The organism is Stenotrophomonas sp. 107298_Sma (assembly GCF_056480345.1).
In genome coordinates this window covers 606325-836492 of sequence record NZ_CM151094.1, presented here as the reverse complement: position 1 = coordinate 836492, position 230168 = coordinate 606325, and the positions used below count along the sequence as shown (strand labels likewise).

Sequence of the window (230168 nt, the reverse complement as noted above, 5' to 3'; positions counted from 1 at the left end):
GATCGCCGACAGGCCACCGGCACTGCGCGAGTAACGCGAGTATTCACGGGTCAACGCCTGCAGGCGCGAGGAAGGATCAATGACGGACGGCTGCTGCATGACACGCTCCATCGGGGTCGCTTGAATTAAGTTTGCATCGCAAACTTATTTGCGTCAAGCGCCTATCTGCTGCGGTCGACGGGCGGGCCCCAACGCAGAAAGCCCGTCACTGGGACGGGCTTTCAAGAAGAGCCGCCGGGCATGGCCCGGCGCTACAGGTTCAACGCGGGCGATCAGCCCAGCTTGACCAGCCAGTTGTGGCGGTCCGGCAGGCGGCCGTACTGGATATCCGTCAGTTCCTTGCGCAGCGACATGGTCACTTCGCCAGCCGGTGCATTGATGTCGCCCACCGAGAAGCCTTCGCCCTTGAGCTGGCCGATCGGGGTGACCACTGCGGCGGTACCGCAGGCGAACACCTCAGCGATGTCGCCGGAGGCCACGCCCTGCTTCCACTCGTCGATGCTGACCTTGCGCTCTTCGACCTTCATGCCGCGGTCGCGGGCCAGCTGCAGGATGCTCTCACGGGTGATGCCTTCGAGGATGCTGCCGGACAGCTGTGGGGTGACCAGGGTGCCATCCTTGTAGACCAGGAACACGTTCATGCCACCCAGTTCTTCCAGGTACTTGCCCTCGACCGGGTCGAGGAACAGCACCTGCGAGCAGCCCTGCGCCTGCGCCTTCTGCTGCGGCAGCAGCGAGGCGGCGTAGTTGCCACCGCACTTGGCGGCACCGGTGCCGCCCTTGGCCGCACGTGCGTACTCGGTGGACAGCCAGATCGACACGGGCGCCACGCCCTTGGCGAAGTACGGGCCGGCCGGGCTGGCGATCACGTAGTAGCCGGCCTTGTGCGCGCCGCGCACGCCGAGGAAGGCTTCGTCGCCGATCATGAACGGACGGAAGTACAGGCTCGACTCATCGGCCGACGGCACCCAGGCGCTGTCGACGGCGATCAGCTGCTTCAGCGATTCAACGAAGATCTCCACCGGCAGTTCCGGCAGCGCCAGGCGCTGCGCCGAACGCTGCAGGCGGCGGCCGTTGGCATCCGGGCGGAAGGTCCAGATCGAACCGTCGGCATGGCGGTAGGCCTTGATGCCTTCGAAGATTTCCTGGCCGTAATGCAGCACCGCGGCGGCCGGGTCCAGCTGCAGCGGGCCGTAGGCACGCACGTTGGCGTTGTGCCAGCCAGTGTCCTTGTCCCAACGCACTTCCACCATGTGATCGGTGAAGTGCAGGCCGAAGCCCGGCTTCTCCAGGATCTGGGCGCGCTCTTCAGCGCTGCGCGGGTGGTCCGAACGGGTGACGGCGAAGCTGGGAATGGACTGGGACACCGGAGATTTCCTGTTCTGGTTGCGGGTAGTACCGGGCCCGCGTCACTGCGGGCCGTGGGTCAAAGCATGCCGGTCTCGAGCCGGGCAGCCTCGGACATCATGTGCTGGTTCCACGGCGGGTCGAACACCAGCTCGACGTCGGCCTCGGCCACCGTCGGGATCATTTCAAGCTTGCTGCGTACGTCGTCGACCAGGATGTCGCCCATGCCGCAGGCCGGCGCGGTCAACGTCATCTTTACGTCGATCTCGCGCTGTCCTTCGTCCAGGTGCTTGATCTCGACCTCGTAGACCAGGCCCAGTTCGACGATGTTCACCGGAATTTCCGGATCGAAGCAGGTGCGCAGCTGCTGCCACACCAACTGCTCCACCTGCTCGTCGGTCGCATCGGCCGGCAGCTCCAGCGGAGCCGGCGCCTCCTTGCCGATGGCGTCACCGTCCTTGCCGGCGATACGGAACAGGTTGCCTTCCACGAACACCGAATAGCTGCCGCCCAGCGCTTGGGTGATGTACCCATAGCTGCCGGCGGGCAGGGTCACGGTGTCGCCCTGCGGGACCATCACGGCCTCGCAATCGCGTTCGAAGTGGACAGGTTCGCTGCTACGGGAATACATGGGGACCGATATGGGGCCGTGGCCAAGGCCACGCAAGACGGCATTCTAGCCCAGCCGCCCTACCCTCGCCGGTGCACTGCGGCAAACCACAGTATCCTGTGGATGACTTTCAGGGAGCTTCGATGTCCTCCAATGCCGCGCGTGCCAGGACCGTGACCTGGCTCTGGCCCCTCATGCTGCTGCTGGGCCTGCTTGTTGCTCCCCTTGCCTGGATGGTGCTGGCCCTGATGACCGGCCGGCAGGTCGGCTGGATGGCCGTGGTGACCGCACTGGAGCTGGTGTTCATGCTGCGCATGGGCACGCTGGGCCCGGGCCGGTTGCGCATCACCCTGGTGGTGCTGGGCACGTTGCTGGTGGCTGCGGTGGCCAACTGGACCATCGCCAGCGCCTGGATGGGTGGCTCGATCGGGCTGGACCTGTGGGATGCGACCACGCGGATGGGTCCGCACCTGGCCTGGACGCTGATCACCCTCGCCAATGGCGCGATGGAATGGCTGTGGCTGGCCCTGGGTGTGGCTGTGGGCGCCTGGCTGGCACGCTGAGCGCGTAGATCCACACCATGCGTGGATGGCGGATGTTGGATGTGGGGTCAGAGCCCTTTCCTGCGGAAAGGGATCCGACCCCGTTCCCTCAATGCCCCCCGTCGAGCCCCTTCAGCTCACTGACCAGCGAGGCCGCGGCTTCTGCACCATCGCCGTACAGCATGCGGGTGTTGTCAGCGTAAAACAGCGCATTCTCGATGCCTGCAAAGCCAGTGCCCTTGCCGCGCTTGATCACCACCACGTTGCGGGCGTTGACCACATCCAGCACCGGCATGCCGTAAATGGGGCTGGCCGGGTCGGTACGCGCGACCGGATTGACCACATCGTTGGCGCCGATCACCAGCACCACGTCGGTGTTGGCGAATTCCGGGTTGATGTCATCCATGTCGGCGATCAGGTCGTAGGGCACGCCGGCCTCGGCCAGCAGCACGTTCATGTGCCCCGGCATGCGTCCGGCCACCGGGTGGATCGCGAACTTCACCTTCACCCCGCGTGCGATCAGCCGCTGTGCCAGCTCCCAGATCTTGTGCTGGGCCTGGGCGACGGCCATGCCGTAGCCGGGCACGATCACCACGCGTTCGGCGAAGGCCATCATCGCCGCCACGTCAGCTGCTTCGATCGGCTTCTGCGAACCGGAAATCGCCTGCGCCTCGCCCGCCGCAGCGCCGCCGAAGTTGGAGAACAGCACGTTGCGGATCGGCCGGTTCATCGCCTTGGCCATCAGCCGGGTCAGCAGGATGCCCGCCGCGCCGACCATCATGCCGGCGATGATCAACGCCTCGTTGCCCAGCACATAGCCTTCGAACGACACCGCCAGGCCGGTGAACGCGTTGTACAGCGAGATCACCACCGGCATGTCGGCACCACCGATCGGCAGCGTCATCAGCACGCCCAGCGCCAGCGCCAGCACGAAGAAGGCGACGATCGCCCAGGTGTTGAGCGTGCTGGCCGCGATGATCGCCAGCACCACCACCGCCAGTGCCACCACCAGGTTCATCACCTGCTGCCCGGGCCAGGTCACGCGCTTGTCGAGGCGACCGTCGAGCTTGGCCCAGGCAATCACCGAGCCGGACAGCGACACCGCACCGATGGCCGCGCCGACCACCGCCAGCAGCAGCACCATGCCCGAGGGTTGGCGGGCAGCGAGGTCGGCCAGCGCCTGTGCGCTCCAGTGGCTGGTATCGCGGTTGGCGAGGAAGGCGTAGCGCAACAGTTCCACTGCACCGATGGCCGCGGCCGAGCCGCCGCCCATGCCGTTGTACAGGGCCACCATCTGCGGCATGTCGGTGACCGCGACCTTGCCCGCCGACCACCAGGCCAGGCCGGCGCCCAGCAGCAGTGCCACCAGGATCAGCGGCACGTTGTGCAGCTCGGGCAGGAAGAAGGTGGCCACGGTGGCCAGCAGCATGCCCAGCCCTGCCCAGCGGATGCCGCTGCGTGCAGTCAGCGGCGAGGCCATGCGTTGAAGGCCGAGCAGGAACAGCGTGGCGGCGACCAGGTAGCTGGCCTTGACCAGCCAATCGAGCAGTTCGATGGTGCTGATGTTCAAGCCTGCGGCTCCTTCGGTTCGTCCTTGTCGCGCTTGGGCGCACTCGGCTTGAACATTTCCAGCATGCGTGCGGTGACCACGTAGCCACCGGCGGCATTGCCGGCACCGAGCACCACGGCCAGGAAGCCCAGTGCCTTTTCCAGCGGCGTCTGCGCGTGACCCAGCACCACCATCGCGCCGATCAGCACGATGCCGTGGATGAAGTTGGACCCCGACATCAGCGGGGTATGCAGGATCACCGGCACCCGCGAAATGATCACGTGGCCGGCAATGGCCGCCAGCATGAAGATGTACAGCGCTACGAACCCGTCACTCACTGGCAACGCTCCCGCTCTGTCTTCGTCGCCCCATCATAACCATGGGCTGAACCCGGCGCGCGCCCGGCGTCAACCAAAGCCGCGCTCACGCGTTGCCAATGGTGACCCCGAGCGAGGAACCGTACCCTGTGCTGGTGAGCAGCCCCCTCCCCCCGAGCGCCGAGACCGATGCCCTGCCGGCATCGCTGGAGGCGTTCCTGGCCAGCGTCGGCCCGCGTGCGTTCCGCTTCGCCGAGGCCGGCCTGCGCCAGCGCGAGGATGCGCTGGACGCGGTGCAGGATGCCCTGCTGCGCATGCTGGACTACGCCGACAAGCCGGCCGCCGAATGGGCACCGCTGTTCTGGAGCATCCTGCGCCGGCGGGTGATCGACCTGCAGCGCCGGCGCCGCTTCCGCCTGCCGTTCTGGCGTGACAACCAGGACGCCGACGGCGGCGAGATCGACTGGGCCGACCCCGGCCCCGACCCGTCGCAGGCGCATGAGCAACACCAGCAGTACCAGCAGCTGGTGCAGGCACTGCGCACCCTGCCCGCCCGCCAGCGCGAGGCCTTCACCCTGCGCGTGCTGCAGGACCTGGACGGGGCCACCACCGCCCGCGCCATGGGCTGCAGCGAAGGCGCGGTAAAAACCCATCTGGCACGCGCCCGGCAAGCGCTGCAGGACTACTTGGAGACCCACCCGTGAACCGCCCCCTGCCTTCCGATGACACCCTGCGCAGCCTGCACGCGCAGTCGCTGCAGGCGTTGTCGCCGGCGACGCTGGCACGGCTGCGCCAGGCCCGCCATGGCGCCGGCGCGGCCCATCGCGGGCGCTGGCGCTGGTGGCTGGCCAGCGCCTGTTCGCTGGTGGTGGCACTGGGTATCGGCCTGCAGTTCACTGGCCATGGCACGCTGACGGGCCCTGCGCCAGCACCGGTGCTGGCGGCAGTGGAAGACAACAGCGCGCTGTACGACGAGAATCCTGATCTGTACCTGTGGCTGGGCGACAACGACCTGGCGATGGAGTGAACCCATGTCCCGACTGCATACCCTGCCACTCTTGCTGGCCCTGTCGCTGTTGCCGGCCGTCCCGGCGCTGGCACAGAGCGCCGCACCCGCCCCTGCCCCGCGTCCCGTGCCGACCGCACCGCTGCCGGCATGGGAACAACTGAGCGACGCCCAGCGCGAATCCCTGCTGGCGCCGCTGCGCGACCGCTGGAACAGCGCCGACGCTGGCCAGCGCCAACGCATGCTCTCGCATGGCCAGCGTTGGCAATCGATGAGTCCGGAGGAACGCGACAAGGCCCGCCGTGGGCTACGCCGCTTTGAACACATGAGCCCGGAGCAGCGCGAGCAGGCGCGTGCCCTGTTCGGCCAGATGCGTGATTTGCCACCGGCGCAGCGCGACGCCCTGCGCGAGCGCTGGTCACAGATGACGCCGGAACAGCGCAAGGACTGGGTGCGGGAAAATCCGCCGCCGGCGAAGCCGCGGTAACACGGTAGCGCCGGGCCATGCCCGGCGGATCCAGTGCCTTCCGCTGCGCTCGCCGGGCATGGCCCGGCGCTACCGGGTCACGCCTGCCAGCGCGTCTTCGCCAGCAGCTCGTCGTCCCAGTCGAACGCCAGCTGCCCCTCACGCACGAACAACGCGACGAAATTCAGCAGGTTGCGCGCGTACATCTCGCTGGCCTGGGTCGCGCCGCGACTGGCCAGCCCCAGCAGGCCATCGATGGTCACGCCCTGGTGCTCGATGCACTCACCCGGCCGGGTCAGCGCGCAGTTGCCGCCACTTTCGGCGGCCAGATCAACGATCACGCTGCCGGTGGCCATGCCTTCCACCATTGCGGCAGTCACGATCGTCGGCGCCGGTCGCCCCGGTACCGCTGCGGTGCAGATCACCACATCCACGCTACGCAGATGGTCGGCCAGCCGGCGCTGCTGTTCGGCGCGCTCTTCATCGGTCAGCGCACGCGCGTAACCGCCTTCGCCTGCCGCGCTGACGCCCAGGTCGAGGAAACGCGCCCCCAGCGACTGTATCTGCTCGCGGGTTTCCGGACGCACGTCGAAACCTTCCACCTGCGCACCCAACCGGCGCGCGGTGGCGATGGCCTGCAGGCCGGCCACGCCGGCACCGATTACCAGAACCTTGGCCGGACGCACGGTTCCGGCTGCCGTGGTCAGCATCGGGAAGAAGCGCGGTGCGCGCTCGGCCGCGATCAGCGCGGCCTTGTAACCGGCCATGCCGGCCTGCGAACTGAGTACGTCCATCGCCTGCGCGCGGGTGGTGCGTGGCAGCTGCTGCAGGGGGAACAGGTGCAGGCGATCGTCAGCGGCCAATGCTGCAAGCGCCGGATCACTGGCCGGGGTCAGCAGTCCGACCACGCTGGCGGCGGGTTTGAGCTGCTCCAGCACCGCCGCCGGCGGCGCCTGCACGCACAGCAGGATGTCGATCTCGCCCCAACGGCTGGCGTCGAAGACCCGCGCGCCGGCATCATCATAGGCAGCATCGGTGAAACCGGCAGCAAGGCCGGCACCGGCTTCGTACCAGACGCTGACGCCCAGCGCGCCGAGCTTGCGCGCGGTTTCCGGCGTCAGTGCTACGCGCCGTTCACCCGGCGCGGACTCCTTGATCCCCAGCAACGCCACGGCCATGCAGGTCCCCGCTGATCGGTGTGTTTTCCCGATCCTAGCAGGCCGTCACTGCTCAGTGCAGGGTGGCGTTGCCCGGGTCCAGCCGATCGATCACGCCCTGCATGGCGCTGTCGAAGGCGCCGTCGTCAACGTGGGCACGCAGGCGGCCCAACCGCACCATCACCGCCAGTTCCTCCGGCGAAGCCACGCAGAAGCGCACGCCACGGCGGTTGACGAACAACAGGCGCGAGGAAATCGGGCTGACCCAGGACAGCTTGCCGGCCTGGACCTTGCCGTCCTTGTCGACGAAGTCCAGCCAGTTACCGATCTCCATGCGACGGAAGCGATCGGCGTCGGCATTGTCGAAGTCATCGGCGTCGATCTGACCGCTCAACTCCACTGCGGGCGACTCGGCCACCGGCGGCGCCGGCAATGCGACCTGCGGCAGCTCCGGCAGCGCGCGCTGCAGTTCCGGGCGCGACTCGGCGATGCCCTGCAACGTGTCATGCAAGGCGTCGATCGCCCCGGTAGCCGCATCGCCGTGCACGCCGACGCTGGCAAACACCTTGGCCAGCACCGGCTGCCAGGCCTGCAGCCACGGCTTGCCGACAATCTGCCGGCGTGCCTCGGCCACTTCCTCCAGGAGGCCGTCGCCGAGGCTCAATGCCTCGGCCACCGACGCGCCTTCTTCGCCCTCGCGCAGCAGCGCCAGGGTCAGGTGGTGCTGCCACGGCTGGCGCAGAAACTCGGCAATGGCCGGCGGCAGGGAAGCATCGCCGATGCGGCGGTCCAGTTCGGCGCCGGCACGGCTGCGAGCCATTTCCAGCTTTTCCTGGCCACGCTGCGTTTCGGCGGCGCGACGCTCGGCAATTTCCACGCGGCGGCGATGCTGCACGAGGAATTCGCGGAACTCTTCTTCCAGGGTCAGGAAGATGGCCAGGTTCTCGTTGAACTCGGCCACCAGGCGCTCGATGATTTCCTCGACCTTGGCCATCAGCATGCGCTCGGCCTGGCTCTCGCCGGTGTTGCCTTCGCAGGCCTCGGCCAGCGAGTTGAGCAGCTTGCGCGCCGGGTGGGTCTTCTGCACGAACATGCGGCGATCAAGCATGGCGACCTTGACGAAGGGCACCACCAGACGGCCGATCAGTTCGCGCGAGCGGCCCTCCAGCTCGCGTTCGTCCAGCATCACGTCGAACAACATGCCGACCAGGTCGATCGCATCTTCGTCCTGCGGATCCAACCGGCTCTGGCCGGGGTCGACGCCAAGCCGGGTGGCGCTGGACAGGACTTCGCTCTTCAGCCGCTGCGCCAGCGATTCGCCGTCCTCACCGATGGCTGCGCGCAGGGTCGCGCTGGGCGTGGCCTGCAGCAGCGACAACACCGACATCATCTCGCGCTGGCTCAACGGGCGATGCTGGCCAACTGCAACCTGTGCGGCCGACGTTGCATCCTCGCGCACATGGCGGGTCTGCTGCAGCAGTTCGTGCAGCGCTTCCAGCAGCATGCCCTGCTGGCCCACGTAGGCCTCGCCGGTTCCGCCGTCTTCGCCAGCCAGATGCTGCTGCATGTGGCCGCGGCGCTCGGACCAGCGTGCGGCGAAGCGCTGCGCCCACGCCGGTGCGGCCTGTTCGTCATCGCCGGATTCAGCATCGAAGCCCACGCCCTGACGCTGCTCGACCAGATCGTCCAGGCCTGAAGGCACGCGCGGCTCGGGCGCGGCTGACAACGGACGCTGCTGCGCCCCCATCTGCGACATCACCCCGGCAGCAGCCAGTTGTTCGTCCAGCTTCTCGTAGATGCGGCCCACCGGCGCGCGCAGGTCGCGCTCGCACAGCTTGATCAGCACCAGATGCACTTCCGGGGCCAGCTCGCAGCCGGCAAAGGCTTCGTGGATGGCCACGCCCAGGTGCTCGGGGCTGATCGGGTTGTGGTCGGCATCCAGTTCGGGTCCACCGATCAGCCGGCCCAGGCGGCGATCCAGCCGCGCCAGCACCGGCTTGAAGTCGCGCAGCAGCACGGTGGCGAAGTTGCGCACCGCCAGCCGCGATTCCAGTACGTGTTCATCCAGCAGGCTGAGGCTGTCCTCGGCCGGACCCGACAGGGTCGCCTCGGCCGACAGCGGCTCACCGTTGGCCAACGCATCCCAGGCCAGCTGCAGGTGGCTGGCGAAGGCGGCAGCAATGTCCTCGCGGCGGCGGCGCAGTTCGCGCATCGCATCAAGGAACAACAGCTGCGACGAGCCGGCATTGCCGGCACGGTCGAACAGGGCATCGTCGAAACGCGCCAGTGCGGCCCCGAAGGCCTGGCACAGGGCAGGCAGGACCACCTCCCGGGCACGCTGGAGCTGTGCCGGGTCACGGCCCGGCGATCCCATCGGTGTGGGCGCGCTCATCATTCGGGAAGGCTCCCCACCTTCTCTGGTTCGACAGACAGCATGGACATCGCGACGACCGGTACACCCCATGTACCGGTACGTCGATGGTAGGCCGGCCAGCCCATCACGGACAGTGAAACAGTCCTCACTTCAAACCTCATGACCGGCGGCCCGGCAAGATAGATATCGTAAGCCGTGCAAGGCCTGCGAGGCGAGGGGAAGCGGCCGTCCTTTTCCCGCCAGTGGCATGACGTTCATCACAGTTTGATATTCAAGGTCCGGACGCGACACAAACGGCGTCTTTGACCACCCCGACTATAATCAAACACCCGTGATGACCGGTTCAGACTCCATGCCCGACCCCGCCGCCCTGCTCGCCCTGGATGCCCGCCGCTCAGTGCCCTCGCGGCAACTGGGCGAGCCTGGACCGGACCCGGCTACTCTGCAGCGGATGCTGGTCTCCGCGGTGCGTGTGCCTGACCACGGCAAGCGCGTGCCGTTCCGCTTCCTGAAGATCGCTGGCGATGCACGTCACACTCTGGGCGACTTCCTGGCAGAGCGCAGCCGCCAGCGCGACCCGCACGCGGGCGACGCCGTGTTCGAGAAAGACCGCCAGCGTTTCAGCCATGCGCCGTTGGTGATCGTGGTGGTGACCAGCCCGCGCCCGGACCCGAAGGTGCCCGAGCAGGAACAGCTGATGACCGCCGGCTGCGTCTGCTTCGCCCTGCTGCAGGCCGCGCAGGCGCTGGGCTTCGGTGCGCAATGGCTGACCGCATGGATGGCCTTCGATCCAGCCGTGCATGCCCATCTGGGCTTGGCCGAGGGCGAGGGCATCGCCGGCTTCATCCACATCGGCACGCCGAAGGCCGAAGTGCCCGAGCGCGAGCGCCCCGACGCCGCCGCCCTGCTGCAGGACTGGACCGGGCAGTGAGCGCCGTAAGTGTTCCGCCGGTGCCGCCGCCGCTTTATCTGGTCGATGCCAGCATCTATGTGTTCCGCGCCTGGCATTCGCTGCCGGACGAGTTCCAGGACAGCCAGGGCTGGCCGACCAACGCCGTGCACGGCTTCGCCCGCTTCCTGCTGGACCTGCTCGAGCGCGAACGCCCCCGGCACATCGCCATCGCCTTCGACGAGGCGCTGGACAGTGGCTTCCGCCATCGCCTGTATGCGGCCTACAAGGCCAACCGCGACCCGGCGCCGGAAGCGCTGAAGCGCCAGTTCGTGCACTGCAAGGCCCTGTGTGCGGCGCTGGGCCTGGTGGTGCTGGCACACCACGATTACGAAGCCGACGACCTGATCGGCAGCGCGCTGCACCAGCACCGGCACAGCCATCGCGGCCTGATCATCTCCGCCGACAAGGACCTGTCGCAGCTGCTGCTGGACCACGATGAGCAGTGGGATTACGCACGCAACCAGCGCTGGAACGTAGCCGGGGTGAAGGCGCGGCACGGCGTGCATGCGCACCAGATCGCCGATTACCTCGCGCTGTGCGGCGATGCGGTGGACAACATTCCCGGCATCAGCGGCGTGGGCGCCAAGTCGGCGGCGGTACTGCTGGCCCATTTCGGCAGCCTGGACGCGTTGTACGAACGCCTGGACGAAGTGCCCTTCCTGCGCCTGCGCGGCGCCGCCCAGATGGCCGTGCGCCTGCGCGAACAGCGCGAGCACGCCCAGCTCTGGCGGCAGCTGACCACCATTGCCCTGGACGCGCCGCTGGAAGGCTGCCAGCCCGGCCTGCTGCGGCAGTCAGCCGACCCGGAACTGCTGGGCGGCCTGTGCCAGGCGCTGCGCTTCGGCCCGCTGACCCGCCGCCGCCTGTTCAGCGCCGCAGGCGTGAACGATCCCGGTGCTGCCACCGCAGCCGGCATGTCCGACCCTTTCCCCACTTCCAGCGAGCCCGCATGAGCCAGAGAAACACCGAAGCACCGCGCGTCGTTTACGAAGGCAAGTACCAGCGCATGGTCGTGCGTGGCACCTGGGAATACAGCGAACGCACCCACGCCGGTGGCCTGGCGGCGATCATCATCGCCGTTACCCCGGAGGACAAGGTGCTGTTCGTCGAACAGTTCCGCGTGCCGCTGCAGGCGCCCACCATCGAGATGCCGGCCGGCCTGGTCGGCGACGTCGATGCCGGCGAATCGATCGAGGTCTCGGCCGTACGCGAACTGGAAGAAGAAACTGGCTGGACCGCCGATCACGCCGAAGTGCTGATGATCGGCCCGACGTCCTCCGGCGCCAGCAGCGAGAAGATCGCCTTCGTCCGTGCCACCGGCCTGCGCCGGATCGGCGAAGGTGGAGGCGATGACAGCGAGGACATCACCGTGCACGAGATCCCGCGTGCACAGGCGGCGGCGTGGCTGGTGCAGAAGATGGGCGAAGGCTACGAGCTGGACGCCAAGCTCTGGGCCGGCCTGTGGATGATCGAGCATCACCTGGACGGGCGCCCACGTGGCTGACGCCGACCTGCACTCACTACCGGCGCTGCTGGGTGCCGGTGATCCTGCGATCTACACGATCCACCGGCCGCAGGGCGCTTCGCCGTACCTGCTGCTGGCCGACCACGCCGGCCAGCAGGTGCCGCGCGCCCTCGCCGGCCTGGGCTTGCCGCAGGTCGAACTGGATCGCCACATCGGCTGGGACATCGGCATTGCCGGCACCACCCGCGCACTGGCCGAACGGCTGGATGCCTGGGCAATCGAACAGACCTATTCGCGGCTGCTGATCGACTGCAACCGCCCGCTGGCCTCGCCGACGCTGATTCCGGAAGTGAGCGACCACACCGTGGTACCGGGCAACGCCGGGCTGTCGGCGGCGCAGCGGCAGCAGCGCATTGATGCTGTCCACGCGCCGTACCACGCACGCATCGACGCGGAACTGGACGCACGCCGCGATGCCGGTCGCCCCACCCTGCTGGTCATGATGCACAGCTTCACCCCGGCGATGAACGGCGCACAGCGACCGTGGCATGCCGGCGTGCTGTACCACCAGGACACGCGTTTTGCCCATGCCTTGCTGCAGGCACTGCGCGAGGAAGGCGATCTGGTGGTGGGTGACAACGAACCGTATTCGGTCAGCAGCACCAGCGACTACGCGGTACCTGTGCATGGCGAGGGCCGCGGTCTGGTGCATGTGGAACTGGAAATCCGCCAGGATCTGATCGCCGATGCCGCCGGGCAGCTGGCGTGGGCGCAGCGGCTGGCGCGGATCTTCAGCGCGTTGCAGCCGCAGTTGCTGGCATTGGGTTGAACGCGCGTGGATCCATCCGGGGTTGGTAGTGCCGGCCGCTGGCCGGCAACCTCAGGGTAGTTGGATCATTGTGTTTGCCGGCCAGCGGCCGGCACCACTACTGTTGCCGGGCGCAGGCCCAGCGCGATGACCACGCCGAACGCGGCGAACAGCGCGGCGCCGTACTGTGCATTGACCATGCCCTGCAGCGCATCAGGACTGGTTGCCGCCTGAGTGCCGCGCGCGGCGTTGGCCACCATCACCAGTACCGCCAGTCCCAACGCGCCGCCGATCTGCTGTGCGGTGGCGGCCATGCCGGACGCCACACCCTGCTGCGGCCCCGGCACGCCGTGCCCGGCCACGATCCACATCGCCGTCCAGCTCATGCCCTGGCCCACGCTGAGCACCACGATGCCCGGCAGCAGCGGCCAGTAGCTGGCGCCATGCGGCATCGCCAGCGCCACCGCGGTGATGCCGATGGCACCGGCGGCGAAGCCCCAGGCCAGCACCTGCCGTGGCGAACGGCGCCGCAGCATGCGTTCGGCAATGCGGATGCCGAAGGTGCACACCAATGTCGGCAGCAGGAAGGCCATGCCGGCCTGCAGCGGGCTCCAGCCATAACCATCCTGGAAGTAGAGCGCCAGGAAGTAGTACTGCACGCCATAGCTGCTCATGAAGGCGAAGGTCAGACCGAGCGCCGCGCGCAGGCCGGGCAAGCGCAGCAGCGCGAACTGCATCAGCGGGTCACGGCTGCGCTTTTCGATCTGCACGAACACCGTCAACAGTACGGCTGACAGCAGCAGGCAGATGAGCGTGGCCGGCGCAGTCCAGCCCCATTCCGGGCCCTGCACCAAGGTGGTAACCAGCAGGCTGCCGCCGGCGGTGACGGTGAGGCAACCGGCCAGGTCGAAGGAACGGCCGTGCACGCGCGGGCCGTCGGCCGGCAGCCACGCACCGGCAGCAAGCGCGCAGGCGGTGGCCAGCGGCACGATCACCGCCAGCACTGCCGGCCAGCCGAACGCCTGGGTCAGCACGCCACCAAGCAGCGTGCCCAGCGCCAGACCAACTGCGCTGGCCATGCTCCAGATCGCCAGCGCACGATTGCGCACCGGGCCTTCGGCGTACAACGTGTTGATCAGCGCCAGCGTGGCCGGGAACAGCAGCGCCGCCCCGACGCCTTGCGCGGCGCGCGCGATGATCAACAGCGTGGCATTCGGCGCCAGCGCGCCGAGCAGCGAGGCCAGCGCGAACAGCAGCATGCCCAGCCGGTAGAAGCGACGGCGGCCAATCAGGTCGGCGGCGCGCCCGCCCAGCAGCAGGCTGCCACCGAAGGCCACGGTGTAGGCACTGACCACCCATTGCAGCTGCTGCGCATTGATCTGCAGCGCGCGCCCCATGTCATGCAGGGCGACGAAAATGATGGTGGCATCCAGGGCGATGATCAGCTGGGCGGTGGCGAGCAGGGTCAGCGCCCAGCGCGGGTATTTGAGGGGAGGCATCGGCGGTCTGGCACGGTGGGGGAACGCAGTCTCATTGATGCAGCCCAATCAATAAACCCCTAAGCGACCATATCTGTCATGATTTTCAGCATGAATGCAGCATCGATGGACCTCAACGCAGTGCGCATGTTGGTGCGGGTGGCCGAAGCCCGCAGCTTCACCGTGGCCGCCGGCCAGCTCGGCCTGAGCCAATCCGGCCTGTCGCGCGCGATCGGGCGGCTGGAGGCCAGCCTGGGAGTGAAGCTGCTGCAGCGGAACACCCGCAACGTGGCACTGACTCCGGACGGCCGCCAATTCGTCGAACAGGTGTCGCCGCTGCTGGCCGGCCTCGACGATGCCGAGCGGCAGTTGGCCGACCGTCCGTGCACGCCCTCAGGCACGCTGAAGATCAGCGCGCCGTCGATGTTCGGGCGCAGGGTGCTGGTGCCTTTGCTTGGGCCGTTGCTGCAGCAGCATCCGCACCTGCAGGTGGAAGCGGTGCTCAGCGACCGCCTGGTGGATCTGGTGGAGGAAGGCTTCGACGCCGCCCTGCGCACCGGCACCATCGCTGATCAGCGCATGGTGGCGCGTCCGTTGAAGCCACTGCGCTGGGTGACGGTGGCAAGCCCGGGTTACCTGACCCGCTGCGGCGCGCCGGTCGATGTGGCGGCGCTACAGGATCACGCCTGCCTGGCGGTGCGCAACCTGCGCAGCGGCCGGCTGGTGGACTGGCAGTTCCTGCAGGACGGGCAGCTGCGCGAGGTCACGCCGCCGACGCGGATGGTGTTTGACTGCGGCGACCCGTTGGTGGAGGCAGCGATTGCGGGCATCGGCATCGTGCAGGTGATGGATTTCGCGGTGGCCGATGCGCTGGCCGACGGCCGCCTGCAACGCGTGCTGCAGCCGTTCGAAGGCCGCAGCCGCGCGCTGTCGCTGATCTATCCGCCTTCGCGGCAGCATTCACCGAAACTGCAGGTGCTGGCCGACGCGTTGCTGGCCGGGGATTGGTAGATCCACGCCTTGCGTGGATGAGCGTTGGCAGCGCCGGGCCATGCCCGGCGAGCCGCATTGCGGCGGCGGAATGGAATGCAGCCAGGCATGGCCCGGCGCTACCGGCAAGGCGTTGCCGGCCAGCGGCCGGCACTACCTGCAATCAGGCGAAGCTGTCCGTCGCGCGCACCAGCGCGTCCACGTTCTCGGCTTCGAACGCCGAGTGACCCGAGGCCGGGGTGATCTCCAGCTTCGCCTTCGGCCAGACCTTGGTGAGGTCCCAGGCGTTGGCCAGCGGGCAGACCACGTCGTAGCGGCCATGCACGATCACGCCCGGAATATCGGCGATGCGGTGCGCGTCGCGCAGCAGCTGGTCTTCCACCTCGAAGAAACCACCGTTGACGAAGTAGTGGTTCTCGATGCGGGCAAACGCCAGCGCGAAGTGCGGGTCCTCATGGCTGTTGATGAAGTCGTCATCCACATGCAGGAAGCTGGTCGCGCCTTCCCACACCGCCCACGCCTTTGCCGCTTCCAGGCGGGTGGTTTCGTCTTCACTGGTCAGGCGGCGGTGGAAGGCCGAGATCAGGTCATGACGTTCCACCGACGGGATCGGCTTCAGGTAGTGCTCCCACGCATCCGGGAACAGGCGGTTGGCGCCTTCCTGGTAGAACCATTCCAGCTCCCAGCGACGCAGCATGAAGATGCCGCGCAGGACCAGTTCGGTCACTCGCTGCGGATGGGTTTCGGCGTAGGCCAGCGCCAGGGTCGAGCCCCAGCTGCCGCCGAACACCTGCCAGCGATCGACCTTCAGATGCTCGCGCAGCTTCTCGATATCGGCGACGAGGTCCCAGGTGGTGTTGTCCACCAGGTCGGCGTGCGGGATGGAACGACCGGCGCCGCGCTGGTCGAACAGGATGATGCGGTACTTGGACGGGTCGTGGAACTGGCGCATTTTGTCGCTGCAACCACCGCCCGGGCCACCGTGCAGCATCACCACCGGCTTGCCGTCCGGGTTGCCGCACTGTTCGAAGTACAGCGTGTGGCGGTCGTCGACCTTCAGGGTGCCGACGTCGTAGGGGGTGATGGCGGGGTACAGCGTACGCATGCTTGCAGCTCCAGGGTGATGCCCTGCCGGGGCAGGAGAACCTCCATTCTAGGCCGGACGCTGGCCCAGGGTGATCCGGTCGCGCTGCTCCAGGTCCTGCACGGTCTGCACATCGGTGAAACCCGCCGCCTCGAACAGCGCGCGGATCGCGGCGCCCTGGTCCCAACCGTGCTCGATCAGCAGCCAGCCGCCGGGCAGCAGGTGGGCCTGGCCACCATCGACGATGCGGCGGATGTCGTCCAGGCCATCCACGCCGGAAGACAGTGCGGTGGCCGGTTCAAAACGCAGGTCGCCCTGTTCCAGGTGCGGATCATCGCTGGCGATATACGGGGGATTGCTGGCGATCAGGTCGAAGCGCGCGCCCTGCAGCGGCGCATACCAGTCGTACCCGCCCTCGGCGAAGCGGACGTTGCGCAGCTCATGGCGGGCCGCATTGCGCGCAGCCACAGCCAGTGCACCCGGGCTGGCATCGGTGGCCAGCACCTGGGCCTGTGGCCGCTCGCTGGCCAGGGCCAGAGCGATGGCACCGCTGCCGGTACCGAGGTCGGCCAGCTGCAGCGTGCGTTCCGGCGGCAGGCGCTCCAGCGCCAGCTCGACCAGCAGTTCGGTCTCCGGTCGCGGAATCAGGGTGGCCGGGTCGACTTCCAGATCCAACGTCCAGAAACCGCGGCGGCCGGTCAGATAGGCCACCGGCTCGCCGGCCACGCGGCGTGCCAGCAACGCTTCGAAGGCAGCCTGATCGGCGGTGGCCAGCGGATCGGTGGCATGCGCGAACAGCCAGCTGCGTGGGCGGTCCAGCACGTGCAGCAGCAGCAGTTCGGCCTCGTGGCGGGCCTCTACGCCGCCGAGGCGGGCACTGGCCTCGGCCACGACCTGGCGCAGGGAGGGTTCGGGTTGGAAAGGCATTCCGCAATTGTAGAGCCGAGCCCATGCTCGGCTGCTGTTCGCGGTAGACCCAGCCGAGCGTGGCTCGACGCTACAAAAACCTGCGATCCGTTCAGGTTCCGCCGGAGGGAATAAGGAGGGGCTATCGGCCCCTTTCCATGCCTTGGGAAGATTTCTCTTGTCACACAGGCAGTTGCAGGATGAGGGTGGCAAGGTTCAGTGTCAGCTCGTGGCCTTTTGATAGGCTGAACCTATCAAATAGATGCAATCAATGGATTGTTCTTATCGATAGCGAGCCGGTAACCTAGGTCCTGTCGATTCACCCACTCCCCTTCACCCAGAGGAAAAACGATGTCCCTGATCAACACCCAGATCCAGCCGTTCGAAGCCAATGCTTACCTGAATGGCGAGTTCATCAAGGTTTCCGACAGCACCCTGAAGGGCCAGTGGTCGGTCCTGATCTTCATGCCGGCCGCCTTCACCTTCAACTGCCCGACCGAGATCGAAGACGCCGCTGACCATTACGCCGAGTTCAAGAAGGCCGGCGCCGAGGTCTACATCGTCACCACCGACACCCACTTCTCGCACAAGGTGTGGCACGAAACCTCGCCGGCTGTCGGCAAGGCCCAGTTCCCGCTGGTCGGCGATCCGACCCACCAGCTGACCAACGCCTTCGGCGTGCACATTCCGGAAGAAGGCCTGGCCCTGCGCGGCACCTTCATCATCAACCCGGAAGGCGTGATCAAGACCCTGGAGATCCACTCCAACGAGATCGCCCGTGACGTCTCCGAGACCCTGCGCAAGCTGAAGGCTGCCCAGTTCACCGCCGCCAACCCGAACCAGGTGTGCCCGGCAAAGTGGAAGGAAGGCGAGAAGACCCTGACCCCGTCGCTGGACCTGGTCGGCAAGATCTAAAGCAGTACCGGCCTGCCGTGGCCCCACGCCACGGCGCGCCTTTCATCCCCGTGCCGGTCCCCCCGCCGGCGTGGGGGTGAACCCAAGACAGCCAACGCTCGCCCGCCTTGGCCAGCCAGCCCCTTCCACGGTCGCTGTCTTGGGTTCACCCCTACCCCCTGCTGGTCCGCTACCTTCTACAGCGGTGCCACGCCCCCTGTTTGCCTGAAGCCAGGAGATGACCCGATGTTGGACGCCAACCTGCAGTCGCAGCTGAAGACCTATCTGGAGCGCGTGACCCGCCCGATCCAGATCACCGCGCACGCCGATGACGGCGCCAAGTCGCAGGAAATGCTGGAACTGCTGCAGACCCTGGACAGCCTGTCGGACAAGATTTCGCTGCAGGTGCTGCGCGATGGCCAGGGCCGCGTGCCGTCCTTCGACCTCGGCACCCCGGGCCAGGACATCCACCTGACCTTCGCCGGCCTGCCGATGGGCCACGAGTTCACCTCGCTGGTGCTGGCACTGCTGCAGGTCGGCGGCCATCCGTCCAAGGCCACCGCCGAGTTGATCGAGCAGGTGCAGAATCTGGAAGGCGACTACAGGTTCGAAACCTACTTCTCGCTGTCCTGCCAGAACTGCCCGGACGTGGTGCAGGCGTTGAACCTGGCCGCGGTGCTCAACCCGCGCATCCAGCACGTAGCCATTGACGGCGCCCTGTTCCAGGACGAAGTCGAGAAGCGCGAGATCATGTCGGTGCCGACCGTGTACCTCAACGGTGAAGTGTTCGACCAGGGCCGCATGACCCTGGAGCAGATCGTGGCCAAGCTGGACACCAATGCCAGCAAGCGCGATGCCGAGAAGATCGCCGCCAAGGACGCCTTCGACGTTCTGGTGGTGGGCGGTGGCCCGGCCGGCGCCGCAGCGGCGATCTACGCCGCGCGCAAGGGCATCCGTACCGGCATCGCCGCCGAGCGTTTCGGTGGCCAGGTGCTGGACACCATGGCGATCGAGAACTTCATTTCGGTGAAGGAGACCGAAGGCCCGAAGCTGGCCACGGCGCTGGAACAGCACGTGCGCGAGTACGAAGTGGACATCATGAACCTGCAGCGCGCCAGCGCGCTGGTGCCGGCCGGTGAAGACGGCCTGGTGCAGGTGCAGCTGGAAAACGGCGCGGTGCTGAAGTCGCGTTCGGTGATCCTGTCCACCGGCGCACGCTGGCGCCAGATGAACGTGCCGGGCGAAGACCAGTACCGCAACAAGGGCGTGGCCTACTGCCCGCACTGCGATGGCCCGTTGTTCAAGGGCAAGCGCGTGGCGGTGATCGGCGGCGGCAACTCCGGCGTGGAGGCAGCCATCGATCTGGCTGGCATCGTGTCGCATGTAACCCTGCTGGAATTCGATTCCAGCCTGCGCGCCGATGAAGTGCTGCAGAAGAAGCTGCGCAGCCTGGCCAATGTCACCGTGCTGACCAGCGCACAGACCACCGAAGTGCTGGGCGACGGCAGCCGCGTCACCGGCCTGGTCTACAAGGACCGCGTCGGCGGCGACGCCCACCGCGTCGAGCTGGAAGGCATCTTCGTGCAGATCGGCCTGCTGCCCAACACCGAGTGGCTGAAGGATGTGGTGGCGCTGTCGCCGCGTGGCGAGGTGGTCATCGATGATCGCGGCCAGACCAATCTGCCGGGCGTGTTCGCCGCTGGCGATTGCACGACGGTACCCTACAAGCAGATCATCATTGCCATGGGTGCCGGTTCGACCGCCGCATTGAGTGCGTTCGACCACCTGATCCGCTCGTCGGTGAGCAGCAGCAGTGGTGCTGTTGCTGAAGCTGCCTGATCCATCGTTCCCAGATCACCGGGAACATTGTCTGCCTGTCGGGTAACCATGCCGTCAGCCGGTCCGTTACCCCTGGGGTGTAAGGATGAACCTACGTGATCTGAAGTACCTGGTAGCCCTGGCCGACCACAAGCATTTCGGCCGGGCTGCCGCCTCCTGCTTCGTCAGCCAGCCGACGCTGTCCACGCAGATCCGCAAGCTGGAAGAAGAGCTGGGCCTGCCGCTGGTGGAACGCGCACCGCGCAAGGTGATGCTGACCCCGGCCGGCCAGGAAGCGGCGGCACGGGCACGCGTGATCGTGTCCGAGGTGGAACAACTGAAGGAAGCCGCACGTCGCAGCCGCGATCCGGAAGCCGGTACGGTGCGCCTGGGGATCTTCCCGACCCTCGGTCCGTACCTGCTGCCGCATGTGATTCCGCGCATCCGCGATCGCTTCCCGGAGCTGGAACTGCTGTTGGTCGAGGAAAAGAGCGATGTGCTGCTGGACCGCCTGCGCGAAGGCAAGCTCGACGCTGCGCTGCTGGCACTGCCGGTGATCGACGACCAGCTGCATGCCGAGTTCCTGTTCGAGGAACCGTTCCTGCTGGCTGTTTCCGGGCGCCACCCGCTGGCCCGCCGCGAACATCTGGACGTGCAGGAACTTGCCACGCAGAAGCTGCTGCTGTTGGAAGACGGGCATTGCCTGCGCGACCAGGCACTGGAAGTCTGCCGCCTGTTCGGTGCCAACGAGAAGTCCGAGTTCCGCGCCACCAGCCTGGAAACGCTGCGGCAGATGGTCGCTGCCGACGTCGGCATCACCCTGCTGCCGAGCCTGTCGGTGCAGCCGCCGGTGCCGCGCTCGAACAACATCCGCCTGCTCGACTTCACCGGCGAAGGCCGCCCCAGCCGCCGCATCGCCATGATCTGGCGCCGCAGCTCGGCCATGAACGACTTCCTGATGGAGCTGGCCGACCAGTTCAAGCGCCTGCCACAGGCGCTGTTCACCCTTGATGCGTTGAATGCCACCAGCGACGCGACCGCCTTGCCCGGCCCCGCGCTGAACGGCTGATCCCCCGCAGCACCGGCCCGGAATCGGTGGGAGTCGATTCCGGTCGCATTTGTCCCCACAATACAGACAGGCGGCGCCAGCAGGTGCCGCCTTTTGCATGGCTTTCAACCAAGGAGCTTCATCATGAACACCGCCAGCGGCCTGCCGCCGTCGATCACCGTTTCTACCTTCGACATGGACCGCCTGGACGCCATGCTCGAATCCCCTGCGCTGAGCCAGACGCCTGCCGCGCTCGCGCTTGCCGAAGAACTCAACCGTGCCACCGTGCTGGCACCGGACCAGATTCCCGAAGGCATCGTCATGATGCATTCGCGCGTGGAGTGCGAAGATGAAGTGTCGGGCGAGAAGCACGTCCTGACCCTGGTCTTCCCCCGCGAAGCCAACGTCGATGAAGGCAAGGTTTCCGTGCTGGCCCCGGTCGGCAGTGCCCTGCTTGGTCTGGCCATCGGCCAGAGCATCGACTGGAATGCGCCCGGCGGCCGCAAGCTGCGCCTGCGCGTGACTGCGGTCCACAACGACCGCCCCTGATTACCGCTGCGCACCGCGCGCGATTCGATCCCCCTGCACCAGGAGCCGTAATGAGTACCCCGTCCAAACTGTCCCAGCTGCGCGAACTGTCCGTGGTCGTTGCCGATACCGGTGACTACGAGGCAATCAAGCGCCTGCAGCCGGTGGACTGCACCACCAACCCGACCCTGGTGAAGAAGGCGCTGGACCTGCCGGTGTACGCCGAGCTGATCGAACGCGAACTGGCCTGGGGCCGCCAGCAGGGTGGCGACCGCGAAGCCGTGGTGCATGCCGTGGCCGACCGCCTGACCATCGGCGTCGGCGCGCTGCTGAGCACGCTGGTGCCGGGCCGCGTGTCCACCGAAGTGGACGCCGACCAGGCCCACGACACCGCTGCCACCGTGGCCAAGGCCCGCCAGTTCATCCAGATGTACGCCGATGCAGGCGTGCCGCGCGAGAAGATCCTGATCAAGATCGCCGCGACCTGGGAAGGCGTGGAAGCCGCGCGCGTGCTGCAGGCCGAAGGCATCGACTGCAACCTGACCCTGATCTTCAACCCGACCCAGGCGCTGGCCTGCAGCGAAGCCGGCGCGTTCCTGATCTCGCCGTTCGTGGGCCGCATCCTGGACTGGTACGTGGCCAACGGCCAGACCCCGGCGAACATCGACGAGGACCCGGGTGTGGTGTTCGTGCGCGGGGTGTACGCCGAATTCAAGCGCCGCGGTTCGCCGACCGTGGTGATGGGCGCCTCGTTCCGTTCGACCGCGCAGATCGAAGCGCTGGCCGGCTGCGACCGCCTGACCATTTCGCCGGACCTGCTGGAGAAGCTCGACGCCGACCACGGCGCGCTGCCGCGCAAGCTGGTGGCCGGTGCCGCTGAAGCGGTGCAGGTGACGCCGATCGACGCGGCAAAGTTCGCAGCCGACCTGGCCGCCGATCCGATGGCGACCGAGAAGCTGGCGACGGGTATCGATGCGTTTGCCAAGGATCTGCAGGCGCTGCGCGAGCGCATTCGCTCGGAACTGTGATTCCAGCCAACGGCTGAGCCCCTCGTGGCGGGGGGCTATGAGCAAAAGCCGCGCTTGGCCGGGCGGGTTGGCAGGACCGTTGGCGCCATGGGCCCGAGGCATGCCTCGGGCGGGTTGGGCAGGACGCCCAACCCCGGTCTTGCCGTGTGCGCAGGACAGCGCACACGAGCAAGGCGCCATCGAGCCCCCAGGGGTGAGGGCGCTTTGCTTGCGAAGCACTGCTTCGCAAGCGCCCGAACGCCCAGCCGCCAGCGGCTGGGCCGGACCCCGGAGGGGGTTCACGGCGTGTCCTGCCAACCCACACCGCCCCGCCCAACCCACAGAAACCCAGAACCGCTTTGGCTTTGGCTTTGGCTTCTGCCCGCCGCAGGCGGACCACCGCGCGTCAGCGCGGCGCCTCCACATCCAACCCGATCGGGCAGCTCACGCCGGTGCCGCCGATGCCGCAGTAGCCGTTCGGGTTCTTGGCCAGGTACTGCTGGTGATAGTCCTCGGCGTAGTAGTACTCCGGCGCCGGGTACACGATCTCGGTGGTGATCGGGCCGTAGCCGGCCGCATCCAGCTGGGCCTGGTAAGCCTCGCGGCTGGCCAGCGCGGCGGCGTACTGGGCCTCGTCGGTGGCGTGGATCGCCGAGCGGTACTGGGTACCGGTGTCGTTGCCCTGGCGCATGCCCTGGGTCGGGTCGTGGCTTTCCCAGAACAGCTGCAGCAACCGTTCCAGGCTCACCACCGCCGGGTCGAACACCACCTGCACCACTTCGGTATGCCCGGTCAGGCCCGAGCAGACCTCTTCGTAGGTCGGGTTCGGGGTGATGCCACCGGCATAGCCCACGGAGGTGCTGTACACGCCCGGTTCGGTCCAGAACTTGCGCTCGGCGCCCCAGAAGCAGCCCAGCGCGAAACGGATCTGCTGCAGGCCGGCAAAACGGTCCTTCAGCGGATGGCTGTTCACGAAATGCTGGTTGCTGTGCAGCGGCAACGGCTGCTCTCGGCCCGGCAGCGCCTCTTCCGCGCGCGGCAGGCGCTGCTTGAAGGCGCCGATGCCAAGGATGCCCTGTCCGATTCCCAACATGATGCGCTCCTACGCCGGAAGGCCGGCAATGTCGTCTGCATCTGAAATGGGGTCGTCCGGGGCGTGGCCCAAGTCCAGCGCGGCCACGATGTCCTCGGCCTGCGGCCGTGCCGCATCAGGGATGCCCACCCGCAGCACGCCGAACAACGGCAGCTCGCCCATGCCGCCCAGCAACGACTCGCCGAACACAAAGGCCGGGATGCCGGCATCCTCCAGCGCGTGCTTGACCAGGTGGGCGTCGAACAGGTTGTCGGCCTTGTACACGATGTGCATGCGGCGGCTCCGTGGGACAGGATTCCAGCATACGCCCGGGGGCTGAATGGTGGTGGTGACGGCGCATGACCGTTCTGCCGGCCAGCGGCCGGCACTACCCATCTGTACGTCGATCCACATTTCGCCGGCCGCTGGCCGGCAACCCCGATCGCCACCGGGCAGCCCCGCCCCTTACGCGCTAAACTGTTGGTCTTTCTGCCTTTCTCTTCGCCGACTCATGTCCGAGCACACCCCCGCCAGCCCCGAGACCCCCGCCGACAGCCACGAAAAGCGCGATTTCATCCGCCAGATCGTGCGCGAGGACCTGGCCAGCGGAAAGCACCAGGCGATCAAGACCCGCTTCCCGCCAGAGCCCAACGGCTACCTGCACATCGGCCATGCCAAGTCGATCTGCCTGAACTTCGGCATCGCCGGCGAGTTCAGCGGCGTCTGCAACCTGCGCTTCGACGACACCAACCCGGCCAAGGAAGATCCGGAATACGTGGCCGCGATCCAGGACGACGTGCGCTGGCTGGGCTTCGAGTGGAACGAGCTGCGCCACGCCTCGGACTACTTCCAGACCTATTACCTGGCCGCCGAGAAGCTGATCGCCGACGGCAAGGCCTATGTCTGCGACCTGTCGGCCGAGGAAGTGCGCGCCTACCGCGGCACCCTGACCGAGCCGGGCCGCCCGTCGCCGTGGCGCGACCGCAGCGTCGAGGAAAACCTCGATCTGTTCCGTCGCATGCGTGCCGGCGAGTTCCCCGATGGCGCGCGCACCGTGCGCGCGAAGATCGACATGGCCAGCGGGAACATCAACCTGCGCGATCCGGCCCTCTACCGCATCAAGCACGTCGAGCACCAGAACACCGGCAACGTGTGGCCGATCTACCCGATGTACGACTTCGCGCACGCGCTGGGCGATTCGATCGAGGGCATCACCCACTCGCTGTGCACGCTGGAATTCGAAGACCACCGCCCGCTGTACGACTGGTGCGTGGACAACGTCGATTTCGCCCATGACGACGCGCTGACCCAGCCACTGGTCGACGCCGGCCTGCCGCGCGAAGCGGCCAAGCCGCGCCAGATCGAGTTCTCGCGCCTGAACATCAACTACACGGTGATGAGCAAGCGCAAGCTGATGGCGCTGGTCACCGAACAGCTGGTGGACGGCTGGGAAGACCCGCGCATGCCGACCCTGCAGGGCCTGCGTCGCCGTGGCTATACCCCGGCCGCGATGCGCCTGTTCGCCGAGCGCGTGGGCATCAGCAAGCAGAATTCGCTGATCGACTTCAGCGTGCTGGAAGGCGCGCTGCGCGAAGACCTGGACAGCGCCGCACCGCGTCGCATGGCGGTGGTCGATCCGGTCAAGCTGGTACTGACCAACCTGCCGGAAGGCCATGAAGAGCAGCTGACCTTCAGCAACCACCCGAAGGACGAGAGCTTCGGCAGCCGCGAAGTGCCGTTCGCACGCGAGGTGTGGATCGACCGTGAGGACTTCGCCGAAGTGCCGCCGAAGGGCTGGAAGCGCCTGGTGCCGGGTGGCGAAGTGCGCCTGCGCGGCGCCGGCATCATCCGCTGCGACGAAGTGATCAAGGATACCGACGGCACCATCACCGAGCTGCGCGGCTGGCTGGATCCGGAATCGCGTCCGGGCATGGAAGGCGCCAACCGCAAGGTCAAGGGAACCATCCATTGGGTCAGCGCCGTGCATGGCGTGCCGGCCGAGATCCGCCTGTACGACCGCCTGTTCTCGGTGCCGAACCCGGACGACGAATCGGAAGGCAAGACCTATCGCGACTACCTCAATCCGGAATCGCGCCGCACTGTCACCGGCTATGTCGAGCCGGCCGCAGCCAGCGCCGCGCCGGAGCAGTCGTTCCAGTTCGAACGCACCGGCTACTTCGTCGCCGACCGCCGCGACCACACCGAAGCCAAGCCGGTGTTCAACCGCAGCGTGACCCTGCGCGACACCTGGTCGGCCTGAGGACCCGAGCGGGCGCCAGCACGGCGCCCGCACGACCCCGACGATGATCACCGCCCTGTCCGCCCTGCTCTGGTTCATTTCGCAGCATCCGCTGCTGACGTTCTTTGCAGCGATGGTGCTGGCCGGGCTGGTCTCGTGGTGGCGGCGCTTTCCGGGCTACGCCATCGTGGTGTTCCCGCTGGCGATGCTCAACATCTTCCTCGGCCACTTCCTCAACGCCGCCTTCCTCAACGTGGTGGGCGAGCGCGGTGAAGCGGTGATCGTCAAGGCCGAGGAAACCAGCTCTACGCTCAACGAGCAGTACATCTGGCGTTACGAAGCGGTGCTGCGCACGGTCGAGGGCCGCGATGTGGAAGTGGTGTTCCACACCAACACCGCCTCGCTGTGGCCGCTGGAGAACGCGATCCGCATCCCGGCACCCGACCAGCCATTCGTGGTGAAGTACACGGCGGGCTTCCCGCGCAACTTCGTCATCCTCACCAACGAATCACCGCACGGCATCGCCCAGGCCCGGGCCAGCGCGCGCGAGCGGGTGGAAGTGGCGGCACGCAAGCTGCATTTCAGCCCGGGCAACGCCGATTTCCGCGCGGACTATCGCCGCGAACTGGAAGCCTGGCTGCGCGACCACGGCAACGACCCGCAGCAGCAGCCCGATGCGCAGCGATATCGCGCCGAACTCGACGCGCTCGAGCGCTAGTTCCAGGCCCTGCCTGGATGTTCCGCCCCATCCATCCACAGGCCTGACATGACCACGACCTCCACTGATCTCCTCCCGCTGCTGCAGCAGGTGCTGCAGGGCGCCGGCATCGCCAGCCGCGCCGACGGTGGCGCGCTGCTGCTGGACAGCGGCCTGCGCCTGACCCCGCATGCGATGGCCGCGCAGGAGCGCGACAACGGCGGCTGGCAGACCTCCACCGTCATCGAGAGCCAGCATCCGGTGCTGTTCGCCGACGGCCTGTTCGAGTACCAGCACGCCAACGGTGCCGATGAGCAGGCATCGCTGCTGTCCGGCTTCCAGACCTGGGTGCGGGTGGACCTGGCGACGCTGCAGACCGCGATCGGCGCCGAAGACGCGCAGGGCCTGCCGATGATGGGCCTGACCTATCCGGCCAGCGACGACGGCGAAGAGCACCATCGCACTGTCGTACTGGGGCCGCTGGCGCACTACCGCGCGCAGGAGGTGGATGCATCCACCTGCAGCGAGGACGACCACGGCTCCTGCCCCTGCTGCCTGTTCACCCGCAGCATGGACGCCTTCGACGCGCTGCTGAAGGCGCGCCAGTTCCTCGCCATCCGCCTGTTCGCCTCACGCGATGCCGACGGCCTGTGCGAGGCCGATTGCCGGGTCAACGGCCACGACTTCGGCGCCGCTCTGCCCCTGCTGCGCACCTACGCCGCCAGCTGGCCGCAGGCCGGACTGGAGTTCCGCAAGCAGTACGTGGTGATCCGCACCGGCTCGCCGGGCTGACCCACCGCCACACCCGATACAGGCCGGTGCAGCTACACTGCGCGCCGGTTTCCCAAGCAACCGCACCTTCTTCCATCCCATTACGAGGCACCCCCGCGATGCTGTACGCGCAAGTCCACCTGACCCTTCCCGCCTGGATCCACGACCAGATCGACCTGGATCGTCGATATCCGGGCGATGAGGCCAAGGTCGCGCTGGCGATCGAGCTGTCGCGGTTGAACGTCGAGCACGCCAGTGGCGGCCCGTTCGGCGCCGTGGTGTTTGGCCCTGAAGACAAGGTCATCGCCGCCGGCGTGAACCGGGTCATGCCGCACTCGACCTCGCTGGCGCATGCCGAGAACATGGCCTACATGCTGGCCCAGCAGCGCCTGCAGACCCCGCGCCTGAACGCGGTGCTGTCGCCGGTCACCCTGGCCACCAGTTCGCAGCCGTGCTGCCAGTGCTACGGCGCCACCGTGTGGGCCGGCATCGACCGCCTGCTGATCGGTGCCAACTCGGCCGACGTCGAAGAACTGACCCCATTCGATGAAGGCCCGCTGCCGGCCGACTGGGTCGGCGAACTCAACAAGCGCGGCATCGAAGTGGTGCAGGGCCTGAACCGCGACGCCGCACGCAGTGTGCTGCGTGCCTATGGGGAAAGCGATGGCGCCCGTTACTGAAACCGGCATCGGCCTGCTGTGCCTGTGCCGGCAGGGCTTCGAACCCGAGCTGGCAGGTGAGCTGCAGTTCCGCGCTGGTGAAGCCGGTTTCGCCGGTTATGCGCGCACCCAGCGCAATGACGGCTACGTGTTGTTCATGTGCGACGAAGCTGCCGCGCTGGCACCACGGCTGCGCTGGCGCGAACTGATCTTCGCGCGGCAGAAGCTGGTGGTGCTGGCCGAACTGCCGCAGCTGGACCCGGCTGACCGCATCACCCCGATGCTGGAGGTGCTGGCCGATGCGCCGCGCTTCGGCGACCTGTGGGTGGAGCACCCCGATTCGGACGCCGGCAAGCCGCTGTCCGGGCTGGCCCGCGCCTTCGGCAATGCGTTGCGCCCGGCGCTGCGCAAGGCCGGCAAGCTGACCGACAAGCCAAACAATCGCCTGCCGCGCCTGCACGTGGTGTTTGTCGACGGCACCCACGCCTTCGTCTGCGTGGCTGACCCGGGCGACAGCGCACCGTGGGCACTGGGCATCCCGCGCCTGAAGCTGCTGCCCGAAGCGCCGTCGCGTTCGGCGTTGAAGCTGGACGAAGCGCTGCTGACCCTGCTGACCCCGGAAGAACGCGAGGCACTGGCCAAGCCCGGCATGCGCGCGGCTGACCTGGGCGCCGCGCCGGGCGGCTGGACCTGGGTGCTGACCCGCCAGCACATGCACGTGCTGAGCATCGACAACGGCCCGCTGCGCCAGCACGTGCTGGACACCGGCCTGGTCGAGCACCTGCGCGCCGACGGCTTCCACTGGCACCCGGAACAGCCGCTGGACTGGATGGTCTGCGACATGGTCGAGCAGCCGCGCCGCGTGGCCGAACGCATGGCTACCTGGTTCCGCGAAGGATGGTGCAGGCACGCGATCTTCAATCTGAAGCTGCCGATGAAGAAGCGCTGGGACGAAACCCGCTTGTGTTTGGATCTGTTCCAGGAGCAGGCCGGCAAGCCATTGGTGGTGCGTGCCAAGCAGCTGTATCACGACCGTGAGGAGATCACGGTGTTGGCCTCGCCGCTGCGGTGAGGCCATCGCGCCCGCCGGGCGTGGCCCGGCGCTACCGAGGAATGGCAATCATGCGATACCGCTCGATTCCGATACTGATCGCGCTGCTTGCAACGGCGCCGGCCATTGCACAGCAGTTGCCGCCCATGCCGGCGCAGAGCCAGCCGCTGGGTCGGACCGGCGGAGCGATCCGCCAGCAACCGCTGGATGCCGGCCGGGTCAGCGGCAGCGTCGAGATTGCACGGCCGGCCGGCGAGGCACAGGTGACCGTGCGCTCGCTGGAACCCAGCAGCGTGGTCGGCCAGTACCGCATCCACTTCGCTGCGCTGGATGTGAACAGCGATGGTTTCATCAGCCGCGAAGAAGCGCAGGCGAATCCGGCGCTGGCCGATGAGTTCAATGCGTTGGACGTGAAGCGTCGCGGCAAGCTGGACCGTGCCGATCTGGCCGGTTGGCTGGTTGATTGATTCACCGGCGCGATCTTCATCCACGCATGGCGTGGAGCTACTGGATCAACGGCGGTAGCGGAGCCCGCTTCTGGTAGGTGCCAACCTTGGTTGGCACATCCATCAGGCATCCTGGACCCAGATGAGGCGAGGCTGTTTCCAGCCTTGTGCCAACCAAGGTTGGCACCTACCAGAGCGGCGTTGCCACCTGCCAGAGCGGCCTGTATTCCGGTCAGACCCCGGCGGCGCGCTTCCAGAACGCCTGCACCAGCGGCGGCCACTTGCCGACGCAGCCCAGCGCGCGGCCGCGGGCCAGGGTCAGGTGCATCTCGTCGTTGGAGAACAGCCGATTGATCGCATCGAAACTGTAGGCGGCGATCTGGTTGTCACTGCGCCGTTCCCGTGCCCAGCGCTGCAGGCGCTGCGGCGACAGCCGCGGCTGTCCGCGACGTTCGGCCGACGGCGCCAGCCACTGCTGCAGAGCGGCAACATCGCGCAGGCCCAGGTTCACGCCCTGCCCGGCCAGCGGATGCACCACGTGCGCGGCATCACCCAATGCCAGCACGCGGCCGGCCACGTAGTGACGGGCCAGCTGCCGACGCAGCGGGAACGCCGCACGCGCTGATGCCAGCCGCAGTTCGCCCAGGCGCGCGGCGAACGCACGCGTCAGTTCGCGGTCGAAGGCGTCCTCGTCCAGCGCCAGCACGCGCGCTGCTTCATCCTCGGGCAGAGTCCAGACAATCGAACTGCGACGCTCGGCCACCGGCAGCAGCGCCAGCGGCCCGGTCGGCAGGAAGCGCTGCCATGCGGTGGCCTGGTTCGGCAGTTCGCTGTCCACATAGGCCACCACGCCACGCTGGTGGTAGTCATGCCGCTCCACCTCGATCCCGGCCAGTTGGCGCAGGGTCGACTCGGCGCCATCGGCCGCCACTGCCAGCGCTGCTTCCAGGCGGCGACCGTCGTCCAGGCGCAGGCGAACACCGTCATCATCCTGTTCCAGCGCTTCCACCCGTGCCGGGCAATGCAGCTGCACGCCCGCCGCTGGCAGTGCCGCCCACAGGCGGTCCTGCAACAAGCCGTTCTCGACGATGTAGCCCAGCTCGCGACGACCGAAGCGGTCGGCATCGAACAACAGATCCTCACCGCCGGCGGCATCCCACACCTGCATGCGCCGGTAAGGCCAGGCGCGGGCCTGCGCGATCACCGGCCACACGCCCAGGCGGTTCAACAGTTGTACGTTGTCAGCGGCGAAGGCGAACACGCGCAGGTCCGGCTGGGCGGCCTGCCACGGTGCCGGTTCACGGCCTTCCACCAGCGCAACCGACAGGCCGGCATCGGCCAGCGCCAACGCACACGCGGCACCGACCACGCCACCACCAACGATGGCCACATCAAGACGCATGCGCCGGCTCATGCAGCTTCTCCGCGGCATAGGCGCGGCACGTCGCCACGGAAGCCCATCGCGCCACCGACCAGCATCGACTGCACCGACGCGCGTTGTGCGGCCACCAAGCCGAGGCTGCGCAGCGGCCGCATCAACGGTGCCGGGTTGCTGGTCAGGCGCGCTAGGCCACCGGAGAACGCCACCGTCTGCCGGCGGTCTTCCTCGCGGCGCGCGACATAGGCCTGCAGCAATGCATCACTGCCGGCATCCTCATGCGCATCCTCCAGCAGTTCGGCCAGGGTCAGCGCATCGCGCAGGCCCAGGTTGAAGCCCTGTGCACCCAACGGATGGATGGTCTGCGCGGCATTGCCGAGCAACACCGTACGCTCACCGGCCAGCGCGCGCGCCAGCACCTGTATGAGCGGATAGGCGCTGCGCGGGCCGGACTCGAGCAGGCGGCCGGCACGCCAGCCGATCGCGCTCTGCAGGCGTTGCAGCCAGGCGGCATCGTCCAGCGCCATTACTGCATCGGCCTGATCGCGCGCTACGCCGTGCACGGTGCCGAAGTGACGATCGCCACGCGGCAGCAGGGCAGTCGGACCGGTATCGGTGAACCGCTCCCAGGCGGTGCCGTCCGGCGCGCGCTGGCTGCGCACGCGGGCCACGAACAGGGTCTGCTGGAAATCATGGCGGTCGACCTCGATGCCCAGCGCGCCACGCACGCCGCTGGTGGTGCCATCGGCCCCCACCACCAGACGTGCCAGCAGCACGCGCTCGCCGGCCTCGTCAGCCACCCGCACCTGGCGGTAGCCGTCGACCACGTCGCCCAGCCCCAGGAACCGCATCGGCCGGTAACGGCGCAGGCGCGGAAGTTCCAGAAGCCGTGCTTCCAGCGCCTGGCCGAAATCCCGCGCGACCACTACCTGGCCAAACCACGGCCTGTCGTAATCGGCCGCTTCGAGCTGTACCCGTCCGAAGTCGCCGGCACGGCTGACATGGATGCGGCGGATAGGGCCGGGGGCCATCGACAGCTTCTGCATCACCCCCAGCGCGGTCAGCGCATTGACGGTGGCGGCGGCGAAACTGAGGTTGCGCTGGTCGAACACCGCCGGCAGCTCACCTGCCGGGCTGGCCTCGAGCAGGCCCACGTCGCGGCCCAGGCGGTCCAGGGCAATGGCCAGGCTGGCGCCGACCAGCCCGCCACCGACGATCAGCACGTCATGTCGTTCACTCATGGGCTCATGATACGCGCTCACCCCCACTGCAAGCCCAATGCATCCCGCCTGCGCCAACCCGCGCGGCGGGCTAGAATGAAACCTGAATCCGCTCCGGGCCCGCTGCCATGTCCGACACCGCCAACCGCGCCTTCGTCCTGTCAGTACTCGTACTGCTGCTGGCGGCGACCCGCGTCAACCACTTCGCGGCGATTCCCGATGCCTCCTGGGCCGTGTTCTTCATCGGTGGCTTCTATCTGGCGCGCTGGACGCGCTGGGCGTTCCCACTGCTGATGCTGTTCGCGGTGCTGGTCGACTGGATCGTGATCCGCAGCAGCGGCCTGGACTTCTGGCAGCACTACTGCGTGTCGCCGGGCTACTGGCTGCTGCTGCCCGCGTACTTCTCGCTGTGGGCTGGCGGGATGCTGCTGGGCCGCAACTACCAGAGCGCGCGCTGGTCGGTGCTGGCCAAGGGGGCGCTGCTGCTGGTCGCCTCGGTGGCGGTCTGCCACTTGTTGGCGCAGGGCGGCTTCTACTGGAGCAGCCGCAACGTGGCCGAGCCGACCCTGGCCGGCTGGGCACAGAACTACGCGCAGTGGTTCGGGCCCTACCTGCGCACCACGGCGATCTATGTGGCGCTGGCCGCCGCCCTGCAGCTGGCCGTGGAGCAGATGTTGAAGCTCCAGCAGGCCCGCCGCGACATCCGCCACTGAGCCGCACCATGGGTCATCGCCTCTCGCGCATCTACACCCGCACCGGCGACGACGGCAGCACCGGCCTCGGTGACGGCCAGCGCGTGGCCAAGGATGACGCCCGCGTTGCCTCCTACGGCACCGTCGACGAGGCCAATGCCGCGCTCGGCCTGCTGCTGGCCGCCCCGTTGCCCGAGGACGTGCGCGCGCTGGTCGTGCATCTGCAACACCAGCTTTTCGACCTCGGCGCCGAGCTGTGCATCCCCGGCCATGCTGCGATCCACGCCGCCGATGTCTCCGCGCTGGAGCAGCAGCTGGACCACTACAACGCCGGCCTGCCAATGCTGAAGGAGTTCATCCTGCCGGCCGGCGGCGAGGCCGCTGCACGCTGCCACCTGGCGCGCACCATCGTCCGCCGCGCCGAGCGCGAGACGGTCACCCTGGCCCGCCACGAGGCTGTGCGCAGCGAGGCGCTGCAGTACCTCAACCGGTTGTCGGACCTGCTGTTCGTGCTGGCCCGGGTGCTGGCCCGTGCCGATGGCCACGGCGAAGCGCTGTGGCAACCACAGCAGCGCCAGCGCTGAGTCGGCACGATGCTGGTCTATACCCATCCGTCCTGCCTGCTGCATGACCCCGGCCCCGGCCATCCCGAGTGCCCGCAACGCCTGCAGCATGTACTGGACGCACTCCACGCTGCCTTCCCCGGCCAGCTGGACTGGCGCGAGGCGCCGCCAGCCAAGTTCGGTGAACTGACCCGGGTCCACGACAGCGCCCTGCTCGACTTCGTGCTGCAGCCGCAGACCGCGCCGCTGCGCCAGCTGGATATGGACACCTGGACCTCGCCGGGTTCGGCCAGCGCCGCCGTGCACGCCGCCGGTGCCGGCGTGGCCGCGGTCGATGCGGTGATGCTGGGCGAGGACCCGCTGGCCTTCTGCGCGGTACGCCCGCCGGGCCACCACGCCACCAGCAGCACGGCGATGGGCTTCTGCCTGCTGAACAACATCGCCATCGCCGCCGCCTATGCCCGCGACCGCCATGGCCTGGAGCGGATCGCGGTGGTCGATTTCGACGTGCACCACGGCAACGGCACCCAGGACATCTTCCAGCACGACGCCCGCGTTTCTTACTACAGTACCCACCAGGCCGGGCTGTTCCCCAACTCGGGCCTGCGCCGCGACCGCGGCGCGGGCAACCTGATGAACATCCTGCTGCCGCCGGGCAGTGGCGGCTTCCGCTTCCGCAACGTCTGGGCCGACGAGATGCTGCCAGCCATCGACGACTTCCGCCCACAGCTGCTGCTGATCTCGGCGGGCTTCGATGCCCACCTGCGTGATCCGCAGGCGGACCTGATGCTGGAGACCGACGATTTCGCCTGGATCACCCGTGAACTGCATGCGCTGGCACGCCGTCACGCCGCCGGCCGGGTGGTCTCGATGCTGGAGGGAGGCTACGACCTGCAGGCCCTGGCGGAGTGCAGCGTCGCCCATGTCCAGGCCATGATCACCCCCTCTGCGGGTGCCTCCGCCGGATGAACCCGAACCGGCAGCCTCCCGCGCCCTTCATTGCCCCTATGCAAGGGATGGGGCAAGCTACCGTCCGTTTTCGCCCGAATCCGAACCGCGTGCGCCGAGCCCTCCGCCTGCTTCCCCTGCCTCTGAGCATCGCCATCAGCCTGCCGGCGATGGCCGATGATAAGCCGCTCAACTGGGGCCTGTGCCCGGCCACCGACGTCATTCCCGCGTTCACCGACGCCCCCACTCCGGTCCCCGCCCAGGACAAGGCTGCCGCCGCGGCCGCCCGCGAGAACCAGCCGACCGACATCGAAGGCGACCAGCTGCTGGGCACCACCACCGTGCCGCAGTACGAGGGCAACGTGGCGCTGCGCCGGGGTGACCAGTTCGTCGGTACCGACAAGCTCAGCTTCGACACCGAGACCGGCAACTACATCGCCGACGGCAATGTCCGCTACCAGGACGGGTCGATCCGGATGGTCGCCAAGCGCGCCGAAGGCAACCAGGAAAGCGACACCCACAAGATCTCCGACATCAAGTACCAGCTGGTGTCGCGCCGGGGCAACGGCGATGCCGAATCGGTCGACCTGCAGGGCGCGGTCGGCCAGATGCACCGCTCGACCTACACCACCTGCGACCCGTCGCAGCCGGTGTGGAAGCTGTCGGCGCCGCAGATCGAGGTGGACAACGACGAAGGCTTCGGCACGGCCCGCAACGCCGTACTGCGCATCGGCAAGGTGCCGGTGCTGTGGGCGCCCTACTTCAAGTTCCCGATCGATGACCGCCGCAAGACCGGCCTGCTGTTCCCGCAGCTGGGCATGTCCGGCCGCAACGGTGTCGACTACGCGCAGCCGATCTACTTCAATCTGGCGCCGAACTACGACGACACCCTGACCCCGCGCTACATGAGCCGGCGCGGCCTGCTGCTCGACAACGAGTTCCGCTACCTCTACAACGGCGGCCGTGGCGAGGTGCTGACCAGCTACATGCCCAACGACAAGCTCCGCGACCGCGACCGCGGCCGGGTGATGTTCGACGGCTACCACAACGTGAACAGCCACTGGCAGGCCCGCGCCAACCTGGCCTGGGTCAGCGACGAGCGCTATGTCGAGGACTTCGCCAATCGCCTGGTGGGCGTGACCGCCTCCAACCTGCAGAGCACCATCGGCCTGTACGGCACCGGCCAGAACTGGACGGCCGGCATCATGGCCGACCGCTGGCAGCTGACCGACTACACGCTCAACGAAAGCGCCCTGCCGTACAACCGCCAACCGCGCCTGTTCTTCAACTGGAACAAGCCGGTGCTGTCGTGGCTGGAGACCGGCGTCTACACCGAAGCCGTGCGCTTCACCCACGACGACATCAACTTCAAGTACGACACCAGTGCCGGCACCGACCTGCAGTACACCCGCACAGGTCAGGTCCAGCGCATGTACGGTGGTTCGCGCCTGGACGTGAAGCCCTACGTGTCATTCCCGATCAGCGGCGCAGCCTGGTACGTGACCCCGACCCTGGCCTACCGCTACACCGGTTATGAGCTGGATCGCGGCCTTGCCGACAGTGTCCGTCGTACCGTGCTGAGCTCGCAGGGCATCGACCCGAACACCGCCACGCCCGAGCAGCTGCGCGGCAACACCTCGCCCAGCCGCAGCCTGCCGATCGGCAGCATCGACGCCGGCCTGTTCTTCGATCGCGAGACATCGATCGGTGGCAAGTCTTTCCTGCAGACCCTGGAGCCGCGCCTGTTCTACCTGCGCACGCCCTACCGCAACCAGGACGAGCTGCCGATCTTCGATACCCGCGACTTCACCTTCAGCTGGGGCCAGCTGTTCCGCGACTCGCGCTATACCGGCGCCGACCGCCAGAACGATGCCAACCAGCTGACCCTGGCGCTGGGCACCCGCTTCATCGACCAGACCACCGGCAAGGAACGCTTCTCGGCCGCGATCGGCCAGATCCAGTACTTCGATGAATCGCGGGTCAGCACCACGCCGGGCGGGGCGCCGGTGGAGAAGGGCAAGTCGGCCTGGATCGCCGACGGCAACTACATGATCAACGACCGCTGGACGCTGGGTGCCACCTACCAGTGGGACCCGAAGTACAAGCGCGAGGACCTGGCCAGCGTCCGCGCCCGCTACCTGATGCCCAACGACGGCGTGGTCAACCTGAGCTACCGCTATCGCATCAATGCGGGCGCCCCGGCGACCGCCAACAAGCATGACCGGACCCTGCTGGAGCAGGCCGACCTGTCGTTCCTGTACCCGCTGAATGCGCGGTGGAGCCTGGTCGGCCGCTATTACTACTCGCTGCAGGACAAGGAACCGCTGGAAATCATCGCCGGCGTGCAGTGGGACAGCTGCTGCCTGGCCGTGCGCGCGGTGGCCCGTCGCTACGTGCGCAACCGCGAAGGCGACATGAACAACTCCATCCAGCTCGAGTTCGTGCTCAAGGGCTTGAGCTCCATCGGCCAGGACACGGACCGCACTCTGCGCCGTGCTATCCTCGGCTATAACCGCGACGACCTCTATCTCGTGCCGCCCAGCAACACCGGAGTGACCCGCGATGACTACGATCCGAATCTGATCCCATGACCAAGCGCTTCCCCGTTCTTCTCGCCTCGCTGCTGGCGGTGTCCAGCGTGTCCGCCCCCCTGCAGGTGCTTGCCCAGGAGGCGCAGCCGCTTGACCGCATCGCCGCCGTCGTCGATGAAGACGTGATCCTGCAGAGCGAACTCCAGCGTGCGATCGCCAACATCAAGGCGCAGTACGTCGGCCGTGAGGCCCAGCTGCCGCCGGAAGACGTGCTCAGCCGCCAGGTGCTTGAGCGCCTGGTGCTGGTCAAGCTGCAGGTGGCCCGCGCCCAGGGCAGCGGCATCCGGGTCAGCGACCAGGAGCTGAACCAGGCGATGAATGCCATCGCCCAGCAGAACGGCTCGAACCTGGACGCGCTGCGCCAGCGCCTGGCCCAGGACGGCATTGATTTCGCCGATTTCCGCGCCTCGGTGCGTGATGAGATCACCGTGCAGCGCCTGCGCCAGAGCTTCGCACAGAGCCGCATCAGCGTCAGCGAGGGTGAAGTCGATGCCGCGCTGAAGCAGCAGGCCACGGTCGGCAACCAGTACCACCTGGCGCACATCCTGATCGCGGTGCCCGACGGTGCCAACGCCGACCAGATCGCCACCGGCCAGAAGAAGGCCGACGGCGTGAAGGCGCTGCTGGACAAGGGCGAGCTGGACTTCAATGCGGCTGCGGTGCGCTATTCGGACAGCCCCAACGCGCTGGAAGGCGGCGACCTGGGCTGGCGCAGCCTGGATGAAATCCCGGCCGCATTCGCACAGACGATGTCAAAGATGAAGGCCGGTGAAGTGGTCGGCCCGATCCGTGGTCCCAGCGGCTTCCAGCTGCTGAAGCTGGTGGAAGTGCGCGATGCCAGCGCCGCCGGTGCGGGTGAACACACGGTCACCGAATACCACGGCCGCCACATCCTGGTGCGCGTGGACGATCACCAGACCGACGCCGCTGCCAAGGCCAAGATCGATACCCTGCGCGCCCGCATTGCCGGTGGCGCCGAGTTCGAGGCCGTGGCCAGGGAGTCCTCCGAGGACAACAACACCAAGGGCCAGGGCGGTGATCTGGGCTGGTTCCCGGCCGATGCGTTCGGCCCGGCTTTCGGCCAGCAGGTGGAAGGCGTGCAGGATGGCGGCATCAGCCAGCCGTTCCGCACCGATGCGGGCTGGCACATCGTGCAGCGCGTGGCCACCCGCCAGACCGACGTGACCACCGACAACCAGCGTGCCCAGGTCCGCGAGACCATCGGCCGCCGCAAGCTGGAAGACGAGTACAACCGCTTCCTGCAGGAACTGCGTGGCGAAGCCTACGTCAGCTTCCGCAGCGGCGACCGCGCGGAAAATACCGCGACCCCGCCGCAGTCCTGACCGATGCGCCCCGAGCTCGCTCTGGTACCGGGCGAGCCCGCCGGGATCGGCCCGGAGCTGTGCGTCCGCCTTGTCCAGCAGCCGCGTGAAGATTGTCGGCTGCTGGCCTTCGCCGACCCGGACACCCTGCGCGCGGCCGCTGCCGCGCTGAATCTGCCGCTGCAGCTGCTGCCCGAAGACGCCGAAGCACGCGTCCCCGGCGATCTGCGCCTGCGCACCGTCCCCAATGCCGTAACCAGCCATTTCGGCCAGGCCGATCCGGCCAATGCCGGCGCGGTCATCAGCGCCCTGCTCGGTGCCGGCCAGGCCTGCCTGTCCGGCGAGCTGCATGGCGTGGTCACCGGCCCGGTGCACAAGGCGGTCATCAACGAGGGCGGCATCGCCTACAGCGGCACTACCGAACTGCTGGCCGACCAGGCCGGGGTAAAGGTGGTGATGATGCTGGCCAACCACATCGTCCGCGTGGCGCTGGTCACCACCCACCTGCCGCTGCGCGACGTGGCCGATGCGATCACCGCGCCCGGCCTGGAACGCACCCTGCGCACCGTGCATGCCGCGCTGCGCCGCGAGTTCGGCCTGGCCGCGCCACGCATCGCCGTACTCGGTCTGAACCCGCACGCCGGCGAAGACGGCCATCTGGGCCGCGAGGAGCTGGACCTGGTCATCCCCCTGCTGCAGCGCCTGCGCGCCGAGGGCATGGACCTGGTCGGGCCACTGCCGGCCGACACCGCCTTCCTGCCCGCCAAGCTGGCCGGCTTCGACACCGTGCTGGCGATGTACCACGACCAGGGCCTGCCGGTGCTGAAGTACTCCGGCTTCGAGCAGGCGGTGAACCTGACCCTGGGCCTGCCCTACCCGCGCGTGGCCGTGGACCATGGCACCGCGCTGGATCTTGCCGGCCGCGGCATCGCCGATCCCTCCAGCCTGCAGGCGGCAACGACGCTGTGTGCGCAGCTTGCGCGGCAACGTACACTGAGCGCATGAATTCCCCGCATTCCCCCTCCGGCCCGGTGTTCACCGCACCGGCCAAGAAGCAGCTTGGCCAGCATTTCCTGGCCGACCGCCACTACATCGACAAGATCGTGATGGCAGTCAACCCGAAAGACGGTGACCGCCTGGTCGAGATCGGCCCGGGTCAGGGTGCGATCACCCTGCCGCTGCTGCGCGTGCACCCGAAGCTGACGGTGATCGAGTTCGACCGCGACCTGATCGCGCCGCTGACCGCGGCCGCCGAGCCGCTGGGCGAGCTGACCATCGTCCACCGCGATGTGCTGCGTGTGGACTTCACCGAACTGGCCGACGGCCAGCCGATCCGCCTGGTCGGCAACCTGCCCTACAACATCTCCTCGCCGATCCTGTTCCATGCGCTGGAACATGCCGCAATGATCCGCGACATGCACTTCATGCTGCAGAAGGAAGTGGTCGACCGCATGGCCGCCGGCCCCGGCAGCAAGGTGTTCGGCCGTCTCAGCGTGATGCTGCAGGCGTACTGCGAGGTGACCTCGCTGTTCGTGGTGCCGCCGGGCGCGTTCCGGCCGCCGCCGAAGGTCGATTCGGCCGTGGTGCGGCTGGTGCCTCGTGACCCGGCCACGATCAACATCCGCGATCACAAGCGTTTCGCCGAAGTGGTCAAGGCCGCCTTCGGGCAGCGCCGCAAGACCCTGCGCAATGCCCTGAACAACGTGGTGTCCGCCGAGCAGTTCGCTGCCGCCGGCGTGCGTCCCGATGCCCGTGCCGAACAGCTGGACGTGGCCGAATTCATCGCTTTGGCCAATGCCTCCTGATTACACTGCCGGTATGGAAGACGCTGACGTTTACGCCATCTCCGTCGAAGTCGCACCGCGCTTCCTCGACGATCAATCCGCGCCGGAAGACGGCCGCTATGCGTTCGCCTATACGATCCGCATCCACAACCAGGGGCAGGTCGCCGCGCGCCTGATCGCACGCCATTGGCGCATCACCGATGCCAACGGCCGCGTCGAGCACGTCGATGGCGATGGCGTGATCGGCGAGCAGCCACGCCTCCGCCCCGGTGAAGACTTCCGTTACACCTCCGGTGTCATGCTGGGGACCGATCACGGGACCATGCAGGGGCACTACGACATGGTTGCCGACGATGGCACCGAATTCGCTGCGGCGGTCGCACCTTTCGTGCTGGCCATCCCGCGCACCCTGCACTGACACGGAGGCCGAACGATGAGTGTGTGGGCGATCGGCGACCTGCAGGGCTGCTATGACGTCACCCAGCGATTGCTGGAGAAGATCCGCTTCGACCCCGCGCAGGACACCCTGTGGTTCTGTGGCGACCTGGTCAACCGCGGCGGCCAGTCGCTGGAAACGCTGCGGCTGGTGCACTCGCTGCGCGAGCACAGCGTGGTGGTGCTGGGCAACCATGATCTATCGCTGCTGGCCGTCGGTGCGCGCACCGAAGAGGAACAGCGCAAGGTCAATCCGGACCTGCTGCGCATCGTGCAGGCCGAGGACCGCGACGAACTGCTGGACTGGCTGCGCCTGCAGAAGCTGGTGCACGTGGACCGCGAGCTGGGCTGGATGATGGTGCATGCCGGCCTGGCGCCGAAGTGGACCACGCAGATGGCCGAGCGGCATGCCGCTGAAGTCGAAGTGCAGCTGCACGGCGCCGGCTACCGCAAGCTGTTCCGCAACATGTATGGCGACAAGCCGAGCTGGGCACCGAACCTGTCCGGCTACGACCGCTCGCGCGCGATCATCAACGTGCTCACCCGCATGCGCTACTGCACCCCGCGTGGGCGCATCGGCATCGAGGACAAGGGCACGCCGGGCACGCAGGAACAGGGGCTGTACCCCTGGTTCGAAGTGCCGGGCCGGGTCGAGCGCGACCTCAAGATTGTCTGTGGCCACTGGTCGGCGCTCGGCCTGACCATCACCCAGGGCGTGCACGCCATCGATACCGGTGCGGTGTGGGGCGGCAAGCTCACCGCAATCCAGCTCGACACCGAAGAACTGCGCGTGGTGCAGGTACCGGGCCGCGATGTGCCGGCACCGGTGCCGCATGCACGTCCGCCGGCGCGACCGGCGCACGAGCGGCCCGCCGCTGCGGCGCAGGGCAAGGAACAGGGCGGCGGCAACACGCCCGCTGCCAACCCGGGCAACCGTGGTCCGCGTCGCCGTCGCCGTCGTGGCGGCGCTGGCGGTAGCGGCAACGGCGGTGGTGGCAACGGCGGTGGTGGCAACAACAACGGCGCACCACCGCAGGCATGACACGACCTGGCTGCGCACCATGGACGGTGCTGCTGCTGACGCTGGCTCTGGCCAGCGGCTGCCAGCCCGGCTCGCCGCCTGCTTCCACCGCTGCGGGCGGCGCTGAACGCGCACCGACGCAACCGCAGGCCGCTTCACCGCCACTGGTGGATGCGGCACGCGCGCAGGTCGGCGTCACCACCCGCTACGACCCTGCTTACCAGGTGCTGGCCTATCCCGGCGGCGACGTCCCGCTGGATCGCGGCGTCTGCACCGACGTGGTGGTGCGCGCTCTGCGCAGCCAGGGCCTGGACCTCCAGGCCCGCGTGCACGAAGACATGCGCGGCAACTTCAGCGCCTACCCATCGATCTGGGGCCTGTCACGGCCGGACCGCAACATCGATCATCGTCGCGTACCGAACCTGATGCGCTGGTTCGAGCGGCAGCGCTGGCAGCAGCCGATCAGCACCGCCGCCGCCGACTACGCAGCCGGCGACATCGTCGCCTGGAAGCTCAGCGGCAACGGCCTGCTGCATGTGGGCATCGTCTCCGACCGGCGCTTGACCGATGGCACGCCGCTGGTGCTGCACAACATCGCGCGCGGCACGCGGGAAGAGAACCTGCTGTTCCAACACACGATCATCGGGCATTACCGGATGCCGTAGGCAATCGTGTAGAGCCGAGCCATGCTCGGCTACGGGATGTATCTGGCAACAGCAGCCGAGCATGGCTCGGCTCTTATCTCTTGCGACTCTGGCACCTTAGGTGCCGAGAGCCCGGCGCGGGCGACCGTTCGGCTCTAGGTCTTCTCGATCGCTCTGTAGCAAGGATCTCCGCGCCGGTTTCTCCCTGATCCGCCCGAACAGTTGATCGAGTTGGCGCTCGCACTGATAAGACTGGGCAAGCGGGGGGAGCTCTCGGCCCTGTCAGCCTAGCGGAGTTATCTCATGTTTGGGATCGGGATCGATGTCAGTGGTGAGAATCTGGATGTTGCCGTCCATGAACAGGCCTTTCGCCAGTTCAAGAACAGCAAACGTGGCTGGAATAGCCTGATCCGGTGGTTGCAGCAGTGGCCAGCCAAGCAGGTCGTGCTCGAGGCCAGTGGCGGCTACGAGCAAAAGGCACTGGATGCGCTGCATGAAGCAGGCCTGCCGATGGTACGAATCAATCCTGGCCGTGGCCGCAGCTTTGCCTCAGCCACGGGAAAGCAGGCCAAGACCGATCGTATTGATGCCATGGTGCTGGCCCACATGGCCGATGCCCTAAAACTGACCCGCTACGTACCGCCAGCGGCTTGGCAGCGCCGCCTGGGTGAGCTGTGCCAGCGACGTCGCCACCTGGTCCAGATGCGGGTGAGCGAGCATCAGCGCATGCGCGCGTTCAGCGAACCCAGCCTGATTTCCATGCTGAATCAGCACCTGGGCGAGATCCAGAAAAGCATCAAGCAGCTCGACGCCACCATCGCAGCGCTGCTGGCCGAACAGGAAGGATGGCGTGACTTTGCCAAGCTCAAAGGTGCCGGCCCGGTGTTGATGGCAACCCTGGCCTGCGAGCTCCCGGAGCTGGGCAAGCTCAGCGGGAAAGCCATCTCGGCCTTGGTAGGGGTTGCCCCCATGAACCGCGAAAGCGGAACCTGGAAAGGGCGACGATGCATCACCGGAGGCCGCGCCGTTGTACGCGAAGCGCTCTACATGGCGGCGCTGACGGCCAAACGCTATGAGCCTCGGCTCAAGGAATTTTTTGAATCCCTCGTCAAGCAGGGCAAGCCGGGCAAGGTGGCTTTGGTCGCGGTGATGCGCAAGATGCTGGTGATCCTCAACGCCCGCAAAAGGGATGCGGAGGCCCAGATGGCCTCCGCCTGACAAGACAGTTGCTACAGATGCGCGGCGGTCAACGGCGCACGTAGTGCACGAAGCGGAACGCGTAGGCGTGGCGTTCGTCGGCCGCGTGCGGCTCGCTGCTCACTTCCCGCCAGTCACGCGCGTCCACCTCGGGGAAGTGGGTATCGGCAGGCACTTCGGCATCGACCCAGGTCAGGTACAGGTCGCTGGCCTGGCCCAGCAGCTGACGGAAGATCTCGCCGCCACCGATGATGCACAGTTCGCTGGCGCCCTCGCCTTCGGCAATCGCCTTCGCCTCGTCCAGCGACGCCACCGCGCGCATGCCCTCGAACGGCACCTGGCTGCTGCGGGTCAGCACCAGGTTGGTCCGCCCCGGCAGCACACGGCCGATCGATTCGGCGGTCTTGCGCCCCATCAGGATCGGCTTGCCCAGGGTGAGCGCCTTGAAGTGCTTGAAATCATCCGGCAGATGCCAGGGCATGGCATTGCCCTGGCCGATGCCACGGTTGCGGTCCAGCGCCACGATCATCGACAGCTTCATCAGTGCGATCTCCTCAGCTGGCGTCGATCTGCAGGCGTTCGCAGGCAGCGTTCGCGGCACTGGCGGCCCGCAATGCTGCAGCCAGCGCCGGACTCGACGTGGACTGCTCATCCAGGCCGCTGATGATCTTCTGCTTCTGCGCTTCCTCGATCTCCTTCAGGCCCGGCCCCGACAGGATCTCCGCCGACAACGCCGCATTGTCGGTGCCGGCACCACGCGCGAGGAACGCCTTCAGCTGGTCGCTGGAGTAGACGGTGGCCAGGCGCTGTTCAAGCTCACGCTGATAGGCCGGATCCTCGACACCCGCCTTCAGGTGCTCGGTCATCGCCGCGTACATGCCGGTTACCGCCTCACGCATCTGCGCCCGGCACCCTGCCGGCACATCCTGAGGCAGCATCGTGCTGCCGTTGAATGCTCCGGCGAACGCCTGCACTTCCTCGCGCATGTGCTTGTGCACGATCTGCTCATTGACCTGCCTGGCCAGCGACAGTGTATCCGCCGCTGCGGCCTGGGCCATGCCCAGAGGCAGCGCAACGCACAGCGCCAACAGGCAGCGGGAAAGCATGCGCGCGCTCATACCGCCACCGGCGCCTTGATCGCCGGATGCGGATCGTAGCCGTCGATGCGGATGTCGTCGAACTGGAAGCCGAACAGATCGGTCACCTCCGGGTTCAACCACAGCGTCGGCAGCGCGCGCGGTTCACGCGACAGCTGCTCGCGGGCCTGCTCGAAGTGGTTCGAATACAGGTGCGCATCGCCCAGCGTGTGCACAAAGTCGCCCACGCCCAGGCCGGTGGCCTGCGCCACCATGTGGGTCAGCAGCGCGTAGCTGGCGATGTTGAACGGCACACCGAGGAAGATGTCGCCGCTGCGCTGGTACAGCTGGCAGCTGAGCTTGCCGTCCACCACGTAGAACTGGAACAGGTTGTGGCACGGCATCAACGCCATCTGCGAGAGCTCGCCCACGTTCCAGGCACTGACCACCAGCCGCCGCGAATCCGGATTGCGCTTGATCTCGTCCACCAGCCACTGCATCTGGTCGATCTGGCCGCCGTCGGCCGTGGCCCAGCTGCGCCACTGCTTGCCGTACACCGGGCCGAGGTCGCCGTTCTCGTCGGCCCACTCGTCCCAGATGCGCACCTGGTTGTCCTTGAGGTAACCGATGTTGGTATCGCCCTTCAGGAACCACAGCAGCTCGTGGATGATCGAGCGCAGGTGCAGCTTCTTGGTGGTGACCAGCGGGAAACCGTCTGCCAGGTTGAAGCGCATCTGCCAGCCGAACACGCTGCGGGTGCCGGTACCGGTGCGGTCGCTCTTCTCCGCGCCGTGTTCGAGCACGTGCGAGAGCAGGTCCAGGTAGGCCTTCATGCCTTGCCCTCTGCCGTCACCAGCGGCTGCGGCTGCAGCACCGGCGCACGGCGCGACATCACCAGCAGCACCAGGCCGAAGGCGATCAGCGGCACGCACAGGATCTGGCCCTTGGTCAGCCAGCCGAAGGCCACGTAGACGCCGTTGTCCGGCATGCGCACGAATTCCACCGCGAAGCGGAAGACGCCGTACAGCAGTGCGAACAGGCCACCCACCAGGTAACGATGGCGCGGCTTGGCCGACACCGCCCACAGCACAACGAACATCACCAGGCCTTCCAGCAACGCTTCATACAGCTGCGAGGGATGGCGCGCGAACTGGTTCAGCGCACCGCTGGCGAACTGCGCCTGCAGGGTGGCGTGGTCGAGCTGGTTCAACGGGGCCGGCAGGCCGGACGGGAACACCACGCCCCAACTGCCGTCGGTGTACTTGCCCCACAGCTCGGCACCGATGAAGTTGCCGATGCGGCCGAAGCCCAGGCCCAGCGGCACCAGCGGCGCCATGAAGTCCATGGTGTCGAAGAAATGCAGGCGGTGCTTGCGCGACCACCACCAGCAGGCGGCGATCACGCCCAGCAGGCCACCGTGGAAGCTCATCCCGCCGTCCCACACCTTGAACAGCAGCAGCGGGTTGTGCAGGAAATCACCCAACGCGTAGAACAGCATGTAGCCGACGCGTCCGCCCAGCACCACGCCCAGCATGGCGTAGAACAGCAGGTCGGAGAAACCATTGGCATCGACGCCCGGCAGGCGTCCGTCGGCGATGCGCTTGCGGCCCAGCAGCCATGCTGCGGTGAAGCCGAGCAGGTACATGATGCCGTACCAGTGCACCTTGATCGGTCCCAGCGAGAGGGCGATGGGGTCGATGTCGTGGAAATAGATCATGGAAGGTGCCTTGCGGTTGAACGTCTATTCTCGGGCCAGTGCCGCCCCGGCTCAACCAAGGATCTGTGGCGAGTTCGGCAACGCGTCATCGTTCGACCGCGTCGAGGCTGGAAAGTGCCCTTCCAGCAGGCTGGAGACCTCGTCGATCGCATCCTGCAGCGCTTCCACGGGATTGGACCCGCGCAGGCCCTCGCGCAGATGGGTGCAGACCCGCTGCCACTGCGCCGGGCTGACCCGGCCGTGCAGGCCGCGGTCGGCGACGATCTCGATCGCGTGATCGGCCAGCAGCAGGTAGATCAGCACGCCGTTGTTGTAGGCTGTGTCCCAGGTACGCAGGCGGGCGAAGGCGTGTTCGGCGGCCTGGCGCGGGGTCACTTTGTGCCACAACGCGACCCACGGCAGGTCGGCTTCGACCGCGAACATCACCTGGCCACCATGGCGCTGCTCACCGGCGGCGATGGCCTCGGTGATCGCCTGCAGCGTGGCCGGCGGGAACGCACGCCGCACCGACGGCGAAAACACGTGGCGACACAGACGTTGGATCATCACCAGCCTCCCGAAGCACCGCCGCCGCCGGAACGGCCACCACCACCGCCCCAGCCGCCCCAGCCGCCCCCGCCGAATCCGCCTCCGCCGCCCCAGCTGCCACCACCCCATCCTCCACCACCGGCAAAGCGCCCGGGATGGCCGGACAGCATGGCGACGATCAGGCCGACGATGCCCGCCAGGCCACTGGCCAGCAAGGTGGAAGTGAACAGGAAGGCCGCTACCGCCGCTCCAGCGCCACCCAGCAGGCCGCGCAGCGGACGCGGTACCCGCGAGAACACGCCGCGCAGGATGCTGCCGGCGAACACGCCGATGAACAACGCCAGGATCCAGGTATCGCCGCCACCGTCGGGCTCGCGGCCCCGCTGGCCGCTGACCGGCGCCGGCAGTGCCTCGCCATCGACGATCTTCACCAGTACCGCGGTGGCATCGGTGATGCCACCGGCGTAGTCGCCGGCTCGGAAGCGCGGCACCAGGTATTCCTGGATGACCCGGTTGGCGATGGCATCGGGAATGGCACCCTCCAGGCCGTAGCCCGGTTCGATGCGTACGCGCCGGTCGTCCTTGGCCACCACCAGCAGCACGCCGTCATCCACGCCCTTGCGGCCGATCTGCCACTGGTCGAAGACCCGCGTGGTGTACTGGGCGATGTCTTCCGGCTGGGTGCTGGGCACTACCAGCACCTGCAGCTGGCTACCCTTGCGCTGCTGCAGGTCCAATGCCTGCTGCACCAGCGCCTGCTTCTGCGCGGCATCCAGCGTTCCGGTGGTATCGACCACCGGCGAGTCCAGCGCCGGAATCGGTGCCAGCTGCTGGGCCTGCGACGCCAACGGCAGCCACAGCAGCAGGGCCAGCAGCGCAGTGGCCAGGCGCATGGGTCAGTGGCCCGGCTGCGGAGCCGGCTGCTGCTGCGGCGCGCTGCCGAAATCCACCGCCGGCGCGTTGGAGATCTGCGCTTCGTTGTCCACGGTGAAGTTCGGCTTGGTCTTGTAGCCGAAGATCTTGGCGGTGATCACCTGCGGGAACGAGCGGATGTAGGTGTTGTAGTCCTGCACCTGCTGGATGTAGCGACCGCGGGCAACGGTGATACGGTTCTCGGTACCTTCCAGCTGCGCCTGCAGATCGCGGAAGTTCTGGTCGGACTTGAGCACCGGGTAGTTCTCGGTGACCACCAGCAGCCGTGACAACGCACTGCCGAGTTCGCCCTGGGCCTTCTGGAACTGCTTGAGCGAGGCTTCGTCGTCGGCGTTGACGTTGATCTGGCCGACCCGCGAGCGGGCGTTGGTGACTTCGGTCAGCACGCGCTCTTCCTGGCTGGCAAAGCCTTTCACGGTCTGCACCAGGTTGGGTACCAGGTCGGCGCGGCGCTTGTACTGGTTGAGCACTTCGGACCAGCTGGCCTTGACCGCTTCATCCTTCTGCTGGATGGCGTTGTAGCCGCAGCCGGAGAGCAGGGAGGCCAGCAGCATCAAGGGCAGGACGCGGGTGAACAGGCGCATGGCGGAGGTTCCGGGTGGACTGAGCGCCGAGCATGCCACGGATGGGGTGAAAGATCGGCCATCGGGCGCCGCCCCCTCCGCGGTGGTCATGTCTGCTGGATATCGGGGTGGGCCGGGAGGGTGAGTGGGCTGGGGGACGCCGTGAATACGTCCTTGTAGGCTCGGGCGCGCCATCCATGGCGCTTACGCCCCCAGCCCACTCACCCTCCCGGCCACGGACGGTTTCCTGCGCACCGCGGGAAGATCAAAAAAGAGCAAAAGCGAAAGCCCATGCTCCAGGCATTCGTGCCGACCAACGGTCGGCACCCACCATCAGCAGCAGGTTCCAACAGATCGCAGGAACCTGTCGAAGGCGGGGTGGGTCAGCTTGCGGGGGCGTGAGCGCCATGGATGGCGCGACCGAGCTTACAGGGACGTACTTGCAGCGTCCCCCGCAAGCTGACCCACCCCGCCAACCCACGGAATGCGGGCTGTTGCTGTTGCTCTGGATTCTGCGGGTGCAGGGCTGCAAGCCCTGCCGGAACCCCACACCGTTCAACAGGCCTCAGCCACCGGGGCGCGCGCACGCCCCAGCCACGCCAGCAGCAGCGCGGACGCTGCCAGCAGGCCACCGGCCACCGGAATCGCCGCGTACCCCAGCCCCAGGCTGATCACCGCACCACCCAGCGCCGCGCCCAGTGCATTGCCGAGGTTGAACGCACCAACGTTGATCGACGACGCCAGGCCCGGCGCCTCGCTGGCGGCCTGCATCACCCGGATCTGCAGCGGTGGCACGATCGCGAAGGTCGCGGCACCGAACAGCAGCACGCCCAGCGCCGCCGTGGCGTGATTCATGAAGGCCAGCGGCAGCACGAACATCAACACGGCCAGTACCGCGAGCAGGATGCGGGTGGCGCCATCCAGCGACCAGTCGGCCATGCGCCCGCCGATGCCGTTGCCGAAAGTGAATCCAATGCCGATCAGGGCCAGCGACATCGCGATGAAGGCGTTGGAGGCACCGGTCAGCTCGGTCAGCACCGGCGCCACGTAGGTGTAGAGGGTGAACATCGCGCCGGCGCCTAGCACTGTGGTGGCCATGGCCAGCAGCACCTGCGGCTGCAGGATCGCCTTCATCTCGCGGCGCACGTCCGGACGCGCATCAGGCGCGGATGCCGGCAGGGCCAGGCCCAGCGCGGTGATCGCCACCAGGCCCAGCACCGCAGTACCGGCGAAGGACAGGCGCCAGCCCAACTGCTGGCCCACCCAGGTTGCCAGCGGCACGCCACCGATGTTGGCGATGGTCAGGCCCATGAACATGGTCGCCACGGCGGCCGCCTGCTTTTCCTTCGGTACCAGGCTCGCGGCGACCACCGCACCGATGCCGAAGAAGGCACCGTGATTGAGGCTGGTGACCAGGCGCGACAACAACAGCAGGCCGTAGTTCGGGGCCAGTGCCGACAGCAGGTTGCCGACCACGAAGATCGACATCAGCAGCATCAGCGCAGTGCGCTTGCCGAAGCGTCCCATCAGCAGGGTCATCACCGGCGCGCCCAGCATGACGCCCACGGCATAGGCCGTGATCAGCATGCCGGCGGTGGGAATGTTCACGCCTACGCCGTCGGCAATGACAGGCAGCAGGCCCATCGGCGCGAATTCAGTGGTGCCGATGGCGAAGGCGCCGACGGCGAGGGCCAGCAGAGCGGCTCTGGAGTTCATGAGGTCATCCTGCGTGGGGCAGGTCCTGGAAAAGAGCGCGTAGCCTGCGCGCTTTGTCGGCCCGGATTAAGCCTCGCCCCGGGAAAACACTGTTGATCTCAATTCACAGCTGGCGGGAACCTCCCCGCCGGGCCATGCCCGGCGAGCGCGGTGGGCCTCGCAACGCAGAACCCCCGGCGCTGGCCGGGGGTTCTGGGTGACACGCTTGCCTGTGATCTGCTTACCAGTCGCCGGCACCCGGCACGTGGTGTTCGCGCGCGCGGCGGCGCATCAGCAGGTTCAGCCACTCCACCAGCACCGAGAAGCCCATCGCGGCGTAGATGTAGGGCTTGGGCACGTGCACGTCCAGGCCATCCAGGATCAGCACCGCACCGATCAGCAGGATGAAGGCCAGGGCCAGCATCTTCACGGTCGGATTGGCATCGATGAAGCGGCCCAGCGGGTTGGCCGCCAGCAACATCACCGCCACCGACAGCAGGATCGCGGCGACCATCACCGGCACGTGGTCGGCGATGCCGACGGCAGTGATCACCGAGTCCAGCGAGAACACGATGTCGATGATCGCGATCTGCGCGATCACGTAGCCGAATACGGCCGAGGTCTTGGTCGTGCTCGGGTCCTCATCCTCGCCACCGGTGATCATTTCCTTGATCTCCATCCAGCCCTTGATGATCAGGAACAGGCCACCGACGATCAGCACCAGGTCGCGGATGGAAATGCCCATGCCGGCCACGGTGAACAGGTTCGCCTGCATGTGCGCCAGGTACGCCAGCGACACCAGCAGGCCGATACGGGTGATGCAGGCCACGGCGATGCCGAGCCGGCGCGCGAACGGGCGGCGGTGCTCGGGCAGCTTGCTGACCGCGATGGAAATGAATACCAGGTTGTCGATACCGAGCACGATTTCCAGCGCGCTCAGCGTGAACAAGGTCAACCAGACGTTCGGATCGGCGAGAAACTCAAGGGACATGGGAAGTCTTCAACAAGGGGGAGGAAGAAGGATCAGCCGGCGCTGGCCGGGAACAGGCGCGGCACCAGTACCAGGCCCCAGCACAGCAGCACGTTCATCATCAGCATGAACACCGCCGCCGAGCCCATGTCCTTGGCCCGGCCGGCCAGCTCATGGATCTCGCTGCCGTAGCGCTCGATCACCGCCTCGATGGCCGAATTGGCCAGCTCCATCGCCAGCACCAGCAGCATCGAGCCGATCAGCAGCGCGCGTTCGACCGGCGTCTGGCCCAGCCAGACCGCGAGCGGGGTCAGCAGCACCAGCAGGTAGACCTCCAGCCGGAACGAGGACTCGTGCAGCCAGGCAGCGCGCAGGCCCTGCCAGGACCAGCGGGCGGCCTGGAAGATGCGGCGCGGGCCGCGGGGCATGTGGCCGAACTGATCAGCCACGGGTGAGACATCCAGCAACAGGGGCGCGGCGCAGCGACCGCTCAGACGCACGGCAGGGAATCATGGGTGCACAGGGATAGGCAGATGGCCGCCATTTTGCCACAAGGCCGCCGGCCGCATCCCGGGCAGCGCTTGGCCAATGGCCTGCCAAGGGCAAGCCCGGGCCCGCCCCAGCTCCTATGATGGATGTCCCCTTCCCTGCTGGAGCGCCTGATGTCCCGTCGCCGTACCTGCCTGCTGATGCTGGGCCTGCTGACCGCCGCCCCCCTGGCCCAGGCGCTGAGCCCGACCAAGCCGCCGCGCGTGCCCGAGCAGGTCTCCAACGTGGCCTGGGCCGGCGACATGGCCCACTTCGCCAGCGCCGACCAGACCAGCCCGCCGCCGCGCGGCGGCATCGAGTTCATCGGCAGCTCCTCCATCCGCATGTGGAACAGCCTGGCCACCGACTTCCCCGGCCAGCCGGTGTTCAACCGTGGCTTCGGCGGTTCGGAAGTGCGCGACAGCACCTGGTATGCCGGCCAGATCGTAGTGCCGTATGCGCCATGCAAGGTGTTCTTCTACGCCGGCGACAACGACCTCAACAGCGGCCGCAGCGCGGTGCAGGTGCGCGACGATGTGGTCGCCTTCGTGCAGCGCGTGCACCGCGACCTGCCGAAGACGAAGGTGGAGTACCTGTCGATCAAACCGAGCCCGTCGCGTGCGCACCTGCTGCCGGCGATCAACGAAGCCAACACGCTGATCAAGGTCGCCCTGGCCAGGCTGCCCAATACCGGCTTCACCGACGTCTACACGCCGATGCTCGGCGCCGATGGACAGCCGGACGCGGCGCTGTTCCGCGAGGACATGCTGCATATGACCCCAGCCGGCTATGCGATCTGGACCAAGGCGCTGGCGCCGAAGGTGAAGTGCGACTGAGGCGTGCGTTCGCCGACCAAGGTCGGCATCTACGGCGACAATGCGCGTGCTCCGGTAGTTGCCAACCTTGGTTGGCATGAATGCGTCCACCTGCATCCCAGTGAAAGCGCCGACCAAGGTCGGCATCTACCGAGGCAGCTGGTGCCGCCTCAGCGGAAAATCACCGTGGCTTCGGTACCCTTGCCAGGCTCACTGGCCAGGCTGACCTTCCAGCCGAAGCGGTCGCACAGCCGGCGCACGATCGACAGGCCCAGGCCGGTGCCCTGCGGACGGCTCGGCTCGGCGCGGTAGAACGGCTCGAACGCGCGCGACAGCGCCTCGGCGGACATGCCGATGCCGGTATCGCGCACCACCACGCGGTCGTTGTGCACATGCACGTCGATGCGCCCCTCATCGGTGTAGCTGCAGGCGTTGCGCACCAGGTTGCTGACCACCACCTGCAGCACCCGCGGCGGCGCATGCAGCTGCACCGGGCCATCGCTGTGCAGGTGCACCGATACCGAGCGCGTACCCAGCAGCTCGTTGGCGTTGTCCACCTCGTAGCGGACGATGTCGTTGACGTCGAACAGCTCGATCTGCGGCTCGACATCGGCCTCGCGGGCCAGGATCAGGAACGCATCGATCACCGCCTCCATGTCACGCCCGGCGCGCTGGATACGCTGCAGGCTGCGGCGCAGGCGCGGCTCAAGGCTGTCATCGCCCAGCGCCATGTCGCTGGCCACCCGGATCACGGTCAGCGGTGTGCGCAGCTCATGGCTGGCATCGCGGGTGAAGTTGCGCTCACGGGCCACGTGCGCGCTGACCCGGTTGGCCAGTGAATGCAGTGCGGCAGCCAGCTGCCGGGTCTCGCCCTGCATGTCCGCCGGCAGCTTGTTCGGCTCGAGGTCGGCCGCCTCGGGATGGCCCGGGTCCCAGCGCGAGACGCGGCGCGCCAGCCAGTTCACCGGCGACACCAGCCGCTTGGAGGCGCGATAGGTCACCCAGCTGGCGCCATAAACCGCCAGCAGGGTCAGCAGCACCGGCACGATGCCGAACCAGAACGCCAGCATCTCCGCGCGCGAACGCAGGAACACCAGGTACAGGCGACCGGCCGGGCGTACATCGACCAGTACCAGCTGGTCATCCTTGCGCAGTTCGTGGAAGCCCGGCTCCAGATTGCGCAGGTTGGCCGGCAACGACAACGCCGACTGCCCGCTTTCCAGCAGGTAGCCGCGGATGTTCTGGGTGTTGGGCGGCGGCTGCACCGGCGAGGCCTCGTGCAGGGTCCAGAAGTACGCCGCTTCCTCGCGCAGGGCCGCGCCGACCAGGCTGTGCTTGATCACCAGCGATACCAGCCAGGCACCGAGCAGGATGCCCAGGCTGGCCAGCACTGCCTGCAGGATGAAAGCGATACGGATCTTGCGCGGCAGGCCGTGCGGCATTGCGGGGTCCCGGTCGGAGCGCTGCGATTATAGGCAGCGCACCGCGCCGTAGTCGTGCATGGGCGCTGACCGGCGGTACTGCCTGCCGGTCATGCCCTGCCCTGGTGCGTGGCCGTTGCCCGGCCGGGCTTGCTGCTGCACCGGCGATGGCCCTGCTCAGGCCATCGGCTGGGCGATATCGGCAATGCGGTAACCGGCGCTCTGTACGGTGTGCAGCAGCGGGCGGTCGAACGGCTTGTCGATGATCTTGCGCAGGTTGTACAGATGGCTGCGCAGGGTGTCCGAATCCGGCAGCCCGTTGCCCCAGATCTCGCGTTCGATCTCCTGGCGGGTGACCACGCGCGGCGATTCGCGCATCAGGATGGTCAGCAGGCGCAGGCCGATCGGCGACAGCTGCAGCTCGGTGCCGGCACGGGTGGCGCGCATGCTGACCGGATCGAGCACCAGGTCGGCGACCTTGAGCACTTCCGAACCGACCTGGCGGCGTTCGCGACGGATCAGCGCGCGCAGGCGTGCTTCCAGCTCCTGGATCGCGAACGGCTTGGTCAGATAGTCATCGGCGCCGAAACCGAGGCCGGTGAGCTTGTCATCCAGCGTGTCGCGTGCCGTGAGCATCAGCACCGGGGTGGACTTGCGCGCATCGTTGCGCAGGCGACGGCACACTTCGATGCCATCCAGGCGCGGCAACATCAAGTCGAGCACCACGACGTCATAGCTGTTCTCCGCCGCAAGGCGGTAGCCATCCAGGCCGTCCTGTGCATAGTCGACTTCGAAGCCGCGACCTTCCAGGTATTCCCCGATCATCTCGGAGATGTTGCGGTTGTCTTCGACCACCAGCACCAAGCCGGAGGTCTCCTTCGTCTGACGCATGTGATTCCCTCTAACTTCAGCTTTGTGAAACATGCCGGATCGACGGTGGACGCGATGTGAAGTTCCGTCAAGAGGGATGTAAATCGTTCAGAGCAGGGGCCGCAGCAATGGCCAGACGTTGTCCAGCACCTTCGGCTGCGCCTGCGCGGTCGGGTGCAGGCCATCAGCCTGCATCAGCCCCGGCTGCAGTGCCACGCCCTCCAGCAGGAACGGCAGCAGCGGTACCTTGTACTGCGTGGCCAGTGCCTTGTAGGCCGCCGCCAGCCGCTGGCGATAACCCGCCCCATAGTTGGGCGGCACATCGATGCCGAGCAGCAACACCTTGGCACCGGCCTTCTGGCTGGCCTGCACCATCTTTTCCAGGTTGCCCTGCACCTGCGCCGGGGTCAGCCCGCGCAGTGCGTCATTGCCGCCTAGGGCAATCACCACTACGGTGGGTTTTTCCTTGGCCAGCAGGCCCGGCAGGCGGGTCAGCGCGCCGGCGGTGGTCTCACCGCTCATGCTGGCATTGACGATGCGCGCCGGTGTTTTCGACTGCTGCCTGACCCGCTGCTGCAGCAGGCTGACCCAGCCGGCGTCGGCGGGGATATTGTGGGCAGCACTGAGGCTGTCGCCGAGCACCAGCACCGTGCCGGCCGGACCTTTGGCAGAGGCCAGCCCAGACAGCAGCAGGAACCCCAGCAACAGCACCATCATCGCGCCGGCTCGCCGGCTCCATCCCGTCTTGCACATTGGAGTCTCCTCATCGACAGCCTGTCCCCCCGCAGCGCGCCCGTCGCCATCGCCGTCGACCAGGTCGGCAAATCCGTGCAGGGCCCGGAGGGTGAAGTCCACATACTGGACAACATCACCCTGACCGTCCATGAAGGCACCAGCGTGGCCATCGTCGGCGCGTCCGGTTCCGGCAAGACCACCCTGCTCGGCCTGCTGGCCGGCCTTGACCTGCCCAGCCGCGGCAGCATCGCGCTGGCCGGCCAGGATCTGGCGGCGCTGGACGAGGAAGCCCGCGCCCAGCTGCGCGCACGCGAGGTCGGCTTCGTGTTCCAGAGCTTCCACCTGCTGCCGGCGCTGACCGCCGCCGAGAACGTCGCGCTGCCGCTGGAGCTGGCCGGGCGCGAGGACCGCGCACGCGTCGAGGAGGTACTGGCGCAGGTCGGCCTGGGCCATCGCGCACGCCACTACCCGCGCCAGTTGTCCGGTGGCGAGCAGCAACGCGTGGCGCTGGCCCGGGCTTTCGTCACCCGCCCGCGCATCCTGTTCGCCGATGAACCCACCGGTTCGCTGGACCAGGCTACCGGCCAGCACATCAGCGACCTGCTGTTCGAACTCAACGCCGGCAGCGGCACGACGCTTGTGCTGGTCACCCACGACCTGCGCCTGGCGCAGCGCTGCCAGTACATCCAGCGCATCGACAACGGCCGCCTGCTGCCGGTCGAGCACGGGGCCGACGCATGAACCTGCTGCGCCATGCATGGCGCGCGCTGCGTCGCGAGGCGCTGGCCGGCGATCTGCTGACCGTATTCGCCGCGTTGGTGCTGGGCGTGGCGGTGATGACGGCGGTGGGCACGCTGGTGAACCGGGTCAACCTGGCGCTGACCGGCAGCGCAGCCGAGATGCTCGGCGGTGACCTCGGCATCGCCGGGCGCGACGACCCACCGGCAGCCTTCGCCGAAGAAGCGCAGCGACGCAGTCTGGCGCATACCCGCATCGCCAGCTTCGGCAGCGTGCTGTTCCATGGCGAGGCCAGCCAGATGGCCAGCATCAAGGCCGTGGAAGCCGGCTATCCGCTGCGCGGCACGCTGCGGGTGCGGGCCTCGCCCGGGGGCGCCCTGATCGACAACGCCGGCATGCCGGCCAAAGGCCAGGCCTATGCCGACCCGCGCCTGCTGCAGGGCCTGGAACTGAAAGCCGGTGACGACCTTGAATTCGGCGCTGGCACGCTGCGCATCGCCGGCATCATCGAGGCCGAACCGGATACCGGCGGCGACCTGCTTACGCTTTCCCCCACCCTGCTGGTCAACCGCGCCGATGTGGAAGGCACCGGCCTGCTCGGTCCGGGCAGCCGCATCAACTACCGGCTGATGTTCGCCGGGCCGGCCGACCAGATTGCCGCGCTGCGCCAGTGGTTGCTGCCGCAGGTCAAGGGCCTGCGCCTGCTGAGCGTGGACGACACCCAGCGTGGCGTGCGCCAGGCCTTCGACCTGGCCGGGCGCTTCCTCGGCCTGAGCGCACTGCTGGCGGTGCTGCTGGCCGGCGTGGCCACGGCACTGGCCGCCAACCGCTTCGCCCTGCGCCGCATCGACCAGGTGGCGATCCTGCGCTGCCTGGGTGCCCGCCAGCGCGACATCCTGTTCGGCCTGGCACTGCAGCTGCTGATGCTGGCGGTTCCGGCCTGCGCACTCGGCATCGCTCTCGGCATGGCTGCGCAGGAAGGCCTTGTGCAGGTGCTGGGCAGCCTGGTGCCACAACGCCTGCCGCTGCCGGAAGCGATGCCTGCCCTGACCGGCGCCGGCATCGGCCTGTTGCTGCTGTTCGGCTTCGGCCTGCCGCCGCTTCTGCGCCTGCGTGGGGTGCCGCCGATGCGCGTGCTCAACCGTTCCTTCGCCGCCCTGCCACCGGCCTCGCTGCTGGCCTACGTGGCTGCCTTGGCCGCCAGTCTGCTGCTGGCGGTGCAGGTCACCGGTGATCTCAAGCTGGCGCTGTGGGTGCTGGGCGGGTTGGCCGCGCTGGCGGTGGCGGCCGGCGTGCTCGGCTTCGTGCTGCTGCAGCTGCTGCGCGGCCTGCAGCACCGCCTGCATGGCAACTGGCGACTGGGCCTGGCCGCCCTGACCCGGCGCCGGATGCTGGCGGTGATGCAGCTGGTGGGGCTGTCGCTGTCGCTGTGCGCGCTGTTGCTGCTGGCGGTGACCGGCCCCGGTCTGCTGCAGCAGTGGCGCGAGCGGTTACCGGCGGATACGCCGAACTACTTCCTGATCAACATCCAGCCCGAGCAGCGCGACAGTGTGTTGGCCGCGCTGCGTGGACTGGGCGCCCACGACGCCAGCATCGAACCGATGGCCACCGGCCGCCTGATTGCAATCAACGGCAAACCGCCGCTGCGCGTGGACCGCTCGCCAGCGCAGGAGGGGCAACCGGCACAGGCCGAAGGCCAGCGCGACGACGACGATGAAAACCGGCCGTTGAACTTCAGCTGGCGCAGCACGTTCCCGCCGGCAAATACGCTGGTCAACGGCACGTTCTGGAAGCCGGACAGCACCGCTGTCGAGGCATCCGTGGAGATCGGCTGGGCCAAGCGCTACGGCGTGTACCCCGGTGACCGCATCACCATTGCGGTGGGCGAGCAGGAACGCGAGTTCACTGTCACCAGCGTGCGAAAGGCGGACTGGAACACCTTCCGGCCGAACTTCTTCGTGCTGCTGAACCCGAACGCGGTGGGCGATACGCCGCACAACCTGCTGTCGGCGTTCCATCTGCCGGCCGGCGAGGCAGCCGGACTGGGCGAGCTGGTCCGCGCGCAGCCGAACCTGTCCCTGCTGGACGTGGATGCGGTGATCTCGCAGGTGCGCGATGTGATGGAGCGGGTGGCACAGGCGGTGCAGCTGGTGATGGTGTTCAGCCTGCTGGCGGGCGTGCTGGTGCTGCTGGCCGCACTACAGGCCACGGCCGGCGAGCGTCGCTACGACAGCGCGGTGCTGCGCACGCTGGGCGCGACCCGGCGCCAGTTGCGCGGCGCGGTGCTGGTGGAGTTCGGTGCGCTGGGCACGCTGGCGGCGTTGCTGGCGGTGGGCGCAGCTGCTGCCATCGGCGTGGCGGTCTCGCAGAAGGTGTTCGAGCTGCCACTGCTGCCGCCGTGGCCGGGCCTGCTGTTCGGCGGTCTGGTCGGCGTCGGGTTGAGCCTGCTGGCCGGCTGGTGGGGCACGCGGGCAATCCTGCACACGCCACCGGCATTGGCACTGCGCGAGGCGTGATGCGGTTGCGACACACACGGGTGGGGCGGGCGGTATGCTGCGCGCCCCACTCGATCAGATCGTCCGGAAGCGCTGAACGTTGCTCCCCCGCTCCCGAGGTTCAAGGAATGAAGATGAAATACGGCCTCTGTCTGCGCATCCTTCTGGCCAGTTCCCCGCTGCTCGGTGCGATGCTGCCTGCAGGCGCCCGCGCGGCGGAAGGCTATGCCCCGGACGCGGTGCAGGCCTTCGTGCTGGAAACGGTGCTGGCCGACGAGGCGCAAGCCTTCCACGAGGGCCATCCGACCTATCTGGTTCCGGCCAGCGTGTCACGCACGCGCAGCGATGCCGACGTGGTGGCCGACCTGCGTGCTGAGTTCGACCGGTTCTACCGGGGCCAACCGAAGCCGAGAAAGGAAGTGGCGCACATGGCGATCCTCGTCGCACAGACCGCGCTGCTGCTGCCGGACCGGAGCGCCTGCAGCACGGATCGAGTACGTTGCCACGAAGCTGTCATGGGTGTCCGCACCCGCGATGACGAGGCGAGCCTGCAGGCCACCCTGCGTGCCTTCCAGAACGCGGGACTGGACCTGACCACGCTGGGTGGGCCGGCGTCCTGAGTGCATCGCACCCCGCGCTTGCGATCATCGCCGAGAGCGTGCCGAGCAAGCTCGGTACCTATACCAAAGCGAAGGTACGCTCAGTAGATCCACGCCGTGGGTGGATGCGGTGCCAGGCACGCCCGGCACCCACCAGCGAGACAGCAATCAACCTTCCTTCGGCGCCTTTTCCACGTACTTGGCGAACACTTCGTCGATCTGCTTGTCCTTCACCTTCTTGCCGGCCTGGATCTCTTCGGCCTGGGTGAACATCGGGATGATCATCGCCATGCCGTCGATCTTGGTCTTCAGGTGCACGCCCGGCGCCTGGCCGAGGAAGCCGTCCCAGCGCTGGCGCACCTTGGCCCAGTAACCGGCAGTTGCCTTCCAATAGTTGCGCGCCGGGGTGAAATCGACCTCGGTGGTCTTCACGTAGTCGTTGAAGCCAAACTCGCGTGCGATCTCCACCTGGCTGCCGTCGGCGTTGCGCTGCACCTTGGTGTTGAACTGCTCGTGGGTCCAGCCGTTCGGGGTCAGCGTGTGGCGGTTGATCACGGCCAGCGCGTTGTAATCGCTGCGCTTGGTGTACTCACGGCGCGGCAGCGGACGCCAGCTCAGGTCGCTGCTCCAGCTCGGCACGTTGTTGGTGTAGGTCCACTTGCCGGTGCCGCAGTAGCGCGGCGCGTCACTCACTTCGTAGACGCACTGGGTCCAGGCCCCCTGGTTCACCGCCGCCGGAATGCTGCGCACCTGCCAGGTCTGGTCGGCACTGAATTCGAAGCGGTTCGGCGCTTCGTAGACCCAGTCCTGGCGCCAGTGCTTGGTGATGTGGCCGCTCTTCTCGTCCAGCAGCAAATGCTGCAGCACGATGCGCTTCGGAGTGTCTTCGACCACGATGACCACTTCGTTGCCGCCACTGCGCATCGCCGGTGCGCGCTCGTAGCCCGGCTTCAGCAGCACGGTCTCGTCAAAGGCGAAGTCCACGGTGTACTCACCCTGCATGGCAAGGATGCTGTCGTGGTCGCGGGCGATGTCGGAGGGCTGCGCGCTGGCCACGCCGCTGGCGGCGAGCAGCAGCATGACGCTGGCTGTCTGGAGTTTCATCGGGTCTTCCTTCGGGGTTGCAGATTCGTTGAGAGGCCGTCCGTGGCCGACAGGCGTTCCATCAGCAATGGGTCACAGGCGGATCAGCGGCAGATCGCCGGGAACCCGCGGGGTCGGTCGCCGTGCGGCATCGGCACAGCAGCAGTCGTCGATCGCCAACTCGCCCTCGGCGCTCTCCAGGCGCGCAATGCGACGCGCGGTGGCAGCGCCCAGCGAAGACAGGGTCGACAGGCTGGCGGCCAAGGTGCGGCCATCGTCGGCGGCATGCAGGCGCAGCGCGCACAGGCGCCAGCGCTGGCCACCCAGATGGCCGGCCAGGCGCCGCCACAGGCGTTCGCCGACGCTGGCATCGCTGTCGTGTTCCGGGCCCGGCGGCAGCGCGGCCACCAGCCGGTCCCAGGCCAGGAAGTCGCTGTCTGGCAGCAGGTACAGGCGCCACACGCAGCGGCCGCGGCCATCGAGGAAGCACAGGCTTTCGCGCAGGCCCTCGCTGTCCACGCCCTGGCAGGCATGTACACGCACCGCCTGGCGCCAGCCACCCAGCTCATTGCCGTCGGCGTGGTACAGGCACAACACGGTGCCGAGCGTGGCCAGCTGTGCCGGGGTCGGCCAGGCCGCGCTGTTCGGCACGGCGATGGAGTCATTCCTGCGGGCGGACAGTGCTCGGCTCATGAGGTCACCAGGAAACGGCAAGGCTGGCGGAGAAGGTACGGCCCGGGCTGCTGAAACGATCGCTCAGCGTGCGATCGGTGATCAGGCTCGGGGTGATCGACGACCATTCGATGTAGCGCTTGTCGGCCAGGTTGAACACGCCGACATTTAAGGTGGCACCCGGTGCGAAGTTCCAGTGCGCCATCAGGTCCAGTACGCCGTAGCCAGCCGGCTGGTAGACGAACGGCGCCGGTGCATTCGGGTTGGTCTGCGCGGCCGGCGGCGGCAGATGCTTCTTGCGCTGCACGAAGGTGCCGGCCAGCTCGACACCCCAGGTGTCGGTGTCGTACATCAGGCCCAGCGTGCCACGCAGCGGATCGACCGAGGCCAGCGGTTCGTCGTCGGTCTTGTTGTCGCCACGCGACCACGCCAGTGCGCTGCGCAGCGCCCAACCCTTCAGCGCCGGGCTGAGTTCACCGAATTCGATGCCGGCCTTCATTTCCGCACCGTAGATGCGCGCGTCGGCGATGTTCTGCGACTGGAACACCATCAGGCCCTGTGCGTTGCGGCCGGTGTTGACGTTGGACTCGATGAAGTCCTTGTAGTCGTTGTAGTAGCCACTGACGCTGACGTACGCGGCCGGTGCGATGAAGCGCAGGCCCAGCTCGTAGCCGTCGCTGGTTTCCGGCTTCAGGTCCGGGTTGGCGATGGCGGTGTATCCGAAGGCGACGTTGGTCAGGCCGATGTTGACGTCGTTGTACGGCGGCGACCGGAAGCCGCGTGCATAGCCGGCGAACAGCGACCACTGGTCAGTGAAGCGCCAGACCATGCCCAGCTTCGGCGACACGCTGGTCTTCTTCAGCTGCGCAACCGCCGTGGTCGGATTGTCTTCGGCAAAGATGCCGTCCACCTCCGGCTTCAGCTCGTAACGGTCAACGCGCACGCCCGGCACCAGCGACAGCCTGCCGTCGGCCAGGCGCATTTCGTCCTGTGCATACAGGCCCAACTCGGTGGTCTTGCTGATCGGGAAGTCCCGCACCGGGAACACATCGGGGACGATGGCATTGCTGACCACACCAGCGCGGTTGACCTGGTAGCCGTCGCGCTTCTGGCGGATCTCGGTACGCGTGCCCTCGAAGCCGTAGGTCAACGCATGTTCGATCGTGCCGGTGCTGAACGCCTTGTTGAACTGCGCCTGCAGGCCATAGGCATGCTGGTCGAAGGAGAACACGCGGTGGCGGCGGCTGCCGTCGGTGCGTGTCTCGTCGGTCTGCTGCCGGGTTTCGCTGTTCTGCGCATACACCTGCCAATGCAGGCTGTCGGCGAACGGCTGGTCCAGAGCATCCATCTCGTGGGCGAAGGAGACGCGGGTGCGCTTCTGCGTGTCATGCCCCTTCATGCCGGTGGCCGAACTGACACCCACCGACGACAGCACGTTGGTGTCGGTGGTGTCTTCGTTGCCTTCCACCGTCAGGCGGAAGCGCTGGTCCTCGCTGGGCGCATAGACCAGCTTGCTGAGCAGGCTGCGGCCGTCGCGGTCCTGCGGGTTGGCCGCAGTGCGCGTGCGATCGTCGCTGCGCACCGTACCCTTGTTGTCCGTCTCCTGGCCCTGGTGATGGTTCACGTTGACCAGGCCGCTCCAGTGCTCGCCACCGAAGGCAGCGGTGGCACCGCCAAGCAGGCCCTTCCACTCGCCGTCGTAGCCGAACTTCAGTCCAAAGTAGCTGTCCTTGCCGTCCTTGAGGTAGTCGGCCGGGTCCTTGGTGACGAACGCGACCACGCCGCCCAGTGCATCGGAGCCGTACAGCGAACTGGCCGGGCCACGCACGATCTCCACGCGCTTGAGCGTGTCCAGGTCGGTGTAGTTGCGGTTGGAACTGGCGAACGAACCGATGTCGAACCGGGTCGGCATGACGATGCCGTCGGTCTGGATGCGCACGCGGTTGCCATCCAGGCCACGGATGCGGAAACCATCCAGGCCGAAGCGGGTGGCGCTGCGGGTGACCGACAGGCCCGGCTCGTAGCGCACCAGATCCTTGATGTCCTGTACCAGGTGCCGGTCCATCTGCTCGCGGTCGATGACGTCGACGGTGGCCGCAACGTCGCTCACGGCCCGTTCGGTGCGGGTAGCGGTGACCTGCACCCGGTCAAATTCGCGCGCATCGGGCGCGGCGGCAGCAGCAGCGTGGGCGGACAGCGGCAAGGCCATCCAGAGGGCGAGACTCAGGGCGGTATGGCGGGTCATCGGGTTCATTCGGTCAGGCAAGGGAACCCCCGGTTACCGGCACACCCGGAAGGTGCACGCGGTAGACCGAGGGGGAGAGAGCGGGAGCGGGCGGGTCGCCCACCCTGTCGGCGCTGCCGGCAGGAGGGAGGGAGGCGGGCGACCAGGCCGCGATTACTTGGTCAGGATCAGCTTGTCGTTGCTGGTGTGGCGCAGGCGATAGAAGCGGTCGCCGTGCTGGATCAGGATTTCACGACGGCCCTTGAGCAGGGCTTCGCTGTCGATGACCTCTTCCGGCGGAACGACGCGGACCGGACGATCGCGGAGGGTCAGCGTTTCGGGGCGCAGCAGTACAGGTTGAGCATTCATGAGCATCTGGACTCGTGCGAGGGACGAGTTAAATGATAATGATTCTCAGTTGACAATCAACAACCATTCTCAATTTCATTGATGAGATTAATGATCGAATCCGGAAATTCGATAGAAATCATCAATTGAAAGATAGGGCGGGCGGCTTTTGTAGAGTCGAGCCGTGCTCGACTGCTCTTCGAGTCCTGCCAGGTGAAACCCGCGCTGCGCGCAGAGTCGAGCACGGCTCGACTCTACATGGCGCTGCTGCCGGTCAGCCGAAGACAGCTTCGAGCTGGGCCCAGCCGGCGGCATCGACCTGCTCCAGTACGTCCAGCGCCTGCAGGTTCTGCAGCAGCTGGCTGACCCGGCTGGCGCCCAGGATCACGCTGGAGACGTTCGGGTTGCGCAGGCACCAGGCAATCGCCAGCGTCGCCGGGGCATGGCCAAGCGCGCGTGCGACCTCGCTGAAACGGCGCACCTGTGCCAGGCGAGCCTCGGCGTCAGCACCCAGCACCAGGTCCTGCAGCCATTCCATGCCCTCGCGGCCCAGCCGTGCATCGGCCGGGATGCCCTGGTCGTACTTGCCGCTCAACAGGCCTGACGCCAACGGCGAGAAGATCGTGGTGCCCAGGCCGGCGCCGGCATACAGCGGCGCGTACTCGACCTCGACACGCTCGCGGTGCAGCAGGTTGTACTGCGGCTGCTCCATCGACGGGCCCTGCAGGTTGTGCGCCTCGGCGATGTCCAGCGCCTGCTGGATCTGCGCCGCCGACCACTCCGAGGTACCCCAGTAAAGGATCTTGCCTTGCCGCACCAGGGTGTCCATGGCGTGCACGGTCTCGGCGATCGGTGCGTCTGGATCCGGGCGGTGGCAGTAATAGAGGTCGAGGTAATCCACCCGCAGGCGCTTGAGCGCGGCGTGGCAGGCGTCGGTCACGTGCTTGCGCGACAGCCCGCGCTGGGTTGGTCGCGGGTCTTTGGCGCTGCCGAAGAACACCTTGCTGGAGACACAGAAGCCATCGCGTGGCAGGCGCAGGTCGGTGATCACATCGCCCATCACCTGTTCGGCGCGACCGTTGGCGTAGCCCTCGGCATTATCGAAGAAGTTGACGCCATGATCCCAGGCGGCGGCCACCAGGTTGCGGGCCTCGTCGCGCGGGATCTGGTCGCCGAAGGTCACCCAGGCGCCGAAGGACAGGGCGGAAATCGGCAGGCCGGTGGAGCCCAGGCGACGGTATTGCATGCGAATCTCCTGCTGCGGGCCCGCATCCGGGCCGGGATCGAACCGCCATTCTACCTGCCCCTGCCGGCCGCAACCCCTTGCCGTTGCTGGCCTGATCGGTACCGATGGCCGCGCGCACGCTGCTTTTCCTTGCCCCGGCCCCTGCCCTGCACTAGGCTTCCCGTTTTTCGCGACGCCCCAGGGGAGTCACTCACATGGTCGAAGGTTTGGGCAGGATCGGCTTCGGCCTGTTCGGGTTGGCGGTGCTGATCGGCATCACCTGGTTGTTTTCCAACAACAAGCGTGCGGTTGACTGGAAGCTGGTTGCCACCGGTATCACCCTGCAGATCGCATTCGCGGCGCTGGTGATCCTGGTGCCGGGCGGCCGCGACGTGTTCGATGCGCTGGGCCACGGCTTCGTGAAGGTGCTGAGCTTCGTCAACGAAGGTTCGAAGTTCATCTTCGGCTCGTTGATGGACGTCAAGAACTACGGCTTCATCTTCGCCTTCCAGGTGCTGCCGACCATCATCTTCTTCTCGGCGCTGATGGGGGTGATGTACCACCTCAACGTCATGCAGGGCATCGTGCGCGTGATGGCCTGGTCGATCACCAAGGTGATGCGCGTGTCCGGTGCGGAAACCACCAGCGTCTGCGCCAGCGTCTTCATCGGCCAGACCGAGGCGCCGCTGACGGTGCGCCCGTACATCGCCAAGATGACCCAGTCCGAGCTGCTGACCATGATGATCGGCGGCATGGCCCACATCGCCGGCGGCGTGCTGGCGGCCTACGTGGGCATGCTCGGCGGCGGCGACCCGGTACAGCAGGCCTTCTACGCCAAGCACCTGCTGGCGGCGAGCATCATGGCCGCGCCGGCCACGCTGGTCGTGGCCAAGCTGCTGATTCCGGAAACCGGTACCCCGCTCACCCGCGGCACGGTGAAGATGGAAGTGGAGAAGACCTCCAGCAACATCATCGATGCCGCGGCCGCTGGCGCCGGTGACGGCCTGAAGCTGGCGCTGAACATCGGCGCGATGCTGCTGGCCTTCATCGCACTGATCGCGCTGCTGAACGCCCCGCTGACCTGGATCGGTGAAGTGACCGGGCTGGCCGCGCAGATCGGCAAGCCGACCAACCTGTCGACCATCTTCGGCTACGTGCTGGCACCGATCGCCTGGGTGATCGGCACGCCGTGGGCCGATGCCACCACCGTCGGTTCGCTGATCGGCCAGAAGGTCGTGATCAACGAATTCGTCGCCTATACCGAACTGTCGCAGATCGTGAACGGCCAGGTGGCGGGCGTGAGCCTGTCTGACGAAGGTCGCCTGATCGCCACCTACGCGCTGTGCGGCTTTGCCAACTTCAGCTCGATCGCGATCCAGATCGGCGGCATCGGCGGCCTGGCCCCGGAACGTCGCCACGATCTGGCCAAGTTCGGCCTGCGCGCGGTGCTGGGCGGTACCATTGCCACCTTCATGACGGCGACCATCGCCGGCGTGCTGACGCACTTCAGTTGAACCCTTGGTTGAGAAAAGATTCCCTATGAGCAGCAGTGTCGTTGTCGTCGGTTCCTTCAATGTCGATCACGTGTGGCGGTGCGAGTCGCTGCCGGCACCGGGTGCGACCATTGCCGGCCGCTACAGCACCGGCCCCGGTGGCAAGGGCTTCAACCAGGCCGTGGCGGCCTGCCGCGCCGGTGCCGACACCCACTTCGTGTGCGCGTTGGGCGATGACGCCGGTGGCGCCACCGCCCGCGAGCTGGCCGCACAGGATGGCTTCGGGCTGATCGCCGAAGCCAGCAGCGAACCGACCGGCACTGCTGGTATCTACGTGGATGCCCGCGGCCGCAACACCATCGTGATCGGCCCGGGTGCCAACGCCGCACTGAGCACCGACTTCCTGCAACAGCAGCAGGCGCTGCTGACCGGCGCCAAGGTGGTGCTGGTGCAGCTGGAATCGCCGGTGCCGACCATCGAAGCAGCGTTGGCCAGCGCCCGCGAGGCCGGTGTCACCACCGTGCTCAACACCGCGCCGGCCGATGCCCCCTCCACCATCGGCCTGCTCAAGCTGGCCGATGTGATCACCCCGAACGAGACCGAGTTCGCCGCCCTGCTTGGCCGTCATGTCGGCGAGCGCGTGGATGCCAACGACGTCGCTGCGCTGGATGGCGCCAGCCTGCATGCGCTGTGCCGCAAGCTGGTCGGCAACGGTACGGTGGTGGTGACCCTGGGTTCGGTGGGTGTGTTCGTGTCGCATGCCGACGAGAACCTGCGCGGCGATACCCAGCCGTACTATCGCGTGGGTGCCGAACAAGTGCAGGCAATCGACACCACCGGTGCCGGTGACGCCTTCAACGGTGCGCTGGCCGCGTCGCTGGCGCAGGTGGCCGACGCCCCGTTCGCCCGCCACGTGCGCTTCGCCAACCAGTTCGCCGGCCGTTCGACCGAGAAGGAAGGCGCCGCTGCGGCGATGCCACGCTTCACCCCGGCTGATTCTGAAGCAAAGTAGATCCACCTCACGCGTGGATGAACGAGCCCGGGCATGCAGATGCCCGGGCTTTTTTTATGGTTCTTCCGCATGTCGCAACAGCTGCCCCGCTGCAATCGCCAGCAGCGCCACCGCGGCGGCCGCCATGCCCAGCGAGCCCAGGCCCCAGCGTTCGATGGCCCCGCCACCGAGCAACGCGCCCAGGCCGATACCGGCATTGGCGGCCGACACATTCAAGGTGCCGGCCAGCGCCTGTGCCTGCGGCGCCGCGCGCATCACCCGCACCTGGCACAGCGGGAACAGCGCGGTATGCGCAACACCCCACAACGCCAGTGCGATGACCGCCCCCCCTCCCTGCCCGGCCAGCCAGACGCTGGCCAGCACGCCCAGCGCCAGCACCGTGCAGAACGCCAGCGTCGCGGCCAGCGGTGCACGATCCACCCAACGCCCGCCCAGTGCATTGCCAAGCAACCCGACCGCACCGAAGCCCATCAGCCACCAACCCACCTGCGCGGCGGGAACCTGCAACAGGCGCTCGAGCACGTCGGCCAGATAGGTGTAGGCGGTGAACATGGCGGTGAACACCAGCACCGACAGCAGCACGTTGCCCAGCAACCACGGCTGCCGCAGCACGCGCGCCTGTTCGCCCAGCGCGCGCCGTGACTCTACTGCGGTGCCCGGCATCCACAGTGCGAGTGCGCCCGCCATCAGCAGCGACAGCGCCGACAGCAGCCAGAAGCTGCCGCGCCAACCGATGGCCTCGGCGGCCAGCGTACCCAGCGGGATGCCGAACAGCATCGCGGCGGTGATGCCCAGATAGACCCGTGCCACCGCACGCCCCCCCTGCCCCGCCGGCGCCAGCTGCGCGGCAGTCTCGCTGGCCGTGCCCCAGAACACCGGCAGCGCCAACGCAGGCAGCACCCGCGCCAGGGCCAGCAACCACGGCAGCGTGGCCACCGCCGCGAGCGCGTTGGAGGCCGCAAACAGCAGCAGGATGGCCACGAACAGGCGACGCCGGTCGAGATGCGCCAACAGTGCGGTCAGTGGTGGTCCGGCCAGCATCACGGTGAACGCGAACAAGGTGACCAGCTGCCCGGCGCGTGCGATGCCCAGGCCGAGATCGCGCGCCAGCGCCGGCAGCAAGCCGACGATCAGGAATTCGGTGGTGACGATGACGAACGCGGAGACCGCCAACAGTGCAACGGACAGGCGGGCACGGGCAGCACGGTGACCGGTGGCAACGGAACAATCGAGGGAAGACATGCAGGACCGCCAGGGACAAGGGCCGCCCAGCCTATTTCCTCCCCTAATTCCGATTACTGCTATGTTTTCCATCCATTCCGGACAGATATTCACCCATGCTTCCCAACGAACGGCTGCGCGGCATCGAGGCCTTCGTCGCCACCGCCGACGCTGGCAGCTTCACCGCCGCCGCGGAGCGGCTGCATCTGACCAGTTCGGCGGTCGGCAAGACCGTTGCCCGGCTGGAAGCGCGCCTGGGCGCGCGGTTGTTCGAACGCAGCACCCGCCGCCTGCGCCTGACCGAGGCCGGTGAGGGCTTTTACCGCACGTGCGTGCGCGTGCTTGGCGAACTGGCCGATGCCGAATCGGTGCTGGCCGCGCATGCCGATGCCGCGGTGGGCCGCCTGCGGGTGGACGCACCGGCCACCTTCGGGCGATTGAAAGTCTGGCCGCTGCTGCTGCAGCTGGCCGCCGAGTTTCCCCGGCTGCGGCCACAAGTGACCTTCAGCGACCGCTTCATCGACCTGGCCGAGGACGGTATCGATCTGGCCGTGCGCATCGGCGGCCCGGAACCGTTGCCGGCCACCCTCGGCAGCCGCCTGCTCGGTTACGAATGCCTGCGCTTCTGCGCCTCACCGGCCTACCTGCAGCAGCACGGCCTGCCGACCTCCGGGGCGGAGCTGGCCGACCACGATGGCGTGCTGTTCGGCCGTGCCGACGGCAGTATCGGCCCGTGGCAGGTGGCCGATGGAGGGCAGCGCAGCGCACCGCTGCAGGCCCGCGCACGGATGGTGGTCGGCAGTGCCGAAGCACAGGTGGCGGCCGTCGAGGCGGGCTTCGGCATCGCCCAGCTGGCCAGCTGGCTGGTCGATGACGCGCTGGCACGTGGCAGCCTGGTCTCGATCCTGCCGGCGCTGGACTGCCGTGGCCTGCCGTTGCGGCTGTTGTGGCCGCAGGGCCGGCAACGGCTGCCGCGTGTGGATGTGGCATTGGACCATCTCGGCACCGGATTGCGGATCGACCCTCCGCACTGATTCCGGCTGCGACCACCCGTCGCATTGCCCGCACTGCGGCCCTCGCCCACCATCCGCGCAGCTTCCTTGCACGGGCAGGACATGGACGGATTCCCCTGGCTGCTGGTCGCAGCCGCTGGCAGTGCCATCGCAGCACTGCTGCACATCGGCTGCATCGCCTTCGGCGCGCCGTGGTACCAGCGTTTCGGCGCTGGCTCGCGCATGGTGCGGCTGGCCCGGGCCGGCCACTGGTGGCCACCACTGATGACCGCCGCCATCACCGCCGTGCTGGTGGCCTGGACGCTGTATGCGCTGGCAGCCGCCGGCTGGCATTCGCCGCTGCCGGCCAGCCGTCTGGTTCTGCCCTGCATCGCTGCATTGTTGCTGCTGCGTGCAGCGATGGGCTTCGGCCTGGCGTTGTTCCGGCCGGGGTACAACGGCTCACGCTTCTGGGTGACCAGCTCATTGGCCTGCCTGGGGCTGGGCCTGGCCTTCGCCCTGGGCACCCGCCAGGCCTGGCAGGCTTTGGGCTAGGCCCTCACCCAGCCGCCTACCATCGCCTGCCCATGGGGGCGGCGGAAGCAACCGTCAAGCATCTGCTGATACCCGTGCGGCATGAGAACGGTCCGGATCGGCCTGAACCCGGCCGTGCCGGACACGTTCGCGTGGGCGCCCGCGCCCTACAATGGGCGCATGCAGATCGGCCCGTACTCCATTGCTCCCAACGTCGTGCTGGCGCCCATGGCCGGCGTCACCGACAAGCCCTTCCGCCTGCTGTGCAAACGGCTGGGCGCGGGACTGGCTGCCTCGGAAATGACCATCAGCGACCCGCGCTTCTGGAACACGCGCAAGTCGATCCACCGCATGGACCACGACGGCGAACCGGCACCGATCAGCGTGCAGATCGCAGGCACCGAGCCGCAGCAGCTGGCCGAGGCCGCGCGCTACAACGTCGACCACGGCGCGCAGATCATCGACATCAACATGGGCTGCCCGGCCAAGAAGGTGTGCAACGCCTGGGCCGGTTCGGCACTGATGCGCGACGAGCAGCTGGTGGCGCGCATCCTCGAAGCCGTGGTCAACGCGGTGGACGTGCCGGTCACCCTGAAGATCCGCACGGGCTGGGACTGCGACCATCGCAACGGCCCGCTGATCGCGCGCATTGCCGAGGACAGCGGCATTGCTGCGCTGGCCGTGCACGGCCGCACCCGCGACCAGCACTACACCGGCCAGGCCGAGTACGCCACCATCGGCGAGATCAAGGCCGCGCTGCGCATACCGGTCATCGCCAATGGCGATATCGATTCGCCGCAGAAGGCCGCCTTTGTGTTGAAGCAGACCGGCGTGGATGCAGTGATGATCGGTCGCTCGGCGCAGGGACGGCCGTGGATCTTCCGCGAGGTGGCGCATTACCTGGCCACCGGCGAGGAACTGCCGCCGCCGTCGCTGGCCGAAGTACGCGACATCCTGCTCGGCCATCTGCACGCACTGCACGCGTTCTACGGCGAGCCACAGGGCGTGCGCATCGCACGCAAGCACCTGGGCTGGTACGCCAAGGACCGGCCGGAAAACGCGGCGTTCCGTGCGGTGGTCAACCGTGCCGAGGATCCGGCCAGCCAGATCGCACTGACCACCGACTACTTCGACCGCCTGATCGCTGGGGAACCGGCGCTGTCTTCGGCGGCCTGAGCCGCCCGCCCCGCGTTTCCGAACAGTCGAGCCAGCTCGACGCTACAAGAGCCCGCCGTCATGACTCCGCCGATCTCCTCCCCGACCTACCTGCACGGATTCTCCGGCACCGAGCAGCAGCGCCTGATGACCCAGGCCCGCCTGCTGGAATCGAGCATCTTCGGCCAGATCGACTACAGCGGCGCGCGGCGCCTGCTGGAAGTCGGCAGCGGCGTCGGCGCACAGACCGAGATCCTGCTGCGCCGCTTCCCGGAGCTGCACGTGACCGGTGTGGACCTGAGCGAAACGCAGCTGGCCACCGCACGCGAGAACCTGGCGCGCACGCCGTGGTGCAGCGACCGTTACACCCTGCAGCAGGCCGATGCCGGCGAACTGCCGTTCGAGGCCCGCAGCTTTGATTCGGCGTTCCTGTGCTGGGTGCTGGAGCACGTGCCGTCACCGGCGCGCGTGTTGAGCGAAGTGCGCCGGGTGCTGGCCCCGGGCTCGCCGGTGTACATCACCGAGGTGATGAACGCCTCGTTCCTGCTCGACCCGTACTCACCGCACATCTGGCGCTACTGGATGGCCTTCAACGACTTCCAGTACGACCACGGCGGCGACCCGTTCGTCGGCGCCAAGCTGGGCAACCTGCTGCTGGCCGGCGGCTTCCGCGATGTGCAGACCGAGATCAAGACCATCCACCTGGACAACCGCGAACCGGCCCGTCGCAAGACGATGATCGCGTTCTGGGAACAGCTGCTGCTGTCGGCGGCCGACCAGCTGCTGCAGGCCGGCTCGGTGGACGAGGAAACCGTGGAAGGCATGCGCCGCGAGTTCCGGCTGGTGCAGAACGACCCGAACGCGGTGTTCTTCTACTCGTTCGTGCAGGGCCGCGCGACGGTGTATTGAACGCAACCTCGCCGTGGCGAGGGCAACCCGCTAGAATTTCGCCAACATGGCTGCACAAGGTGCATGCCGCGTCCCATGCTGCCAGCCGGATTCCGGACGGCATGCGCGCCACACCGGCGGCACCTGATCTGTGAGCGAAAGATGACCGACAGCGGACGACCGCCAACGCCTGCGCACGATGCGGGCCTGCCAGGTGGATGGAGTACAAATCAGGCAAGGCTCTTGCTGGGCCTGCTGGCCGCGTTCTGCATCCTGTATGTTGCTTTTGCGTTGACTCCTTCGTCCTACGCGCTGGCATTCGAGCGTATGGGCCTGGAACCTTTGCAGCCGTTGCTCGGCTCTGCCCGGTCTATCCGCTCGGATGAGTGGATGGTTTACACGCCCTACGTACAGATCGCCGTCGCTAACGATTTCGGCCAGATGAATGCGCACTCACCCTATCGTGAGTCGCTGCGCACCTTTCAGGCGCTTCCGCTGCTTGACTGGGGTCTATTGTTCAAGCCTTACCACTGGGCGTTCTTCATTCTGCCTCCGGCAAACGCCTATTCGTTCTTCTTCGTTTTCATGGCCGTGGCATTCCTGTCCGGCTGGACAACGTTCCTGCGTCAACTTCGATTACCTCCGCTTCCCGCACTGCTGATCGCCAGCATCCTGTTCTTCTCGCCGTTCGTGCAGGTCTGGTGGTCCAGCAACGCTGGTGCGTTCGCCCTTGCACCCTGGTGCGCAGTCGCCTGGCTCGGCATCGGCAACCGCTGGCTGCGCATACTGGCCAGCGCATATGCGCTGTCTGCCTGGCTGGTGGCAGCAACCTATCCCCCGTTCACCATCGGCTCGCTGCTGACGATGGGTTTACTGGTTCTGGCATTTCGCCGTGAGACGTTGTCGCTTCCCCGGTTGCTCGATGCAGTTGCCGCCGGCCTGCTTTCGTTGGCGGTGTTCTTCGGCTACTTCCACGAGATCATCCAGATCGCCCGCGACACGGTCTACCCTGGGCAGCGTGTGAGTGCAGGAGGTGGGGTAAGCCCGGTGTCCCTGCTGGCGCATGTATTTCCCAACCTGATGACTTACAAGTTCGTGCCGTTGCCGTCCTTCACGACATCCAACGAATGCGAGATCGCAGTACTGGGCAGCCTGTTGCCGCTATTCACGCTGGTGCTGATCGACGGGAGCCGGTTCCGTTGCTGGGTGCGCAACAACCGCCGCGCGCTGTCGATCCTGGTCGCAGGCCTGCTTTTGGTGGCGTGCTGGATGTTTCTGCCGGTTCCGGCACTGATCGGCAAGCTCACCGGCCTGTCGCTGGTACCACCTATCCGTGCCCTGCTTGCCTTTGGCCTGCTGCTCAACATCGCCTGCGCCATTATCCTCATCCAGTGCGGCGCGCTTCTTCAACGCGGGCGCCTACTGCTGCTAGCAGGTCTGCTGGCCATCGGCAGCCTGGCCAAGTACCCGCTCGGTAACGATGGTTTCCACCATTTGTATAGCGCCTACGACATAGTTCCTTATCTCTGCCTTGCCGCTCTCGCAGTTGCTGCCAGCCGCCCTCAGTGGTCGAAGAATGCACCCACGCTGGTACTGGCCGCCGCCGCATTGACCAATCTGCTGGGCAACGGCCTGTTCAATCCGGTGCAGCCGGCGGGGCCCATCTTTTCGATTGATCGCCAGGCGGTGCTGCAGGCACAGCAGGCGCGCGGCGCGCGCATCAATGCGGATGGCGCGCTGGTCGCGACGGGCAGCTTGGGTGGTCTACTTCCCGGCGCTGGCATTCCGGCAGTAAATCACGTGTTGTATCTGCCGCAGATGGGTTACTTCCGAAGGTACTTCCCGACGATGCCGGAACGAGATTTCAACTTCATCTTCAACCGCTATCATCATGTCAGCGTGAACCCAAGCAGCGATATCCCTCGCCTGTTGCAGGCAGATCTGGTGGAAGTCCCAGCGAAGGTAATGCTGGCTCCGCCCACCGAACGCTGAGCATCTGCCGCAACCGCCAATCACCGCGCGATCAATGCACAGCAGTGTCATCCCCCCGGGGCTGCACTGCCGGCTCCTGCCAGATCCGCTGCCACATCGCTGCCAGCCGGCGCCCGGCATCGGCACGCGCGGCCGGGCTGCTGTAGTCCACCCGGAGCTGTTCGGGCGTGATCGCCCGCCACTGGCCATCAACCTGTTCGGCCACCGCGAAGTTGAAGGTGTAGTCCGGTTCCAGGCCCATGCGTAGATCACTAAGCACCAGCCGGCCGTCAACCACCCGCGCACGCATGAAGCCGCGGTTGAACCACTGCAGCTGCTGCACCGCAGGAATGCCCTCCGCTTCGCGCAATGCCTGCACGTTGGACGCATACCCTTCGAACTGCATCGGCCCATGGTCGGCCACCAGCGAGCGGTCGCCCACCACGTAGCCGTTCGGCGTCATCGCCACCACCCGCCACAGCAGCGTGTTGAACGGCATCGGCACCGAGAAGCGCGGCGCATCGCCCAGCCCCATCGCCGCCAGGCTCTGCTGCGCGGCACGGTCGACCTGCGCCTTGGCGATCAGGCCCCAACCCAGGTAGCCACTACTGATCAGCAGCGCCACACCCAGCACCTTGCCAGTCCAGGGACGGGCGCGGCCAAACCAGGCCAGCACGCAGCCCAGCAGCAGCCACACCGTGTAGCCAGGATCGATGATGAAGACGCTGGAACCCATGGTCGGGTGTGGCCGCAACGGCCACCACAGTTGGGTGCCGTAGACGGTGAACGCATCCAGCACGGGATGGGTGACCAGCGCCAACTGGATCGCCCAGAACCAGCGCACCGGTGACTGCGCGACGCGGCCATTGCCGAAGCGCTTGAACAACCACCAGATCAGCGCGGCCACCCACGGCAGCACCAGCAACGAATGGCTGAAGCTGCGGTGCTCCACCATGTTCGCCACCGGGTCTGCGGCAGTGAAGCCCAACCACAGAGCATCGAGGTCCGGCAGGGTGCCAAGTGCGGCACCGGCCAGCAGGGCCGCGCGGCGATGGCCGGGCGGAGCGATGACAGCGGCGACGGCGCCACCGAGCACGATCTGGGTCAGGGAATCCATGGGCCGATGCTAGCGGCTTGCGCGCGGTGTATGTAGAGCCGAGCCGCGCCACCATTGATCAAGGGCGCCAGTCCGTAGGGCGCATCGCAATGCGCGGGGAAGCATCCGCCCCGCTCGCGCCCTTGTGGAGTCGAGCCATGCTCGCCTGTTTTTCGGTTCGCCCCCCGTCGCGCCACGTCCGCAGAGCATGGGCTCGGCTCTTATCTCTTGCGACTCTGGCACCTTAGGTGCCGAGAGCCCGGCGCGGGCGACCGTTCGGCTCTAGGTCTTCTCGATCGCTCTGTAGCAAGGATCTCCGCGCCGGTTTCTCCCTGATCCGCCCGAACAGTTGATCGAGTTGGCGCTCGCACTGATAAGACTGGGCAAGCGGGGGGAGCTCTCGGCCCTGTCAGCCTAGCGGAGTTACCTCATGTTTGGGATCGGGATCGATGTCAGTGGTGAGAATCTGGATGTTGCCGTCCATGAACAGGCCTTTCGCCAGTTCAAGAACAGCAAACGTGGCTGGAATAGCCTGATCCGGTGGTTGCAGCAGTGGCCAGCCAAGCAGGTCGTGCTCGAGGCCAGTGGCGGCTACGAGCAAAAGGCACTGGATGCGCTGCATGAAGCAGGCCTGCCGATGGTACGAATCAATCCTGGCCGTGGCCGCAGCTTTGCCTCAGCCACGGGAAAGCAGGCCAAGACCGATCGTATTGATGCCATGGTGCTGGCCCACATGGCCGATGCCCTAAAGCTGACCCGCTACGTACCGCCAGCGGCTTGGCAGCGCCGTCTGAGTGAGCTGTGCCAGCGACGTCGCCACCTGGTCCAGATGCGGGTGAGCGAGCATCAGCGCATGCGCGCGTTCAGCGAACCCAGCCTGATTTCCATGCTGAATCAACACCTGCGCGAGATCCAGAAAAGCATCAAGCAGCTCGACGCCACCATCGCAGCGCTGCTGGCCGAACAGGAAGGATGGCGTGACTTTGCCAAGCTCAAAGGTGCCGGCCCGGTGTTGATGGCAACCCTGGCCTGCGAGCTCCCGGAGCTGGGCAAGCTCAGCGGGAAAGCCATCTCGGCCTTGGTAGGGGTTGCCCCCATGAACCGCGAAAGCGGCACCTGGAAAGGGAGACGGAGCATTAGCGGTGGCCGCGCCGTTGTACGCGAAGCGCTCTACATGGCGGCGCTGACGGCCAAACGCTATGAGCCTCGGCTCAAGGAATTTTTTGAATCCCTCGTCAAGCAGGGCAAGCCGGGCAAGGTGGCTTTGGTCGCGGTGATGCGCAAGATGCTGGTGATCCTCAACGCCCGCAAAAGGGATGCGGAGGCCCAGATGGCCTCCGCCTGACAAGACAGTTGCTACAGGAGAACAGACGCGCGTTACGCCGCCTGCGACAGCCGCGCGCCCGGCAGTTCCACCAGGGTCTGCCCGTTGTGGTCGAGCAGGCGCAGCGCGCCATCGTGGTCTTCGACCAGCGCGGTCAGGCTCTCCACCCAGTCGCCATCGTTGGCGTAGACCAGGCCATCGCGCTCGATCAGCGCGGCGCGGTGGATGTGGCCACAGACGATGCCATCCAGGCCGCGCCGGCGCACGTCGTCCAGCCCGGCCTGCACGAAGCGCTCGATGTAGCGCTCGGCTGCACCACTACGCTTTTTCAGGAATTCAGACAGCGACCAGTAGCGCATGCCCAGCACGCGCCGCACCGCGTTCAATGCCTGGTTGCCGGTGAGGATCCGGTAGTACAGCCAGTCGCCGAACTTCTCCTGCAGCCCCCCGAAGTGGGTCACGCCATCGTAGTCGTCGCCATGCACGACCAGCAGCCGGCGGCCGTCAGCAGTGGTATGGATCGCACGGCGACGCACCTGCATCGCCGGCAGCATCAGCCCGCACACCTGGCGCAGCGAGGCGTCGTGGTTGCCGGGAATGTAGATGATCTCGGTGCCAGCACGGCGCAGCGCATGCAGGGCCTGGATGACTTCACTGTGCGACTGCCGCCAGTTGGCGCGGCGGTGGGCCATCCACCACAGGTCGATGATGTCACCGACCAGGTACAGCCGCTCGCAGCGCAACTGCGAGAGGAACCGGGCCAGCTCGGCGGCGTGGCAGTGGCGCGAGCCCAGGTGCACGTCGGAAACGAACACTGCGCGCCGGTGTGGCGACAGGTTCGCCAGCGTGCTCATGCCGGCATCCCCGCATCGCGCAGGTAGCGTTTGCGCTTGTTGGGCCGTATCGCACACAGGTCCACTTCGATCAGGCCATCGATCGAATCGCTGAAATCCGGATCGACACCGAAGGCAAGGAAGCGGGCGCCGCCGGGTTCGCACAGGTCGGTGTACTGGCGGTACAGCGTCGGTACGCCGGTGCCGAGTGCGGCCAGGTTGGCCTTCAGCACATCGAATGCGGCGCCGGCATCCAGCTCGCCGAAGCTCGGTGGTGCCGCGAAGTACTGGAACGGCCGGTTCGATTCAACCAGGCCGGCGCTACCGCTGTAATAGCGCTGGTAGTACGCCACCAGCTGCTCGCGCGCATCACGCGGCAGTGCCGCGCTGATCGACACTGCGCCGAACAGGTAGCGGATGCCCGGCCGGCACTGCAGGTAGGCACCGATGCCCTGCCACAGGTAGTCCAGGCTGCGGCTGCCCCAGTAATCGGGCACCACGAAGCTGCGCCCCAGTTCCAGGCCCTCGGCGATGTGAGTGATGGCGTCGTCGGAATAACGGAACAACGACGCGCTGTAGAGCCCGGAAAGACCATGCCGGGCCAGCGCATGGGCACCGCGCATGATGCGGTAGGCGCCGGCGATGCGCTGCGCGGCCGCGTCCCATATCACGATGTGCTCGTACTGCGGATCGAAGGCGTCCAGGTCACGGCTGCGGCCGGTGCCCTCGCCGACCTGGCGGAAGGTCAGCTCGCGCAGGCGGCCCAGTTCCAGCAGCAGCGGCGAATCGGCCGCGCAGGTGGCCAGCAGGATCTGCTTGCCGTCGGCGGTCTGGCCCAGCTGGGTAGCGGCCGCGATACCCGCGGCGACCTGCGAGGGCGGCACCGGCGCGGCCAGCGGCTCGGGACCTGCGCAGACAGCGGCATCTGCGGCCGCGCCATTGCGACCCAGCGCGTAAAGCGCGCGACGCACCGCGAGCAGCTGCGCGCCCGGGTCACCGCCCTTGCCCAGCTGCATCGGCTCACCGATGCACAGCCGCAGCGGGCGCCCACGACGGGTGAACATCTCGCGCGCCAGCAGCGCGGTACCGGCCGGCTTGAACAGGGTCGAGGCGCCGTAGAACAGCGCCGAGTTGCGCGCTTCCACCCGCACCGGCAACACCGGCGCACCGGCAGCGCGGGCGAAGCGGACAAAACCGCGCTGCCAGCGGCCATCGCGGATGCCGCGCAGCGACAACCGCGAGACCTCACCGGCCGGGAACACGATCACGCACTGCTCGGCGGCCAGCGCTTCTTCGACCGCATGCAGGCTGCCACGTTGGGCCTTGCCACCGAGGATGCGCACCGGCAGCAGCAGGTCCTGCAATGGCGCGATCGCACCTAAAAGGTCGTTGGCCACGATCCGTACGTCGCGGCGGATGCGGCCGACCGCGTCCAGCAGGGCCAGCGCGTCCAGCGCCCCGGACGGATGGTTGGCGACGATCAGCAGGCGGCCGGTGGCGGGAATCTTCGCCAGCGCGGCTGGATCCACCTGGTACTGGCCATCGATGAATTCCAGGCCGGCGGCGACGAACCCGAATCCGCGCAATCCTGCACTGCGCTGCAGGAACGCTTCGATCTGGTCCAGGCGCGACCAGCGTCCGACGCTGCGCAGCAAGGGCCGGGCCAGTTGGCCACGACGACCATGGAACCAATCGGGAAAGCGTTGCTGGAGACGCTGTTCGAGTTCCTGCATGGCGTGTTCGCTCGTGCCCGGCGGCCGGATTGGCCGACAGCCTGCGCCCGGCAGGCGGCAGCCAGATGGCGGTTTCGGGGCAGAACGATGACGGCCGGGTGCCCCGGAGCGGGGTCGCAGACTGCGCGGCCGGGGCCAGGCAGGACCCGCGCCGTTGTCACGCTGGTGGAACACTGGGCGTCGAGGCTGGGCCTCAATCCCCCTGCAGCGGGCCCTGCAGGCCTACATGGGCTTAACCACCGGCAACCGGTACAGGTTCACAATGCACAGGCGGCGCACCCCGTGTATCATTCGCGCCCATCTTTCCATCCGAATCAAAGGATATTAAGCCTGATGTCCAGCTACCTCTTCACCTCCGAGTCGGTCTCTGAAGGCCATCCGGACAAGGTTGCCGACCAGATCTCCGATGCGGTGCTGGACGCGATCCTGACCCAGGACCAGCGCGCCCGCGTGGCCTGCGAGACCATGGTCAAGACCGGCGTTGCCATCGTGGCCGGTGAAATCACCACCAGCGCCTGGATCGACCTGGAAGCGCTGACCCGCAAGGTCATCGTGGACATCGGCTATGACAGCTCCGACGTCGGCTTCGACGGCGCCACCTGCGGCGTGCTGAACCTGATCGGCAAGCAGTCGCCGCACATCGCCCAGGGCGTGGACCGCAAGAAGCCCGAAGAAATGGGCGCTGGCGACCAGGGCCTGATGTTCGGCTATGCCACCAACGAGACCGACAGCTACATGCCGGCCGCGATCCACCTGTCGCACCGCCTGGTCGAGCAGCAGGCCAAGATCCGCAAGAAGAAGAACTCGCCGCTGTCGTGGCTGCGTCCGGACGCCAAGAGCCAGGTCACCCTGCGCTATGAAAACGGCGTGGTCTCGGCCATCGACGCCGTGGTCCTGTCGACCCAGCACGCCCCGGGCATCAAGCAGAAGGACCTCATCGAGGCCGTCCGCGAAGAGATCATCAAGCCGGTGCTGCCGGCCAAGTGGCTGCACAAGGGCACCAAGTTCCACATCAACCCGACCGGCAAGTTCGAGATCGGCGGCCCGGTGGGCGACTGCGGCCTGACCGGCCGCAAGATCATCGTCGACACCTACGGCGGCTGGGCCCGTCACGGTGGTGGCGCGTTCTCCGGCAAGGACCCGTCCAAGGTCGACCGTTCGGCTGCCTACGCGGCCCGCTACGTCGCCAAGAACGTGGTTGCCGCCGGCCTGGCCGACCGTTGCGAAGTGCAGGTCTCCTACGCCATCGGCGTGGCTGAGCCGACCTCGATCTCGGTCACCACCTTCGGCACCGGCAAGATCAGCGACGACAAGATCGAGAAGCTGATCCGCAAGCACTTCGACCTGCGCCCGTACGGCATCATCAAGATGCTGGACCTGGTGCACCCGATGTACCAGCAGACCGCGGCCTACGGCCACTTCGGCCGCAAGCCGAAGGAGTTCAGCTACCTCAACGGCGAAGGCGAGACCGTCAACGCCACGGCCTTCTCCTGGGAGAAGACCGACCGCGCCGCCGCCCTGCGCGCCGATGCGAAGCTGAAGTAAGAAACACGAAGGGCCGCGCAAGCGGCCCTTCTGCTTCTGGTAGAGCCGGCCGCTGGCCGGCTTTTTCATGGCCTGCGGAAACAATCGCGTGGTTGCCGGCCAGCGGCCGGCACTACCCGGTTGCCGATACAATCTGGCCATGTCGACCGAACTGAAAACCCACCAGCTGTCCATGACCGTGCTGATGTCGCCGGAGATGGCCAATTTCTCCGGCAAGGTCCACGGCGGCGCCATCCTGCGCCTGCTCGACCAGGTGGCCTATGCCTGCGCCAGCCGCTATGCCGGCCGCTACGTGGTCACCCTGTCGGTGGACCAGGTGGTGTTCCGCCAGCCGATCGCGGTCGGTGAACTGGTCACTTTCCTGGCCTCGGTGAACTACACCGGCACCTCGTCGATGGAAATCGGCGTCAAGGTGGTGGCCGAGGACATCCTCAAGCGCAGCGTGCGCCACGCCAACAGCTGCTTCTTCACCATGGTGGCGGTGGACGAGGACGGCCGGCCGACGCCGGTTCCATCGCTGCAGCCGGCCAGTTCGGACGAAAAGCGCCGGCAGGCCGCAGCGCTGATCCGCCGCCAGCTGCGGCAGGAAATGGAGCAGCGCCATCTGGAACTGCTGGCGTCCAATCCGCCGTCGCCGGAGGATTGAGGGCGTGCGGGGCAAGCCCCGCACCCACCGAGGCAGGTAGCGCCGGGTCATGCCCGGCGCGGATCAACCCGTGTTCTGCACGCCCTGCGAGACACCATTCACGCAGGCCACCAGCGCACGCAGCAGGTCATCATCCTCGCGTCCGCTTTCGCGCCAGCGCTGCAGCAGGTCCACCTGCAGCACGCTGATCGGGTCCACGTAGGGATTGCGCAGGCGGATCGACAGTGCCAGCCGCGCGTCGTGGTCCAACAGGGTCTGCTGCTCCATCAACGCCAGCAGCCAGTGCCGGGTCAGTTCAAGCTCGCGTTCGACCTGCGGGAAGAACGCGTCGTGCAGCTCACCCGACAAACGCGAGAACTGCTCGGCAATGGTGATATCGCCCTTGGACAGCACCATCGCGATGTCGTCGAGGAAGGTGCGGAAGAACGGCCAGTCACGCGCCATCTCGCGCAGCGTCTGCTCGTGGCCAGCATCGACTGCCGCCTGCAGGCCGCTGCCCACGCCATACCACCCGGGAATGACTGCACGCGCCTGGCTCCAGGCGAACACCCACGGAATCGCGCGCAGATTGCCCAACGCCGCGTCCTGGCCGAGCCGGCGCGACGGCCGCGAACCCAGCGTCATCCGCTCGATCACATCGATCGGTGTCGCCGTGCGGAAGTAGTCCATGAAGCCGGCCTGGCCGACGAAGGCGCGATACACCTCGCTGCTGGAGCCAGCGACCACATCCATCACCGGCCGCCAGTCATCCTCGCGCGGCTCCGCTGCACGCGGGCGCAGGCTGGCCCGCAGCACGGCACCCGTGGCCTGTTCCAGCGAGCGCAGGGCCAATGCACGGATGCCGTACTTGCGGTGGATCACCTCGCCCTGCTCGGTCACGCGCAGGCGGCCATCGATGCTGCCGCGCGGCGAGGCATCGACCGCATGCGTGGTCTTGCCGCCACCGCGGCTGATCGAGCCGCCGCGGCCATGAAAGAAGGTCAGGCGGATGCCGGCCTCGGCCGCCACCTCAAGCAGTTCCACCTGCGCACGCTGCAGGCCCCAGCGCGAGGCGGCGATGCCGCCGTCCTTGCTGCTGTCCGAATAGCCCAGCATGACCATCTGCACGTCATCGCGTGCACGCAGATGCGCACGGTACACCGGGTCGGCCAGCAGGTCGCGCAGCGTCGCGGTGCCGCGCTTGAGATCGTCCACGGTTTCGAACAGCGGCGCGATATCCAGCGGCACGTGACCGGCGTCATCGACCAGACCACCACGGCGTGCCAGCGCCAGCACCGCCAGCACATCACTGCGGTCGTGTGCCATCGAGATGATGTAGCTGCCCAGTGCATCGCCACCATGGCGTGCACGCGCATCCGCCAATGCGGCGAACACTGCATCCAAACGCTGATTGCCTTCGTCCTCGCCCTTCGGCAAAGGCACCTCGCCACCGGCATGCGGCGCCAGCAGGCGCGCACGACCCAGTACATCCAAGCCCTCCCACGCAGCGTCGCCACCCAGCACTGCCGCCAGCGCGCGCGCATGCACGCTCGATTCCTGGCGCACATCCAGCCGCGCCAGATGGAAACCGAAGGTCTTCACCCGCCACAGCAGGCGTTGCACAGCGAAGCCGCCGGCATGTTCGCCCCGGTTCGCGCGCAGGCTGTCGAGGATCAGCTGCAGGTCATCGATCAGCTCGTCCGGGCCGGCATAGGCGCCGTCGGCATCATCCAGCGTGGCCTGCAGGCGTGCGCGCATGCGGTCGTTGAGCAACCGGTACGGCATGTCGGCATGGCGTGGCCGCGATTGCACCTGCGGCAGCAACTGCTGGTAATGCGCGACACGCGCCTGCAGTGCATCGCTCACCCCCACCCGTTCGGTGGATTGGCTGAGCAGGCTGGCCAGCTGCAGCAGTTCTTTCTGGTAACGGCCCAGCACGGCAACGCGCTGTGCATCCAGCGTATTGCGGATGGTGTGCGCATCCACATTGGGATTGCCGTCCATGTCGCCGCCCACCCACGTACCGAAGCGCAGCAGTCGCGGCAGCGGCAGTTCTTCGCCATAGGTATCGCGCAACGCCTGCTGCAGCGATTCGTACAGCACCGGAATCACCCGGTACAGCACCTGCACCAGGTAGAAGCCGACGTGCTCGCGTTCGTCATCGACGGTGGGCCGCACCGGTGAGGAATCGGTGGTCTGCCATGACGCAGTCAGCGCCATGCGGAAGCGAGCGGCATCGGCAGCCGCTTCACCCGGCGTGCGCTGGCCGTCGAGGTTGTCGACCAGGCTGGCCACCATCAACTGCTCTTTTTCCAGCAGCGCGCGGCGTACCGCTTCGGTCGGGTGTGCTGTGAACACCGGTTCGATGTCGATGCGCGGCAGCCACTGCGCCAGCTCGTCCAGGCCCACCCCCTGTGCCTTCAGGTGCTGCAGGGCATCCTGCAGGCCATCGGGCTGCGGTGCGGCTGCGACGGCGCGCTGGTAGTCGCGGCGGCGGCGGATGCGATGCACGCGCTCGGCGATGTTGACCACCTGGAAGTAGGTGCTGAACGCACGCACCATGGTCTCGGCCTGCTGTGGCGCACGCCCGGCCAGGCCTTCGGCCAGTTCGGACAGCGGTGCCTGGTTCTCGCGGCGGGCGATGGCACGCGTACGCACGTCCTCGACGTCATCGAGGAAGGCGGCCGACACCTGCTCGAACAGCAGGTCGCCGACCAGTGCACCCAGACGGCGTACGTCGTCACGCAGGGGAAGATCGGGGGAAGCAAACTCGATACTGCTGCGGTACTCGTTCATCGGCGACGCACAGGCCTCGGTCAACGGATCCAGACCCCAAGCCTAAACCAGAACGGGCGTCGTGCTGCGATGCAAAAATGGTTTCATCTGGTAGTGCCGGCCACTGGCCGGCACTACCGGGTCCGGTCAGCGCTTCTTCTTGGCCTTGTCCTGATCGGCCGGGCCGATGGTCTGCTCCAGCCAACGCTCGCTCTCGGCCAGCATCGTCATGATCGATTCGCGCGCGCGGTAGGCATGCGATTCGTTCGGCAGCATCACCAGGCGCGCGGTGCCGCCCAGGCCCTTCACCGCAGCGAACATGCGCTCGCTCTGGATCGGGAACGTACCGGAGTTGTTATCGTCCACGCCGTGGATGAAGAGGATCGGATCCTTGATCTTGTCGGCGTAATTGAACGGCGCCATCTTCTGGTAGACATCCTGCGCCTGCCAGTAGTTGCGCTCCTCGGCCTGGAAACCGAACGGCGTCAGCGTGCGGTTGTAGGCACCACTGCGGGCGATGCCGGCCTTGAACAAGCGCGTGTGCGCGAGCAGGTTGGCAGTCATGAACGCACCATAGGAATGACCGCCAATGGCGATGTGATCGCGATCGGTCACGCCACGACGCACCACTTCATCCACCGCCGCCTGCGCGTTGGCCACCAGCTGTTCGATATAGGTGTCGTTCGGCTCCTTGTCGCCCTCGCCGATGATCGGCATCGACGGGCTGGCCAGCACCACATAGCCCTTGGCCAGGAACGCCTGCGGGCCCCAGTAGCTGACCGCATTGAAGCGGTACGGCGAATCGGTGACCTGGCTGGCCGCGGCCGCACTCTTGAACTCACCCGGGTAGGCCCACATCAGCAGCGGGCGCGGACCATCGCGCTTCGGGTCGTAGCCCGGCGGCAGCAGCAGGGTCGCGGTCAGATCTACTCCGTCCTTGCGCTTGTAGCGGATCTGTTCCTTCTGCACGCCCTTCAGCTGCGGCAGCGGATGCGCGAAGTGGGTCAACGCACGCGGCGCAGCACCAGCGTCGGCCAGCGACTGCACGTAGAAGTTGGCCGGCTCGTCCGGGCTCTCGCGGCTCAGCAGCAGCGAGCTGGCCTGGTTGTCCAGCAGCGCCACCGGCAGCGCGTAGCTCGGCGCCTGCGAGTGGAACAGGCGGGAGGCCTTGCCCGTGGCGACATCGAAGCGGTCCACGAACGGACGATCGCCTTCCGGCGATGCACCGGCACCGGCCAGATACAGGCTGCTGCCATCGGTGCTGGTCTGCAGCAGCGAGCGGCCGCGGTCGTCGCTGGACAACAGCGGCCGGCCCGGATCGGAATAACGGTCCTGCGCGTCACGATCCCACAGCAGGCGCGGCTCGGCGCTGGCATTGTCCGGGGCGATCAGCCAGGTCTTGGTCTTGCGCGTCTTCCACCACGATTCGGTCAGCAGCGCCAGGTCACCGCGGCCCCAGCTGATGCCGGCCAGGCGGCTGCCAAGCTGGGCCAGCGTCACCGGCGGCGTGTCGAACGGCGCGGCCTGCATCAGCACCGCATCGCGCACCTTGGCGTCCTTGTTCGGGTCGCCACCATCCTGCGCTTCGGCCCAGACCAGGGTGGCATCGGCATCACCGCGCCAGCTGATATCGCGTACGCCGGTCACTTCGGCATCGTTGCCGGTCGGCAGGCCTTCCACCAGCGGACGCACGGCCACGGTGTGCACCAGCTTGCCGCTGGCACGGTCGATCACTTCAATGCGGCGCGGGAAGCTGCTTACCGGCACCACGTACGAGTACGGGCGCTGCACCGGCTGGCGCAGCACGAAGCGGCCATCCGGCGACACCGCGAAGCCCATGAAGATGCCGGCCGCGCCGATCGCGCGGGTACTGCCATCCAGGCTGACTTCCATCGGCTGGGTGGTCGCGTAGTAATCGAACTGGCGCGCGTCGGCCTCGTTCTTCAGCAGATCCTGGTAGGTGCGGATCGACACTACGCCGCCACCCTGGCTGGTCTGCTGCACGGCCGGACCGGTCGGGATGCCGTCGGCGGCCGGGGCCGCACCGAGGTTGGCCGGGCGGGTGAACACCACCAACCCGCGGCTGTCCGGCAGCCACTGGTAGCCACTGCCGATCACCGTGTTCAGGCCGGCGACCAGACGGCGGGCGCTGCCGCCCGCCACGTCCACCAGCCACAGTTCATTGGCGCCACTGGCGGCATCGACCTGGTTGAAGGCCAGCCACTTCTGGTCCGGCGACCACATCACGCTGGCGATCGACAACTTGGCCGGCAGGCCGCTGATCTGCCGTTCCTTGCCGTCGGCCACGTTCATCAGCCACAGCTTCTCGCCGAAGCTGAAGCGGCTGTCGGAGAACGTGCGCGGGTTGATGCGCAGGCCGGCCAGCTTCAGTTCCGGCTGCGCCACCACCTGGATCGACGGCAGCGACGGCATCTGCATCATCGCGGCCACGTCGCGGCGCGGCGACAGGTACAGCGAGGGTGCGCGTGGCGCGTCGACCACCGCCTGCAGCGCCGCCGAGGGCAGCTCGTAGCCGGTGGCGCCCTGCGCCTGCGTCTGGCCCTGAGCGGCCTTTGGCGCAGCGGCCAGCGCCAGCGGAGCCACCGCCAGCAGGGCCATCGACAGGACCAGGCCGGTCAAGCGCCGGTTGCGGCGCGGGTGCATGCTCATCGTTCCACCTGTGTGATGCGTGAAAACAACGACCTTAACAGGCCATGCCCGCCCGCCCACCTGCCGATGGTTGGGTCATCGGCGTGTCACACCGGAGGCGCGATATAATGGCCGTCCTCCCCTGCCGAGGGGCGCTGCGACCGGATCCCTTGAGGCCGGCCAGGCTCGGCCAGGTGGTACTGCAACAACGGCGCCCGGCCAGAAGCGAGCATCCGCTCGTCCACAACCGGAGCTATTGCATGAATGCTGTTGCCAAGACCTTCTCCACCGAAGGCGATTACAAGATCCGCGACATCACCCTGGCCGACTGGGGCCGCAAGGAACTGGACATCGCCGAGCACGAGATGCCGGGCCTGATGTCGATCCGCCGCAAGCACGCCGCCAGCCTGCCGCTGAAGGGCGTGCGCGTGACCGGTTCGCTGCACATGACCATCCAGACCGCGGTGCTGATCGAGACCCTGAAGGACATCGGCGCCGACGTGCGCTGGGCCTCGTGCAACATCTTCTCCACCCAGGACCACGCTGCTGCCGCCATCGCTGCTACCGGCACCCCGGTGTTCGCCTGGAAGGGCGAGTCGCTGGAAGAGTACTGGGACTGCACCCTGGACGCGCTGACCTTCACCCTGGCCGACGGGACCCTGACCGGTCCGGAGCTGGTGGTCGACGACGGCGGTGACGTCACCCTGCTGATCCACAAAGGCTACGAACTGGAAAACGGCAGCACCTGGGTCGACGAGCCGGCTGCATCGCACGAAGAGCAGGTCATCAAGAACCTGCTCAAGCGCGTTGCCAAGGAGCGCCCGGGTTACTGGGGCCGCGTGGTCAAGGACTGGAAGGGCGTCTCCGAAGAGACCACCACCGGCGTGCACCGCCTGTACCAGCTGGCCCAGGCCGGCACCCTGCTGATCCCGGCGATCAACGTCAACGACTCGGTCACCAAGAGCAAGTTCGACAACCTGTACGGCTGCCGCGAGTCGCTGGCCGATGGCCTGAAGCGCGCGATGGACGTGATGCTGGCAGGCAAGGTGGCCGTGGTCTGCGGCTACGGTGACGTCGGCAAGGGCTGCGCCGCGTCGCTGCGTGCCTACGGCGCGCGCGTGATCGTCACCGAGATCGACCCGATCTGCGCCCTGCAGGCGGCGATGGAAGGCTATGAAGTCAACACCATCGAATCGACCCTGGGCCGTGCCGACCTGTACGTCACCACCACCGGCAACAAGGACATCATCCGCATCGAGCACCTGAGCGCGATGAAGGACCAGGCCATCGTCTGCAACATCGGCCACTTCGACAACGAGATCCAGGTCGATGCGCTGGTGGGCTTCAAGGGCGTGCAGCACGTCAACATCAAGCCGCAGGTGGACAAGTACATCTTCCCGAACGGCAATGCGATCTTCCTGCTGGCCGAAGGCCGCCTGGTCAACCTGGGCTGCGCCACCGGTCACCCGAGCTTCGTGATGTCCAACTCGTTCGCCAACCAGACCCTGGCCCAGATCGACCTGTGGGCCAACAAGGACAGCTACGAGAACAAGGTGTACCTGCTGCCGAAGAAGCTGGACGAGGAAGTGGCGCGTCTGCACCTGGAAAAGATCGGCGTGAAGCTGACCACCCTGAGCCAGGAACAGGCCGACTACATCGGCGTGCCGGTGGAAGGCCCGTTCAAGCCGGACCACTACCGCTACTGATCGTGCCGGGGTCGGATCCCTTTCCGCAGGAAAGGGCTCTGACCCCAGCAACGGAAGCAGGAAGAACGGGCGCCTTCGGGCGCCCGTTCTGCGTTTGCGTGGAGCCATGCACCACGCGTCCACCGGACCGAGGGGCGAGCCTCGGTCAAGGCAACGCCTCCACGCCACGCTACGATGTGCCCATGACTCCGGCCATCAACCTGCTCAAGCGCGAGAAGATCGCCCACACCGTGCGCAGCTACGTGCACGACGCCCACGCCGAATCGTATGGCGGAGAAGCCGTCGACAAGCTCGGCCTCGACCCGGCCCAGGTGTTCAAGACCCTGCTGGCCAGCACCGAGACACACGAACTGCTGGTGGCGATCGTGCCGGTGGCCGGCCAGCTGGACCTGAAGGCGCTGGCCGAAGCGGCCGGCTGCAAGAAGTGCGAGATGGCCGCCGCCGATTCTGCACAGCGCGCGACCGGCTACCTGGTCGGAGGCATCAGCCCGCTCGGGCAGAAGAAGCGCCTGCGCACGTTCCTGGATGCCAGTGCGCAGGCACTGCCCACGCTGCATGTCAGCGCCGGGCGCCGCGGACTGGAAGTGGAACTGGCACCGGCTGATCTGCTGCGCCTGACCGTCGGCCACTTCGCTGCCATCGGCAAGGCGCGCTGATGCGCTGGCCGTGGTCCGCCGCACTACCGCCCCGCCTTGAGGACGCACAGGCCGATGTATTGCTGCAGGACCTGTTGTCGCGCGACGGCGCGCGCATCACCAACGCCGCACGCACGGTCGCACGGCTGTTCAGCGCGTCCTCGCTGGAAGCACTGGCCACGCAGGCGGACCTGATCGAGCAGCGCTGCCAGGGCATCGCGCTCGGTGGCATGCTGATCAGCAATCAGGCGCACCTGAAAGCCGCGCTGAAACGGTTGCGCTACTGGCGTGCGCGCGAGGGTTGCCTGTGTGCGCTCAATCCCGGCTACCCGTTCTTCGATCCCCGTCGTCTGCTTGAACAGGGGCAGATGCGGCTGCTTTCGGTGGGCGAAGCCGAAGGTGGCTGGGGCGAGTGCCACGCGGTTGCCTGCACACAGTGCGCCCGGCACTGGCAGGCCATCGACCGCGAGTACCACTACCCTTGGTGGGAGTGGATGGCCGCCTGACGGGATGCAGCCACGCATGGCGTGGCGCTACTGCGGCAGCGCGCAGCTCCGGGCCGTGCGTGGATCGCTATCACTCCACCAATTCGTACCGCATCGGCACGCGCACGATGGTCAACTCCGGCACCGTGCTCTTCGCGTCGGCGCGGACGAAACGCCAGCCGCGCAGTTCTTCCACCGCCGCTTCATCCAGCAGCGCGTAGCCGCTGGAGGTCTCCACGATCACCGCGGCAACGGTTCCTTGCGCATCGATCAGCGCCTTCAGCTGGCTGCGTCCGGAAAGTCCCTGCTGCATGGCCTCTGGTGGGTAGCGTGGCGACACGCCGCGTGGCTGCATCCACGGGATGCCCTCGCCCGCGAACAGGTCCCGGCCGCCGCGCGCCGCGCAATGCTTCGGCAGGCGCAACTGAAGAGACATCTGCGCGCCGTCCACTGTCACCTCCGCAGGCGCTGCACAGGCGTGCTGTGCCAGTACATTCAGCATCTGCTGCTGCCGAAGCAGCGCCTTGCCGCCGGCAGCGGTCACCTCGACCACGCAACGCCCCCCCTCGGGCCGCATCGACAACGCGGTCACGCCCCTGTCGCGCAGTCCCGGAACCGCCGCCAAGGGCGAACAGGCCGTCTCTGCAACCGGCGCCGCCGCCAGTGCTGTGGTGGCCGGCAGCAGGCCAGCCAGCACCATCAGGATCATCCTTGCGCAGGTACCCATGCTCCGCCCTCCGTGCGTTGGTCTGGCCCGATCATAGATCAGCCGGGCATGGCACGGGCGCATGGGGTCGAATGATCGGGTCAGCGCCCCGCGTTACGGAGATCCGAGTCAGGGACGCCAGTTGGCGTTGTTCTCCCAGAACTGGACGGAACGCCGGTAGGCCTCGCGATCCAGCGGCACGCCCGAGCCGCCCTCTTCCACGCCCAGCGCATTGCGCATCATCGTGATCGGCGCCATCGGCACTTCCTCGGGCTCGGCGGTGTAGATGCAGCCGACGATGCCCCAGTCGGCCTCGATCGGTGAACCTTCCTTCGCCAGCTGCTCGGCGCTGTACAGGATCACCACCAGGTAGCTCGCACGCGGCGACTCCACACCCTCGAACCAGCGCACCAGCACCGGCAGCTCCTCGCGATTGCGTGCCTCGTAGCCGCTACGCAGCAGATGACGGTTGGCGTCGGTGACCGGCACCGTCAGGCAGCGCGTGCTGGTCCAGTTCTCATAGACGAACAACTTGCAGAACGGGGCGTAGCCGTCGAGTACCTTCAGCGGCGCGTGCGCATTGAGGTGTGCCTCGAACTGCTCGGCAGTGCAGTCCTGGATGGTGTTGCCGCGCGGCACGCGCGGGAACAGGCGGGGACGGGCGAAATCGGTAAGGACGATGGACATGGCGCGGCGTGGTCAGGGAATCCGCTGCACAGGGTAACCGCCCCGGCGCCAGGGAGGACGGCATGCCGATGGTCACTGGCATCCCCCGCCCTCTTGCCGCACCCTGCGCACGACCCACCGCAAGGATCGCCGGCTCATGGAAGCAGCACGCGCGTTGCCCCACCCCGTCCGCCGCCGATGGCTGAAGGTGCTGGCGGTCGTCCTGCTGGCACCGCCATTGCTGTTCATCGCCGCCCTGCTCTGGCCGCTGCGTGCACCGCCGCTGCCCGAGGTCGGCGACAACCGGATGATCATCAATGCGCGGGTGGTGGACGTCATTCGCGGCCAAGCCAGTGAACCCACCACGGTCACCATCCGCAACGGCACGATCACCGCCGTCGGCGAAGGCGTTGCCGATACAGCGTTGCCGGTCTTCGACGCCGGTGGCCGCTGGCTGCTGCCCGGCTTCTGGGACATGCACACCCACGCCCTGCAGCTGTCGCCGCAGCTGCAGTTCCCGCTGATGCTGGCCAACGGCATCACCGGCACCCGCGACATGATGGACTGCCCGCAGGCTGCCGATCCGCTGATCGCCTGCGTGGCCGACAAGCGCCGCTGGACCGCACAGGCCATTGCCGGGCAGCAGGCGGCACCGCGCTTCGTGCAGATCGCCAGTTTCTACTTCGAAGATCCGTCGCTTGCGCCGGAGGCCGCCGCCGAGCGTGCACGCACGTACAGCGCGCGCGGCGTCGACGCGTTGAAGGTCTACAACCGGCTGCGTGCGGATACCTACCAGCGGCTGGCCACCGAGGCGCAGCAGCTGCGCCGTCCGCTGGTCGGCCACCTGCCCAGGGCCGTGCCTCTGGAAGACGCGGCGCAGGCAGGCCAGCGCAGCTTCGAACACGCCCATCTGTTCGTGCGTCATTGCTTCGACAACGCCGCCGCGTGGCGCGGCGGTACGCTGGATGGCGAAGACCCGACCGCACTGGCCGAACGCATGGTCGGCGGCTATCAGCCTTCCGTGTGCAATGAGGCATTCGGCTTGATGCAGGCCAGCGGCGCCGCGTTCGTACCCACCCATGTCACCCGCGAAGAGGATGCGCGTGCACGCGACCCCGCCTTCATCAACGATCCACGCCTGGCCTATCTCGATCCACTTTCGCGCTGGGCATGGCGCGATGATCTGACGGCCACCACCGAACGCTATCCTGGCCTGCGCGGCGAAGACGCGTTGAAGGCGTACTTCGCGCATGGACTGGTCCTGACCGGTGCCGCGCACCGTGCCGGCGTCAGCGTGCTGGTCGGCACCGATACCGGGCTGGGCGGCTTGCGCTATCACGATGAACTGCAGTGGCTGCGGCAGGCAGGCCTGAGCCAGGCCGAGGTGCTGCGCGCGGCAACGTTGCACGCGGCGCGCCATCTTGACCTACAGGCGTTGCATGGCAGTGTCGAAGTCGGCAAAGCCGCCGACCTGGTATTGCTCGATGGCAATCCGCTCCAGGACACCGCCAACACCCGTCGTGTGCACGCGGTGCTTCTGGCCGGGCACCTCTACGACCGCCCGCGGCTGGATGCACTGCTTGCCTACGCTCGTGCGCAGGCACGTTCACCGGCGGTGATGGCGCGCCTGCTGTGGGGCTTCATCACCAGCCCGGTCAGTGCCGAGCTGTAGCGGCAGCTACAACGCCATCCGCTCGCGCAGTTCACGCGCCTGCCGCCGCGACACCTCCACCTCGCTGCCGTCATCCAGTGCCAGGTCGTAGCCGTCGCCGATGCTGGGCGTCACACCACGGATGCGCCGCAGGTTGACCAGCGTGTTGCGGTTGGCACGGAAGAACAGATCCGGCGGCAGGCGTGCTTCCAGCGCACTCAGGCTGCGGGTCAGCAGGGCGTTCTGGTCGCGGAACCACAGCCGCGTGTAGTTGCCATCCACCACCAGCCGGCGGATTTCGGACACCGCCACGAACCAGCAGCGCTCACCCTCGCGCACGAACACCTGGTCCTGCGCGCCCAGCGTGCCGCGCGATTCCGGCGTTTCTGCCGCCACGACTTCTCGCTCACGCGCCCGCTGCAGCGCCTCCAGCAAGCGCGGCGCTTCCACCGGCTTCACCAGGTAGTCCAGCGCATTGGCCTGGAACGCGCGCACTGCGTAGGTGTCGTAGGCGGTGACGAACACCACGGCCGGCACCGTCTCCAGACCATCCAGCACATCGAAGCCGCTGCCGGAGGGCATCTGCACGTCCAGCAGCACCAGGTCTGGTGCCAGCATGGCGATCGCCTCGCGTGCGGCAGGCACATCGTCGGCCTCGCCCACGCACTGCACCCACGGCAGCGCCGACAGCAGCGTGCGCAGCTCCTGCCGCGCCAGCCGCGCATCATCAACGATCAACACGCGCAGCACGCCACTCATTGCGGAATCTCCAGCAGGGCCTGCATGCGGTCACCAACCGGCTGCAGGATGAAACGACCGCGCGTGCCGAGCTGGGCACGCAGGTAGGCCAGGCCGACGCCATGGCCATGCGTGGGCTCGCTGACGCCGCCCAGTGGGTTGTCCACCTGCAGGCGCAGCACATCATTGTCCAGCGTGGCACGGATCTGCACGTCACCACCACCCGGGCGACTGGCGATGCCGTGCTTGATCGCGTTCTCCACCAGCAGCTGCAACGCCATCGCCGGCAACTGCGCCTGCGTGGCATCGGCATCGATGTGCTGCTGCACCTGCAGGCGCTGTTCGAAGTGGATCGCCTCGATGGCGAGATAGTCGTCGACCACCGCCAGTTCCTCGGCCAGAGTCACCTGCTCGCTGCGGTTGTGCGCCAGCGCCTGGCGCAGCGTGCGCGACAAGCGGGTGACCATGTCGCGTGCGCGCTCGGGATCTTCCAGGATCAAGGCACGCAGGTTGTTCAACGCGTTGAACATGAAGTGCGGATTGAGCCGTGCGCGCAGGGCATCGCGTTCCAGCGCACTGCGCTCGGCTTCGGCACGCAGGCGGGCCAGCTCACTGTGGCGTGCGCGGCGCAGGCCATGCAGGCCGGCCCACAGGCCGGTCCACATCAGCAGGAACAGCGCGGTGTTCATCCAGTACACCAGCAGCGAGGACCACTGGTAGTCGGCGTGCCCTCCGGGCAACCGCACCCAGTCCAGTGCCAGCGACGGCAGCAGCAGTGCAGCCGTCACCGCCTGTGCAACGCTGGCGCCGATCATCACCCCGGCAGCCAGCTTCAACACCAGCAGGCCCAGCCCGCCGTCCCACCAGCGCTGGCGCAGCGCGACCGAACGCAATGCACCGCTGCACAGCCAGAGCGTGACCGCGATGCTGACGCTGATCAAGGCCACGCCGCTGAACAGTACGCCGCCCCCGATCCGCATCCCGACCCACAGGCTGTACATCGCGTAGCCGGCCCACGCCAACGCGTTGAGTGTCCAGAAACGACGGGATGACGTGGTGGCGTCCATGCGGGCTCTCGGCGGTGGCAGGAGGGCGGACAACGGTCAGGGATGTGCGGCGAGGAAACGCTGCACCTGCTCCTGCAACCAGCGCGGATCATCCCACATCAGGAAGTGGAAGCCCCGCGCACTCATCGCGATCTGCACGCCGTGCAGCTTCGCGTACTGGGCCTGGAACACCGCCCGGGTGCTGTCCTCGGTAGCGCCCATCGGCTGGTAGCCGGCCCAGCTGCCCAGCACCAGGGTTGGTGCGCTGATCGAGGCGATGCTGCCGCGCAGGTCGGTGGTCATCACCGCATGCATGGCATCGGCCGTGGTCTGGCGGTCGCTGCCCTCGCCCCAGCGGCCCAGCTCCGCCTGGTGCTGCGGATCGCGGGTCATCCCCGGCAGACCTGCCTTCAACTGCGCCTGCCATTGCGCGGCATCGGCGGCGAGCATGCCCTTGCGCAGCTGGTCGGCCATCGGCCGCACGCTGTCAGCCGTGGCGTTCGGGTCACGCGCGGCCGGCAGGAACGGCAACGCATCGACCACCACCAGTGCGCTGACCGCCGCCGGCTCGGCCTGCGCCATCTGCAGCCCCAGCAGGCCACCGAGGCTGTGGCCGATCACCACCACCGGGCCCAGGTGCTGGTCATGCAGGTAGGCAAGCAGCTGCCCACGCATCGCCGGCAGGAATTCGGCCGGGCGCGGATCGGCCGGTGCGGCGCCGGCAAAGCCGGGCAGCTGCACCAGGCGGCACTGCACATCCTTCAGCGCCAGGCACGTCTCGCGCCAGACCTCAGCGCTGCTGTTCAGGCCGGGGATCAGCAGCAGCGGGCGGCCGTTGCCGACTACCTCGACCTGCACCTTGCCGGTGCCGGTGGCGGCGGCCGCATGGGCCGAACCGGAGCCAAGCACGGCCATCGCCATGCCGATCATGACCAGCCGGGCCAGCGCCTTCAGTGCGTACCAGAGTGCCAGGAAGATCTTCATCGTCTGCTCCTTCATCGGGTGGGTGTTGCCGGGTCTGAGGTCAGCGTGGCCGCAGCGGCGGCACCCCGGTTGCGATTCCGGAGCAACGGCCGGGCGCCGGGGCGAACGGTCGCAGGCCGCGGACGATGTACACCCGCACAAAATTGACAACATCTATCTTGATGAAGAGATATACTGGTCCGCACCCGCCGCTGCCGCCCGTGCCATGACCGCCATCAGCTTCGAGTTCTATCCGCCCAAGACCGACGAACAGCGCAGCCAGCTGGACCGCGCCGCCGCCAAGCTGAAGGACTACGGCCCCGAGTACGTGTCGTGCACCTTCGGTGCCGGTGGCTCGACCCTGAGCTATACCTCGGAGACCGTGCGCCACCTCAACCAGCACCATGGCTTCGATGCCGCACCACATCTGTCCTGCGTCGGCGGCACCCGTCAGGAAATCCGCGAGCTGCTCAAGCTGTACCGCGCGATCGGTTGCCGGCGTCTGGTCGCGCTGCGCGGCGACCTGCCCTCGGGCATGGGTTTCCCCGGCGACATGCGCTATGCCGCCGAACTGATCGACTTCATCCGTGCCGAGCACGGCGATGCGTTCCACATCGAAGTGGGTGCCTATCCGGAAACGCACCCGCAGGCTTCCGACGCACTGGCCGACCTGAAGCACTTCAAGGCCAAGATCGATGCCGGTGCCGATGCGGCGATCACCCAGTATTTCTTCAACCCGGATGCCTACTTCCACTTCGTCGATGAAGTGCGCCGGCTCGGTGTGCAGGTACCGATCACCCCCGGCATCATGCCGATCGCCAACTTCAGCCAGCTGCGCCGCTTCTCCGAGCAGTGTGGTGCGGAGATTCCGCGCTGGATCAGCCGCAAGATGCAGGCCTATGGCGATGACGCCGAATCGGTGCGTGCATTCGGCACCGAAGTGGTGGCCCGGCTGTGCCAACGGCTGATCGAAGGCGGCGCGCCCGGCCTGCACTTCTACACCCTGAATCTGGCCAAGCCGACCACCTCGGTGCTGAAGCTGCTGCAGGGCTGAAAGCACGCCACATCGCCTTGAACGGCGCTACCCTGCGTCGATGAACCGGCTTTTCTTCCTGCTGATGCTGTTGCCACTGTGGTCGGCAACGAGCGCTGCCCATGCGCAGTCCATGCGCCTGAACCGCTGCACCGATGCGCAGGGCCAGAGTGTCTACACCGACCGGCCCTGCGACAGCATGGGCGCGCGGTCGCGGTTGCCACCGCCTGCGCCCGCCGGCAACACGATGCCGCGCGATACCCTGGGCGCGCGCTGTCCGCGACGGTTGAGTGAGCTGGTGGAAGCGCTGCGCACCGGCATCGTCAGCAACGATGTGAACCGGCTGTCTTCGCTGTACCTGTGGAGCGCAGTCTCCGACGCAGGCGCACAACGCATCCTCGGCCAGTTGGAATCGCTGGCGCGGCGGCCGTTGGTGGACGTGGTGCCGGTGTATCCGTCACAGGCGCTGGCGTCCTCGCAGGAGGAGGGTCAGAGCCCTGTTGCGCAGGGATCCGACCCTGAGCCTCGTGCCGCGCGGCATCCGGTCGGTCTGCGCCTGGAGCAGACGCTGCCCGGCAGCGCGTCGCGCGCTTCGACGGTGCTGGGATTGCGACGGCAATACGGGTGTTTCTGGATCACGTTGTAATCGGGAGGGGTTCATCCACGCATGGTGTGGATCTACTGCATCCGGTGGGGGTCGGATCCCTTTCCAGCGGAAAGGGCTCTGACCCCGCGTGCACGGCGTTACGCTGGCCACAGCCCGCGAATCGCAGCGATGCCCTGCCCGCCATGGCGGCGCGCCTCGGCGATGTGGCCGCTGCCCATGCCACCCAGTGCATAGATCGGCAGCGATACCTGCGCGCGCAATGCGGCGAAGGCATCCCAGCCCATCGGTGTGGCAGCAGGATGGCTGGCCGTGGCCTGCACCGGGCCCAGCACGGCGAAGTCACAGCCCAGCCGCTGCGCAGCCTGCAGCTGCCGCAGGTCATGGCAGGACGCGGCAACCAGCTGTCCCTCTGGCAGCGGTCGCTTCTCCAGTTCCAGCAGCTGTTCGCTGCCCAGGTGCACGCCCACGCCCAGTGCGCGCGCCAGTTCGATATCGCGGTTGAGCAGCCACTGCACGCCGCTGCGCCGATGCGTGCGCAGGGCCTGTTCCAGCATCGCCTGCCGCTGTGGATGCGTCGGAGGCAGGCGCAACTGGATGCGCTGCTGGCCCGCGCCTACCGCGCGCTGCAGCTGCTCATGCCAGTGCTGTATGCCACTGTCATCGTCGGCCGGCGCCGGGGTGATCAGGTAGCTGTCGGGCTGGCGCAGGGCGGCCACCACTGGCAGGTCGGCCGGCGGCATCGAGTAGCGGCCCAGCTTGTCCGGCGCCACCCAGGTGATCGCCTGGCCCTCGCGCCCGCGCGGGGTGCCCTTCCAGCTACGTACATGGCGCACTTCCAGGGTCAGGTGCTTGTCCGGGTAGCGCTGTGGCACGTCCATCAGCCACTCGCCGACATCCGCCTCGATACCCAGTTCCTCACGCAGCTCGCGCACCAGCGCCTGTTCGGAGGTTTCGCCGGATTCGCGCTTGCCGCCGGGGAATTCCCACAGGCCGGCCATGTCGCGGTTCTCGGTACGGCGGTTGAGCAGCACGCGGCCACGGGCGTCGGTGATGACGGCGGCCACGACGTGGATCGATCGGGTGGGGGAAGGCATGGGGGAAGCATGCCCAGAACAGGGCGGGCCGCGCAATCTCGGATCTGGCCGGATCAGCCGCGCGAAACAGCCGCCATGAAAGAAAAGCCCCGCTTTCGCGGGGCTCTTCGGGTCAGCTCAGCTGGCCGTGGCAGTGCTTGTACTTCTTGCCACTGCCGCAGGGGCATGGATCGTTGCGGCCGATCTTCGGCTCGTCACGCTGCGCCTGTGCGATGCCCTGCTGGGCGGCCTGCACCTGCGCCGCTTCCTCGTCGGCACTGTAGCTGCCAACGTCCTGGTGCTGGAACTGCGACTGGCTCAGGCGGGCTTCGACCTGCTGGCGCTCGGCCGCTTCCAGTGCCTGCACTTCCTCGTCGCTGCGGATGCGCACGCGCGACAGCAGGGTCACCACTTCGCGCTTGACGTTCTCCAGCATGTCCGAGAACAGCTCGAAGGCTTCCTTCTTGTACTCCTGCTTCGGCTGCTTCTGCGCATAACCACGCAGGTAGATGCCCTGGCGCAGGTAATCCATGCGTGCCAGGTGCTCCTTCCAGCTCTGGTCCAGCACGGTCAGCATCACGTGCTTCTCCAGCGCGCGCATGGTCTCTTCGCCCACGCCGGCTTCCTTCTCGGCGAAGTGCTGGTTGACGCGCTCCTGCACCTTGGCGGCAATCGCCTCGGCGTCCAGCTCCTCGTGTTCCTTGACCAGACCGGTCAGCGACATCTGCAGGCCGAAGTCCGACTCCAGGGTCGCTTCCAGGCCACGCAGGTCCCACTGCTCGTCGATCGAGTTCGGCGGCACGAAGCGGGCGACGATGTCGAAGATCACGTCGTCGCGGATGCCATCGACGTTGTCCTTCACCGACTCGGCGTCCAGCAGCTCGTCGCGCTGGGCGTAGATCACCTTGCGCTGGTCGTTGTTGACGTCGTCGAAGTCCAGCAGGTTCTTGCGGATGTCGAAGTTGTGGGCCTCGACCTTGCGCTGCGCCTTCTCGATCTGGCGGCTGACCAGGCGGTCCTCGATGACGTCGTCTTCCTTCATGCCCATCATGCGCATGGCCTTCTGCACCCAGTCGGAGGCGAAGATGCGCATCAGGTTGTCTTCCAGCGACAGGTAGAAGCGGGACGAACCCGGGTCACCCTGGCGGCCCGAACGGCCACGCAGCTGGTTGTCGATACGGCGCGATTCGTGGCGCTCGGTGCCGACGATGTGCAGGCCGCCGGCAGCCTTCACCGCTTCGTGGCGCTGCTGCCAATCGGCCTTGACCGCGGCCTTCTGCGCATCGGTGGCGTCCTCGCCCAGCTCATGGATCTCCGCTTCCAGGGAACCACCCAGCACGATGTCGGTACCACGGCCGGCCATGTTGGTGGCGATGGTGACCGCGGCCGGGCGGCCGGCATTGGCGACGATGGTCGCTTCGCGGTCATGCTGCTTGGCGTTGAGCACTTCGTGCTTCACGCCGGCCTTGCGCAGGTGCTCGGACAGCATTTCCGAGGTTTCGATCGAGGTGGTACCCACCAGCACCGGCTGGCCACGCTTGGCGCACTCTTCGATGTCGGCCAGCACCGCGTTGAACTTGCCCTTGCGGTTGAGGAACACCTGGTCCGGGCTGTCCTTGCGGATGGTCGGGCGGTTGGTCGGGATCACCACCACTTCCAGGCCGTAGATGCTCTGGAATTCGAAGGCTTCGGTATCGGCCGTACCGGTCATGCCGGACAGCTTCTTGTACATGCGGAACAGGTTCTGGAAGGTGATGCTGGCCAGCGTCTGGTTCTCGCGCTGGACCGGCACGCCTTCCTTCGCTTCCACCGCCTGGTGCAGGCCATCGGACCAGCGACGGCCGGACAGGGTGCGGCCGGTGAACTCATCGACGATGACCACTTCGCCATCGCGCACGATGTAGTCCACGTCACGCTGGTAGATCGCATGCGCGCGCAGCGCGGCGTTGAGGTGGTGGACCACCGTCAGGTTCTGCGGCGCGTACAGGCCTTCGGTCTCGGCATTGAGGATGCCGGCCTCGACCAGCAGCTGCTCGGCGTGCTCCATGCCCGCTTCGGACAGGTGCACCTGCTTGCCCTTTTCGTCGACCCAGAAGTCGCCTTCGCCGTCTTCCACTTCCTGCTTGACCAGGTTCGGCACGACGCGGTTGACGCGGATGTACAGCTCCGGGGAATCATCGGCCGGGCCGGAGATGATCAGCGGGGTACGCGCTTCGTCGATCAGGATGGAGTCGACTTCGTCGACGATGGCGTAGTGCAGGCCGCGCTGGTAGCGGTCGGCCTTGGACAGCGCCATGTTGTCGCGCAGGTAGTCGAAACCGAATTCGTTGTTGGTGCCGTAGGTGATGTCCGAGGCGTAGGCTTCGCGCTTGTCGCTGTGCGGCATGCCCGGGTATACCACGCCCACGCTCAGGCCCAGCCAGTTGTACAGCTTGCCCATCTGCGCGGCGTCGCGGCGGGCCAGGTAGTCGTTCACGGTGACCACGTGCACGCCCTTGCCTTCCAGCGCGTTGAGGTACACCGGCAGGGTTGCCACCAGGGTCTTGCCTTCACCGGTGCGCATTTCTGCGATCTTGCCCAGGTGAAGCACCATGCCGCCGATCAGCTGCACGTCGTAGTGGCGCATGCCCAGCACGCGGCGGCCGGCTTCACGGCAGACCGCGAACGCTTCCGGCAGCACCTTGTCCAGGGCTTCACCACCAGCGATGCGCTGCTTGAACTCCGGCGTCTTGGCCTGAAGCTGCTCGTCGGAAAGCTTCTCGATCTCCGGCTCCAGCGCATTGATCTTGGCGACGATGCGGTTGAGCTGGCGCAGCTGTCGTTCGTTACGACTGCCAAATACGCGGGTAAGCAGGCTGTTGATCATTGAAGGAACCGGGTTGGATGGACACGACGCCCGGCCTCCCCCTTGGGATCCGTCCGTCGCAAACGAAACAGGGCGCCTGGCGCCCTGTCGATGGCAACACCCATTGTAGCTTGGGACGGCCGGCTGAGGTTTCAACCCTTCGGCGATGGGGTCAGAGCCCTTCCGCGCTGCGGAAGGGATCCGACCCCGTGCGGGATCGGGGTCGGATCCCTTCCGCAGCGCGGAAGGGCTCTGACCCCAGACCAGGGTTCAGCCGCGGCTGATGCGGCCGACCGGCGTGTTGCCGCCGTCGCCGAGGAACTTGCGCGGGTTGACCACGTTGCCGTTTTCCCACACCTCGAAGTGCACGTGGGCACCGGTCGAACGGCCGGTGGAACCGGCCTTGGCCACTTCCTGGCCGGCACGGACCAGGTCGCCGACCTTCACCACCAGGCGCGAATTGTGCGCGTAGCGGGTGACATAGCCATTGCCGTGGTCGACGTCGACGACGTTGCCGTAGCCGCCCTTCACGCCGGAGAAGCTGACCACGCCTTCGGCCACGGCCATCACCGGGTCACCGACCCTGGCGTGGAAGTCCATGCCCTTGTGGGTGGCCGCACCGCGGCCGAACGGGTCGGCACGGGTGCCAAAGCCGGAGGTCACGTAGCTGTTGCGGATCGGCATGCGCGACGGCACGGCGTTCTGCTGCAGTTGGTGGTCGAACATCAGCGATTCCATCACCGACAGCTGGCGGCCTGAAGCAGCGAAGCGCTGCTCCAGCACCTGTAAGTCGGCGTTGACGTCCTTGACCGGGATGTCGGTGGTCGGGCCACCAGCATCGCCGTCACCGAGGCCGGGGGTCTCGTTGAAGTCGAACTCGCCGTCTTCCAGCTTGCCCATCTGGGTCAGGCGTTCGCCGAGGGCGTTGAGGCGGGTGGCCTGGGCCTGCAGCTCGCCAAGGCGGGCTGCCAGCGCGTTGACCTGGGTCTGCGCGTCGCGCCGGACCTTGGCCAGCTCCGCGTCCTGGCGCTCGACCTTGGCCTGCAGCCGGGAATCATTCAGCGCGCTGGCGCCAATGCCGCCAGCAAGGCCGATAATGCAGCCTACCCCGAGCACGCTGCCCAGCAGGGCACGGGGGCGGTCCTCGAAATAGAACCGCAAACGCGCGATGGGCGACGATTTGGCCTGTCCTTCACGCGTTTTGATTACGATCTTTTTGAATGCCATCAGTGAGTTTTCATGTCTGAGCCGAAATCCAGCGTTCGCCCCGCCTCCAAGCCCAAACCGGCGCTGGATGCGGTGATGGCTGACAAAAGCGGGAACCCGCTGCGGCGTGCCTTGTGGCTCGACGCGCTGGACCGTCAGTTGCGCCCCCAGTTGCCGCCACCTCTGCGCAGCCGTTGCCGGCTGGCCAATGTGGACGGGGAACACCTCGTTTTTCTCGTCGAATCCCCGGTCTGGCATGCCAAGTTGCGGCTTGCCGAAGCCCAGTTGCTCGACGCGGCCCGTTCCATCGGGCTGAAGGCCACCAAGGTGACCATCAAGACTGCGTCCTCCACTCCCACGCGCTCCCCAGCGCTCGACAACCGGAATGGACCCCACGCAGTTTCAGCCGCCACGCACAAAGGGCTACGCGACGCCTTGGCTTGCCTGCAGGACGTTCCTTCAAAGCCGAAGAAACGGTCCTGATGACAACGGAGCATCCGGCTCCGCTCCCCGTCGCGCGTGTCACCACGGCGTGAAACATTTCGGGGGCCGGGTCGCATCCTAGCTGCCATCCGGGGCCCTGTCGTTAGATTGTTGTTAAAACTACGTTAAATTCAGGCTTCCGATCCAACAGGTTCACAAAACCGTGACCTCGAACCGGCCTTGACGCCCCTCAAGCGCGCTGAATGCGCGGCGGGCGCCTGAAACGACAACGCCGCCCTCGAAGGCGGCGTTTTTGTCTTTGAATTCAACAGCCTATGATGATCAGGCGTAAGCCGGCGTCGCATACTCGACCGGGTCCGGGGTGGCCGGGGAGTCGAAACTGACCCATTCCCAGGCGGTGGCGTCGGCCATCAGCGCCCGCACCAGCTTGTTGTTGAGCGCGTGGCCGGACTTGAAGCCCTCGTAGGCGCCCAGCACCTGGCCACCGGCCAGATAGAGGTCGCCGATCGCGTCGAGGATCTTGTGGCGCACGAATTCGTCGGCGTAGCGCAGGCCGTCTTCGTTGAGCACGCGGAACTCGTCCAGCACGATGGCGTTGTCCATCGAACCGCCCAGGCCCAGGTTGCGTTCGCGCATGTACTCCAGGTCGCGCATGAAGCCGAAGGTGCGCGCGCGGGAGATTTCCTTGGTGTAGGCCAGCGTCGAGAACTCGATTTCCTGGCGCGACTGCTTGGCCGGGATCATCGGGTGGTCGAACTGGATGGTGAAGCCCAGCTTGTAGCCCTCGTACGGGGTGAAGCGGGCCACCTTGTCGCCTTCGGTCACTTCCACCGTCTTCAGCACGCGGATGAAGCGCTTGGGCGCACCCTGTTCCACGATGCCTGCCGACTGCAACAGGAACACGAAGGGACCGGCCGAACCGTCCATGATCGGCAGCTCGGCCGAGGACAGTTCGACGATGATGTTGTCCACACCCAGGCCGGCCAGCGCCGACATCAGGTGTTCGACGGTCTGGATCTTGGCGTCGTTGCAGGTCAGGCCGGTGCACAGGGTCACTTCGGTGACCAGTTCAGCCTTGGCCGGCACTTCCACGACCGGGTCCAGGTCCACGCGGCGGAACACGATTCCATGGTTGACCGGTGCCGGGCGCAGGGTCATGTAGACCTTGTCACCGCTGTGCAGGCCAACGCCGGTGGCGCGGATCGTGTTCTTGAGGGTGCGTTGCTGGATCATGGGGGTGGACCGGAAGTGACACATTAGATTAACACGCAGGGTCCCCTACCCCGACTGAAACGCCGGCAGGACACACCGGCGCGCCGGTAGGACGCGCGTGAAGCAGGGCGGCCGGGCCCATCCTGGCCCGGCGCCCGCGTTTTCAGGACATGGTGGCGCAACCCGGGGAGGACAAGCCCCGGGCCGGGCCGCTTAGTCCGCCTGGCGGCGCAGGAAGGCCGGGATGTCCAGGTAATCGTTCGGCAGTTCCGCCGCCGCCGGGGCCGAAGCGGCCGGGGCCGACGGAGCGGAGGCTGCCGCGGTATCGCTGCTGGCACGACGCAGGCCCAGGCCCATGCCACCCACCGCCTTCGACACGGCGTCGCCGCCATTGTCGAACTCGCCGAACTCCGGCTGGCCGGTGGTGGCGTTGCGGACCAGCTTGATCGGCGCACGCTCGCCCGGACGCTGGGACTTGCTGGCCGAGACGCGGTTCAGGCCGGTGGCGACCACGGTCACGCGCACTTCGTCCTGCATGTCCGGGTCGAGCACGGTACCCACCACCACGGTTGCATCTTCCGAAGCGAAGCCGTCGATGGTTCGGCCGATCTCGTCGAACTCGGCCATGGTGAAGTCGGCGCCGGCGGTGATGTTGACCAGGATGCCGTTGGCACCGGCCAGGTTCACGTCGTCCAGCAGCGGGTTCTGGATCGCCGATTCGGCAGCGGCCTGCGCGCGGTCATCACCGCGGGCGGTGCCGGTACCCATCATTGCCAGGCCCATTTCGGACATGACGGTGCGCACGTCGGCGAAGTCGACGTTGATCAGGCCCGGACGCACGATCAGGTCGGCGATGCCCTGCACGGCGCCCTGCAGCACGTCGTTGGCGGCACGGAAGGCCTGGATCATGGTCGCGTTGCGACCCAGCACGGTGATCAGCTTCTCGTTCGGGATGGTGATCAGCGAGTCGCAGTGCTGGCTCAGTTCTTCGATGCCCTTCAGCGCGACCTGCATGCGGCGACGCCCTTCGAACGGGAACGGCTTGGTGACCACGGCCACGGTCAGGATGCCCATTTCCTTGGCCAGCTGTGCCACCACCGGCGCAGCGCCGGTGCCGGTGCCGCCGCCCATGCCGGCGGTGATGAACACCATGTCCGCGCCCTGCAGCGCGTCCATGATGCGCTCACGATCTTCCAGAGCAGCCTGGCGGCCGACTTCCGGGTTCGCGCCTGCGCCCAGGCCCTTGGTCACGTTGGTACCCAGCTGCAGCTGCAGCTTGGCACCACAATTCTTGATGGCCTGCGAGTCGGTGTTGGCGGTGATGAACTCCACGCCATCCACCGCCGAGTTGACCATGTGCGCCACGGCATTGCCGCCGCCGCCGCCCACGCCAACCACCTTGATCACCGCATTGGGTGCCATCTTTTCGATCAGTTCAAAATGCGCCATGTCCGTGTCCTCGTTGTATCCGCTTCGGCTGGCATGGGCATTCGGGCGTCCTGCCTTCCTGCTGCATGCCGGCGTTGCGGCTGTGTGGGTTGTGTGTTGCCGGTGCTGCGTTGTGTTGCGGGTACTGCGGGTGTTGCGCCCGGGCGATGCCGGGGTTTACCGGTTCCGCGTCAGAACTCGCCGCGGAACCACGTCTTGAGTTTCTTGAACATGCTTCCCGCGCGCCCGGTCGGCAGCGACGGCCGGCGCGGGTGCTCGATCTGGCTGCCCATCAGCAGCAGGCCCACGCCGGTGGCGTGTACCGGGTTGCCGACCACTTCACCCAGGCCGGTGACGTGCTGCGGGATGCCCACGCGCACCGGCATCTGCAGCATTTCCTCGGCCAGCTCCACCACGCCCTCCATCTTCGAAGCACCACCGGTCAGCACCATGCCGGCGCGCACCAGTTCCTCGAAGCCGGAGCGGCGCAGTTCGGCCTGAACCATCTCGAAGATTTCCTCGTAACGGCCCTGCACCGCCTGCGCCAGCGAGTGGCGCGGCATGCGACGCGGCGGACGATCGCCTACCGACGGTACCTGGATGCTCTCCTCGGCAGTCGCCAGCTGGGCCAGGGCGCAGGCGTAGCGCACCTTGATCTGCTCGGCTTCCGGGGTCGGCGTGCGCAGCATGTGCGCGATGTCGTTGGTGACGTGGTCGCCGGCGATCGGCAGCGAGGCGGTGTGGCAGATCGCACCCTGCACGAACACCGCGATGTCGGTGGTGCCGGCGCCCATGTCGACCAGCACCACGCCCAGCTCGCGCTCGTCGGCGGTCAGCACCGCCACGCTGGAGGCCAGCGAGGACAGCACCAGGTCGTCCACCTGCAGGCCGCAGCGCTGCACGCACTTGCTGATGTTGGCCGCGGCCGACTGCGCGCACACCACCAGGTGTGCATGCACTTCCAGGCGCACGCCGGTCATGCCGACCGGGTTGCGGATGCCTTCCTGCGAATCGTCCAGCACGTACTCGCGCGGAATCGCGTGCAGGATCTTCTGGTCGGCCGGGATCGCCACCGCCTTGGCCGCATCGAGCACGCGATCCAGGTCGCCCCAGGTCACTTCGCCGTCGCGGATCGGCACGATGCCGGGCGAGTTCTTGCACTGCACGTGGTTGCCGGAGATCGAGGCATACACCGAGCGGATCTCGCAGCCGGCCATCAGCTCGGCTTCTTCCACCGCGCGCTGGATCGACTGCACGGTCGATTCGATGTCCACCACCACGCCGCGCTTGAGCCCACGCGATTCATGCGAGCCGATGCCGATCACTTCGATCGGATTGCCCGGCGAGTACTCACCCACCAGCGCCACCACCTTGGAGGTGCCGATGTCCAGGCCAACGATCAGCGATTTGTCACCCTTGCGATTCATGTTCTTTCCTGCGTGCTTCTGGCCGGGGTCGCCGGCGTTTTCGCCGACGTGGCCGGGGTACCCCAGCTCAGCGTGAAACCATTGGTGTAACGGAGGTCGGCGCGCTCGATCGGCGCGTCCTGACGGTTGAGCTGCGGCAGCACCTTGACGAAGCGCTGCATGCGCGAGCGCGCGTCATCGCGGCCGACCACCACTTCGGTGCCATTGCTGAGCACCAGCGACCAGCTGCCGCGCGCATCCATCGTCACCCGGCGCACGTCCACGCCGGCCGGTGCGAACAATGCACGCGAGTCGCTGTACAGCTTCATCACTTCTTCGGTCTGGCTGTCCGGGCCGTCCAGTTCGGGCAGCGCCAGGTCGGCCAGCTTCTTCGGCGTCGGGAACAGCTTGCCCTGCTCGGAAACCAGGCGGTCGTTGCCCCAGCGCGCGAACGGCTTGTGCTCGACCAGGGTCACTTCCAGCACGTCCGGCCACTGCTTGCGCACCCGCGCGCTCTCCACCCACGGCAGCTTTTCCAGCGCGTCCTGCGCGTCCTGCAGCTTGACTGCGAAGAAACCGGAGCGCGCATACGGCATCAGCACCTGCTGCAACTGCTCGGCCGGCACCCGCTTGAACTCACCGTGCACGCGCAGCTTCGCCAGCGGCCAGCGCTCGGCGCCGACCCAGCCATTGACCACGGCCACCACCGGCAGTGCAACCACCGACAGGGCCAACAGCCAGACGAAGATGCGCAGCAGCGCGTTCATGCGTGCGATGCCTCCAGAGTCTGTTCCAGCACGCGCCACACCAGTTCCTCGAAACCGATGCCGGCCTGGCGTGCGGCCTTGGGCACCAGCGAATGGCTGGTCATGCCCGGCGCGGTGTTCACTTCCAGCAGGAAGAAGCGGCCGCTGTCGCGGTCGCGCATCACGTCCACGCGGCCCCAGCCACGGCAGCCGGCAGCACGGAATGCAGCCAGCGCAATGCGGCGGATTTCATCTTCGGCATCACCGTCCAGGCCCGGGCACAGGTACTGGGTGTCTTCAGCGATGTACTTGGCGTTGTAGTCGTACCACTGGCCCTTGGGCACGATGCGGATCGACGGCAGCGCGACATCGCCGAGGATGGCCACGGTCAGTTCGTCGCCCACCACCATCTGTTCCATCAGCAGCTGGCCGTCGTAGCGCGCGGCCAGGGCCACCGCTTCGTCCAGGCCGGCGTCATCGGTAACCCGGCTGATGCCCACGCTGGAGCCCTCGTTGGCCGGCTTGACCACCACCGGCAGGCCAAGTTCGGCGGCATTGGCGTGCACGTCCTCGGCAGTGACCTTCCGGTACTGCGGGGTCGGCAGGCCCAGCGACAGCCACACCTGCTTGGTGCGGATCTTGTCCATGCTCAGCGCCGAGCCCAGCACGTTCGAGCCGGTGTACGGCACGCCGAAGGCCTCCATCAGGCCCTGCACGATGCCGTCCTCACCGCCACCGTTGTGGCCATGCAGGATGTTGAACACGCGATCGATGCCACCGCCGGCGAGCGCCTTGGCCAGCGCCGGAATGCCATCCACCGCGAACGCATCGACGCCACGCGACTGCAGGGCTTCAAGCACGTTGCGGCCGGAGTCCAGCGACACCTCGCGTTCGCTGGAGCTGCCGCCGAGCAGCACGGCGACGCGGCCGAACACGGCCGGGTCGGTCACTCGCAGCGGCGGGAAGGTCAGCGCGCTCACGCCTCGCTCTCCCCCTTGAAGCCTTCCACCGCGATGTGGGTGGCCACGGCACCGATGTCGCCGGCGCCCATCATCAGCAGCAGGTCACCGTCCTGCAGCACGTCCGGCAGCACGCTGGCCAGCTCGGCGGCCTTGCCCACCACCACCGGCTCGCTGCGGCCACGCGCACGGATGGCGCGGGCCAGCGCATGCGAATCGGCACCGGCAATGGGTTCCTCGCCGGCCGGGTAGACCTCGCTCAGCACCAGTGCATCGACGCTGGACAGCACCGCGGCGAACTTGTCGAACTGGTCGCGGGTACGGCTGTAGCGGTGCGGCTGGAAGGCCACCACCAGGCGCTTGTCAGCCCAGCCACCACGGGCGGCGGCGAACACCGCCTCCAGCTCGCTCGGGTGATGGCCGTAGTCGTCGATGATGCGGACCTTGGCGCCGCTGGCGGTGGTCACTTCGCCCAGATCGTTGAAGCGACGGCCAACACCGGCGAAACCTTCCAGCGCACGCGCGATCGCGTCCGGCGCAACGCCCAGCTGCCAGCCCACCGCAGCGGCGGCCAGCGCGTTGAGTACGTTGTGCTTGCCGGGCAGCGCCAGCACCACTTCCTGGCTGGTGCCCTGCGGCAGGCGCAGGGTGAAGCGCATGCGCGAACCTTCCTGCACCACGTTCTCGGCACGTACGTCGGCCTGCGGGCTCATGCCGTAGCTCATCACGTGGCGCGGGGTCTTGGCGGCCAGCGCAGCCACTTCGGGATCATCGATGCACAGCACCGCCAGGCCGTAGAACGGCAGGCGCTGCAGGAACTCGGCGAACGCCGCCTGCACCCGCGCGAAGTCGTTGCCGTAGTTCTCCAGGTGGTCGGCATCAATGTTGGTGATGATCGACATCAGCGGATTCAGGCGCAGGAAGCTGCCATCGCTTTCGTCGGCCTCGGCCACCAGCCACTGTCCACCGCCCAGCTTGGCGTTGGCACCGGCAGCCAGCAGCTGGCCACCGATCACGAACGTCGGGTCCAGGCCACCTTCGCTCAGCACCGCAGCGGTGAGGCTGGTGGTGGTGGTCTTGCCGTGGGTACCGGCCACCGCGATGCCGCGGCGGAAGCGCATCAGCTCGGCCAGCATCGCCGCACGCGGCATGATCGGAATACGCTGGCTGCGCGCTTCCATCAGTTCCGGATTGTCTTCGCGGATGGCACTGGAGACCACCACGCAGTCGGTGCCCAGCACGTTGGCTGCGGAGTGGCCGCGCATGATGCGCGCACCCAGGCTGGCCAGGCGACGGGTCGCCACGTTGTCGGCGTTGTCCGAGCCGGACACCTCATAGCCCAGCGTCAGCATCACTTCGGCGATACCGCTCATGCCGGTGCCGCCGATGCCGACGAAATGCACGCGCGGGAACGCGCGCACCAGGTCGTTGGTGTCGTGCAGGCGACGGATCATGCGCGGCCTCGCGCAGGGCAGGCGCGGTGGCATGCCTTCTTCATACAGCTTCCTCAAGAATGATATCGGCGATGCGCTCGGCGGCATCGACCTTTGCCAGGGCACGCGCGGCTTGCGCCATCTGCATGCGGCGGGCGGGATTTTCGGACAGATCACGCAGCAGTGCGGCAATGCCGTCAGCCAGCGTTCCGTCCTGCTTCAGCAAAACCGCCGCGCCGCGCTCGACCAGGTACTCCGCATTGCGGGTCTGGTGATCGTCGACGGCAGCGGGGAATGGCACCAGCACGCTGCCGACACCCACCGCGCACAGCTCGGCCAGCGTCGAAGCGCCCGCGCGGCACACCACCAGGTCGGCCCAGGCAAAGGCCTCGGCCATGTCGGCAATGAACGGGGTGATGTCAGCCTGCACGCCGGCCTTGGCATACGCCTCGACCGCTTCGGCATGCATCTTCTCGCCACTCTGGTGGCGCACCTGCAGCGGCACCCCGGCGCCCAGCGCGGCGATCGCCTGCGGCACGCCGTTGTTGAGTGCCCGCGCGCCCTGGCTGCCACCGACCACCAGCACGCGCAGCGGGCCATGACGGTCGGCGAAGCGCTGTTCCGGCGGTGCGATGGCGGCGATTTCGGCACGCACCGGGTTGCCGACGAACTCCTCGCGCTTGGCGAAGGTGCCCGGGAAACCGGTCAGCAGGCGGCGTGCATAACGCGACAGGATGCGGTTGGTCAGGCCCGGCGCACGGTTCTGCTCATGCACGATCAACGGCAGCCCATGCAGGCGCGTGGCCATGCCACCCGGCCCGGAGGCAAAGCCACCGAAGGCGACCACCGCGCGAGGCTGGCGCTTGCGGATGATCATGCCGGCGGCGCGCAGCGCGCGCATCAACCGCCACGGTGCACCAAGCAGGGCCAGTTTGCCCTTGCCGCGCAGGCCGGTGATGGCCAGGGTGTCGATCGGAATGTCGTGCTGCGGCACCAGACGGGTTTCCATCGCACCATCGGCGCCCATCCAGGTGACGGGCACGCCACGCTCGCGCAGCACGCGGGCCACGGCAAGGCCGGGGAAGATGTGACCGCCGGTGCCACCGGCCAGGATCATCACCGGCCGTGCAGTGTTGGTGGCTGCGCTCATGACAGCCTCCCGAAGGTCGGTTCGATGCGCGACTGCAGGCGGCTGGTGCCACGTGCGGCGGCCGGCCCGGCAGCGGCGGCCACCGGTTCGGCGCTCATCGGCACGCTGGCCGCAGCCGGTGCGGCCGGCGCGTCCACGGGTGCATCGGCCACGGCCTCGTCGCCACCGCCGATACGCACGGCCTGGCGACGCTCGGCACGCTTGAGTTCATAGGACACGCGCAGCAGCAGGCCCATCGCCACGCAGGTCATCAGCACCGACGAACCACCGGAGGAGATCAGCGGCAGGGTCAGGCCCTTGGTCGGCAGGATGCCCAGGTTCACGCCGATCGAGACGAAGGTCTGCATGCTGATCCACAGGCCGATGCCGAAGGCGATGTAGCCGGAGAAGTGGCGCTTCATTTCCACGCAGCGCATTCCCAGCCAGAAGGTGCGGCCGACCAGCAGCGCGTACAGGGCCACGATCACGCAGGTGCCCAGGAAGCCGAACTCCTCGGCGGTGACCGAGAAGATGAAGTCGGTATGTGCTTCCGGCAGGTAGTACAGCTTCTGCACCGAGTTGCCCAGGCCAACGCCGGTCCACTCGCCGCGGCCCACCGCCATCAGCGCGTTGGACAGCTGGTAGCCGTCGCCCTGCTGGTCGGCCCACGGGTCCAGGAAGGAGGTGATGCGGCGCATGCGGTAAGGCTCGATGATCGCCAGCGCGCTCATGCCGACCAGGCCGATGATCACCGGCATCGACATGCGCGGCATGTTCACCCCGCCCAGCACCAGCATGCCGGCGGTGATCGCCAGCAGCAGGGTGGACGAACCGAAGTCCGGCTGCAGCAGCAGCAACAGCACCAGCGCACCGGCCACGCCCAGCGGCTTGAGCATCGCCGGCCAGGTCGCGTTGACCTCGTCGCGGAAGCGCACCAGGTAGCTGGACAGCCAGACGATGTAGAGCACCTTCACCGCTTCCACCGTCTGGAACTTGGAGATGCCCAGGTTGATCCAGCGGCGCGCACCGTTGACGGTGCTGCCCAGGCCCGGCGCGAACACCGCCAGCAGCAGCACGAAGCAGCCCAGCAGCAGCATCTGGTTGTACTGCTCGATGGACTTCAGCTCGGTGCGGGCGGCAACGACCGCCAGCACGATGCCCACCGCCAGGAAGATCAGGTGGCGGTTGAGGTAGTAGAACGGGCTGCTCATCAAAGCGATCGAGCTGGACGCCACCATCACCACGCCGATGCCCGTGAGCGCGATGATCGCGCCCAGCAGCCACTTGTCGTAGCTGCCTTCGATGGCTTCAAGGCGTGTTGCCTGGCGGGACAGGTCGTTCATCTCAGCGCACCTTCAACGTGGCCAGGCCAATCAGCACGAGCACGACGGAGATGATCCAGAAGCGCACGATCACGCGCGGCTCGGGCCAGCCCTTCAGTTCGAAGTGGTGATGGATCGGCGCCATGCGGAACACGCGCTTGCCGGTCAGCTTGAACGAGGCGACCTGGATCATCACCGACAGCGTTTCGATGACGAACACGCCGCCCATGATCACCAGCACCAGCTCCTGGCGGGTGATCACCGCGATCGTGCCCAGCACGGCGCCCAGCGCCAGCGCGCCGATGTCGCCCATGAAGACCATGGCCGGGTAGGTGTTGAACCAGAGGAAGCCCAGGCCTGCGCCGGCGATGGCCGCACAGATGATGACCAGCTCGCCGGCGCCCGGGATCTGCGGGATCTGCAGGTAGTTGGCGAACACCACGTTGCCCGAGGCATAGGCGAACACGCCCAGCGCGCAGGCCACCAGCACCGTCGGCATGATCGCCAGGCCGTCCAGGCCGTCGGTCAGGTTCACCGCATTGGAGAAGCCGACGATCCAGAAGTAGGCGATGGTCACGAAGCCGATGCCGGCCAGCGGCAGCGCCACCGACTTGAACATCGGGATGTAGAAGGTCAGTGCGGCCGGCACATCGGCCGTATAGAACAGGAACAGGCCCGCAGCCAGGCCGAAGATCGACTGCAGCAGGTACTTCCAGCGCGACTTCAGGCCGTTGGGATCGCGGCGGACGATCTTGATCCAGTCGTCGTACCAGCCGATGGCGCCGAAGCAGAGCATGACCGCCAGCACCAGCCACACGTAACGGTTGCGCAGGTCGGCCCACATCAACACCGACAGGGTGATGGTGAGCAGGATCAGCGAACCTCCCATGGTCGGCGTACCGGCCTTGGAGAAATGGGTCTGCGGACCGTCCTTGCGGATCGGCTGGCCGCCCTTGAACTGGGCAAGCTTGCGGATCATCGCCGGGCCGAGCCACAGCGACAGGAACAGGGCCGTCAACGCGGCAAGGATGGCGCGGAACGTCTGGTAGTTGAACAGCCCGAACAGGCTCTCCAACTGCTGCAACCATCGAGCCAGTTCATACAACATGCGGGGATTCCTCTCCTTGCGCCAGCAGCGCTTTGACAATCGTGTCCATGGCGCTGCCACGGGAACCCTTGACCAGGCAGCGCACGCCAGCGTGCAGCTCGTCCTTCAGCGCCTGCGACAGCGCGTCATGGGTGGCGAAATGACGGCCGCCTTCGCCGAAGGCAGTGGCGGCAGCGGCGCTGAGCGGACCCAGCGCATACAGGCGCTTCAGGCCAGCCGCGCGGGCGCGCAGGCCGGCCTGCGCATGCAGCGCTTCGGCATCCGGGCCCAGCTCGCGCATGTCGCCAAGCACCAGCCAGCCTTCTTCCGGAGCAGCAGCCAGGGCATCGATGGCCGCAGCCAGCGAACCCGGGTTGGCGTTGTAGCTGTCGTCCACCAGCACCGCACCGTTGCGCAGCTGATGGGCAATCTGGCGGCCGGGCACCGGCTGCGCATCGGCCAGGCCAGCTGCAACCAGCGCCAGCTCGATACCGGCGGCCAGTGCCAGGCTGGCCGCGGCCAGCGCGTTGCTGACGTTGTGGCGGCCCGGCAGACCCAGCACCACGCGGGCTTCGCCCATCGGCGACACCAGGGTGAACTGGCTGCCCTGCGCACCGGCGCGGATATCACGCGCAGTGACATCGGCGGTATGTTCCAGCCCATAGCGCAGCACACTGCAGCGCGCCGGGGTACCGACGAAGTGCTGTTCGAACCAGCGACCGTAGGCATCGTCGACGTTGATCACGGCCACGCCGTCAGCCGGCAGCGCGGCGTAGATCGCGCCCTTGGTGACGGCGACGCCGAGCAGGCTGCCCATCCGCTCCAGGTGCGCCGGGGCGATGTTGTTGACCAGCGCATAGCGCGGACGGGCGATGTCGGTCAGGTAGGCGATGTCGCCCGGCTTGCCGGCACCCATCTCGTAGACCGCGTAGTCAGCATCTTCCGGTGCATCAATCACTGCCAGCGGCAGGCCGATTTCGTTGTTGCGGTTGCCCGGATTGGCGTAGACCACCTTGTGCGCGTGGCGGGCCACCTGCTGCAGGATTGCCAGCAGCAGGCTCTTCACGCTGGTCTTGCCGTTGCTGCCGGTGATCGCGAACACCTCGGTATCACGGTCACGCTGCATGCCGGTGGCGATCTTCGCCAGCGCCAGCTCGCTGTCGGCCACCAGCACCTGCGGCAGTTCGATCGGCAGCAGGCGCTCGACCAGCAGCGCGCTGGCACCGCGTGCCAGTGCGTCGGCGGCGAAGTCATGGCCGTCGAAACGCTCGCCACGCAGCGCCACGTACAGGCTGCCCGGGCCGAGGCTGCGGGTGTCGTTGCTGATCGCGTCGATGGCCACGTCGTCGCCGTGGATCTCGCCGCCGGCCCAGTGTGCGATCAGTGAAAGCAGGGTGCGCTTCATGCGATGCCCTCCCCGGCCTGCGATCTCAGCACGCCGACCTTGGCGGCCAACGCAGCGGCAGCCACTTCGGTGTCATCGAAGTCATGGCGCACGCCATTCACTTCCTGGTACGGCTCGTGGCCCTTGCCGGCGATCAGGATGATGTCGCCTGCATTGGCGCGCTTCACCGCCAGGCCGATCGCGCGCGCGCGGCTGCGCTGCACGGTCACGGCGGAGGCATCGGTGAAGCCGGCCAGGATGTCGGCCACGATCACGTCGCCATCTTCGCCACGCGGGTTGTCGTCGGTGACGATGACCTGGTTGGCCAAGCGCTCGGCAATCGCGGCCATCTGCGGACGCTTGCCGGTATCGCGCTCACCACCGCAGCCGAACACGCAGAACAGCGTGCCCTGCAGGTGGCCGTGCAGGCTGTCCAGCGCCTGTTCCAGTGCGTCCGGGGTGTGCGCGTAATCCACCACCACGGTCGGCAGGCCCTCTTCGCCACCGAGGCGGTTCATGCGGCCGCGGATCGGCTGCAGCGCCGACAGCACCTCGGCAATGCGCGCAAGCGGATGGCCCTGCGCATGCAGGGTGCCGGCCACGGCCAGCAGGTTGTCCACGTTGAAGCGGCCCAGCAGCGGCGACTGCACCGCCGCGCGCTGGCCGTCGATGACCAGTTCGAAGGCGATGCCACGGCCGTCCAGCTGCAGCGCTTCGGCGCGCACGCTGGCGTCGGTGGCACCGCGCGAGCTCAGGCCGATCGGCTGCACGCCCGCCGGCAGGCCGGCGAACAGCTGGCGACCGAACGCATCGTCCAGGTTGATCACCGCGGCCTTCAGGCCCGGACGATGGAACAGGCGCGCCTTGGCCGCACCGTAGCTGGCCATGTCGCCGTGGTAGTCCAGGTGATCGCGGGTGAGGTTGGTGAACACCGCCACGTCGTAGTGCACCGCATCCACGCGGCCCTGGTCCAGCGCGTGCGAGCTGACTTCCATCGCCACCGCGCGCGCGCCGGCGTCGCGCAGCTGCGCCAGCAGCGCATGCATCTGCAGCACCAGCGGCGTGGTGAAGCCGGTCGGTTCAACCGCACCATAAAGTCCGGCGCCCAGCGTGCCGATACTGCCACTGGGCGTTCCGAGCAGGTGCCAGGCCTGGGCCAGCAGCTGCACGGTGGAAGTCTTGCCGTTGGTGCCGGTCACGCCCACCATCGCCATTGCCCGCGACGGTGCGCCATGGAACTGGTCGGCCATCGCGCCCATGCGCGCGCGCAGGCCAGGCACCGCGATCGCATCGGCCGGTGCCGGCAGCTCGGCAGGTGCCGGCGGCTCGAACAGGATGGCGCCGGCGCCGGCCGCACGGGCCTGCTCGACAAACCCCAGGCCATGCGCGCCGAAACCGGCGATGGCGACGAAGGCATTGCCGGGGCGCACGGCGCGGCTGTCCAGCACCAGGCCGGTCAGAACAGGGTCGTGCCCTGCAAGAGCAACGTCCGGAAGCAACTGCGAAAGCAACATCGAAGGACTCATTGCGTGCCTCCCGTAGCGGGCGGCGTCTGGGCATGCGCGCTGGGCAGCGCAGCATCGAATTCAGCGGCGGCATCGACCGGCAGCGCGGCCTCGGCCGGTGGCGCCGGCAGGATCGAGGCCGAATGGCCGACCTTGCCGGACTGCTGTGCGGCCAGCCACGACTGCAGGTCGTCCAGCGGCACGTCCATCAGGCGCAGGGTGCCTTCCATCACGTTGTGGTAGACCGGCGCCGACACCAGGCCACCGTAGAACTTGCCGGCCTGCGGGTCGTTGATGACGATGACGGTGGCAAAACGCGGATTGGTGGCCGGCACCACGCCGGCGAACAGCGCGTTGTAGTGGCCGCGCTCGTAACCGCCGGGGCCGGCCTTGCGCGCGGTACCGGTCTTGCCGGCCACGCGGTAGCCCAGCACCGCCGCCTGCTTGGCGCCGCCCTGGGTGACCACGGTTTCCATCATCGCCACCACCTGCTTGGCGACGTTCTCGTCGATGATCTGCTGGCCTTCGTTGCGCTGGCCCTTGACGAAGGTCGGCGCGATCAACTTGCCGCCGTTGGCCAGCGCAGAGTAGGCAGTGGCGATCTGCAGCGGCGTCACGTTCAGGCCATAGCCATAGGACATGGTGGTTTTGGTGGTGCCCGACCAGCGCGCCGGGCGCAGCACCACGCCGCCGGACTCACCCGGGAAGCCGCTGTGCGGCACCGAGCCGTAGCCGAAACGGCGCACGCCGTCGTAGAACACCTGGTCCGGCATCTTCGCCGCCACCTTGGCCGCGCCCACGTTCGAACTGCGGGTGATCACGCCGGTCACGTTCAGCACGCCGTTGTTGCGCGGCACGTCGCGGATGGTGAAGCGACCCAGAGTCATGTAGCCCGGGTTGGTGTCGATGATGGTGTCCTTGGTCACCGCGCCGGACTGCAGCGCGGTGGCGATGGTCAGCGGCTTCATCGTCGAACCCGGCTCGACCAGGTCGGTCACCGCGCGGTTGCGGCGGGTATCCGGGGCCGCGCCGCCCACCGAATTCGGGTTGTAGGTCGGCAGGTTGACCATCGCCAGGATCTCGCCGGTGGTCACGTCCATGATCACCATCGAACCGCCGGCCGCCTTGTTGGCCACCAGTGCGTTGCGCAGTTCCTTGAACGCCAGGTACTGGATGCGGCGGTCGATGCTGAGGGTCAGGTCCTTGCCCGGTTCGGCGGCGCGCAGCAGATCGCTTTCGACGGTCTCGCCCTTGCGGTTGCGGATCACCCGCTTGGCGCCGGCCTTTCCACGCAGCCATTCGTCGAACGCAAGTTCCAGGCCTTCCTGGCCGCGGTCGTCGATGTTGGTGAAGCCCAGCACGTGTGCCATCGCCTCACCCTGCGGGTAGAAGCGACGGAACTCGCGCTGCGCGGCCACGCCCGGAATCTTCAGCGCGACCACCTTCTCTGCCTCGTCCGGATTGATCCGGCGACGCAGGTACATGAATTCCTTGTCCGACTTCTGAGACAGGCGACTGCTCAGCTCATCCACCGACATGCCGACTGCCTGCGCCAGCTCGGGAATGCGCTCGGGCGAACGCAGCAGGTCCTGCGGATTGACCCAGATCGAGGCGACCGGGGTCGACACCGCCAACGGCTCGCCGTTGCGGTCGGTGATCATGCCGCGCGAGGTCTTGATCGGCAGCTCGCGCAGGTAGCGGGCCTCGCCCTGGCGCTGGTAGAAATCGCTGTTGATGATCTGCACGTAGGCCGCACGGCCCACCAGCGACACCGAGCACAGGCCAAGCGCCAGGGCAACCCAGCGCAGGCGCTGGCGCAGGTTGAAGGCGTTGCGCGGGCGGTTGCGACCGGTCTTGCTCATGGGCGCACCACCACGATGTCGGCGGCCTCTGGGAACTTCATGCCGAGCTTCTCGCGGGCAATGCGATCGACACGGTTGGCTTCGGCCAGCGTTGCCTGCTCCAGCTGCAGGCGGCCGAATTCCAGATTGATGTCATCGCGCTTGCGCTCGGCGCGCGACAGCTCGATGAACGTCTGCCGGTGACGGTGACGCACGAACACGACGCCGATCGCCGAGGCCACGGTCGAGGCCAACAGGATGATCAGCAGCAGCCGGCTCATGCATCGGCCTCCCGCTTCTGGGCCACGCGCAGCACGGCGCTGCGGGCACGCGGGTTGGCCGCCAGTTCTTCGTCGGTGGCCTTGATGGCACCGCCGATCAGATCCAGGGTCGGTACGAACACCTCCGCCTCGGGCAAGCGGCGGTTGGCCGGCGGTGCCTTGGCCAGGCGGTTCATGTACTGCTTGACGATGCGGTCTTCCAGCGAGTGGAAGCTGATCACCGCCAGGCGACCACCGGGCTTGAGCCGCTCCACCGCCGCATCGAGGCCGGCTTCCAGATCGGCCAGCTCGCGGTTGATGTGGATGCGGATGGCCTGGAAGCTGCGCGTGGCCGGATGGATCTTGTCCTTGCCACGCGGCATCACCGAGGCGATCAGCTCGGCCAGTTCTGCGGTACGGGTGAACGGCTGCTTCTCGCGACGCGCCACGATGGCACGGGCGATACGGCGGCTCTGGCGCTCTTCGCCGTAGGTCCACAGCACGTCGGCAATCTCGCGGTCTTCGACGCGGTTGATCCACTGCGCGGCGCTTTCACCGCTGTCCGGGTCCATGCGCATGTCCAGCGGGCCGTCCTTGCCGAAGCTGAAGCCACGTTCGGCCACGTCCAGCTGCGGCGACGACACGCCAAGGTCGAACAGCACGCCGTCCAGGCCTTCGGCCGTCGCATCCCACTGCAGCAGCTGGGCGAAGCTGCCACGGAAGATGGACACGCGCGGGTCCGGCGCGAAATCACGCTCGGCAACGGCGATGGCTTCCGGATCCTTGTCCATGACCAGCAGGCGCCCCTCGGGACCGAGCTGGGTGAGCACGCCACGTGCATGACCGCCACGACCGAACGTGCCATCCAGATAACGTCCGTTTTCGATCACCCTCAGGCCTTCAAGGACCTGGGTGTACAGGACCGGCAGATGCACCGCCGGCGACTGCGACACCGGAAGGTGACCGGCCTGCGCTTCTGGGCGCATCCGGGCACCCCGGCTCACAACTTCAGGTCGAGCAACCCATCACCCAGATCCTCGTCAGACAACGTCTGCTGGATCAGGGCCCGATGCGCCTGCTCGCTCCACAATTCGAACTTGTCGCCCATACCGAGCAGTACCGCCTTCTTCTCAATGCCCACCGCACCGCGGTGGCTGGCGGGGATGCTGATGCGACCGTTGCCGTCCAGCTCCAGATGGGCGGCCGAGCCGACCAGCTTCTGCTGCAACAGGCGCACGACGCGCTGGGTGTTGGGTTTGGACATCACATCGTCGCGGACCCGCTCCCATTCCGACTCTGCGTACAGCCACAGGCAGCCGGCTTCGAACGGGTTGTAGGTCAGCACGAGACGGTTGTTGCTGGCGCGCGCGACGAGGTCGCGGTAAGCGGTGGGAACCGCCATGCGCCCTTTATCGTCAACTGTGATGGCCGTCTCGCCCTGGAACACGACGCGTGCACCTATCCTTCGCCCGGTGAAACATTGAACCACGAAAACCCACAAAACACCCGGATTTCCCTCTGATGCCCACCTTAGCAGCGGCCCGAAGGTTGTCAACAACTTTTCAGCGGGGAAATCGCCAGCCGCATCAATGGCTTGCAACAACCTTTAGAGAATTGTTCAAGGCTTATCCACAAGTTGCTGATCCGTCTCAATTTTTGAGATTGAACGGAAGTTCAGGGCTGTAGACAGCGCGTGAAACATTGGCCGCGCATTCATCCAAAACGAGCCGGAAGCGGCGCCAGACTGCGCAAACCGTGCACAATGAGGCCATGTGCCTGCTCGCTCTTGGCTGGATGCACCACCCGCGCTGGCGGCTGGTGATGACCGGCAACCGTGATGAGTTCCACGCCCGTCCCACGGCGGCGCTGGCCCCCTGGCAAGATGAGACCTCCGTCATCGGCGGACGCGACCTGCGCTCCGGTGGTGGCTGGGCCGGGGTCGGCGCCAAGGGCCGGATGGCGGTGGTCACCAACGTGCGCGATCCGCTGGCCGCACAGACCGGCCCCTCGCGTGGCGCACTGGTGGCCGACTTCCTGCGTGGCCGTGATGCCGCCGCCGTGCATATCGACCGGCTGGCGACCGTGGCCGGCGCCTACGCCCCGTTCAACCTCCTGCTGGCCGATGGCGACAGCCTGGAGTACCTGGGCAACCACCCCGCCGAACGGCAGCGCCTGGGCCCGGGCGTGCATGGCATGTCCAACGGCGCGCTGGACGCGCCGTGGCCGAAGACCCGACGGCTGATGGACGCCCTTGAAGCATGGCTGCAGGAAGACGGGGTCAGACCCCTTTCCCAGGGGGAAAGGGGTCTGACCCCGCTCTGGGATGCCCTGGCTGACGAGCACCGCCCCGCCGACGGCGACCTTCCCGACACCGGCATCGGCCTGGAGCGCGAGCGCTGGCTGAGCCCGGCCTTCATCCGCGGCGACGACTACGGCACCCGCGCCAGCACCGTGCTGCTGATCGATGCCAACGGGCATGGGCAGATCCACGAACGTCGCTTTGGCCCGCAGGGCGTCGCCCTGGGCCAGAGCCAGGTCGATTTCTGACCCTGTACCTGTTTTCTGTGTCTATAAATGTCTGCACGCACGCCACACGATGATCTGGCGCGGTCCTGCCGCGCGCCTCACCGATCCACAGGGAGTCATTGATGCGCCGTGTTCTCGTACTTGTCGTCACCCACCTGCTCACCCTCGGCCTGGGCTTTGGCCTGGGCATCTACCTCCTGCCGATCCTGATCGCCCCTGACGACCCGCCGGCGGCGCAGGTGCAGGCGGTCATGGGTGACGCCACCTACCACACCACCTTCCGTCGCGACCTCAAGGGCAGCGATGCAGTGCATTGGGCCGAAGGCAAGGTCAGCGTCAGCCCGCGCCAGGTCGCCTTCGACGGCAAGATGGGACCGGGCCCGGATTACAAGGTCTACCTGGTTCGCGACTTCGTCGACAACAAGGCCGACTTCCTGAAGATCAAAGCACAGGCCCAGCGCATCGGCGAGGTGAAAACCTTCAGCCGTTTCCTGGTGGACGTGCCCGACAACGTGGACGTGGACGACTACACCACGGTGGTGGTGTGGTGCGAGCGTTTCTCGCAGTTCATTTCCGCCGGGCAGTACCGTACGCCGGGCTGAGCACCGTGGGGTCAGAGCCCTTTCCTCCGGAAAGGGGTCCGACCCCGCAATCACGGTAGATCCACGCCATGCGTGGATGAAGAAGGAGGCGGAGCCGGCCGATAAGCCGGGTTCTGTCGTGGACAGTCATTCCTCTAGGCGTTACGTCACCGCAACGCTCAAGCAACCTACCCGGATCCAACGCGGGCCGCGCCAAAGGATCCCTATTTGGTCTTGCTCCAGGTGGGGTTTGCCGTGCCGGTCTGTTGCCAGACTCGCGGTGCGCTCTTACCGCACCATTTCACCCTTACCGGCCTTCCGAAGAAGACGTAGGCGGTATCTTTCTGTTGCACTTTCCGTCGGCTTGCGCCGCCCAGGCGTTACCTGGCACCTTGCCCTATGGAGCCCGGACTTTCCTCGGCACCCCCGAAGGGATGACGCGACTGTCTGGCCGGCTCCGCCAGCGCACATTCTAGCCTACGCACGCCCTTCCTGCCGTGCTGACCGCGGCGTGCGGTTCATCCATCCACGCGGGGCGTAGATCTACCGGTTCCGCTGCTCTGGTGGGTGCGGACCTTGGTCCGCACGATCCATCAGCTGCCGTACAACGCCTTGCGCGGTGCGCCGGTCAATTCGGCCGCCAGCTTGGCCGCGGTCGACGGCGGCAGGTGCTCGCTCAGCTTGGCGTACACGCGACGGCCATGCGCCAGCTGCGCTTCCTCATCGTCGCCGGCGCCCTGCACCATCACCACGAACTCGCCCTTGCGCTGGTTCTCGTCGGCTTCCACCTGCGCCAGCAGCCCCGCCAGGTTGCCATCCAGCACGGTCTCGAACAGCTTGGTCAGCTCGCGCGCGAGCACGGCCGGGCGCTCGCCGCCAAAGATCGCCGCCATGTCGGCCAGCGACTCGGTGATGCGGTGCGAGGATTCGTAGAACACCATCGTGCGCACTTCACCGGCCAGCGCCTGCAGGCGGTCGCGGCGTCCGCTGGCCTTGGCCGGCAGGAAGCCCTCGAAGCTGAAACGGTCGCTGGGCAGGCCGGCCACGCTCAGCGCGGCGATGGCGGCGCAGGCACCGGGAATCGGGCTGACCTTGATGCCTGCCGCCCGCGCGGCACGCACCAGGCGGAAACCCGGATCACTGACCAGCGGCGTACCCGCATCACTGACCAGCGCCAGCGACTCGCCGGCCTGAAGGCGCGAGACCAGGCGCTGGGCCAAGGCTTCCTCATTGTGTTCATGCAGGGCTACCAACGGCTGCTGGATGCCAAAATGGGACAGCAGCTGGCCGCTGCGGCGGGTGTCTTCGGCACAGATGGCCGCCACCGAACGCAACACCTCCTGCGCGCGCGGGCTCAGATCGGCCAGGTTGCCGATCGGGGTGGCGACGACGTACAGGGTTGGGACACTCATTTCAGCGGTACTCACGGGGCAAGGGTAGAATCGTAGCGTGTACCCGGCCAAGGCCGCTGCCCTCATCGCATGGACCCGATCATGAACAAGCCCGCCGCACGGATCTCCGCCCTGTCGTTGTCGCTGATGCTGCTGGCCGGCTGTGCCACCACCAGCCTGACCAGTGCACCCGAATCGCCGGCCCAGAGCCAGGCGCTGGCGCTGATCGAACAGGGCAAGCCGCGCGACGCCGCACTGCAGCTGGAAGCCCTGGCTGCAACCCTGCGCGGCGGTTCCCGCAGCAACGCGCTGGCCGACGCGGCCTGGGCCTGGAACCTGGCCGGCGACAGCGCTCGCGCGCGCAGCCTGCTGGGCCAGCTCACCGCCCGCCAGCTGACCGGCGCCAGCCTGCAGCGCTACCAGCTGACCGGCGCCGAGCTGGCGCTGGCCGACAAGCAACCGGCGCAGGCACTGGCACTGCTGAAGGACCATGCCGACAGCGTTGCGGTCGGCCTGCGCACGCGCTGGCTGCTGGCCCGCGCCCAGGCCCTGCAGGGCACCGGCGATGCCTTCGGTGCCGCCAACGAGCGGGCCCGCGCCCATGCCAGCCTGACCGGCAGCGCGCGCAGCGAGAACCAGGCTGCAATCTCCGGCCTGCTCGGCACCCTCGACGATGCCACCCTGCGCAGCCGTGCCGCCGCACTGCCGGCCAACGATCCGCTGTACAACTTCGCCGGCCGCGCGCTGATCGCGCGTGGCCTGCCGCTGCCGCGCCCGTTCGACCGCGATGGCGCCGCCCAGTTCGATACCAGCAAGCGCCCGCCGGCGATGAGCGACGGCTACCGTCCGCCGGCCAAACTGGCGGTGCTGCTGCCGCTCAGTGGTCGCCTGGCCACCGCCGCGCAGCCGGTACGTGATGGCCTGCTGGCCGCTTACTACGGCGAGACCCGCCGTCGCCCGGAGATCAATTTCATCGACACCGCCGGTACCGCGGCCGGTGCGCTGGCCGCGTATGACAAGGCCGTCGCCTCCGGTGTCGACTTCGTGGTCGGTCCGCTGGGCCGCGACGAGGTGGACGCGGTGTATGGCCGCCAGCAGCTGCAGGTACCGGTGCTGGCACTGAACCGTGGCAAGGATGCGCCGCCGGCCGGCAGCGCCGGTTTCTCGCTGGCACCGGAAGACGACGGCATCGTCGCCGCCGAGTACCTGCGTGGCCGCGAACGCAACCGCGCGCTGGTGATCAGCAGCAATGACGATACCGGCCGCCGTTCCGCCGCTGCCTTCGCACAGCGTTTTGCCCAGCGCGGCGGCCAGGTCGTGGCGACCTTCAACGTCAGCGATGCCGTCGGTGATGTCGGCGCGCAGGTGCGCAATGCCGGCCAGGTCGACGCCGTGTTCCTTGCCGTGCGCGCGCCGCAGGCCCGCCTGCTGGCGCCGCAGCTGGCGCTGGCCGGTGCCGGTGGCGCCACCCGCGTCGGCACCTCGCAGTTGACGGTCGGCAGCGGCAAGGTGGAAGAAGACGTGGCGCTGGACGGCATCGTCTACCCGAACGAAGCCTGGAACGTACGCAGCGTGTCCGGCCTGCCTTCGGCCAGCCAGGTGGCCAGCACCCTGCCGAGCGCGCGCGGTGCGGCTGGCCGCCTGTTCGCCTTCGGTGCCGATGCCTGGAAGATCACCGCCTACCTGGACAAGCTGTCCAACGAAGGCGGCCTGGACGGTGCCACCGGTACCCTGTTCCTGGACAGCAACGGCAACATCCTGCGCCAACCGGCGTGGTCCACCTTCAATGGCGGCCGGCCGATGCCGATCGTCGGTGGTCGCTGAGCGCAGCCAACGTGGCTCGGCGGTGGAAGCCGCCGCCGAGCAGCATCTGCAGCAGGCTGGGTTGCGGCCGCGTGCGCGCAACGTGCGTTATCGCGGCGGTGAACTGGATCTGGTGATGGATGACGCCGGCACCGTGGTCTTCGTGGAAGTGCGCTACCGCGCGCGATCGGATTTCGGTGGCGGCGCCGCTTCGGTGGATGCGCGCAAGTGCCGGCGCCTGGCGCATGCCGCGCAGCTGTACCTGCAGGACAACCCGGCGCTGGCCAATGCGCCCTGCCGTTTTGATGTGGTTGAAGCCACGGGCGAGCCGCCGCAGCTGCGGTGGCTGCGTGATGCGTTCCGGCTGGATGACTGCTGATGGGTACCGTCCGCTCTGGCAGAGGCCGACCTTGGTCGGCGCTTCTGTGCCAACCAAGGTTGGCACCTACCAGAGCGCAGCCTGGCCGGCACTACCACGGTGCGTGACTGATGCCTTCGATCATCACCCACGCAGCCGTGCCGCTGGCGCTGTGGTGCGCCGCTGATCGTGGCCGCATCCCGCCGCGACTGCTGGCGGCCGGTGTGGTCGCGGCAATGCTGCCCGATGCCGATGTACTGGCCTTTGCACTGCACATTCCCTATGCCGATGCGTTCGGCCATCGCGGTGCCAGCCATTCGTTGCTGTTTGCCTGCGCGCTGGCCATATTGGCGGCGTTATTGCTGAACCTTGGTAGAGGCCGACCTTGGTCGGCACCCCGCAGCTCCGGTAGTCGCCGACCTTGGTCGGCGGTTTCGTGCCAACCAAGGTTGGCACCTACCAAAGCGCGACCAACGGTGGCATCGACCGTACAAGCCGCGGTGTTCGTGTTCGTCTGCGCCGCCAGCCATCCGCTGCTGGATGCGTTGACCTCCGGCGGGCTGGGCGTTGCCCTGGCCTGGCCTTGGAGCGAGCACCGCTTCTTCGCGCCCTGGCGGCCGATCCGCGTATCGCCGTTCGCCCCGCAGTTCTTCAGCGCGCGCGGCCTGGCCACCCTGCTCTCCGAACTGCGCTGGGTGTGGCTGCCTCTGGCCGGCGCCGTTGTTGCCTGGAAACTGATTCAACCCGCTCCTGCTGCCCCACGAGATCCGTCATGAGTACCGCACTACCCGCTGCACTGGTTGCCGAACTGTCCGCCCTGCTGGGCGCGGAGGGCTGGCGCATGGATGACAACGCGCTGGAGGCGAACGCGCAGGACAACTCGTGGCGCCACCAGCGCCCTGCCGCCGTCGCGCTGCCCGCCAGCATCGAACAGGTACAGGCACTGGTGCGTGCCTGCCGCGCGCATGGCGTGGCCCTGGTCGCGCGCGGTGCGGGCACCGGCACCACCGGCGCCGCTGTGCCAGTGCCCGGCAGCATCGTGCTGTCGTTCACCCGCATGGACCGCATCGTCGAGATCCGCGCCGGTGACCGCTGCGCGGTGGTGCAGCCGGGTGTGCTCAACGGAACGCTGCAGCAGGCATTGGCACCGCACGGCCTGTTCTGGGCACCCGATCCTTCCAGCGCCGAGATCTGCAGCATCGGCGGCAACCTGGCGTGCAATGCCGGTGGCCCGCGCGCGGTGAAGTACGGCACCAGTCGCGACAACGTGCTGGGCCTGGTGGCGGTGACCGGTGCCGGCGACTTGATCCGTTGCGGCGGTGCCTACACCAAGGACGCCACCGGCTACGACCTGACTCACCTGCTGGTGGGCAGTGAAGGCACGCTGGCGCTGATCGTGGAAGCCACGCTGAAGCTGACCCCGCTGCCGGTCAGCCAGGCCGGGCTGCGTGTGCTGTACCGCGATGCCGACGCGGCCGCCGCTGCCGTGTCGCGGCTGATGTCGCAGCCGGTCGTTCCCACGCGCTTGGAATTCATGGACGCACGCAGCCTGGAGCTGTTGCGCCTCAACGGTGCCGACGTACCCGACGCTGGCGCGATGCTGCTGGTCGAGGCCGATGGTGACCACGACACCCTGCCCTACCTGCTGCAGGCATTGGCGACCGCCGCCGAAGGTGACGGCATGATCGCACTGGACGTGGCAATGGAAGGCCGCGCGCGCGACCAGCTGTGGGCGGCGCGCAAAGCGCTGTCACCCGCGCTGCGCAGCGTCGCCCCGGGCAAGATCAACGAAGACGTAGTGGTACCGGTATCGCGCATCCCCGATCTGGTGGCTGGCGTGCAGGTACTGGCCCACGACTATTCGCTGACCATCGTCACCTTCGGCCATGCCGGCAACGGCAACCTGCACGTCAACATCCTCTACCACCCCGATGATGCCGACGAGAACGCGCGCGCGCATGCCGCGCTGCCGAAGATCTTCGAGCTGACGCTGGCGCTGGGTGGCACGCTGTCGGGCGAACACGGCATCGGCCTGGCCAAGCGTGATTTCATGGCGAAGGCGTTCACCGCGGAAACGCTGGCGGCGATGCGCGCGATCAAGGCCGCGCTGGACCCGGATGGCATCCTCAACCCGGGCAAGGTGCTGCCGCCGGTGTAGACCGCTGGTTCTACAACGTTGTGTCGTTCGCAGAATCGATCGGCGCTCTGCAGGGGTCGGATCCCAGCGGATCCGACCCCACCCACACTGCTTACCAGGCCATGCGCAGACCCACCTGGCCACCCACGTTGCGGTAGCCGTGGTCGCCGCGCTGCACGGTCATGCCACCCCATGCGCCCCAGCGCTGGCCCAGCTTCAGCTCGGCGCCGGCCTGTACCTCATAGCGGTTGCGCGGTACCTCCGCGCCCAGCGTCTCACCGTTGAACTGCAACGTGCTGGTACCGCTGCCACGCAGCCAGTTGACGCCCAGGTACGGCTGCACGATGTTGCCGGCTGCGGTGCCATGGCCGAACACGCGCGCGCCCAAACGCCCGCTCAGGCCACCGGCCTCGGCATGGTCGATAACCGTGCCATTGGTCTCCACGTGTCGATCCGCGCGGTAGTCTGCATACGTCAGCTGCATCTGCGGCTGCACATACAGCGCACTGGCGGCGCCCTGCCACACATTGAAGGTGTAGCCGGTCTCCAGCGATGCACTGGCCACGCGCGAATCATAGTGCTCCGGCTCCAGGCCGATGCCCTGCACCCGGTTGTCGAAACGGCCGTACTGCAGGTTTGCATCGATGTAGGCACCCTGCGTGCCATCGGCATCCTGCATCCAGGTGCCATACACCCCCGCCGCGTTACCGCGCACGCGACCCTTGGCGCTGTAGCCGGTCAGCTCGGACACTACCGTGCTGTCGGCACGACCGCTGCCCAGCATCACGCCAAAGGCAGCGTTACCCCGGCGCAGCACGTCGCTGCCGATCTGCAGTACCGACGTATTGCCATCCACCGACAGCTGACCGCCGACCGCGCTGAAATCCGCCTGTTGGCGGCCCACGCGCGCCCATGCCGTGGGACCGTCCTGTAGCGACACCGCGCCAATACGGTCGTTCAGGCGATGGGCAAACATGTTGATGGCGGCCGACTGATTGGCCAGGTAGGCACCTGCCTCCGGGCGCAGCACCGGCGGCGGAATCACCGGGGTGTCGCCACCTTCGCCTTCTTCGCCGCCCTCACCTTCTTCGCCGCCTTCACCCGGGTCAGGCCCCGGCCCCGGGCCAGGATCGACCGCGCAGCCCGGCGCACCCGGATCGTCCTTGCAGACATCGAACCACTGCGAGCGCAGGTACCAGTTGCCATCGGAAGGATCGGCAAGCCCGCCCTGGAACAGGAAGTACTCATGGGAACCACCCACTGCACGCCCGGCCAGCGCATAGGTCGCCAGCGATGCGCCGTCCACCTCGATCAGCTGGATGCCGTCGGTCGTCTGGCCGCCGACACCACCAATGTTCTTCACCGCGATCCTCGCGTCTCCCGAGGTATCGCCACGCACATGCAGGCGATCAAAGGCGCTGTCGTCACCGCCCAAGGCCCCCTGGAACAGGAACGTCGCGTCCTCGCTGTGCAGATCACCGTCCACGGTGAGCGTGTTGAATCGACCACTGCCGTCGGACAACGCCACGCCACTGTTGAGCACCTGCAGTTCACCCACCGTGGCGTCGCTGGTCAGCGTCCACTGGCTGCCGCTTTCAATCGCCATCGTCTGCACCAGATCCGACGAACCCTGCCACAGCGACCCGTCCGCCAGGCGCACATGCACATCGGACTGCGGCACCAGGCCGGCGTCCTCGTCCTCGGGCGTGATGACGATGTCGCCGCCCATCTGCGAGTGACCATCCAACACCACGTCAAAACGCCCGGCCACGGCTGCATCCAGCGCGATGGCAATGCCGTTGCCACCCGATACGTGTGCACCGTTGGCCAGGGTCAGCCCTGCATCACGGCTGCTGCGCACCCACACGCCGCCATGCTGCGCGCTTGCCAGCGAACCACCGTCGATGCCCAGACTGCCGTTGCCGTTGATCACCGCGGCCCACGCGCCTTCGCCTTCGGTGCGGACGTGCGTGTTGGTCAATGTCATCCCACCGCCGCCACCGGTCAGTACGCCGTGCGCCTGCTGTCCTTCAGTGAGGATGACACTGTCCTGCAGGTGGAGGCTGCCACCCTGGCGCGCCACCGCGCCAATCGCACCGGCACCAGAGGTGTGGACCTGGGCAGCGCGTGCGTTGATGGTCGCCCTCGCGCCGAAGGCGGTGAAGTCGGCATACAGCCCATGACTGCTCTCGCCGGACGTGGTCACATCCACGCGTTCCAGATCCGCGGTGCCGGCGCGCACATCGATGCCGACCGCACGATCTCCCTCGCTGATGATCGCACTGCGTGACATCGCCAGTGTCGAATCGGCAAACATGACCACGGTTCCAACCCCGTTGCCGGTGTTGTGCAGTGTGGAGTCGGCCACAGTGACCGTGTTGCCGCCACTATTGAGGTCCAGCGCGCTGTTGGTAGCGCTCACCGTGCTTCCTGCAAGGTCAAGCTGGTTGTTGGCCCGCAGCAAGATCCCCGATTCTCCCTCGATCGCCACATTGGACAAGGCCAGGTTCGCCCCCGTTGCCTGCACGGCGCTGCTGCCCTGCCCCATGGCCGAGATCGAGCCACCGGTCATCGTGATGTCGCCGCCACCGGCAAGGCCGATCGACGCCGCCCCCTCCATGCGGATGTTCACATCCTGCAGCGTGGCCTGGCTGCCGGCATGCGCCACAACGCCCATGCCGGTCGGGCCTTTGTTGATCACGTCGGTGGCAGACAACTGCAACGCACCGCCCGCCGTTGCCAGTGCCGTGGTGGCACCGGCACCGGTGGTGACCAGGGTGGAGCCATCCAGCTCAATACGGCTGCCAGTTCCTTCGGCACGGGCGGCGGATGCGCCATCGCCGCTGGCGCTCACGTTGACCGGCCCAAGCGGCACGATGCTGCCGCCGTTGAGCGCATGGAAGGCATGATTACGCACTCCGGTTGCGCTGTAATCACCCGCTGCAGGGGTTTGTTCATCACCGTCGGCAATGACCTGCTGGGCGTGTGCGCGGGCAGGAATTGCAGCGGCAAGCGCGGCGGCGAGGGCCATGGCCAGCGCTGAGTAGTGAATGTGATGGGGTCGCATGTGGGGGGTCTCTTCTTGTCGGGAGCGGCATGGTGGATGTCGCGTTGCGCACCCACCATCCAATTAGTTGCAATCTCGCTAGCGGCATGGCAGCGACCTCGCGAGGCAGGGGCCGCAGTGCGCCTGGGCAGCGCCCACTACCGCGCTGCGCGAACGCCCAGCTGCCCGGCGCAGGTGCAGGGGGGACGCAGTGCAGCCACTTCAACGTCACCAGTAATCAACGTTCAGCACGGCCTCGCCCTTGATGGTTCCGGGTACCAGCGCATCGTTGGTGCGGATGTAGCGCGCGGTGAGCTGGTGATCGTGCACGCCACCCACGCTCGGATCGAAATCCCAGGTCTGGCCGAACTGCACTTCGCTGCCGTTGCGCAGCAACTGCACGCGCACGCCTTCGGCATCGGAATCGGCGGTGGGGGTCAGCTGGCTGCCGGTGTTGCTGGCATCGCCGGCGTCACTCAGCGTCATCCGCGCACGCGGCGCCTCGGCACCGCAGTCCATGCGGATCGCGACCAGCTTCTCCTTCGCGGTGGAACCGGGGACGGCAAGCTCCGCTGTCTGCACGTCCTGCAGGGTTTCGGCCTTGTCCTGCAGTGGGCAGGTGACTGCAGGGAAGGTGAAACTGTGATCCACGGGTAGCTCACCATCCAGGTGTGGGAACCTGGCGACATTCCAGACCACCCGACCGGTGTTGGCGTAGGAACGCATGCGTCCACCACGTGAGAAGTACTGGGGACGAAAGTTGAACGTCGCGTTGAAAGTGGGGTTGGGCGACATGGCCTCGACCCGGTAAGGGTAAGTAACTCCCGGCCGCATCGGCAACTCTGGGAAACCAACAACCTGCTGGAACAGAAAGATCATCAATGGCGCTTCGGGGTTGGCCTCAAACGCGGGATAGGTGATTCCCTTGTAGGTGATCTCACCCACGTACGTCATTCCGGGCATCTCAAACCTCACATCCACGTCGAAGGCGTCATGCTGCACGCACCCGTCGAACGTGAACGCCCAGGCCAACTGGCCCATACGGCGCTCGCGATCGGTCGGATAGGTATCGATGACCTTGTGCTCGGCGCGTGTTCCGTGCCATTCCTTCACGCAGGCCTGTGCTGCGCCGGCCACGCCCAGTGCGGCCATCAGCGCGATGGCGCGGGCCTGCCACCGACGGCTACGGCGGGATGTTGCTTTCTGCTTGTCGATGAACCTCATCAGCTGTCTCCAGTTCGCTTGGGGTGAGAGAGAACTCACTCGTAGTCAGCGGTAACCACAATCTCGGTGGACACGTCACCGGCGCTCAACGCCGCACCGGTGGGCACGTAGTACGCCGCGCGCAGGTCGTAGCGCGCGGTGGCGCCGGTCACCGGCACATCGATGCCGGTGTCGCCGTCCTTCAGATAAGTGGTGCCGGTGGTGCCGGCCAGCAGCGAGATCGACACACCACTGGCCTCATCGGTGGTGGCGGTGTTCTTCCAGCGCTCGGCATCGCCATCGGCGGGCGTGCCGGCGAAGGACAGCACGGCCTTGCTCACGCCCACGCAGCCAGTGAACTCCAGCGCGCCGGCCTTGATCTGTGCATCCGCGCCGGGGGTGAGGTCGCTGGCCTTCACCGGGTCCAGGTCGATCGGCGCGGCGGTAAGCGTGCAAGTGCCGGGCAGCACCCGGCCGGTGATGGTGAGGGTGGCGCTGTCGGCCAGGGCCACCGGTGCAGCGGCCAGCAGAGCGGTGGAAAGGGCAATGCGGTTGAACAGCTTCATGGAAAACTCCTGCAAGTGACGTAAGGGAAAGGATTCAGAGCGAGGTGGCATCGACCGCGGTCAAGGCGGCCTGCAACCCGGGGCTGGGCGGCGGCAAGGGCGTGCACACCGCCTGGCTCCAGGACAGCCCATAGGCATCCGGTGCGGCGGGGGTGGTGTATTCGAGGCGGCAGCGCTGCGGGCCATCGGGGTCGACGATCAACTGCCCCTGTTCGGGTGCACCGCGCAGCTGGATCACACCGCCCTGGCCCACCGCGCCGTAGCTGCGGCCGGTCTCATCTTCGATACGCGCGGCAAACGGCAGTGGTTGGCCCAGCGCATCGGTGGCATCGATGAACAGCGTGCGCTCGCGCGTGGCGTTGAAGGCGACGCGCACGATGCTGCCTGCGGTCGGTGCCACCCGCTGCGAGGTCTGCAGCAGCTCCACGTCCATCGACAGGCCGGACGGATCCAGCTCGATCTGGTTCCAGCGGTAGGGGCTGACGTGCGGCAGCAGCGCGTAGCCGTTGCGACCGATGCGCACATCGCTGCCATAGCCGATGCGTGCGCCCTGCGCACCGTCGGCCTGGATCAGGGCGAAGCCATCGCCCACCGGCGCACCAAAGTTGATGCCATCGCGATGCAGCACCACACTGCCGGCCGCACTGGCGTTGAAAGCGTTGTAGTCACCCGAACGGCTGTAGCCGGCGGTGACGGTGCCATGCCCACCGCGGTAGGAGGCATAGGCGCTGGCGCCGCTCGCTCCCTCGCTGGCAGCGTTGGCGGACACGTTGTAGTTCAGCTGCTGGTCTGCACCCAGCGTGCCGCTCACGCCCAGCTGTGCCTGCTCGCCGCGGGCCGACTGTGCCAGCTGCGTGCTCAGGCGGGGTGCGCTGGGCGCCTTGCCAAGCGGAATGCTGAAGGTGGCCGAGTAGCGGGTGTCCTGGCGGCCATCACCCTGCCGGTAGCGCATTGCCGAGAGGCTGTAGTTGGCACGGCCGAGCGTGCTCTGGAAGCGCAGCTGCAGGTCGTTCTGCGTTGCAGCGCCATCCCAGTAGCGGACGTGGCCACCACTGAGCGACAGCGTGCTGCGCTCACCCATGCGCTGGGAGAAATTCAACTGGAAGCGCTGGCGGGCGCGGCTGCTGTAGCCCCAATCGTCCGCACGCGCCTGCGCGAAGTCGTTGAGCGAGAGGTAGCCACGGGTGCTGTAGCGGTGCGCGGCCAGGCCGAAGTTGGTGCCGGTGGCCGCAACGTAGCGCTGGTAGTTCAGCCGGAAGCTGTTGCCGGTGATCTGCTCGCCATTGGCCAGGCGTGCGCGCGAGTGGGTGACGTCGGCACCGAACGCGCCCAGCGGCGTGTTGATGGCCCCACCGAACAGCGCGGACTGGAAATCCTCTGCCACCTGCATGCCGCCCAGGGCGGTGAAGTGGTTGCTGATGCCACGCGCATAGGTACCTTCGGCAAAGCGCAGCGATTCGCGCACGCCACGGGCATCGCGCAGCTCACCGGCCGTGGCACTGAAGCGGCTGGCCCCCGGTCGCAGGGCCTGCGGCACGGCGGAGAAGTTGACCGTGAACGTCTGCTGGCGACCGTCGGCTTCGGTGACGGTGACATCGAGGTCGCCGCCGAAGTTGGTCGGGTACAGGTCTTCAATGGAGAACGGGCCGGGGGCCACGCTGACTTCATGGATGATGTTGCCGTTCTGGCGGATGGTCACCATCGCGTTGCCTTCGGCGATGCCCTGCACCACCGGCGCGAAGCCGCGCAGCGAATCAGGCAACATGCGTTCATCGCTGGCCACGCGCACGCCGGTGAACGAGAGCGACTCGAACAGCTCGCCGCCCGTGTTGCCCTGCCCCAGCAGCAGCTGGCTGTTCCACGCCGGCAGGTCGCGCTGCAGGTAGCTGCTGATGACGTCGTGGCGCGAGCCGTAGCTGCTCTGGCTGAAGGAGGAACGATGGCGCAGACGCCAGGCGCCGAGGTTCACGCCCGTGTTCAAGCCCAGGTACGTGGCGTTCTGGCCCTGCGCACGGTTGTGGTTGATGTTGTAGTCGAAGAAAGCTGCGGTAACGCCATGGTCGCGCTGGTCCGGTGCCACGTAGCCGCGCGCATTGCGCGCCTGTGCGGCCTGCGGCACGTTCACCAGCAACTGCAGGTTGCCCGCGTCGTACTCCACCGTTGCGCCTTCCACCAGCGCAGCCAATGCAATGCAGGCATCGTCGTCCTGCTCCAGATCCGCCAGGTAGCTGTCTTTCAGATTCAATCGACGCAACAGGGCCACGGGCAGGCATGGCGTGGCACCCACCGGTGCGGGTGCCTCGACAAAGCGGATGTCGCGGTTCTCCAGGAACTGGCCATTCACCACTACGTCCAGCGGATAGACGCCCGGCTCCATCGGGTTGCCCTGTGCATAGCGCTGCATGTCGATGGACTTGCCACCGATCAGGAAGCCTTCGCTGAATTGCAGTGGCTCACCGGCCTCGGCATGGGCGTAGCTGCTGAGCGTCATCGCCATTGCAAGGGCGATGGCCGCTCCCAGCGGACGGCTGATGAGAGGACGCTGTGTGCGGTAATGGAGAGGGCGCTTCTGCATGGAAAACGTCATTCGATGAGGCCGAAGCCGACATCGCTCGTAGTCGAAGTGGGCCGAAGCGTAGACAGCCGCCCTCCGCCTTCCCATGCAATTTGTTGCAAAGCGACACCGAAGCACGAAAAGACGCGACTTTCCATGCACTGACTGTTTCAGGGCAATTCAGGCTTGTTTTCACCGCGCAAAGACAGTCAATCGAATGTGTTGCGGTTGTCGCACCGATTGCCTGCAACCGGCTGCCGCAGGGCGATGTGTCGTTTCCTGACCGCGCGCTTTACCGCAAGCACGAACTCGCACATCACACAAGAACCTTGCAACTAATTGCATGTTCCCGCCGGGCGTGGCCGGGAACACTGTGCGCATCCGCCGGCTCGTCCGGTGCGGATCCCCTGTTTACCCAACCAAGGACATTGCAATGTCGAACCGATTCAACCTGATCGCTGCCGGCGCGCTCGCGCTGGCCCTGTCTCCCGCCGCGTCTGCCGAAAAGCTGGAGATCACCGGTGAACTGATGACCAGCACCTGTTCCGTGGATGCCACCGGCGGCACCGTCACCGTGCCGATGGGCAAAGTGGATGTGGCGTCCGTCAATGCCGCCGACCGCGCCGGCATGAAGAATTTCAGCATCCTGCTCGACTGCACCGGTTCCGGCGCAGCCCAGAAGGTGGGCGTGCGCTTCGGCGGCACCCCCGATGGCAGCACCGGTAACCTGGCCCTGGATGCGACGTCTGTTGCCACCAATGTGGGCGTTGCACTGTATGACGCCAGCGGCAACCAGCAGAAGCTGGGCGAAGACCCGCTGCAGTGGGTCGACATTCCGGCCGCCGGCACGGGCCAGCTGGACTACAGCGCCTGGTATTCGTCGCCGGGCCGCAACGCCACTGCCGGTTCCGCCAACGCCACTGGCGACTTTGTCGTTCTGTACGACTGAGCACTGCCATGCCGGCCCGTCAGCGGGCCGGCACTTCCCACCCGATGAGGAATGACGATGAAGATTCGTGCAATGACGTGGATGACCGCGCTGCTGGCTGGCGCATTGGCGCTGCCTGCATCGGCAGCGGTGACGCTGCAGGGCACGCGTATCGTGCATGACGCCGGCAAGGGACGCGACGTGACCGTGCGCGCCACCAACGGTGGCGATCAGGCGGCCATGGTGCAGGTCTGGATTGACGACGGCGACAGCCATGCGCGGCCAGAGAACGTGCGCACCCCGTTCCGGTTGACCCCGGCCGACCCGCGCCTGCTGCAGGCGCACCAGGGCCAGGCGTACCGCGTGACCTATGCGCCACGGCCATCGGAAGCGCCGCTGCCCACCGACCGCGAATCGGTGTTCTACTTCAACCTGCTGGATATTCCCCCCAAGCCCACCGATGCCGCCAGCAAGAACCTGCTGCAGTTCGCCGTGCGCACCCGGGTGAAGCTGTTCCATCGCCCGGCTGGCCTGCCCGGCAATGCCCGTGATGCAGCAGGCCAGCTGCAGAGGCGAGCACAGGGCGGCGCTCTGCAGGTGAGCAACCCCAGCGCCTACCACGTGACCATCAGTACGTTGACGCTGCCCGACGGCCGCAAGGTGGAGGCGGATATGATCGCGCCAGGGGCCGAGGTGCGGCTGCCGCTGCCGAGCGGTGCGGCGATGCCGTCGTCGGTGACGTTCCAGTGGCTGGACGATTACGGCACCCCGCGCGATGCCGAAGCTGCGGTCGCGCGTTGAACGCAGCCGGGCATGCGTTCGACATCTGCCATGCAGGAATGTCGCAACTGGCACGCGCATGTGCGCTTGGTTTAGCGCAGCGCATGCGACACGCATCTGCAACGTTTTCAAAATTGAAACTTTTCTGATTGGTATAGCAGCACCTGCGTGCACATCATGGCGCGCCACCGACAACGGGTGGCACGGGCTTGCAATCCCGTAGGACTATCGCGTTGTTTACGCTTGTCTGCCGGCGTCGCTCCTTCCTGTTGGGCGGCGTCGGCAGGCAATCCGTCCGTGCCCTATGGCGGGCGGTGCGTGGGGGCCTTGCGCCCGCCGGCTAACGCGCGTTGGTCCCCGGTATTGCAACCACGCACCGTCCGCCGCCCTTGCCCAACGCGAGGGCGGCCCCTTGCTTCGCACTCAAGGACGCCGCCATGACTTCTTCGCTCTATCCCTATCTGTTCGCCACACTGGGCGACGCCGTCGAACGCCTGCCGGATGACCTGGCCAACGCACTGGAAACCACGTTGGGCAGCACGATGGGCACCCACGCCAACGAAGGCATCACCCTGCTCGGCTGCCTGCAGCGCATCCGCCACGTGGACGCTGCCGATGGGCAGCCGTGGCCGGACAAGGGACGCAAGCAGTGCTTCGGCTTTGCGATGGCACGCATCGACCGCGCCAATGCCGGGCTGACCTTGCTGCTGGAACTGCTGCACGCCATCGAGCGTGTACGCGTGGACGGCGATGCCGACCAGCAGGTGGGCGATGACGTGCGCGAAGGGTTGCTGCTGGCCTGCCGTGGGCTGGCCGAGTATGTGGATGTGCAGTTGCGGGTGGCGTAAAGCCGGTGACGCCGCCATGGCCAACCGCTACCGATATCGCTGGGTCAGGACCCATTGCCGAAGCAATGCATCCATCCTCGCCATCACCGTTCCGTCGGGCCCCGCGCAAGCCAGGTGGCCAATGTCGCGTTTGACCTTGAGGGTCGCGAGTCCGCACTCCTAGACTCTCTGTCCGCTGAACTCCGGTGCGCTCCATGCTTCAGCCATCTTCCTCAGCCAATGGTACTTCACATGAAAACCGCGACTTGCCTTGCCCTGCTCGTATGCTTGGGCCTGCTTACAGCTTGTGACTCCAAGCCCTTTGCGGGTGCCTACGTTTACTCCAATGATCGCTATCTAGAGGAGAACGTAGCGAGGTGGAACAGCATGATCAAAACCATCAACGCGTGGAACGATAGCCCACTCGCAGATGAGTTCCGTGCTGCGATTGAAAGCGGAGATGACCTATCCAAGTTTCGCTTTCGCCTGAATCTTGCACACGATTCGGCCGTCAAAAGACGTGTAGATGCCGAGCGTTTGACGCACCGCAAAGAGGCGGACGATCTGCACCAGCATCTGCTCACGTCGCTACAGAGCACCGCTGACATGTTCTCCATCATGGTGAACCTGGCAGACTTGCCGAAAGGGTATACCGCCGAGCAGGCTGCGTCGCTCCTGACCCGCCTGGAACACGCTACCGAGCGTATGGATACAGATTTGCAGATCCTGAGTGACGCTCAGGACTCCTTTGCAAAGTCAGAGAAGATCCGGCTGACGACCAGAGACCACGCACGCCCCTGATCTCGACCGCCTTACCGGATCAAAGTGACTCGGGCACAACTCCTCCCTGTGATCAGGCGATAGGGCGAAGCAGTTGCCCTAGGCCCATAGTCCAGATCCATGCCTCGATGTGAGCAGCATCTTTCCGCACTGAAGAACCCGCCCGTCGAAGTCAACGTGCTCTATCAATCTACAACTTGTTGTATCGCGCGCAGACGGCGTGATCACTAAGTTGGCCAATCCCATCACTATCGGAATTTCAAATGATCAGTCTTGCACTACGCCCCTTCCGCCTGTTCGCTTGCTTTAGAGGGCGATCATCGAGGCTCGAATTCTGGCTGTTCTTCCTCCTCCAATTCATAGTGAATGCACTGATCGTTGGTGCGATTGCATACATCTCGCGCCGAGTTCCGTCCGGCTCTGCGGCCGGTGGCATCCGATTGAACGATCTACTTGCCTATGTCTGGTTCGGCTACATCCTGCTCAGTGTGATTCCGTTCTATGCAGTAGTCGCGCGCAGGTTTCGTGACCTCGGGCAATCCGGGTGGATGTGCCTTGTTCTGATGATCCCCATGCTCGGCCCCGCCTTTGTGCTGTTGAACATGCTTCGTCCAGGCCAAGAGGGCGAAAATCTCTACGGAGCTGCGCCCGAACGTTGATCCGGAATTCGTTGACGCATGCTGGAATCGCGGTGGAGCGCCGGGCGTGTACGGGCGTGTGGCTGCGTCGACGGCGAGTAGCTCAGGGGACGGCGGCCAGTTTGAGCTGCAGAGCATGGCTCGCCTCTACCGAAAGAGAAACGAGCAACACGAATGGGTAGGCGTCGACCTTGGTCGACACAGCGTCGGCACGAAGGCCTGACACATCCGTGCCAGCCAAGGTTGGCAACCACCAGGACAACACGGTAGCGCCGGGCCATGCCCGGCGTTCTCATGTGTCAGGCGAAGTGCTCGTATCCGCTCGGGCCGTCGTGGCCTTCGGTGTGCACGCCCTGCCCTTCCATGATGCGGCCGATGCGGGTGATCGGCACGTCCAGCGATTCGGCGACGAAGTGCAGCGCGTCGCGCTGGTCGGCGGCGGCGGTGAAGCACAGTTCGTAGTCGTCGCCGCCGTGCAGCGCGCAATCACGGGCGCCGTCACGACCGAGCAGTTCGCGCAGTGCCGAAGACATCGGCAATGCATCGGCGTCGACTTCGGCGCGTACGCCGCTACGTGCGGCGATGTGGCCCAGGTCGGCCAGCAGGCCATCGGAGATGTCCACGGCGGCATGCGCGAATGCACGCAGGCGCAGGCCCAGGGTGACGCGCGGGGTGGGACGCAGCAGGCGCAGGCGCAGGGTTTCGTAGTCGGCCAGCAGGGTGGCGGCGGTGACGTTCAATGCGCCCTGCTGCCACAGGCGCAGCGCACCGGCAGCATCGCCGAGGGTGCCGCTGACCCAGATGTCATCGCCAATCTGTGCGCGATCACGACGCAGCGCCTGGCCGCGAGATACCTGGCCCATCGCGGTCACCGACAGCGACAGCGGGCCACGCGTGGTGTCACCGCCAATCAGGGCGATGTCGTGCTGGTCGGCCAGCGCGAAGAAGCCATCGGCGAAGGCATCGATCCAGTCTTCGCTGGCCTCGGGCAGCGACAGCGCCAGCGTGCACCAGGCCGGGCGCGCGCCCATCGCGGCGAGGTCGGACAGGTTGACGGCCAGCGTCTTCCAGCCGATGTCGAACGCCGGAGTTTCGGTCGGGAAATGCACGCCGCTGTTGAGGGTGTCGGCGGTGACCACCAGTTGTTCGTTCGGGCGCGGCTGCAGCAGCGCGGCGTCGTCGCCGATGCCGAGCACGATGTCGTCGCGCTCGACGGTGCGGGCGCGGATGCGGTCGATGAGGGCGAATTCGGCCAGGGACATGGGGCGCTCCCGCGTTTGTACGTGCCGCGCCGTGCGCGGTGGGCGGTAGTGCCGGCCGCAGGCCGGCAACCTCAGAATCCCTGCAGTTGCCGGCCAGCGGCCGGCATTACCACAGGTGGGTCAGTGACCCGATTCGACCTTGCGCCATTCCACGGCGGCACGATCCAGCACGCCGTTGACGTAGGTGTGGCCATGTTCGGAACCGAAGCGCTTGGCCGATTCGATGGCTTCGTTGATCACCACGCGGTACGGCACGTCCAGGCGGTAACGCAGTTCGTAACCGGCCAGGCGCAGCACGGCGCGTTCGATTGCGTCCACTTCGTCGATGCCACGGTCCAGGTACGGGCCGAAGGCTTCGTCAATGTCGCGACGGTTGTCGAGCACGCCATGCACCAGTGCTTCGAAGTACGCCAGGTCGGCGATTTCGCGGGCCTGCTCGTGGGCGAACTGGGCGATCAGCGACTGGCCGTTGCCACCGGAGATCTGCCAGGCATAGATGGCCTGCACGGCACGACGGCGTGCGCGCGAGCGCAGCACCGGATCGATGCCATCGCGGCGGACGGGTTTACCGGAGGGCTTGCCCTGGGTGTTCTTGTTCATGGCAGCTGCTCCAGAAGGTTGACCATTTCCAATGCGGCGAGTGCGACTTCCTCGCCCTTGTTGCCGTGGCTGCCGCCTGCGCGGGCCTCGGCGTCTTCCACGCGTTCCACTGCCAGCACGCCGTTCAGCACCGGCACGCCGAAGTCCAGCTGCACGCGCATCAGGCCTTCGGCACAGCGGTCGGCCACGTGTTCGTAGTGGCGGGTGTCGCCACGGATCACGCAGCCCAGGGTGAGGATGGCGGCGTGTTCATGGGCGGCGGCCAGGCGCGCGGCGACCAGCGGCAGCTCCCAGGCACCCGGCACGCGGATCACGTCGATGTTGGCTTCGGCAATGCCGTTGCCGGCCAGGCTCTGGCGGGCGCCAGCAACCAGCACATCGGTGATGCGGGCGTTCCAGCGGCTGGCCAGGATGGCGAAGCGCGCCGACTCGGGAGTGCGAAGATCGCCTTCGTAGTGGCTCATATGCGGCTTGGGATTCGATTAAGGGGTAATTCTACCGTGGATGGGCCCCGGCCGTGGCTGGCGGGGGCCCGGGGGCGTGCCGACCAACGGTCGGCACCCACCGGTAGTGCCGGCCGCTGGCCGGCAATCACGGGGAATGCGGTTGCCGGCCAGCGGCCGGCACTACCGGTCATGGGGCGGCCGGCGAAGCGGTTACGGCGTGACCGTCTCCACCACTTCCAGGCCGTAGCCGGCCAGGCCGATCTGGCGGCGCGGGGTGCCCAGCACGCGCAGCTTGCCCAGGCCCAGGTCGGACAGGATCTGCGCGCCGGCACCGTTGCGGCGCCACTGGCTCACGTCCTTGTCCTTGCCCGGCACGACCGGCGCCGGCTGCTGGCGCAGGCGGGCCAGCAGGCCTTCGCCATCGCGCGGGGCCGACAGCACCACCATCACGCCACTGCCTTCGGCATCGATGGCACGCAGGGCATCGGTGGCCGCCACGCCGAAGTCATCGCGGCGCCAGTGCAGCAGGTCGGCCAGCGGGTTTTCCACCTGCACGCGCACCAGGGTGGGCGTGTCCGCATCCGGGGTGCCGCGGACCAGGGCGAAATGCAGGTCGTGGGCGATGCGGTCGCGGTAGGTGACCAGCTTGAACGGGCCGAACTCGGTCTCGATCTCGCGTTCGTCCACGCGCTCGACGGTCTTTTCGGTGGCCAAGCGGTAGGCGATCAGGTCGGCGATGGAGCCCATCTTCAGGCCGTGCTCGCGGGCGAACACTTCCAGCTCCGGGCGGCGCGCCATGCTGCCGTCCGGATTGAGGATCTCCACCAGCACACCGGCCGGTTCCAGTCCGGCCAGCATGGCCAGGTCGACGCCGGCTTCGGTGTGGCCGGCGCGGGTCAGCACGCCACCGGGCTGGGCGATCAGCGGGAAGATGTGGCCCGGCTGGTGCAGGTCCGACGGCTTGGCATTGGGCTTCACCGCGGTGCGGATAGTGTGCGCGCGGTCGTGTGCCGAGATGCCGGTGGTCACGCCCTCGGCCGCTTCGATGCTGACGGTGAAGTTGGTCTGGAACTGCGCGGTATTGGCCTGCACCATCGGCGCCAGGCCGAGGTCGGCGGCGCGGGTGCGGGTGAGCGGCAGGCACACCAGGCCGCGGCCGTGGGTGACCATGAAGTTGATGTCGCTGGCCTTGACCAGCTCGGCGGCCATGATCAGGTCGCCTTCGTTCTCGCGGTCTTCGTCATCGACGATGACGACCATGCGGCCGAGGCGGATGTCTTCCAGGATGTCGGGAATGGGGGCGAAGTTCATGCGCGGGCTCCTTCACCCAACAACCGCTCGACATAACGAGCGACCAGATCGATTTCCAGGTTGATCGCGCTGCCCACGCCGGTGGCGGAGAACGCAGTATTGGCCACGGTGTGCGGGATCAGCGCCACTTCAAAGCCCTCGTCGTCCACTTCGTTGACGGTGAGGCTGACGCCGTCCACGCAGATCGAGCCCTTCTTGGCGATGTAGCGGCGCAGGGCGGCCGGCGCGGCGAAACGCCAGCGCTGGGCACGCGCATCTTCATGGATGGACAGGACCTGGCCGAGGCCGTCGACGTGGCCGCTGACCAGATGGCCGCCGAGGCGGTCGGTCGGGCGCATGGCACGTTCGAGGTTGATGACCGCACCTTCGGCCAGTTGACCCAGCGTGGTCAGGCCCAGGGTCTCGGTGGACGCATCGGCCTGGAAGCTGCCGGCGTCGAATGCGATGACGGTGAGGCAGACGCCGTTGATGGCGATGCTCTCGCCCATCTGCACGTTGTCGAACGGCAGATTCCCGACATTGAAAGTAAAGCGGACATCGCCGCCGATGGATTCGCGTGCGGCCAGACGGCCGACGCCTTCGATGATTCCAGTAAACAAGTAACGTTCTCCGCGAAAAGTGAGCGAAAAACGCCGCAAGGCAAACAGGCGGGCGCAGGGCCGCAAAGGCCCTGTGGCACCGTCTTCTTTCATCCGGACTATACCGTCGGCTCCGGCATTGGACCGGATCTGCTGACCCCCGACGGTAAGGCCGGGGCGCTCGCGGGCTCGTGCTTGCGCACCTACCGCCGGTGGGGAATTGCACCCCGCCCTGAAGACGTTTGTGTACCGGCGAACCGGCCGGCGTAGTGTACCAGCCCCTGCTGAACGGGGTGGATGACGGGGTCGGATCCCTTTCCGCAGGAAAGGGCTCTGAGCCCAGGGACCGGTGGCGCAGCAGGACTGGGGTCAGAGCCGTTTCCCGATGGGAAACAGATCCGCCCCCAACCCCGGCCCGCCCCAGCCTGTGACGGCCGTCGCTCGCAATCTGTAAAAATTTCATTAACATGCGCACCGGACGACATGAGGTCGCCACGGGCCGCCCGCTGGGCAGACCCGCCAATGGACTGAAATTCACAGGAATTCCCATGCGCAAGATCCTGATCGTGGCCGCTCTGCTGGCCGCCGCTCCGTTCTCGGCCTCCGCCGACGCCCTGAGCTACACCTACGTCGAAGGCGGCTGGACGCAGGTCAAGGTTGACGACAACGCACTGGACGACCCGAAGGTCGACGGTGGCTACCTGCGTGGCTCGGTCGCCGTGGCCGAGCAGGTCTACGTGTTCGGTGGCTGGTCGCGCACCAGCAAGACCTACCACTACAGCGATGGCTCGCTGAAGGTTGAACTGAATCAGCCGGAGCTGGGCATCGGCTACCACATGCCGTGGACCGACCGCGTCGACTTCACCGCCGACATCGCCTGGGTGCGTCAGAACGCTGAACTGACCGATCGTTACGACGGCTACAGCGACCGCTACAAGGACCACACCAACCTGGCCCGCGCCACCATGGGCATCCGCGGCAAGCCGTCGCGCATGACCGAAGCCTGGGCCAAGGCCGGCTACATGGACGGCGGCAACAACTACAAGGGCACCTGGGTCGGCACTCTCGGTGGCCAGATCAACTTCACCAAGACCTGGGGTCTGGTGGGTGAGATCTCCGGCTACCGCGACGTTACCCAGTACTCCGCCGGCGTCCGCGCCAGCTTCTGATCCAACGATCGCTCCTCGTCGTGCGATCGAACGGGCCCCGCAAGGGGCCCGTTTTTTTGTCCGCTGCGCACCGTCACCTAGCTGCTTCTCGCCATCGAAAGCGTGGGCAGATGCGCTAGTCTTGCGCGCCTCTGGAACAGGAAAACACCGTCATGAAGACCCCCACCCGTACCCTTCTGGCCAGCGTGCTGCTGTGCGCCCCGCTGGTCGCCACGGCCGCCCCGGCCACGCTGTCGCCCGAACAGGCGTTCGACCTGTATGCACGCACCCTGCTGGAGGACGACGCTGCCGCCACGCGTGCGCTCAACGACGCACTGAAGCCGGCGTTCGAGGGCCAGGATGCAGTGACACCGTCCCCGGGTGCGCTGGCCAAGGCGTTGGCCGAACCCTGGCAGACGGTGCTCGCAAGCGCCGGCGCCAAGGCCGACGCCGCCGCCACCGAAGCGCTGTATGCCAAGGCCCTGCGCGATTCGAAGTGCCGCGCGACCAAGAGCGTGATCGAGGACAACGAATACGTGGACGACCAGAAGCTGGCGCGGATCACCTTCAGCTGCCAGGTGCCCGACCTGGGCAAGGTCCGCCCGCTGTTCGCCGCCAGCCTGGCCGCCGATGCCACCCCGGCCTCGCGCAAGCAGTTCACCGACGCCTACACACAGGCACTGCAGAGTGGCGCGCGCGTGCTGGTCAGCGGCACCTTCACCCTGTACCCGGCCAAGGACAACGGCTACTGGTACAGCGGCAACTTCGATGACCTGGTGGGCACCGTCGCCGGTGCGCTGGCCCCGTTCGAGGACTGGATGCAGGACGCGCAGGCGGCCAACGCGCCGAAGGTAACCGGCGTACCTGGCTGCGACCTGTTGCTGCAGCAGCACCGCGCCTGCGTGGCGAAGATCGCGCCGGACCAGATCAGCGGCGTGGATGCGATGGCCGAGGAACTGAAGGCCAAGGCGCAGGTGAAGTCGGCCGATGAGATGACGCAGGAGTGCAAGGCGCTGCGTCCGATGGCCGAGATGATGTGGACCGATGCGTGCGCGTGAGTTCGCTGCGCTGAAGCGACTGGGGCTGGCTGCATTGCTGGCCCCGGTTGCGGCACAGGCGGCGCCGCCTGTGCCGACGTCCGGACACGTGTTCGAGCTGTACGCACAGGTGATCGTGCACGGCGATACCGCGGCCCAGGCCGAGCTGGGCCGCTATCTGGGTACAGCCAAGGGCCCGGCGATCGCGGCGGCGCTGGCGAGCGTAAGCCATCTCGAGCAAGCGCCTGAAATGGCCGATTGGCCGCAGGCCGCCGCGGCCCTGCGCAGGCGCCAGACATCGGTGCGTTGCAGTGTCGGCAGCGTGCATCATCCGCAGGCAGACGTCGCCGATGTTGACTACCGTTGCCACCTGCCGGACCTGACGGGCCTGCTGCCCGTCTATCGGCAGCACCCGGTGCCATTCAACGGACCACATCCACCGCAGATGTCGAGCGAACTGGCGACGGTGTATACGCAGATGATCGCATCGGCACCAGACCGCGAAAGGATCATCACCGTGTCATTCGAGCGCGATCATGGCAGCGGTGCTTGGCGCGTACAGAACCCGGCCCCGCTGATGGGCGGGCTGGCCGATGCGTTCCTGCCCTTCTTCGAGTGGAACGAGCACCCGCCCGGCGAGGATCGTTGAGCCCCTTTTCATGCCCGCAGCAGCAGGCGCAGGTCGTCGCCCACCTGGCGCTGGTCGACCACGCGCAGTCGGCGCTGCTGGTCCATCGCGCCGATGCCGAGGTCGGCCAGCAGTGGGCGGCCGCTGTCGCCCAGCAGTGTGGGTGCTTGGTAAAGCAGCAGTTCGTCCACCCAGCCACCACGCACCAGCGCGCCGGCCAGGGTTGCACCGGCTTCGGTATGCACCTCGTTGATACCGCGTTCGGCCAGCAGAGCCAGCACCGCGCCCAGATCAAGTCGGCCGTGGCGCATGGCTACGCTGGCGAAGGCCGCGTCGGCTGCGTCAGGCGGGCTGACCATCGCATCGTGCAGGTACAGCGTCGGACCTCCACCTTCGCGCACACGGCTGCATTCCAGCGAGCGCAGGCGTGAATCGAGGACCACGCGCAGTGGCGGCAACACTTCGGTGTCGGCCAGGCGCACGGTCAGCATCGGGTCGTCGGCGATCACGGTGTCGGCGCCGGTGAGGATCGCGCCCGCGCGCGCGCGCCAGTGCTGCACGTCCTCGCGAGCGGCGGGGCCGGTGATCCACTTCGAGCTGCCGTCGGCCATCGCGGTACGGCCATCGAGGCTGGCGGCCAGTTTCACCCGCAGCCACGGACGGCCGCGCTCCACGCGGGACAGGAAGCCCTTGTTGAGTTCGCGCGCCTGCGCCGCCATCAAGCCCTCGGCAACGTCGATGCCGGCGTTGCGCAGCAGGTCAAAGCCCCCGCCATCGACCTTCGGGAATGGATCGCGCATCGCCGCGACCACGCGCGACACACCAGCTTCGATCAGCGCCAACGCGCACGGCGGCGTGCGGCCGTAATGCGCGCACGGTTCCAGGGTGACGTAGGCAGTAGCTCCACGTGCTTCGCTGCCGGCTTCGCGCAATGCGAACACTTCGGCATGCGGGCCGCCAGCACGCTGGTGCCAGCCCTGCCCGACCACACGTTCGCCGTGGGCAATGACGCAGCCCACCATCGGGTTGGGGCGGGTGGTGTAGGCGGCACGCTCGGCCAGACGCAGTGCGTTGGCCATGTGCAGGTGGTCGAGGACGGAGAACAGGGTGGTCATGCGGCCATGGTAACGCCGCCGGTGTTGATCCACGCCATGCGTGGATGAAGCGTACGGCGCCAACCAAGGTTGGCATCTACCGGGGCGGCCAGCCCTTCTTCTTCTTGGTCAGGGCAATCACATCGCCCAGCAGCTGCAGCTGTTCGGTACTGGAAGGCAGGTCGCGTTCAAGCTTCTCGATCTCCTCGCGGAAATCGGCCACGTCCTCGAAGCTGCGATAGACCGAAGCGAAACGCACATAACCGACATGGTCAAGCTTGCGCAGTTCGTTCATCACGAACTCGCCCACTTTGATCGACGGCACTTCGCGTTCGCCGCTGATGCGCAGCTGATGGACCACGGCGCGTACCGCCGCTTCGATCTTGTCTTCGGCCACGGCACGCTTCTGCAGCGCGCGGTCGAAGCCTGCACGCACCTTGCGCTGGTCGAACGCCTCGCGGGTGCCATCGCTCTTGACGATGGCGGGCAGCTTCAGTTCGACCGTTTCCATGGTGCTGAAGCGCTCGCCGCAAGCTTCGCATTCACGCCGACGACGGATCGTCGCGCCGTCTTCGGAGACGCGCGAGTCGATGACCCGGGTATCGGCATGTTGGCAGAAGGGGCAGTGCATTGAACGCCTGGCTCAGGGAGTACCTATTGCCACGGTCATGGCAGCGTCGCAAAGGTACCTGAGAAGGGCCGCAGCAGCAAATGCTGGCTGCGCGGAAGCACCTGCATTTCAGCCAATCCAATCGTCCAGCGAGGTCTGGACTACCCACTCAACCGGGTGCGGGCGGCACCGAGGCGGCGCGAGCCCAGCGCAACCACACCAGGTGCCCCGCCATCACCAGCAGCGGTGGGCCAAAGCCGAGGAAAGCCAATGTCGAGATTTCCCCTTGCTTGAAGGTGAAGTACAGCGTGGCGGCGACCACACCCAACGCGGCCAAGGCCCCCAGCGCCAGCCCCACCCAGGCCACAACCGGCGATTGGCGCAGGCCTGCAAGACCGCGCCATAGGAACAGGCCGCTCAGCCACAGCCAGGACAGCAGGCCGATGATCCCGGCCGACGACCACAGCAGCAACAGCGTGTGCTCGTCGCCCGTCAGATACTTGCCATCCCATACGACCATCAGCCCGAGCACCGCAGCCGTGCCTCCGGCGGCTACGGTGGGCAGGCCTACCAGCAGGCCGGCGATCGCCATCCAGCGTTTGTGCAGACGCTCATCCATGCGTTCGATTTCCTTCCGTGGGCCGCGTCATGCGCGGCGTTTGATCCACACCAGCATCGCTGCCGGCACCAGCATCGATGGACCCAGCAGCAACAAGCTGATGCCTTCGGCGTGCACGGTGACGCCCCACCACAGCGCCAGCCCCAGTGGGGGCAAGGCGGCGAGACCGCCCGCCAGCAGCATCCACCACCAGAGGCGGTGCACGTGCAGCCCGGCACGCCCCTGCATCAGAAAACCCGCGCTGAGCCACAACCAGGCCAGGCAGCCGGCAATGCCGGCCAGGCCCCACAGCGGCATCACCGTCACCGAGGCCAGCGTGCCATGGCCGAACTGGCCCAGCCCCATCAGCAGCAGCATCGTCGCCGCCGCGCCGCCCATCGCCAGGCTGGGCAGGCCAAACAGCACCGCCAGGGCGGTGTAGAGGTACTTGAGGTGGCGCTCATCCATGCGCGGGATTCCTGATGACGGGGTCAGAGCCCTTCCCTGCGGGAAGGGATCCGACCCCCTGCTTCGATCAGCCGTAGACCGGATACTTGCGGCACTGCGCGCTGACGGCGTCGCGCACGCGGGCGATGACGGCGTCATCGCTCGGCGCGTCGAGCACGTCGGCGATCCAGTTGGCCAGGTCCACGCAGTCCTGCTCGACGTAGCCGCGGGTGGTCACCGCCGGGGTGCCCAGGCGCAGGCCCGAAGTGACGAACGGCGAACGCGGGTCGTTCGGCACCGAGTTCTTATTGACAGTGATGTGGGCCTTGCCCAGCGCGGCTTCCGCATCCTTGCCGGACACGTCCTTGCCGATCATGTCGACCAGCATCAGGTGGTTCTGGGTGCCACCGGAGACGATCTTGTAGCCGCGCGCGATGAGCGTGTTGGCCATCGCCTGGGCGTTCTTCACCACCTGCTGCTGGTAGGCCTTGAAGCCCGGTTCCAGCGCTTCCTTGAAGGCCACGGCCTTGCCGGCGATGACGTGCATCAGCGGACCGCCCTGGATACCCGGGAACACGATCGACTGCAGCTTCTTGACCAGGTCTTCGTCGGCGCCCTTGGCGACGATGATGCCGCCACGCGGGCCGCGCAGGGTCTTGTGGGTGGTCGAGGTGACCACATGGGCGTGTTCCAGCGGGCTCGGGTAGACGCCTGCGGCGACCAGGCCTGCAACGTGGGCCATGTCGACGAACAGGTAGGCACCGACCTTGTCGGCGATGGCACGGAAGCGCGCCCAGTCGATCACCTGCGAGTAGGCCGAGAAGCCGGCCACGACCATCTTCGGCTTGTGCTCCAGGGCCAGGCGCTCGACTTCGTCGTAATCGATCAGGCCCTGGTCGTTCACGCCGTACTGCACGGCGTTGAACAGCTTGCCCGAGGCGTTCACCTTGGCACCGTGGGTGAGGTGGCCGCCGTGGGCCAGGCTCATGCCGAGGATGGTGTCACCCGGCTGCAGCAGGGCGAAGTACACGGCCTGGTTGGCCTGCGAACCACTGTGGGGCTGCACGTTGGCGTAGTCGGCATTGAACAGCTGCTTCAGGCGGTCGATCGCCAGCTGCTCGGCGATGTCCACGTATTCGCAACCACCGTAGTAGCGCTTGCCCGGGTAGCCTTCGGCGTACTTGTTGGTCAGCTGGCTGCCCTGGGCTTCCATCACCGCCGGGCTGGTGTAGTTCTCGCTGGCGATCAGCTCGACGTGGTCTTCCTGGCGCTGGGTCTCAGCGGCGATGGCCTTGGCCAGTTCGGGATCGTAGGATTCGATGCGGACGTCACGCGGGAACATCGGGTACTCCAGCAGGCAGGGAAAGGGGTACGACTCAGCCCTTGATTGTAGCCCCGCACCGGCCTGCTGGGGCCGAAAAGGACGGGGCCGGCATCCCCGAAGGAATCCGGCCCCGTATGGTTTCGTCAGTGGGGTCAGAGGCCTTTCCGGTGGAAAGGGATCCGACCCCTGCCGCGATCTTCAGCGGTTGCTGAGCACGTACTGGGCGATCACGCCGGTTGCGATGGCCACCAGCAACATGTTGCCGCGGTCATCGCGGATCCATTGGTGCCCGTACGGCGGGCGGCGCAGGTGATAGCGCGGATAGTCGTTCACCACGTAGATCGGGCCGCGGTAATAGTCGCGGTAGCGGTGGCCGACCTTCCAGCCATAGCCCGGGCCATAGGCTGGGCGATAGACCACGCGCGGCGGCGCTGGGCGGTAGTAACGGTCATGGTCGCGGTGCCATTCACGGCGGTCCTGGCGATAGTCGCGCCGGGCCTCGCGGCGATCACGTTCCCACTCACGGCGATCCTGGCGCCATTCGCGGCGATCCTCGCGCCACTCGCGGCGGTCATGGTCGCGGCGGTGATCGTTGTCGGCGAAGGCCGGGGCCACCGCGCCGAGCGCCAGCACAGAGGCCACGGCTCCGGCCATTACTCGATTGATGCGCATGTCAGACCTCTGCTTGGGTGGGTGGTGAGCCCATATTGCGCACCCGATCTGAACCGTTTCCAGCTGGAAACGCTTCCTGCCGCGGGACTGTGACGGAGTATTCAGGCCGCAGCCAGCCCGGCAGCCCTTCCCGGGCGCGGCGCGGAACCGGTTCCGGCTATAATTGGCGGTATTCCTTTTCAGTCTGTGCCCGCTGCCGCAACGGGAAGCTCCCCGTGACGGATCGGGCGCAGGGCCGCGCCTACGGAGACCTCATGTCCTCGCAATACATCTACACCATGAACCGCGTGTCCAAGGTGGTCCCGCCCAAGCGGCAGATCATCAAGGACATCTCGCTGTCGTTCTTCCCGGGTGCGAAGATCGGCCTGCTGGGCCTGAACGGCGCCGGCAAGTCCACCGTGCTGAAGATCATGGCCGGCGTGGACACCGATTTCGAGGGCGAAGCCCGCCCGCAGGCTGGCATCAAGGTCGGCTACCTGGCGCAGGAACCGGAGCTGGACCCGACCAAGACCGTGCGTGAAGCGGTCGAGGAAGGCGTGGGCGAAGTGCTGCAGGCGCAGGCTGCGCTGGAAGCGGTGTACGCGGCCTATGCCGAAGAAGGCGCCGACTTCGACGCCCTGGCCAAGGAACAGGAGCGCCTGGAGGCGATCCTCGCCGCGGGCGATGCGCACACCCTGGAAAACCAGCTGGACGTGGCCGCCGATGCGCTGCGCCTGCCGCCGTGGGATGCCATCGTCGGCAAGCTGTCCGGTGGTGAGAAGCGCCGTGTGGCGCTGTGCCGCCTGCTGCTGCAGAAGCCGGACATGCTGCTGCTGGACGAACCGACCAACCACCTCGACGCCGAGTCGGTGGAATGGCTGGAACAGTTCCTGGCGCGCTACACCGGCACCGTCGTGGCCGTTACCCATGATCGCTACTTCCTGGACAACGCCGCCGAGTGGATCCTGGAACTGGACCGCGGCCGCGGCATTCCGTGGAAGGGCAACTACACCGACTGGCTGACCCAGAAGGATGAGCGCCTGAAGCAGGAAGACAATCAGGAAAAGGCCCGCCAGAAGGCGATCCAGAAGGAGCTGGAGTGGTCGCGCCAGAACGCCAAGGGCGGCCGTACCAAGGGCAAGGCCCGTCTGGCCCGCCTTGAAGAGCTGCAGTCGGTCGATTACCAGAAGCGCAACGAGACCAATGAAATCTTCATCCCGCCGGGCGAGCGCCTGGGCCAGGCGGTGATGGAGTTCAAGAACGTCTCGAAGAAGTTCGGCGACCGCCTGCTGTTCGACAACCTGAGCTTCCTGGTGCCGGCCGGCGCTATCGTCGGCATCATCGGCCCCAACGGTGCCGGTAAGTCGACCCTGTTCAAGATGATCACCGGCCAGGAAAAGCCGGACACCGGCGAGATCGTGGTCGGCCCGACCGTGAAGCTGTCCTACGTGGACCAGAGCCGCGACGCGCTGGAAGGCAACCACAACGTCTTCCAGGAAATCGCTGGCGGCCTGGACATCCTCAACATCAACGGCATCGAGATCCAGTCGCGCGCCTACATCGGCCGCTTCAACTTCAAGGGCCAGGACCAGCAGAAGATGGTCGGTTCGCTGTCCGGTGGTGAGCGTGGCCGCCTGCACATGGCCAAGACCCTGCTGCAGGGTGGCAACGTGCTGCTGCTCGACGAACCGTCCAACGACCTGGATATCGAAACCCTGCGTGCGCTGGAAGATGCGCTGCTGGAATTCCCGGGCAACACCTTCGTCATTTCGCATGACCGCTGGTTCCTGGATCGCATCGCGACCCACATCCTGGCGTTCGAAGGCGACTCGCACGTGGAGTTCTTCCAGGGCAACTACCGCGAGTACGAAGAAGACAAGCGCCGCCGCATGGGCGACGACGCCGCGCCGAAGCGCCTGCGCTTCAAGGCGCTGAAGTAAGGCAACCGGAAAGGCCGCGCTCGCGCGGCCTTTCTCATTTCGGTAGGTCACCACCGTTGGTGGTGACTGGAGGCGTACCGACCAACGGTCGGTACCCACGTTCTGCATTCGGGTAGGTCACGACCGTTGGTCGTGACACCTTATTGTCGCGAGATTCCCCATGTCACTGCTCGAACGCCTGTTCCAGCTGCAGCAACACGGCACCACCGTGCGCACCGAGCTGCTGGCCGGTGTCACCACCTTCCTGACGATGTCCTACATCGTCTTCGTCAATCCCGAGATCCTCGGCACCACCGGCATGGACGCCGGCGCGGTGTTCGTCGCCACCTGCCTGGCCGCCGCGCTGGGTTCGGCGGTGATGGCACTGGCCGCCAATTTCCCGGTGGGCATGGCACCGGGCATGGGCCTGAACGCGTTCTTCGCCTTCACCGTGGTCGGTGCCGCCGGCCTGCCGTGGCAGCAGGCACTGGGGGCGGTGTTCATCTCCGGCCTGGTGTTCCTGGTGCTGTCGCTGACCGGTGTACGCGCGTGGTTGGTGTCGGGCATTCCTTCGTCGCTGCGCTCGGCGATCGTGGCCGGCATCGGCCTGTTCCTGGCGATCATCGCGCTGCAGAAATCCGGCGTGATCGTCGGCAATGAAGACACGCTGGTGGCGCTGGGCCCGTTGAACACGGCACCGCCGCTGCTGGCGCTGGCCGGCTTCCTGCTGATCGCGGTGCTGGAAGCGCGCCGCATCCGCGGTGCGATCCTGATCGGCATCCTGGCGGTGACCGGCGCTGGCTGGGCACTGGGCGACGTGCAGTACCAGGGCCTGGTCTCGCTGCCGCCGAGCCTGGCACCCACCTTCCTGCAGCTGGACCTGCCGGGCCTGCTGCACCATGACGGCGGCGCGCCGATCGCTGTGCTGCTGCAGGTGGTGCTGGTGTTCGTGCTGGTGGAAGTGTTCGATGCCACCGGCACGCTGTACGGCGTGGTCGGCCGCGCCGGCCTGCTGAAGCTGCCGGGCGCGCAGAAGCGTTTCGGCCGCGCTCTGCTGGCCGACAGCACCGCGATCGTGGCCGGTTCGATGCTCGGCACCAGCAGCACCACCGCCTTCGCTGAAAGCGCCTCGGGCGTGCAGGTCGGTGGCCGTACCGGCCTGACCGCGCTGGTGGTGTCGGCGCTGTTCCTGGCCGCGCTGCTGTTCTCGCCGCTGGCGGCGATGGTGCCCAGCTACGCCACCGCGCCAGCACTGCTGTTCGTGGCCGGCCTGATGCTGCGCGAACTGGTGGAAGTGGACTGGAGCGACCTGACCGAATCGGTGCCGGCCGCGCTGTGTGCGCTGGCGATGCCATTCACCTACTCGATTGCCAATGGCCTGGCGTTCGGCTTCATCGCCTATGCCGCACTGAAGGCCGGTACCGGGCGCTGGCGCGAAGTGCATCCGGCGGTGTGGCTGGTGGCGCTGCTGTTCACCCTGCGCTACGCGCTGGAGTAAGCGTTGGGCGGTGCCGGCCAGCGGCCGGCACTACCGGCGGTGGTTCACCTGCCGCGCACGATGCTTTGGGATGATGCGGGCATGCCGCCGCCAGTCCTTCCTGCTGATCCGTCCTCGCCGTTGCGCCGCCGGCTGCTGCGTACGGCAGTGCTGGCACCGCTGGCCGCTGCGCTGACCACCCTGCCCGGCTGCTCGCTGCCGGTGCAGATCGATGGCACCTTCCTGCAGCCGTGGCGCAGCCACCTGCAGTGGGGCCTGGCCGACTGGCAGCGTTCCCTGAAGCTTGCACGTACGCTGGGCTGCCGGCAGCTGGTGCTGCAGTGGACCGGCATCGTCGGTGGCAGCGACGGCGACTGGTCATTGCCCGACGGCAGCCTGCAGCAGCTGTTCACCGCTGCCAGCGAGAACGACATCCGCATCCGCGTCGGCCTGCCCTTCCAGCAACGCTGGTGGCAGGCCATCGGCGCAGACGACGCAACGCTGCAGGCCTTCCTGGCCGAGAGCCTGGCGCACGCACGCAGCTGGTTGGCACAGGCGCCCTGGGCACAGCAGCCGGCCTTCGGGGGCTGGTACCTGCCCTACGAACTGGAGCAGTACCACTGGGCCGATCCGGCCCGCCAGCAATGGCTGGCGCAGTGGCTGCACGGGCTGGTGCAGGCCGCCAGCGCACGCGGCGGCGACTGTGCGATCTCCTGTTACTTCAGCCGCCTGCAGACCGACGGCAACCTGGTCACGTTGTGGCAGGCCGTGCTGGCCCAAGCGGCGGTGCGGCCCATGGTGCAGGACGGCGTGGGGGTGGCCGGTGCCGGCAACGTGCAGCAGCTGCAACCGCTGCTCGATCATTTCCATGCACACAGCATCGGTTTCGATGCGATCGTTGAGTTGTTCCGCGAACTGCCCGGCGGCCCTGCCGACGGCAGCGCGTTCAAGGGCGAAACCGCCGACGCCGCGCGCATCCAGCGCCAGCTCGCGTGGGCACGCGACGGCGGCGCGCAACACGTGCTGGTCTATGCGCTGGAGCCGTGGCTGACCCAGGATACGCCGCAGGCCGCAGCGTTGCGGCGACGCTGGGGCCTGCCTCAGTAGTAGAGGATGGCGGTGGCGAACAGACCCTTGGCGCGTTGCGTATCACCGCCGCCGATGGCGATGCGGTACTGCACGGTCAGATCCAGGTAGGAACGTGGAGCGTTGTAGTGGTCCTCGCGGAACCAGTAGCGCACGCCTACGCCCGGGCCCGCGCCAAGTGACCAGCTGCGCTGCGTGTCGTTGAGCGCGAACGACTGCGCCGGGAACGGCGAGTAGCGGATGTCGCGCACACGCGAGCGCTGATCCAGCCAGTCCGCTCCCACCACCACGTACGGCGTGACCACCCAGTGGGTCTGCCCTGCACCGAAGCGGAAGCTTCGCCCGGCGCGCAGTTCACCGGCAGCGAACCACTGTTCGCGATGCAGGCGGCCATTGGCCTCGCCAAGGCGCCGCACCGGCGTGCCGTTGGCATCAAGCGCGTCGAGGGTGAAGGTGGCACCGTTGTCGTCCCAGGTGTATCCCCCCTGCGCGTAGCCACTGACCATCCACCACTGATTCACATCGGTGCGTAGATCGGTGCCGTGGTAGTAGCCGTAGGTGAGGTAGGACATCCATCCACCGGAGCCACTGGCCAACCGGTATCGCGCCAGCGTACTGGCTTCCAGTGGTGGGTTCAGCGCCAGCTGCAGGCGGCATTGCACGGCCGCCGATGCGGGGTAGACCTCGCCCTGGCGGGTGGCACTGCCGAGGAACTGGCGGCGCTCGATGCCGGCACTCAGGCCAGTCTGGCCGAACGCATAGCGCATGCCGAAGGACGCGATGGTGGACGGCCAGCCGGTGGTCGAACGCGAATGACTGAGGCGCTCGGCGCGTGCGCGTGCATCCGGTGTCGATTCACCCGTGCAGGGATCCACCGCACGGATGGATTCGTAGGTGCCGCCTTCGTCATACAGCGTGTTGAGCAGCCGCGCGTAGAGCTCCAGCGTGCCGTGCCGGTCGTTGAAGGCCGGGGGCCGCCAGAACGCCTCCAGCGTACTGAACACCGAATCGCCCGGTGTGCTGATCGCCGCACCGCCGACATTGGTTGCGGCTTGGCGTGCGCCTCGGAAACCGGCCGAGGCAATCACGCCCCACTCGCGCGAATAGTTGGCGATGGCATTGCGCACGTTGTAGCGCTGAAGCTCATCCAGTGTCAGCTCGCCGGCATCGGCGCGATCAATGGCACTGCGCAGCAGGGTCACCGCCTGTGGATGGTCGCCGTTGGCGGCACTGGCGTAGGCCTGGTCGAGCACCACGGTCTTTGGCGCCTTGCCGGTGGCCTCTGCGGCGCGGAAGTCTGCCAGCGCCTGTGCCGGGTCACCCGCCTTCTGGTTGAGATAGCCACGCTGCATCAGCGAACCCGCGTCATCAGAATGCTGTGCCAGCGCTGCACCGAGGCGCTGCCGTGCTTCGTCCTGCTGGCCGCGGTTGCCCGCTGCCAGGGTAGTGGTCAGCAAGCCCTGCAGGTTCTCGTCCTCCGGCGCGAGTTGCACGGCCTGCCGCGCCTCAACGATGGCGTCAGCGTAGTCCCGGCGTGCGTAAGCCGCGTAGGCACGCTGCGCGGCACCGCCATCACCCTGCAGGTCGGCCGGCATCAGCTCGCACGCGTTGCCGGTGTCACTCACCTGGCAGTGCTGGAACGGAGCCGGGTAGCTCTGCGCACTCATTCGGGGAGGCTCGCCGCTGGTGCGGATCGCCTTGGCGCGTTGCTCGATGCCCTGCTGCAGCAGCTGCCGTGTCCGTGCATCGCCTTCACCTGCGGGACCTGCTGCCTGCAGCGGTGCCAGCAGTGCAGCCGCACGCTCCCGATCGCCTGCAGCCAGCGCCGCATCCACCGCCAGCAGGCGCACGTTGCGCTGCTGCTGGGCTGATTGCCCGGGCGTGGCGAGTGCGGTGTCGAAGTCCTCATTGGCGAGCACCGAATTGCCCTGGCGCTGGCGCAGATAGCCCCGCATCACCTGCGCATTGAGGTCCTTGGCGTCGGTCTGCAGTGCCAGGTCCGCGCTACGTTCAGCCTCGGACAGCTGCTCACCCTGCAGCTGCGCGGTGATCAACAGCAGCCGGTAGGAAGCCATATCCGGCGCCAGTTCCACTGCCGCGCGCGCCTGTGCAATGGCGGCGGCATCGTTACGTGCGGACAGTGATCGGTAGGCCTGCTGAGCCTGCAGCAGTGCGCGCTGGCGGTCCAGCGCCGCACGCCTTTCGCGCAGCTCCTCGATGTTGGGGGCGCCCAGCCGCAGCGCGGTGCTGATCGCGGCGTCGGCCTGCTCGGGTTGCTGCTGGGCCTCCAGTGCAGCTACCCACAACAGCGCCCACGCCCCCTGCCCCGGCTGCTGGCGGAACGCCTGTTCGGCCTTGCTGGCCGCCACGCCCATCTGCTTGGCGTCATAGGCCGCGTAGGCCTCGGTGGCCAGCGAGTAGGCCCGCTGCTTGGCGCGGTCTGCGGCGCTGCCGACCGGACGCGATGGGGATGCGGTGCGCACGCCCTTGCCGTCCGTGGACGCGCTACGTGCAGCGGTAGCCGCCGCCAGCGCAGGCAAGGCAGGATCCTTCAACCCCACGTCCAGCGCACGGCGCGCTTGCTGCTGCGCTTCTGCGCCACGACCGAGCTTCTGCAGCGCATAGATCTGCAGCAGGCGCAGCCGCACCACGTCCGGGCGCAGCCGGATCGCTTCACTGGACTGCCGGTAGGCCGTGGGGTAATCGCCACGTTCATAGGCGGCAAAGGCCTGCTCGGCGATGCGGTAGGCCGCACCGGACAATGGCAGCGGCGCATCGGCCTGTGCCAGCACCGGCGTGGTGGCCGTGGCCAATGCCACGGCAATGACGGTGGAGAGCAGCGTGGTCTTCATGCCGGCAAGGCTCCGGGAGGCGGCGACTGCAGCGTGGCCGCGCGCCGGCGTTGTTCCTGCATGGCCTGGGCCACGGCCTCTTCGCTGGTGATGCCCTGCTTCACCAGGTAGTCGCCGATGCGGCCGTCGCGCTGCGGCTTGTACGCGTCCAGTGCAATCTCAAAGCGCGCGTGGTCGATCAGGCGCATCTCCACCAGCAGGTCGCCCAGCAGCGGCACGTTGTCCAGGTGCCATTGCCGGTCGCCGCCGATCAGGCGCAGGCCAGCGTTGATTTCGCTTTCGCGGGCAATGCTCTGTTCGACGTGATCACTGCGGGTTTCCTGCTTCAGCAGTGCCAACGCTTCTTCGGGTAATGGGCTGGCTACTGCCAGCCGCAGTGTTCCCTCCTGGCGTGGAGGCAGCGGCAGCATGCGCCACTGCACGCAGGCATCGGCACTGACCGGGAACTGACAGGCCCGCAGGTAGTCCACATCGATCACCGCGCGCTGCAGGTCACCCTGGAAGGCGATCGCCTCGGCCAGCGTCTCATCATCCAACCAACCCTGGGTAAGCAGGATGCGGCCGAGCGGCTGCTGCCGACCGGCATGCTGCTGGTCCAGCGCCAGCTGCAGGCGTTCGGGTTCAACGGCCTGCCAGGTGCCCAGCAGTTCACCCAGCTGCTTGCGGGTCTGCACCAGCTGCGCCGCATCGGGAAAATCGTGCATGGTCTTGTCCCAGACCATGCGCTTGCCGAACAGCAGGTAGGCCAGGAACACCTTCCAGGCACGGGCGGTGGCCATGAAATTGATCATGTTGCCGACCACCATGCGCGGGATCGACATCAGCGCATGCTCCCAGCCATACAGCCGGTTGACGAAGTAGAAACGCTGCACGACGCGGGTCACCAATGCAGCCGTGGTCAGCAGCGCCACGTTCATCTGCCAGGTACCGGCCTGGAACACACTGGGAAACTGCATCGTCCATACCCCGGCCATCTTCAGCAGCCAGAACAGCAGCAGCTGCAGGAAGATGACGTAGGCGATGATGCTGACGAACGAAGTGATGATGCCCTTGCGGTCGCGCGCCAGCAGGTACTTGGTGGCCAGCGAGCCGCGCCAGCCCAGCGACTCCCAGCTCTGCAGGCCGATGCCCAGCACCCAACGTGCCTTCTGCCGGTAGGAAGCGCGGAAGTTGTCGGGGAAGTATTCGCGCACGCACAGGGCCATCTGCTGGGTGCGTTCGCGCACCGGACCCCAGCCGAACCACGAGGGACGGCGCACGCGGAACTGCACCGGGAAGCGCGCGAAGATCGACTGCATGCCCATCGCCGCCAGTCGTGCACCGACGTCGTAGTCCTCGGTGAGGCTGTCGGTGTTGAAGGGCTGGTTGTCGGTCTGCGCACTCAATGCCAGCAGCGCGCGCCGCGAGAAGCAAGTACCGACGCCCGCGGAGGGCACCATGCCGGACACGCTCTCGCGCACCACCAGATCCTTGGCGTGCCATTCGGCGAATTCGTCCATGTAGACGCCCGCCACCAGCTCATACCATTCGCGATCCAGCGAGGTCACCGGCAGCTGGATCATGTCCTTGCGCGGCAGCAGGTAGTTGTAGAAGCGTAGTTCCATCGGGTGCAGCACGTCTTCGCTGTCGTGCAGGATCACGCCGGCGAACTCGATGTCGTGGCGCTTCTCGTAATCGAAGATGGCCAGGATCAGCCAGTTCAGGCAGTCGGCCTTGCTGGTCGGCCCGTCATGCGGCACTTCCACGCGTCGCAGGCGCTTGTAGCGGCGGCGCATGCGCTCGACTTCATCGATGGTCTGCTGGTCGTTGGGATAGGTGCCGACGAACACCACGTACTCGCGGTAGTCGAGTACGTTGATCATGTTCTCCACCATCTGCGCGATGACGTCGTACTCCATCCACGCCGGCACCATGATCGCCAGCGGCTGTTGCGGCCGCTGCAGCAGGTCTTCCTGGGTCAGCGGTTTATACGCTTCGCGACGCTTGATGGTGAGCGCGCGCCAGCTCTCGCGCACCCAGTACCAGACATCGATGAACAGGTCATCGAGGCTGGAGATCAGGATCAGCACGGCCACCGCCGCCGCCGTGGTTTCCAGGGCGGCGTAGTAGTTTGCCAGCTGGATGTTCCAGAACAGACCGTCCACGGTGGATCAGTGCCCTGTGTTGGCGGACTTGCGGCGGCGCACCTGGGTGACGCGGGCGGCCAGCAGCGCGAACACGATCACGCCGACCAGCAGCAGCAACCAGACCATGTGCCGTTCCCACTTCGATTGCGGATTGCCGTCCTGCGCGACACGCGTGCCATAGGGATCCTGGCGGTCGAATTCGCGCACGGCATCACTGCCGTCGAGCACGGCGAGATCACCGCGCAGCAGCCGGAACGGTGCGCCGAACGGCGGTGCCTGTGCGCCAAGGTCGCTGTACAGCATGCCGAGCTGGCCGCCGGAGGTGCCGACCTGCACCACCGCTGCGCGGTCCAGGCCGCTGACATCCAGCAGCGGCTGCGGCTTCCCGCCGATCAGCAGGTGCCCGTCCTTCAGGCCGGCCACATCGACACCGGCCGGTGCCACGCCGAAGGCCAGCCATGGCGCACCCGGGCTGACCGCCGCACCGGCATCGACCACCTTCAGTTCCGATGCCTCCGGCGACGCACCCACTGCACTGGCCACAGCGATGACCTTGGCCAGCGATGCCGGTGCATCCTGCAGCCACGTGGCGGGCACGAACACCTGGTTGCCGCGTGACAGCTGGCTGCTGGCACCAACGAAGTCACTGCCCAGCGAACGCTTGGCCAGGGTCAGGTGGCTGCTGGGCAGGATCGAGACTGGATAAGCGGTGGCCGGATCGTGGCAATAGGGGCGTGCCGGCTGGCGCAGGAAGCTGACGCGGATCTCGTTGCGCGCCGACAGCGCATAGGCCGGCACCTTGGCCACCAGCCGCTGCGGCTGGCCATTGGCCGACAGCACCTTGCCGCCCAGCAGGTAGTCATTGAAGTAGATCGTGGCTACCGCGCCCTGTCCGGCTGCGTTCGGCGCCGCCGAGACATCGATCACCACTTCCTCGGGCAGGCGGCCATCGGCCGACAGCGCGCCGAGGTCGAAGCTGGCACTGCGATCGGCGCGGGTGACCACGTCCATCGTGCCGGCGATGTTGCCGAGCCGGCTCAGCAGCACCTGGTCGCCGTCGAGCTTCGGCGTGCCGGCCGCGGTGACCTGCAGGCTGCGGCCCAGCGCATAGCTGCGCCAGTGTTCCGCAAACAATCCGGCGACCTTGCCCGCCGCCGCCGGGTCGACCACCAGCGTCGGACGGCCGGCAATGGCGACCACGCTGACCGAGGCGTTGGCCGCGGGCTTTTCCAGGCCGTCCATGCCGGTACGGCGCCACGCGGCGAACGCCGTGCCGGCATCAGCGCCAGCGCCGCCGACCTGTGCAGCGAGTGCGTCCAGCGCCGCGCGTACTCCAGCCCGCAACGCGTTGCTGCCGATCATCACATCGGCGGCCAACGGCCCGCTGTCACGCAGCGACAGCAGCGCCCCCACTTCAGCCAGATCCTTCAGCACATACGCACGTTCGCCCGACGCCAGCGCGGCATAGGCCGGCACGCCCTGCAGGCTGGCCGGGATGCTGATGCCAGTCAGGTCGACGCTGTCACCAACCTTAGGCAGTGCGACCACCTGCACCTGCTTGCCACCGGCCTGCAACGCGGTACCGATGCGCCAGGCGGCATCATAGACAGGCGCCTGCAGAGCCTTGCCATCCACCAGCAGGCGCACCCGTGGCGGCAGCGCGCCCCAGGCCTTGGACACGGTGTCCACGGCGCGGCCGTCGAAGCGATAGCTGAAACGCGAATCCGGCGACAGCCGCAGCACGTTGGCCGGTGCGCTCTGATCGGCGCACTGGTAATCGGAAACGATCGACCACCAGCCGACGCCGACCCGCACGAAACCGTTCTGGCGGGGTTCGCCATCGATGGCCAGCAGCTGGCTGGCATCACCCTGCGCATCGGTGATCGAACGCGCGGCGATCGGGTCTCCGTCGACCGACCACAACCCCGAGGTGCGCCCGGCATGCCCGCGCACGTAGCGCCCGTCCAGTTGCAGCTGCGCATCGCGGGTGGCGACGCCGGCCGGCACCGGCAGGTAGATCTCGCGCTGGCTCTCCTGCCCGCTCAACACCAATGGCTGGCGGAAGCCGAGTTCGCGCAGGCTCATCTGCCGGTTCACCGTACTGTCGCCGCTCCATTCGGCGAACTGGCCGGCAACGCTGTCTGCGGCATGGGCACTGGCGACCACACCCGAAAGGATGAACGCGGCAGCGGAAGCAAACAAAGGAGAGCGGCCGGTCTGGGTCATGGCATCACTTCATGGGGATGAGGGTGGATGGCCCCGCCGCTGCGGAGACCGGGCGAGAATTCGGGAAGGGGCGTGCCACGCAGGGCGGCGACGATGCGCGCGCTGGCGCGACCATCGCCATAGGGACTGGCATCGGGATCGAAGTGGGTCGGCTGCGGTGGCTGTGCCAACGCTGCGTTGACCGCCTCGACAATGCGCGAAGGCGTGGTGCCGACCAGCGTCACCACACCCGCCTCAACCGCCTCCGGACGCTCGGTGACATCGCGCATCACCAGAACGGGTTTGGCCAGCGCCGGCGCTTCTTCCTGCACGCCACCGGAATCGGTGAGGATGACGTCGGCGCGCTGCATCAGGCGCACGAAACGCAGGTAGTCCTGCGGCGGCACCAGGTGCACGTTGTCGAGATGGCCGAGGTGGGCGTTGACCGGACCCTGCACGTTCGGATTGAGGTGCACCGGGTACAGCACCTGCAGGTCCGGCCGCCGCGCCAGCTCGGCCAGTGCGCGGCAGATATCCTCGAAGCCCTGGCCGAAGCTCTCGCGGCGGTGGCCGGTGACCAGCAGCAGGCGCCGCCGCGGGTCGAGCATGTGGAAGGGCACGTCGGCCTGCGCGCGCAGGGCCGGGTCGGCATCCAACCGCTGTACGGTCTGCTGCAGGGCATCGATGACGGTGTTGCCGGTGACCAGGATCTGCCCGCCCAGATGCTCGCGGGCCAGGTTGGCGCGCGAGCTGGCGGTGGGCGCATACAGCTGGTGGCCGACCACGTCGATCACCCGCCGGTTCATTTCCTCCGGCCATGGCCGGTTGATGTCACCGGTGCGCAGGCCGGCCTCGACGTGGCCGATCGGGATGCGGTGATGGAACGCGGCCAGCGCGGCGGTCATCGCCGTGGTGGTATCGCCATGCACCAGCACGCGGTCCGGGCGAACCTGTGTGTAGAGCGCGTCAAGCCGCTCGAACAGCCTGGCGCACAGTCCGTTGAGGGTCTGGTTGGGCACCATGACATCGAGGTCATGGTCGGCGGTGATCTCGAACAGCGACATCACCTGGTCGAGCATCGCCCGGTGCTGGCCCGTGATGCAGACCACCGACTCGATGTCGGCAGATTCTGCCAAGGCCCGCACCAGCGGCCCCATCTTGATCGCTTCCGGCCGTGTGCCGAACACGGACAGGACCTTCACCGCAGCGCTCCCGAAGGGTGGCGCGGGGGGATGCAGGCAGCTGTAGCCACGTCTGGATCCTTTCGGCGTTGCCGTCCAATACCCGCAGGCAGGAGACGGTCACCTCATGAGGAAACTCCAAATTCGCGACATACATCACATTCATGTGGTTGTACGTGCGTCGTGGCACCGATCTTCATCGTTGGAAGATCAAGACGCAGTCAACGCCACCTGCGAAACAGGTGACGTTGCGGTGGAACGCAGCGGTGGCGGCGGCCTGCGGCCGTCTTACTCGTACTGGATGGTGAAGGTCGCCTGGCCGTTCGCGACACCCGCACCGACGGTACCGGCCTGGGTCTGCACATAGCGGGCACGCAGCGGCAAGGTCATGGTGCTGGTACCGGTGGTGGTGGTACCGACGTTGACGGTCTGGCCGAAGCGCACTTCGCGCTCGGTGCTGCCATCGCGCTGGACCATCTGGATGCCGATGCGGGTGGCGCTGTTGGTGGCCGCGCTCAGCTTCAGCACGCCGGGCATGTTCGAGCTGTCCTGGTCGGCGTCCAGGCGGATGCCGATCTTGCTCTGGTAGGCAGCGACATTGCTGCCCTGGCAGTTCAGGCGGATCTCGAAATCACGATCGACCGCACGCGAACCAACGCCGGTGAAGGTGGTGTTGGGCACGCTGCCGAAATCAACGGCGATGTTACGGCTGCCGGCCTGCACTTCGCAGGTCGGGCTGACCACGGTGGTGCCCGAGCCCCTGAAGGTGGAGGTCAGCACCGGGCGGCTGGGGCCATCACCATCGAAGTAGTAGGTGGTGAAGCGACCGTTCGGTGCGATCACGCCCGAACCGGTCTGTGCGGCGGTCTTGATCAGCTGGATGCGGAACTGGCCGCCGATCAGCGAGATGGTGGAGTTGGCCGCGAAATTGATGGTATGTGGGTAATAGGCCTGGATCGCGCCGGAGTCGCGGAACAGGCGGATGCCCACGCCGGCCACGCCGGTCTCATAGACGTTGGCAAAGCCGGCCACCGGTCGCTTCTGCGGCGCGTTGACGTACTCGCCTGTCGAGTAGCCGCTATACCAGTAGTCGCAGCGGGCAACGTTGTTCTGCTGGTTGATCGGCACACTGATCTCTTTGATCACGCCACCCACCGGTGTACTGGGCAGGATCACGATCTGACCCATGTCCATCTGCACGTCCTGCGCAACGAAACCGTTGACCTGGATGCGGCAGGCCGCACTGGCCTGCTGCGCCAGCAGCACGCCCCCCAGCAGAGCCAACGCGGCCAATGCCTTGCGGCCACGGGAAGAAATCATCGGCATGCTGCCTCCAGCGGGATGAAGCCGGTCTTGGACGCATCGGCGCCCGCCGGTACCTGGTAATCAATGGTGCAGCGCTGGTCGGCACCTGCGCCCCACTCGACCTGCAACTGGCCCTGGTTCTTCTCGCTGCGCACGTACAGGCGGCCACCCTGGCTGACCATGCCCACTGGCTGGCCCTGCTCGTCCTTGACCTGTGCACCGAACGGCATGGTGCGGCCATCGGTGTTGCGCACCTGGATCAGCAGCGCGTTGCCCTTGCGGGTATCGAAGCGCAGGTAGCTGATGGCACCGGCGAACGGCGCGATCGACTGGCTGGTGCTTTCCAGCTCGACGTCGTGGGCCATGCCCTGCGGATCGAGGGTAACGGTGTTGAGGCGGTACGGCGACACGTACGGGACCACAGCGTAACCGCGGCCATCGACGCGCAGGCCCGGGGCATTGCTGACGATCGCATCGCGCGCGCCCGGTGCTTCGACCAGCACCATGGTGTCGCCACGCTGCGGGGTGAAGGTGAAGCCGCCCGGATGCAAGACCACGCTGCCGTTGGCGCCGACCGAGGCCTGGCGGAAATCGCGCGAGTGGCTGTAGGTGGCGTTCAACGCGCTGTAGCGGCTGCGGTATTCGGCGCTGCCGACCGCGGTGGTACCACCTTCGCGGGAGTCGGAAAGGGCCACGCCGTAGCTGAAGTTGTTGTCGATGCCGGTCGAACCGGTAATGCCGACACGGCTGTTGTCGTAGCCACCGCGCTCGCGCACGCCGACATCGGCGCTGAACGACACCGGGTGGCTGCCACGGCCCAGCGGCACGCTCATCGACAGCAGGTACTGGGTATCGGAACGGCCGAGCACGCCTTCTTCGGTGCGCAGTGCCGAGAAGCCGTAGTTCACCGAGCGCCAGGCGTTGTTGTAGCCCACCTGGTACTGCTTGGAAGTGCCCGGACGATCGTAGAAGTCACGCACCGAACCGGTCACGTACAGCGCACCGCCGCGACGGCCCAGCGGCTGGTTCAGCGTTACCTGGAACTGGCTGCGCTGACGACCGCGGGTGGTCGGGTCGATGCCGCGCTTGTCCGAATCACGGCCATACAGCGCGTCCTGCAGGCTGTAGAAGCCTTCAGTCGAATAACGGTAGGCGGCCAGGGTCAGGTTGGTCCCGGTTTCGCCGATCATGTTGCTGTAGCTCAAGCGCACGCTGGCACCGGTGTGGTTGCCGTAGTGGTCGAACGTCGTACGTGCATGGGTGACGTCGGCGGCGAACGCGCCGACCGGCGTGGACAGGCCGACGCCGTACAGCAGCGACAGGTAACCATCGCTCAGCGCCGTGCCGCCGTACAGGGTCAGCTGGTTGCCGATACCGCGCTGATAGGTGCCCTGCACAAGCCACGGCTCATCGGCCAGCAGCTTGTTGCGCACCTGGCCGGCGGTCAGCGCGTAACGCGACACGCCTTCGCGCAGCATCTGCGGCACCGAACCGAACGGCACCTTGAATTCGCGGCGGCGGCCATCGGCCTCGATCACGCTCACATCCAGGTCGCCGCCATAGCCGGTCGGGTACAGATCGTCGATGACGAAGCTGCCCGGCGACACCGTCGAGGAGTAGATCAACTGCTCATTCTGGCGCACTTCGATGCGCGCGTTGGTTTCAGCAATACCACGCACGACCGGCGCGTAGCCGCGCAGCGAGTCGGGCAGCATGCGGTCGTCGCTGGCCAGGCTGGCACCGCGGTACCCGATCGAATCGAACAGTTCACCGGTGGTGTAGGCCTCACCGATGGTGAGCATGCCGCGCACCTGCGGGATGCCGCGCTGTGCGTAGGTGGCGATGCTCTGCCAATGGCGGCCGTCACCCTCGGACCAGGTCAGGTTCGAGTCGTGGCGGAACTGCCAGCCGCCCAGGTTCAGGCCGGCATTGAGGCCGAGGTAGGCACTGCGGTTGCGCTGGCCACCTTCGACGCGGCTGTCGCTGTTGATCGCATTGAAGCTGTAGCCGACGAAGCCGGCATTGATGCCGCGGTCCCACAGCGCCGGGTTGACGTAGCCGCGCGCCTCGCGGCGCAGGAACACCTGCGGAATGCTGAGGTCGTAGCGCAGGTTGCCGCTGTCATAGATGCCGTAGGCGTTGCTCATGCGCTGCTGCACCGGCACGCAGCTGGTCTTGTCGGCCGGCACGGACGGGTCCTGCTGCAGCAGCACGGCCTCGCTGTCCACGCCCATTTCTTCCAGCATCGGCAGCGGCAGGCAGGCGTCGACGCGACCCTGCGCATCGGCCTTGAACTGCAGGTCGCGACGTCCCTGCCAGGCACCGTTGACGTAGACGTCGACGCGGTAGGTGCCGGCCACCATCGGGTTGCCGTTGCTGAAGGCCGCCAGGTCGACCTGCTTGGCCTGGCCGGACAGGAAGCTGGAGTTGAACTGGGCCGATTCCGGTGCACGCGCATTGGCCGCACCACTCTGCGCCATCAGCGCCTGTTCGCCGAGATTGGCCGGGGCAGCCAGCGCCCATCCTGGGCAGGCCACGCCAGCAACCAACAGGCAAAGCGCCTGATGGATCGACAATGTCAATCTGTTTCCGATCACACTGACATTCCTTCAATTCGCCGCACGGCGGCGGTGGCGGGATGCGCAGGCCATGGGCCGGCGCGGCGCGTTCAGCCCCCGGTGCTGCCGAGGCGGATGGTGTGTTCCACCCGGCCGCCGTAGTCGTTGATGGTGATGAAGCGGACCTGGTCGGTGCCCGCCGGTGCGGCGAACTCCAGGCTCTGCTTCGGCGCGACCATCGCGCCCTTGTCCTCGACGGCCTTTTCACTGCTGCCGGTCACGGCATGCACTTCAGCCAGCGTGACGTGGAAGGGGCTCGGGTTTTCCACCCGCAGGCGGTCGCCATTGCGGGTCCAGCGCAGTGCTGCCGGTGCGTCGTTGGCGACGCCCTTCAGGCCCTGCGGCCGGTAGAAAAGCTTCAGGCGCGAACGAAACGCGACCTGCAGGTAATTCTGTTCGCCACTGTTGTCGGCGTTGTCCGGCGACGGCGGCACATCCAGCACGTTGAGCCAGAACACCGACTCGCGGTCGGTCGGCAGCTGCGCGCCGGAGAAGATCAGGCGCAGCGCCTGGCTGCGGCCCGGCTCGACGCGCGCGATCGGCGGCGTCAGCACGAACGGTGCATCGCTGGTATCGGCGGTCTGGTTGGCGTCGCCGCTGTCGATCCAGGCCTGCACCAGCGCCGGCGATTCGCCCACGTTGTCGACCTGCACGGTGACTTCGCGCGCCTGCGCCGGATAGATCACTCGCGTGCCGTTGACCACCACGCCGGCCAGTGCGTTCTGGCAGAAGGGCAGCGTGAACGCTGCCAGCAGCAGCGCCCGGGGAAAGATTGCTTTCATCGGAAGTACTACGCTCGAGGTGTGTGGCCAGAGGCCGCGGAGCATTGGCCGGCGCGTACGCCGGCCAATGCGGGTACGGCTACGATCAGTTGTAGATGATCGTGTACTTGACGCTGCTGGTGACGTCGCCCGGGGTGGCGGCGGCAGTGGCGTAGTACTCAGCGTAGTAGCTCAGGTCGGCCGAACCGTCGGTGCCGACGGTGACCCACTGCGAGTTGGTCTGGGCCAGGCCAGCGCCGGCTGCCTTGATCGGCAGGACCTGGTTGTTGGAACCCAGCAGCTGCAGCTGCACGTTGGTGGCAGCGTTGGCCGAAGCCTGGTTCAGCAGGCGGCCGGTGTTGAAGTCAACGGTCGAACCCGGCTCGAAGTAGGTCGCGACGTTGCCGGCGCTGCACTTGGTCAGGTTGATCGCGAACGGGGTACGACCCGCAACGGCACCGGCATTGGCCAGGGTGTTCTTGGACACGGTCGGCAGGTTGACGGCGAAGTCCTTGCCGCCCGGGGTCGAGATGGTGCAGGTCTTGTCGGTCACCTTGCCGTTGAAGGTGATGGTGCCGTCGGCGGCGTTGGCGGCCAGCGGAGCGGCGGCCAGCATCAGAGCGGCGATGATATTGATCTTGTGCATTCGCTTTTACCTAACCCTACTGAAGAGATGAGAAGTAGAGGAGGAAGCAAGGAGCACTGCCGGGCTATCAAGACCCATCCTTGCGTCTCACCTGTGGCCGGACTCGGACATACCTTCCCCTGAATCCGTGACGCAAGTATAGGCACAACTGTGATGAAAGTCTCATTATTTTTCTGAACGACGATTTATTGACGCTCGAAATGTGACGTGGTAGGCGGAACGCCGGAATCGGGGGCATGAGGGATTTGACGGGCGCCATGATCGGCGGTGAGCGCCACCCGCTGACGCATTTGGCTACCTGCGGCGCCAACGCAAGAACAGGCTTTTTCAGCGGGAAATCGCCTTATTTGATGCGCATCACTCTTTCTTGGTGATGGCCCTAGCAGATTCGGAAACGTCCTATTAAAGACGGATCGAACCTGTCGCTAACTAGGACACACCGAACCAGAGAACGTGTCATGAGGAACTCCATCCTGCTGTGTGTGGCCCTGATGTCCGTCAGTGCACTGGCCCAGGCCAGCAGCGGCAGCATCCGTTTCAGCGGTCGCATCGCTGAGCCGGGCTGCACGACGAACCTGTCCCAGGGCGAGTTGAGCCTGGCGGCCTGCCCGCCATCGGCCAAGGGCTCGACGGTGGCCGTGACGGCGCTGGCCGATGGCCAGGCCGCAACGCTGCGCGATGGCAAGCGCCAGGGCCAGAAGCTGTCGGTGTCGGCCAGCGCGATGCGCGCCGGTGATATCGCCTTCTCCGAGCGCTACAGCGTGCAGGCCTCGAAGCAGCAGCCGCTGCAGGGCGCCTACCTGGTGGTGGTCGACTACCTGTAAGACCCGCAGGCCGGCATTACTCCGGCTGCGGCAGCTCGAAGACCTGGCGCAGGTAAGCCAGGTAACCAGGGTCGTCGCACATGCTCTTGCCCGGCGAATCGCTGAGCTTGGCCACCGGCTGGCCGTTGCAGCGGACCATCTTGATGACGATGTTGAGCGGCGTTGGCCCCAGATCATTGGTCAGGTGGGTGCCGACGCCGAAGGCGACCTGGCAGCGACCACGGAAGTAGTCGTACAGGCGCATCACCTTGACGATGTCGAGGCCATCGCTGAACACCAGCACCTTGCTGCGTGGATCGACACGGCGCTGCTGGAAATGCGCCAGCATGCGGTCACCCCAGTCGAACGGATCGCCAGAGTCGTGGCGCACGCCGTCGAACAACTTGCAGAAGTACATGTCGAAGTCGCGCAGGAACGCGTCCAGGCCGACCACATCGGACAGCGCGATGCCGAGGTCGCCACGGTATTCGCGTGCCCATGACTCCAGTGCCGCCACCTGCGAATCACGCAGGCGCGGGCCCAGCGCCTGGAACGCCTGCAGGTACTCATGGGCCATGGTGCCGTGCGGAGTCATGCCATACAGGCGCGCGAAGTGCACGTTGCTGGTGCCGACCAGCTGCGGCCCGAGTGCATCGCGCAGCAATGGCAGCAGGCGGGCATGCCAGTCACGCGAGTAGCGGCGGCGGCTGCCGTAGTCGGCGATACGGCACTGCTCGAAGCCGGGGGTATCACGCAGCAGCGCGGCCTTGGCCTGCAGGCGGCGCTCGCCTTCGGCGAAGTCGGCGGTGGTGGTGTTGCGGAACCAGACCTCGTTGATGATCGCCAGCAGCGGCACTTCAAACAGGATGGTGTGCAGCCACGGGCCGGTGATATCCAGCTCGATCTCGCCGGGCACGGTCTTCGACGCGCGCAGTTGGATGTACTTGCGGTCGAGGTGGAACAGGCCAAGGAAGTCGGCAAAGTCGGGCTTCACGAAGCGCAGGCCACGCATGTAGTCCAGCTCCACGTCACTGAAGCGCAGGCTGCACAGGTGGTCGATCTCTTCGTCGATCTGGTCGATGTAGCGGGCCAGTTCGATGCCGGGCGTGCGGCACTTGAACCGGTACTGCACCTGGGCGCCGGGATGCTGGTGGAGCACCGCCTGCATCATGGTGAACTTGTACAGGTCGGTGTCGAGCAGGGACTGGATGATAGGCATGGGGCGGATTATGCGCCCGACGGAGTGAACCGTGGGCGCGCCGGCCTTCTGTAGCAACTGTCTTGTCAGGCGGAGGCCATCTGGGCCTCCGCATCCCTTTTGCGGGCGTTGAGGATCACCAGCATCTTGCGCATCACCGCGACCAAAGCCACCTTGCCCGGCTTGCCCTGCTTGACGAGGGATTCAAAAAATTCCTTGAGCCGAGGCTCATAGCGTTTGGCCGTCAGCGCCGCCATGTAGAGCGCTTCGCGTACAACGGCGCGGCCTCCGGTGATGCATCGTCGCCCTTTCCAGGTTCCGCTTTCGCGGTTCATGGGGGCAACCCCTACCAAGGCCGAGATGGCTTTCCCGCTGAGCTTGCCCAGCTCCGGGAGCTCGCAGGCCAGGGTTGCCATCAACACCGGGCCGGCACCTTTGAGCTTGGCAAAGTCACGCCATCCTTCCTGTTCGGCCAGCAGCGCTGCGATGGTGGCGTCGAGCTGCTTGATGCTTTTCTGGATCTCGCCCAGGTGCTGATTCAGCATGGAAATCAGGCTGGGTTCGCTGAACGCGCGCATGCGCTGATGCTCGCTCACCCGCATCTGGACCAGGTGGCGACGTCGCTGGCACAGCTCACCCAGGCGGCGCTGCCAAGCCGCTGGCGGTACGTAGCGGGTCAGTTTTAGGGCATCGGCCATGTGGGCCAGCACCATGGCATCAATACGATCGGTCTTGGCCTGCTTTCCCGTGGCTGAGGCAAAGCTGCGGCCACGGCCAGGATTGATTCGTACCATCGGCAGGCCTGCTTCATGCAGCGCATCCAGTGCCTTTTGCTCGTAGCCGCCACTGGCCTCGAGCACGACCTGCTTGGCTGGCCACTGCTGCAACCACCGGATCAGGCTATTCCAGCCACGTTTGCTGTTCTTGAACTGGCGAAAGGCCTGTTCATGGACGGCAACATCCAGATTCTCACCACTGACATCGATCCCGATCCCAAACATGAGATAACTCCGCTAGGCTGACAGGGCCGAGAGCTCCCCCCGCTTGCCCAGTCTTATCAGTGCGAGCGCCAACTCGATCAACTGTTCGGGCGGATCAGGGAGAAACCGGCGCGGAGATCCTTGCTACAGAGCGATCGAGAAGACCTAGAGCCGAACGGTCGCCCGCGCCGGGCTCTCGGCACCTAAGGTGCCAGAGTCGCAAGAGATAAGAGCCGAGCCCACGTTCGGCTGGATTGTTGCCTGAGCCGAGCGTGGGCTCGGCTCTACAACGACCTGCGCAGCAGGCGCGGCACCAGCATCAGCGCGTGCGCCCAGATCGCGCCCCACACCGCCACGCGTACCGGCAGCGAACGCTGCCTGGCCTCGAACTTCTGGAAATAGCGCCACAGGCCCTTGTGCTTGTGCCACTCGACGAAGAACGGACGTGAGCGGCTGGATACGCCGCGCACGTGGGTGACCTGCAGATCGTTGGCGATCGCCACCACTGCGCCGGCCTCGCGGGCACGACGGCACAGGTCCAGGTCTTCGGCATGCAGGCGGTAACCAGCGTCCCAGCCACCGATACGGTCGAACAGTGCGCGCGACATCATCAGCAAGGCACCGGACAACGCCGGTACCCGCTGCAGTGCCTGCTGCGGGTCACGGGGAACGGCCAGTTTCGAGCCTTTGCCCGGCGAGCGCAGCATCAACAGGAAATCCGGGTCGCGGCGGCGCACGGCCTCATCGGCGTGGCCATGCTCATCCAGCTGTTCGACACCGAGCAGGCAGTCACCGAGCGCGTCGGCGCGGCTGCGCAATCCGGCCAGCGTTTCCGGTTCGACCATCAGGTCCGGATTGATGAAGGCCAGCCACGGGCTGCCCGAATCGGCCACGCCCTGGTTGTTGGCGGCGGCGAAGCCGGGATTGTCCGGATTACCGATGAAGCGCACACGCGGGTCATGGCTGGCGTGTCGCTGCACGATCTCCAGCGTGCCATCCACCGAACCATTGTCGATCACCCGGATCTCGGCCACGTCCTGCGCTTGGCGCAGCCGTGAGAGGCAGGCATCGATGGTGCTGCCGCTCTGGTAGGTGACGACGATGGCGGCAATGGCAACATTCAAGCGTGAGGCTCCGGCGCGGATGACGGGACGAACAGGTCACCCTGCTCGGCCGGTATTATCGCCTGCTGCATGCGCTGCTGCAGATCGGCGCGCATCCCGTGCAACGGATCGTGCATCAGGAAATCGGCCAGCCGCGGCACCCAGGCCGGCCAGCGCGCGGCCAGCGCTTCAAGATCGCCATCGCGGCTGATGGCCTCCCCTGCGCGGCCGACGAAGGCTGTTTCGCACAGGACATTGCGCCAGCCCAGCCCGGCCATGCGCAGGCTCAGGTCGACCAGCGCCGCGTTCCACCCCGCATAACTCTCCACGTCCAGGCCACCGGCGCGGCGACGCGCGTTGCCGCGCACCAGTACCGCGTGGGTGACTGCCGAGGGCAGCTCCGGATGCAGCACTGGCAGCGTGGCACAGGCGTGTGCCAGCAGCGCCGGGTCCTCCGGCTCGGGATTGATTTCGCCCAATCGCGGCCACGCGGCGGTTTCGCCGGCATTGCACCACGGTGTTGCGGTGGCGATGGCGGCATCGCGGGCGAAGGCGTCCTGCAGCTGCTGCAGCCAGCCGGGTGCGGGCACGCTGTCCGGCGCCAGCACGGCCACGTCCAGGCCCTCGCAGGCGCGCAGCATCTCATCCAGATGGGCGACCTCGCCCAGCGGCCGCGCGCGGCGGGTGTATTCGGCCTGCAACGGCGTATGCGCCAACCAGTGCTCCACCACCGCCTGCGCACGCGGCCCGGTCTGCGCGTCATCGGCCAGCCAGACCGCGGTTCCCGGCGCGGTGCCGGCATCCAGCGCGGCCAGGCAGCGGTCGAGCGCAGCATCGTCCACGCACAGCGGCAACAACACGATCGCCCCCATCCCGCCTCCGTGGTTGTCGGTGGACACAGCCTAGCACTGGGAGGGTATCGGCCGGGTTGCACCCGGCGCCCGCTTCAGGCCGGAGCAACAGCAACAGCCGAAGCAAAGGCTGGGTTCGTGTGGGATGGCGGGGTGGGTCCGGTTGCAGGGGCGTGAGCCGCATGGATGCGGCGACCGAGCTTACATGGACGTACTTGCAGCGTCCCCCGCAACCGGACCCACCCCGCCTTCGACAGATTTCTGCGATCTGCTGGACATGCCGATGGGGGTCAGATCCGTTTTCCAGAGGAAAACGGATCTGACCCCCATTTTCTGATTTCGAAATCTGACAGACATTCATCCACGCATGGCGTGGATCTACCGTGTCGACCAAGGTCGACACCTACCAACAGCCGCAGGAATCTGTCAGGGGTGGGGCGGTGTGGGTTGGCACCATGGATGGCGCCATCGAGCCCCCAGGGACGGGTTTACGGCGTGTCCTGACAACCCACACCGCCCCGCCATCCCGCAGAAACCCGCTGTTGCTGTTGCTGTTGCTCCAGCTCTGGCCTCTGCGGTTGCCGGGCGCAGCCCGGCCGTAAACCCCTTACTTCTTTGCGCGCGGCTGGTTCAGCGGTTCCATCGCGCGGAAGCGCTGGCTGTACTCGTCGGTCAGGTTGCGCGCTTCCTGGCTGTTGCGGACGATGCTCGGCGTCAGCAGCACGATCACTTCAGAACGACGGCTGGTGCGGGTCTTCTGCCCGAACAGCGCGCCCACCACCGGAATCCGGCTCAGGCCTGGAATGCCGCTGCTGCCATCGGTGGCCGTATCGGTGATCAGGCCGGCCAGCATGATGGTGTCACCGCTCTGCACCGCCGCTTCGGTCGACAGCTTCTTGGTGGAGATGCGCGGGTTGCAGTTGCGCTCGGTCGGGTTGCAGTTCTCCGGCACGTCGGAAGCGCTGCTCACTTCCTGCACGATGTCGAGGAACACCGTGCCGTCGCGGGTCACCCGCGGGCGTACCTTGAGGATCACGCCGGTGTCGATGTACTGCACCGAGCTGTAGCTGCTGGTGCCGATGCCGGTGTTCACCGTGGTGGTGTTGATCGGCACCTTGTCGCCCACGTTGAGCGTGGCTTCGGCGTTGTTGCGCACGAACACCGACGGGGTCTGCAGCAGGCGTACATCGGTGACCTTGTCCAGCGCGCTCACCACCGCTGCGCCATTGTGGCCGGTGAACGCCCAACCAGCGCCTTCGGCACCGGTCACCGCGCCCGCGAAGGTGCTCCACGAACCGCCGGCGGCCGGCGGCAGCGTCAGCGCACCCAGCGCGCCGCCCAGTGCACGCCCGGCTACGGCGTTGTCGAAGAACCAGTTCACGCCGTACTTCAGGTCGCCGGTCAGTGCGACTTCGGCCACCTGCGCTTCGATGTGCACCTGCAGCGGCATCACGTCCAGCTTCTCGATCACCTCGCGGATCGAGCGCCAGGCCTGCGGGCTCGAACGGACCAGCAGGGTGTTGGTCTCTTCCACCGCCGACACGCCGACACGGTCGCCCTCCACTTCCAGGCTGACGCTGACGTTGCCGGCCTGGCGCTGCGGCAGGTTCATGCTGCCGTTGCCGGTACCACTGGAACCACTACCTGACGTCGAACCGAAGTTGCTGCTGTTGTTGCTGTCCATGCCACGATCACCATCGCTGCCCAACTGCGACGGAATCGCGCCGGGCGCCAATGAGCCGGAGCTGGAGCCGCCGCGGTTGCCGCTGCTGGCGAAGGCTTCACTGAGGCGTTCGGCGAGGTCGCGTGCCTTGATGTAGCGCAGCTCATAGGAGAACAGGCGGGCGCTGCCACCGGCGGTATCGATGCGATCCAGCCATTGCTGGATCTGGTCCAGGTAACGCACCTGCGGGGTGATCACCAGCACCGCGTTGGCGTTCTCAAGCGGCAGGAAGCGGAACATGCCGGCGCTGGGGGTCTTGCTCTCTTCACCGAACACCTTTTCCAGATCGGCTGCAACCTGCTCGGCCTTGCCCGACTGGATCGGGAACACGCCCACCGACATGCCCGACAACCAGTCGACGTCGAAGATCTCGACGGTGCGCATGTAGTTTTCCAGCTCGGCGCGGGTGCCACCAAGGGTGATCACGTTGCGGCCGCTGTCGACGTTGACGATGGCGTTGGGGCGCGCGTACGGCTCCAGCACCTTCTTCATTTCAGTTGCGGAGATGAACTGCAGCGGGATCACCCGGACCTCGAAACCGCGTGCGCTGGCCGCCGGCGCCGTACTTGGTGCGACAGTGCCGGCCAATGCCTGGTCGGCAGCCACGATGTTGTAGCGACCACCGCTGTACACCATGCGTGCGTTGTTCCAGCCCAGCACCATCTCCAGCAGGTTCAGCGCCTGTGCCGGCGACACCGGCTTCGGCGTGGCCAGGGTGACCGTGCCCTGCACGCCCGGTGCGATCACGTAGTTCTGCCCGAGCATGTCACCGAGGATGGCCTTGACCACCGCGTGCACCGATTCCCCCTCGAAGTTGAAGGTGGCCTCGCCGGTACTGGCCCCGTGCAGTGCCGGCGCCGGCGCGCGCGCGGCTTCGCGGTTGATCATGGTGCCGGTGCCGCGGCGGATGACCGCCTGGGGCGCGCCCTGGCTGTCACGGGCGGCATCGGCAGCCACTTCCGCCGCCTGGCCGGCATCGGTCGTGGACGTCAGGTTGCCTTTGCGCTGCACGTGCGGCGCGGACACCGTGCTGCAGCCAACCAGCAGCGCGAGGGCAAAGGACCAGGGAAGGAAACGCAGGTTCATGCATTCACTCTATCGGTTGGTGCCATCGCCCGGGGGCGGCGACGGTTGTTGCTGCTGTTGTTGCTGCAGCTGGCGGCGGCGGGCCTGGATGCGTTCGCGGATGGCCTGCATCTGCGCTTCGCTGGGACCGTTGGTGTTGGCGGGAGGCGTAGCGGCCGCCGGTGTGGCCGCCGGTGCTGCGCTGCCACCTGGCGGCTGCTGTGCCGTTGCTGCAGCGGCAGGCGGTGGCGGCGGAGCACCTGCCGGGGGCGGCACAATGATTCCACCCGCCGGCGGTGCACCGTTGGCGCCGCGCAGCACGGTGGGCGGCTCACCGCCCTGACCGTTGAACACCGCCAGCTCCAGCACCTGGTTGCCACCGGGACCGATCACAGTAGCCTGGCGTGGCGCCAGCGCGACCAGCTGCCAGCCATCAACGGCCTCACCATTGAGGCGCAGGCGCAGCGAGCGGTTCTGTTCGGTAGTGAAGGTGGCCATGCCGAAATCGCCGGTCAGCAGCACGCCGGTCAGGCGCAATGCGGCGCTGGCAGCGGGCTCGCTGCCACCAAGCAGATAGGGCTTTGGCTTGCGGTCCTCGGCGAACAACGGGCGCTCGCCGATCGCGCTGTAGCTGTCCGCACTGGCCATGCGTTCGGCGGCAAGCGACGGCAGGCCGGGCAGTGACGGCGCCGCATCGGCATTGCCATCGACGCCCGGCAACTGGCTGCCGAGGCCGAAGCCGGTGGCCAGCCAGACTGCTGCCGCCCAGCCCGCCAGGGCCAGCAGGAAACCGGTGCGCAGGCTGATCTGCTCAAGTTTCATCAGCCACCTCCTGTCCCTCGGCCGGTGCATCCGGTACCGGTGCAGCCACCGGTGCCGCTGCAGGCGGCTGCGGGGTGCCGGCCGGCCCGGTTGCGGGTGTTGGCGTGGCCCCTTCGGCCGCAGCGCCCGGCAGCAGATAGCCGGCCAGTTCGAAGGACACATCCAGGCCCAGCCCGGATTCGTTCGGCGATTGCTGGAAACGCTGTGCGATCAGGTTGAGGTTGTCGACGAACAGGCGCGGGCTGCCGGTTTCCAGGCTGTGCAGCACGGTGGCCAGTTCGGCCACGCCGCAACGCAGGCGTACCTGCATGGCGACGCGCACGAACTCGGCATCGCGACGGTTGTCGGTCAGCGGCGTACGGTTGCTGATGGTGCAGCTGCGGTTACCCGGGCTGGCCATCGCCACGGCATCCTGCAGCTTGCCACCCAGCGCGGCGGCGGCGGCTTCGGCGGTGGCTTCGCGCAGGAAGCCCGGCCGCTGCTGCAACGCTTCGCGGGTAGCGCGCAGGCGCTGTTCGATCTGCGGCTGCTGCTGCAGCTGCGCCTGTACACGCTGCTCGCGCTCGCGCAGGGCCGCGACATCGGCATCGATCTCACGCAGCGGCTGGGTGAACCAGGGGTGCACCAGCAACAGATAGGCCAGGCCGAGCACTGCCAGCAGCAGTGCCAGTGCCAGCCAGCGGTCACGGCGCGCGCTTGGCATCGGCATCGGCCGCCTCCCCTTCCGGAGCCGCAGCCGCCATCGGCTGCAGTTCAGCGGTCATGGTGAAACGGTCACGGCCACTGGCCGCACCGTCGGCCTGCAGCACGCCGGTCAGGTTGACCTTGCGCCACTGCGGCGCATCCTGCAGCAGCTGCACCAGCTGCGAGGCCTCGCGGCTGAGCCCGATCAGCTGCAGGTTGTTGTTCTCGATGGCCAGTTTTTCCAGGTAGGTGCCCTCCGGCAGGCGCCGGGTCAGTTCATTCCAGATTTCCACCGTGCCGGCGCGCTGGCTGCGCTGCTTTTCGAGGAACGCGGCACCGTCGATCAGCGCCTGCAGCTGCGCACGTTCGCTGGCCACGCCACGCGCATTGCGCGCGCTGCGTTCAACCTGGGCACGCAGTTCATCGGCGGCGGCGCGGCGGTTGTCGAGCAGCTGCAGGGCGGCCAGCACCAGCATCACCAGCGCGGCCAGGGCCAGCAGCAGGTTCCAGCGCCGCATCGGGTCCGGTCGCAGCTGGCGCTGCGCGGGCGGCAGCAGATTCACGTGCAGCGGATCGCCCTGCGCATCAATCGCGTCGACGGCGGCCAACGTATCGGCCCACTCGCCCACGCTGCCACGCCAGGCCTCCAGCTGGCGCAGCGGCCAGGCGATCAGTTCAACCTGCAACTGGCCTTCACCGGCGCTGCCCAGTTCACGCACGTCATAGCTGACCTGGCTGGATTCGAACGGTGTCTGCCGGTCGATCTCGAAGCCGACCACCGCGCGCAGGCGGTCGGCCGCCGCCGCCGGCAGGCGCAGATGGCGACGCAGCACTTCGCTGGCCGGCAACAGCCACACCCGCGGCAGGCTGCGCAGGCGCGGCTCCAGAACGCGGTCCAGTTCGGCCGGCGACAACGGCCACGGCAAGGTCGCCACCGCTTCGCGGCGTTCGCCGGCCTCACGCCAGATCTGCAGCTGGTCACCCTCGCGCAGCAGCAGCAGGCGCGCTTGTGCCCAACCCAGCGCCCACTGCCAACGTGCCGGCACCCACGCCAGCAGCGATTGCCGCCACCAGCGCAGGAAGCGGCCAGCGCCCGGGCCGATCCGGCCCTGAACCTGCCGCAGACTGTCCTGCCAAGCCGTCATCTTGCTGTCATTCCCTGCTCCCAGCGAAGCACTGTGTAGGACTGCCCGGGAACCCCGCCCGAGCCATTGCGAACCACTGCCTGCAACACCGACCGGCGTCCACTGCCGTCGATGACACGGGACTCGATACTATAGGTGCCACTGCTGCTGGCAAGCGTTGTCGCACCCGCAGCGGTATCGGCATCACGCTCCTGCTGGGCGCGCTGGGCCAGCACGGTGTCGGCATCCAGCCCCAATGCGGTCAGCACCGGTGCGCTGGCGAACTGCGGATCCGGGCGTGCCTGGCGGCTGTACAGGGTCAGGTGCGGCAGCATCTTCTGGTACAACGGCCCGGGCATGCCGAGCACCCGCTGCAGTTCGCCCAGGGTCTCGAAACGCTTGTTGCGCGGGCCATACGGCAACCCGGCCGCGGCATAGTCGGGCGCCTCGGCACCGCCACCGGGCTGCAGCAGACTGTCCTCGTCGCGCCAGTCGACGATGGCACCGGCCAGCTGCCGTGCGGCTCCTTCGTCTTCGCCCAGCGCCTTGAGGAAAGCGGTCAGCAGAGCCACATCGGCCAGATTCAGGTTGATCTTGCCGTTCTCGTCCAGCACCTTGATCTCGATGCTGGCGTCATCGAACGTCCAGCGATAGGTACGGCCATCGGCCCGCCACGGGGCCCGCTGCGGATCGGCGGACAGGCGCATCAGCGCGTATTCCAGGCCGGCCCGTGCACGCTCCTGGCCGCGCGCGTCGTCATCCAGCACCCGCTGCTGCAGGTGCTCGACCCGCGCGCTCAGTGCAAAGGCGCCGACCAGTGCAGTCATCAACGCGATCAGCCACAACACCAGCACCAGCGCGGCGCCACCCTGCCGGTTCATCGCGCACCTCCGCTGCCACCGGCACGGGGTGCGACCACCAGCACCGGCCAGGGCGCGCCCTTGGCCGGCACGATCTGTACTTCCACAAGCATCGGCAGGCGCCGCGTATCGTCCCAGCGCGGCAGCCAATCGGTCACCTGGCCGGTGCTGGCGTCAATGCCGCGATAGCGCAGTTGCACCGACTTCAGGCCGTCCACCAGCACTTCCGGTGGACGCGGCGGCGTTTCTGCGATGCGCTCGCCCTCCTGCAGCAGCACCAGGTCCAGCAGCAGGCGCTGCTGGCCACTGCGGCCGTCCACCTGCAACGCGTGCAGGTACGGTCCGCCGCGGCCGAGATAGCCGGGCAGGTCGGCGGCGAACAGCATGCGCTGTTCTTCGCCCTGGAAGAAGATCGGCTCACGGGTGGGGTCGGGTACTTCCAGCGGTGTGCGCAGCGCGCCGGCCAGCTGACGCCGCAGCAGCGCCTGCACCGCGCGCATGCGTTCGCTCTCGGCAGCGATCTGCTCGCCGCGCTGGCTGACCGCCATCGCCGAGCGCACGCTGGCGAACGCCAGGGCCAGGCCACCGGCCAGCAGCACCGTGGCCAGCATCACCTCGATCAGGGTGAAACCCGCAGCGCGCCGTTTCATCGCGCGCTCTCCAGATCCGGCGGCAACAGGCGCAGGCTGCGCCAGCGCAGCTGTTCGCGCTCGCTGTCACCCCAGCGCACCTGCAGCTGCAGCTCGGCCAGCCAGGGCGCACCCGGCGACTGTGACTGCACCACGCTACCTGCACGCGGCTCCACCCACGGCTGCACCTGCAGCTCCCAGTGATAGCGGCCCTGCTCCCAGTCGCCCTGCTGGCGGCCGACCTGCAGCGGCGTGGCGACTCCCGTCTCGGCCAGCAGCGACTGCGCATGCAGCACCGCGCGCGTGCGCAGCCCGGCCTCACGTACCTGCTTCGCACCACCGGACAGGCTGCCCAGCAGCAGCGTCAGCGCCAACCCGAGCAGGGCGAAGGCGATGATCACTTCCAGCAGGGTGAAGCCACGCGCACGCCGCTTCATTGCGCCCGCCATGGGCCGGAGCGCACTTCGCCGGTCAGCCAGCCAACATCGATGCGCCACTCGGCACCGTCGCGCTGCAGGCGGATGCGGCCGCCACTGGAACCACCATCGGGATGGAACTCGATCACGCCCTGCCCCGGTGCGGTGGCCAGCTGCGCGGCGCCTTCGAACTGCACCTGCAGCTGCGCAGGCACTTCACCCTGGCGTTGATTGGCACCTTCCCAGCGGCGTCGCGCCGGTTCAATCACGAAGCGCTGCGGTTCACCCCGGGTGATCGCCTGCGCGCGTACCACCCGCAGCTGGTTGGCGATGTCCTTGCCGGCACTGCGCAGTTGCATGCCGGCAAAGCCACGTGACAGGCCGGCAGCAGTGATCAGGCCGATCGCTGCAATCAGCGCGATCACCAGCAGCATTTCCAGCAGCGACAGGCCCGCTGCGCGCCTGCCGTGCAGGCGCGGGCGAGGCAGCCGGCGCGGCAGGAAATACGTCATGCAGGATCAAGGCTGGTAGCGGATGTCGGCGTCGACGCTGCTGCCGCCGGCCTTGCCATCCTTGCCGAGGCTGATCAGCTCGTACGGCTGGCCTTCACCCGGCGCACGGTATTCCAGCGCGTGGCCCCACGGATCGTTCAGGTCAGCCGGCTTGGCATACGGACCCAGCCAGCCGCCGACGCCCGCCGGTGCGGTCACCAGATCGTTGAGCGAGCCAGGCAGCTTGCCGGTATCGATCTGGTAGTTGTCGACCTTGGACGCGACGGTCTGCACCTGCGCCTTGGCGATGTTGGCCTTGCCGCGATCGGCGCCGCCCAGCACGCGGCTCGCGACCAGGGTCAGCACCGCACCGATCAGCACGATGACGATGATGATTTCCAGCAGGCTCATGCCTGACTGGTTGCGCGCGGCGGTGAAGGAAAGGCGGATCGGTCGACGGGAAGCAATCATGGTCGGTCCTTTCAGTTACGAAGTGTCGGGGTTGCGTAGGAATCCATCGTCAACCGATGGCATTGGTCAGGTCGTACAGCGGCACCAGCACGGCCACGATCACCGCACCGACCACCGAGGCCAGCACCAGAGTGATCGCCGGCACCATCGCTGCCAGCAGGCGGTCGATGCGGCGGGCACTGTCCTGTTCGAAGGTATCGGCCGCCTTCAGCAGCATGGTATCGAGTGCGCCGGATTCCTCGCCCACCTGGATCATCTGCAGGGCCAGCCGCGGGAACCGCTTGCCGCGCGACAGCGCCAGCGACAGGCCGGCGCCGTTCTTCACTTCATCCGCGGCGGCCTCGACATCGGCGGCCAGCGCGCGGTTGCCCAGCACGTTGCGGGCGATGCCCAGCGCGCCCAGCAATGGCACGCCGTTGCGCAACAGGGTACCCAGCGTGCGTGCCAGCCGTGCGGTTTCCAGTTCGCCCAGCAGTCGGCCGATGCCGCGCCGCTGCAGCAGCCAGCCATCCAGCGCCAGGCGGAACACCGGTTGCCGCGCCTTGCGTTCGAAGAACAGCGCCAGCACGGCGGGCACCACCAGCAGCAGCACCCACCAGTCGCGCACGAACAGGCCCAACTGCAGCACCGCGTTGGTGAACCACGGCAGCGCCACGTCCAGGCTCTCGTACATCTGCGCGAACTGCGGCACCACATAGCCGAGCAGGAACAGCAGTGCACCGCCCACCACCACCAGCAGGATGGCCGGGTACACCAGCGCGTTGATCACCTTGCCCTGCAGCGCACGGCTGCGTTCAAGGTAGTCAGCCAGCCGCTGCAGGGTGTCGTGCAGGCTGCCACCCGCCTCGCCGGCGCGCACCATGTTCACGTACAGGCGCGAGAACAGCCCGTGCTGACGCTCCAGCGCAGTGGACAGCGGCGCACCACCGCGCACCACGTCGCGGATGTCGGTGATCGCACGCCGCGAACGTTCGTCTTCCGGCAGGCCGAGCAGGATCGACAGCGCGCGGTCGAGTGGCTGGCCGGCACCGAGCAGTGTCGCCAGCTGCTGGGTGAACTGCAGCAGTGCCGCGCCCTGCAGCGGGCGTTGGCGGAACAGGTTGCGCCAGGTGCTGCCGCCGATCGCCCCGCCGTCAGCCAGCTGCGTCTCCATCGGAAGGTGGCCCTGGTCCTGCAGGCGCGCGACCAGCTCGGCCTCGCTGGCCGCTTCCATCTGCCCGTCGAAGATCTCGCCGTGCGTGTTGAGCGCCTTGTAGCGGTAGTTCGGCATGTCAGCCCCTGCGTCCTGCGCGCATCAGCTTTCCTCGGTCACGCGCAGCACTTCCTCGATGGTCGTCTGCCCGCTCAGCGCCTTGGACAGGCCATCCTCGTACATGGTGCGCATGCCGGCCTCGCGGGCGATGCGCTCGATCTCGCCCATGCCATCACGGCGCATCACCGCACGCCGCAGCGCGTCGTTCATCACCAGGAATTCCATGATGGTGGTACGTCCCAGGTAGCCGGTCGGTGCCAGCGCCGAGGGCTTCGGGCGGTACAGGTGGATCGGCCCCTGCGGCTGCAGGCGGCGCAGTTCGAAGCGTTCGATCTCCTCCGGCGAGGCTTCGTAGCGTTCGGCGTGGGTCGGTTCCAGCCGGCGCACCAGGCGCTGGGCGAGGATGCCGTTGATGGTGGAGGTGAGCAGATAGTCTTCCACGCCCATGTCGAGCAGGCGGGTGATGCCGCCGGCCGCATTGTTGGTATGCAGGGTGGACAGCACCAGGTGGCCGGTCAGCGCCGACTGGATCGCGATGCGCGCGGTTTCCAGGTCGCGCATTTCGCCGATCATGATGATGTCCGGGTCCTGGCGCACGATGCTGCGCAGGGCATTGGCGAAGTCCAGCCCGATCTGCGGCTTGGCCTGGATCTGGTTGATACCCTCGATCTGGTACTCGACCGGGTCTTCGACCGTGATGATCTTGACGTCGGCAGTGTTCAGCTGGCTCAGCGCGGTATAGAGCGTGGTGGTCTTGCCCGAACCGGTCGGGCCGGTCACCAGCAGGATGCCGTGCGGCTGTTCCAGCACCTTGCGGAACTGCGGCAGGAAGGCGTCGGTGAAGCCGAGGCGGTGGAAATCGAACACCACCGTTTCGCGGTCGAGCAGGCGCATCACCACGCTTTCGCCGTGCGCGGTCGGCACGGTACTGACGCGCAGGTCCAGTTCCTTGCCCTGCACGCGCAGCATGATGCGGCCATCCTGCGGCAGGCGGCGCTCGGCGATGTTGAGCCGGGCCATGATCTTGATGCGACTGATCACCGCCGCGGTGAGGTTGGCCGGCGGGCTTTCGCCCTCCACCAGCACGCCATCGACGCGGTAACGGACCTTCAACCGGCTTTCGAACGGTTCGACATGGATGTCCGAGGCGCGCAGCTCCACCGCGCGCTGTATCACCAGGTTGACCAGGCGGATCACCGGCGCTTCCGAGGCAAGGTCGCGCAGGTGCTCGATGTCATCCACCGCACCGCCCTCGCCATCGGCGGTCTCGACAATCGCGCCCATCGCACTACGGCCCTGGCCGAACCAGCGCTCGACCAGATCATCGATCTCGGCGCGCATGCCCAGCACTGGCGTCACCGGTACGCCCAATGCCAGCTGCACGGCCTGCTGCGGATAGGGATCGTGGGCATCGGCCAGCCACAGCCGCACGCCCTGTTCATCAAGCGCCAACGGGCACACATGGAACTGCTTGAGGAAGCGCAGCGACAGCGGCAGGCCCTCGGCCAGCCCCTGTGGCGGCGCCTCGGGCAGCTGCTTGCCTTCCAGCAGCGGCAGCCCCAGCACCTCGGCGCTGGCCTGCGCCTGGTCACGTTCGGAGACCAGCCCCAGCCGCACCAGCAGGCCGAGCAGGCTGCCACCGGCTTCGGCGTGCAGCGGCCGCGCCCGTGCCAGGTCGCCTTCCTTCAGCCGGCCACGCGCCAGCAACGCATCCAGGATGCGACCTTCGGCGGTGTCGGCGGCGGTTGCAGCAAGCGCGTTCACATGACTCTCCTGTCAATCGGTTCGACTTTAGCAGTTAAGCCATGATTTCCGCCGCCCCTGCGCCACCTTTCGTAAAAAGACGAAGCCCGTCACATGGGATGACGGGCTTCGGCCATTCAACTACGACAGTTCAAGCTTACTGCGTGGCGAGAATGCTCACCCCGCTGTAGGCCGCTTCACCCACCACCTTGATGTAGTAGGTGGCCGCCACCGGCTTGGTCACCCGCACTGTCTCGGAGGTGCCCGGACGGGTCGACTTGGCATCATTGTCGCTGGCACTGGGCTCACGGCCTTCAGCCACGTAGACCGAAACGTTGCCGGTGCCACCGTAGGTGATCACGCTGAACTGCTTGCCGGCAGCCGCTTCGAAGCTGTAGAGCCTGCTGCTGCCGGCTGCACCTGACAGGCCACCTATGGCCGCCTTGTTGGTCAGTGGCGTGGCCACCGGCCCGCAGTTCTCGGTGCACGGTTCTTCCAGTGCCTTGGCCAGCGCGGCCTTGGCATCGAGGATGCCGGTACCGATCGGGGTGGCCGCCGGAATGGCGACCGGGAACGGACGCGCGGTTTCCTTCAGCAGGGTGCGCATCGCCGCCGGGGTCAGCGGATCCTTGCCCTTGGCGATCAGCGCGCTCTGCACCAGTGCGGCAACGGCTGCCACATGCGGCGAGGCCATCGAGGTACCGCCCATGCCCATGTAGCCCGGCGTGCCCGATTCCGGCGTGGTAGCCGCATTGGAGCCGGTCTGCCAGATGTAGCCACCGGGATTGCCATCGACGCTGCCGCCACCGCCCGGGCCGGAAAGATCCACGCGGGTACCGTAGTTGGAGTAGTAGGTGATGCCGCCGGTGATGCGGGTGGCACCCACGGTCACCACGCCTTCGCAGCTGGCCGGCTGGTACTTGGACGCGTTGTCGGCTTCATTGCCGGCGGCCACCACCACCGTGGTACCGCGCGAGATGGCGCCGTTGATGGCGTCCTGGTAGGTGCTGGCACAGGCGCCACCGCCGCCCAGGCTCATGTTGATGATCTCGGCCGGATTGGTGTTGGCCGGGATGCCGGTCACCGTGCCACCCGATGCCCAGACCACCGCATCGGCGATGTCGGACAGGTAGCCGCCACACTTGCCCAGCACGCGCACCGGCAGCACCTTGGCCTTGTAGGCAACACCGGCCATGCCGACGCCGTTGTTGGTCTGCTCGGCCACGGTGCCAGCGACGTGCGTGCCATGCCAGGAACTGTCCTCGGCCAGCGAGCCGTCATAGCACTCGTTGTCGTTCTCGACCCAATCACCGTAGTCCTGCGCGCCCGGCACGCGATCGTTGGTCGGGCGCCGCGAGGTCTCCGCATCGCTGATGAAGTCGTAACCCTCCAGCAGGTTGCCGACCAGGTCCGGATGCTGCGGCAGGATGCCGGTATCGATCACCGCCACCACGATGCCCTCGCCCTGCGAGACATCCCACGCCGCCGGTGCGTTGATGCCGCCGACGGCGTTGTGCAGGTGCCACTGGTTCTGCTGGTAGAAGGGATCGTTCGGCACCAGCGCCGGCTGTACGTTGCCGGCACGCAGTTCGGTGCGGCGCAGCTTCACGTCGGCTTCGGCGTACTGCACCGACGGGTCGGCCTTCAGTTCCTTCAGCACGCGCTGCAGTTCGGCCGGGGCCAGGCGGCCCTGCACGCGGATCAGGTCCGCACCGGTAGCGAGCTTGCGTACCACCTGCGGGCCAAGGGTACTGGCACGTGAGGTACCGCCGGACAGGCTGGCCCGGGTCAGCGCCGACTGCACGGTGGACAGCTTCGCCGAGCGGTCGGTGGCGGCAGCAGCGCCGGCCCGGTACTTGACGATGATGCGCTCAGCACCCGGTTGGGCGGTGCTGGCCTGGCGCACCGGCTCACGGGTCGGCAGGCCGGCGGCGTGGACGGCACCGACGGCCGTCATCGACAGCACGGCGGCGGCAAGCACATTGATGCGAAGGTTCTGCTTCTTGATCACGTCGAAATTCCTCTTCTGGGTCATGGTTCGAACCAACACTGCGGCCATCATTCCTTGACGACTCCCGGCCGGCCCAGCCGGGATTGCCGTGACCTCCCCCCAGGCCCTCACTGCAGGTGCTGCGCCGGCGTGGGTGGCCGCCGGCGCGATGGAATGGCTTACCAGCCGAAACCGGCACCGACGCCGACCGAGCTGTCGTCACTGCTGAAGGCACCGCCGAAGGTGACCGTGGCGCGATCGCTGATCGCACGCTGGTAGCCCAGCGACAACGCCGATTCGCCGCCCTGGAAACCGATGCCGACGCCGACCCGGTTCTGGGTACGGATACCGGCAGCACTGGTGGCCATGTTGAGCATTGCAGCGCTCATCGCGCCCTGGCGGTCGATGCGGCGATCCATGTGGCGCAGGCGTCCGTCGATCTCGCCCTTGAACACATCGAAGCTGTCGGTGACAGCCTGGACGCGGCTGTCGGTGTAGCTGTTGGCCGTGGCCATGCCACGATCAAGCTGGCCCTTGTTGACCGCATCGGTAGCCGTGGTACCGGCCGCCACGTTGGTGACCTGGCGTTCGTTGCCCTCGCTGCCCACCGACACCGTGTTGGCCCGATCGGCGACCGAGCCCTGTCCCAGCGCTACAGCATTGGCGGCACTGGCATTCGCCCCCTGGCCGATGGCAGTGGACGAGGCACCGCTGGCGACGGCGCCATCCCCCATGGCGACGGCATTGAGGCCGCTCGCCGGGGTGCCGACCGGAATGCCGGCACCTGCTGCGGCGGCCGTCGGCGTGCCCTGCACGCGTGCGGTGCTGGCCGCTGCCGCATCCGCCGTCACAGGCGCATCGGCGGTGCTGGCCAACGAAGTGTCATCCAGCGAGGCGCTCATCGCGCGCAGGCTGGACGCACCGGCACGCGTGCCACCGGCGCTGCGGCGGTCGATCTCGCTGACCTTGCGGTCGAGTGCGCCCAGTGCATCGCCGACGTTGCTGTAGGTAGCACCCTGGATCACATAGTTCGGCGCCACGAACACACCCTGCATGCCGACGCTGGCACCACCGCCGAGGAAGCTGGCGGCATCGCTGAGCGACTGGAACAACTGGCCGCCGTTGATCGCCTGGCGGCTGCCTGCCGCAATGCTGCCGGCACCGACGTTGTCGATGGTGGTGCCCTGGAAGCCGGACAGGGTCAGGCGATCACGGCTGGCGTCGTCGTAGCCCACCGCGCTGGCCGCCGTGGTTTCAACGGTGGCGATGCGCGAATCGAAATCACCGACGCGGGTTTCCACTGCGCCCACGCGCTGGTTGGTGACGTTGAGCTGCGAACCGGTGATCGCATCGGTGCTGCCGGCGGCGATGCGGCCATCGGCCACATTGACGATGCGGCGCGTGGCCGGACCGTCGGTGCCGTTGCCACCACCGACCGACACCACGTTGGCATCGAGCGCTCGCGAACCCGCGCCGAGCGCGACCGAGTTGGCCCCCGTTGCACCGGCACTGGTACCCAGCGCCAATGCACCGTTGCCGATGGCCAGCGCATTGGCACCCAGCGCGTTGCTGCGTGCACCACTGGCGCTGGCTGCCGAACCGATGGCTGCGGCGTCGGTACCGCTGGCGCTGGCCGTGCCGTTGCCGGTGGCCTTGACGTAGCGCGCCGTGCCGTCTGCGGTGGCGGCAACGGCATCCAGCTGGCCACGGTTGACCGCATCGGTACGCTCGGTACCGGCGGCGACACGGGTGATCTGGCGATCGCTGCTGGCACTGCCAACCGACACGGTGTTGGCACGGTCGGCAACCGAACCAGCACCCAGCGCGACGCTGCCGGCAGCGCTGGCATTGGCGCTGACACCGACCGCTGTCGCATTGGCGCCGGTGGCCTTGCTGCCATAACCGACGGCGGTGCCAAGACGGCCGCTGGCATCGGCGTAGCTGCCGATGGCCGACGCGCCGTCAGCCGAAGCACTGGCGCGGAAACCATTGGCCTGCGACTGCGTGCCGCTGGCGGTGGCCTGCGCACCGCTGGCGGTGCTGTAGGCGCCCTTGGCCTGGGCGCCGGCACCGGTGGCGCTGGCACCCAGCTCACTGGCACTGGCGCCACTGCCGAGGGCGACGCTGTCGACACCGCTGGCCTGCGCCGTGTTGCCCAGTGCAGCGGCATTGTTGCCGGTAGCCAGCGCATCGAAGCCCACCGCGGTGGCATTGGCCGCCATCGCGTTGGCTCCGCTGCCCAGTGCGGTGGCGCCGTTGCCGATGGCGTTGGCCGCATTACCGGCAGCCAGTGCGTTGTCACCATCCACCAGTGCACCGGCCTCGCCATCGGCATTGCCGCTGGCCTGGAACTGGCGGCTGGTCTTGTCGGCGACACTGGCCACTGCATCCAGCTGGCCCTTGTTCACCGCATCGGTGGCTTCGCTGCCGGCTGCGACATGGGTCACCTGGCGCTCGCTACCGGTCTTGCCGACAGCCACGGTGTTGTCACGGTCAGCCTTGGAACCGGCGCCCAGCGCGACGCTGTTGCTGCCATTGGCGGTGGCGTTGGCACCCAGTGCGGTGGCGCTGCCGCCTGCCGCCCACGAGTTCCAGCCGATCGCCGTGGCGTAGTCTTCGGTGGCCCAGGCGCCTGCGCCGAACGCTGCCGCACCGGTGCCACTGGCACGCGACGGGATCAGGCCGAAGAAGGTGCTGCCACCGATCGCCACGCTTTCTTCGCCACTGGCTTCGCTGGACTGACCCACGGCAACGGCGCCGGTACCGGCCGCAGCGGCACCGAAGCCGACTGCCGTGGTGTTGGCACCACTGGCTGCCGAGCCGTAGCCCAATGCCGTGCCGAGCCGACCGCTGGCTTCGGCATAGCCGCCGACGGCGGTGGTGCCATCGGCCGACGCCGCGCTGCGGAAGCCACTGGCCAATGCCTGGGTGCCGCTGGCATTGGCTTCGGCGCCGCTGGCGGTGCTGTACGCACCACTGGCCTGCGCACGCGCGCCGGTGGCACTGGCGCCCAGTTCACTGGCACTGGCACCACTGCCCAGCGCCAGGCTGTCTTCGCCGGTGGCCTGTGCCGTGCTGCCCAGAGCAGCCGCGTTGTTGCCGGTGGCCAGCGCATCGAAGCCTACCGCCGTGGCGTTGGCCGCGATCGCGTTGGCACCACTGCCGAGCGCGGTGGCACCGTTGCCGATGGCATTGGCGGCGTCACCTGCGGCCAGCGCATTGTCACCCTCGACCAGCGCCCCGGTTTCGCCATCGGCATTGCCGCTGGCCTGGAACTGCTTGCTGGTCTTTTCCGCCGCAGCGGCCACCGCATCGAGCTGGTTCTTGTTGACCGCGTCGTTGCCCTGGGTGCCGTCGGCCACGTTGGTGATCTGGCGGGTGTTGCCACCGCCACCCACCGATACGGTGTTGTCGCGGTCGGCAATCGAGTCCGCACCCAGCGCCACGCTGTTGGCACCACGCGATTCGGCGGCGTTGCCCAGTGCGGTGCTGTTGATGCCCCCCGACCAGGCACCACCACCCACCGCAGTGGAGTAGTTGCCCGAGGCCTCGGTGGCCAGCACGCCGAACAGCGAGCCGCCGACGGCGACACTGTTGGTGCCGGTGGCCAGGCTGCCCTGGCCGGTGGCGGTGCTGTAGGCGCCGGACGCTTCCGAGTCGCCACCCACTGCCACACTGCTGGAACCGGACGCATTGGCGAAATTGCCGAACGCCGTGGCATTGAAGGCCGATGCCTGTGCATAGCCACCGATGGCGGTGCTGTAGCCACCGGTGGCTTCGGCACCGATACCGAACGCCGCTGACGCCGTGCCGCTGGCCACGCTTTCGCTACCCACGGCGGTTGCCGCGTCACCGCTGGCATTGCTGAAGTAACCCACAGCTACGGCTTCTTCGCCAGAGGCTTCGGACAGCACGCCGGTAGCGGTACTGCCGGCACCGCTGGCGATACTGGCCGCACCGAACGCTGCACTCTGCTCGCCGCTGGCCTCGCTTTCCGCACCGTGCGCGGTGGCGTACTCGCCGGTGGCCTGTGCGTTGGCGCCGACGGCGCTGGCATTGGCTGCGCTGGCAAGGGCATTGAAGCCCACCGCCTGCGCATTGTTGGCCAACGCATTGGCGCCGCTGCCCAGCGCAGTGGCGCCATTGCCGATGGCATTGGCCGCATCACCGGCGGCCAGTGCGTTGTCACCGTCCACGAGCGCACCGGCTACGTCATCGCCGTTGCCGCTGGCCTGGAAGAAGCGGCTGGTGGTTGTCGCCGTGGTCGCAACCGCATCCAGCTGCGCCTTGTTCACCGCATCGGTGGCCTGGGTGCCGGCGGCGACGTTGGTGACCTGGCGTTCGTTGCCGGCGCTGCCCACCGACACCGTGCGCGCGCGATTGGCGACCGAACCGGCGCCCAGCGCGACCGTGTTGCTGGCGCTGGCATTGCTGCCGGCACCGAGCGCGATGGCACTTTCACCACCGGCCACCGTATTGGTGCCGATGGCGATGCTGTTGATGCTGTTGCCCAGCGCCTGGAAGCCCAACGCCACGCTGTTGTCGCCATAGCCGAAGGCGCCGCGACCGACAGCGGTGGAGCTGGCACCGTTGGCCCAGCTGTTGTAACCGATGGACGTTGCGCCGCTGCCGCTGGCCCAGGCCGCGTTGCCGAACGCCGACGCGTTGGTGGCAGTCGCCCATGCACCCGAACCGAATGCCGCGGCGCCACTGGCGGTGGCCCAGCTGTATCCACCGACGGCGGTGCTGTCATCGCTGCTGGCGAACGCGCTGTCGCCGACTGCAACCGCATAGCTGCCGGTGGCGCGTGACTTGCCGCCTGCGGCGAAGCTGTTGTCACCACTGGCCTTGGCAGCATTGCCGAATGCGCTGCTGGCAGCCCCGGTGGCCTGTGCGCCGCTGCCGACTGCGGTGGCATCGGCAACGGCGGTGGTGCCGACCTGTTGTGCCTTGCCGTCGGCACCGATGATCGGCTGGTTGAATTCATCATAGGCCTGGCCGAGGCCACCGATGGCAACGCCACCATTGCCGGTGGCAGCACTGTTGCGGCCTACCGCCACACTGTCATCGCCGATGGCCGACGCGGCGGCGCCATGCGCAACGGCGCCGGCACCGATCGCATTGCTCGAGGAACCGACGGCGATGGCGCCCTCGCCATCAGCCAGTGCGCCGGCGTCACTGCCCGCCTCCGGCTGCGCCTGGAAGAAACGAGCGGTGGTGTCGGCGGTGCTGGCCACGGCATCCAGCTGCGCCTTGTTCACCGCATCAGTAGCTTCGCTGCCGGCGGCAACGCTGGTGATCTGCCGCTCGTTGCCGGCACTGCCCACCGCCACGCTGTTGGCGCGCACCGCTTCGGAATTCGCGCCGAGCGCGACGCTGTTGGCGCCGCGTGCGGTGGCGTAGTAGCCCACGGCAGTGCTCTGCGCGCCACTGGCCCAGGTCTGAGCGCCGAGGGCACTGGCGTTCTCGCCCGGTGCATAGGCGAAGTAGCCAACGGCAGTGGCTTCGGCACCGGAGGCCTCGCTCAGGCTGCCGTTGGCCACCGCGCGATCGCCACTGGCAATGGCGCCCGCGCCGACGGCGGTCGCGGCTTCGCCACTGGCCTGGGTCTGCACGAAGAAGCCCAGGCCGGGAATCAGATCGGCCGGGCCGCCGATGGCGACGCTGCTGGTGCCGGTGGCATTGCTCTGCGTACCCAACGCGGTGGAGTAATCACCGATGGCATTGGCCACCGCACCGAACGCCGACGCTTGTGCGCCGGCAGCATAGGCACCCACGCCGTAGGACGACGCGGCAAAACCGCTGGCTTCAGCGCTGGCACCGACGGCAGTGCCACCGACGCCGGCGCTGGTGGCGCCGGTTTCCACCGGTACGCCACCGCTGGTGATCAGCGGGTTGCCGTTGGCGTCCACCGCAGCACCGCCCACGGCAACACTGCCCGGGCCGTTGGCCTGTGCGTTGTTGCCGAACGCTGCACTGTTCTGGCCCGAGGCCAACGCGTTGTTGCCGACGGCGGTCGCGTTCTGCGCGACGGCGCCAGCACCAGCGCCAACTGCAGTAGCACCGTTGCCGATCGCGTTGGCGGCCTCGCCTGCAGCCAGTGCGTCGTCGCCCTCGGCCAGCGCACCGGCATCACTGTTGCTGCTGCCGGTGGCCTGGAAGCGCTTGGCGGTGGCATCGGCCACGGCGGCAACGCCCTTCAACTGGCCGACGTTGACCGCATCGTTATCTTCCGTACCGGCAGCCACGCTGGTGATCTGGCGGGTCAGGCCGTATTCGGAGGCACCGACGGACACGGTATCAACGCGGTCGGCCAGCGAGCCGGCACCGAGCGCCACGCTGCCGGTGGCCACCGCAGCGGAGTTCGAGCCCAGCGCCGTGCTGTATTCACCGACGGCGGTGCTGAATGCACCCACTGCAATCGACGCTTCGTTGGCGGCGGTAGCGCCGCGACCGAGCGCGGTGCTGCCCGGGCCCATCGCAACGGCACCGCCGCCGACGGCCGTCGCACCATCAGCGGTGGCTTCGGACAGTGCACCGAGTGCGGTAGCCGCGCCGTTTTCGCTGGCCGCGGTAGCGCTTGCGCCAACCGCGGTGTCGCCGAGACCGAATGCCGCGGCGCTCTGCCCGACCACGACGCTGGCATCGCCGAGCGCGAGTGCGCCCTGGCCGAAGGCGCTCGCGCCGATGCCAGCGGCGATGGCCTGCGTGCCGACTGCCGTGGTGGCGTTGGCCAGCGACTGTGCGCCGGCACCCGCCGCCAGAGCGCCCTGCCCGTCGATCTTCGCCGCGTCGCTGTCATCGCCAGCGCCGTCGGCCTTGAAATAACGGTTACCGTCTGCGGCGACGTCGGCCAGCGCGGCCTGCGTTGCACGCGCCTGCGCATCGAGCTGCGCCTTGTTCACCGCATCGGTGGCCTGGCTGCCTGCGGCAACATTGGTGATCTGCCGTTCCTTGCCGGTGTCACCGACGGACACGGTGTTTGCACGGGTGGCCTTGGAGCCGGCGCCGAGCGCCACGCTGTTGGCAGCACTGGCGCTGCTGTTGCTGCCGATCGCCACCGCGTTGCTGCCCTTGGCCGTAGCCGTGCCTTCGATCAGGCACTTTTCGAGCAGCTTGCCGCTGAATGCGACGCAGGTGGCGCTGCCGCCGATCTGCACCGACTGTGCCGCAGCGATAGCGCTCATGCCCAATCCCAATACCAGGCCCAGTGCCATCGCCAACCGTGCGGGCGCAGCCTGCGTTGCATCGCGGCGCTGGTCGACGACCCCGCCGCTGCTGCCGGAGGAGGCCAGTTCCGAGGCCACCACCAACTGACCCAATGCTTTGTTCCAGACCTTGCGATAAATCCGATTCATCGGTACGGCTCCTGATTGGACTGGTTTTGGGCAAAGCAACGCCACCGCTGGGCTTTCCGGCCCAACGTCCCCTGGGGGCGTTTATTCGCGTGATTTACTGCGGGGTATTGCCGAACGGCGCGCAGCGACAGAAAACCGAGCGCGTGCGCCAAGCGGTTACTGCGAAATGAATGATTCTGAAACGGGGTTCAAGTGTTAACGGCAACTTTGCAGATCGTCAAGACTTTGACACGGCAAATCCTATTGCCGTGAAGCACATCACTATTTCACCTGTTTATGAAATGATTTTGTTATGCATGCGTGACGATTCCTCGACGCATGAAAATGCATGTAACTAGCGGTCACAACTGGAGTTTCAATCGCGCAAAGAAAAACCCGCCGATCAACGGCGGGTTTTTCCATACGCGTTGGCATTGAGGCCTGCGCGATGCAGTGCGATCAGCCGCACCACACCCGCGCGTTGCGGAACATGCGCATCCACGGCGAATCGCCCTGCCACTCGGCCGGGGCCCAGCTCATGTTGAGCGCGCGCGGGGTGCGTTCCGGGTGCGGCATCATGATGGTGACACGGCCGTCGGTGCTGGTCAGGCCGGTGATACCGTCCGGCGAACCGTTCGGATTCAGCGGGTACTGGCTGGCGACGTTGCCATTGCCATCGATGTAGCGCAGCGAGACGCGCGCGGCGGCCTGGTCGACGGCGTTGTCGAACACCGCTTGGCCTTCACCATGCGCCACCGCCACCTGCAGGCGTGATCCGGCCATGCCACGCAGCAGGATCGACGGCGATTCCACCACCTCCAGCAGTGCAGTGCGGGCTTCGAACTGCTCGCTGGCGTTGCGACGGAACTGCGGCCAGTGCTCGGCACCGGGGATGATGCCCTTCAGCTGGCTCATCATCTGGCAGCCGTTGCACACACCCAGCGCGAAGCTGTCCTCGCGGGCGAAGAACGCAGCAAAGGCATCACGCAGCGCGCTGCGCTCCAGGATCGAGGTCGCCCAGCCACGGCCGGCACCCAGCACGTCGCCGTAGCTGAAGCCACCGCAGGCGACCAGGCCGGTGAAGTCCTGCAGCGCCACGCGGCCTTCGATGAGGTCGCTCATGTGCACGTCGAACGCGCGGAAGCCTGCACGTTCGAAGATATTCGCCATTTCGATCTGACCATTGACGCCCTGCTCGCGCAGCACGGCCACGCGCGGACGCGCACCGGTGCTGATGAACGGAGCGGCCACGTCTTCGTTGAGGTCGAAGCTGAGCTTCGGCTTCAGGCCCGGCGCCGTGAAGGCGCGGGCAATCTCGCGCTCGGCGTCGGCGTTGGCCGGATTGTCACGGCGCTTCTGCATGGCATGGGTGACCGACCACCAGGCATCGAACAGCGCGTCCCAGCGCCATTCAGCCAGGTTCTCGCCGCCCAGCGACACGCGCACCACCGGTGCGGTGGTCGGCTTGGCGATGCGCTGCGCGCATTCGGTCAGGGCATGGCGCTCGACCAGGTCGGCGAAGGCAGCGCGGTCTTCGCGCGCGATCTGCACCACTGCACCCAGTTCTTCGTTGAACAGGCTGCGGAACGGATCATCGCCCCAGGCATCGAGGGTGATGTCCAGGCCCAGGCGCGAAGTGAAGGCCATTTCGCACAGTGCGGCGAAGGCACCACCGTCGCTGCGGTCGTGGTAGGCAAGCAGCAACCCGGACTGGCGCGCATCGCGGATCAGTTCGAAGAAGCCACGCAGGCGCTGCGGGTCATCCAGGTCCGGCGCGGCGCCGGCGAAGGCCGGCAGGTCGCCATGATCGGCATGCACCTGGGCAAGGATCGAACCACCGAGGCGCTGCTTGCCGGCGCCGAGGCCGATCAGCCACAGCTCGCTCTCGACTTCGCGATCGAGCAGCGGGGTCAACTGCTGGCGCACGTCGGCGACCGGCGCGAACGCGGTGATCACCAGCGACACCGGCGACACGCTCTTGTGCGCCTCACCCTGGTCGTGCCACTGCGCCTGCATCGACAGCGAGTCCTTGCCGACCGGGATGCTGATGTCCAGCTGCGGGCACAATTCCATGCCCACCGCCTTCACCGCGTCGTACAGCAGCGCATCTTCGCCCGGGTGGCCGGCAGCGGCCATCCAGTTCGCCGACAGCTTGATCTCGTCCAGCGCATCGACCGGCGCAGCGCACAGGTTGGTCAATGCTTCACCCACCGCCATGCGTGCCGACGCTGCGGCATCCAGCAGCGCCAGCGGGGTGCGCTCGCCGAGCGCCATGGCTTCACCGGCCACGCCGTTGAAGTCGGCCAGGGTGATCGCCACGTCGGCCACCGGCAACTGCCACGGGCCGACCATCTGCTCGCGCGCGGTCAGGCCACCAACGCTGCGGTCGCCGATGGTGACCAGGAAGTTCTTCGAGGCCACCGTCGGGTGCGAAAGCACGCGCAGACCGGCTTCCTGCAGGTCCAGGCCGCCGGTCTTCAGCGCCGGCCAGCGCGGTGCCGGCGGGTGCGCAGTGTCGCGGTGCATCTTCGGCGGCTTGCCGAACAGCACGTCCATCGGCAGGTCGATCGGCGCATCGGCCGGAATGTTGCCCGGAACAGCACCGTAGGCCACCACCAGGTGTTCTTCGGCGGTGGCCACGCCGACCGCGGCGAACGGGCAGCGCTCGCGGGCACACAGTGCGGCGAACTCGGCCAGGCGCTCCTGCGCGACACCGAGCACATAGCGTTCCTGCGACTCGTTGCACCACAACTGCATCGGCGACAGCGACGGGTCGTCGGTCGGTACCTTGCCCAGATCGATGATGCCGCCGACCTTGGAGTCGTGCAGCAGCTCGGGGATGGCATTGGACAGGCCACCGGCACCGACGTCATGGAAGAACTTGATCGGGTTGTCGGCACCCATCGCCACGCAGCGGTCGATGACCTCCTGGCAGCGGCGCTCCATTTCCGGGTTGTCGCGCTGCACGCTGGCGAAGTCCAGGTCCTCGGCGCTTTCACCGGAGGCCACCGAACTGGCGGCACCGCCGCCGAGGCCGATCAGCATCGCCGGGCCGCCGAGCACGATCACGGCGTCGCCATCCTGCAGCAGGATCTTGTCGACCTGCACGCGGTCGATCGCACCGAGGCCACCGGCCAGCATGATCGGCTTGTCGTAGGCACGCACCAGGTCGGCGCCTTCCGGCAGCTCGAAGCTGCGGAAGTAGCCGAGCAGGGCCGGGCGGCCGAACTCGTTGTTGAATGCAGCGCCGCCCAGCGGGCCGTCGGTCATGATTTCGAGCGCCGGCGCCATGCGCGGGTTCAGCGCGCGCGGCGCCTCCCACGGCTGCGGCAGCTCGGGAATGCGCAGGTGCGAGACCGAGAAGCCGCTCAGGCCGGCCTTCGGCTTGCCACCGCGACCGGTCGCGCCTTCGTCGCGGATCTCGCCGCCGGCGCCGGTCGAGGCGCCCGGGAACGGAGCGATCGCGGTCGGATGGTTGTGCGTTTCCACCTTGATCTGGAACGCGCTGGGCACGCTCGGCTCGCTGCGGTACTCGCCGCTGGCCGGGTCCGGGCGATAGCGCGACGCCGGATGCCCTTCGATCACTGCGGCATTGTCGCTGTACGCGCTGAGCGTGTGCTGCGGGGTCTGCTGGTGGGTGTTCTTGATCATCCGGAACAGCGAGCGGTCCTGCTCCTGGCCGTCGATGGTCCAGCTGGCATTGAAGATCTTGTGGCGGCAGTGCTCGGAGTTGGCCTGCGCGAACATCATCAGTTCCACGTCCGACGGCGAACGACCCAGCGCGCTGAAGCGCTCGCGCAGGTAATCGATCTCGTCCTGCGCCATGGCCAGACCGAGGCGCTGGTTGGCGGCCTCCAGCTGGTCCACCGGCACACGCTCCAGTTCGCCCCGGGCCGGAGTCGAGAACAGGGCCTGACCCTGCTCGACGTTCTCCAGCACCGACTGCGTCATCGGGTCGTGCAGCGCCTTGACCAGCGCCTGCTGGGCGGCGGCATCGGCCGGCCAGCCCTGCACATCGAGGCGCAGGCCACGTTCGACCCGGCTGACCGGCTGCCCAGCACCGCGCACCAGTTCGGTGGCCTTGCTCGACCACGGCGACAGCGTGCCCAGGCGCGGCACCACGATGCGGCTGACCGCACCGTCAGCGACCGCCTCGGACTGCGGGCGGGCTTCCAGGATGCGGCACAGAGTATCGACGTCGGGGGCGGCAGTGCCCTCGGCCTGCACGAAGTAGACGTGCCAGGCACCGCTGATGCGCAGGGAGGGAGCGATGGACTGCAGGCGGGATTCAAGACGTTCGCGGCGGAACGGCGACAGGGCGGGCGCGCCCTCGAGGACCATCATGTCCGGGGAACCGTAGTTGGGAAACGGGCCCGACATTGTACCGGAAGCGGCGGATGGGCTCTGGCCGGGCGGCGCCCGGCACCCGCAGAGGCGCCCAAGCCAAGGCCACAGCCAGAGCAAGGGCAAAAGCCACAGCAATAGCGGGTTTCCTGTGGGATGGCGGGGTGGGTCCGGTTGCGGGGGACGCCGTAAACCCATCCATGGGGGCTTGGTCGCGGCATCCATGCCGCTCACACCCCCGCAACCGGACCCACCCCGCCTTCAACAATTTCCCGCGATCTGCGGTAGATCCACACCATGCGTGGATGCTCTGCGGTAATGCCGGCCGCTGGCCGGCAACCAGGGAACATCAGAAATCACGCATTGAAGAGCGAAGCGACCGGCTTTTGCTTTTGCTTTTGATTTTCTGTTCTGTCTTCCGTGGCTGGCCGCACAGGAACCTGTCAGAGGCCGGGTGGGTGGGGTCAGGCGGAGTGTCCGCGGCATGGATGCCGCGGCCAAGCCCCCATGGACGGGTTCACGGCGTCCCCGCCTGACCCCACCCACCCGGCCAAACCTCAGAAACCCGCTTTCAGCGACCCACCCCAGCCACGAGGGGGCTCCGCCGATGGCTACCGACCGCGCGCAGCGCCGCTCTCCGCCCGAATCCCCGAACCATGCACTCGCTCACGGATTGACCACGCAATTGATGACAACGTTGTCCCTACCTGGCGCCGGACTCTCTCCCCGGCCTCCCAGGTACCTCCGTCCGTCCCCCTCCGTCGCCTTCCCGGGCGATGTCCGGACCTGCGTTACGTGCGGCGCCATCCGGGCCCGCGCGCCAACCGATCGATCGGAGACACACCATGTACGACCCGCTTGTGCTGAGTGCCGATGTCCGCAGTGCCGAACGCTCCCTCCACCGCTGTCGCCCGCGCCGTCTGGCCTGGCTGCTGGCCCTTGCCGGGGCCGTTGCCCTGCCCGGCCTGGCGCAGGCCGCCAGCTGTGCCGGGGTGGCCCAGTGGGACCAGGCCAAGATCTACCGGGCCGGCGATACCCTGCAGAAGGGAGGCGTCCTCTATCGGGCGAACCAGGACATCTGGAACGCGCCGCCGGACCATCCGGCCGGTGCGCCCTACTACACCAACCTCGGTGCCTGTGATGGCAGCGGCAGCAACCAGCCGCCGGTGGTCAGCCTGACCTCGCCGGCCAATGGCGCCACCTTCAGCGCCGGCAGCACGGTCAACGTGACCGCCAATGCCAGCGATGCGGACGGAAGCGTCGCCAAGGTCGAATTCTTCCGCGATGGCAGCTCGCTGGGCGTGGCCACCAATGCGCCGTATGCGGCCAGCTGGGCCAATGCCAGCGCCGGCAGCCACACCCTTCGCGCAGTAGCCACCGACAACAACAACGCCACCGCCAGCACGGCGACCATCAGCATCACCGTCAACGCCGCCAGTGGCGATACCACCGCGCCGAGCGTGCCGGGCGGGCTGGCGGTCGGCACCCGCACCGCCAACAGCATCGCGCTGAGCTGGAGCCCCTCCACCGACAACACCGGCGGCAGCGGCCTGGCCGGCTATGACGTGTACCGCAACGGCAGCCTGGTCGGCTCGCCGTCCAGTGCCAGCTATGTCGATGGCGGGCTGACCGCGTCGACCACCTACCGCTACCGCGTGCGCGCCCGCGACAACGCCGGCAATGCGTCGGCACAGGGCACCGAAATCAGCGCCACCACGCTGGCCGGCAATGGCGGCGGCACCGGCAAGCGGGTCATCGGTTACTTCACCCAGTGGGGCATCTACGGCCGCAACTACCGGGTCAAGAACATCGACAGCAGCGGTTCGGCCGCGCGCCTGACCCACATCAACTACGCCTTCGGCAACGTGCGCAACAACCGCTGCGAAGTGGGCATCACCCAACCGTCGGATCCGAACAGCGGTGCCGGTGGCGACGCCTTCGCCGATTACACCAAGGCCTTCAGCGCCGCCGAGAGTGTCAGTGGCAGCGCCGATACCTGGGACCAGCCGCTGCGCGGCAACTGGAACCAGCTCAAGCAGCTCAAGGCCAAGTACCCGGGCATGAAGGTGCTGATCTCGCTGGGTGGCTGGACCTGGTCGCGCGGCTTCTCCAGCGCGGCGCGCCCGGAAAACCGCCAGGCCTTCGTCGCCTCGTGCATCGACGCTTACATCAAGGGCAACCTGCCGGTGACCGACGGTGCCGGTGGCGCCGGTGCCGCGCTGGGCGTGTTCGACGGCATCGACATCGACTGGGAATACCCGGTGGCGTGTGGCATCGAATGTGGCAAGCCGGAAGACAACGCCAACTTCACCGCGCTGATGGCCGAATTCCGCCGCCAGCTCGATGCGGTGCGCCCGGGCCTGTTGCTGACGGTGGCGGTGGGCGCCGGCATCGACAAGATCCGCGTCACCGATCCGGCCGCGTACCACCCGTATCTGGACTACATCAACGTGATGACCTACGACTTCCACGGCGCGTGGGATGCGAAGACCAATCACCAGTCGGCGCTGTTCGATTCACCCAATGATCCTTCGACCGGCGACCAGAAGCTGTACAACAGCAACGACGCCATCGAGGCCTTCATCAGCCGTGGCGTGCCTGCAGCCAAGCTCAACCTGGGCATTGGTTACTACGGGCGTGGCTGGACCGGTGTGGCCAACGCCAACAACGGCCTGTACCAGACCGCGACCGGCGCCGCCCCGGGCACCTACGAGGCCGGCATCGAAGACTGGAAGGTACTGAAGAACCTGGCGTGGCCGGGCTACACCGACAACACCGCCGGTGCCACCTGGATCTACAACGGCAGCACGTTGTGGAGCTTCGATACCCCGGCCAACATCACCCGCAAGATGGGTTACGTGAAAACCCAGGGCCTGGGTGGCGCGTTCGTCTGGGAGTTCAGTGGTGACGATGCGCAGGGCACGCTGACCAAGGCGGTCAGTGACGGCCTGCAATAAGAAAAAAGCCGGGGGTGCGACACGCATCCCCGGCTTCGCTCGCATGATGCATCCGCCGAGCATGGCCCGGCGGTGTCCTGATCAGCGCTTGGCCGACAGCTTTTCCAACGCGGCGCGCAGCTGCGCCGGCGGCAGGTAGCCGCCCAGCTGGGTACCGTCCGGGGCGAAGATCGCCGGGGTACCGTTCACGCCCAGCTGCTGGCCCAGTGCGTACTGCATCGCCACCGGGTTGGTGCAGTTCTTGGCCGGCACGCTGCCACCTCGCTTGGCGCTGGTCAGCGCCTGGCGACGATCGGCCGCACACCAGACCGAGATCATGTCGGTGTAGTCCTTGCTGCCCAGGCCCATGCGCGGGAACGCGAGGTACTCGACACTGATGCCGTTGCGGTTGAGCTCGGCGATGTCCTGGTGCAGCTTGCGGCAGTAGCCACACTCGATGTCGGTGAACACGCTGATGGTGTACTTGGCATTGGGCGCAGCGAACACGATGCGGTCGCCGTGGTTGGCCTTGGCCAGCAGGTCGCGGCGGTAGCCCAGCAGGCCCTCGCTGTTGGCCGGGCCCTTGGCGCGGGTGTCGTAGGGCTGCGACTGGAACAGGTAGCGACCGTCATCGGACACGTACAGCAGCTGGCCGGAGACCACCACTTCGCGGAAACCGGGGAACGGCGCGGCGCCGATGTAATCCACTTCGAAACCTGGATTGAGCGCGGTCAGCGCGGCACGCACGGCCTGGTCGGCCGAGCCGTTGGCAGCCGGGCTGGCAGCCTTGGCCGCAGCAGCGGTAGCGGGTGCCTTGGCGGCCGGCGGGGCCGGCTGGGCGCAGGCAGTCAGGCTGAGCGCACCGAACACGGCGGCGATGGCAAATCGGAGCATGGAGCGGTCCGCAGCAGAAGAAGACCCCGGATTCTGACACAGCCACCTGTACCGGGCCGCGACATTGCGCACGGCCCGGGGCCCGGGTTCAGGCCCCCGCTCAGCCGCGCGGGTGATGGCGGGCGTGCAGTTTCTGCAGGTGTTCGCGCGCCACCAGCGTGTAGATCTGGGTGGTCGATAGCGAGCTGTGCCCCAGCAGCATCTGCAGCGCGCGCAGGTCGGCACCGCGGTTGAGCAGGTGGGTGGCGAAGCTGTGGCGCAGGCCATGCGGGCTGATCCGTGCCGGATCGATGCCCGCCACCTGCGCGTGGCGCTTGACCAGATGCCAGAACGCCTGGCGGGTCAGCGCATGCAGCGTCGGCTCTACAAACAATGGGGTCTGCCCATCGGCCAAGGCCTGCACCTTGCCCTTGCCGACCAGCAGCGGCCGCGACTGCTGCAGATAGCGCTCCAGCCAATGCTGCGACTCCTCGCCCAACGGCACCAGCCGTTCCTTGCTGCCTTTGCCGGTGACCCGCAACACCCCCTGACGCAGGTTGACCGCCGTGGCCGGCAGCAGCACCAGCTCGCTCACGCGCAGCCCGGCGGCATACATCAGCTCCAGCATGGCGCGATCGCGCAGGCCCAGCGGGCTGTCGATGTCCGGCGCCGCCAGCAGTGCGTCGATCTGGCTTTCGGCCAACGCCTTGGGCAGCAGCCTCGGCAGCTTCGGCGGATCCAGCAGTGCACTGGGGTCCTCGCTGCGATCACCCCGGCGCAGACCATCAGCGAAGAACGCGCGCAGCGCCGACAGCAGGCGCGCGTTGCTGCGCGGCGACCAGCCATGCCGGGTACGCCACGCCAGGTAGTCGAACAACCCGGGACGTTCGATGCCGGCCAGGCCACCCTCGCGCCCATCGATCCAGCGTGCCAACCCTTCCAGGTCGCGCCGGTAGCTGTCGAGGGTGGCGCGGGCCAGGCCGTTCTCGGCCCAGATCGCATCGAGGAACCGCTGGATGCGCAGGCTGTCATCGGCCCGGAGCTCGGGCAGTTGCTGCACCAGCTGGCGGCGTTCGGCGGGGGTGGAAACAAGGGCCATGCGTGCAGGATACGAGGGCGACTGCGGATGCGGCCAGCATTGCGTATGCTCGGCGCATGTCCCGCCCTGCCACCGACACGGCCACTGCGGCCGCCACCGAGATGCCCCGCCCGCGCGCACTGCTGCTGTGGCGCATGCTGGCAATGGTCTACGACACGTTGCCGGTGCTGGCCCTGTGGATGCTGGCCGGCACGCTGTTCACCCTCGCCTACACCCTCGACGGCCACACCCAGCGCGAGAACATCGCACCGTTCAGTGCCTGGCAGTGGCTGCTGTGGGCGGTGTGCTGGGCGATCACCGGGTGGTACGCCACCGCCAGCTGGCGCCGCGGCGGGCAGACACTGGGCATGCGGCCATGGCGGCTGAAGCTGGAATCAAGCGATGGCACGCCGCTGCGACGCCGGCAGCTGTGGCTGCGTTTCGCAGTGGGCACGCTGTCGCTGCTGCTGGGCGGCATCGGCTTCTGGTGGGCGTGGTTCGACGGCCAACGGCGGACCTGGCACGACCGTGCCAGCGGCACGCGGCTGGTGCGCATGCCGAAGCGGTGATCCGCCACCCTTCAAATCCGATGCTGCACGGCGCTCATGTAGAGCCGAGCCCATGCCCGGCTGGCCTGCGGTGCGCGAAAAGCAGCCGAGCATAGGCTCGGCTCTACAGAAATCCGCGCGTTGGCCGTCCTGCCCGGCGCTACCGGAATCAGCCCGATTTGCGCCGGAACAGCAGTCCGGATATCGCCAGCATCACGATCGGTGGCAGCGCATAGGCAATGCGGTAATCGAACTTCAGCGCACCGGCCATGCGGCCGAAGAACAGCTGCAGCAACCAGAAGCCCAGCGCGAACAGGATGCCCAGGAACAGGCGCTTGCCCATGCCGCCGCTACGCAGCGAGCCGAATGCGAACGGCACCGCCGCCAGGCACAGTGCCAGCACGTTCATCGGGTAGAACCAACGGCTCCAGTACACATCCTCATAGTCGCGCGCATCCAGCCCATTGCGTTCGCGGTACTCGATGCTGGTACGGAGCTCGGCCACGCTGAGGTTGCGCGGCTTGGCGATACCGGTCGCCAGCGCGCCGGCATCCAGCTTGGAATTCCACGGCTCGCGCGCCACTTCCTCGCGCGTGGCCGAACGTTCGCCGAACGTATCCCGGCGCACACCGGTCAACACCCAGCCATCGTTGTCGTGCTCGGCGGTGGCCGCGTGGGTCAGCGAGGCGATCTGTCCGTCCTCGGCGATGCGGTACAGGCGCACGTCGCGCAGGGTCAACCGCGTGCCCTTGTCACCCACCAGCTGCTCTTCGCCACCGGCGGCGCTGAGGAAGGTGTCGCCCTCCCGCGCCCACAGCCCGGAGTAGCGTGCAGTGGAAATGTCCTGGCCCCATTTGGCGCTGGACTTCAGCGCATCGGCACGATCCTGGCCCCAGGGTCCCAGCGTTTCGGCGCTGAGCACCATCATTGCGGTGAGCAGTGACAGCGCGATCGCCACCGACACGCTCAGGCGCTTGCGCGACAGCCCCAGCGCGCGCAGCGCGGTCAGTTCGGACGTGGCCGCCAGCTGGCCCAGGCCCATCAGCGCACCGATCACCGCGGCGGTCGGGAACATGGTGTAAGCGCGGCGCGGCACCGTATACAGCACCCATGCCGCGGCATGGCCCAGCGAATAACCGTTCTTGCCGATGTCCTTGAACTCGCCGGAGAACGCCATCACTACGTCCAGGCCGACCAGCACCGCCCAGGTCAACAGCACCGTGGTGAACACCGACTGGCCCAGGTACAGATCGAAACGCATCGGGCGCAGCCTCATGCGTGGGCTCCCTTCGGACGGCCCAGGCGGCCATCACGTGCATACATCCAGATCGCCAGCCCCAACAGCGGCAGGGTCAGCCACCACAGGCCGAGCGCGGCCGGGATCTTGCCAGTGGCAATCCAGCCGCTGCCGATGAACATCAGGTTGGTGCCAACCATGTAGGCCAGCAGGGCCAGCATCATCCGTCCGTAGCGCTGCTGGCGCGGAGAGCTGCGGCCCAGCGGCACGGTCAACAGGGCGAAGGCCAGTGCGATCAGCGGCGGGGCCAGCCGGCGATGCAGCTGCGCCTGTGCCTCGGGCCGGGCATCACCGAACAGCTTCGTGGTCGGCATCAGCTCCGGATCGTTCTCGGTACGGGTCTGCGCACCGTCGGGCAGGGCCACGTCGTTGCGCGCGAAGGTCGCCAGGCGGTAGTCCAGCCCACCCGCTACCGGGCCCTCCACCTGGTGCCCGTCATCCAGCTCCAGGAAGCGCTGGCGGGCGCCTTCAAAGAACATCCGGCCACCGGCGGCGGACACCACCTCGAGGCGGTCGTCCTTCTGCCGCTGCAGGAACACCTTGCCCAGCCGGGTGCCATCGGGCGAGATCGAGGACAGGTAGACCACGCCGCCATTGGGCAGCGGGGTGAAGCGGCCCGGCTCCAGGCCGGCCATCAGCACGCTGCGGTTGGCCTCGATGATCATCTGCTCTGCCATCCGCCCGGCCCAGGGCCCCAGCCACAGCGAGCAGGCACCCACCAGGGCCACGACCGGCAGCACCAGCATCAGCAGCGGCCGCAGCAGGCGCTTGGGGCCCACGCCCACGGCGGTGATGACCGCCATTTCCGAGTCCCGGTACAGGCGGGCGACCGCCAGCAGCAGGCCCAGCATCAGCGCCAGCGGCAGGATCAGCGGCAGGTAGGCGATGAACTGCAGGCCCAGCTGCGAGAACAGCAGCTTGGCCGGCAGGCGCCCATCGGCGATGTTGCCGAGGATGTCCACCAGCACGCCGCCCACGCTGACCACCAGCAGGACGATCAGGGTAGCCAGGAAACTCTGGACGAAATCGCCCAGCAGGTATCGGTCGAGCTTCAACATGGGGCGGTGGTTTAAACTCTGGGGTTCGTTCGCGGTGCCGCCCAGTCTACTGTCTGGGCGTAAACGGTCCGCGATTGTACGGACTTGCCAATGGAATCTGCTCAATGGCTCTCGAATTCACCCTGAACCACCTCGCCGCCGCTTCGGCCGCCGTTGATTGCCTGGTCGTCGGCGCCTATGCCGACCATACCCTGACTGCGGCCGCTCAGGCACTGGATGCCGCCAGCGGTGGCCGCCTGGCCGCCCTGGCCCAGCGTGGCGACCTGTCCGGCAAGACCGGCGCGACCACCCTGCTGCACGACCTGCCGGGCGTGACCGCCCCGCGCGTGCTGGTGGTCGGCCTGGGCGAAGCGGCCCGTTTCGGCGTGCCGCAGTACCTGAAGGCGGTCGGCGATGCCGTACGCGCGCTGAAGGCCGGCGCTGTCCGCAGCGCACTGTTCACCCTGTCCGAAGTGGCAGTGAAGGACCGCGACGCGGCCTGGGCGATCCGCCAGGCGGTGATCGCCGCCGACCACGCCGCCTACCGCTACACCGCCACCCTGGGCAAGAAGAAGGCCGATGACGCCGGCCTGGCCCAGCTGGCGATCGCCGGTGACGATGCGCTGGCGCTGGCCCAGGGCCAGGCCATTGCCGCCGGCGTCGAATTCGCCCGCGAGCTGGGCAACCTGCCGCCGAACTACTGCACCCCGGCCTACCTGGCCGAGGTCGGCGTGAAGTTCGCCGGCGAGCACGAGGGTGCCGAAGCCGAGATCCTCGACGAGCACCAGATGGAAGCGCTGGGCATGGGCTCGCTGCTGGCCGTGGCCCGTGGCTCGGCCAACCGCCCGCGCCTGGTCGTGCTGAAGTGGAACAATGGCGGCGACGCCAAGCCGTACGTGCTGGTCGGCAAGGGCATCACCTTCGATACCGGTGGCGTCAACCTGAAGACCCAGGGCGGCATCGAAGAGATGAAGTACGACATGTGCGGTGGCGCCAACGTCATCGGCACCTTCGTCGCCGCGGTCAAGGCCAAGCTGCCGTTGAATCTTGTGGTGGTGGTCCCGGCGGTGGAAAACGCCATCGACGGCAATGCCTACCGTCCGTCCGACGTCATCACCTCGATGTCGGGCAAGACCATCGAAGTGGGCAACACCGACGCCGAAGGCCGCCTGATCCTGTGCGACGCACTGACCTACGCGCAGCGCTTCGAACCGCAGGCGCTGGTCGATGTGGCCACCCTGACCGGCGCCTGCATGGTCGCCCTCGGCCACCAGACCGCCGGCCTGATGAGCAAGCACGACGACCTGGCCAATGAGCTGCTGGCCGCCGGCGAGCAGGTGTTCGACCGCGCCTGGCGCCTGCCGCTGTGGGACGAATACCAGCCGATGCTGGATTCCAGCTTCGCCGACGTCTACAACATCGGCGGTCGCTGGGCCGGTGCGATCACCGCCGGCTGCTTCCTGTCGCGCTTCGCCGAAGGCCAGCGCTGGGCCCACCTGGACATCGCCGGTGTGGCCAGCGATGAAGGCAAGCGTGGCATGGCCACCGGCCGCCCGGTCGGCCTGCTGAGCCAGTGGCTGCTGGACCAGGTCGCCCGCGCCTGATGCCGTACCCGACCCTGGCCGGCGCCCGCCGGCCAGGGCCTCGCCCGGCAGCGCCGGGCCCCTGCCTGACCCGGATCCTGCCATGCCCCGCGCCGACTTCTACCTGATCGCCAAGCCCCGCTTCCTGACCGAGCCGCTGCGCCTGGTCTGCGAGCTGGCGCGCAAGGCCAACGACGCTGGGCTGTTCACCCTGGTGCTGGCCCGCGACCAGGCCCAGGCCGAGGAGCTGGACGAACTGCTGTGGGCGTTCGACAACGATGCCTACATCCCGCACCAGATCGCCGGCGAAGACATGGACGAGGAAGAAGCCCTGGTGCTGATCGCCGTGCCCGGCACCGAAGCGCCAGCCCGCCCGCTGGTGATCAACCTGCGCGACGAACCCTGGCTGGGCCAGTGCGAGCGCGTGCTGGAAGTGGTCCCGGCCGACCCGGAAGCGCGCGAACCGCTGCGCGAGCGCTGGCGCCAGTACAAGGCCGCCGGTTACGACCTGAACAAGCACGACATGTAAGTCCAGCGAGGACACCTTGATGCGCCTGCTGATCGCCCTGATTCTTCCCTGGCTGTCCTTTTTCACCATCGGCCGGCCGTTTGCCGGCATCGTCTGCCTGATCCTGCAGATCACCCTGATCGGCTGGCTGCCCGCCGCCATCTGGGCCGCCTACGCGGTCAGCCAGTACCACACCGACCAGAAGATCCGGCGCGCCCTCGGGCCGCGCTGATCTCCCTTCCGCCTTGATTACCGGTTGCCCCGCATGACCCAACTCGCCTCCAGCTACGACCCGAAGTCCTTCGAGACCGACCTCTACGAGGCCTGGGAGAAGGCCGGCCACTTCAAGCCGTCCGGCACGGGCGAGCCGTACACCATCCTGTTGCCGCCGCCGAACGTGACCGGCACCCTGCACATGGGCCATGCCTTCCAGCAGACCCTGATGGATGCGCTGGTGCGCTACCACCGCATGCGCGGCTACGACACGCTGTGGCAGGTGGGTACCGACCACGCCGGCATCGCCACCGAAATGGTGGTCAGCCGCAACCTGGCGCTGGAAGGCAAGGGCGAGACCCGCGATTCGCTGGGCCGCGAGGGCTTCATCGGCAAGGTCTGGGAGTGGAAGCAGCAGTCCGGTGACATCATCGAACGCCAGATGCGCCGCCTCGGTACCTCGGCCGACTGGTCGCGCAGCACCTTCACCATGGATCCGCAGCCCTCGGCGGCGGTGAACGAAGCCTTCGTGCGCTGGTACGAACAGGGCCTGATCTACCGCGGCCAGCGCCTGGTCAACTGGGATCCGGTGCTGAAGACCGCCATCTCCGACCTGGAAGTGGAGAGCGCCGAGGAAGACGGCTTCCTGTGGTCGATCGCCTACACGCTGGATGACGGCCTGAGCTACGAGCACGTCGAGCGCGATGCCGACGGCGTGGAAACCCTGCGCGAAACCCGAGACTACCTGGTCGTCGCCACTACCCGTCCGGAAACCCTGCTGGGCGATACCGCGGTGATGGTGCACCCGGAAGACGCGCGCTACGCGCACCTGATCGGCAAGAGCGTGGTGCTGCCGCTGACCGGCCGCCGCGTGCCGGTGATCGCCGACGACTACGTCGACCGTGCCTTCGGCACTGGCGTGGTCAAGGTCACCCCGGCGCATGACTTCAACGACTACGAAGTGGGCGTGCGCCACAGCCTGCCGATGATCAACCTGTTCACCCCGGTGGCGGCGCTGAATGAAAATGCGCCGGAACGCTTCCAGGGCCTGGACCGCTACGAAGCCCGCAAGGCCGTGCTGGCCGAGCTGGAAGACCTGGGCATCCTGGTCGAGACCAAGGCGCACAAGCTGCAGGTGCCGCGCGGTGACCGTACCGGCCAGGTGATCGAGCCGTACCTGACCGACCAGTGGTTCGTGAAGATGGACGACCTGGCCAAGCGTGGTCTGGAGCTGGTCGAAGACGGCAGTATTTCCTTCGTGCCGCCGAACTGGATCAACACCTACCGCCACTGGATGAACAACATCCAGGACTGGTGCATCAGCCGCCAGCTGTGGTGGGGCCACCGCATTCCGGCGTGGTTCGACGAAGCCACCGGCAGCTGCTACGTCGGTCGCAGCGAAGAGGAAGTGCGGGCGAAGCACAACCTGGGCAGCGACGTGGTGCTGAACCAGGAAAGCGACGTGCTGGAGACCTGGTTCTCCTCGCAGCTGTGGCCGTTCTCCACCCTTGGCTGGCCGAACGAGCAGGCCATGACCGAGCGTGGCTTCGACCGTTACCTGCCGTCGTCGGTGCTGATCACCGGTTTCGACATCATCTTCTTCTGGGTGGCGCGCATGATCATGGCCACCGACAACCTGGTCGGGAAGATCCCGTTCAAGGACGTCTACTTCACCGGCCTGATCCGCGACGGCCAGGGCCAGAAGATGTCCAAGAGCAAGGGCAACGTGCTCGACCCGCTGGACATCATCGACGGCATCAGCATCGACGACCTGGTCGCCAAGCGCACCGGCGGCCTGATGCAGCCGAAGATGGTGGAGAAGATCGAGAAGGCCACCCGCAGGGAATTCCCGGACGGCATCGCCGCCCACGGTGCCGATGCGCTGCGCTTCACCATCGCCGCGCTGGCTACCCACGGCCGCGACATCAAGTTCGACATGAACCGCGCCGAGGGCTACAAGAACTTCTGCAACAAGCTGTGGAACGCCAGCCGCTTCACCCTGATGAACACCGAGGGTGCAGCGTTCACCGGCGTGCCGACCCCGCGGACCGATGCGGAGCGCTGGATCCTTTCGCGCCTTGCGGCCGTGTCCAGCGAGGCCCAGGGCCACTACGCCAACTACCGCTTCGACCTGCTGGCGCAGTGCCTGTACGAGTTTGCATGGAACGAGTTCTGCGACTGGTTCCTGGAACTGAGCAAGCCGGCGCTGAACGGTGCCGATGCCGCCGACGCCGAAAGCACCCGTCACACCCTGCTGTACGTGCTGGAAGCGCTGCTGCGCCTGCTGCACCCGCTGACCCCGTTCATCACCGAACAGCTGTGGCAGCAGCTGGCGCCGCGCCTGGGCCTGGCCGAAACCACGCTGTCGCTGCGCCCGTACCCGACCGCCGCTGAGTTCGAAGGCGATTTCGCCCAGGCCGAGGCCGACGTCGAATGGCTGAAGGCCGTGATCAGTGCAGTGCGCCGTGTGCGCAGTGAACTGAACGTCGCGCCCTCCAAGCTGGTGCCGCTGCGCCTGCAGGCCGGGCTGGAGCAGGATCGCGTGCGCATCGAACGTTTCAGCGCGTCGCTGTCGTTCCTGCTCAAGCTGGACAGCATCCAGTGGCTGGCTGAAGGCGAAAGTGCACCGCCAGCTGCCGCCGCGATCGTCGGTGAGCTGAAGCTGCTGGTGCCGCTGGAAGGCCTGGTTGATCTCGACGCCGAGCGTGCGCGCCTGGACAAGGAGATCAAGCGCGTGGAAGGCGAGCAGGAGAAGAGCGAGACCAAGCTGGCCAAGTTCACCGACAAGGTGCCACCGGCGGTGGTCGAGCAGGAGCGCGTGCGTCTGGTCGACTGGAACACCCAGCTGGCCGGCCTGCGCGAGCAGCGCGCGAAGCTGTAAGCGCCGGGCTGGTGGGTGCGGACCTCGGTCCGCACCAATGCAATGTGCCAACCAGGGTTGGCACCCACCGAAGCAGAATCGGAAACGCTGGGCGATGCCCGGCGTTTTCATTTCCCCGCATGGCATCATCGCTGGATGCCTCTTTCCATCTTCCTGCTGGTCCTCGCGGCTGCGGCCCTGCATGCCAGCTGGAATGCGATCGTCAAGCGCGGACCAGACAAGTTCCTCGGCACGGTGCTGGTCACCGGCAGTGCCGCGCTGCTGTCGGCCGCTGCCCTGCCCTTCCTGCCATTTCCCGCAGCACACAGTTGGCCGTGGCTGGGCGCGTCGGTGCTGCTGCAGGTGACCTACTACGGCCTGGTCGCACGTTGTTACCAGCAGGTCGACATGAGCCTGGCCTATCCGCTGATGCGTGGCAGCGCACCGATTCTAGTTGCCCTGGCGGGCACGCTGCTGGGCGAGCGGCTGCCACCGGCGGCGTGGCTGGGCGTTGTGCTGGTCAGCACCGGCATCCTCTGCATGGCACTGGGTGCGCGTGGCGGCCAGCTGCGCCTGCCGCTGCTGACCGCGGCGATGATCGCCACCTACACCCTGGTCGATGCGCAGGGCGCGCGCCAGTCCGGCAGCGCGCTCAGTTACACGCTGTGGCTGTTCCTGCTGTCAGGCATTCCACTGCCACTGTGGGCGTTGTACACCCGCGGCGGCTCGGTGCTGGCCTATGCGCGGCAGCATTGGCCGCTGGGGCTGGCCGGCGGCGCTGGCACCACCGCCTCTTACGCGATGGCGCTGTGGGCAATGACCCAGGCACCGGTGGCGATGGTTTCAGCGCTGCGCGAATCGTCGATCCTGTTCGCGCTGCTGATCTCGGTATTCCTGTTGCGCGAGCGCGTTCCGCGTGCGCGATGGCTCGCGGCGGCGCTGATCGTGGGCGGCGTGTTGGCGTTGCGGTTGGCGTGAGCAGAGCGTGCCAACCAAGGTTGGCCGCTACCGGAGATGCCATTGCACGCCTTGGTAGTGGCCGACCTTGGTCAGCGCATTCCTGCCAACCAAGGTTGGCCGCTACCGGTAGTGCCGGCCGCTGGCCGGCAACCCTTCTTCGTTACAGCGGCGGCATCACCTGCAGGTCACCGTGGACCAGTTCGATCGCCATCACCACCGCGTCCTCGCGGCCCTGTGCCGCCGGGTAGTAGCGCGGGCGACGGCCGATCTCATTGAAACCTTCACTGTGGTACAGCGCCAGCGCCGGTGTATTCGAAGGCCGCACTTCCAGGAATACGCGCTGCGCGCCACGGTCGCCGGCCAGTTGCACCAGCGCACGCAGCAACTGGCGACCCAGGCCACGCGACTGCGTCAACGGATCGATGCAGATGTTGAGGACATGTGCCTCGTCGGCGGCGATGCTGAGCATGCCGTAGCCGATCAGCTCGCCGTCGCGCTCCATGACCAGGCCGGGGTAACCGGCACGCAGGCAATCCACGAAGATGCCGCGGGTCCAAGGAAACGGATAACCGCGCACCTCGATCGCCATCACCACCGTGAGGTCGCTCTCGCGCAGCGCGCGCAGGCTGACCGGACCGGGCTGCCGGACCGCACTCACGGCGTACCCCGCTTGCGCAGGGCGCGCAGCTGCGGCCACAGCGCGCGTTTGGCGGCCGGATCGTGACGCAGCTGGTCCAGCGGCCACCCCTCCATCAGTGTCTGTGTGGCCGGATCGTTGGGATTGCAGCCGGAGGCGCGCAACAAGGCGATCTGCAGACGATCCGGCAGGCGCACGACCGGCTGCCGCGCATTGCCGCTGGGCAGCGGCCGTGCCGGCGCAGGCGCCGTATCCGGTGCGCTGACCGGCGTCTCGCGGCGCGGCGGTGGCGGGCGTTCCGCACGGGGTGCGGGGACGGCTTCGGCGGGGTGCTCGCGGGCGATTGGGCTGCTCGCCCGCGCCGGTTCCGCCGGCTGTACGGCCTCCGCTTCGGCCACGCTCAACTGCAGCGCGGCATCCAGTTCGGCGGCCAGCTGGCCGTCGTGATAGACGGTGTAGCCCATGGCCTGCAGCCAGGCCTGCTGGGCCGATGACCACAGCACGGGCAGGTCCTGGCTCACGCGGCCTCGGGCTTCTTGCGCAGGCGCTGCACCGCCCACATCACCGGGCCGGACAGCGCGTACAGGATGCCGACCGCAAACAGCACGCGCGGCAGATCGATCACCGCGATGGCGATGGCAACCGGCACCAGTGCCAGCACCAGGAATGGCACCCGGTCCGAACGACCGCCCTTGGCGGCACCGCCCTTGAAGCTCCAGAAGCGGATGCGGCTGACCATCAGCAGTGCAGCGACAATCGTCACCGCCAGCGCCACGTAGCGCAGCTGGTTGCCGTCCCAGCCCAGGTTGCCATCGGCGAAGGCCCAGACGAAGGACATCATCAGCCCGGCCGCGGCCGGGCTGGCCAGGCCGACGAACCAGCGCTTGTCGACCACCGCCACCTGGGTATTGAAGCGGGCCAGGCGCAGTGCCGCGCAGGCGGCATACAGGAAGGCCACGGCCCAGCCGACGCGCCCCAGCAGCGGGTCATCGAACTTCAGCCACGACAGCGACCAGTGGTACATCACCAGCGCCGGGGCCATGCCGAAGCTGACCAGGTCGGCCAGCGAGTCGTACTGCACGCCGAACTCGCTGCTGGTGCCGGTCAGGCGCGCCACGCGCCCGTCCAGGCCATCCATCACCGCCGCCACGAACACGGCGATGCTGGCATTGACGAAATCCCCGTTGGCCGCGGCGATGATCGCGTAGAAGCCGGCGAACAGCCCGGCGGTGGTGAACAGGTTGGGCAGCAGGTAAATCGTGCGCGAGCGCGGCGGCGGTGTGATCGGGTCCATGGAATCCAGTTTAATCGACTTGCCAGTGGTCGGCGGCAATGCTGCAATCGGCGTTCTACGCCCATTCCGTGGAGTTTGCCATGCGTGCCCTGTCCTGCCTTGGATGCCTGCTGCTGTTGGCCAGTGCCAACGCCGTGGCCGGCCCGGTCTATAAATGGAAGGACGCCAATGGCGTGACCCAGTATTCGGAGACCCCGCCGGCGGGCAAGACGTTCGAGACCCGCGAGCAGGCCCGCAGCCCGCAGGCGACGGCAGCAGACGCGCCCGCCGCTCCCGCAGCCACCCCGGTTCCCGAGCAGTGCAGCACCGCCCGCGCCAACCTGGCCCTGCTGGAAGGCTCCGGCACCGTCATGCAGGACACCAACGGCGACGGCAAGGCCGATACCGCGTTGACCCAGGACCAGCGCAGCGCGCAGAAGGGATTGGCTGAAGCCGCCATCAAGGCCTACTGCCCGGCGGAGTGAGGGTATCGGCAGGGCTTGCAGCCCTGCACCTGCTTCAAGCCACATCAACGTCAAATGCCAAAGCGGCTTCCTGAGGGATGGCGGGGCACTGTGGGTTTGCGGGGACGCCGTAAACCCGTCCGTGGGGGCTTGGTCGCCGCATCCATGCGGCTCACACCCCGCAAACCCACAGTACCCCGCCTTCGACAGTTGGCCGGCGGTCAGTAGGTCCACGTCATGCGTGGATCAATCTCCATGGAAATCGAATATTTCGAGAATTGATCGAACAACAGCCGAGCATGGCTCGGCTCTACAAAAGGGCGACAGATCGCGGAAAACTGTCAGAGGCGGGGTGGGTCCGGTTGCGGGGGTGTCAGCCGCATGGATGCGGCTGCCAAGCCCCCAAGGACGGGTTCACGGCGTCCCCCGCAACCGGACCCACCCCGCCCTACCACGGGAAACCCGTTGTTGCTGTTGCTGTTGCTGTTGAAGTTGCTTGAGGCGGGTGCAGGGCGCAGCCCTGCCGATACCCCTCCCCCCGGCCGGGCTGGCAGAATAGGCGTCTCTGCCGTTATCCGAAGCCGCCGATGCGCCTCTCCCAGTTCCACCTGCACACCACCAAGGAAACCCCCAGCGACGCCGAGCTCACCAGCCACCGGCTGATGCTGCGCGCGGGCATGATCCGCAAGCTCGCATCCGGCCTGTACACCTGGTCGCCGCTGGGCCTGCGCGTGCTGCGCAAGGTTGAACGCATCGTCCGCGAGGAAATGGACCGTGCCGGTGCCGTGGAATTCCAGATCCCGACCATCCAGCCGAAGGAACTGTGGGAGCAGACCGGCCGCTGGCAGAAGTTCGGACCGCAGCTGCTGAAGATCAAGGACCGCAAGGACCAGGTGTTCTGCTACAGCCCGACCGCCGAAGAAGCCGCTTGCGACTTCGCGCGCAGCGAGCTGTCCAGCTACAAGCAGCTGCCGGTGAACTTCTACCAGGTGCAGACCAAGTTCCGCGACGAGATCCGTCCGCGCTTCGGCGTGATGCGTTCACGCGAGTTCCTGATGAAGGACGCCTATTCGTTCCACCTGCACGATGAGTGTCTGGTGCGCGAGTACGAGAACATGAAGTCGGCCTACAGCCGCATCTTCACCCGCCTCGGCCTGGACTTCCGCATGGTGCAGGCCGATTCCGGCGCGATCGGCGGTGACGCCTCGCAGGAATTCCACGTGATCGCCGATTCCGGTGAGGACGCGCTGGTGTTCTCCACCGGCTCGGACTACGCAGCCAACATGGAAGCGGCGATCGCCGCCGATCCGGCGCCGCGTGCGGCCGCCACCGAAACGATGCGCAAGGTGGATACCCCCACCCAGAAGACCTGCGAGGATGTCGCGGCGCTGCTCGGCATCGACCTGCAGCGCACGGTGAAATCGGTGGCGCTGATCGCCGGCGAAGGCAAGGCACAGCAGTTCGTGCTGGTGCTGGTGCGTGGCGACCACGAGGTCAACGAGATCAAACTGGCCAAGGTTGCTGGCCTGAACGAGCAGCGTTTTGCCAGCGAAGCAGAGATCGCCGAATACCTCGGCAGCGTGCCGGGCTTCCTCGGTCCGGTCGCCCCGGCCAAGCCGATCCGCGTGGTCGCCGATCGCGAAGTGGCGGCGATGTCCGACTTCGTCGTCGGTGCCAATGAGGCCGGTTTCCATCTGGCCGGCGTCAACTGGGGCCGCGACCTGGCCGAACCGGAAGTGGCCGATATCCGCAACGTGCGCGCCGGTGATCGTGCGCTGGATGGCGGCGAACTGAAAATCGCCCGCGGCATCGAAGTCGGCCACGTGTTCCAGCTCGGCCGTACGTACGCCCGAGCGCTTGATGCCACCGTGCTGGACGAGAACGGCAAGGCGGCGGTGATGGCGATGGGTTGCTACGGCATCGGTATCTCGCGCGTGGTGGCTGCCGCGATCGAACAGAACCATGACGATGCCGGCATCATCTGGCCGGACGCGATGGCGCCGTGGCAGGTGGTGGTGTGCGTGATCAACCCGAAGGGGGACGCCACCGTGGCCGACGCCGCCGCCAACCTGCTGCAGGAACTGCGTGATGCGGGCCTGGACGCTGCGTTGGACGACCGTGGCCTGCGCCCGGGCGCGATGTTCGCCGACATGGAACTGATCGGTATTCCGCACCGCGTGGTGGTGAGCGAACGTGGCCTTGCCGCCGGTACCTACGAGTACCGCTCGCGCCGCGCCAGCGAAGCGGAAAGCCTGGACAAGGCCACCCTGCTGCAGCGCCTGCAGGGTTGATCAAGAAATGACCGGGGCATGCCCCGGTCTTTTTTTGCGTTGTGTTCATCTGATCGATATTGCAGCGGACATAATCCGGTCAAAATCGACGCAATGCAGCCGGCATGCCGCCAAGCCCTGTCCTGCCTGCATTTGTGCTCTGATTAATTCATCACTATTCTGTCCGCCGACGCCATGGACTGGCTCGTCCCGTCCACACATTAGTTTCCGGAGTAACCGTAAATGAGCATTGACCTGACCGGCCTGTCGGCACGCGAGCTGGGCGCCCTGATCCGCACCGCCAAGAAGCAGCAGACCATCGTCGCCAAGCGCCGGCCGATCACCAAGGTCCGGGCCCAGCTGATCAAGCTGGCCAAGACCGAGGGTTACACCATCGAGGAACTGTTCGGCGATGCCCCGGCCCCGCGCGCGCGCAAGGTGGCCAAGGTCGCCAAGGCCCCCTCGAAGACCGCTGGCCGCAAGCTGGGCAAGGTTGCGCCGAAGTACCGCAACCCGGCCAACCCGAAGGAAACCTGGACCGGCCGTGGCAAGCAGCCGCGCTGGATGGCCGAACTGACCTCCAAGGGCAACAAGAAGCCGGAAGATTTCCTGATCAAGAAGGCCTGAGGCCGGATTGGAATGCAATGAAAAACGCCGGCGAAAGCCGGCGTTTTTCATTCTTCGGTGTGTGGACCAACGGTCCACACCTACAGGGTTTTGCGGGCCGGCATCAGCAGGTTGCCGAACAGCAGGCCGGCGACCAGCGCCATCACCACGTTCAGTACGGTCAGGAACACGCTTTGGCCGGCGCCTACGTCCTGCTGCTGGACCAGGGTCAGCACGCCACGCAGGCTGGTGCTGCCGGGCACCATCATGATGATGCCGGGCAGGCGGATGATCGCGCCCGGGCGCCCGACCAGGCGGCCGAACAGGTTGCCACCGGCGGTCAGCAGCATCGCCGACAGGAAGATGCCTGCCGGCGCTCCCCAGGCATGGCCGCCGAACTTTGAGATCGCATAGCCGGCCACCGAGGCGGCGATCACCCACGGATAGTCGCGGCGGTTGGCCTTGAACAGCATCGCGAAAGCGAAGGCCGCGGTAAGCAGCGAACCCCACTCGACCCACGGCCCCTGCGGACGCGTCGCACGGATCACCGGATCCAGGCCGAGCACGTCGGCCAGGGTCACCGCGATCATCGCGCCTACGCTGAGCTTCATGATGGTGGTCAACGCACCGGCGAAGCGCGCGGTACCCGACACCCAGTGCTGGCTGGCCAGCTCGTTGACCGCATTGGTCAGCGACATGCCCGGCAGCAGCACCACCAGCGAGGCGATGATCACCGTGTTGAGGTTGAGCGCGCCAACGAAGGAGGCCACCAGCGTGGCCACGAGGCCGGCCAGCAGCGCAGCCAGTGCCTCGGCTGCCTCGCGGGTGGCCGGGCGGCGATCGGTGACCATGCCGAGCAGGCCGATCATCAAGCCGATGACACCGGCGGTGGCGATGTCCAGCCACGGCAGCTTCCACATGCCGGCCACGCCGGCCGCACCGAGAGTAAACGAAAGGATGGTGCGCAGCTTGCCGCGCCGGCCCGGATCCTTGTCCAGCTGGCGCAGCGCGGTGTGGCCCTGGGCGATGCTCATCCGCCCATTGGCCACTTCCTCGGCGATATGGTCGGCGACGCTGAGCTTGTGCAGATCGTTTTCACCGGGCGCCAGGCGGATCACGCGGGTGATGTCACTGGAGCCGATCGCCTGCGCCGGGTCGCTGAAGCTGAGAATGATACCGGTGGGATTCGACCACGGTTCACAATCCAGATCGAGCTGGCGTGCCAGTGCCACCACTGCCGTTTCCAGGCGCTGGGCCGTTGTGCCGTAGCTGTGCAGGCGTCCGGCGATCTCGGAAACAAAGGCCACGCGCTGTGCGTAGGTGGCCTGGGGCGTGGGGATCGTGTGAGCGTCTGCGGACATGCGCCGTAGTATTACCTAGGCTGGGGCTTACCGGAGAAATTCATCCGAGTTCGACGCGAAGCCCGATTCAGAACGGTTATGCTGCGACCCGAATGGCCCAAGTGACCCCGAACCACGCCCCCCAGCTCGAACAGGATGCCCATGACCCGGGCCTGATCCGCCTGTCCGGTACCTGGACCCTGAAGACCGCGCTGGCCGCGGCCGAAGTCCTGCGCGACGTTCCCGACACGTTGACCGGCATCGATGCCACCGGCATCGAGAAGATGGATTCGGCGGGCGTGCTGCAGGTGCTGCGCGTGGCCCATCGCGCCGACCTCGGCGAGGACGCGCTGCAGTTCCGTCCGGACCATCAGGCGCTGGTGTGCACCATCGAGGAAGTGGCCGACGACCGGCCCAAGCCCAAGCGCGATTTCGGCGTGCTGGCCGCGCTGGAGCGGCTGGGTGTCAGCGTCCACACCACCGGCCACAACATCAAGGCGCTGTGCAGTTTCCTTGGCGAGAACCTGGTCAAGGCCGCCCGCCTGGTCAAGGAGCCGCGCCGTTTCCGCATGACCGCGACCGTGCACCAGATGGAGCAGGTCGGGCTGGACGCGGTACCGCTGGTGGCGCTGCTGTCCTATCTGGTCGGCGCGGTGATCGCCTTCCTCGGCTCGACCATCCTGCGCGATTTCGGCGCCGAGATTTACGTGGTCGAACTGGTCAACATCGCCTTCCTGCGCGAGTTCGCCGTGCTGCTGACCGCAATCGTGCTGGCCGGCCGCACCGCCAGCGCGTTCACCGCGCAGATCGGTGCGATGAAGGCGCGCGAGGAAATCGATGCGATGCGCACGCTGGGCCTGGACCCGATCGACCTGCTGGTACTGCCACGGCTGCTGGCGCTGCTGGTCACCCTGCCGCTGCTGACCTTCATTGCAATGGTCGCCGGCCTGGCCGGCGGCATCACCGTCGGCGCGTTCGACCTGGATATCCCGCCGCAGATGTATATCGCCCGCATGCACGACACGATGGAAGTGCGGCACATGCTGGTCGGCCTGTCCAAGGCGCCGGTGTTCGCGCTGGTGATCGGCCTGATCGGCTGCCTGGAAGGCCTGAAGGTCGAAGGCACGGCGCAGTCGGTCGGCGAACGCACTACCTCCAGCGTGGTGCAGACGATTTCGCTGGTGATCATCATCGATGCCTTCGCGGCGTTGTGGTTCATGCACATGGACTGGTGACATGAGCACGCATCCGACGCCCGAAGAAATTCCCATGCAGGACGACGACGGCCACGAGCTGGCCATCCGCGTGCGCGGACTGGTCAACCGTTTCGGCAGCCAGACTGTGCACGAGGACCTGGACCTGGACGTGCGCCGAGGCGAAATCCTCGGCGTGGTGGGCGGTTCGGGTACCGGCAAATCGGTGCTGATGCGCTCGATCCTCGGCCTGCGCGTGCCTGATGCCGGGCAGATCGAAGTGCTCGGCCGCGATGCGCGCGCCGACGACGCCGAGAGCCGCCTGCACATCGAACGCAACACCGGCGTGCTGTTCCAGGACGGTGCGTTGTTCTCCTCGCTGACCGTGGGCGAGAACGTGCAGGTACCACTGAAGGAGCATCACCGCGAACTGCCCGAGCGCTGGCACTACGAACTGGCGCTGCTGAAGGTGAAGCTGGCCGGCCTGCCCGCCGATGCGATCAACAAGCTGCCCTCGCAGCTGTCCGGCGGCATGCGCAAGCGTGCCGGCCTGGCCCGTGCATTGGCCCTGGACCCGCCGCTGCTGTTCCTGGATGAACCCACTGCTGGACTGGACCCGATCGGCGCGGCGGCGTTCGACCGCCTGATCAAGACCCTGCAGGAAGCACTGGGCCTGACCGTGTTCCTGATCACCCACGACCTGGACACGCTGTACGCGATCTGCGACCGGGTGGCGGTGATCGCCGACCGCAAGGTGGTGGCCAATGCGCCGCTGCCTGACATCGAGAAACTGGATCATCCGTGGATCCAGGAATACTTCCACGGACCCCGCGCGCGCGCCGCGCGTGGCGAACAGATCGAGAGTGCCTGAGCCATGGAAACCAAAGCCAACTACGTGCTGATCGGCGCGTTCACCCTGATCACCGGCCTGGCCCTGCTGGCCTTCGGCCTGTGGGCCGCCAAGTACTCCTCCGACCGCACCTGGCAGGAATACCGCGTGGTGTTCCGCGAGGCGGTCACCGGCCTGTCGGTGGGCAGCCCGGTGCAGTACAACGGCATCGCGGTGGGCTCGATCACCGAACTGAACCTGGTACCGGACGACCCGCGCCAGGTGGTGGCACGCATACGCCTGAACTCCAACACGCCGGTGAAGACCGATACCCGTGCCAAGCTGGCGATCACCAGCCTGACCGGCCCGTCGATCATCCAGCTCAGCGGTGGTACGCCGCAGTCGCCGGCACTGACCACGGTCAACAAGGACCCGGCGCCGATCATTCCGACCACGCCGTCGGCCCTGCAGAACATCACCGACGTCGCCAACCGCATTGTCGAGCGCATGGACCAGATCCTCAGCGACCGCAACGTTGCGTCGATCAACGCAACGTTGGCCAACCTGGAAACCATCAGCGGCGGCCTGGCCGACCGCGACCAGGGCACCCAGGCACTGCTGCTCAGCGCGCGTGACGCCGCACGCAGCCTCGACACCACGCTGAAGACCACCAACGGCACCATCGAGCGGCTGGACAAGAACCTGGTGCAGCAGCTGCCGGGCATCATCGACAAGCTCGACGGCACCCTGGTCAAGCTCGACTCGGCCGCCGGCAACGCCGATTCGATCCTTGGCGAGAACCGTGCCGCGATCAACAGCTTTGCCAACGACGGCCTCGGCCAGCTGGGCCCGACGCTGACCGAACTGCGCGGGCTGATCCGCGACCTGCGCCGGGTCAGCGACCGCCTCGAGAACAACCCCGCGCGCTACCTGCTTGGCCGCGACGCCCCGAAGGAGTTCGAACCCCAATGAGCCCGACCACCCTTCCGCGCCTGCTGCTGGCCGCTTCGATGGTCGCCCTGCTGGGCGGCTGCTCCATCCTCGGCAGCAGCGAAAAGACCGCGGTGACGCTGTATTCGCCGTCCGTGCAGGTGAAGCCGGATCCGGCGTGGCCGCAGGCCAGCTGGCAGCTGGTGCTGGCCAAGCCCAGCGCCGCACGCATGGTCGACAGCCCACGCATCAACGTGCGGCCGACGCCATCGCAGCTGGAGATCTACAAGGGGGCCAGCTGGGCGCAGCCGGCCACCGACATGATCGAGGACACCCTGCTGCGCGGCTTCGAGGATTCCGGCCGGATCCGTGGCGTGGCCCGCAGCACCGCCGGCATCCGTGCCGACTACAAGCTGTCCACCGACGTGCGCCGTTTCGAATCGGACTACCAGGGCCAGGCGACGCCGACGGTGGTGATCGAGGTCAACGCCAAGCTGATCCACGTCGCCGACCAGCGCGTGGTCGCTGACCGTACCTTCCGGCAGTCGCAGCCGGTCGGCAGCACCGACGTGCCGGCGGTGACCGCCGCCTTCGAACGTGGCCTGCAGCAGCTGGCGCAGGATGTGGTCGGTTGGACGCTGCAGAGCGGGCAGGCCGACCAGCCGACCATCGCGCGCTGATCGCCGCATTCGCCGGGCACGTGAGTTACGGGGTCAGATCCCTTTCCGGCAGGAAAGGGATCTGACCCCTTCTTCGTCAACGCGGCGTAATCCAGCGGAAGGTCAGGTTGATGCGCTCACCCTGCACCCGCGCCGTCTTCGGCAACGCATGCTGGTAGAAGCGCTGGGTCTGGCCGGCCATCAGCAGCAGGTCGCCATGGCCAAGCAGGAATTCGGCCTTCCGCGCCGGGTCATCGCGCCGGCGCAGCAGGAACCGCCGCACTGCGCCCAGGCTGAGTGAGGCGATCAGCGGCGCCGGCCCCAGCTCCGGCTCGTCGTCGCTGTGCCAGCCCATGTAGTCGCCACCACCGCGATAGCGATTCAGCAGCACGCTGTTGAAGCGGCCGATGCCTTCGGTTTCCAGATGCTCACGCACACCCTGTAGCGACAGCGGCCAGGGGTGCGGCACGAATTCAGCACCGGAATAGCGGTAGCGCGCCTGCGGATCGCCGATCCAGCAACTCAACCGCGGCGAATCCACCCAGTTGCCGAACATGCGGATGCGGTGGACCTCCCACGGGACTTCGGCCTGCAGCGCGGTCAGGAGCCGATCGGCATCGGCTGCGGCCAGCCAGCCCGGCAGGTGCTGGACGTCGGCATCGGGCAGGTCATCGGGGAACAGCATGGCCACACGCTAGCACGCCGGCGTTTGCTGTCATGACCGCCAGCACCGAAAATGGCCCCATGACCATTGCCCAGATGCTGATGCCGTCCGCTTGCCCCCTTTCGTGGGGCCCAGCCCGATGAGCGTACGCCAGTCGCTGTTCCCGTTGCTGCGCGCCATGTTCCGGGCCTTGCCGCTGCCACAGGCGCAGCGTGACCGGCTGCGCACCCGGCTGTTGGCGCGGCATGGCGACTGGGTACCGCCGCCACCCAAGGGCCAGCAGGCTGAGGGGGGCACCGGCGCCAGCGCCCAGCTGCGCTGGCGTGCAGACGAGCCGGCGATCGGCCACGTGCCATGGCGTGAGGCGACCTTGCCGTCTCCTTTGCCGGCGACGCTGGTCGCGTTCTACCTGCCGCAGTTCCACACATTTCCCGAGAATGACGCCTGGTGGGGCAAGGGCTTTACCGAATGGCGCAACGTGACCCGCGCGCTGCCTCAGTTCGAGGGCCACATCCAGCCGCGCCTGCCGGCAGACCTGGGTTTCTACGACCTGCGCAACCCTCAGGTAATGCGGGACCAGGCACGCCTCGCAGCTGAGTACGGTATCGGCGCGTTCTGCTTCTACTACTACTGGTTCAGTGGCCGCACTTTGATGGAGGACCCGCTGCGCCACTGGCTGGCCGACGACAGCATCGAACTGCCGTTCTGCCTGTGCTGGGCCAACGAGAACTGGGCACGACGCTGGGACGGCCGCGACGAGGACATCCTGATCGGCCAGCAGCACAGCGCCGAGGATGATCTGGCCTTCATCGCACATGTCGCGCCCTACCTGCGCGACCGCCGCGCATTGAAGGTCGAGGGCCGGCCCATGCTGCTGGTCTATCGCCCGCACCTGCTGCCCGACGCCCGGGCGACCACCGAGCGCTGGCGCCGCTGGTGCCGCGACAATGGCGTCGGCGAAATCCATCTGGCGTACGTGCAGGGCTTCGAGCGCCCGGATCCCCGCGACATCGGCTTCGATGCGGCAGTAGAGTTCCCGCCGAACATGAGCAATCCGCGCTCTCTGTCGGCGCAGCAATGGCTGCTCAATCCGGCCTTCAATGGCGATGTCCGCGACTGGCGCGAACTGGCCACCGAGATCGCATCACGGCCGCTGCCAGACTATCCGCTCTACCCTGGCGTGAACCCCGGCTGGGACAATGAGGCGCGTCGCTCCGGTCGCGGCCGCGTCTACCTGCATGCATCACCGCGCGGTTATCGCGACTGGCTGCGCACCACGATCCATGAGCGCCTGTCCGCTGCACCGCAGGCGCAGCGCATGGTCTTCATCAACGCCTGGAACGAATGGGCAGAAGGCGCCGTGCTGGAACCGGATGCGCGGCTGGGTCATGCCTGGCTGCAGGCCACCCGCGATGCGCTGGCGCCTGCTCCGGCACTGCGTCAGAAACCGGCAGTACATCTCCACGCCTGGTATCTGGAAACGCTGCCGGAGGTATTGTCCGCACTGCGCGAGGCCGCCCTCGACTGGACAATCGTGGTGACTACGCCGGCACAACAGGTGGATCTGGCCAGGCAGGCTCTTGTGGCACATGGGCTGCAGGGTGAGGTCATCGCCGTAGATAACCATGGTCGCGACATTCTTCCGTTCCTTGAGGTCTCCGAACGGCTGCTGCAGGCTGGTCACGATGTGGTGCTGAAACTCCACACGAAGCGTTCAACCCATCGCGCCGATGGCGACCAGTGGCGGCAGGAACTACTGCAACGACTGGTACAGGGCGGACGTGCCGCACGCATCCATGCCGCGTTCCAGGCCGACCCCGCACTGGGCATGGTGGTCGCCGAAGGACATCTGTTGCCCGTCGCCGATTTCATAGGCGGCAATGGTCCCGCATTGGCACGACTGCAGGCGCGACTTGGGCTGGAAACACCAGCGGACGCCAGTCAATTTGGCGCCGGCAGCATGGGCTGGTGGCGGCTGCAGGCCCTGCGTCCATTGCTGGACGCGCATCTGCATCGCAGCGCGTTCGAGGACGAGCAGGGCCAGATCGACGGAACGCTGGCCCATGCCATTGAACGTGTGCTGGGCGCCTGCTGTGAACACGCCGGACTGCGCGTCACGACAGCCGCAGCGTGCCTCGGCGAGGCCGATGCCAGCAGCGACGAGTACGCCTACGCCCGACGCAGCTGAGGATGAAGGGGGCACAACGCCCCCTCCCCGTATCGATCAGCCACGCTGGAACGCGACGCCGGTCTTTTCCTTCAGCTCGTCATCGCTGACGCCCGGTGCCGCTTCCACCAGCAACAGGCCCTGGTCAGTCACGTCGAACACAGCCAGATCGGTGATGATGCGGTCGACCACGCCCACACCGGTCAGCGGCAGCGTGCATTCGGCGAGGATCTTGTGTTCGCCGTTCTTGGCGGTGTGCTCCATCAGCACCACCACGCGCTGCACGCCGGCCACCAGGTCCATCGCGCCGCCCATGCCCTTGACCATCTTGCCGGGCACCATCCAGTTGGCCAGGTCACCCTTGTCGGTGACCTGCATGGCGCCGAGGATGGCCAGGTTGACGTGGCCACCGCGGATCATCGCGAAGCTGTCGTGGCTGCCGAAGTAGCTGGCACCGGCACGCGCGGTGACGGTCTGCTTGCCGGCGTTGATCAGGTCGGCGTCGACCTCGGCTTCGGTCGGGAACGGACCGATGCCAAGCAGGCCGTTTTCCGACTGCAGCCACACGTCCACGCCTTCGGGAATATGGTTGGCAACCAGGGTCGGCAGGCCGATGCCCAGGTTCACGTATGCACCGTCGGTCAGTTCGCGGGCGGCGCGTGCCGCCATTTCATCGCGGGTCCACGCCATGTCAGTTGCCCTCCGCGCGGATGGTGCGCTGTTCGATACGTTTTTCGGGGGTGGGGTTGTGCACGATCCGGTGCACGTAGATGCCCGGCAGGTGCACCTGGTCGGGATCGATCGCGCCGACTGGCACCACCTCTTCCACTTCCACGATGCAGACCTTGCCGGCCATCGCGCAGGCCGGATTGAAGTTGCGTGCGGTCTTGCGGAACACCAGGTTGCCAGCCTCGTCGGCCTTCCACGCCTTGACCAGCGCGACATCGGCACGCAGCGCGGTCTCCATCACGTAGTGCTTGCCGTCGAACTCGCGGGTTTCCTTGCCCTCGGCCACCACGGTGCCGTAGCCGGTGGCAGTGAAGAACGCCGGGATGCCCGCGCCGCCGGCACGCAGGCGCTCGGCCAGGGTGCCCTGCGGATTGAATTCCAGCTCCAGCTCGCCGGCCAGGAACTGGCGCTCGAATTCCTTGTTCTCGCCCACGTAGGACGAGATCATCTTCCTGATCTGCCGGGTTTCCAGCAGCTGCCCGAGGCCGAAGCCGTCAACGCCGGCATTGTTTGAGATCACGGTCAGGCCCTTGGCGCCACTGTCGCGCAGCGCGGCGATCAGCGCCTCGGGAATGCCACACAGGCCGAAGCCGCCCACGGCCAGGGTCTGGCCATCGGCGATCACACCCTGCAGTGCGTCTGCCGCAGAGGCGAAACGCTTGCTGCGCGTGCTGCTGGAAGTCGATTGCTGCATCTCTACTGCCCTACCCGGTGAGAATCCCGCCATTCTAGCGGCACACCCGTTACCGGCTGGGATGCGCCGCAGCATGACTCGGCATGACGGGCTGCCAATCCGTAGAATGTCCCCTTCCCCGCTTGCGTGCCCCGGGCAACGCCTGCTGCAGATGGAGAGGACAGGACGACGCATGGCCGAAGTATTCACCGGAGGGGAACTGTCCCGCTGGCTGGATGCGGGGACACTGGAAAAGGGCAGACAACGCGTATCGGCAGTGCGTGAACTGGGCTACAGGGCGCCGCTGCTGACCGCGCAGGTCGAAGCCCGGCAGGTGATGATCGACCTGGAAGCCAGCGCCCGCACACCGCATAGCCCCCTGCAGAGTCGCTGCACCTGTCCTGCGGGAGGTCACTGCGAGCATGTTGCCGCCGTGCTGCTGGCTGCGCTGGAGACCTCCTTGGAGGGAGACAGCGGCTCGCTGCGTCCGGCCGCCCATCCGACACTGCCTACCCTGCAGATCCAGGCGATGACGCCTATTCTCCATCTGCACAGCATGGACTACCGTCCTGCCTGGCTTACCGAGCGCGATGCCTCGCAGTGGCTGGACGTCGCTACCGTCGCCTTCGAGTACGACGAGCACGTGCGCTTTCTCGATGACCCGTCGCTGTTCGTGCATGACGCCGAGGGACAGCTCTACCTGCTGCCGCGTGACCTGCACGAGGAGGCACGGCGGGAAACTGAACTTCACAGCGTGCACCTGCACCGCGAACGGCAACCGCGCATCGCGCTGGATGGTGGTGGGCCACTGTTCGAGCTGCGCAGTTTCGACTGGACCCGCTTCCTTTTGGAGGACGTGCTGCGGCTGGAGGCACTGGGCTGGAAGATAGAGACCGACGATGCCTTCCGCCATCGCATCTTCCGCGTAGACCAGATTGATCTGGACCTGCAGGCGGCGCCGGCCGACAGCGCCACGTTCGACCTGGCCCTGACCATCGAGGTCGATGGCCGCAGCGTCGCGCTGGTTCCGTTGTTGCAGGCCGTACTGCAATCGGATCCACGCTGGCTGCGCGGCCAGCTGGATGCGATCAGCGATGACGAAAACGTGCTGCTGACGACGGCGGACAATGAACGCCTCGCCTTGCGGGCGGGTCGCCTGAAACCGGTGATCGCGCTGCTGGCGGATCTGTTCAGCGACTCTGGACAATCCCTGCGCCTGCAGGCACATGACCGCGGCCGCCTGCAGGCACTGCAGGAAGCCGCCCAGCTGCGCCTGCACGCCAGCGACGATACCCGTGCGCGCGTGCAACGCCTGCTGGATGCGCCGGCCATGGCCGCGGTACCGCCACCCAAAGGGCTGCACGCTACGCTGCGCCCCTACCAGCTGGAAGGCCTGTCGTGGCTACAGTACCTGCGCCAGCAGGGGCTGGGCGGCGTACTGGCCGATGACATGGGGCTGGGCAAGACCCTGCAGACCCTGGCCCATCTGCTGGTCGAAAAGGAAAGCGGCCGTCTGGACCGGCCGACGCTGCTGGTGGTGCCGACCTCGCTGCTGCATAACTGGCAGAGCGAAGCCGCGCGCTTCACCCCGGGACTGCGCGTACTGACCCTGCACGGACCGGCCCGCGAGACGCTGTTCGACGCGATTCCCGCACATGACCTCGTGCTCACCACCTATCCCCTGCTGTGGCGCGACGAGCAGGCATTGCAGGCGCACTCCTACCATCTGCTGATCCTGGATGAGGCGCAGCAGGTGAAGAACCCGAAATCACGTGCGGCAGTCACGCTGCGCACGCTGCGGGCCCGCCACCGTCTATGCCTGACCGGTACGCCGCTGGAGAACCATCTGGGCGAATTGTGGACGCAGTTCGACTTCCTGCTGCCCGGGCTGCTCGGCAGCGAAAAGCAGTTCAACCAGCATTGGCGCCACCCCATCGAACGCGGCAGCGACCAGCGCCGTGCCCAGCTGCTGGCACAGCGGCTGCGCCCTTTCATCCTGCGCCGGCGCAAGGACCAGGTGGCTGCCGAGCTGCCACCAAAGACCCTCATCACCCGTGCGGTAACGATGGAGGGCGGGCAGCGTGATCTCTATGAAACCGTGCGTGCGGCGATGGAGAAGCAGGTCCGCGAGGCGATCAGCGACAGCGGACTGGCACGCAGCCACATCAGGGTACTGGATGCGCTGCTGAAGCTGCGCCAGGTCTGCTGCGATCCGCGCCTGCTGCCGGGCGAAACACCGGCACGCAATGCCGGTTCGGCCAAGCTGGAGCTGTTGCGTGAGATGCTGCCGTCGATGGTCGAGGAAGGCCGCCGCATCCTGTTGTTCTCGCAGTTCACCGGCATGCTGGCGCTGATCGCGCAGGCGCTCGACGGGCTGGGCCTGGCCTATGTGACCCTGACCGGTGATACCCAGGACCGGGTCACGCCGGTACAGCGTTTCATGCAGGGCGAAGTGCCGCTGTTCCTGATCAGCCTGAAGGCCGGTGGCGTGGGGCTGAACCTGACCGCCGCCGACACCGTCATCCACTTTGATCCCTGGTGGAATCCGGCGGCTGAGAACCAGGCGAGTGACCGTGCCCATCGCATCGGCCAGCAGCAGCCGGTCTTCGTCTACCGGCTGATTGCCGCCGGTAGCATCGAAGAACGGATCGCCGAACTGCAGGAGCGCAAGGCGATGCTGGCCGAATCGATTCTTGAAGGCGGCGGCAGCGCCGGACCACGCTTCAGCGAAGAGGACGTGCAGGCGCTGCTGGCACCGTTGCCGGGCGCACCGGCCAAACGCCCTGGCCGGGCCGGCAGGCGGCCAGCGCAGGCCTGATATCGAACATCAGTCACCTGGCGTTGCCTGATGGAAACGATTCCCATACGGGTCGGGCGCTACAATGAAAGACTGAGCTCACAAAGGATCTGATCGATGCCCCTGCCCGCCTTCAAGGCCTACGATATCCGCGGCCGTGTGCCGGAAGAACTGAACGAAGAGCTGGCCCGCCGCATTGGCGTCGCCCTGGCTGCGCAGCTCGCTCCCGGTCCGGTGGTGCTTGGCCACGACGTTCGCCTGACCAGCCCGGCGCTGCAGGATGCGCTGGCATCGGGCCTGCGTGGCGTGGGTCGCGAAGTGATCGACATCGGGCTGTGCGGCACCGAAGAGGTCTACTTCCAGACCGATCACCTCGGCGCGGCCGGCGGCGTGATGGTGACCGCCAGCCACAACCCGATGGATTACAACGGCATGAAGCTGGTCAAGGAGAATGCCCGTCCGATCAGCTCCGATACCGGCCTGTTCGCGATCTCCGATGCGGTCGCCGCCGATGCGTCCGAGGCCCAGCCGCCGCGCGCCGGGCAGACCGCCCAGCATGACAAGAGCGCCTATATCCAGCATCTGCTGAGCTACGTCGACGCCGCCAAGCTCACGCCGCTGAAGCTGGTGGTGAATGCCGGCAACGGCGGCGCCGGTGCCATCGTCGACCTGCTGGCCCCGCACCTGCCGTTCGAGTTCATCCGCATCTGCCATGAACCCGATGGCAACTTCCCCAACGGTATTCCCAACCCGCTGCTGCCGGAGAACCGTGCCGCCACCGCTGAAGCCGTGCGCGAGCACGGCGCCGACTTCGGCATCGCCTGGGACGGCGACTTCGACCGCTGCTTCTTCTTCGACCACAGCGGGCGTTTCATCGAGGGCTACTACCTGGTCGGGCTGCTGGCCAAGGCCATCCTCGCGCGCAATCCGGGCGGCAAGGTCGTGCATGACCCGCGCCTGGTCTGGAACACCGTGGAAATGGTGGAGCAGGCAGGCGGCGTGCCGGTGCTGTGCAAGAGCGGCCACGCTTTCATCAAGGAAAAGATGCGCGCCGAGGATGCGGTGTATGGCGGCGAGATGAGCGCCCACCACTACTTCCGCGAATTCGCCTATGCCGACTCCGGCATGATCCCGTGGCTGCTGATCGCGCAGCTCGTCTCGGAAAGTGGACGTTCGCTGGCCGACTGGGTGGAGGACCGCATGGCGGCCTATCCCTGCAGTGGCGAGATCAACTTCAAGGTTGCAGATGCCAAGGCTGCCGTGGCACGCGTGATGGAGCACTTCGCAACGCAGTCGCCCGCGCTGGACCACACCGACGGCATCAGTGCCGATTTCGGCGACTGGCGCTTCAACCTGCGCAGCTCCAATACCGAGCCGCTGCTGCGCCTGAACGTCGAGGCACGTGGTGACGCAGCGTTGATGCAGGCGCGCACCGACGAAATTTCCCGTCTTGTCCA

The 230168-nt window shown here is 67.1% G+C and carries 200 protein-coding genes, 1 other RNA gene, 2 pseudogenes and 2 riboswitches (2 of these 205 only partly in view); of the genes and pseudogenes, 88 read left to right on the top strand and 115 right to left on the bottom strand.

What is annotated here, in order from left to right:
- From ACZK2G_RS03820 to sufT, 3 genes are all read right to left on the bottom strand, one after another.
- Positions 1-99: the beginning of a hypothetical protein gene (locus tag ACZK2G_RS03820; protein ID WP_253078071.1), read on the bottom strand. It extends 558 nt beyond the left edge of the window; 99 of the gene's 657 nt are visible here — the first part of the coding sequence; its start codon is at positions 97-99; its stop codon lies off the left edge, out of view.
- Positions 100-272: 173 nt separating this feature from the next.
- Positions 273-1367 carry a branched-chain amino acid aminotransferase gene (locus ACZK2G_RS03815; protein WP_046985216.1) on the bottom strand — a complete coding sequence of 365 codons (1095 nt, stop codon included), beginning with the start codon at positions 1365-1367 and terminating at the stop codon, positions 273-275.
- A gap of 59 nt (positions 1368-1426) precedes the next feature.
- Complete coding sequence (gene sufT, locus ACZK2G_RS03810; protein WP_004144911.1) at positions 1427-1978, bottom strand: putative Fe-S cluster assembly protein SufT; 552 nt, start codon at positions 1976-1978, stop codon at positions 1427-1429.
- Positions 1979-2100: 122 nt separating this feature from the next.
- Here sufT and ACZK2G_RS03805 point away from each other — a divergent pair, with 122 nt between their 5' ends.
- The gene (locus ACZK2G_RS03805) at positions 2101-2520 is read left to right on the top strand and encodes a hypothetical protein (RefSeq protein ID WP_295380482.1); all 420 of its coding nucleotides are present in this window, start codon (positions 2101-2103) and stop codon (positions 2518-2520) included.
- A gap of 88 nt (positions 2521-2608) precedes the next feature.
- On the opposite strand, the gene ACZK2G_RS03800 is transcribed toward ACZK2G_RS03805, so the two are convergent.
- Together ACZK2G_RS03800 and ACZK2G_RS03795 are read right to left on the bottom strand one after the other, a co-directional pair.
- On the bottom strand, positions 2609-4069 hold the full coding sequence (locus tag ACZK2G_RS03800) for an NAD(P)(+) transhydrogenase (Re/Si-specific) subunit beta (protein WP_478474736.1): 1461 nt from the start codon (positions 4067-4069) through the stop codon (positions 2609-2611).
- Positions 4066-4386, bottom strand: coding sequence for an NAD(P) transhydrogenase subunit alpha part 2 (locus ACZK2G_RS03795; protein ID WP_046985213.1), 321 nt, complete (start codon positions 4384-4386; stop codon positions 4066-4068). The genes ACZK2G_RS03800 and ACZK2G_RS03795 overlap by 4 nt, the downstream gene beginning before the upstream one ends.
- 98 nt (positions 4387-4484) lie before the next feature.
- Here ACZK2G_RS03795 and ACZK2G_RS03790 point away from each other — a divergent pair, with 98 nt between their 5' ends.
- The 3 genes from ACZK2G_RS03790 to ACZK2G_RS03780 are packed head-to-tail and all read left to right on the top strand — an operon-like array spanning position 4485 to position 5858.
- Positions 4485-5069: an RNA polymerase sigma factor gene (locus tag ACZK2G_RS03790; RefSeq protein ID WP_136639803.1), complete on the top strand. Its 585-nt coding sequence runs from the start codon at positions 4485-4487 to the stop codon at positions 5067-5069.
- Positions 5066-5392 (top strand): DUF3379 domain-containing protein, encoded by a 327-nt coding sequence (locus ACZK2G_RS03785; RefSeq protein ID WP_136639802.1) that lies wholly within the window; start codon positions 5066-5068, stop codon positions 5390-5392. Before ACZK2G_RS03790 ends, ACZK2G_RS03785 begins: the two co-directional genes overlap by 4 nt.
- Before the next feature lie 4 nt (positions 5393-5396).
- Complete coding sequence (locus ACZK2G_RS03780; protein ID WP_136639801.1) at positions 5397-5858, top strand: DUF3106 domain-containing protein; 462 nt, start codon at positions 5397-5399, stop codon at positions 5856-5858.
- 77 nt (positions 5859-5935) lie between these two features.
- Here the strand turns inward: ACZK2G_RS03780 and ACZK2G_RS03775 are convergent, their stop codons facing one another.
- Entirely contained in the window at positions 5936-7015 is a 1080-nt protein-coding gene (locus ACZK2G_RS03775) for an NAD(P) transhydrogenase subunit alpha (protein ID WP_478474734.1), read from the bottom strand.
- 52 nt (positions 7016-7067) lie between these two features.
- Positions 7068-9389, bottom strand: coding sequence for a PacR family protein (locus ACZK2G_RS03770; RefSeq protein WP_136639800.1), 2322 nt, complete (start codon positions 9387-9389; stop codon positions 7068-7070).
- Between the two features lie 331 nt (positions 9390-9720).
- Here ACZK2G_RS03770 and ACZK2G_RS03765 point away from each other — a divergent pair, with 331 nt between their 5' ends.
- Genes ACZK2G_RS03765 through ACZK2G_RS03750 form a run of 4 tightly spaced genes read left to right on the top strand, consistent with a single transcriptional unit; the run spans position 9721 to position 12614 of the window.
- Positions 9721-10299, top strand: a complete 579-nt coding sequence (locus tag ACZK2G_RS03765; RefSeq protein WP_046985227.1) for a nitroreductase family protein — start codon at positions 9721-9723, stop codon at positions 10297-10299.
- Positions 10296-11273 carry a 5'-3' exonuclease gene (locus ACZK2G_RS03760; protein WP_295380487.1) on the top strand — a complete coding sequence of 326 codons (978 nt, stop codon included), beginning with the start codon at positions 10296-10298 and terminating at the stop codon, positions 11271-11273. Before ACZK2G_RS03765 ends, ACZK2G_RS03760 begins: the two co-directional genes overlap by 4 nt.
- Positions 11270-11824: an NUDIX hydrolase gene (locus ACZK2G_RS03755; protein ID WP_046985207.1), complete on the top strand. Its 555-nt coding sequence runs from the start codon at positions 11270-11272 to the stop codon at positions 11822-11824. The genes ACZK2G_RS03760 and ACZK2G_RS03755 overlap by 4 nt, the downstream gene beginning before the upstream one ends.
- Positions 11817-12614: an N-formylglutamate amidohydrolase gene (locus ACZK2G_RS03750; protein ID WP_295380489.1), complete on the top strand. Its 798-nt coding sequence runs from the start codon at positions 11817-11819 to the stop codon at positions 12612-12614. The genes ACZK2G_RS03755 and ACZK2G_RS03750 overlap by 8 nt, the downstream gene beginning before the upstream one ends.
- 65 nt (positions 12615-12679) lie before the next feature.
- On the opposite strand, the gene ACZK2G_RS03745 is transcribed toward ACZK2G_RS03750, so the two are convergent.
- On the bottom strand, positions 12680-14092 hold the full coding sequence (locus ACZK2G_RS03745; protein WP_478474732.1) for an MFS transporter: 1413 nt from the start codon (positions 14090-14092) through the stop codon (positions 12680-12682).
- Between the two features lie 105 nt (positions 14093-14197).
- Here ACZK2G_RS03745 and ACZK2G_RS03740 point away from each other — a divergent pair, with 105 nt between their 5' ends.
- Positions 14198-15082, top strand: coding sequence for a LysR family transcriptional regulator (locus tag ACZK2G_RS03740; RefSeq protein ID WP_478475558.1), 885 nt, complete (start codon positions 14198-14200; stop codon positions 15080-15082).
- Between the two features lie 142 nt (positions 15083-15224).
- Here the strand turns inward: ACZK2G_RS03740 and pip are convergent, their stop codons facing one another.
- Both pip and prmC read right to left on the bottom strand, forming a co-directional pair.
- Entirely contained in the window at positions 15225-16166 is a 942-nt protein-coding gene (pip, locus tag ACZK2G_RS03735; protein WP_046985204.1) for a prolyl aminopeptidase, read from the bottom strand.
- Between the two features lie 48 nt (positions 16167-16214).
- Complete coding sequence (prmC, locus tag ACZK2G_RS03730) at positions 16215-17072, bottom strand: peptide chain release factor N(5)-glutamine methyltransferase (RefSeq protein ID WP_136639797.1); 858 nt, start codon at positions 17070-17072, stop codon at positions 16215-16217.
- A 330-nt stretch (positions 17073-17402) separates the two neighbouring features.
- On the opposite strand from prmC, the gene ahpC reads away from it, so the two are divergent.
- The 5 genes from ahpC to ACZK2G_RS03705 all read left to right on the top strand — a co-directional run bounded on the left by ahpC (position 17403) and on the right by ACZK2G_RS03705 (position 22367).
- Positions 17403-17966 carry an alkyl hydroperoxide reductase subunit C gene (ahpC, locus tag ACZK2G_RS03725; protein WP_004144811.1) on the top strand — a complete coding sequence of 188 codons (564 nt, stop codon included), beginning with the start codon at positions 17403-17405 and terminating at the stop codon, positions 17964-17966.
- Between the two features lie 225 nt (positions 17967-18191).
- Positions 18192-19784: an alkyl hydroperoxide reductase subunit F gene (gene ahpF / locus ACZK2G_RS03720; RefSeq protein ID WP_478474730.1), complete on the top strand. Its 1593-nt coding sequence runs from the start codon at positions 18192-18194 to the stop codon at positions 19782-19784.
- Between the two features lie 85 nt (positions 19785-19869).
- Positions 19870-20832, top strand: a complete 963-nt coding sequence (locus ACZK2G_RS03715; RefSeq protein WP_046985201.1) for a LysR substrate-binding domain-containing protein — start codon at positions 19870-19872, stop codon at positions 20830-20832.
- 123 nt (positions 20833-20955) lie between these two features.
- Positions 20956-21360 carry a nucleoside diphosphate kinase regulator gene (rnk, locus tag ACZK2G_RS03710; protein ID WP_014036052.1) on the top strand — a complete coding sequence of 135 codons (405 nt, stop codon included), beginning with the start codon at positions 20956-20958 and terminating at the stop codon, positions 21358-21360.
- A 50-nt stretch (positions 21361-21410) separates the two neighbouring features.
- A complete protein-coding gene (locus ACZK2G_RS03705) occupies positions 21411-22367 on the top strand; it encodes a transaldolase (protein WP_032977493.1) in 957 nt (318 codons plus the stop codon).
- A 385-nt stretch (positions 22368-22752) separates the two neighbouring features.
- Here ACZK2G_RS03705 and msrA read toward each other — a convergent pair whose 3' ends face one another.
- Entirely contained in the window at positions 22753-23418 is a 666-nt protein-coding gene (gene msrA, locus ACZK2G_RS03700; protein WP_046987839.1) for a peptide-methionine (S)-S-oxide reductase MsrA, read from the bottom strand.
- 30 nt (positions 23419-23448) lie between these two features.
- Positions 23449-23712 carry a putative signal transducing protein gene (locus tag ACZK2G_RS03695; RefSeq protein WP_046987838.1) on the bottom strand — a complete coding sequence of 88 codons (264 nt, stop codon included), beginning with the start codon at positions 23710-23712 and terminating at the stop codon, positions 23449-23451.
- 217 nt (positions 23713-23929) lie between these two features.
- Here ACZK2G_RS03695 and ACZK2G_RS03690 point away from each other — a divergent pair, with 217 nt between their 5' ends.
- The 6 genes from ACZK2G_RS03690 (at position 23930) to ACZK2G_RS03665 (ending at position 29302) form a co-directional block, all read left to right on the top strand.
- Positions 23930-25678, top strand: a complete 1749-nt coding sequence (locus ACZK2G_RS03690) for a glutamine--tRNA ligase/YqeY domain fusion protein (protein WP_253079216.1) — start codon at positions 23930-23932, stop codon at positions 25676-25678.
- A gap of 43 nt (positions 25679-25721) precedes the next feature.
- Positions 25722-26375, top strand: coding sequence for a membrane protein (locus tag ACZK2G_RS03685; RefSeq protein WP_046984899.1), 654 nt, complete (start codon positions 25722-25724; stop codon positions 26373-26375).
- A gap of 48 nt (positions 26376-26423) precedes the next feature.
- A complete protein-coding gene (locus tag ACZK2G_RS03680) occupies positions 26424-27146 on the top strand; it encodes a DUF6348 family protein (RefSeq protein WP_046984898.1) in 723 nt (240 codons plus the stop codon).
- A 98-nt stretch (positions 27147-27244) separates the two neighbouring features.
- Positions 27245-27805, top strand: a complete 561-nt coding sequence (locus ACZK2G_RS03675; protein ID WP_012510109.1) for a nucleoside deaminase — start codon at positions 27245-27247, stop codon at positions 27803-27805.
- On the top strand, positions 27789-28856 hold the full coding sequence (gene rlmM / locus ACZK2G_RS03670; RefSeq protein ID WP_046984897.1) for a 23S rRNA (cytidine(2498)-2'-O)-methyltransferase RlmM: 1068 nt from the start codon (positions 27789-27791) through the stop codon (positions 28854-28856). Before ACZK2G_RS03675 ends, rlmM begins: the two co-directional genes overlap by 17 nt.
- A 50-nt stretch (positions 28857-28906) precedes the next feature.
- A complete protein-coding gene (locus ACZK2G_RS03665) occupies positions 28907-29302 on the top strand; it encodes an EF-hand domain-containing protein (RefSeq protein ID WP_136639918.1) in 396 nt (131 codons plus the stop codon).
- Between the two features lie 211 nt (positions 29303-29513).
- Here ACZK2G_RS03665 and ACZK2G_RS03660 read toward each other — a convergent pair whose 3' ends face one another.
- Both ACZK2G_RS03660 and ubiH read right to left on the bottom strand, forming a co-directional pair.
- Positions 29514-30695 carry a UbiH/UbiF family hydroxylase gene (locus tag ACZK2G_RS03660; protein WP_478474726.1) on the bottom strand — a complete coding sequence of 394 codons (1182 nt, stop codon included), beginning with the start codon at positions 30693-30695 and terminating at the stop codon, positions 29514-29516.
- Complete coding sequence (gene ubiH, locus ACZK2G_RS03655) at positions 30692-31900, bottom strand: 2-octaprenyl-6-methoxyphenyl hydroxylase (protein WP_253079219.1); 1209 nt, start codon at positions 31898-31900, stop codon at positions 30692-30694. The genes ACZK2G_RS03660 and ubiH overlap by 4 nt, the downstream gene beginning before the upstream one ends.
- Before the next feature lie 107 nt (positions 31901-32007).
- Here ubiH and ACZK2G_RS03650 point away from each other — a divergent pair, with 107 nt between their 5' ends.
- From ACZK2G_RS03650 to ACZK2G_RS03600, 11 genes are all read left to right on the top strand, one after another.
- Positions 32008-32592, top strand: coding sequence for a hypothetical protein (locus ACZK2G_RS03650; protein ID WP_046984893.1), 585 nt, complete (start codon positions 32008-32010; stop codon positions 32590-32592).
- Positions 32593-32600: 8 nt separating this feature from the next.
- Positions 32601-33155: a cob(I)yrinic acid a,c-diamide adenosyltransferase gene (locus ACZK2G_RS03645; protein ID WP_004144563.1), complete on the top strand. Its 555-nt coding sequence runs from the start codon at positions 32601-32603 to the stop codon at positions 33153-33155.
- A gap of 9 nt (positions 33156-33164) precedes the next feature.
- Positions 33165-34103, top strand: coding sequence for a histone deacetylase family protein (locus ACZK2G_RS03640; RefSeq protein WP_046984892.1), 939 nt, complete (start codon positions 33165-33167; stop codon positions 34101-34103).
- Between the two features lie 89 nt (positions 34104-34192).
- Entirely contained in the window at positions 34193-36673 is a 2481-nt protein-coding gene (gene lptD / locus ACZK2G_RS03635) for an LPS-assembly protein LptD (RefSeq protein WP_478474724.1), read from the top strand.
- Positions 36670-38016 (top strand): peptidylprolyl isomerase, encoded by a 1347-nt coding sequence (locus tag ACZK2G_RS03630; RefSeq protein ID WP_253079223.1) that lies wholly within the window; start codon positions 36670-36672, stop codon positions 38014-38016. The genes lptD and ACZK2G_RS03630 overlap by 4 nt, the downstream gene beginning before the upstream one ends.
- Positions 38017-38019: 3 nt before the next feature.
- Positions 38020-39000, top strand: a complete 981-nt coding sequence (gene pdxA / locus ACZK2G_RS03625) for a 4-hydroxythreonine-4-phosphate dehydrogenase PdxA (RefSeq protein WP_046984889.1) — start codon at positions 38020-38022, stop codon at positions 38998-39000.
- Positions 38997-39800, top strand: a complete 804-nt coding sequence (gene rsmA, locus ACZK2G_RS03620; RefSeq protein ID WP_478474723.1) for a 16S rRNA (adenine(1518)-N(6)/adenine(1519)-N(6))-dimethyltransferase RsmA — start codon at positions 38997-38999, stop codon at positions 39798-39800. Before pdxA ends, rsmA begins: the two co-directional genes overlap by 4 nt.
- Positions 39801-39813: 13 nt before the next feature.
- Positions 39814-40197: a Co2+/Mg2+ efflux protein ApaG gene (gene apaG, locus ACZK2G_RS03615; protein WP_032968744.1), complete on the top strand. Its 384-nt coding sequence runs from the start codon at positions 39814-39816 to the stop codon at positions 40195-40197.
- A gap of 15 nt (positions 40198-40212) precedes the next feature.
- Complete coding sequence (locus ACZK2G_RS03610; protein ID WP_478474721.1) at positions 40213-41256, top strand: symmetrical bis(5'-nucleosyl)-tetraphosphatase; 1044 nt, start codon at positions 40213-40215, stop codon at positions 41254-41256.
- Positions 41253-41900 carry a DUF1287 domain-containing protein gene (locus ACZK2G_RS03605; protein WP_046984886.1) on the top strand — a complete coding sequence of 216 codons (648 nt, stop codon included), beginning with the start codon at positions 41253-41255 and terminating at the stop codon, positions 41898-41900. Before ACZK2G_RS03610 ends, ACZK2G_RS03605 begins: the two co-directional genes overlap by 4 nt.
- 282 nt (positions 41901-42182) lie before the next feature.
- Positions 42183-43097: an IS110 family transposase gene (locus ACZK2G_RS03600; protein ID WP_478473386.1), complete on the top strand. Its 915-nt coding sequence runs from the start codon at positions 42183-42185 to the stop codon at positions 43095-43097.
- A 28-nt stretch (positions 43098-43125) separates the two neighbouring features.
- Here ACZK2G_RS03600 and ACZK2G_RS03595 read toward each other — a convergent pair whose 3' ends face one another.
- From ACZK2G_RS03595 to ACZK2G_RS03550, 10 genes are all read right to left on the bottom strand, one after another.
- Positions 43126-43617, bottom strand: coding sequence for a dihydrofolate reductase (locus ACZK2G_RS03595; RefSeq protein WP_046984885.1), 492 nt, complete (start codon positions 43615-43617; stop codon positions 43126-43128).
- 13 nt (positions 43618-43630) lie between these two features.
- Positions 43631-44182 carry a hypothetical protein gene (locus tag ACZK2G_RS03590; protein WP_046984902.1) on the bottom strand — a complete coding sequence of 184 codons (552 nt, stop codon included), beginning with the start codon at positions 44180-44182 and terminating at the stop codon, positions 43631-43633.
- An 8-nt stretch (positions 44183-44190) separates the two neighbouring features.
- Positions 44191-44985, bottom strand: a complete 795-nt coding sequence (locus ACZK2G_RS03585; protein WP_295376791.1) for a thymidylate synthase — start codon at positions 44983-44985, stop codon at positions 44191-44193.
- The gene (lgt, locus tag ACZK2G_RS03580; RefSeq protein ID WP_478474720.1) at positions 44982-45869 is read right to left on the bottom strand and encodes a prolipoprotein diacylglyceryl transferase; all 888 of its coding nucleotides are present in this window, start codon (positions 45867-45869) and stop codon (positions 44982-44984) included. The genes ACZK2G_RS03585 and lgt overlap by 4 nt, the downstream gene beginning before the upstream one ends.
- A 51-nt stretch (positions 45870-45920) precedes the next feature.
- On the bottom strand, positions 45921-46415 hold the full coding sequence (locus ACZK2G_RS03575) for a TPM domain-containing protein (RefSeq protein WP_478474718.1): 495 nt from the start codon (positions 46413-46415) through the stop codon (positions 45921-45923).
- Entirely contained in the window at positions 46415-47290 is an 876-nt protein-coding gene (locus ACZK2G_RS03570; RefSeq protein WP_478474717.1) for a TPM domain-containing protein, read from the bottom strand. The genes ACZK2G_RS03575 and ACZK2G_RS03570 overlap by 1 nt, the downstream gene beginning before the upstream one ends.
- Before the next feature lie 3 nt (positions 47291-47293).
- On the bottom strand, positions 47294-47914 hold the full coding sequence (locus ACZK2G_RS03565; RefSeq protein ID WP_478474715.1) for a LemA family protein: 621 nt from the start codon (positions 47912-47914) through the stop codon (positions 47294-47296).
- Between the two features lie 534 nt (positions 47915-48448).
- Positions 48449-49609, bottom strand: coding sequence for an MFS transporter (locus ACZK2G_RS03560; RefSeq protein ID WP_136638881.1), 1161 nt, complete (start codon positions 49607-49609; stop codon positions 48449-48451).
- Between the two features lie 220 nt (positions 49610-49829).
- Entirely contained in the window at positions 49830-50579 is a 750-nt protein-coding gene (locus ACZK2G_RS03555; protein WP_012510092.1) for a TerC family protein, read from the bottom strand.
- A gap of 32 nt (positions 50580-50611) precedes the next feature.
- On the bottom strand, positions 50612-51007 hold the full coding sequence (locus tag ACZK2G_RS03550) for a diacylglycerol kinase (protein ID WP_088480332.1): 396 nt from the start codon (positions 51005-51007) through the stop codon (positions 50612-50614).
- 213 nt (positions 51008-51220) lie between these two features.
- Between ACZK2G_RS03550 and ACZK2G_RS03545 the strand changes: the two genes are divergently transcribed.
- Positions 51221-51922 (top strand): SGNH/GDSL hydrolase family protein, encoded by a 702-nt coding sequence (locus ACZK2G_RS03545; protein ID WP_478474713.1) that lies wholly within the window; start codon positions 51221-51223, stop codon positions 51920-51922.
- Between the two features lie 149 nt (positions 51923-52071).
- On the opposite strand, the gene ACZK2G_RS03540 is transcribed toward ACZK2G_RS03545, so the two are convergent.
- The 3 genes from ACZK2G_RS03540 to ACZK2G_RS03530 all read right to left on the bottom strand — a co-directional run bounded on the left by ACZK2G_RS03540 (position 52072) and on the right by ACZK2G_RS03530 (position 54909).
- Positions 52072-53343, bottom strand: coding sequence for a sensor histidine kinase (locus ACZK2G_RS03540; protein ID WP_046982735.1), 1272 nt, complete (start codon positions 53341-53343; stop codon positions 52072-52074).
- A gap of 156 nt (positions 53344-53499) precedes the next feature.
- Positions 53500-54213: a response regulator transcription factor gene (locus ACZK2G_RS03535; protein WP_002811889.1), complete on the bottom strand. Its 714-nt coding sequence runs from the start codon at positions 54211-54213 to the stop codon at positions 53500-53502.
- Positions 54214-54300: 87 nt separating this feature from the next.
- Positions 54301-54909 carry an arylesterase gene (locus ACZK2G_RS03530; protein WP_295380772.1) on the bottom strand — a complete coding sequence of 203 codons (609 nt, stop codon included), beginning with the start codon at positions 54907-54909 and terminating at the stop codon, positions 54301-54303.
- Positions 54910-55020: 111 nt separating this feature from the next.
- Here ACZK2G_RS03530 and ACZK2G_RS03525 point away from each other — a divergent pair, with 111 nt between their 5' ends.
- The 3 genes from ACZK2G_RS03525 (at position 55021) to ACZK2G_RS03515 (ending at position 58780) form a co-directional block, all read left to right on the top strand.
- The gene (locus tag ACZK2G_RS03525) at positions 55021-55668 is read left to right on the top strand and encodes an ABC transporter ATP-binding protein (protein ID WP_046982733.1); all 648 of its coding nucleotides are present in this window, start codon (positions 55021-55023) and stop codon (positions 55666-55668) included.
- Positions 55665-58181 (top strand): ABC transporter permease, encoded by a 2517-nt coding sequence (locus ACZK2G_RS03520; protein ID WP_478474711.1) that lies wholly within the window; start codon positions 55665-55667, stop codon positions 58179-58181. Before ACZK2G_RS03525 ends, ACZK2G_RS03520 begins: the two co-directional genes overlap by 4 nt.
- Positions 58182-58294: 113 nt before the next feature.
- Positions 58295-58780: a hypothetical protein gene (locus tag ACZK2G_RS03515; protein WP_478474709.1), complete on the top strand. Its 486-nt coding sequence runs from the start codon at positions 58295-58297 to the stop codon at positions 58778-58780.
- 147 nt (positions 58781-58927) lie between these two features.
- Here ACZK2G_RS03515 and ACZK2G_RS03510 read toward each other — a convergent pair whose 3' ends face one another.
- From ACZK2G_RS03510 to ACZK2G_RS03490, 5 genes are all read right to left on the bottom strand, one after another.
- Entirely contained in the window at positions 58928-59863 is a 936-nt protein-coding gene (locus tag ACZK2G_RS03510) for a DUF6607 family protein (RefSeq protein ID WP_046982730.1), read from the bottom strand.
- A 72-nt stretch (positions 59864-59935) separates the two neighbouring features.
- Positions 59936-60535 carry a ChuX/HutX family heme-like substrate-binding protein gene (locus ACZK2G_RS03505; protein WP_004144366.1) on the bottom strand — a complete coding sequence of 200 codons (600 nt, stop codon included), beginning with the start codon at positions 60533-60535 and terminating at the stop codon, positions 59936-59938.
- Between the two features lie 4 nt (positions 60536-60539).
- Complete coding sequence (locus tag ACZK2G_RS03500; protein WP_478474708.1) at positions 60540-62759, bottom strand: TonB-dependent hemoglobin/transferrin/lactoferrin family receptor; 2220 nt, start codon at positions 62757-62759, stop codon at positions 60540-60542.
- 153 nt (positions 62760-62912) lie between these two features.
- Positions 62913-63107: a hemin uptake protein HemP gene (gene hemP / locus ACZK2G_RS03495; RefSeq protein WP_005412278.1), complete on the bottom strand. Its 195-nt coding sequence runs from the start codon at positions 63105-63107 to the stop codon at positions 62913-62915.
- A 253-nt stretch (positions 63108-63360) separates the two neighbouring features.
- Complete coding sequence (locus ACZK2G_RS03490) at positions 63361-64332, bottom strand: aldo/keto reductase (protein WP_046982728.1); 972 nt, start codon at positions 64330-64332, stop codon at positions 63361-63363.
- Between the two features lie 194 nt (positions 64333-64526).
- On the opposite strand from ACZK2G_RS03490, the gene ACZK2G_RS03485 reads away from it, so the two are divergent.
- Both ACZK2G_RS03485 and ACZK2G_RS03480 read left to right on the top strand, forming a co-directional pair.
- Positions 64527-65825, top strand: a complete 1299-nt coding sequence (locus ACZK2G_RS03485; protein ID WP_004144334.1) for a NupC/NupG family nucleoside CNT transporter — start codon at positions 64527-64529, stop codon at positions 65823-65825.
- A gap of 25 nt (positions 65826-65850) precedes the next feature.
- On the top strand, positions 65851-66816 hold the full coding sequence (locus ACZK2G_RS03480; RefSeq protein ID WP_046982727.1) for a ribokinase: 966 nt from the start codon (positions 65851-65853) through the stop codon (positions 66814-66816).
- A 54-nt stretch (positions 66817-66870) separates the two neighbouring features.
- On the opposite strand, the gene ACZK2G_RS03475 is transcribed toward ACZK2G_RS03480, so the two are convergent.
- On the bottom strand, positions 66871-68058 hold the full coding sequence (locus ACZK2G_RS03475) for an MFS transporter (RefSeq protein WP_337302518.1): 1188 nt from the start codon (positions 68056-68058) through the stop codon (positions 66871-66873).
- A 95-nt stretch (positions 68059-68153) separates the two neighbouring features.
- Here ACZK2G_RS03475 and ACZK2G_RS03470 point away from each other — a divergent pair, with 95 nt between their 5' ends.
- The 5 genes from ACZK2G_RS03470 (at position 68154) to ACZK2G_RS03450 (ending at position 73598) form a co-directional block, all read left to right on the top strand.
- A complete protein-coding gene (locus ACZK2G_RS03470) occupies positions 68154-69071 on the top strand; it encodes a LysR family transcriptional regulator (RefSeq protein WP_478474707.1) in 918 nt (305 codons plus the stop codon).
- Positions 69072-69152: 81 nt separating this feature from the next.
- Positions 69153-69584 carry a hypothetical protein gene (locus tag ACZK2G_RS03465; RefSeq protein ID WP_253079237.1) on the top strand — a complete coding sequence of 144 codons (432 nt, stop codon included), beginning with the start codon at positions 69153-69155 and terminating at the stop codon, positions 69582-69584.
- Between the two features lie 159 nt (positions 69585-69743).
- The gene (dusB, locus tag ACZK2G_RS03460) at positions 69744-70739 is read left to right on the top strand and encodes a tRNA dihydrouridine synthase DusB (protein ID WP_046982740.1); all 996 of its coding nucleotides are present in this window, start codon (positions 69744-69746) and stop codon (positions 70737-70739) included.
- 60 nt (positions 70740-70799) lie between these two features.
- The gene (locus ACZK2G_RS03455) at positions 70800-71627 is read left to right on the top strand and encodes a class I SAM-dependent methyltransferase (protein ID WP_046982724.1); all 828 of its coding nucleotides are present in this window, start codon (positions 70800-70802) and stop codon (positions 71625-71627) included.
- Between the two features lie 222 nt (positions 71628-71849).
- Entirely contained in the window at positions 71850-73598 is a 1749-nt protein-coding gene (locus ACZK2G_RS03450; protein ID WP_248298475.1) for a DUF7657 domain-containing protein, read from the top strand.
- Positions 73599-73629: 31 nt separating this feature from the next.
- Here ACZK2G_RS03450 and ACZK2G_RS03445 read toward each other — a convergent pair whose 3' ends face one another.
- The gene (locus ACZK2G_RS03445) at positions 73630-74694 is read right to left on the bottom strand and encodes a metal-dependent hydrolase (RefSeq protein WP_295380679.1); all 1065 of its coding nucleotides are present in this window, start codon (positions 74692-74694) and stop codon (positions 73630-73632) included.
- A 409-nt stretch (positions 74695-75103) separates the two neighbouring features.
- Between ACZK2G_RS03445 and ACZK2G_RS03440 the strand changes: the two genes are divergently transcribed.
- On the top strand, positions 75104-76018 hold the full coding sequence (locus tag ACZK2G_RS03440; RefSeq protein WP_478474706.1) for an IS110 family RNA-guided transposase: 915 nt from the start codon (positions 75104-75106) through the stop codon (positions 76016-76018).
- A 32-nt stretch (positions 76019-76050) separates the two neighbouring features.
- On the opposite strand, the gene ACZK2G_RS03435 is transcribed toward ACZK2G_RS03440, so the two are convergent.
- Positions 76051-76851: a UDP-2,3-diacylglucosamine diphosphatase gene (locus tag ACZK2G_RS03435; protein ID WP_046982721.1), complete on the bottom strand. Its 801-nt coding sequence runs from the start codon at positions 76849-76851 to the stop codon at positions 76051-76053.
- Entirely contained in the window at positions 76848-78563 is a 1716-nt protein-coding gene (olsF, locus tag ACZK2G_RS03430; protein ID WP_046982720.1) for a bifunctional ornithine lipid synthase OlsF, read from the bottom strand. The genes ACZK2G_RS03435 and olsF overlap by 4 nt, the downstream gene beginning before the upstream one ends.
- Positions 78564-78896: 333 nt before the next feature.
- Here olsF and metK point away from each other — a divergent pair, with 333 nt between their 5' ends.
- Positions 78897-80108 carry a methionine adenosyltransferase gene (metK, locus tag ACZK2G_RS03425; protein WP_012510070.1) on the top strand — a complete coding sequence of 404 codons (1212 nt, stop codon included), beginning with the start codon at positions 78897-78899 and terminating at the stop codon, positions 80106-80108.
- A gap of 139 nt (positions 80109-80247) precedes the next feature.
- Complete coding sequence (locus ACZK2G_RS03420; RefSeq protein WP_046982718.1) at positions 80248-80754, top strand: acyl-CoA thioesterase; 507 nt, start codon at positions 80248-80250, stop codon at positions 80752-80754.
- 63 nt (positions 80755-80817) lie between these two features.
- On the opposite strand, the gene ppc is transcribed toward ACZK2G_RS03420, so the two are convergent.
- Together ppc and ACZK2G_RS03410 are read right to left on the bottom strand one after the other, a co-directional pair.
- Positions 80818-83529 (bottom strand): phosphoenolpyruvate carboxylase, encoded by a 2712-nt coding sequence (gene ppc, locus ACZK2G_RS03415; protein ID WP_136638874.1) that lies wholly within the window; start codon positions 83527-83529, stop codon positions 80818-80820.
- A gap of 126 nt (positions 83530-83655) precedes the next feature.
- Positions 83656-86178 (bottom strand): S9 family peptidase, encoded by a 2523-nt coding sequence (locus tag ACZK2G_RS03410; protein ID WP_337302521.1) that lies wholly within the window; start codon positions 86176-86178, stop codon positions 83656-83658.
- Between the two features lie 120 nt (positions 86179-86298).
- A riboswitch (S-adenosyl-L-homocysteine riboswitch) is annotated at positions 86299-86381 on the top strand.
- A 36-nt stretch (positions 86382-86417) separates the two neighbouring features.
- Here ACZK2G_RS03410 and ahcY point away from each other — a divergent pair.
- From ahcY to ACZK2G_RS03395, 3 genes are all read left to right on the top strand, one after another.
- On the top strand, positions 86418-87863 hold the full coding sequence (gene ahcY / locus ACZK2G_RS03405; RefSeq protein WP_136638872.1) for an adenosylhomocysteinase: 1446 nt from the start codon (positions 86418-86420) through the stop codon (positions 87861-87863).
- 182 nt (positions 87864-88045) lie between these two features.
- A complete protein-coding gene (ybaK, locus tag ACZK2G_RS03400) occupies positions 88046-88519 on the top strand; it encodes a Cys-tRNA(Pro) deacylase (protein WP_046982714.1) in 474 nt (157 codons plus the stop codon).
- A complete protein-coding gene (locus ACZK2G_RS03395) occupies positions 88519-89004 on the top strand; it encodes a hypothetical protein (protein WP_478474705.1) in 486 nt (161 codons plus the stop codon). Before ybaK ends, ACZK2G_RS03395 begins: the two co-directional genes overlap by 1 nt.
- A 70-nt stretch (positions 89005-89074) precedes the next feature.
- Here the strand turns inward: ACZK2G_RS03395 and ACZK2G_RS03390 are convergent, their stop codons facing one another.
- Both ACZK2G_RS03390 and ACZK2G_RS03385 read right to left on the bottom strand, forming a co-directional pair.
- A complete protein-coding gene (locus ACZK2G_RS03390; protein ID WP_248298474.1) occupies positions 89075-89683 on the bottom strand; it encodes an energy transducer TonB in 609 nt (202 codons plus the stop codon).
- Positions 89684-89818: 135 nt separating this feature from the next.
- Positions 89819-90376, bottom strand: a complete 558-nt coding sequence (locus ACZK2G_RS03385; RefSeq protein ID WP_046982711.1) for a DUF3228 family protein — start codon at positions 90374-90376, stop codon at positions 89819-89821.
- Positions 90377-90512: 136 nt separating this feature from the next.
- Here ACZK2G_RS03385 and ACZK2G_RS03380 point away from each other — a divergent pair, with 136 nt between their 5' ends.
- On the top strand, positions 90513-92027 hold the full coding sequence (locus ACZK2G_RS03380; RefSeq protein WP_478474704.1) for an amidohydrolase family protein: 1515 nt from the start codon (positions 90513-90515) through the stop codon (positions 92025-92027).
- Positions 92028-92033: 6 nt separating this feature from the next.
- Here the strand turns inward: ACZK2G_RS03380 and ACZK2G_RS03375 are convergent, their stop codons facing one another.
- From ACZK2G_RS03375 to ACZK2G_RS03365, 3 genes are read right to left on the bottom strand one after another with little or no spacing between them, the layout of a single operon-like run.
- Positions 92034-92765 carry a LytR/AlgR family response regulator transcription factor gene (locus ACZK2G_RS03375; RefSeq protein ID WP_478474702.1) on the bottom strand — a complete coding sequence of 244 codons (732 nt, stop codon included), beginning with the start codon at positions 92763-92765 and terminating at the stop codon, positions 92034-92036.
- Positions 92762-93811: a sensor histidine kinase gene (locus tag ACZK2G_RS03370; protein WP_136638867.1), complete on the bottom strand. Its 1050-nt coding sequence runs from the start codon at positions 93809-93811 to the stop codon at positions 92762-92764. Before ACZK2G_RS03370 ends, ACZK2G_RS03375 begins: the two co-directional genes overlap by 4 nt.
- A gap of 36 nt (positions 93812-93847) precedes the next feature.
- On the bottom strand, positions 93848-94774 hold the full coding sequence (locus ACZK2G_RS03365) for an alpha/beta fold hydrolase (protein ID WP_478474701.1): 927 nt from the start codon (positions 94772-94774) through the stop codon (positions 93848-93850).
- A 205-nt stretch (positions 94775-94979) separates the two neighbouring features.
- On the opposite strand from ACZK2G_RS03365, the gene metF reads away from it, so the two are divergent.
- Positions 94980-95807, top strand: coding sequence for a methylenetetrahydrofolate reductase [NAD(P)H] (gene metF / locus ACZK2G_RS03360; RefSeq protein WP_004143823.1), 828 nt, complete (start codon positions 94980-94982; stop codon positions 95805-95807).
- 40 nt (positions 95808-95847) lie between these two features.
- Positions 95848-96432 carry a DUF4124 domain-containing protein gene (locus ACZK2G_RS03355; RefSeq protein ID WP_478474699.1) on the top strand — a complete coding sequence of 195 codons (585 nt, stop codon included), beginning with the start codon at positions 95848-95850 and terminating at the stop codon, positions 96430-96432.
- Between the two features lie 98 nt (positions 96433-96530).
- Here the strand turns inward: ACZK2G_RS03355 and ACZK2G_RS03350 are convergent, their stop codons facing one another.
- The 3 genes from ACZK2G_RS03350 to ACZK2G_RS03340 all read right to left on the bottom strand — a co-directional run bounded on the left by ACZK2G_RS03350 (position 96531) and on the right by ACZK2G_RS03340 (position 101538).
- On the bottom strand, positions 96531-97487 hold the full coding sequence (locus tag ACZK2G_RS03350) for a Nudix family hydrolase (RefSeq protein WP_046982705.1): 957 nt from the start codon (positions 97485-97487) through the stop codon (positions 96531-96533).
- A 112-nt stretch (positions 97488-97599) separates the two neighbouring features.
- Positions 97600-100332 (bottom strand): preprotein translocase subunit SecA, encoded by a 2733-nt coding sequence (gene secA, locus ACZK2G_RS03345; RefSeq protein ID WP_337302529.1) that lies wholly within the window; start codon positions 100330-100332, stop codon positions 97600-97602.
- 249 nt (positions 100333-100581) lie between these two features.
- Entirely contained in the window at positions 100582-101538 is a 957-nt protein-coding gene (locus ACZK2G_RS03340; RefSeq protein ID WP_012510051.1) for a M23 family metallopeptidase, read from the bottom strand.
- A 12-nt stretch (positions 101539-101550) separates the two neighbouring features.
- Here ACZK2G_RS03340 and ACZK2G_RS03335 point away from each other — a divergent pair, with 12 nt between their 5' ends.
- Positions 101551-102000: a DciA family protein gene (locus ACZK2G_RS03335; RefSeq protein ID WP_012510050.1), complete on the top strand. Its 450-nt coding sequence runs from the start codon at positions 101551-101553 to the stop codon at positions 101998-102000.
- Positions 102001-102282: 282 nt separating this feature from the next.
- On the opposite strand, the gene lpxC is transcribed toward ACZK2G_RS03335, so the two are convergent.
- The 15 genes and pseudogenes from lpxC to mraZ all read right to left on the bottom strand — a co-directional run bounded on the left by lpxC (position 102283) and on the right by mraZ (position 119120).
- A complete protein-coding gene (gene lpxC, locus ACZK2G_RS03330) occupies positions 102283-103194 on the bottom strand; it encodes a UDP-3-O-acyl-N-acetylglucosamine deacetylase (RefSeq protein ID WP_046982702.1) in 912 nt (303 codons plus the stop codon).
- A 192-nt stretch (positions 103195-103386) separates the two neighbouring features.
- Complete coding sequence (ftsZ, locus tag ACZK2G_RS03325; RefSeq protein WP_004143720.1) at positions 103387-104622, bottom strand: cell division protein FtsZ; 1236 nt, start codon at positions 104620-104622, stop codon at positions 103387-103389.
- Positions 104623-104792: 170 nt separating this feature from the next.
- The gene (gene ftsA / locus ACZK2G_RS03320; protein ID WP_005408083.1) at positions 104793-106028 is read right to left on the bottom strand and encodes a cell division protein FtsA; all 1236 of its coding nucleotides are present in this window, start codon (positions 106026-106028) and stop codon (positions 104793-104795) included.
- A gap of 68 nt (positions 106029-106096) precedes the next feature.
- A pseudogene (locus ACZK2G_RS03315) lies at positions 106097-106774 on the bottom strand (cell division protein FtsQ/DivIB); the annotation flags it as partial.
- Positions 106771-107733 (bottom strand): D-alanine--D-alanine ligase, encoded by a 963-nt coding sequence (locus ACZK2G_RS03310; RefSeq protein WP_478474697.1) that lies wholly within the window; start codon positions 107731-107733, stop codon positions 106771-106773. The gene ACZK2G_RS03310 and the pseudogene ACZK2G_RS03315, both read right to left, overlap by 4 nt.
- On the bottom strand, positions 107730-109166 hold the full coding sequence (gene murC / locus ACZK2G_RS03305; RefSeq protein ID WP_253079113.1) for a UDP-N-acetylmuramate--L-alanine ligase: 1437 nt from the start codon (positions 109164-109166) through the stop codon (positions 107730-107732). Before murC ends, ACZK2G_RS03310 begins: the two co-directional genes overlap by 4 nt.
- Positions 109167-109206: 40 nt before the next feature.
- Entirely contained in the window at positions 109207-110295 is a 1089-nt protein-coding gene (gene murG / locus ACZK2G_RS03300) for an undecaprenyldiphospho-muramoylpentapeptide beta-N-acetylglucosaminyltransferase (protein ID WP_337302531.1), read from the bottom strand.
- Positions 110292-111617: a putative lipid II flippase FtsW gene (ftsW, locus tag ACZK2G_RS03295; protein WP_004143661.1), complete on the bottom strand. Its 1326-nt coding sequence runs from the start codon at positions 111615-111617 to the stop codon at positions 110292-110294. The genes murG and ftsW overlap by 4 nt, the downstream gene beginning before the upstream one ends.
- A 1-nt stretch (position 111618) precedes the next feature.
- Positions 111619-112704 (bottom strand): phospho-N-acetylmuramoyl-pentapeptide-transferase, encoded by a 1086-nt coding sequence (gene mraY / locus ACZK2G_RS03290; RefSeq protein WP_004143659.1) that lies wholly within the window; start codon positions 112702-112704, stop codon positions 111619-111621.
- Positions 112694-114088, bottom strand: coding sequence for a UDP-N-acetylmuramoyl-tripeptide--D-alanyl-D-alanine ligase (locus ACZK2G_RS03285; RefSeq protein ID WP_046982699.1), 1395 nt, complete (start codon positions 114086-114088; stop codon positions 112694-112696). The genes mraY and ACZK2G_RS03285 overlap by 11 nt, the downstream gene beginning before the upstream one ends.
- Positions 114085-115593, bottom strand: coding sequence for a UDP-N-acetylmuramoyl-L-alanyl-D-glutamate--2,6-diaminopimelate ligase (locus ACZK2G_RS03280; protein WP_478474693.1), 1509 nt, complete (start codon positions 115591-115593; stop codon positions 114085-114087). Before ACZK2G_RS03280 ends, ACZK2G_RS03285 begins: the two co-directional genes overlap by 4 nt.
- Positions 115590-117434, bottom strand: coding sequence for a peptidoglycan D,D-transpeptidase FtsI family protein (locus tag ACZK2G_RS03275; protein ID WP_046982697.1), 1845 nt, complete (start codon positions 117432-117434; stop codon positions 115590-115592). Before ACZK2G_RS03275 ends, ACZK2G_RS03280 begins: the two co-directional genes overlap by 4 nt.
- Positions 117431-117694 (bottom strand): cell division protein FtsL, encoded by a 264-nt coding sequence (ftsL, locus tag ACZK2G_RS03270; protein ID WP_005412242.1) that lies wholly within the window; start codon positions 117692-117694, stop codon positions 117431-117433. The genes ACZK2G_RS03275 and ftsL overlap by 4 nt, the downstream gene beginning before the upstream one ends.
- The gene (gene rsmH / locus ACZK2G_RS03265; RefSeq protein WP_046982696.1) at positions 117691-118659 is read right to left on the bottom strand and encodes a 16S rRNA (cytosine(1402)-N(4))-methyltransferase RsmH; all 969 of its coding nucleotides are present in this window, start codon (positions 118657-118659) and stop codon (positions 117691-117693) included. The genes ftsL and rsmH overlap by 4 nt, the downstream gene beginning before the upstream one ends.
- 14 nt (positions 118660-118673) lie before the next feature.
- Positions 118674-119120, bottom strand: a complete 447-nt coding sequence (gene mraZ / locus ACZK2G_RS03260) for a division/cell wall cluster transcriptional repressor MraZ (protein WP_004143635.1) — start codon at positions 119118-119120, stop codon at positions 118674-118676.
- A 323-nt stretch (positions 119121-119443) separates the two neighbouring features.
- Between mraZ and ACZK2G_RS03255 the strand changes: the two genes are divergently transcribed.
- Positions 119444-120220, top strand: coding sequence for an NRDE family protein (locus tag ACZK2G_RS03255; protein ID WP_478474691.1), 777 nt, complete (start codon positions 119444-119446; stop codon positions 120218-120220).
- Positions 120221-120321: 101 nt separating this feature from the next.
- Entirely contained in the window at positions 120322-120801 is a 480-nt protein-coding gene (locus tag ACZK2G_RS03250) for a DM13 domain-containing protein (RefSeq protein WP_046982694.1), read from the top strand.
- Between the two features lie 86 nt (positions 120802-120887).
- Here the strand turns inward: ACZK2G_RS03250 and rnpB are convergent.
- Positions 120888-121239: RNase P RNA component class A (gene rnpB, locus ACZK2G_RS03245), an RNA gene on the bottom strand.
- Between the two features lie 134 nt (positions 121240-121373).
- Entirely contained in the window at positions 121374-122192 is an 819-nt protein-coding gene (gene rsmI, locus ACZK2G_RS03240; RefSeq protein ID WP_136638856.1) for a 16S rRNA (cytidine(1402)-2'-O)-methyltransferase, read from the bottom strand.
- 81 nt (positions 122193-122273) lie between these two features.
- Between rsmI and ACZK2G_RS03235 the strand changes: the two genes are divergently transcribed.
- From ACZK2G_RS03235 to ACZK2G_RS03220, 4 genes are all read left to right on the top strand, one after another.
- The gene (locus ACZK2G_RS03235; RefSeq protein WP_478474689.1) at positions 122274-123995 is read left to right on the top strand and encodes a penicillin-binding protein activator; all 1722 of its coding nucleotides are present in this window, start codon (positions 122274-122276) and stop codon (positions 123993-123995) included.
- A complete protein-coding gene (locus ACZK2G_RS03230) occupies positions 123985-124353 on the top strand; it encodes a YraN family protein (protein WP_211195200.1) in 369 nt (122 codons plus the stop codon). The genes ACZK2G_RS03235 and ACZK2G_RS03230 overlap by 11 nt, the downstream gene beginning before the upstream one ends.
- Before the next feature lie 110 nt (positions 124354-124463).
- Positions 124464-125108, top strand: a complete 645-nt coding sequence (locus ACZK2G_RS03225) for a metal-dependent hydrolase (RefSeq protein WP_046982690.1) — start codon at positions 124464-124466, stop codon at positions 125106-125108.
- Positions 125105-126490 carry an FAD-binding oxidoreductase gene (locus tag ACZK2G_RS03220; RefSeq protein ID WP_478474687.1) on the top strand — a complete coding sequence of 462 codons (1386 nt, stop codon included), beginning with the start codon at positions 125105-125107 and terminating at the stop codon, positions 126488-126490. The genes ACZK2G_RS03225 and ACZK2G_RS03220 overlap by 4 nt, the downstream gene beginning before the upstream one ends.
- A 91-nt stretch (positions 126491-126581) precedes the next feature.
- Here ACZK2G_RS03220 and ACZK2G_RS03215 read toward each other — a convergent pair whose 3' ends face one another.
- From ACZK2G_RS03215 to ACZK2G_RS03200, 4 genes are all read right to left on the bottom strand, one after another.
- Positions 126582-129500: an autotransporter family protein gene (locus ACZK2G_RS03215; protein ID WP_478474685.1), complete on the bottom strand. Its 2919-nt coding sequence runs from the start codon at positions 129498-129500 to the stop codon at positions 126582-126584.
- Positions 129501-129743: 243 nt separating this feature from the next.
- On the bottom strand, positions 129744-130739 hold the full coding sequence (locus ACZK2G_RS03210) for a fimbrial protein (protein WP_478474683.1): 996 nt from the start codon (positions 130737-130739) through the stop codon (positions 129744-129746).
- A 35-nt stretch (positions 130740-130774) separates the two neighbouring features.
- Complete coding sequence (locus ACZK2G_RS03205) at positions 130775-131284, bottom strand: fimbrial protein (protein ID WP_478474681.1); 510 nt, start codon at positions 131282-131284, stop codon at positions 130775-130777.
- 34 nt (positions 131285-131318) lie between these two features.
- Entirely contained in the window at positions 131319-133775 is a 2457-nt protein-coding gene (locus tag ACZK2G_RS03200; protein ID WP_478475556.1) for a fimbria/pilus outer membrane usher protein, read from the bottom strand.
- Positions 133776-134271: 496 nt separating this feature from the next.
- Here ACZK2G_RS03200 and ACZK2G_RS03195 point away from each other — a divergent pair, with 496 nt between their 5' ends.
- From ACZK2G_RS03195 to ACZK2G_RS03175, 5 genes are all read left to right on the top strand, one after another.
- Positions 134272-134787, top strand: coding sequence for a fimbrial protein (locus tag ACZK2G_RS03195; protein WP_478474679.1), 516 nt, complete (start codon positions 134272-134274; stop codon positions 134785-134787).
- Between the two features lie 57 nt (positions 134788-134844).
- Complete coding sequence (locus ACZK2G_RS03190; RefSeq protein WP_478474678.1) at positions 134845-135567, top strand: fimbrial biogenesis chaperone; 723 nt, start codon at positions 134845-134847, stop codon at positions 135565-135567.
- A gap of 416 nt (positions 135568-135983) precedes the next feature.
- Positions 135984-136394 (top strand): hypothetical protein, encoded by a 411-nt coding sequence (locus tag ACZK2G_RS03185; protein ID WP_478474676.1) that lies wholly within the window; start codon positions 135984-135986, stop codon positions 136392-136394.
- Between the two features lie 366 nt (positions 136395-136760).
- On the top strand, positions 136761-137174 hold the full coding sequence (locus ACZK2G_RS03180) for a hypothetical protein (RefSeq protein ID WP_478474675.1): 414 nt from the start codon (positions 136761-136763) through the stop codon (positions 137172-137174).
- 242 nt (positions 137175-137416) lie between these two features.
- Positions 137417-137812, top strand: coding sequence for a DUF805 domain-containing protein (locus ACZK2G_RS03175; RefSeq protein WP_478474674.1), 396 nt, complete (start codon positions 137417-137419; stop codon positions 137810-137812).
- 278 nt (positions 137813-138090) lie between these two features.
- Here the strand turns inward: ACZK2G_RS03175 and thiL are convergent, their stop codons facing one another.
- From thiL to ACZK2G_RS03150, 5 genes are all read right to left on the bottom strand, one after another.
- Positions 138091-139053: a thiamine-phosphate kinase gene (gene thiL / locus ACZK2G_RS03170; protein ID WP_478474673.1), complete on the bottom strand. Its 963-nt coding sequence runs from the start codon at positions 139051-139053 to the stop codon at positions 138091-138093.
- 120 nt (positions 139054-139173) lie between these two features.
- The gene (gene nusB / locus ACZK2G_RS03165) at positions 139174-139653 is read right to left on the bottom strand and encodes a transcription antitermination factor NusB (protein ID WP_025876637.1); all 480 of its coding nucleotides are present in this window, start codon (positions 139651-139653) and stop codon (positions 139174-139176) included.
- Positions 139650-140117, bottom strand: a complete 468-nt coding sequence (ribH, locus tag ACZK2G_RS03160; RefSeq protein WP_025876639.1) for a 6,7-dimethyl-8-ribityllumazine synthase — start codon at positions 140115-140117, stop codon at positions 139650-139652. The genes nusB and ribH overlap by 4 nt, the downstream gene beginning before the upstream one ends.
- Before the next feature lie 192 nt (positions 140118-140309).
- A complete protein-coding gene (gene ribB / locus ACZK2G_RS03155) occupies positions 140310-141410 on the bottom strand; it encodes a 3,4-dihydroxy-2-butanone-4-phosphate synthase (RefSeq protein ID WP_046982681.1) in 1101 nt (366 codons plus the stop codon).
- Positions 141407-142009: a riboflavin synthase gene (locus tag ACZK2G_RS03150; protein WP_088480869.1), complete on the bottom strand. Its 603-nt coding sequence runs from the start codon at positions 142007-142009 to the stop codon at positions 141407-141409. The genes ribB and ACZK2G_RS03150 overlap by 4 nt, the downstream gene beginning before the upstream one ends.
- 77 nt (positions 142010-142086) lie before the next feature.
- Positions 142087-142232, bottom strand: a riboswitch (FMN riboswitch).
- Between the two features lie 304 nt (positions 142233-142536).
- On the opposite strand from ACZK2G_RS03150, the gene ACZK2G_RS03145 reads away from it, so the two are divergent.
- The 3 genes from ACZK2G_RS03145 (at position 142537) to ACZK2G_RS03135 (ending at position 144822) form a co-directional block, all read left to right on the top strand.
- The gene (locus ACZK2G_RS03145) at positions 142537-143157 is read left to right on the top strand and encodes a hypothetical protein (protein WP_046982679.1); all 621 of its coding nucleotides are present in this window, start codon (positions 142537-142539) and stop codon (positions 143155-143157) included.
- Between the two features lie 152 nt (positions 143158-143309).
- Positions 143310-144194 carry a hypothetical protein gene (locus ACZK2G_RS03140; protein ID WP_478474672.1) on the top strand — a complete coding sequence of 295 codons (885 nt, stop codon included), beginning with the start codon at positions 143310-143312 and terminating at the stop codon, positions 144192-144194.
- Positions 144195-144282: 88 nt separating this feature from the next.
- Entirely contained in the window at positions 144283-144822 is a 540-nt protein-coding gene (locus ACZK2G_RS03135; protein ID WP_478474670.1) for a hypothetical protein, read from the top strand.
- A gap of 8 nt (positions 144823-144830) precedes the next feature.
- Here ACZK2G_RS03135 and ribD read toward each other — a convergent pair whose 3' ends face one another.
- The 6 genes from ribD to ACZK2G_RS03105 form a co-directional block, all read right to left on the bottom strand.
- Positions 144831-145916 (bottom strand): bifunctional diaminohydroxyphosphoribosylaminopyrimidine deaminase/5-amino-6-(5-phosphoribosylamino)uracil reductase RibD, encoded by a 1086-nt coding sequence (gene ribD, locus ACZK2G_RS03130; protein ID WP_136639792.1) that lies wholly within the window; start codon positions 145914-145916, stop codon positions 144831-144833.
- Positions 145917-145992: 76 nt separating this feature from the next.
- Positions 145993-146526 (bottom strand): transcriptional regulator NrdR, encoded by a 534-nt coding sequence (gene nrdR / locus ACZK2G_RS03125; protein ID WP_478474669.1) that lies wholly within the window; start codon positions 146524-146526, stop codon positions 145993-145995.
- Between the two features lie 148 nt (positions 146527-146674).
- The gene (locus ACZK2G_RS03120; protein WP_428710477.1) at positions 146675-147124 is read right to left on the bottom strand and encodes a hypothetical protein; all 450 of its coding nucleotides are present in this window, start codon (positions 147122-147124) and stop codon (positions 146675-146677) included.
- Between the two features lie 27 nt (positions 147125-147151).
- On the bottom strand, positions 147152-147571 hold the full coding sequence (locus ACZK2G_RS03115; RefSeq protein WP_046982671.1) for a hypothetical protein: 420 nt from the start codon (positions 147569-147571) through the stop codon (positions 147152-147154).
- Positions 147572-147638: 67 nt separating this feature from the next.
- Entirely contained in the window at positions 147639-148892 is a 1254-nt protein-coding gene (gene glyA / locus ACZK2G_RS03110; protein WP_046982670.1) for a serine hydroxymethyltransferase, read from the bottom strand.
- A gap of 180 nt (positions 148893-149072) precedes the next feature.
- Positions 149073-149546, bottom strand: coding sequence for an RcnB family protein (locus ACZK2G_RS03105; protein ID WP_136639790.1), 474 nt, complete (start codon positions 149544-149546; stop codon positions 149073-149075).
- 254 nt (positions 149547-149800) lie between these two features.
- Between ACZK2G_RS03105 and ettA the strand changes: the two genes are divergently transcribed.
- The 3 genes from ettA (at position 149801) to ACZK2G_RS03090 (ending at position 154028) form a co-directional block, all read left to right on the top strand.
- Complete coding sequence (gene ettA, locus ACZK2G_RS03100; RefSeq protein WP_046982668.1) at positions 149801-151465, top strand: energy-dependent translational throttle protein EttA; 1665 nt, start codon at positions 149801-149803, stop codon at positions 151463-151465.
- Positions 151466-151625: 160 nt separating this feature from the next.
- On the top strand, positions 151626-152942 hold the full coding sequence (locus tag ACZK2G_RS03095; RefSeq protein ID WP_478474667.1) for an NCS2 family permease: 1317 nt from the start codon (positions 151626-151628) through the stop codon (positions 152940-152942).
- A gap of 81 nt (positions 152943-153023) precedes the next feature.
- The gene (locus ACZK2G_RS03090) at positions 153024-154028 is read left to right on the top strand and encodes a DUF4434 domain-containing protein (protein ID WP_478474665.1); all 1005 of its coding nucleotides are present in this window, start codon (positions 153024-153026) and stop codon (positions 154026-154028) included.
- Here ACZK2G_RS03090 and ACZK2G_RS03085 read toward each other — a convergent pair.
- From ACZK2G_RS03085 to ACZK2G_RS03050, 8 genes are all read right to left on the bottom strand, one after another.
- Positions 154022-156859: an NfrA family protein gene (locus tag ACZK2G_RS03085; protein WP_478474663.1), complete on the bottom strand. Its 2838-nt coding sequence runs from the start codon at positions 156857-156859 to the stop codon at positions 154022-154024. The genes ACZK2G_RS03090 and ACZK2G_RS03085 overlap by 7 nt on opposite strands.
- Complete coding sequence (locus ACZK2G_RS03080; RefSeq protein ID WP_478474662.1) at positions 156856-159003, bottom strand: glycosyl transferase family protein; 2148 nt, start codon at positions 159001-159003, stop codon at positions 156856-156858. Before ACZK2G_RS03080 ends, ACZK2G_RS03085 begins: the two co-directional genes overlap by 4 nt.
- A 6-nt stretch (positions 159004-159009) precedes the next feature.
- Positions 159010-161211 (bottom strand): hypothetical protein, encoded by a 2202-nt coding sequence (locus ACZK2G_RS03075; RefSeq protein ID WP_478474660.1) that lies wholly within the window; start codon positions 161209-161211, stop codon positions 159010-159012.
- Positions 161208-162392 (bottom strand): non-hydrolyzing UDP-N-acetylglucosamine 2-epimerase, encoded by a 1185-nt coding sequence (gene wecB / locus ACZK2G_RS03070; RefSeq protein ID WP_046982663.1) that lies wholly within the window; start codon positions 162390-162392, stop codon positions 161208-161210. Before wecB ends, ACZK2G_RS03075 begins: the two co-directional genes overlap by 4 nt.
- A 267-nt stretch (positions 162393-162659) precedes the next feature.
- On the bottom strand, positions 162660-163697 hold the full coding sequence (locus ACZK2G_RS03065) for a fimbrial protein (RefSeq protein ID WP_046982662.1): 1038 nt from the start codon (positions 163695-163697) through the stop codon (positions 162660-162662).
- On the bottom strand, positions 163688-166252 hold the full coding sequence (locus ACZK2G_RS03060; protein WP_046982661.1) for a fimbria/pilus outer membrane usher protein: 2565 nt from the start codon (positions 166250-166252) through the stop codon (positions 163688-163690). The genes ACZK2G_RS03065 and ACZK2G_RS03060 overlap by 10 nt, the downstream gene beginning before the upstream one ends.
- A 92-nt stretch (positions 166253-166344) precedes the next feature.
- Positions 166345-167076, bottom strand: coding sequence for a fimbrial biogenesis chaperone (locus ACZK2G_RS03055; protein WP_046982660.1), 732 nt, complete (start codon positions 167074-167076; stop codon positions 166345-166347).
- Positions 167077-167161: 85 nt separating this feature from the next.
- The gene (locus ACZK2G_RS03050; protein ID WP_046982659.1) at positions 167162-167701 is read right to left on the bottom strand and encodes a fimbrial protein; all 540 of its coding nucleotides are present in this window, start codon (positions 167699-167701) and stop codon (positions 167162-167164) included.
- A gap of 236 nt (positions 167702-167937) precedes the next feature.
- On the opposite strand from ACZK2G_RS03050, the gene ACZK2G_RS03045 reads away from it, so the two are divergent.
- Entirely contained in the window at positions 167938-168075 is a 138-nt protein-coding gene (locus ACZK2G_RS03045) for a hypothetical protein (RefSeq protein ID WP_253079743.1), read from the top strand.
- Between the two features lie 84 nt (positions 168076-168159).
- A complete protein-coding gene (locus ACZK2G_RS03040) occupies positions 168160-168525 on the top strand; it encodes a hypothetical protein (protein ID WP_014645902.1) in 366 nt (121 codons plus the stop codon).
- Positions 168526-168541: 16 nt separating this feature from the next.
- On the opposite strand, the gene pncB is transcribed toward ACZK2G_RS03040, so the two are convergent.
- The 18 genes from pncB to purL all read right to left on the bottom strand — a co-directional run bounded on the left by pncB (position 168542) and on the right by purL (position 197587).
- Entirely contained in the window at positions 168542-169723 is a 1182-nt protein-coding gene (gene pncB / locus ACZK2G_RS03035) for a nicotinate phosphoribosyltransferase (RefSeq protein WP_046982657.1), read from the bottom strand.
- 65 nt (positions 169724-169788) lie between these two features.
- The gene (locus ACZK2G_RS03030; RefSeq protein WP_478473386.1) at positions 169789-170703 is read right to left on the bottom strand and encodes an IS110 family transposase; all 915 of its coding nucleotides are present in this window, start codon (positions 170701-170703) and stop codon (positions 169789-169791) included.
- A 263-nt stretch (positions 170704-170966) separates the two neighbouring features.
- Positions 170967-171806, bottom strand: coding sequence for a glycosyltransferase family 2 protein (locus ACZK2G_RS03025; RefSeq protein WP_046982656.1), 840 nt, complete (start codon positions 171804-171806; stop codon positions 170967-170969).
- A complete protein-coding gene (locus tag ACZK2G_RS03020; protein WP_046982655.1) occupies positions 171803-172657 on the bottom strand; it encodes a glycosyltransferase family 2 protein in 855 nt (284 codons plus the stop codon). Before ACZK2G_RS03020 ends, ACZK2G_RS03025 begins: the two co-directional genes overlap by 4 nt.
- A gap of 586 nt (positions 172658-173243) precedes the next feature.
- Positions 173244-175445: a type II secretion system secretin GspD gene (gene gspD / locus ACZK2G_RS03015; RefSeq protein ID WP_136638596.1), complete on the bottom strand. Its 2202-nt coding sequence runs from the start codon at positions 175443-175445 to the stop codon at positions 173244-173246.
- Between the two features lie 9 nt (positions 175446-175454).
- Positions 175455-176246, bottom strand: coding sequence for a general secretion pathway protein GspN (locus tag ACZK2G_RS03010; protein ID WP_136638597.1), 792 nt, complete (start codon positions 176244-176246; stop codon positions 175455-175457).
- Positions 176236-176955 carry a type II secretion system protein GspM gene (gspM, locus tag ACZK2G_RS03005; protein WP_478474658.1) on the bottom strand — a complete coding sequence of 240 codons (720 nt, stop codon included), beginning with the start codon at positions 176953-176955 and terminating at the stop codon, positions 176236-176238. The genes ACZK2G_RS03010 and gspM overlap by 11 nt, the downstream gene beginning before the upstream one ends.
- Entirely contained in the window at positions 176930-178075 is a 1146-nt protein-coding gene (locus ACZK2G_RS03000) for a PilN domain-containing protein (RefSeq protein ID WP_478474656.1), read from the bottom strand. The genes gspM and ACZK2G_RS03000 overlap by 26 nt, the downstream gene beginning before the upstream one ends.
- Positions 178072-178935 (bottom strand): type II secretion system minor pseudopilin, encoded by an 864-nt coding sequence (locus tag ACZK2G_RS02995; protein ID WP_478474654.1) that lies wholly within the window; start codon positions 178933-178935, stop codon positions 178072-178074. The genes ACZK2G_RS03000 and ACZK2G_RS02995 overlap by 4 nt, the downstream gene beginning before the upstream one ends.
- Complete coding sequence (locus tag ACZK2G_RS02990; RefSeq protein ID WP_136638600.1) at positions 178932-179564, bottom strand: type II secretion system protein J; 633 nt, start codon at positions 179562-179564, stop codon at positions 178932-178934. The genes ACZK2G_RS02995 and ACZK2G_RS02990 overlap by 4 nt, the downstream gene beginning before the upstream one ends.
- The gene (gene xpsI, locus ACZK2G_RS02985) at positions 179561-179980 is read right to left on the bottom strand and encodes a type II secretion system protein XpsI (protein WP_136638601.1); all 420 of its coding nucleotides are present in this window, start codon (positions 179978-179980) and stop codon (positions 179561-179563) included. Before xpsI ends, ACZK2G_RS02990 begins: the two co-directional genes overlap by 4 nt.
- Positions 179977-180471 (bottom strand): type II secretion system protein XpsH, encoded by a 495-nt coding sequence (gene xpsH, locus ACZK2G_RS02980; protein ID WP_136638602.1) that lies wholly within the window; start codon positions 180469-180471, stop codon positions 179977-179979. Before xpsH ends, xpsI begins: the two co-directional genes overlap by 4 nt.
- A gap of 6 nt (positions 180472-180477) precedes the next feature.
- On the bottom strand, positions 180478-180921 hold the full coding sequence (gspG, locus tag ACZK2G_RS02975; RefSeq protein ID WP_004142831.1) for a type II secretion system major pseudopilin GspG: 444 nt from the start codon (positions 180919-180921) through the stop codon (positions 180478-180480).
- A gap of 49 nt (positions 180922-180970) precedes the next feature.
- Complete coding sequence (xpsF, locus tag ACZK2G_RS02970) at positions 180971-182191, bottom strand: type II secretion system protein XpsF (RefSeq protein ID WP_136638603.1); 1221 nt, start codon at positions 182189-182191, stop codon at positions 180971-180973.
- 24 nt (positions 182192-182215) lie between these two features.
- Positions 182216-183937, bottom strand: coding sequence for a type II secretion system ATPase GspE (gene gspE, locus ACZK2G_RS02965; RefSeq protein ID WP_136638604.1), 1722 nt, complete (start codon positions 183935-183937; stop codon positions 182216-182218).
- 136 nt (positions 183938-184073) lie between these two features.
- The gene (locus ACZK2G_RS02960; protein WP_478475555.1) at positions 184074-185927 is read right to left on the bottom strand and encodes a S8 family peptidase; all 1854 of its coding nucleotides are present in this window, start codon (positions 185925-185927) and stop codon (positions 184074-184076) included.
- A 158-nt stretch (positions 185928-186085) separates the two neighbouring features.
- The gene (locus tag ACZK2G_RS02955) at positions 186086-193264 is read right to left on the bottom strand and encodes an ESPR-type extended signal peptide-containing protein (protein WP_478474650.1); all 7179 of its coding nucleotides are present in this window, start codon (positions 193262-193264) and stop codon (positions 186086-186088) included.
- Between the two features lie 438 nt (positions 193265-193702).
- Entirely contained in the window at positions 193703-197587 is a 3885-nt protein-coding gene (purL, locus tag ACZK2G_RS02950) for a phosphoribosylformylglycinamidine synthase (protein ID WP_478474648.1), read from the bottom strand.
- Between the two features lie 845 nt (positions 197588-198432).
- On the opposite strand from purL, the gene ACZK2G_RS02945 reads away from it, so the two are divergent.
- Complete coding sequence (locus tag ACZK2G_RS02945; protein WP_253077834.1) at positions 198433-200544, top strand: glycosyl hydrolase family 18 protein; 2112 nt, start codon at positions 198433-198435, stop codon at positions 200542-200544.
- 81 nt (positions 200545-200625) lie between these two features.
- On the opposite strand, the gene ACZK2G_RS02940 is transcribed toward ACZK2G_RS02945, so the two are convergent.
- Both ACZK2G_RS02940 and xerD read right to left on the bottom strand, forming a co-directional pair.
- The gene (locus ACZK2G_RS02940) at positions 200626-201417 is read right to left on the bottom strand and encodes a DsbC family protein (protein WP_046983859.1); all 792 of its coding nucleotides are present in this window, start codon (positions 201415-201417) and stop codon (positions 200626-200628) included.
- Between the two features lie 100 nt (positions 201418-201517).
- Positions 201518-202495: a site-specific tyrosine recombinase XerD gene (xerD, locus tag ACZK2G_RS02935; RefSeq protein ID WP_046983858.1), complete on the bottom strand. Its 978-nt coding sequence runs from the start codon at positions 202493-202495 to the stop codon at positions 201518-201520.
- A gap of 56 nt (positions 202496-202551) precedes the next feature.
- Here xerD and ACZK2G_RS02930 point away from each other — a divergent pair, with 56 nt between their 5' ends.
- Positions 202552-203043 (top strand): RDD family protein, encoded by a 492-nt coding sequence (locus tag ACZK2G_RS02930; protein WP_478474645.1) that lies wholly within the window; start codon positions 202552-202554, stop codon positions 203041-203043.
- 148 nt (positions 203044-203191) lie between these two features.
- Here ACZK2G_RS02930 and lptG read toward each other — a convergent pair whose 3' ends face one another.
- Positions 203192-204298, bottom strand: coding sequence for an LPS export ABC transporter permease LptG (gene lptG, locus ACZK2G_RS02925; RefSeq protein WP_478474643.1), 1107 nt, complete (start codon positions 204296-204298; stop codon positions 203192-203194).
- Entirely contained in the window at positions 204295-205377 is a 1083-nt protein-coding gene (gene lptF, locus ACZK2G_RS02920) for an LPS export ABC transporter permease LptF (protein WP_136638610.1), read from the bottom strand. Before lptF ends, lptG begins: the two co-directional genes overlap by 4 nt.
- Positions 205378-205481: 104 nt before the next feature.
- Between lptF and ACZK2G_RS02915 the strand changes: the two genes are divergently transcribed.
- The 5 genes from ACZK2G_RS02915 (at position 205482) to ACZK2G_RS02895 (ending at position 211498) form a co-directional block, all read left to right on the top strand.
- Positions 205482-206960 carry a leucyl aminopeptidase gene (locus tag ACZK2G_RS02915; protein WP_136638611.1) on the top strand — a complete coding sequence of 493 codons (1479 nt, stop codon included), beginning with the start codon at positions 205482-205484 and terminating at the stop codon, positions 206958-206960.
- Between the two features lie 82 nt (positions 206961-207042).
- Positions 207043-207468 carry a DNA polymerase III subunit chi gene (locus ACZK2G_RS02910; RefSeq protein WP_005415211.1) on the top strand — a complete coding sequence of 142 codons (426 nt, stop codon included), beginning with the start codon at positions 207043-207045 and terminating at the stop codon, positions 207466-207468.
- Between the two features lie 19 nt (positions 207469-207487).
- Complete coding sequence (locus ACZK2G_RS02905) at positions 207488-207679, top strand: YqaE/Pmp3 family membrane protein (protein WP_012510005.1); 192 nt, start codon at positions 207488-207490, stop codon at positions 207677-207679.
- A gap of 33 nt (positions 207680-207712) precedes the next feature.
- A complete protein-coding gene (locus ACZK2G_RS02900; protein WP_478474641.1) occupies positions 207713-210541 on the top strand; it encodes a valine--tRNA ligase in 2829 nt (942 codons plus the stop codon).
- 135 nt (positions 210542-210676) lie between these two features.
- A complete protein-coding gene (locus tag ACZK2G_RS02895) occupies positions 210677-211498 on the top strand; it encodes an EamA family transporter (protein ID WP_046983862.1) in 822 nt (273 codons plus the stop codon).
- Between the two features lie 142 nt (positions 211499-211640).
- On the opposite strand, the gene rimI is transcribed toward ACZK2G_RS02895, so the two are convergent.
- The 3 genes from rimI to pssA are packed head-to-tail and all read right to left on the bottom strand — an operon-like array spanning position 211641 to position 213411.
- On the bottom strand, positions 211641-212138 hold the full coding sequence (gene rimI, locus ACZK2G_RS02890; RefSeq protein WP_046983852.1) for a ribosomal protein S18-alanine N-acetyltransferase: 498 nt from the start codon (positions 212136-212138) through the stop codon (positions 211641-211643).
- On the bottom strand, positions 212135-212638 hold the full coding sequence (locus ACZK2G_RS02885; RefSeq protein WP_046983851.1) for a hypothetical protein: 504 nt from the start codon (positions 212636-212638) through the stop codon (positions 212135-212137). Before ACZK2G_RS02885 ends, rimI begins: the two co-directional genes overlap by 4 nt.
- Positions 212635-213411, bottom strand: coding sequence for a CDP-diacylglycerol--serine O-phosphatidyltransferase (gene pssA / locus ACZK2G_RS02880; RefSeq protein ID WP_046983850.1), 777 nt, complete (start codon positions 213409-213411; stop codon positions 212635-212637). Before pssA ends, ACZK2G_RS02885 begins: the two co-directional genes overlap by 4 nt.
- 80 nt (positions 213412-213491) lie before the next feature.
- Here pssA and ACZK2G_RS02875 point away from each other — a divergent pair, with 80 nt between their 5' ends.
- The 3 genes and pseudogenes from ACZK2G_RS02875 to ACZK2G_RS02865 all read left to right on the top strand — a co-directional run.
- The gene (locus ACZK2G_RS02875) at positions 213492-213875 is read left to right on the top strand and encodes a DUF4124 domain-containing protein (protein ID WP_046983861.1); all 384 of its coding nucleotides are present in this window, start codon (positions 213492-213494) and stop codon (positions 213873-213875) included.
- A 566-nt stretch (positions 213876-214441) separates the two neighbouring features.
- Positions 214442-216145, top strand: coding sequence for a proline--tRNA ligase (locus tag ACZK2G_RS02870; RefSeq protein ID WP_478474639.1), 1704 nt, complete (start codon positions 214442-214444; stop codon positions 216143-216145).
- Positions 216146-216367: 222 nt separating this feature from the next.
- Positions 216368-216745 (top strand): annotated as a pseudogene (locus ACZK2G_RS02865) (H-NS histone family protein); the annotation flags it as partial.
- Between the two features lie 86 nt (positions 216746-216831).
- Here the strand turns inward: ACZK2G_RS02865 and ACZK2G_RS02860 are convergent.
- Positions 216832-218091: a threonine/serine exporter family protein gene (locus ACZK2G_RS02860; protein WP_004142069.1), complete on the bottom strand. Its 1260-nt coding sequence runs from the start codon at positions 218089-218091 to the stop codon at positions 216832-216834.
- Positions 218092-218183: 92 nt separating this feature from the next.
- Here ACZK2G_RS02860 and ACZK2G_RS02855 point away from each other — a divergent pair, with 92 nt between their 5' ends.
- Genes ACZK2G_RS02855 through ACZK2G_RS02840 form a run of 4 tightly spaced genes read left to right on the top strand, consistent with a single transcriptional unit; the run spans position 218184 to position 221702 of the window.
- A complete protein-coding gene (locus ACZK2G_RS02855) occupies positions 218184-219305 on the top strand; it encodes an ABC transporter permease (RefSeq protein ID WP_046983180.1) in 1122 nt (373 codons plus the stop codon).
- A gap of 1 nt (position 219306) precedes the next feature.
- The gene (locus tag ACZK2G_RS02850; protein WP_046983181.1) at positions 219307-220134 is read left to right on the top strand and encodes an ABC transporter ATP-binding protein; all 828 of its coding nucleotides are present in this window, start codon (positions 219307-219309) and stop codon (positions 220132-220134) included.
- A 3-nt stretch (positions 220135-220137) separates the two neighbouring features.
- The gene (locus ACZK2G_RS02845) at positions 220138-221064 is read left to right on the top strand and encodes an MlaD family protein (RefSeq protein ID WP_046983182.1); all 927 of its coding nucleotides are present in this window, start codon (positions 220138-220140) and stop codon (positions 221062-221064) included.
- On the top strand, positions 221061-221702 hold the full coding sequence (locus tag ACZK2G_RS02840; protein ID WP_046983183.1) for an ABC-type transport auxiliary lipoprotein family protein: 642 nt from the start codon (positions 221061-221063) through the stop codon (positions 221700-221702). The genes ACZK2G_RS02845 and ACZK2G_RS02840 overlap by 4 nt, the downstream gene beginning before the upstream one ends.
- 76 nt (positions 221703-221778) lie before the next feature.
- Here the strand turns inward: ACZK2G_RS02840 and ACZK2G_RS02835 are convergent, their stop codons facing one another.
- Positions 221779-222366, bottom strand: coding sequence for an alpha-ketoglutarate-dependent dioxygenase AlkB family protein (locus ACZK2G_RS02835; protein ID WP_046983184.1), 588 nt, complete (start codon positions 222364-222366; stop codon positions 221779-221781).
- Positions 222367-222484: 118 nt separating this feature from the next.
- Here ACZK2G_RS02835 and ACZK2G_RS02830 point away from each other — a divergent pair, with 118 nt between their 5' ends.
- On the top strand, positions 222485-224533 hold the full coding sequence (locus ACZK2G_RS02830; RefSeq protein ID WP_046983185.1) for a glycoside hydrolase family 99-like domain-containing protein: 2049 nt from the start codon (positions 222485-222487) through the stop codon (positions 224531-224533).
- Positions 224534-224569: 36 nt separating this feature from the next.
- On the opposite strand, the gene ACZK2G_RS02825 is transcribed toward ACZK2G_RS02830, so the two are convergent.
- Positions 224570-225202 carry a CoA transferase subunit B gene (locus ACZK2G_RS02825; RefSeq protein WP_046983186.1) on the bottom strand — a complete coding sequence of 211 codons (633 nt, stop codon included), beginning with the start codon at positions 225200-225202 and terminating at the stop codon, positions 224570-224572.
- Position 225203: 1 nt separating this feature from the next.
- On the bottom strand, positions 225204-225935 hold the full coding sequence (locus tag ACZK2G_RS02820; protein ID WP_046983187.1) for a CoA transferase subunit A: 732 nt from the start codon (positions 225933-225935) through the stop codon (positions 225204-225206).
- Positions 225936-226107: 172 nt separating this feature from the next.
- Between ACZK2G_RS02820 and ACZK2G_RS02815 the strand changes: the two genes are divergently transcribed.
- A complete protein-coding gene (locus ACZK2G_RS02815) occupies positions 226108-228732 on the top strand; it encodes a DEAD/DEAH box helicase (protein WP_295380188.1) in 2625 nt (874 codons plus the stop codon).
- A 96-nt stretch (positions 228733-228828) separates the two neighbouring features.
- On the top strand, positions 228829-230168 hold the 5' portion of the coding sequence (locus ACZK2G_RS02810; protein WP_337302557.1) for a phosphohexomutase domain-containing protein. The gene runs 7 nt beyond the window's last position; 1340 of the gene's 1347 nt are visible here — the first part of the coding sequence; its start codon is at positions 228829-228831; the stop codon falls past the right edge of the window.

Bases quoted from the DNA above. Each gene is read 5' to 3' on its own strand.
- ACZK2G_RS03075 (WP_478474660.1), bottom strand. From the start codon at position 161,211: ATGACCCAGACCGGCCGCTCTCCTTTGTTTGCTTCCGCTGCCGCGTTC.
- ACZK2G_RS03105 (WP_136639790.1), bottom strand. From the start codon at position 149,546: ATGCGCATCAATCGAGTAATGGCCGGAGCCGTGGCCTCTGTGCTGGCG.
- rnk (WP_014036052.1), top strand. From the start codon at position 20,956: ATGAACACCGCCAGCGGCCTGCCGCCGTCGATCACCGTTTCTACCTTC.
- ACZK2G_RS03480 (WP_046982727.1), top strand. From the start codon at position 65,851: ATGAGCAGCAGTGTCGTTGTCGTCGGTTCCTTCAATGTCGATCACGTG.
- ACZK2G_RS03605 (WP_046984886.1), top strand. From the start codon at position 41,253: ATGACACGACCTGGCTGCGCACCATGGACGGTGCTGCTGCTGACGCTG.
- rsmH (WP_046982696.1), bottom strand. From the start codon at position 118,659: ATGCGCCCAGAAGCGCAGGCCGGTCACCTTCCGGTGTCGCAGTCGCCG.
- ACZK2G_RS02850 (WP_046983181.1), top strand. From the start codon at position 219,307: ATGAGCACGCATCCGACGCCCGAAGAAATTCCCATGCAGGACGACGAC.
- ACZK2G_RS02895 (WP_046983862.1), top strand. From the start codon at position 210,677: ATGCCTCTTTCCATCTTCCTGCTGGTCCTCGCGGCTGCGGCCCTGCAT.
- ahcY (WP_136638872.1), top strand. From the start codon at position 86,418: ATGAATGCTGTTGCCAAGACCTTCTCCACCGAAGGCGATTACAAGATC.
- ACZK2G_RS02955 (WP_478474650.1), bottom strand. From the start codon at position 193,264: ATGAATCGGATTTATCGCAAGGTCTGGAACAAAGCATTGGGTCAGTTG.
- ACZK2G_RS03380 (WP_478474704.1), top strand. From the start codon at position 90,513: ATGGAAGCAGCACGCGCGTTGCCCCACCCCGTCCGCCGCCGATGGCTG.
- ACZK2G_RS03540 (WP_046982735.1), bottom strand. From the start codon at position 53,343: ATGCCGCACGGCCTGCCGCGCAAGATCCGTATCGCTTTCATCCTGCAG.
- ACZK2G_RS03530 (WP_295380772.1), bottom strand. From the start codon at position 54,909: ATGATGGTGCTGTTGCTGGGGTTCCTGCTGCTGTCTGGGCTGGCCTCT.
- ubiH (WP_253079219.1), bottom strand. From the start codon at position 31,900: ATGAGTGAACGACATGACGTGCTGATCGTCGGTGGCGGGCTGGTCGGC.
- ACZK2G_RS03665 (WP_136639918.1), top strand. From the start codon at position 28,907: ATGCGATACCGCTCGATTCCGATACTGATCGCGCTGCTTGCAACGGCG.
- lptG (WP_478474643.1), bottom strand. From the start codon at position 204,298: ATGAGGCTGCGCCCGATGCGTTTCGATCTGTACCTGGGCCAGTCGGTG.
- xpsH (WP_136638602.1), bottom strand. From the start codon at position 180,471: ATGACGTATTTCCTGCCGCGCCGGCTGCCTCGCCCGCGCCTGCACGGC.
- ACZK2G_RS03055 (WP_046982660.1), bottom strand. From the start codon at position 167,076: ATGAAAGCAATCTTTCCCCGGGCGCTGCTGCTGGCAGCGTTCACGCTG.
- ACZK2G_RS03755 (WP_046985207.1), top strand. From the start codon at position 11,270: ATGAGCCAGAGAAACACCGAAGCACCGCGCGTCGTTTACGAAGGCAAG.
- hemP (WP_005412278.1), bottom strand. From the start codon at position 63,107: ATGAATGCTCAACCTGTACTGCTGCGCCCCGAAACGCTGACCCTCCGC.
- ACZK2G_RS03120 (WP_428710477.1), bottom strand. From the start codon at position 147,124: ATGGATGAGCGTCTGCACAAACGCTGGATGGCGATCGCCGGCCTGCTG.
- ACZK2G_RS03445 (WP_295380679.1), bottom strand. From the start codon at position 74,694: ATGGATTCCCTGACCCAGATCGTGCTCGGTGGCGCCGTCGCCGCTGTC.
- ACZK2G_RS03355 (WP_478474699.1), top strand. From the start codon at position 95,848: ATGAACCGGCTTTTCTTCCTGCTGATGCTGTTGCCACTGTGGTCGGCA.
- ACZK2G_RS03335 (WP_012510050.1), top strand. From the start codon at position 101,551: ATGTCTGAGCCGAAATCCAGCGTTCGCCCCGCCTCCAAGCCCAAACCG.
- ACZK2G_RS03030 (WP_478473386.1), bottom strand. From the start codon at position 170,703: ATGTTTGGGATCGGGATCGATGTCAGTGGTGAGAATCTGGATGTTGCC.
- prmC (WP_136639797.1), bottom strand. From the start codon at position 17,072: ATGCCTTTCCAACCCGAACCCTCCCTGCGCCAGGTCGTGGCCGAGGCC.
- ACZK2G_RS03085 (WP_478474663.1), bottom strand. From the start codon at position 156,859: ATGAAGACCACGCTGCTCTCCACCGTCATTGCCGTGGCATTGGCCACG.
- ACZK2G_RS02820 (WP_046983187.1), bottom strand. From the start codon at position 225,935: ATGCAGCAATCGACTTCCAGCAGCACGCGCAGCAAGCGTTTCGCCTCT.
- ACZK2G_RS03715 (WP_046985201.1), top strand. From the start codon at position 19,870: ATGAACCTACGTGATCTGAAGTACCTGGTAGCCCTGGCCGACCACAAG.
- ACZK2G_RS03545 (WP_478474713.1), top strand. From the start codon at position 51,221: ATGTCCCGTCGCCGTACCTGCCTGCTGATGCTGGGCCTGCTGACCGCC.
- dusB (WP_046982740.1), top strand. From the start codon at position 69,744: ATGCAGATCGGCCCGTACTCCATTGCTCCCAACGTCGTGCTGGCGCCC.
- ACZK2G_RS03195 (WP_478474679.1), top strand. From the start codon at position 134,272: ATGTCGAACCGATTCAACCTGATCGCTGCCGGCGCGCTCGCGCTGGCC.
- gspM (WP_478474658.1), bottom strand. From the start codon at position 176,955: ATGCCGATGCCAAGCGCGCGCCGTGACCGCTGGCTGGCACTGGCACTG.
- ACZK2G_RS03570 (WP_478474717.1), bottom strand. From the start codon at position 47,290: ATGCGCCTGGCCACTGCGCTGCTGGCCCTGCTGCTGTGGCTGCCGTTG.
- ACZK2G_RS03510 (WP_046982730.1), bottom strand. From the start codon at position 59,863: ATGAAACTCCAGACAGCCAGCGTCATGCTGCTGCTCGCCGCCAGCGGC.
- ftsZ (WP_004143720.1), bottom strand. From the start codon at position 104,622: ATGGCGCATTTTGAACTGATCGAAAAGATGGCACCCAATGCGGTGATC.
- sufT (WP_004144911.1), bottom strand. From the start codon at position 1,978: ATGTATTCCCGTAGCAGCGAACCTGTCCACTTCGAACGCGATTGCGAG.
- pip (WP_046985204.1), bottom strand. From the start codon at position 16,166: ATGCGTACGCTGTACCCCGCCATCACCCCCTACGACGTCGGCACCCTG.
- ACZK2G_RS03585 (WP_295376791.1), bottom strand. From the start codon at position 44,985: ATGAAGGCCTACCTGGACCTGCTCTCGCACGTGCTCGAACACGGCGCG.
- ACZK2G_RS03565 (WP_478474715.1), bottom strand. From the start codon at position 47,914: ATGCGCCTGTTCACCCGCGTCCTGCCCTTGATGCTGCTGGCCTCCCTG.
- rsmA (WP_478474723.1), top strand. From the start codon at position 38,997: ATGAATTCCCCGCATTCCCCCTCCGGCCCGGTGTTCACCGCACCGGCC.
- murC (WP_253079113.1), bottom strand. From the start codon at position 109,166: ATGATCCGTCGCCTGCACGACACCAACGACCTGGTGCGCGCGTTCCCG.
- olsF (WP_046982720.1), bottom strand. From the start codon at position 78,563: ATGCAGGAACTCGAACAGCGTCTCCAGCAACGCTTTCCCGATTGGTTC.
- ACZK2G_RS02905 (WP_012510005.1), top strand. From the start codon at position 207,488: ATGCGCCTGCTGATCGCCCTGATTCTTCCCTGGCTGTCCTTTTTCACC.
- xpsF (WP_136638603.1), bottom strand. From the start codon at position 182,191: ATGCCGAACTACCGCTACAAGGCGCTCAACACGCACGGCGAGATCTTC.
- ACZK2G_RS03180 (WP_478474675.1), top strand. From the start codon at position 136,761: ATGATCAAAACCATCAACGCGTGGAACGATAGCCCACTCGCAGATGAG.
- ACZK2G_RS03340 (WP_012510051.1), bottom strand. From the start codon at position 101,538: ATGGCATTCAAAAAGATCGTAATCAAAACGCGTGAAGGACAGGCCAAA.
- ACZK2G_RS03505 (WP_004144366.1), bottom strand. From the start codon at position 60,535: ATGAGCCGAGCACTGTCCGCCCGCAGGAATGACTCCATCGCCGTGCCG.
- ftsW (WP_004143661.1), bottom strand. From the start codon at position 111,617: ATGAACGACCTGTCCCGCCAGGCAACACGCCTTGAAGCCATCGAAGGC.
- ACZK2G_RS02930 (WP_478474645.1), top strand. From the start codon at position 202,552: ATGTCCCGCCCTGCCACCGACACGGCCACTGCGGCCGCCACCGAGATG.
- ACZK2G_RS03040 (WP_014645902.1), top strand. From the start codon at position 168,160: ATGAGGAACTCCATCCTGCTGTGTGTGGCCCTGATGTCCGTCAGTGCA.
- ACZK2G_RS03250 (WP_046982694.1), top strand. From the start codon at position 120,322: ATGCGCCGTGTTCTCGTACTTGTCGTCACCCACCTGCTCACCCTCGGC.
- ACZK2G_RS03280 (WP_478474693.1), bottom strand. From the start codon at position 115,593: ATGAGTCCTTCGATGTTGCTTTCGCAGTTGCTTCCGGACGTTGCTCTT.
- ACZK2G_RS03350 (WP_046982705.1), bottom strand. From the start codon at position 97,487: ATGCCTTCCCCCACCCGATCGATCCACGTCGTGGCCGCCGTCATCACC.
- ACZK2G_RS02855 (WP_046983180.1), top strand. From the start codon at position 218,184: ATGGCCCAAGTGACCCCGAACCACGCCCCCCAGCTCGAACAGGATGCC.
- purL (WP_478474648.1), bottom strand. From the start codon at position 197,587: ATGATGGTCCTCGAGGGCGCGCCCGCCCTGTCGCCGTTCCGCCGCGAA.
- ahpF (WP_478474730.1), top strand. From the start codon at position 18,192: ATGTTGGACGCCAACCTGCAGTCGCAGCTGAAGACCTATCTGGAGCGC.
- ACZK2G_RS03475 (WP_337302518.1), bottom strand. From the start codon at position 68,058: ATGTCTTCCCTCGATTGTTCCGTTGCCACCGGTCACCGTGCTGCCCGT.
- ACZK2G_RS03440 (WP_478474706.1), top strand. From the start codon at position 75,104: ATGTTTGGGATCGGGATCGATGTCAGTGGTGAGAATCTGGATGTTGCC.
- ACZK2G_RS03225 (WP_046982690.1), top strand. From the start codon at position 124,464: ATGCCTTCGATCATCACCCACGCAGCCGTGCCGCTGGCGCTGTGGTGC.
- ACZK2G_RS02845 (WP_046983182.1), top strand. From the start codon at position 220,138: ATGGAAACCAAAGCCAACTACGTGCTGATCGGCGCGTTCACCCTGATC.
- ACZK2G_RS03010 (WP_136638597.1), bottom strand. From the start codon at position 176,246: ATGAAACTTGAGCAGATCAGCCTGCGCACCGGTTTCCTGCTGGCCCTG.
- ACZK2G_RS03790 (WP_136639803.1), top strand. From the start codon at position 4,485: ATGGTGACCCCGAGCGAGGAACCGTACCCTGTGCTGGTGAGCAGCCCC.
- ribH (WP_025876639.1), bottom strand. From the start codon at position 140,117: ATGAGCCACTACGAAGGCGATCTTCGCACTCCCGAGTCGGCGCGCTTC.
- ribD (WP_136639792.1), bottom strand. From the start codon at position 145,916: ATGACCACCCTGTTCTCCGTCCTCGACCACCTGCACATGGCCAACGCA.
- ACZK2G_RS02940 (WP_046983859.1), bottom strand. From the start codon at position 201,417: ATGCTCCGATTTGCCATCGCCGCCGTGTTCGGTGCGCTCAGCCTGACT.
- ACZK2G_RS03220 (WP_478474687.1), top strand. From the start codon at position 125,105: ATGAGTACCGCACTACCCGCTGCACTGGTTGCCGAACTGTCCGCCCTG.
- ACZK2G_RS03705 (WP_032977493.1), top strand. From the start codon at position 21,411: ATGAGTACCCCGTCCAAACTGTCCCAGCTGCGCGAACTGTCCGTGGTC.
- ACZK2G_RS03420 (WP_046982718.1), top strand. From the start codon at position 80,248: ATGTCGACCGAACTGAAAACCCACCAGCTGTCCATGACCGTGCTGATG.
- ACZK2G_RS03595 (WP_046984885.1), bottom strand. From the start codon at position 43,617: ATGAAGCTGTCGATGATCGTGGCGCTGGACCGCAACCGTGGCATCGGC.
- pssA (WP_046983850.1), bottom strand. From the start codon at position 213,411: ATGGACCCGATCACACCGCCGCCGCGCTCGCGCACGATTTACCTGCTG.
- nusB (WP_025876637.1), bottom strand. From the start codon at position 139,653: ATGAACAAGAACACCCAGGGCAAGCCCTCCGGTAAACCCGTCCGCCGC.
- rlmM (WP_046984897.1), top strand. From the start codon at position 27,789: ATGGCGCCCGTTACTGAAACCGGCATCGGCCTGCTGTGCCTGTGCCGG.
- apaG (WP_032968744.1), top strand. From the start codon at position 39,814: ATGGAAGACGCTGACGTTTACGCCATCTCCGTCGAAGTCGCACCGCGC.
- ACZK2G_RS03410 (WP_337302521.1), bottom strand. From the start codon at position 86,178: ATGAGCATGCACCCGCGCCGCAACCGGCGCTTGACCGGCCTGGTCCTG.
- ACZK2G_RS03095 (WP_478474667.1), top strand. From the start codon at position 151,626: ATGTCACTGCTCGAACGCCTGTTCCAGCTGCAGCAACACGGCACCACC.
- ACZK2G_RS03695 (WP_046987838.1), bottom strand. From the start codon at position 23,712: ATGCACATCGTGTACAAGGCCGACAACCTGTTCGACGCCCACCTGGTC.
- ACZK2G_RS03370 (WP_136638867.1), bottom strand. From the start codon at position 93,811: ATGGACGCCACCACGTCATCCCGTCGTTTCTGGACACTCAACGCGTTG.
- ACZK2G_RS03610 (WP_478474721.1), top strand. From the start codon at position 40,213: ATGAGTGTGTGGGCGATCGGCGACCTGCAGGGCTGCTATGACGTCACC.
- lgt (WP_478474720.1), bottom strand. From the start codon at position 45,869: ATGATCTATTTCCACGACATCGACCCCATCGCCCTCTCGCTGGGACCG.
- pdxA (WP_046984889.1), top strand. From the start codon at position 38,020: ATGCGCCCCGAGCTCGCTCTGGTACCGGGCGAGCCCGCCGGGATCGGC.
- ACZK2G_RS03285 (WP_046982699.1), bottom strand. From the start codon at position 114,088: ATGAAGCGCACCCTGCTTTCACTGATCGCACACTGGGCCGGCGGCGAG.
- lpxC (WP_046982702.1), bottom strand. From the start codon at position 103,194: ATGATCCAGCAACGCACCCTCAAGAACACGATCCGCGCCACCGGCGTT.
- ybaK (WP_046982714.1), top strand. From the start codon at position 88,046: ATGACTCCGGCCATCAACCTGCTCAAGCGCGAGAAGATCGCCCACACC.
- ACZK2G_RS03210 (WP_478474683.1), bottom strand. From the start codon at position 130,739: ATGAGGTTCATCGACAAGCAGAAAGCAACATCCCGCCGTAGCCGTCGG.
- ACZK2G_RS03365 (WP_478474701.1), bottom strand. From the start codon at position 94,774: ATGAAGATCTTCCTGGCACTCTGGTACGCACTGAAGGCGCTGGCCCGG.
- metK (WP_012510070.1), top strand. From the start codon at position 78,897: ATGTCCAGCTACCTCTTCACCTCCGAGTCGGTCTCTGAAGGCCATCCG.
- thiL (WP_478474673.1), bottom strand. From the start codon at position 139,053: ATGTCCCTGGCCGAATTCGCCCTCATCGACCGCATCCGCGCCCGCACC.
- ACZK2G_RS03045 (WP_253079743.1), top strand. From the start codon at position 167,938: ATGAGGGATTTGACGGGCGCCATGATCGGCGGTGAGCGCCACCCGCTG.
- glyA (WP_046982670.1), bottom strand. From the start codon at position 148,892: ATGTTCCCGCGTGACGTCCGCATCGAATCCTACGATCCCGAACTGGCC.
- ACZK2G_RS03560 (WP_136638881.1), bottom strand. From the start codon at position 49,609: ATGAACTCCAGAGCCGCTCTGCTGGCCCTCGCCGTCGGCGCCTTCGCC.
- ACZK2G_RS03535 (WP_002811889.1), bottom strand. From the start codon at position 54,213: ATGCGTCAGACGAAGGAGACCTCCGGCTTGGTGCTGGTGGTCGAAGAC.
- ACZK2G_RS03780 (WP_136639801.1), top strand. From the start codon at position 5,397: ATGTCCCGACTGCATACCCTGCCACTCTTGCTGGCCCTGTCGCTGTTG.
- ACZK2G_RS03770 (WP_136639800.1), bottom strand. From the start codon at position 9,389: ATGATGAGCGCGCCCACACCGATGGGATCGCCGGGCCGTGACCCGGCA.
- metF (WP_004143823.1), top strand. From the start codon at position 94,980: ATGACCGCCATCAGCTTCGAGTTCTATCCGCCCAAGACCGACGAACAG.
- ACZK2G_RS03765 (WP_046985227.1), top strand. From the start codon at position 9,721: ATGCCCGACCCCGCCGCCCTGCTCGCCCTGGATGCCCGCCGCTCAGTG.
- murG (WP_337302531.1), bottom strand. From the start codon at position 110,295: ATGAGCGCAGCCACCAACACTGCACGGCCGGTGATGATCCTGGCCGGT.
- ACZK2G_RS03215 (WP_478474685.1), bottom strand. From the start codon at position 129,500: ATGGCCCTCGCCGCCGCGCTTGCCGCTGCAATTCCTGCCCGCGCACAC.
- ACZK2G_RS03145 (WP_046982679.1), top strand. From the start codon at position 142,537: ATGCGCAAGATCCTGATCGTGGCCGCTCTGCTGGCCGCCGCTCCGTTC.
- ACZK2G_RS03740 (WP_478475558.1), top strand. From the start codon at position 14,198: ATGGACCTCAACGCAGTGCGCATGTTGGTGCGGGTGGCCGAAGCCCGC.
- nrdR (WP_478474669.1), bottom strand. From the start codon at position 146,526: ATGCACTGCCCCTTCTGCCAACATGCCGATACCCGGGTCATCGACTCG.
- ACZK2G_RS02835 (WP_046983184.1), bottom strand. From the start codon at position 222,366: ATGCTGTTCCCCGATGACCTGCCCGATGCCGACGTCCAGCACCTGCCG.
- ACZK2G_RS03520 (WP_478474711.1), top strand. From the start codon at position 55,665: ATGAACCTGCTGCGCCATGCATGGCGCGCGCTGCGTCGCGAGGCGCTG.
- ribB (WP_046982681.1), bottom strand. From the start codon at position 141,410: ATGAACTTCGCCCCCATTCCCGACATCCTGGAAGACATCCGCCTCGGC.
- ACZK2G_RS03630 (WP_253079223.1), top strand. From the start codon at position 36,670: ATGACCAAGCGCTTCCCCGTTCTTCTCGCCTCGCTGCTGGCGGTGTCC.
- ACZK2G_RS03375 (WP_478474702.1), bottom strand. From the start codon at position 92,765: ATGAGTGGCGTGCTGCGCGTGTTGATCGTTGATGATGCGCGGCTGGCG.
- ACZK2G_RS02870 (WP_478474639.1), top strand. From the start codon at position 214,442: ATGCGCCTCTCCCAGTTCCACCTGCACACCACCAAGGAAACCCCCAGC.
- ettA (WP_046982668.1), top strand. From the start codon at position 149,801: ATGTCCTCGCAATACATCTACACCATGAACCGCGTGTCCAAGGTGGTC.
- ACZK2G_RS02815 (WP_295380188.1), top strand. From the start codon at position 226,108: ATGGCCGAAGTATTCACCGGAGGGGAACTGTCCCGCTGGCTGGATGCG.
- ACZK2G_RS03590 (WP_046984902.1), bottom strand. From the start codon at position 44,182: ATGCTTTCCCGCTGCCTGTTGGCGCTGTGCGTTGCGCTGCCTCTGGGC.
- ACZK2G_RS03190 (WP_478474678.1), top strand. From the start codon at position 134,845: ATGAAGATTCGTGCAATGACGTGGATGACCGCGCTGCTGGCTGGCGCA.
- ACZK2G_RS02915 (WP_136638611.1), top strand. From the start codon at position 205,482: ATGGCTCTCGAATTCACCCTGAACCACCTCGCCGCCGCTTCGGCCGCC.
- ACZK2G_RS03490 (WP_046982728.1), bottom strand. From the start codon at position 64,332: ATGCAATACCGTCGCCTGGGCTCCACCGGCCTGCCGATTTCCGCCCTG.
- secA (WP_337302529.1), bottom strand. From the start codon at position 100,332: ATGATCAACAGCCTGCTTACCCGCGTATTTGGCAGTCGTAACGAACGA.
- ACZK2G_RS03470 (WP_478474707.1), top strand. From the start codon at position 68,154: ATGCTTCCCAACGAACGGCTGCGCGGCATCGAGGCCTTCGTCGCCACC.
- gspD (WP_136638596.1), bottom strand. From the start codon at position 175,445: ATGAACCTGCGTTTCCTTCCCTGGTCCTTTGCCCTCGCGCTGCTGGTT.
- ACZK2G_RS03000 (WP_478474656.1), bottom strand. From the start codon at position 178,075: ATGACGGCTTGGCAGGACAGTCTGCGGCAGGTTCAGGGCCGGATCGGC.
- ACZK2G_RS03175 (WP_478474674.1), top strand. From the start codon at position 137,417: ATGATCAGTCTTGCACTACGCCCCTTCCGCCTGTTCGCTTGCTTTAGA.
- ACZK2G_RS03660 (WP_478474726.1), bottom strand. From the start codon at position 30,695: ATGAGCCGGCGCATGCGTCTTGATGTGGCCATCGTTGGTGGTGGCGTG.
- ACZK2G_RS03575 (WP_478474718.1), bottom strand. From the start codon at position 46,415: ATGATCCAACGTCTGTGTCGCCACGTGTTTTCGCCGTCGGTGCGGCGT.
- ACZK2G_RS03200 (WP_478475556.1), bottom strand. From the start codon at position 133,775: ATGACGCTCAGCAGCTACGCCCATGCCGAGGCCGGTGAGCCACTGCAA.
- ACZK2G_RS03115 (WP_046982671.1), bottom strand. From the start codon at position 147,571: ATGGATGAGCGCCACCTCAAGTACCTCTACACCGCCCTGGCGGTGCTG.
- ACZK2G_RS02840 (WP_046983183.1), top strand. From the start codon at position 221,061: ATGAGCCCGACCACCCTTCCGCGCCTGCTGCTGGCCGCTTCGATGGTC.
- ACZK2G_RS02995 (WP_478474654.1), bottom strand. From the start codon at position 178,935: ATGAACCGGCAGGGTGGCGCCGCGCTGGTGCTGGTGTTGTGGCTGATC.
- ACZK2G_RS02825 (WP_046983186.1), bottom strand. From the start codon at position 225,202: ATGGCGTGGACCCGCGATGAAATGGCGGCACGCGCCGCCCGCGAACTG.
- ppc (WP_136638874.1), bottom strand. From the start codon at position 83,529: ATGAACGAGTACCGCAGCAGTATCGAGTTTGCTTCCCCCGATCTTCCC.
- ACZK2G_RS03805 (WP_295380482.1), top strand. From the start codon at position 2,101: ATGTCCTCCAATGCCGCGCGTGCCAGGACCGTGACCTGGCTCTGGCCC.
- ACZK2G_RS03065 (WP_046982662.1), bottom strand. From the start codon at position 163,697: ATGCCGATGATTTCTTCCCGTGGCCGCAAGGCATTGGCCGCGTTGGCT.
- xpsI (WP_136638601.1), bottom strand. From the start codon at position 179,980: ATGAAGCGGCGTGCGCGTGGCTTCACCCTGCTGGAAGTGATCATCGCC.
- lptF (WP_136638610.1), bottom strand. From the start codon at position 205,377: ATGTTGAAGCTCGACCGATACCTGCTGGGCGATTTCGTCCAGAGTTTC.
- ACZK2G_RS03645 (WP_004144563.1), top strand. From the start codon at position 32,601: ATGGGTCATCGCCTCTCGCGCATCTACACCCGCACCGGCGACGACGGC.
- mraY (WP_004143659.1), bottom strand. From the start codon at position 112,704: ATGTTGTATGAACTGGCTCGATGGTTGCAGCAGTTGGAGAGCCTGTTC.
- ACZK2G_RS03255 (WP_478474691.1), top strand. From the start codon at position 119,444: ATGTGCCTGCTCGCTCTTGGCTGGATGCACCACCCGCGCTGGCGGCTG.
- ACZK2G_RS03640 (WP_046984892.1), top strand. From the start codon at position 33,165: ATGCTGGTCTATACCCATCCGTCCTGCCTGCTGCATGACCCCGGCCCC.
- ACZK2G_RS03205 (WP_478474681.1), bottom strand. From the start codon at position 131,284: ATGAAGCTGTTCAACCGCATTGCCCTTTCCACCGCTCTGCTGGCCGCT.
- ACZK2G_RS03090 (WP_478474665.1), top strand. From the start codon at position 153,024: ATGCCGCCGCCAGTCCTTCCTGCTGATCCGTCCTCGCCGTTGCGCCGC.
- ACZK2G_RS03465 (WP_253079237.1), top strand. From the start codon at position 69,153: ATGGACGGATTCCCCTGGCTGCTGGTCGCAGCCGCTGGCAGTGCCATC.
- ACZK2G_RS03685 (WP_046984899.1), top strand. From the start codon at position 25,722: ATGATCACCGCCCTGTCCGCCCTGCTCTGGTTCATTTCGCAGCATCCG.
- ACZK2G_RS03500 (WP_478474708.1), bottom strand. From the start codon at position 62,759: ATGACCCGCCATACCGCCCTGAGTCTCGCCCTCTGGATGGCCTTGCCG.
- rsmI (WP_136638856.1), bottom strand. From the start codon at position 122,192: ATGAGTGTCCCAACCCTGTACGTCGTCGCCACCCCGATCGGCAACCTG.
- ACZK2G_RS03395 (WP_478474705.1), top strand. From the start codon at position 88,519: ATGCGCTGGCCGTGGTCCGCCGCACTACCGCCCCGCCTTGAGGACGCA.
- ACZK2G_RS03435 (WP_046982721.1), bottom strand. From the start codon at position 76,851: ATGAGCACGCTGGCGAACCTGTCGCCACACCGGCGCGCAGTGTTCGTT.
- ACZK2G_RS02830 (WP_046983185.1), top strand. From the start codon at position 222,485: ATGAGCGTACGCCAGTCGCTGTTCCCGTTGCTGCGCGCCATGTTCCGG.
- ACZK2G_RS03050 (WP_046982659.1), bottom strand. From the start codon at position 167,701: ATGCACAAGATCAATATCATCGCCGCTCTGATGCTGGCCGCCGCTCCG.
- ACZK2G_RS03745 (WP_478474732.1), bottom strand. From the start codon at position 14,092: ATGCCTCCCCTCAAATACCCGCGCTGGGCGCTGACCCTGCTCGCCACC.
- ACZK2G_RS03690 (WP_253079216.1), top strand. From the start codon at position 23,930: ATGTCCGAGCACACCCCCGCCAGCCCCGAGACCCCCGCCGACAGCCAC.
- ACZK2G_RS02860 (WP_004142069.1), bottom strand. From the start codon at position 218,091: ATGTCCGCAGACGCTCACACGATCCCCACGCCCCAGGCCACCTACGCA.
- ACZK2G_RS03680 (WP_046984898.1), top strand. From the start codon at position 26,424: ATGACCACGACCTCCACTGATCTCCTCCCGCTGCTGCAGCAGGTGCTG.
- ACZK2G_RS03275 (WP_046982697.1), bottom strand. From the start codon at position 117,434: ATGAGCAAGACCGGTCGCAACCGCCCGCGCAACGCCTTCAACCTGCGC.
- ACZK2G_RS03555 (WP_012510092.1), bottom strand. From the start codon at position 50,579: ATGTCCCTTGAGTTTCTCGCCGATCCGAACGTCTGGTTGACCTTGTTC.
- ACZK2G_RS03515 (WP_478474709.1), top strand. From the start codon at position 58,295: ATGAAATACGGCCTCTGTCTGCGCATCCTTCTGGCCAGTTCCCCGCTG.
- ftsA (WP_005408083.1), bottom strand. From the start codon at position 106,028: ATGAATCGCAAGGGTGACAAATCGCTGATCGTTGGCCTGGACATCGGC.
- ACZK2G_RS03020 (WP_046982655.1), bottom strand. From the start codon at position 172,657: ATGGGGGCGATCGTGTTGTTGCCGCTGTGCGTGGACGATGCTGCGCTC.
- ACZK2G_RS03140 (WP_478474672.1), top strand. From the start codon at position 143,310: ATGAAGACCCCCACCCGTACCCTTCTGGCCAGCGTGCTGCTGTGCGCC.
- ACZK2G_RS03775 (WP_478474734.1), bottom strand. From the start codon at position 7,015: ATGGCCGTGGCGTTGCTGGGGATCAAGGAGTCCGCGCCGGGTGAACGG.
- ACZK2G_RS03485 (WP_004144334.1), top strand. From the start codon at position 64,527: ATGGTCGAAGGTTTGGGCAGGATCGGCTTCGGCCTGTTCGGGTTGGCG.
- ACZK2G_RS02990 (WP_136638600.1), bottom strand. From the start codon at position 179,564: ATGAAACGGCGCGCTGCGGGTTTCACCCTGATCGAGGTGATGCTGGCC.
- gspG (WP_004142831.1), bottom strand. From the start codon at position 180,921: ATGATTGCTTCCCGTCGACCGATCCGCCTTTCCTTCACCGCCGCGCGC.
- ACZK2G_RS03385 (WP_046982711.1), bottom strand. From the start codon at position 90,376: ATGTCCATCGTCCTTACCGATTTCGCCCGTCCCCGCCTGTTCCCGCGC.
- ACZK2G_RS03675 (WP_012510109.1), top strand. From the start codon at position 27,245: ATGCTGTACGCGCAAGTCCACCTGACCCTTCCCGCCTGGATCCACGAC.
- ACZK2G_RS02945 (WP_253077834.1), top strand. From the start codon at position 198,433: ATGTACGACCCGCTTGTGCTGAGTGCCGATGTCCGCAGTGCCGAACGC.
- xerD (WP_046983858.1), bottom strand. From the start codon at position 202,495: ATGGCCCTTGTTTCCACCCCCGCCGAACGCCGCCAGCTGGTGCAGCAA.
- ACZK2G_RS03235 (WP_478474689.1), top strand. From the start codon at position 122,274: ATGAACAAGCCCGCCGCACGGATCTCCGCCCTGTCGTTGTCGCTGATG.
- ahpC (WP_004144811.1), top strand. From the start codon at position 17,403: ATGTCCCTGATCAACACCCAGATCCAGCCGTTCGAAGCCAATGCTTAC.
- ACZK2G_RS03390 (WP_248298474.1), bottom strand. From the start codon at position 89,683: ATGGTGCTGGCTGGCCTGCTGCCGGCCACCACAGCACTGGCGGCGGCG.
- ACZK2G_RS03455 (WP_046982724.1), top strand. From the start codon at position 70,800: ATGACTCCGCCGATCTCCTCCCCGACCTACCTGCACGGATTCTCCGGC.
- ACZK2G_RS02910 (WP_005415211.1), top strand. From the start codon at position 207,043: ATGCCCCGCGCCGACTTCTACCTGATCGCCAAGCCCCGCTTCCTGACC.
- pncB (WP_046982657.1), bottom strand. From the start codon at position 169,723: ATGCCTATCATCCAGTCCCTGCTCGACACCGACCTGTACAAGTTCACC.
- ACZK2G_RS03600 (WP_478473386.1), top strand. From the start codon at position 42,183: ATGTTTGGGATCGGGATCGATGTCAGTGGTGAGAATCTGGATGTTGCC.
- ACZK2G_RS02900 (WP_478474641.1), top strand. From the start codon at position 207,713: ATGACCCAACTCGCCTCCAGCTACGACCCGAAGTCCTTCGAGACCGAC.
- ACZK2G_RS03650 (WP_046984893.1), top strand. From the start codon at position 32,008: ATGTCCGACACCGCCAACCGCGCCTTCGTCCTGTCAGTACTCGTACTG.
- ACZK2G_RS02875 (WP_046983861.1), top strand. From the start codon at position 213,492: ATGCGTGCCCTGTCCTGCCTTGGATGCCTGCTGCTGTTGGCCAGTGCC.
- ACZK2G_RS03185 (WP_478474676.1), top strand. From the start codon at position 135,984: ATGACTTCTTCGCTCTATCCCTATCTGTTCGCCACACTGGGCGACGCC.
- ftsL (WP_005412242.1), bottom strand. From the start codon at position 117,694: ATGAGCCGGCTGCTGCTGATCATCCTGTTGGCCTCGACCGTGGCCTCG.